Source organism: Rhodococcus sp. NPDC058639 (assembly GCF_042717545.1).
Taxonomy (GTDB): Bacteria; Actinomycetota; Actinomycetes; order Mycobacteriales; family Mycobacteriaceae; genus Rhodococcus.
Genome location: NZ_JBHXRF010000006.1, coordinates 111,982 through 338,008 on the forward strand (window position 1 = coordinate 111,982; position 226,027 = coordinate 338,008).

Annotated in this window: 224 protein-coding genes, 2 tRNA genes, 1 other RNA gene, 4 pseudogenes and 1 riboswitch (2 of these 232 running past the window's edge); of the genes and pseudogenes, 132 read left to right on the plus strand and 99 right to left on the minus strand. The window is 67.4% G+C overall.

Features of this window, described 5'->3' with window-relative positions:
- Nucleotides 1-815, minus strand: partial view of an MFS transporter gene (locus ACFWU2_RS13295; protein WP_378606538.1) — the 5' portion only. It extends 511 nt beyond the left edge of the window; only the first 815 of its 1,326 coding nucleotides appear in the window; it begins with the start codon at nt 813-815; its stop codon lies off the left edge, out of view.
- 163 nt (nt 816-978) lie between these two features.
- Between ACFWU2_RS13295 and ACFWU2_RS13300 the strand changes: the two genes are divergently transcribed.
- Nucleotides 979-2,148, plus strand: coding sequence for an LLM class flavin-dependent oxidoreductase (locus ACFWU2_RS13300; RefSeq protein WP_378606541.1), 1,170 nt, complete (start codon nt 979-981; stop codon nt 2,146-2,148).
- Between the two features lie 25 nt (nt 2,149-2,173).
- On the opposite strand, the gene ACFWU2_RS13305 is transcribed toward ACFWU2_RS13300, so the two are convergent.
- Nucleotides 2,174-3,307, minus strand: coding sequence for a homoserine O-acetyltransferase (locus tag ACFWU2_RS13305; protein WP_378606544.1), 1,134 nt, complete (start codon nt 3,305-3,307; stop codon nt 2,174-2,176).
- Nucleotides 3,304-3,465 carry a hypothetical protein gene (locus tag ACFWU2_RS13310; protein ID WP_378606547.1) on the minus strand — a complete coding sequence of 54 codons (162 nt, stop codon included), beginning with the start codon at nt 3,463-3,465 and terminating at the stop codon, nt 3,304-3,306. The genes ACFWU2_RS13305 and ACFWU2_RS13310 overlap by 4 nt, the downstream gene beginning before the upstream one ends.
- Before the next feature lie 11 nt (nt 3,466-3,476).
- Nucleotides 3,477-3,588, minus strand: a riboswitch (SAM riboswitch).
- Nucleotides 3,589-3,855: 267 nt separating this feature from the next.
- Here ACFWU2_RS13310 and ACFWU2_RS13315 point away from each other — a divergent pair.
- From ACFWU2_RS13315 to ACFWU2_RS13330, 4 genes are all read left to right on the plus strand, one after another.
- Nucleotides 3,856-5,073, plus strand: a complete 1,218-nt coding sequence (locus ACFWU2_RS13315) for an NADP-dependent isocitrate dehydrogenase (RefSeq protein WP_169619881.1) — start codon at nt 3,856-3,858, stop codon at nt 5,071-5,073.
- A gap of 162 nt (nt 5,074-5,235) precedes the next feature.
- The gene (locus tag ACFWU2_RS13320; protein ID WP_378606550.1) at nt 5,236-6,057 is read left to right on the plus strand and encodes an exodeoxyribonuclease III; all 822 of its coding nucleotides are present in this window, start codon (nt 5,236-5,238) and stop codon (nt 6,055-6,057) included.
- Between the two features lie 78 nt (nt 6,058-6,135).
- Nucleotides 6,136-7,176, plus strand: a complete 1,041-nt coding sequence (gene trpS / locus ACFWU2_RS13325; RefSeq protein WP_378606553.1) for a tryptophan--tRNA ligase — start codon at nt 6,136-6,138, stop codon at nt 7,174-7,176.
- A gap of 16 nt (nt 7,177-7,192) precedes the next feature.
- Entirely contained in the window at nt 7,193-8,227 is a 1,035-nt protein-coding gene (locus ACFWU2_RS13330; RefSeq protein ID WP_378606556.1) for a YhjD/YihY/BrkB family envelope integrity protein, read from the plus strand.
- A 143-nt stretch (nt 8,228-8,370) separates the two neighbouring features.
- On the opposite strand, the gene ACFWU2_RS13335 is transcribed toward ACFWU2_RS13330, so the two are convergent.
- From ACFWU2_RS13335 to sdhC, 4 genes are read right to left on the minus strand one after another with little or no spacing between them, the layout of a single operon-like run.
- Nucleotides 8,371-9,150 carry a succinate dehydrogenase iron-sulfur subunit gene (locus ACFWU2_RS13335; RefSeq protein ID WP_169619877.1) on the minus strand — a complete coding sequence of 260 codons (780 nt, stop codon included), beginning with the start codon at nt 9,148-9,150 and terminating at the stop codon, nt 8,371-8,373.
- Complete coding sequence (gene sdhA / locus ACFWU2_RS13340; RefSeq protein ID WP_378606559.1) at nt 9,150-10,901, minus strand: succinate dehydrogenase flavoprotein subunit; 1,752 nt, start codon at nt 10,899-10,901, stop codon at nt 9,150-9,152. Before sdhA ends, ACFWU2_RS13335 begins: the two co-directional genes overlap by 1 nt.
- Before the next feature lie 15 nt (nt 10,902-10,916).
- Complete coding sequence (locus tag ACFWU2_RS13345) at nt 10,917-11,357, minus strand: succinate dehydrogenase hydrophobic membrane anchor subunit (RefSeq protein WP_169619875.1); 441 nt, start codon at nt 11,355-11,357, stop codon at nt 10,917-10,919.
- A gap of 1 nt (nt 11,358) precedes the next feature.
- Nucleotides 11,359-11,766 (minus strand): succinate dehydrogenase, cytochrome b556 subunit, encoded by a 408-nt coding sequence (gene sdhC / locus ACFWU2_RS13350; RefSeq protein WP_169619874.1) that lies wholly within the window; start codon nt 11,764-11,766, stop codon nt 11,359-11,361.
- Between the two features lie 252 nt (nt 11,767-12,018).
- On the opposite strand from sdhC, the gene ACFWU2_RS13355 reads away from it, so the two are divergent.
- Genes ACFWU2_RS13355 through ACFWU2_RS13365 form a run of 3 tightly spaced genes read left to right on the plus strand, consistent with a single transcriptional unit; the run spans nt 12,019 to nt 14,843 of the window.
- Nucleotides 12,019-12,438, plus strand: coding sequence for a cytidine deaminase (locus tag ACFWU2_RS13355; protein WP_378606563.1), 420 nt, complete (start codon nt 12,019-12,021; stop codon nt 12,436-12,438).
- The gene (locus ACFWU2_RS13360; RefSeq protein WP_378606566.1) at nt 12,431-13,714 is read left to right on the plus strand and encodes a thymidine phosphorylase; all 1,284 of its coding nucleotides are present in this window, start codon (nt 12,431-12,433) and stop codon (nt 13,712-13,714) included. Before ACFWU2_RS13355 ends, ACFWU2_RS13360 begins: the two co-directional genes overlap by 8 nt.
- A 46-nt stretch (nt 13,715-13,760) precedes the next feature.
- Nucleotides 13,761-14,843 (plus strand): adenosine deaminase, encoded by a 1,083-nt coding sequence (locus ACFWU2_RS13365; RefSeq protein WP_378607253.1) that lies wholly within the window; start codon nt 13,761-13,763, stop codon nt 14,841-14,843.
- Nucleotides 14,844-14,864: 21 nt separating this feature from the next.
- On the opposite strand, the gene ACFWU2_RS13370 is transcribed toward ACFWU2_RS13365, so the two are convergent.
- The 5 genes from ACFWU2_RS13370 to ACFWU2_RS13390 form a co-directional block, all read right to left on the minus strand.
- Nucleotides 14,865-16,091 carry a primosomal protein gene (locus ACFWU2_RS13370; protein WP_378606569.1) on the minus strand — a complete coding sequence of 409 codons (1,227 nt, stop codon included), beginning with the start codon at nt 16,089-16,091 and terminating at the stop codon, nt 14,865-14,867.
- A 57-nt stretch (nt 16,092-16,148) separates the two neighbouring features.
- Nucleotides 16,149-16,448, minus strand: coding sequence for a YbaB/EbfC family nucleoid-associated protein (locus tag ACFWU2_RS13375; protein ID WP_378606572.1), 300 nt, complete (start codon nt 16,446-16,448; stop codon nt 16,149-16,151).
- A 52-nt stretch (nt 16,449-16,500) separates the two neighbouring features.
- Nucleotides 16,501-16,806, minus strand: a complete 306-nt coding sequence (locus ACFWU2_RS13380; RefSeq protein WP_378606575.1) for a hypothetical protein — start codon at nt 16,804-16,806, stop codon at nt 16,501-16,503.
- Between the two features lie 71 nt (nt 16,807-16,877).
- The gene (locus ACFWU2_RS13385; RefSeq protein ID WP_378606578.1) at nt 16,878-17,855 is read right to left on the minus strand and encodes a C40 family peptidase; all 978 of its coding nucleotides are present in this window, start codon (nt 17,853-17,855) and stop codon (nt 16,878-16,880) included.
- A complete protein-coding gene (locus tag ACFWU2_RS13390; RefSeq protein ID WP_378606581.1) occupies nt 17,852-18,226 on the minus strand; it encodes a type VII secretion target in 375 nt (124 codons plus the stop codon). Before ACFWU2_RS13390 ends, ACFWU2_RS13385 begins: the two co-directional genes overlap by 4 nt.
- Nucleotides 18,227-18,370: 144 nt before the next feature.
- Between ACFWU2_RS13390 and upp the strand changes: the two genes are divergently transcribed.
- Nucleotides 18,371-18,994, plus strand: a complete 624-nt coding sequence (upp, locus tag ACFWU2_RS13395) for a uracil phosphoribosyltransferase (RefSeq protein ID WP_378606584.1) — start codon at nt 18,371-18,373, stop codon at nt 18,992-18,994.
- A 30-nt stretch (nt 18,995-19,024) separates the two neighbouring features.
- Here upp and ACFWU2_RS13400 read toward each other — a convergent pair whose 3' ends face one another.
- Nucleotides 19,025-20,503 carry a phospho-sugar mutase gene (locus tag ACFWU2_RS13400; protein WP_378606587.1) on the minus strand — a complete coding sequence of 493 codons (1,479 nt, stop codon included), beginning with the start codon at nt 20,501-20,503 and terminating at the stop codon, nt 19,025-19,027.
- Nucleotides 20,500-21,312 (minus strand): purine-nucleoside phosphorylase, encoded by an 813-nt coding sequence (locus ACFWU2_RS13405; protein WP_378606590.1) that lies wholly within the window; start codon nt 21,310-21,312, stop codon nt 20,500-20,502. Before ACFWU2_RS13405 ends, ACFWU2_RS13400 begins: the two co-directional genes overlap by 4 nt.
- A gap of 65 nt (nt 21,313-21,377) precedes the next feature.
- On the opposite strand from ACFWU2_RS13405, the gene ACFWU2_RS13410 reads away from it, so the two are divergent.
- The 3 genes from ACFWU2_RS13410 to ACFWU2_RS13420 are packed head-to-tail and all read left to right on the plus strand — an operon-like array spanning nt 21,378 to nt 24,440.
- Nucleotides 21,378-22,076: an enoyl-CoA hydratase/isomerase family protein gene (locus tag ACFWU2_RS13410; RefSeq protein WP_378606593.1), complete on the plus strand. Its 699-nt coding sequence runs from the start codon at nt 21,378-21,380 to the stop codon at nt 22,074-22,076.
- 49 nt (nt 22,077-22,125) lie between these two features.
- Nucleotides 22,126-23,286, plus strand: coding sequence for a M20 family metallopeptidase (locus ACFWU2_RS13415; RefSeq protein WP_378606596.1), 1,161 nt, complete (start codon nt 22,126-22,128; stop codon nt 23,284-23,286).
- Nucleotides 23,283-24,440 carry a M20 family metallopeptidase gene (locus ACFWU2_RS13420; RefSeq protein WP_378606599.1) on the plus strand — a complete coding sequence of 386 codons (1,158 nt, stop codon included), beginning with the start codon at nt 23,283-23,285 and terminating at the stop codon, nt 24,438-24,440. Before ACFWU2_RS13415 ends, ACFWU2_RS13420 begins: the two co-directional genes overlap by 4 nt.
- Before the next feature lie 18 nt (nt 24,441-24,458).
- On the opposite strand, the gene ACFWU2_RS13425 is transcribed toward ACFWU2_RS13420, so the two are convergent.
- Nucleotides 24,459-24,929: a gamma-glutamylcyclotransferase gene (locus tag ACFWU2_RS13425; RefSeq protein WP_378606602.1), complete on the minus strand. Its 471-nt coding sequence runs from the start codon at nt 24,927-24,929 to the stop codon at nt 24,459-24,461.
- A gap of 177 nt (nt 24,930-25,106) precedes the next feature.
- Here ACFWU2_RS13425 and ACFWU2_RS13430 point away from each other — a divergent pair, with 177 nt between their 5' ends.
- From ACFWU2_RS13430 to ACFWU2_RS13440, 3 genes are all read left to right on the plus strand, one after another.
- Nucleotides 25,107-26,504, plus strand: coding sequence for an NAD(P)H-quinone dehydrogenase (locus ACFWU2_RS13430; protein WP_378606605.1), 1,398 nt, complete (start codon nt 25,107-25,109; stop codon nt 26,502-26,504).
- A gap of 76 nt (nt 26,505-26,580) precedes the next feature.
- Nucleotides 26,581-27,006 carry a VOC family protein gene (locus tag ACFWU2_RS13435; RefSeq protein ID WP_378606608.1) on the plus strand — a complete coding sequence of 142 codons (426 nt, stop codon included), beginning with the start codon at nt 26,581-26,583 and terminating at the stop codon, nt 27,004-27,006.
- Nucleotides 27,003-27,836: a MerR family transcriptional regulator gene (locus tag ACFWU2_RS13440; protein WP_378606612.1), complete on the plus strand. Its 834-nt coding sequence runs from the start codon at nt 27,003-27,005 to the stop codon at nt 27,834-27,836. Before ACFWU2_RS13435 ends, ACFWU2_RS13440 begins: the two co-directional genes overlap by 4 nt.
- Before the next feature lie 107 nt (nt 27,837-27,943).
- On the opposite strand, the gene glpK is transcribed toward ACFWU2_RS13440, so the two are convergent.
- On the minus strand, nt 27,944-29,458 hold the full coding sequence (gene glpK / locus ACFWU2_RS13445; protein ID WP_378606615.1) for a glycerol kinase GlpK: 1,515 nt from the start codon (nt 29,456-29,458) through the stop codon (nt 27,944-27,946).
- A gap of 129 nt (nt 29,459-29,587) precedes the next feature.
- Here glpK and glpD point away from each other — a divergent pair, with 129 nt between their 5' ends.
- Entirely contained in the window at nt 29,588-31,303 is a 1,716-nt protein-coding gene (glpD, locus tag ACFWU2_RS13450; protein WP_378607256.1) for a glycerol-3-phosphate dehydrogenase, read from the plus strand.
- On the opposite strand, the gene ACFWU2_RS13455 is transcribed toward glpD, so the two are convergent.
- The 5 genes and pseudogenes from ACFWU2_RS13455 to ACFWU2_RS13475 form a co-directional block, all read right to left on the minus strand.
- Nucleotides 31,293-31,514, minus strand: a complete 222-nt coding sequence (locus ACFWU2_RS13455; protein ID WP_378606618.1) for a hypothetical protein — start codon at nt 31,512-31,514, stop codon at nt 31,293-31,295. The genes glpD and ACFWU2_RS13455 overlap by 11 nt on opposite strands.
- A gap of 420 nt (nt 31,515-31,934) precedes the next feature.
- The gene (locus ACFWU2_RS13460; RefSeq protein WP_378607260.1) at nt 31,935-32,456 is read right to left on the minus strand and encodes a hypothetical protein; all 522 of its coding nucleotides are present in this window, start codon (nt 32,454-32,456) and stop codon (nt 31,935-31,937) included.
- A 224-nt stretch (nt 32,457-32,680) separates the two neighbouring features.
- Nucleotides 32,681-32,940: pseudogene (locus ACFWU2_RS13465) on the minus strand (DUF5914 domain-containing protein); the annotation flags it as partial.
- 104 nt (nt 32,941-33,044) lie between these two features.
- A pseudogene (locus ACFWU2_RS13470) lies at nt 33,045-33,375 on the minus strand (hypothetical protein); the annotation flags it as partial.
- 38 nt (nt 33,376-33,413) lie between these two features.
- Nucleotides 33,414-34,442 carry an oxygenase MpaB family protein gene (locus ACFWU2_RS13475; protein ID WP_378606621.1) on the minus strand — a complete coding sequence of 343 codons (1,029 nt, stop codon included), beginning with the start codon at nt 34,440-34,442 and terminating at the stop codon, nt 33,414-33,416.
- A gap of 50 nt (nt 34,443-34,492) precedes the next feature.
- Here ACFWU2_RS13475 and ACFWU2_RS13480 point away from each other — a divergent pair, with 50 nt between their 5' ends.
- Nucleotides 34,493-35,110: a TetR/AcrR family transcriptional regulator gene (locus ACFWU2_RS13480; protein WP_378606624.1), complete on the plus strand. Its 618-nt coding sequence runs from the start codon at nt 34,493-34,495 to the stop codon at nt 35,108-35,110.
- Here ACFWU2_RS13480 and ACFWU2_RS13485 read toward each other — a convergent pair.
- The 7 genes from ACFWU2_RS13485 to ACFWU2_RS13515 all read right to left on the minus strand — a co-directional run bounded on the left by ACFWU2_RS13485 (nt 35,086) and on the right by ACFWU2_RS13515 (nt 46,384).
- The gene (locus tag ACFWU2_RS13485) at nt 35,086-35,880 is read right to left on the minus strand and encodes a DNA-formamidopyrimidine glycosylase family protein (RefSeq protein WP_378606627.1); all 795 of its coding nucleotides are present in this window, start codon (nt 35,878-35,880) and stop codon (nt 35,086-35,088) included. The two genes, ACFWU2_RS13480 and ACFWU2_RS13485, sit on opposite strands and share 25 nt — an antisense overlap.
- Nucleotides 35,881-35,882: 2 nt before the next feature.
- Complete coding sequence (locus tag ACFWU2_RS13490; protein ID WP_378606630.1) at nt 35,883-40,442, minus strand: ATP-dependent helicase; 4,560 nt, start codon at nt 40,440-40,442, stop codon at nt 35,883-35,885.
- A 31-nt stretch (nt 40,443-40,473) separates the two neighbouring features.
- A complete protein-coding gene (locus tag ACFWU2_RS13495; protein WP_378607263.1) occupies nt 40,474-41,031 on the minus strand; it encodes a hypothetical protein in 558 nt (185 codons plus the stop codon).
- A gap of 89 nt (nt 41,032-41,120) precedes the next feature.
- Complete coding sequence (locus ACFWU2_RS13500) at nt 41,121-42,512, minus strand: FAD-binding oxidoreductase (RefSeq protein ID WP_378606633.1); 1,392 nt, start codon at nt 42,510-42,512, stop codon at nt 41,121-41,123.
- A gap of 4 nt (nt 42,513-42,516) precedes the next feature.
- Nucleotides 42,517-44,061, minus strand: a complete 1,545-nt coding sequence (locus tag ACFWU2_RS13505) for an AMP-binding protein (RefSeq protein WP_378606636.1) — start codon at nt 44,059-44,061, stop codon at nt 42,517-42,519.
- Between the two features lie 234 nt (nt 44,062-44,295).
- A complete protein-coding gene (locus ACFWU2_RS13510) occupies nt 44,296-44,964 on the minus strand; it encodes an aspartate/glutamate racemase family protein (protein WP_378606639.1) in 669 nt (222 codons plus the stop codon).
- Between the two features lies 1 nt (nt 44,965).
- Nucleotides 44,966-46,384, minus strand: coding sequence for an MFS transporter (locus ACFWU2_RS13515; RefSeq protein ID WP_378606642.1), 1,419 nt, complete (start codon nt 46,382-46,384; stop codon nt 44,966-44,968).
- 235 nt (nt 46,385-46,619) lie between these two features.
- Here ACFWU2_RS13515 and ACFWU2_RS13520 point away from each other — a divergent pair, with 235 nt between their 5' ends.
- From ACFWU2_RS13520 to ACFWU2_RS13530, 3 genes are all read left to right on the plus strand, one after another.
- Entirely contained in the window at nt 46,620-47,294 is a 675-nt protein-coding gene (locus ACFWU2_RS13520; protein WP_378606645.1) for a GntR family transcriptional regulator, read from the plus strand.
- A 134-nt stretch (nt 47,295-47,428) separates the two neighbouring features.
- Nucleotides 47,429-47,686: a Rho termination factor N-terminal domain-containing protein gene (locus ACFWU2_RS13525; RefSeq protein ID WP_378606649.1), complete on the plus strand. Its 258-nt coding sequence runs from the start codon at nt 47,429-47,431 to the stop codon at nt 47,684-47,686.
- A 53-nt stretch (nt 47,687-47,739) separates the two neighbouring features.
- Nucleotides 47,740-48,672 (plus strand): hypothetical protein, encoded by a 933-nt coding sequence (locus tag ACFWU2_RS13530; protein WP_378606652.1) that lies wholly within the window; start codon nt 47,740-47,742, stop codon nt 48,670-48,672.
- Between the two features lie 15 nt (nt 48,673-48,687).
- Here the strand turns inward: ACFWU2_RS13530 and ACFWU2_RS13535 are convergent, their stop codons facing one another.
- A complete protein-coding gene (locus tag ACFWU2_RS13535) occupies nt 48,688-50,190 on the minus strand; it encodes an aldehyde dehydrogenase family protein (RefSeq protein ID WP_378606655.1) in 1,503 nt (500 codons plus the stop codon).
- Between the two features lie 36 nt (nt 50,191-50,226).
- Between ACFWU2_RS13535 and ACFWU2_RS13540 the strand changes: the two genes are divergently transcribed.
- From ACFWU2_RS13540 to ACFWU2_RS13550, 3 genes are all read left to right on the plus strand, one after another.
- A complete protein-coding gene (locus ACFWU2_RS13540; RefSeq protein ID WP_378606658.1) occupies nt 50,227-50,676 on the plus strand; it encodes an Lrp/AsnC family transcriptional regulator in 450 nt (149 codons plus the stop codon).
- Nucleotides 50,677-50,742: 66 nt separating this feature from the next.
- Nucleotides 50,743-52,080: an L-lysine 6-transaminase gene (lat, locus tag ACFWU2_RS13545; RefSeq protein WP_378606661.1), complete on the plus strand. Its 1,338-nt coding sequence runs from the start codon at nt 50,743-50,745 to the stop codon at nt 52,078-52,080.
- A 50-nt stretch (nt 52,081-52,130) separates the two neighbouring features.
- Entirely contained in the window at nt 52,131-52,964 is an 834-nt protein-coding gene (locus tag ACFWU2_RS13550; RefSeq protein ID WP_378606664.1) for a tyrosine-protein phosphatase, read from the plus strand.
- A gap of 53 nt (nt 52,965-53,017) precedes the next feature.
- Here the strand turns inward: ACFWU2_RS13550 and ACFWU2_RS13555 are convergent, their stop codons facing one another.
- The 7 genes from ACFWU2_RS13555 to ACFWU2_RS13585 form a co-directional block, all read right to left on the minus strand.
- The gene (locus ACFWU2_RS13555; protein ID WP_378606667.1) at nt 53,018-53,377 is read right to left on the minus strand and encodes a VanZ family protein; all 360 of its coding nucleotides are present in this window, start codon (nt 53,375-53,377) and stop codon (nt 53,018-53,020) included.
- A 31-nt stretch (nt 53,378-53,408) separates the two neighbouring features.
- Nucleotides 53,409-53,789 (minus strand): DUF1707 domain-containing protein, encoded by a 381-nt coding sequence (locus ACFWU2_RS13560; RefSeq protein ID WP_378606670.1) that lies wholly within the window; start codon nt 53,787-53,789, stop codon nt 53,409-53,411.
- Between the two features lie 9 nt (nt 53,790-53,798).
- Nucleotides 53,799-54,608: an MHYT domain-containing protein gene (locus ACFWU2_RS13565; RefSeq protein WP_378606673.1), complete on the minus strand. Its 810-nt coding sequence runs from the start codon at nt 54,606-54,608 to the stop codon at nt 53,799-53,801.
- Between the two features lie 228 nt (nt 54,609-54,836).
- Nucleotides 54,837-56,627 carry an acetyl/propionyl/methylcrotonyl-CoA carboxylase subunit alpha gene (locus ACFWU2_RS13570; protein WP_169619836.1) on the minus strand — a complete coding sequence of 597 codons (1,791 nt, stop codon included), beginning with the start codon at nt 56,625-56,627 and terminating at the stop codon, nt 54,837-54,839.
- A gap of 120 nt (nt 56,628-56,747) precedes the next feature.
- The gene (locus ACFWU2_RS13575; RefSeq protein WP_378606676.1) at nt 56,748-58,199 is read right to left on the minus strand and encodes a condensation domain-containing protein; all 1,452 of its coding nucleotides are present in this window, start codon (nt 58,197-58,199) and stop codon (nt 56,748-56,750) included.
- Nucleotides 58,200-58,221: 22 nt separating this feature from the next.
- Nucleotides 58,222-58,635 carry a SufE family protein gene (locus tag ACFWU2_RS13580; RefSeq protein WP_378606679.1) on the minus strand — a complete coding sequence of 138 codons (414 nt, stop codon included), beginning with the start codon at nt 58,633-58,635 and terminating at the stop codon, nt 58,222-58,224.
- Nucleotides 58,632-59,525: a sulfurtransferase gene (locus ACFWU2_RS13585; protein ID WP_378606682.1), complete on the minus strand. Its 894-nt coding sequence runs from the start codon at nt 59,523-59,525 to the stop codon at nt 58,632-58,634. The genes ACFWU2_RS13580 and ACFWU2_RS13585 overlap by 4 nt, the downstream gene beginning before the upstream one ends.
- A gap of 63 nt (nt 59,526-59,588) precedes the next feature.
- Between ACFWU2_RS13585 and ACFWU2_RS13590 the strand changes: the two genes are divergently transcribed.
- Nucleotides 59,589-59,987, plus strand: coding sequence for a group III truncated hemoglobin (locus tag ACFWU2_RS13590; RefSeq protein WP_378606685.1), 399 nt, complete (start codon nt 59,589-59,591; stop codon nt 59,985-59,987).
- Between the two features lie 92 nt (nt 59,988-60,079).
- A complete protein-coding gene (locus ACFWU2_RS13595; protein ID WP_378606688.1) occupies nt 60,080-60,442 on the plus strand; it encodes a PLDc N-terminal domain-containing protein in 363 nt (120 codons plus the stop codon).
- A 7-nt stretch (nt 60,443-60,449) separates the two neighbouring features.
- Here ACFWU2_RS13595 and ACFWU2_RS13600 read toward each other — a convergent pair whose 3' ends face one another.
- The 5 genes from ACFWU2_RS13600 to ACFWU2_RS13620 all read right to left on the minus strand — a co-directional run bounded on the left by ACFWU2_RS13600 (nt 60,450) and on the right by ACFWU2_RS13620 (nt 64,545).
- Nucleotides 60,450-61,091 (minus strand): DUF6308 family protein, encoded by a 642-nt coding sequence (locus ACFWU2_RS13600; RefSeq protein ID WP_378606691.1) that lies wholly within the window; start codon nt 61,089-61,091, stop codon nt 60,450-60,452.
- A gap of 1 nt (nt 61,092) precedes the next feature.
- Nucleotides 61,093-61,677: a hypothetical protein gene (locus ACFWU2_RS13605; RefSeq protein ID WP_378606694.1), complete on the minus strand. Its 585-nt coding sequence runs from the start codon at nt 61,675-61,677 to the stop codon at nt 61,093-61,095.
- A 43-nt stretch (nt 61,678-61,720) separates the two neighbouring features.
- The gene (locus ACFWU2_RS13610; RefSeq protein WP_378606697.1) at nt 61,721-62,383 is read right to left on the minus strand and encodes a Maf family protein; all 663 of its coding nucleotides are present in this window, start codon (nt 62,381-62,383) and stop codon (nt 61,721-61,723) included.
- A gap of 1 nt (nt 62,384) precedes the next feature.
- A complete protein-coding gene (locus ACFWU2_RS13615; protein ID WP_378606700.1) occupies nt 62,385-62,729 on the minus strand; it encodes an acyl-CoA carboxylase epsilon subunit in 345 nt (114 codons plus the stop codon).
- A 175-nt stretch (nt 62,730-62,904) separates the two neighbouring features.
- Nucleotides 62,905-64,545, minus strand: a complete 1,641-nt coding sequence (locus ACFWU2_RS13620; protein ID WP_378606703.1) for an acyl-CoA carboxylase subunit beta — start codon at nt 64,543-64,545, stop codon at nt 62,905-62,907.
- Between the two features lie 116 nt (nt 64,546-64,661).
- On the opposite strand from ACFWU2_RS13620, the gene ACFWU2_RS13625 reads away from it, so the two are divergent.
- Genes ACFWU2_RS13625 through ACFWU2_RS13640 form a run of 4 tightly spaced genes read left to right on the plus strand, consistent with a single transcriptional unit; the run spans nt 64,662 to nt 68,160 of the window.
- Entirely contained in the window at nt 64,662-65,507 is an 846-nt protein-coding gene (locus tag ACFWU2_RS13625) for a biotin--[acetyl-CoA-carboxylase] ligase (RefSeq protein WP_378606706.1), read from the plus strand.
- 50 nt (nt 65,508-65,557) lie between these two features.
- On the plus strand, nt 65,558-66,121 hold the full coding sequence (locus ACFWU2_RS13630; RefSeq protein ID WP_378606709.1) for a PH domain-containing protein: 564 nt from the start codon (nt 65,558-65,560) through the stop codon (nt 66,119-66,121).
- A 38-nt stretch (nt 66,122-66,159) separates the two neighbouring features.
- Nucleotides 66,160-66,843 carry a response regulator transcription factor gene (locus ACFWU2_RS13635; RefSeq protein ID WP_378606712.1) on the plus strand — a complete coding sequence of 228 codons (684 nt, stop codon included), beginning with the start codon at nt 66,160-66,162 and terminating at the stop codon, nt 66,841-66,843.
- 12 nt (nt 66,844-66,855) lie between these two features.
- Nucleotides 66,856-68,160, plus strand: coding sequence for a sensor histidine kinase (locus ACFWU2_RS13640; protein ID WP_378606715.1), 1,305 nt, complete (start codon nt 66,856-66,858; stop codon nt 68,158-68,160).
- Nucleotides 68,161-68,191: 31 nt separating this feature from the next.
- Here the strand turns inward: ACFWU2_RS13640 and ACFWU2_RS13645 are convergent, their stop codons facing one another.
- Nucleotides 68,192-68,722 carry a GtrA family protein gene (locus ACFWU2_RS13645; RefSeq protein WP_378606718.1) on the minus strand — a complete coding sequence of 177 codons (531 nt, stop codon included), beginning with the start codon at nt 68,720-68,722 and terminating at the stop codon, nt 68,192-68,194.
- Between the two features lie 250 nt (nt 68,723-68,972).
- Here ACFWU2_RS13645 and ACFWU2_RS13650 point away from each other — a divergent pair, with 250 nt between their 5' ends.
- The 7 genes from ACFWU2_RS13650 to ACFWU2_RS13680 all read left to right on the plus strand — a co-directional run bounded on the left by ACFWU2_RS13650 (nt 68,973) and on the right by ACFWU2_RS13680 (nt 76,444).
- Nucleotides 68,973-70,187 carry a 5-(carboxyamino)imidazole ribonucleotide synthase gene (locus ACFWU2_RS13650; RefSeq protein WP_378607266.1) on the plus strand — a complete coding sequence of 405 codons (1,215 nt, stop codon included), beginning with the start codon at nt 68,973-68,975 and terminating at the stop codon, nt 70,185-70,187.
- Complete coding sequence (gene purE / locus ACFWU2_RS13655; protein WP_378606721.1) at nt 70,174-70,692, plus strand: 5-(carboxyamino)imidazole ribonucleotide mutase; 519 nt, start codon at nt 70,174-70,176, stop codon at nt 70,690-70,692. The genes ACFWU2_RS13650 and purE overlap by 14 nt, the downstream gene beginning before the upstream one ends.
- Nucleotides 70,693-70,704: 12 nt before the next feature.
- Nucleotides 70,705-71,886, plus strand: coding sequence for a sensor histidine kinase (locus tag ACFWU2_RS13660; protein WP_378606726.1), 1,182 nt, complete (start codon nt 70,705-70,707; stop codon nt 71,884-71,886).
- Nucleotide 71,887: 1 nt separating this feature from the next.
- Nucleotides 71,888-72,601, plus strand: coding sequence for a response regulator (locus tag ACFWU2_RS13665; protein ID WP_378607269.1), 714 nt, complete (start codon nt 71,888-71,890; stop codon nt 72,599-72,601).
- A gap of 114 nt (nt 72,602-72,715) precedes the next feature.
- Nucleotides 72,716-73,495 carry an ABC transporter ATP-binding protein gene (locus tag ACFWU2_RS13670; protein WP_378606729.1) on the plus strand — a complete coding sequence of 260 codons (780 nt, stop codon included), beginning with the start codon at nt 72,716-72,718 and terminating at the stop codon, nt 73,493-73,495.
- Nucleotides 73,492-75,924, plus strand: a complete 2,433-nt coding sequence (locus ACFWU2_RS13675; protein ID WP_378606732.1) for an FtsX-like permease family protein — start codon at nt 73,492-73,494, stop codon at nt 75,922-75,924. Before ACFWU2_RS13670 ends, ACFWU2_RS13675 begins: the two co-directional genes overlap by 4 nt.
- 76 nt (nt 75,925-76,000) lie before the next feature.
- Complete coding sequence (locus tag ACFWU2_RS13680) at nt 76,001-76,444, plus strand: hypothetical protein (protein ID WP_378607272.1); 444 nt, start codon at nt 76,001-76,003, stop codon at nt 76,442-76,444.
- Nucleotides 76,445-76,453: 9 nt separating this feature from the next.
- On the opposite strand, the gene ACFWU2_RS13685 is transcribed toward ACFWU2_RS13680, so the two are convergent.
- Together ACFWU2_RS13685 and ACFWU2_RS13690 are read right to left on the minus strand one after the other, a co-directional pair.
- Complete coding sequence (locus ACFWU2_RS13685; RefSeq protein WP_378606735.1) at nt 76,454-77,164, minus strand: TIGR03089 family protein; 711 nt, start codon at nt 77,162-77,164, stop codon at nt 76,454-76,456.
- 71 nt (nt 77,165-77,235) lie between these two features.
- On the minus strand, nt 77,236-78,714 hold the full coding sequence (locus ACFWU2_RS13690) for an LCP family protein (protein ID WP_378606738.1): 1,479 nt from the start codon (nt 78,712-78,714) through the stop codon (nt 77,236-77,238).
- A 404-nt stretch (nt 78,715-79,118) separates the two neighbouring features.
- On the opposite strand from ACFWU2_RS13690, the gene rfbD reads away from it, so the two are divergent.
- Genes rfbD through ACFWU2_RS13710 form a run of 4 tightly spaced genes read left to right on the plus strand, consistent with a single transcriptional unit; the run spans nt 79,119 to nt 82,813 of the window.
- Nucleotides 79,119-79,976 carry a dTDP-4-dehydrorhamnose reductase gene (rfbD, locus tag ACFWU2_RS13695; protein ID WP_378606741.1) on the plus strand — a complete coding sequence of 286 codons (858 nt, stop codon included), beginning with the start codon at nt 79,119-79,121 and terminating at the stop codon, nt 79,974-79,976.
- A 59-nt stretch (nt 79,977-80,035) separates the two neighbouring features.
- Entirely contained in the window at nt 80,036-80,956 is a 921-nt protein-coding gene (locus ACFWU2_RS13700) for a glycosyltransferase family 2 protein (RefSeq protein ID WP_378606744.1), read from the plus strand.
- Nucleotides 80,953-82,038: a sugar phosphate nucleotidyltransferase gene (locus ACFWU2_RS13705; RefSeq protein ID WP_378606747.1), complete on the plus strand. Its 1,086-nt coding sequence runs from the start codon at nt 80,953-80,955 to the stop codon at nt 82,036-82,038. Before ACFWU2_RS13700 ends, ACFWU2_RS13705 begins: the two co-directional genes overlap by 4 nt.
- Nucleotides 82,039-82,048: 10 nt before the next feature.
- Nucleotides 82,049-82,813, plus strand: a complete 765-nt coding sequence (locus ACFWU2_RS13710) for an SGNH/GDSL hydrolase family protein (RefSeq protein WP_378606750.1) — start codon at nt 82,049-82,051, stop codon at nt 82,811-82,813.
- A gap of 13 nt (nt 82,814-82,826) precedes the next feature.
- Here ACFWU2_RS13710 and ACFWU2_RS13715 read toward each other — a convergent pair whose 3' ends face one another.
- From ACFWU2_RS13715 to cofD, 3 genes are read right to left on the minus strand one after another with little or no spacing between them, the layout of a single operon-like run.
- Nucleotides 82,827-83,378: an NUDIX hydrolase gene (locus ACFWU2_RS13715; RefSeq protein ID WP_378606753.1), complete on the minus strand. Its 552-nt coding sequence runs from the start codon at nt 83,376-83,378 to the stop codon at nt 82,827-82,829.
- 2 nt (nt 83,379-83,380) lie between these two features.
- Nucleotides 83,381-84,751: a coenzyme F420-0:L-glutamate ligase gene (locus tag ACFWU2_RS13720; protein ID WP_378607275.1), complete on the minus strand. Its 1,371-nt coding sequence runs from the start codon at nt 84,749-84,751 to the stop codon at nt 83,381-83,383.
- Complete coding sequence (cofD, locus tag ACFWU2_RS13725) at nt 84,751-85,740, minus strand: 2-phospho-L-lactate transferase (protein ID WP_378606756.1); 990 nt, start codon at nt 85,738-85,740, stop codon at nt 84,751-84,753. Before cofD ends, ACFWU2_RS13720 begins: the two co-directional genes overlap by 1 nt.
- Before the next feature lie 377 nt (nt 85,741-86,117).
- Between cofD and ACFWU2_RS13730 the strand changes: the two genes are divergently transcribed.
- Nucleotides 86,118-86,345, plus strand: a complete 228-nt coding sequence (locus ACFWU2_RS13730; RefSeq protein WP_169619998.1) for a WhiB family transcriptional regulator — start codon at nt 86,118-86,120, stop codon at nt 86,343-86,345.
- A 142-nt stretch (nt 86,346-86,487) separates the two neighbouring features.
- On the opposite strand, the gene ACFWU2_RS13735 is transcribed toward ACFWU2_RS13730, so the two are convergent.
- On the minus strand, nt 86,488-86,985 hold the full coding sequence (locus ACFWU2_RS13735) for a metallopeptidase family protein (RefSeq protein WP_378606759.1): 498 nt from the start codon (nt 86,983-86,985) through the stop codon (nt 86,488-86,490).
- Between the two features lie 89 nt (nt 86,986-87,074).
- Between ACFWU2_RS13735 and ACFWU2_RS13740 the strand changes: the two genes are divergently transcribed.
- The 16 genes from ACFWU2_RS13740 (at nt 87,075) to secA (ending at nt 104,929) form a co-directional block, all read left to right on the plus strand.
- Complete coding sequence (locus ACFWU2_RS13740; RefSeq protein WP_169619806.1) at nt 87,075-87,470, plus strand: DUF3499 domain-containing protein; 396 nt, start codon at nt 87,075-87,077, stop codon at nt 87,468-87,470.
- A 77-nt stretch (nt 87,471-87,547) separates the two neighbouring features.
- The gene (locus tag ACFWU2_RS13745; RefSeq protein WP_378606762.1) at nt 87,548-88,918 is read left to right on the plus strand and encodes a phosphomannomutase/phosphoglucomutase; all 1,371 of its coding nucleotides are present in this window, start codon (nt 87,548-87,550) and stop codon (nt 88,916-88,918) included.
- Between the two features lie 81 nt (nt 88,919-88,999).
- Nucleotides 89,000-90,088 carry a tobH protein gene (locus tag ACFWU2_RS13750; RefSeq protein WP_378606765.1) on the plus strand — a complete coding sequence of 363 codons (1,089 nt, stop codon included), beginning with the start codon at nt 89,000-89,002 and terminating at the stop codon, nt 90,086-90,088.
- On the plus strand, nt 90,088-91,329 hold the full coding sequence (manA, locus tag ACFWU2_RS13755) for a mannose-6-phosphate isomerase, class I (RefSeq protein ID WP_378606768.1): 1,242 nt from the start codon (nt 90,088-90,090) through the stop codon (nt 91,327-91,329). Before ACFWU2_RS13750 ends, manA begins: the two co-directional genes overlap by 1 nt.
- Before the next feature lie 220 nt (nt 91,330-91,549).
- A complete protein-coding gene (locus ACFWU2_RS13760) occupies nt 91,550-92,788 on the plus strand; it encodes an alkane 1-monooxygenase (RefSeq protein ID WP_378606771.1) in 1,239 nt (412 codons plus the stop codon).
- A 7-nt stretch (nt 92,789-92,795) separates the two neighbouring features.
- On the plus strand, nt 92,796-92,963 hold the full coding sequence (locus tag ACFWU2_RS13765; protein WP_169619801.1) for a rubredoxin: 168 nt from the start codon (nt 92,796-92,798) through the stop codon (nt 92,961-92,963).
- Complete coding sequence (locus ACFWU2_RS13770) at nt 92,960-93,145, plus strand: rubredoxin (RefSeq protein ID WP_378606774.1); 186 nt, start codon at nt 92,960-92,962, stop codon at nt 93,143-93,145. Before ACFWU2_RS13765 ends, ACFWU2_RS13770 begins: the two co-directional genes overlap by 4 nt.
- Before the next feature lie 66 nt (nt 93,146-93,211).
- Nucleotides 93,212-93,934 (plus strand): TetR family transcriptional regulator, encoded by a 723-nt coding sequence (locus ACFWU2_RS13775; protein ID WP_378606777.1) that lies wholly within the window; start codon nt 93,212-93,214, stop codon nt 93,932-93,934.
- 110 nt (nt 93,935-94,044) lie between these two features.
- Entirely contained in the window at nt 94,045-95,514 is a 1,470-nt protein-coding gene (gene ahcY / locus ACFWU2_RS13780) for an adenosylhomocysteinase (RefSeq protein WP_378606780.1), read from the plus strand.
- Nucleotides 95,515-95,545: 31 nt separating this feature from the next.
- Nucleotides 95,546-96,211: a dTMP kinase gene (locus tag ACFWU2_RS13785; protein ID WP_378606783.1), complete on the plus strand. Its 666-nt coding sequence runs from the start codon at nt 95,546-95,548 to the stop codon at nt 96,209-96,211.
- Nucleotides 96,212-96,216: 5 nt separating this feature from the next.
- A complete protein-coding gene (gene mtrA, locus ACFWU2_RS13790) occupies nt 96,217-96,894 on the plus strand; it encodes an MtrAB system response regulator MtrA (protein WP_072699446.1) in 678 nt (225 codons plus the stop codon).
- A gap of 68 nt (nt 96,895-96,962) precedes the next feature.
- Nucleotides 96,963-98,627 (plus strand): MtrAB system histidine kinase MtrB, encoded by a 1,665-nt coding sequence (gene mtrB / locus ACFWU2_RS13795; RefSeq protein ID WP_378606786.1) that lies wholly within the window; start codon nt 96,963-96,965, stop codon nt 98,625-98,627.
- On the plus strand, nt 98,624-100,405 hold the full coding sequence (gene lpqB / locus ACFWU2_RS13800; RefSeq protein ID WP_378606789.1) for an MtrAB system accessory lipoprotein LpqB: 1,782 nt from the start codon (nt 98,624-98,626) through the stop codon (nt 100,403-100,405). Before mtrB ends, lpqB begins: the two co-directional genes overlap by 4 nt.
- A 44-nt stretch (nt 100,406-100,449) precedes the next feature.
- Nucleotides 100,450-101,094: a ComF family protein gene (locus ACFWU2_RS13805; protein ID WP_378606792.1), complete on the plus strand. Its 645-nt coding sequence runs from the start codon at nt 100,450-100,452 to the stop codon at nt 101,092-101,094.
- A 207-nt stretch (nt 101,095-101,301) separates the two neighbouring features.
- The gene (gene hpf, locus ACFWU2_RS13810; RefSeq protein WP_378606795.1) at nt 101,302-101,967 is read left to right on the plus strand and encodes a ribosome hibernation-promoting factor, HPF/YfiA family; all 666 of its coding nucleotides are present in this window, start codon (nt 101,302-101,304) and stop codon (nt 101,965-101,967) included.
- A gap of 142 nt (nt 101,968-102,109) precedes the next feature.
- Nucleotides 102,110-104,929: a preprotein translocase subunit SecA gene (gene secA / locus ACFWU2_RS13815; protein WP_378606798.1), complete on the plus strand. Its 2,820-nt coding sequence runs from the start codon at nt 102,110-102,112 to the stop codon at nt 104,927-104,929.
- A gap of 31 nt (nt 104,930-104,960) precedes the next feature.
- Here secA and ACFWU2_RS13820 read toward each other — a convergent pair whose 3' ends face one another.
- Both ACFWU2_RS13820 and ACFWU2_RS13825 read right to left on the minus strand, forming a co-directional pair.
- A complete protein-coding gene (locus ACFWU2_RS13820; protein WP_378606801.1) occupies nt 104,961-105,491 on the minus strand; it encodes an Rv3235 family protein in 531 nt (176 codons plus the stop codon).
- A gap of 200 nt (nt 105,492-105,691) precedes the next feature.
- Nucleotides 105,692-105,877 carry a hypothetical protein gene (locus tag ACFWU2_RS13825; RefSeq protein WP_378606804.1) on the minus strand — a complete coding sequence of 62 codons (186 nt, stop codon included), beginning with the start codon at nt 105,875-105,877 and terminating at the stop codon, nt 105,692-105,694.
- Between the two features lie 122 nt (nt 105,878-105,999).
- On the opposite strand from ACFWU2_RS13825, the gene ACFWU2_RS13830 reads away from it, so the two are divergent.
- The 7 genes from ACFWU2_RS13830 (at nt 106,000) to ACFWU2_RS13860 (ending at nt 113,100) form a co-directional block, all read left to right on the plus strand.
- Nucleotides 106,000-106,800: an SDR family NAD(P)-dependent oxidoreductase gene (locus tag ACFWU2_RS13830; protein ID WP_378606806.1), complete on the plus strand. Its 801-nt coding sequence runs from the start codon at nt 106,000-106,002 to the stop codon at nt 106,798-106,800.
- Between the two features lie 63 nt (nt 106,801-106,863).
- Nucleotides 106,864-107,307, plus strand: coding sequence for an HAD-IA family hydrolase (locus ACFWU2_RS13835; protein WP_378607278.1), 444 nt, complete (start codon nt 106,864-106,866; stop codon nt 107,305-107,307).
- The gene (locus ACFWU2_RS13840; RefSeq protein ID WP_378606809.1) at nt 107,304-108,713 is read left to right on the plus strand and encodes a wax ester/triacylglycerol synthase family O-acyltransferase; all 1,410 of its coding nucleotides are present in this window, start codon (nt 107,304-107,306) and stop codon (nt 108,711-108,713) included. The genes ACFWU2_RS13835 and ACFWU2_RS13840 overlap by 4 nt, the downstream gene beginning before the upstream one ends.
- Before the next feature lie 3 nt (nt 108,714-108,716).
- Nucleotides 108,717-109,226 (plus strand): DUF6912 family protein, encoded by a 510-nt coding sequence (locus ACFWU2_RS13845; RefSeq protein ID WP_378606811.1) that lies wholly within the window; start codon nt 108,717-108,719, stop codon nt 109,224-109,226.
- A gap of 106 nt (nt 109,227-109,332) precedes the next feature.
- Nucleotides 109,333-110,463, plus strand: a complete 1,131-nt coding sequence (locus ACFWU2_RS13850) for a ferredoxin reductase (RefSeq protein WP_378606814.1) — start codon at nt 109,333-109,335, stop codon at nt 110,461-110,463.
- Nucleotides 110,464-110,496: 33 nt separating this feature from the next.
- Nucleotides 110,497-111,777, plus strand: a complete 1,281-nt coding sequence (locus ACFWU2_RS13855; RefSeq protein WP_378606817.1) for a fatty acid desaturase family protein — start codon at nt 110,497-110,499, stop codon at nt 111,775-111,777.
- Between the two features lie 87 nt (nt 111,778-111,864).
- Nucleotides 111,865-113,100, plus strand: coding sequence for a fatty acid desaturase family protein (locus ACFWU2_RS13860; protein ID WP_378606820.1), 1,236 nt, complete (start codon nt 111,865-111,867; stop codon nt 113,098-113,100).
- A gap of 82 nt (nt 113,101-113,182) precedes the next feature.
- Here the strand turns inward: ACFWU2_RS13860 and rsgA are convergent, their stop codons facing one another.
- Nucleotides 113,183-114,202, minus strand: coding sequence for a ribosome small subunit-dependent GTPase A (gene rsgA / locus ACFWU2_RS13865; protein ID WP_296550020.1), 1,020 nt, complete (start codon nt 114,200-114,202; stop codon nt 113,183-113,185).
- Nucleotides 114,169-115,455 (minus strand): 3-phosphoshikimate 1-carboxyvinyltransferase, encoded by a 1,287-nt coding sequence (gene aroA, locus ACFWU2_RS13870; RefSeq protein WP_378607281.1) that lies wholly within the window; start codon nt 115,453-115,455, stop codon nt 114,169-114,171. The genes rsgA and aroA overlap by 34 nt, the downstream gene beginning before the upstream one ends.
- 79 nt (nt 115,456-115,534) lie before the next feature.
- On the opposite strand from aroA, the gene ACFWU2_RS13875 reads away from it, so the two are divergent.
- Entirely contained in the window at nt 115,535-116,281 is a 747-nt protein-coding gene (locus ACFWU2_RS13875; RefSeq protein WP_378606824.1) for an SOS response-associated peptidase, read from the plus strand.
- A 44-nt stretch (nt 116,282-116,325) separates the two neighbouring features.
- Here ACFWU2_RS13875 and ybaK read toward each other — a convergent pair whose 3' ends face one another.
- Together ybaK and ACFWU2_RS13885 are read right to left on the minus strand one after the other, a co-directional pair.
- On the minus strand, nt 116,326-116,823 hold the full coding sequence (gene ybaK, locus ACFWU2_RS13880; protein ID WP_378606827.1) for a Cys-tRNA(Pro) deacylase: 498 nt from the start codon (nt 116,821-116,823) through the stop codon (nt 116,326-116,328).
- A gap of 95 nt (nt 116,824-116,918) precedes the next feature.
- Entirely contained in the window at nt 116,919-117,461 is a 543-nt protein-coding gene (locus ACFWU2_RS13885; protein WP_378606830.1) for a GNAT family N-acetyltransferase, read from the minus strand.
- Between the two features lie 303 nt (nt 117,462-117,764).
- Between ACFWU2_RS13885 and ACFWU2_RS13890 the strand changes: the two genes are divergently transcribed.
- Entirely contained in the window at nt 117,765-118,442 is a 678-nt protein-coding gene (locus ACFWU2_RS13890; protein WP_378606833.1) for a sigma-70 family RNA polymerase sigma factor, read from the plus strand.
- Nucleotides 118,439-118,723 (plus strand): mycothiol system anti-sigma-R factor, encoded by a 285-nt coding sequence (rsrA, locus tag ACFWU2_RS13895; RefSeq protein WP_378606836.1) that lies wholly within the window; start codon nt 118,439-118,441, stop codon nt 118,721-118,723. Before ACFWU2_RS13890 ends, rsrA begins: the two co-directional genes overlap by 4 nt.
- Nucleotides 118,724-118,792: 69 nt before the next feature.
- On the opposite strand, the gene ACFWU2_RS13900 is transcribed toward rsrA, so the two are convergent.
- A complete protein-coding gene (locus ACFWU2_RS13900; RefSeq protein WP_022597109.1) occupies nt 118,793-118,867 on the minus strand; it encodes a 50S ribosomal protein bL37 in 75 nt (24 codons plus the stop codon).
- Nucleotides 118,868-118,963: 96 nt separating this feature from the next.
- Here ACFWU2_RS13900 and ACFWU2_RS13905 point away from each other — a divergent pair, with 96 nt between their 5' ends.
- A complete protein-coding gene (locus ACFWU2_RS13905; protein WP_378606839.1) occupies nt 118,964-119,179 on the plus strand; it encodes a biotin/lipoyl-binding carrier protein in 216 nt (71 codons plus the stop codon).
- A 17-nt stretch (nt 119,180-119,196) separates the two neighbouring features.
- Entirely contained in the window at nt 119,197-120,672 is a 1,476-nt protein-coding gene (locus tag ACFWU2_RS13910) for a sensor histidine kinase (protein ID WP_378606842.1), read from the plus strand.
- Between the two features lie 127 nt (nt 120,673-120,799).
- Here ACFWU2_RS13910 and ACFWU2_RS13915 read toward each other — a convergent pair whose 3' ends face one another.
- Nucleotides 120,800-121,054, minus strand: coding sequence for a WhiB family transcriptional regulator (locus ACFWU2_RS13915; protein ID WP_072699424.1), 255 nt, complete (start codon nt 121,052-121,054; stop codon nt 120,800-120,802).
- Nucleotides 121,055-121,297: 243 nt separating this feature from the next.
- Nucleotides 121,298-122,239 carry a diacylglycerol/lipid kinase family protein gene (locus ACFWU2_RS13920; protein ID WP_378606846.1) on the minus strand — a complete coding sequence of 314 codons (942 nt, stop codon included), beginning with the start codon at nt 122,237-122,239 and terminating at the stop codon, nt 121,298-121,300.
- 47 nt (nt 122,240-122,286) lie between these two features.
- On the opposite strand from ACFWU2_RS13920, the gene ACFWU2_RS13925 reads away from it, so the two are divergent.
- Nucleotides 122,287-122,709 (plus strand): hypothetical protein, encoded by a 423-nt coding sequence (locus tag ACFWU2_RS13925; protein ID WP_378606849.1) that lies wholly within the window; start codon nt 122,287-122,289, stop codon nt 122,707-122,709.
- Between the two features lie 22 nt (nt 122,710-122,731).
- Here ACFWU2_RS13925 and ACFWU2_RS13930 read toward each other — a convergent pair whose 3' ends face one another.
- Nucleotides 122,732-123,202 (minus strand): GNAT family N-acetyltransferase, encoded by a 471-nt coding sequence (locus tag ACFWU2_RS13930; protein ID WP_378606852.1) that lies wholly within the window; start codon nt 123,200-123,202, stop codon nt 122,732-122,734.
- Between the two features lie 105 nt (nt 123,203-123,307).
- Between ACFWU2_RS13930 and ACFWU2_RS13935 the strand changes: the two genes are divergently transcribed.
- On the plus strand, nt 123,308-124,093 hold the full coding sequence (locus ACFWU2_RS13935) for a ParA family protein (protein WP_378606855.1): 786 nt from the start codon (nt 123,308-123,310) through the stop codon (nt 124,091-124,093).
- 11 nt (nt 124,094-124,104) lie between these two features.
- On the opposite strand, the gene ACFWU2_RS13940 is transcribed toward ACFWU2_RS13935, so the two are convergent.
- Entirely contained in the window at nt 124,105-125,319 is a 1,215-nt protein-coding gene (locus ACFWU2_RS13940) for a hypothetical protein (RefSeq protein ID WP_378606857.1), read from the minus strand.
- 5 nt (nt 125,320-125,324) lie between these two features.
- On the minus strand, nt 125,325-127,001 hold the full coding sequence (locus tag ACFWU2_RS13945) for a DEAD/DEAH box helicase (protein WP_378606864.1): 1,677 nt from the start codon (nt 126,999-127,001) through the stop codon (nt 125,325-125,327).
- Between the two features lie 202 nt (nt 127,002-127,203).
- On the opposite strand from ACFWU2_RS13945, the gene ACFWU2_RS13950 reads away from it, so the two are divergent.
- Nucleotides 127,204-127,896 (plus strand): ferritin-like fold-containing protein, encoded by a 693-nt coding sequence (locus ACFWU2_RS13950; RefSeq protein ID WP_378606868.1) that lies wholly within the window; start codon nt 127,204-127,206, stop codon nt 127,894-127,896.
- 45 nt (nt 127,897-127,941) lie between these two features.
- Complete coding sequence (locus ACFWU2_RS13955) at nt 127,942-128,172, plus strand: DUF3107 domain-containing protein (protein ID WP_378606871.1); 231 nt, start codon at nt 127,942-127,944, stop codon at nt 128,170-128,172.
- A gap of 108 nt (nt 128,173-128,280) precedes the next feature.
- Here the strand turns inward: ACFWU2_RS13955 and ACFWU2_RS13960 are convergent, their stop codons facing one another.
- Nucleotides 128,281-128,940: a TetR/AcrR family transcriptional regulator gene (locus ACFWU2_RS13960; RefSeq protein ID WP_169619748.1), complete on the minus strand. Its 660-nt coding sequence runs from the start codon at nt 128,938-128,940 to the stop codon at nt 128,281-128,283.
- A 199-nt stretch (nt 128,941-129,139) separates the two neighbouring features.
- On the opposite strand from ACFWU2_RS13960, the gene ACFWU2_RS13965 reads away from it, so the two are divergent.
- The 8 genes from ACFWU2_RS13965 to ACFWU2_RS14000 all read left to right on the plus strand — a co-directional run bounded on the left by ACFWU2_RS13965 (nt 129,140) and on the right by ACFWU2_RS14000 (nt 139,081).
- Nucleotides 129,140-130,300 carry a DUF3152 domain-containing protein gene (locus ACFWU2_RS13965; RefSeq protein WP_378607284.1) on the plus strand — a complete coding sequence of 387 codons (1,161 nt, stop codon included), beginning with the start codon at nt 129,140-129,142 and terminating at the stop codon, nt 130,298-130,300.
- A gap of 64 nt (nt 130,301-130,364) precedes the next feature.
- Nucleotides 130,365-131,564, plus strand: coding sequence for an adenylyltransferase/sulfurtransferase MoeZ (moeZ, locus tag ACFWU2_RS13970; RefSeq protein ID WP_378606876.1), 1,200 nt, complete (start codon nt 130,365-130,367; stop codon nt 131,562-131,564).
- A gap of 114 nt (nt 131,565-131,678) precedes the next feature.
- Nucleotides 131,679-132,533: a TIGR02569 family protein gene (locus tag ACFWU2_RS13975; RefSeq protein ID WP_378606879.1), complete on the plus strand. Its 855-nt coding sequence runs from the start codon at nt 131,679-131,681 to the stop codon at nt 132,531-132,533.
- A 136-nt stretch (nt 132,534-132,669) separates the two neighbouring features.
- Nucleotides 132,670-134,142 carry an MFS transporter gene (locus tag ACFWU2_RS13980; protein WP_378606882.1) on the plus strand — a complete coding sequence of 491 codons (1,473 nt, stop codon included), beginning with the start codon at nt 132,670-132,672 and terminating at the stop codon, nt 134,140-134,142.
- A 36-nt stretch (nt 134,143-134,178) separates the two neighbouring features.
- Entirely contained in the window at nt 134,179-136,701 is a 2,523-nt protein-coding gene (gene nirB, locus ACFWU2_RS13985) for a nitrite reductase large subunit NirB (RefSeq protein ID WP_378606885.1), read from the plus strand.
- Between the two features lie 95 nt (nt 136,702-136,796).
- Entirely contained in the window at nt 136,797-137,237 is a 441-nt protein-coding gene (gene nirD, locus ACFWU2_RS13990) for a nitrite reductase small subunit NirD (protein ID WP_378606888.1), read from the plus strand.
- Entirely contained in the window at nt 137,234-138,367 is a 1,134-nt protein-coding gene (locus ACFWU2_RS13995; RefSeq protein WP_378606891.1) for a uroporphyrinogen-III synthase, read from the plus strand. The genes nirD and ACFWU2_RS13995 overlap by 4 nt, the downstream gene beginning before the upstream one ends.
- A gap of 3 nt (nt 138,368-138,370) precedes the next feature.
- The gene (locus ACFWU2_RS14000; RefSeq protein ID WP_378606894.1) at nt 138,371-139,081 is read left to right on the plus strand and encodes a sirohydrochlorin chelatase; all 711 of its coding nucleotides are present in this window, start codon (nt 138,371-138,373) and stop codon (nt 139,079-139,081) included.
- Nucleotides 139,082-139,102: 21 nt separating this feature from the next.
- Here ACFWU2_RS14000 and ACFWU2_RS14005 read toward each other — a convergent pair whose 3' ends face one another.
- Nucleotides 139,103-140,842, minus strand: coding sequence for an NTP transferase domain-containing protein (locus tag ACFWU2_RS14005; protein WP_378606897.1), 1,740 nt, complete (start codon nt 140,840-140,842; stop codon nt 139,103-139,105).
- 62 nt (nt 140,843-140,904) lie between these two features.
- Nucleotides 140,905-141,363, minus strand: a complete 459-nt coding sequence (locus ACFWU2_RS14010; protein WP_378606900.1) for a MarR family winged helix-turn-helix transcriptional regulator — start codon at nt 141,361-141,363, stop codon at nt 140,905-140,907.
- 64 nt (nt 141,364-141,427) lie between these two features.
- Here ACFWU2_RS14010 and ACFWU2_RS14015 point away from each other — a divergent pair, with 64 nt between their 5' ends.
- Complete coding sequence (locus tag ACFWU2_RS14015; RefSeq protein WP_378606903.1) at nt 141,428-142,681, plus strand: multidrug effflux MFS transporter; 1,254 nt, start codon at nt 141,428-141,430, stop codon at nt 142,679-142,681.
- 63 nt (nt 142,682-142,744) lie between these two features.
- Here ACFWU2_RS14015 and ACFWU2_RS14020 read toward each other — a convergent pair whose 3' ends face one another.
- From ACFWU2_RS14020 to ACFWU2_RS14045, 6 genes are all read right to left on the minus strand, one after another.
- Nucleotides 142,745-143,050, minus strand: a complete 306-nt coding sequence (locus ACFWU2_RS14020) for an MGMT family protein (protein ID WP_378606906.1) — start codon at nt 143,048-143,050, stop codon at nt 142,745-142,747.
- Nucleotides 143,051-143,836: an alpha/beta fold hydrolase gene (locus ACFWU2_RS14025; protein WP_378606909.1), complete on the minus strand. Its 786-nt coding sequence runs from the start codon at nt 143,834-143,836 to the stop codon at nt 143,051-143,053.
- A 21-nt stretch (nt 143,837-143,857) separates the two neighbouring features.
- Nucleotides 143,858-144,616, minus strand: coding sequence for an ABC transporter ATP-binding protein (locus ACFWU2_RS14030; RefSeq protein ID WP_378606912.1), 759 nt, complete (start codon nt 144,614-144,616; stop codon nt 143,858-143,860).
- Nucleotides 144,613-145,671, minus strand: a complete 1,059-nt coding sequence (locus ACFWU2_RS14035) for an iron chelate uptake ABC transporter family permease subunit (protein WP_378606915.1) — start codon at nt 145,669-145,671, stop codon at nt 144,613-144,615. Before ACFWU2_RS14035 ends, ACFWU2_RS14030 begins: the two co-directional genes overlap by 4 nt.
- A complete protein-coding gene (locus ACFWU2_RS14040; protein ID WP_378606918.1) occupies nt 145,664-146,644 on the minus strand; it encodes an ABC transporter permease in 981 nt (326 codons plus the stop codon). The genes ACFWU2_RS14035 and ACFWU2_RS14040 overlap by 8 nt, the downstream gene beginning before the upstream one ends.
- 76 nt (nt 146,645-146,720) lie before the next feature.
- Entirely contained in the window at nt 146,721-147,713 is a 993-nt protein-coding gene (locus ACFWU2_RS14045) for a siderophore ABC transporter substrate-binding protein (RefSeq protein WP_378606921.1), read from the minus strand.
- A 163-nt stretch (nt 147,714-147,876) separates the two neighbouring features.
- Here ACFWU2_RS14045 and ACFWU2_RS14050 point away from each other — a divergent pair, with 163 nt between their 5' ends.
- Together ACFWU2_RS14050 and ACFWU2_RS14055 are read left to right on the plus strand one after the other, a co-directional pair.
- Nucleotides 147,877-151,185, plus strand: a complete 3,309-nt coding sequence (locus ACFWU2_RS14050; RefSeq protein ID WP_378606924.1) for an ATP-dependent helicase — start codon at nt 147,877-147,879, stop codon at nt 151,183-151,185.
- Nucleotides 151,182-154,574, plus strand: a complete 3,393-nt coding sequence (locus tag ACFWU2_RS14055) for an ATP-dependent helicase (protein ID WP_378606927.1) — start codon at nt 151,182-151,184, stop codon at nt 154,572-154,574. The genes ACFWU2_RS14050 and ACFWU2_RS14055 overlap by 4 nt, the downstream gene beginning before the upstream one ends.
- On the opposite strand, the gene ACFWU2_RS14060 is transcribed toward ACFWU2_RS14055, so the two are convergent.
- A complete protein-coding gene (locus ACFWU2_RS14060; protein ID WP_378606930.1) occupies nt 154,571-155,302 on the minus strand; it encodes a MerR family transcriptional regulator in 732 nt (243 codons plus the stop codon). The genes ACFWU2_RS14055 and ACFWU2_RS14060 overlap by 4 nt on opposite strands.
- A gap of 113 nt (nt 155,303-155,415) precedes the next feature.
- Here ACFWU2_RS14060 and ACFWU2_RS14065 point away from each other — a divergent pair, with 113 nt between their 5' ends.
- Both ACFWU2_RS14065 and ACFWU2_RS14070 read left to right on the plus strand, forming a co-directional pair.
- Nucleotides 155,416-156,633, plus strand: a complete 1,218-nt coding sequence (locus ACFWU2_RS14065; RefSeq protein ID WP_378606933.1) for an erythromycin esterase family protein — start codon at nt 155,416-155,418, stop codon at nt 156,631-156,633.
- A 162-nt stretch (nt 156,634-156,795) separates the two neighbouring features.
- On the plus strand, nt 156,796-157,476 hold the full coding sequence (locus ACFWU2_RS14070) for an alpha/beta fold hydrolase (RefSeq protein ID WP_378606937.1): 681 nt from the start codon (nt 156,796-156,798) through the stop codon (nt 157,474-157,476).
- 9 nt (nt 157,477-157,485) lie between these two features.
- Here ACFWU2_RS14070 and ACFWU2_RS14075 read toward each other — a convergent pair whose 3' ends face one another.
- Nucleotides 157,486-157,887 carry a MauE/DoxX family redox-associated membrane protein gene (locus ACFWU2_RS14075; RefSeq protein WP_378606940.1) on the minus strand — a complete coding sequence of 134 codons (402 nt, stop codon included), beginning with the start codon at nt 157,885-157,887 and terminating at the stop codon, nt 157,486-157,488.
- A gap of 116 nt (nt 157,888-158,003) precedes the next feature.
- Between ACFWU2_RS14075 and ACFWU2_RS14080 the strand changes: the two genes are divergently transcribed.
- Together ACFWU2_RS14080 and nudC are read left to right on the plus strand one after the other, a co-directional pair.
- On the plus strand, nt 158,004-159,092 hold the full coding sequence (locus ACFWU2_RS14080) for a potassium channel family protein (protein ID WP_378606943.1): 1,089 nt from the start codon (nt 158,004-158,006) through the stop codon (nt 159,090-159,092).
- Between the two features lie 10 nt (nt 159,093-159,102).
- A complete protein-coding gene (nudC, locus tag ACFWU2_RS14085) occupies nt 159,103-160,002 on the plus strand; it encodes an NAD(+) diphosphatase (RefSeq protein WP_378606946.1) in 900 nt (299 codons plus the stop codon).
- 9 nt (nt 160,003-160,011) lie between these two features.
- On the opposite strand, the gene ACFWU2_RS14090 is transcribed toward nudC, so the two are convergent.
- Nucleotides 160,012-160,266: a mycoredoxin gene (locus ACFWU2_RS14090; RefSeq protein WP_169619724.1), complete on the minus strand. Its 255-nt coding sequence runs from the start codon at nt 160,264-160,266 to the stop codon at nt 160,012-160,014.
- 130 nt (nt 160,267-160,396) lie between these two features.
- Between ACFWU2_RS14090 and ACFWU2_RS14095 the strand changes: the two genes are divergently transcribed.
- Nucleotides 160,397-162,532, plus strand: coding sequence for an ATP-dependent DNA helicase UvrD2 (locus tag ACFWU2_RS14095; protein WP_378606949.1), 2,136 nt, complete (start codon nt 160,397-160,399; stop codon nt 162,530-162,532).
- Here the strand turns inward: ACFWU2_RS14095 and ACFWU2_RS14100 are convergent.
- Complete coding sequence (locus tag ACFWU2_RS14100) at nt 162,521-162,898, minus strand: VOC family protein (RefSeq protein WP_378606952.1); 378 nt, start codon at nt 162,896-162,898, stop codon at nt 162,521-162,523. The two genes, ACFWU2_RS14095 and ACFWU2_RS14100, sit on opposite strands and share 12 nt — an antisense overlap.
- A gap of 174 nt (nt 162,899-163,072) precedes the next feature.
- Here ACFWU2_RS14100 and ACFWU2_RS14105 point away from each other — a divergent pair, with 174 nt between their 5' ends.
- On the plus strand, nt 163,073-163,210 hold the full coding sequence (locus ACFWU2_RS14105; protein ID WP_378606955.1) for a hypothetical protein: 138 nt from the start codon (nt 163,073-163,075) through the stop codon (nt 163,208-163,210).
- Between the two features lie 154 nt (nt 163,211-163,364).
- Entirely contained in the window at nt 163,365-163,637 is a 273-nt protein-coding gene (locus ACFWU2_RS14110; RefSeq protein ID WP_378607287.1) for a WhiB family transcriptional regulator, read from the plus strand.
- A 21-nt stretch (nt 163,638-163,658) separates the two neighbouring features.
- On the opposite strand, the gene ACFWU2_RS14115 is transcribed toward ACFWU2_RS14110, so the two are convergent.
- The 3 genes from ACFWU2_RS14115 to ACFWU2_RS14125 all read right to left on the minus strand — a co-directional run bounded on the left by ACFWU2_RS14115 (nt 163,659) and on the right by ACFWU2_RS14125 (nt 167,407).
- Complete coding sequence (locus tag ACFWU2_RS14115) at nt 163,659-164,984, minus strand: ABC1 kinase family protein (RefSeq protein WP_378606958.1); 1,326 nt, start codon at nt 164,982-164,984, stop codon at nt 163,659-163,661.
- Complete coding sequence (locus ACFWU2_RS14120) at nt 164,981-165,880, minus strand: TOMM precursor leader peptide-binding protein (RefSeq protein ID WP_378606961.1); 900 nt, start codon at nt 165,878-165,880, stop codon at nt 164,981-164,983. Before ACFWU2_RS14120 ends, ACFWU2_RS14115 begins: the two co-directional genes overlap by 4 nt.
- A 93-nt stretch (nt 165,881-165,973) precedes the next feature.
- Nucleotides 165,974-167,407 carry a zinc-dependent metalloprotease gene (locus ACFWU2_RS14125; RefSeq protein WP_378606964.1) on the minus strand — a complete coding sequence of 478 codons (1,434 nt, stop codon included), beginning with the start codon at nt 167,405-167,407 and terminating at the stop codon, nt 165,974-165,976.
- 87 nt (nt 167,408-167,494) lie between these two features.
- Between ACFWU2_RS14125 and ACFWU2_RS14130 the strand changes: the two genes are divergently transcribed.
- Complete coding sequence (locus ACFWU2_RS14130; protein ID WP_378606967.1) at nt 167,495-168,517, plus strand: PDZ domain-containing protein; 1,023 nt, start codon at nt 167,495-167,497, stop codon at nt 168,515-168,517.
- A gap of 5 nt (nt 168,518-168,522) precedes the next feature.
- Here ACFWU2_RS14130 and ACFWU2_RS14135 read toward each other — a convergent pair whose 3' ends face one another.
- Nucleotides 168,523-169,125 carry a PPA1309 family protein gene (locus ACFWU2_RS14135; RefSeq protein WP_378606970.1) on the minus strand — a complete coding sequence of 201 codons (603 nt, stop codon included), beginning with the start codon at nt 169,123-169,125 and terminating at the stop codon, nt 168,523-168,525.
- A 190-nt stretch (nt 169,126-169,315) separates the two neighbouring features.
- Between ACFWU2_RS14135 and ACFWU2_RS14140 the strand changes: the two genes are divergently transcribed.
- Nucleotides 169,316-172,312, plus strand: coding sequence for a UPF0182 family protein (locus tag ACFWU2_RS14140; RefSeq protein WP_378607290.1), 2,997 nt, complete (start codon nt 169,316-169,318; stop codon nt 172,310-172,312).
- A gap of 120 nt (nt 172,313-172,432) precedes the next feature.
- Here ACFWU2_RS14140 and ACFWU2_RS14145 read toward each other — a convergent pair whose 3' ends face one another.
- Entirely contained in the window at nt 172,433-172,999 is a 567-nt protein-coding gene (locus tag ACFWU2_RS14145; protein ID WP_378606973.1) for a transglycosylase family protein, read from the minus strand.
- Nucleotides 173,000-173,448: 449 nt separating this feature from the next.
- On the opposite strand from ACFWU2_RS14145, the gene ACFWU2_RS14150 reads away from it, so the two are divergent.
- Nucleotides 173,449-173,525: transfer RNA gene (locus tag ACFWU2_RS14150), tRNA-Met, on the plus strand.
- A gap of 57 nt (nt 173,526-173,582) precedes the next feature.
- On the opposite strand, the gene ACFWU2_RS14155 is transcribed toward ACFWU2_RS14150, so the two are convergent.
- Nucleotides 173,583-175,271, minus strand: coding sequence for an acyl-CoA synthetase (locus ACFWU2_RS14155; RefSeq protein ID WP_378606976.1), 1,689 nt, complete (start codon nt 175,269-175,271; stop codon nt 173,583-173,585).
- Nucleotides 175,272-175,600: 329 nt separating this feature from the next.
- On the opposite strand from ACFWU2_RS14155, the gene ACFWU2_RS14160 reads away from it, so the two are divergent.
- The 4 genes from ACFWU2_RS14160 (at nt 175,601) to ACFWU2_RS14175 (ending at nt 178,795) form a co-directional block, all read left to right on the plus strand.
- Complete coding sequence (locus tag ACFWU2_RS14160) at nt 175,601-176,545, plus strand: alpha/beta hydrolase (RefSeq protein ID WP_378607293.1); 945 nt, start codon at nt 175,601-175,603, stop codon at nt 176,543-176,545.
- Between the two features lie 320 nt (nt 176,546-176,865).
- A complete protein-coding gene (locus tag ACFWU2_RS14165) occupies nt 176,866-177,396 on the plus strand; it encodes a hypothetical protein (RefSeq protein WP_378606979.1) in 531 nt (176 codons plus the stop codon).
- Nucleotides 177,397-177,904: 508 nt separating this feature from the next.
- Nucleotides 177,905-178,180 carry a hypothetical protein gene (locus ACFWU2_RS14170; protein ID WP_378606982.1) on the plus strand — a complete coding sequence of 92 codons (276 nt, stop codon included), beginning with the start codon at nt 177,905-177,907 and terminating at the stop codon, nt 178,178-178,180.
- Nucleotides 178,181-178,321: 141 nt separating this feature from the next.
- Nucleotides 178,322-178,795 carry a hypothetical protein gene (locus tag ACFWU2_RS14175; RefSeq protein ID WP_378606984.1) on the plus strand — a complete coding sequence of 158 codons (474 nt, stop codon included), beginning with the start codon at nt 178,322-178,324 and terminating at the stop codon, nt 178,793-178,795.
- Nucleotides 178,796-179,924: 1,129 nt separating this feature from the next.
- Here ACFWU2_RS14175 and ACFWU2_RS14180 read toward each other — a convergent pair.
- The 5 genes from ACFWU2_RS14180 to ACFWU2_RS14200 all read right to left on the minus strand — a co-directional run bounded on the left by ACFWU2_RS14180 (nt 179,925) and on the right by ACFWU2_RS14200 (nt 181,576).
- On the minus strand, nt 179,925-180,302 hold the full coding sequence (locus ACFWU2_RS14180) for a hypothetical protein (protein WP_378606987.1): 378 nt from the start codon (nt 180,300-180,302) through the stop codon (nt 179,925-179,927).
- Nucleotides 180,299-180,559, minus strand: a complete 261-nt coding sequence (locus tag ACFWU2_RS14185) for a hypothetical protein (protein WP_378606990.1) — start codon at nt 180,557-180,559, stop codon at nt 180,299-180,301. Before ACFWU2_RS14185 ends, ACFWU2_RS14180 begins: the two co-directional genes overlap by 4 nt.
- Nucleotides 180,516-180,983 carry a hypothetical protein gene (locus ACFWU2_RS14190; protein WP_378606993.1) on the minus strand — a complete coding sequence of 156 codons (468 nt, stop codon included), beginning with the start codon at nt 180,981-180,983 and terminating at the stop codon, nt 180,516-180,518. The genes ACFWU2_RS14185 and ACFWU2_RS14190 overlap by 44 nt, the downstream gene beginning before the upstream one ends.
- Before the next feature lie 102 nt (nt 180,984-181,085).
- Entirely contained in the window at nt 181,086-181,382 is a 297-nt protein-coding gene (locus tag ACFWU2_RS14195) for a hypothetical protein (RefSeq protein ID WP_378606996.1), read from the minus strand.
- Nucleotides 181,379-181,576, minus strand: a complete 198-nt coding sequence (locus tag ACFWU2_RS14200; protein ID WP_378606999.1) for a hypothetical protein — start codon at nt 181,574-181,576, stop codon at nt 181,379-181,381. Before ACFWU2_RS14200 ends, ACFWU2_RS14195 begins: the two co-directional genes overlap by 4 nt.
- 128 nt (nt 181,577-181,704) lie before the next feature.
- Here ACFWU2_RS14200 and ACFWU2_RS14205 point away from each other — a divergent pair.
- From ACFWU2_RS14205 to ACFWU2_RS14220, 4 genes and pseudogenes are all read left to right on the plus strand, one after another.
- Nucleotides 181,705-181,947, plus strand: a pseudogene (locus ACFWU2_RS14205) (ImmA/IrrE family metallo-endopeptidase); the annotation flags it as partial.
- A gap of 141 nt (nt 181,948-182,088) precedes the next feature.
- A complete protein-coding gene (locus tag ACFWU2_RS14210) occupies nt 182,089-182,610 on the plus strand; it encodes a hypothetical protein (protein ID WP_378607312.1) in 522 nt (173 codons plus the stop codon).
- 155 nt (nt 182,611-182,765) lie between these two features.
- Nucleotides 182,766-182,957, plus strand: a complete 192-nt coding sequence (locus ACFWU2_RS14215; RefSeq protein WP_378607002.1) for a hypothetical protein — start codon at nt 182,766-182,768, stop codon at nt 182,955-182,957.
- A complete protein-coding gene (locus ACFWU2_RS14220) occupies nt 182,954-183,322 on the plus strand; it encodes a tyrosine-type recombinase/integrase (RefSeq protein WP_378607005.1) in 369 nt (122 codons plus the stop codon). The genes ACFWU2_RS14215 and ACFWU2_RS14220 overlap by 4 nt, the downstream gene beginning before the upstream one ends.
- A gap of 4 nt (nt 183,323-183,326) precedes the next feature.
- On the opposite strand, the gene ACFWU2_RS14225 is transcribed toward ACFWU2_RS14220, so the two are convergent.
- The 3 genes from ACFWU2_RS14225 to hisN all read right to left on the minus strand — a co-directional run bounded on the left by ACFWU2_RS14225 (nt 183,327) and on the right by hisN (nt 186,861).
- Nucleotides 183,327-184,541, minus strand: a complete 1,215-nt coding sequence (locus ACFWU2_RS14225; RefSeq protein WP_378607008.1) for an acyl-CoA dehydrogenase family protein — start codon at nt 184,539-184,541, stop codon at nt 183,327-183,329.
- A gap of 28 nt (nt 184,542-184,569) precedes the next feature.
- Entirely contained in the window at nt 184,570-185,961 is a 1,392-nt protein-coding gene (locus ACFWU2_RS14230; RefSeq protein ID WP_169651718.1) for an acyl-CoA dehydrogenase family protein, read from the minus strand.
- A 111-nt stretch (nt 185,962-186,072) separates the two neighbouring features.
- Nucleotides 186,073-186,861 carry a histidinol-phosphatase gene (hisN, locus tag ACFWU2_RS14235; protein ID WP_378607013.1) on the minus strand — a complete coding sequence of 263 codons (789 nt, stop codon included), beginning with the start codon at nt 186,859-186,861 and terminating at the stop codon, nt 186,073-186,075.
- Nucleotides 186,862-186,893: 32 nt separating this feature from the next.
- On the opposite strand from hisN, the gene prfB reads away from it, so the two are divergent.
- The 9 genes from prfB (at nt 186,894) to ssrA (ending at nt 193,478) form a co-directional block, all read left to right on the plus strand.
- Complete coding sequence (gene prfB, locus ACFWU2_RS14240; protein ID WP_169619710.1) at nt 186,894-188,012, plus strand: peptide chain release factor 2; 1,119 nt, start codon at nt 186,894-186,896, stop codon at nt 188,010-188,012.
- Between the two features lie 21 nt (nt 188,013-188,033).
- The gene (locus ACFWU2_RS14245; RefSeq protein ID WP_378607017.1) at nt 188,034-188,918 is read left to right on the plus strand and encodes a mechanosensitive ion channel family protein; all 885 of its coding nucleotides are present in this window, start codon (nt 188,034-188,036) and stop codon (nt 188,916-188,918) included.
- Nucleotides 188,915-189,373: a hypothetical protein gene (locus tag ACFWU2_RS14250; RefSeq protein WP_378607020.1), complete on the plus strand. Its 459-nt coding sequence runs from the start codon at nt 188,915-188,917 to the stop codon at nt 189,371-189,373. The genes ACFWU2_RS14245 and ACFWU2_RS14250 overlap by 4 nt, the downstream gene beginning before the upstream one ends.
- A 31-nt stretch (nt 189,374-189,404) precedes the next feature.
- Nucleotides 189,405-190,094 carry a cell division ATP-binding protein FtsE gene (gene ftsE, locus ACFWU2_RS14255; protein WP_378607023.1) on the plus strand — a complete coding sequence of 230 codons (690 nt, stop codon included), beginning with the start codon at nt 189,405-189,407 and terminating at the stop codon, nt 190,092-190,094.
- A gap of 50 nt (nt 190,095-190,144) precedes the next feature.
- Entirely contained in the window at nt 190,145-191,050 is a 906-nt protein-coding gene (gene ftsX, locus ACFWU2_RS14260; RefSeq protein WP_378607027.1) for a permease-like cell division protein FtsX, read from the plus strand.
- Between the two features lie 69 nt (nt 191,051-191,119).
- On the plus strand, nt 191,120-191,596 hold the full coding sequence (smpB, locus tag ACFWU2_RS14265) for an SsrA-binding protein SmpB (RefSeq protein ID WP_378607296.1): 477 nt from the start codon (nt 191,120-191,122) through the stop codon (nt 191,594-191,596).
- Complete coding sequence (locus ACFWU2_RS14270; protein ID WP_378607299.1) at nt 191,593-192,450, plus strand: EamA family transporter; 858 nt, start codon at nt 191,593-191,595, stop codon at nt 192,448-192,450. Before smpB ends, ACFWU2_RS14270 begins: the two co-directional genes overlap by 4 nt.
- 122 nt (nt 192,451-192,572) lie before the next feature.
- Entirely contained in the window at nt 192,573-192,983 is a 411-nt protein-coding gene (locus ACFWU2_RS14275) for a TIGR03667 family PPOX class F420-dependent oxidoreductase (protein ID WP_378607030.1), read from the plus strand.
- Nucleotides 192,984-193,106: 123 nt separating this feature from the next.
- Nucleotides 193,107-193,478, plus strand: a transfer-messenger RNA (tmRNA) gene (ssrA, locus tag ACFWU2_RS14280).
- A gap of 62 nt (nt 193,479-193,540) precedes the next feature.
- On the opposite strand, the gene ACFWU2_RS14285 is transcribed toward ssrA, so the two are convergent.
- Entirely contained in the window at nt 193,541-194,014 is a 474-nt protein-coding gene (locus ACFWU2_RS14285; protein ID WP_378607033.1) for an SRPBCC domain-containing protein, read from the minus strand.
- Between the two features lie 1,054 nt (nt 194,015-195,068).
- Between ACFWU2_RS14285 and ACFWU2_RS14290 the strand changes: the two genes are divergently transcribed.
- The 6 genes from ACFWU2_RS14290 to ACFWU2_RS14315 all read left to right on the plus strand — a co-directional run bounded on the left by ACFWU2_RS14290 (nt 195,069) and on the right by ACFWU2_RS14315 (nt 200,182).
- Nucleotides 195,069-195,308, plus strand: coding sequence for a DUF2630 family protein (locus ACFWU2_RS14290; RefSeq protein ID WP_378607036.1), 240 nt, complete (start codon nt 195,069-195,071; stop codon nt 195,306-195,308).
- Nucleotides 195,309-195,696: 388 nt separating this feature from the next.
- The gene (gene pgm / locus ACFWU2_RS14295; RefSeq protein WP_378607039.1) at nt 195,697-197,325 is read left to right on the plus strand and encodes a phosphoglucomutase (alpha-D-glucose-1,6-bisphosphate-dependent); all 1,629 of its coding nucleotides are present in this window, start codon (nt 195,697-195,699) and stop codon (nt 197,323-197,325) included.
- Nucleotides 197,326-197,406: 81 nt separating this feature from the next.
- The gene (locus ACFWU2_RS14300; protein ID WP_378607042.1) at nt 197,407-198,693 is read left to right on the plus strand and encodes an MFS transporter; all 1,287 of its coding nucleotides are present in this window, start codon (nt 197,407-197,409) and stop codon (nt 198,691-198,693) included.
- Nucleotides 198,694-198,703: 10 nt separating this feature from the next.
- Entirely contained in the window at nt 198,704-199,192 is a 489-nt protein-coding gene (locus ACFWU2_RS14305) for a MauE/DoxX family redox-associated membrane protein (protein ID WP_378607045.1), read from the plus strand.
- A 36-nt stretch (nt 199,193-199,228) separates the two neighbouring features.
- Complete coding sequence (locus ACFWU2_RS14310) at nt 199,229-199,975, plus strand: DsbA family protein (RefSeq protein WP_378607048.1); 747 nt, start codon at nt 199,229-199,231, stop codon at nt 199,973-199,975.
- A gap of 134 nt (nt 199,976-200,109) precedes the next feature.
- Nucleotides 200,110-200,182 (plus strand) — tRNA-Ala (locus tag ACFWU2_RS14315).
- Between the two features lie 134 nt (nt 200,183-200,316).
- Here ACFWU2_RS14315 and ACFWU2_RS14320 read toward each other — a convergent pair.
- The 4 genes and pseudogenes from ACFWU2_RS14320 to ACFWU2_RS14335 form a co-directional block, all read right to left on the minus strand.
- Nucleotides 200,317-201,366 carry a hypothetical protein gene (locus ACFWU2_RS14320; RefSeq protein WP_378607051.1) on the minus strand — a complete coding sequence of 350 codons (1,050 nt, stop codon included), beginning with the start codon at nt 201,364-201,366 and terminating at the stop codon, nt 200,317-200,319.
- A 616-nt stretch (nt 201,367-201,982) separates the two neighbouring features.
- The gene (locus ACFWU2_RS14325; RefSeq protein ID WP_378607054.1) at nt 201,983-202,582 is read right to left on the minus strand and encodes a DJ-1/PfpI family protein; all 600 of its coding nucleotides are present in this window, start codon (nt 202,580-202,582) and stop codon (nt 201,983-201,985) included.
- Between the two features lie 167 nt (nt 202,583-202,749).
- Nucleotides 202,750-203,317 (minus strand): annotated as a pseudogene (locus tag ACFWU2_RS14330) (excinuclease ABC subunit UvrA); the annotation flags it as partial.
- A gap of 253 nt (nt 203,318-203,570) precedes the next feature.
- Nucleotides 203,571-205,352, minus strand: coding sequence for a cutinase family protein (locus ACFWU2_RS14335; protein ID WP_378607057.1), 1,782 nt, complete (start codon nt 205,350-205,352; stop codon nt 203,571-203,573).
- A gap of 190 nt (nt 205,353-205,542) precedes the next feature.
- Here ACFWU2_RS14335 and ACFWU2_RS14340 point away from each other — a divergent pair, with 190 nt between their 5' ends.
- The 4 genes from ACFWU2_RS14340 (at nt 205,543) to ACFWU2_RS14355 (ending at nt 208,729) form a co-directional block, all read left to right on the plus strand.
- Nucleotides 205,543-205,758 carry a hypothetical protein gene (locus ACFWU2_RS14340; protein ID WP_378607060.1) on the plus strand — a complete coding sequence of 72 codons (216 nt, stop codon included), beginning with the start codon at nt 205,543-205,545 and terminating at the stop codon, nt 205,756-205,758.
- Between the two features lie 143 nt (nt 205,759-205,901).
- Nucleotides 205,902-206,987, plus strand: a complete 1,086-nt coding sequence (locus tag ACFWU2_RS14345; protein ID WP_378607063.1) for an S-(hydroxymethyl)mycothiol dehydrogenase — start codon at nt 205,902-205,904, stop codon at nt 206,985-206,987.
- Nucleotides 206,984-207,622 (plus strand): MBL fold metallo-hydrolase, encoded by a 639-nt coding sequence (locus ACFWU2_RS14350; protein WP_378607066.1) that lies wholly within the window; start codon nt 206,984-206,986, stop codon nt 207,620-207,622. Before ACFWU2_RS14345 ends, ACFWU2_RS14350 begins: the two co-directional genes overlap by 4 nt.
- Before the next feature lie 84 nt (nt 207,623-207,706).
- Complete coding sequence (locus tag ACFWU2_RS14355) at nt 207,707-208,729, plus strand: CobW family GTP-binding protein (RefSeq protein ID WP_378607069.1); 1,023 nt, start codon at nt 207,707-207,709, stop codon at nt 208,727-208,729.
- 13 nt (nt 208,730-208,742) lie between these two features.
- Here ACFWU2_RS14355 and ACFWU2_RS14360 read toward each other — a convergent pair whose 3' ends face one another.
- From ACFWU2_RS14360 to glp, 4 genes are all read right to left on the minus strand, one after another.
- Nucleotides 208,743-210,185: a DEAD/DEAH box helicase gene (locus ACFWU2_RS14360; protein WP_378607072.1), complete on the minus strand. Its 1,443-nt coding sequence runs from the start codon at nt 210,183-210,185 to the stop codon at nt 208,743-208,745.
- A 226-nt stretch (nt 210,186-210,411) separates the two neighbouring features.
- Nucleotides 210,412-210,879, minus strand: a complete 468-nt coding sequence (locus ACFWU2_RS14365; RefSeq protein WP_378607075.1) for a molybdenum cofactor biosynthesis protein MoaE — start codon at nt 210,877-210,879, stop codon at nt 210,412-210,414.
- Nucleotides 210,872-211,876 (minus strand): bifunctional molybdenum cofactor biosynthesis protein MoaC/MoaB, encoded by a 1,005-nt coding sequence (gene moaCB / locus ACFWU2_RS14370; RefSeq protein ID WP_378607078.1) that lies wholly within the window; start codon nt 211,874-211,876, stop codon nt 210,872-210,874. Before moaCB ends, ACFWU2_RS14365 begins: the two co-directional genes overlap by 8 nt.
- A complete protein-coding gene (gene glp, locus ACFWU2_RS14375) occupies nt 211,873-213,066 on the minus strand; it encodes a gephyrin-like molybdotransferase Glp (RefSeq protein ID WP_378607081.1) in 1,194 nt (397 codons plus the stop codon). Before glp ends, moaCB begins: the two co-directional genes overlap by 4 nt.
- A 128-nt stretch (nt 213,067-213,194) precedes the next feature.
- Here glp and moaA point away from each other — a divergent pair, with 128 nt between their 5' ends.
- A complete protein-coding gene (gene moaA / locus ACFWU2_RS14380; RefSeq protein WP_378607084.1) occupies nt 213,195-214,253 on the plus strand; it encodes a GTP 3',8-cyclase MoaA in 1,059 nt (352 codons plus the stop codon).
- Entirely contained in the window at nt 214,246-214,524 is a 279-nt protein-coding gene (locus tag ACFWU2_RS14385; protein ID WP_169619685.1) for a MoaD/ThiS family protein, read from the plus strand. Before moaA ends, ACFWU2_RS14385 begins: the two co-directional genes overlap by 8 nt.
- Before the next feature lie 21 nt (nt 214,525-214,545).
- On the opposite strand, the gene nadE is transcribed toward ACFWU2_RS14385, so the two are convergent.
- Nucleotides 214,546-215,385, minus strand: coding sequence for an ammonia-dependent NAD(+) synthetase (gene nadE / locus ACFWU2_RS14390; protein ID WP_378607087.1), 840 nt, complete (start codon nt 215,383-215,385; stop codon nt 214,546-214,548).
- Nucleotides 215,386-215,503: 118 nt separating this feature from the next.
- On the opposite strand from nadE, the gene ACFWU2_RS14395 reads away from it, so the two are divergent.
- On the plus strand, nt 215,504-216,052 hold the full coding sequence (locus ACFWU2_RS14395; protein WP_378607091.1) for a nucleosidase: 549 nt from the start codon (nt 215,504-215,506) through the stop codon (nt 216,050-216,052).
- A 22-nt stretch (nt 216,053-216,074) separates the two neighbouring features.
- Here ACFWU2_RS14395 and ACFWU2_RS14400 read toward each other — a convergent pair whose 3' ends face one another.
- Together ACFWU2_RS14400 and ACFWU2_RS14405 are read right to left on the minus strand one after the other, a co-directional pair.
- Nucleotides 216,075-216,500: an META domain-containing protein gene (locus ACFWU2_RS14400; RefSeq protein ID WP_378607094.1), complete on the minus strand. Its 426-nt coding sequence runs from the start codon at nt 216,498-216,500 to the stop codon at nt 216,075-216,077.
- 24 nt (nt 216,501-216,524) lie between these two features.
- Nucleotides 216,525-217,136 carry a TetR/AcrR family transcriptional regulator gene (locus ACFWU2_RS14405; protein ID WP_378607098.1) on the minus strand — a complete coding sequence of 204 codons (612 nt, stop codon included), beginning with the start codon at nt 217,134-217,136 and terminating at the stop codon, nt 216,525-216,527.
- A 90-nt stretch (nt 217,137-217,226) separates the two neighbouring features.
- Here ACFWU2_RS14405 and ACFWU2_RS14410 point away from each other — a divergent pair, with 90 nt between their 5' ends.
- From ACFWU2_RS14410 to nrdF, 8 genes are all read left to right on the plus strand, one after another.
- Complete coding sequence (locus tag ACFWU2_RS14410; protein ID WP_378607101.1) at nt 217,227-217,790, plus strand: NADPH-dependent FMN reductase; 564 nt, start codon at nt 217,227-217,229, stop codon at nt 217,788-217,790.
- Between the two features lie 212 nt (nt 217,791-218,002).
- On the plus strand, nt 218,003-218,563 hold the full coding sequence (locus ACFWU2_RS14415; RefSeq protein ID WP_378607104.1) for a (2Fe-2S)-binding protein: 561 nt from the start codon (nt 218,003-218,005) through the stop codon (nt 218,561-218,563).
- Nucleotides 218,560-219,561: an FAD binding domain-containing protein gene (locus tag ACFWU2_RS14420; protein ID WP_378607107.1), complete on the plus strand. Its 1,002-nt coding sequence runs from the start codon at nt 218,560-218,562 to the stop codon at nt 219,559-219,561. The genes ACFWU2_RS14415 and ACFWU2_RS14420 overlap by 4 nt, the downstream gene beginning before the upstream one ends.
- Nucleotides 219,558-221,645 carry a xanthine dehydrogenase family protein molybdopterin-binding subunit gene (locus ACFWU2_RS14425; protein WP_378607110.1) on the plus strand — a complete coding sequence of 696 codons (2,088 nt, stop codon included), beginning with the start codon at nt 219,558-219,560 and terminating at the stop codon, nt 221,643-221,645. Before ACFWU2_RS14420 ends, ACFWU2_RS14425 begins: the two co-directional genes overlap by 4 nt.
- 331 nt (nt 221,646-221,976) lie before the next feature.
- Nucleotides 221,977-222,207 carry a redoxin NrdH gene (locus ACFWU2_RS14430; RefSeq protein WP_378607113.1) on the plus strand — a complete coding sequence of 77 codons (231 nt, stop codon included), beginning with the start codon at nt 221,977-221,979 and terminating at the stop codon, nt 222,205-222,207.
- 103 nt (nt 222,208-222,310) lie between these two features.
- Nucleotides 222,311-222,763 (plus strand): class Ib ribonucleoside-diphosphate reductase assembly flavoprotein NrdI, encoded by a 453-nt coding sequence (nrdI, locus tag ACFWU2_RS14435; RefSeq protein ID WP_378607116.1) that lies wholly within the window; start codon nt 222,311-222,313, stop codon nt 222,761-222,763.
- Between the two features lie 120 nt (nt 222,764-222,883).
- Nucleotides 222,884-225,049, plus strand: coding sequence for a class 1b ribonucleoside-diphosphate reductase subunit alpha (gene nrdE, locus ACFWU2_RS14440; RefSeq protein WP_378607119.1), 2,166 nt, complete (start codon nt 222,884-222,886; stop codon nt 225,047-225,049).
- A gap of 52 nt (nt 225,050-225,101) precedes the next feature.
- Nucleotides 225,102-226,027, plus strand: partial view of a class 1b ribonucleoside-diphosphate reductase subunit beta gene (gene nrdF / locus ACFWU2_RS14445; protein ID WP_169619674.1) — the 5' portion only. 82 nt of this gene lie beyond the right edge of the window; 926 of the gene's 1,008 nt are visible here — the first part of the coding sequence; it begins with the start codon at nt 225,102-225,104; its stop codon lies off the right edge, out of view.

Genomic DNA, 226,027 nt, shown 5'->3' on the forward strand with positions numbered 1-226,027 from the left:
CCCCACGTGTTGAACGCGGCGCCTTCACCCCACCGCGACAGCAATCCCAGGACCGTGCCGCGTCGCACACCGGGACGGAAGACGTCCACGAGCGGCGCCGCCGACCGCTTCGCGAGTTCCTGCACTTCACGGAACGCGGGTGTCTCGTCGACCTTGAGCCGGACGACGAAACCCACGGCGACGAGAACCAGGCTGAGCAGGAAGGCGATGCGCCATCCGTACGTCAGGAACTGCTCGTCGTCGAAGATGACCTGCAGCGCAGCGAAGACCCCGGTGCCCAATGCGAGACCGAGGGCCAGACCGACCTGCGGAATGCTCCCGAACAAGCCCCGCTTCTTTTCCGGACTGTGCTCGACGGCGAGCAGTACCGCGCCGGCCCATTCGCCGCCCAGGGCGAAACCCTGCAGGATGCGCAGCACCAGCAGCAGGACCGGTGCGAGGACTCCCACTTGCTCATGGGTCGGCAGAATTCCCATCAGGGCCGTGGCGATGCCCATGATGAACATCGTGAGCGCGAGTGTCTTCTTGCGGCCGATGCGGTCGCCGATATGGCCGAAGACGACGCCGCCGATGGGTCGCACCAGGAAGCCCACGGCGAACGTGGCGAACGCGAGCATCGTTCCGACGAAGGAACTCTGGTCGGGGAAGAAAAGCTGGTTGAACACCAGGCTCGCGGCGGTGGCGTAGAGGAAGAAGTCGTACCACTCCACCGTAGTGCCGAGCAGACTGGCCGCGACGACGGTGCGCAGGCGTTTACGGCGCTCCGGATCCGACTCGATCCCGGGCGCGGGCGTGGGCTGGGACAGCGTGGTCATGGGCTCGATCCGTCTGTAGGGGTGTGTAACCCGGCGACGCTAACCATCCTCGCGACCACACCGCACCGGTTCTGCTCACGCTGATTCCAACTGTCGCTCCACGCCGGAGTGCCCTGATGTACTGAGCTCCGTTTCATGCCTGCCGTCGACCCGAGGATGTCGTGTGTCTCTGCATCTGCACTGGTTTCTGCCCACCTACGGGGACTCCCGGAATCTCATGGCGGGAGGTCACGGAAGTTCCATGGCGGGAGATCGACCCGCAACCTTGCGCTATCTGAACCAGATCGGAGCCGCTGCCGAGTCCAGCGGTTTCGAATCGGTGCTCACGCCCACCGGAGCGTGGTGCGAAGACGCCTGGCTGACCACGGCGATGATGATCGACACCACGGAGACTCTCAAGTTCCTCGTCGCCTTGCGTCCCGGTCTCATCTCCCCGACCCTCGCCGCTCAGATGGCCGCGACCTTCCAATGGCAATCGCAGGGCCGGCTGCTCCTCAACGTGGTGACCGGCGGTGAAGATCACGAGCAGCGCACCTTCGGCGACTTTCTCGACAAGAACGAGCGCTATGCGCGGTGCGGCGAGTATCTCGACGTTCTCCGTCGGCTGTGGGCGGGCGACGGACCGGTCGACTTCGACGGTGATTACATCAAGGTCGAGAACGCACAGCTTCAGCGCATCCCCGACCCGACGCCGCCGTTGTTCTTCGGCGGGTCTTCTCCCGCAGCGGGAACCGTCGCGTCGAGGTACTGCGACACCTACCTCACCTGGGGTGAGCCGCCGAGTGCGGTCGCGGACAAGATCGCCTGGATCCGTGGGCTGGCCGACATTCAGGGACGCACCCTCGACTACGGCATCCGGCTGCACGTCATCAGCCGGGACACGTCGGAACAGGCGTGGGCGGAGGCCGACCGGCTGCTCGCGCAACTCGACCCCGCGACGATCGAGAAGGCTCAGCAGAGTCTGGCCCGCTCGGGATCGGAAGGACAACGGCGGATGGTGGAACTGCACGGGGGAGGGGCGGCCTACTCCGCCGGCCGCGATGCGCGCAGTCTCGAGGTGTCGCCGAACCTGTGGACCGGCGTCGGCTTGGTTCGGGGCGGCGCGGGCACGGCGCTGGTCGGCTCACACGAGGAGGTCGCCGATCGGATCGCCGAGTACGCGGCGGTCGGACTCGACCACTTCGTGCTGTCGGGCTATCCCCATCTCGAGGATGCATATCGCTTCGGGGAGGGTGTCCGGCCGATCCTCGAACGTCGCGGTCTCGTGACCCCGCTCGAGGATCGGCCGGCAGATCTGTCGGGCGCGACGGCGTTCCTGCCGTCCGCACGATAGGAGCCGGCCGCCCGCGGGCGGCCGGCTAGCCCTCTGCGTGCACCATCAATTCGTCGAGGAGTTTCGCCACGGCTTCCGCTTCGGTGAGGAAGCCGTCGTGGCCGTTGCGGGAGACGAGGACGCGCAGCCGGTCGGCTCCCGGGAGCCCGTCCGCAATCTCCTGCTGCAACCGCAGCGGATACAGGCGGTCCGAGTCGACGCCGGCGACGATGGTCTTGACGGGAGTGGAAGCGAGCGCGGCTTCGACGCCGCCGCGGCCACGGCCTACGTCGTGCCGGTTCATCACTTCGGACAGCACGACGTAGGTGCCCGGATCGAACCGTGCCACGAGCTTGTCGGCCTGGTGCTCGAGGTACCCCTCCACCGAGTACCGCCCCCCGCGCCACGGGTCCTCGCCGTCCTGCGGGTGGTTCGCGAACCGGGCATCGAGTTCGAGTTCGGTGCGGTAGGTGAGGTGCGCGATCCGGCGGGCGATGCCGAGACCTGTCGCGGGGATGCGGCCGGTGCCGTAGTAGTCGCCTCCCTGCCAGTCCGGATCCGCGGTGATCGCCGCGATCTGCGTGCTCTGCATACCGATCTGGTCGGCGGTCGCGCGTGCGCCGGTCGCGAGCACGAGCGCAGCGCGTACCCGGTCGGGGTGGGTGACGATCCACTCGAGTGTGCGCATACCGCCCATGGAGCCGCCGGTCACAGCGGCGAGCGTGTCGATGCCGAGCGCGTCGAGCAGTGCGGCCTCGGCGGCGACCTGATCGCGCACGGTGATCTGCGGGAACCGTGAACCCCAGGCCGTGCCGTCGGGTGCGATGCTTCCCGGGCCGGTGGTGCCGCGGCAGCCGCCCAGCACGTTGGTGGAGATCACGCACCAGCGATCGGTGTCGAGCGGGGCTCCGGGACCGACCATTCCCGACCACCAGCCCGGCGACGGATGGTCCGGACCGGCCTGGCCGGTCACGTGCGAATCACCTGTCAGGGCGTGCTCGATGAGGACGACGTTGTCGCGGGCGGGAGAGAGCGCACCCCATCGCTGAACCGCGATCGTGACGTCGGGAAGCGACTCGCCGCTCTCGAGCTTCAGGGATCCGATGCCGATCTTTCCCAGGCGTCCGTCGGCGGGCGGCAGTTCGACGTGCACCGGCTGCGTGTCCGTGTCTGTGGTCAAGGCGTGACCGCCTCGGCGTGGGAAGAGAACGAGGCGCCACGGGCAAGCGTGATCGACTCGACGGCCTGGCCGCTCGGGGGGAAGATGTACTGGGTGTCGCTCATCATGTCCTTCGGACCCTGGGGGAGGGCAAGGAGCAGGAGCTGTTCGCTCGTCATCTCACCCTCCCGAAACCGGCTTGCCGTCGGCGTTCCGACGGCCGTGTCCTCACCCGGAGCACCCCACCCTGGCTGGAGGGTTGCCGGCCAGCAAGCCGGGGCTTCGCGCTGGCACTCATGACCTCGCGGAAAGTCTAGCGACTGTCGCGCACGATGGGGCATGGGGTCCCGCAGCGGCTGTGACCAGCGGCAAGGTTACCGGTCGGTAGTAGTCGGGGGCGGTATTGCCGCTTTGCGGACGCGTCGGATAGCAGTACGCTTGTCTTGTTTGGTCGCTGTCAGTACGCGGGACAGGGCCATGCTCGCTCGTACCGAGCCGATGGCGGCTGCGCTCACAAAGCACAGTCGATTGGGGACCAAGTAAACGTCCTAGGAGGACAAGAAGCGCACATGTCCAAGATCAAAGTTGAGGGTAAAGTCGTCGAACTCGACGGCGACGAGATGACCCGCATTATCTGGCAGTTCATCAAAGACAAGCTGATCCATCCGTACCTGGACGTGGATCTCGAATATTACGACCTCGGTGTGGAGCACCGCGATGCCACCGACGATCAGGTGACCATCGACGCGGCCAACGCCATCAAGAAGCACAACGTCGGCGTCAAGTGCGCGACGATCACGCCGGACGAGGCGCGGGTCGAAGAATTCGGCCTGAAGAAGATGTGGCGTTCGCCCAACGGCACCATCCGTAACATCCTCGGCGGCACCATTTTCCGCGCGCCGATCATCATCTCGAACGTGCCGCGTCTGGTGCCGGGCTGGACCAAGCCCGTCATCGTCGGCCGCCACGCATTCGGTGATCAGTACCGCGCCACCGACTTCAAGGTCGACCGTCCGGGCACCGTGACGATCACCTTCACCCCGGAGGACGGCAGCGAGCCGATCCAGCACGAGGTGTGCCAGATCCCCGACGACGGCGGCGTCGTCATGGGTATGTACAACTACAAGAAGTCCATCCAGGACTTCGCGCGCGCATCACTGTCGTATGGCTTGCAGCGCAACTACCCCGTGTACCTGTCGACGAAGAACACGATCCTCAAGGCCTACGACGGCATGTTCAAGGACGAGTTCCAGCGGATCTACGAGGAAGAGTTCAAGGCAGAGTTCGACGCCGCGGGCCTGACCTACGAGCACCGCCTCATCGACGACATGGTCGCCTCCTCGCTCAAGTGGGAGGGTGGATACGTCTGGGCCTGCAAGAACTACGACGGCGACGTCCAGTCCGACACCGTCGCGCAGGGCTACGGCTCGCTCGGCCTGATGACGTCGGTCCTGATGACCCCGGACGGCAAGACCGTCGAGGCGGAAGCCGCACACGGCACCGTGACCCGCCACTTCCGCCAGCATCAGCAGGGCAAGCCGACGTCGACCAACCCGATCGCGTCGATCTTCGCCTGGACCCGCGGTCTCGAGCACCGTGGCAAGCTCGACAACACCCCCGAGGTGATCGAGTTCGCGCAGCAGCTCGAGGACGTCGTCATCAAGACCGTCGAAAACGGCCAGATGACCAAGGACCTCGCTCTGCTGGTCGGCCCCGAGCAGGCCTGGCTCACCACCGAGGAGTTCCTCGGCGCGCTCGACGAGAACCTGCAGAAGGCTCGCGCCTGATTTTGCTCTCCGGTTCGACAGCACAGACACGGGACGCCCTTCGGGGCGTCCCGTTTCGTGTCGGATCCTCGTGTTCCGGTCGCCGTGTGTTCGGGTCGTAAGGGTGCGTGGGGGCGTGGCGGGACCCACGAACGAGGACGCCGTGCGTCGGACTCGTCCGACATGTCGGATACGGTGACCGCCGTGTCGCTCATCATCACCACCGTGAATGTCAACGGCGTCCGCGCTGCCGCCGGCAAAGGTCTGCTGGACTGGCTGGCAGGGACGGCAGCCGACATCGTGTGCCTGCAGGAGGTCCGCGCCACCGAGCAGCAGTTCCACGCCGCGATCGCGCCCGCGCTGGAATCCGGCTGGCACTGCGTCGGAGCCGAATCGTCGGCCAAAGGACGTGCAGGTGTAGCGATTCTTTCCCGCATCCCCGCCGACGCGGTGCGTGTGGGATTCGACGTCGAGGAGTTCTCGGCGGCGGGCCGGTACATTGAAGCGGATTTCGGTGCCGTGACCGTGGGCAGCCTCTACCTGCCCACCGGGGAGGCGCAGACGCCCAAGCAGGACGACAAGGAACGCTTCATGAAGGGCTTCGGGGCCTACCTGGCGGAGCGGTCGGCGGCGGTGTCGGCCCAGGGCAGGGACATGGTCGTGTGCGGGGACTGGAACATCGCCCCCACGGAGCGCGACATCAAGAACTGGAAGGGCAACGTCAAGAAATCGGGCTTCCTTCCGGGCGAGCGAGCCTGGGTGGCGGAGCTGCTCGATGCCGGGTGGCGGGATGTGGTCCGCGACGTGCACGGCGACGTGCCCGGGCCGTACTCGTGGTGGTCGTACCGCGGTAAAGCCTTCGACACCGACGCGGGGTGGCGGATCGACTATCACCTCGTGACTGCGGCCCTGGCCGCACGCGTGACCGATGCCCGAGTGGAACGTGCGGCGACATACGCCGACCGCTGGTCGGATCACGCACCCGTGACGGTGACCTTCTCCTGACGCTCGGCCGACGCACCGCAGAAGCGCAGGCGGACCTCGGTGGCATCACCGAAACCGATTCGTGAAATTATCGAGCACATGTCCAGCACCGCAGATTCGAACACCACGAAGCCGAAGGCACGCCCCCGGGTGCTGTCCGGCATCCAGCCCACCTCGGATTCGTTCCACCTCGGGAACTTTCTCGGTGCGCTGGCGCAGTGGGTTCCCGCGCAGGACGAGAACGACGCGTTCTACTTCATCCCGGATCTGCACGCGATCACCGTCCCCTATGAACCCAAGCTTCTCCGCAAGCGCGTTCTGGTCTCTGCCGCACAGTTGCTCGCCATCGGGATCGACCCGGAGAAGTCCGTGCTGTTCGTGCAGAGCCAGGTGCCCGAGCACGCCGAACTGTCGTGGGTTCTGAGCTGTATCACCGGGTTCGGTGAAGCCTCGAGAATGACGCAGTTCAAGGACAAGGCCGCCAAGCAGGGCACCGACCACGCGGGCGTCGGGTTGTTCACGTACCCGATCCTGATGGCCGCCGACATCCTGCTCTACCGCGCCAGCCACGTCCCCGTGGGCGAGGATCAGCGCCAGCACCTCGAACTCACCCGCGATCTCGCTCAGCGGTTCAACTCTCGTTTCGGAAAGACCTTCGTCGTACCCGAGCCGATGATCGTCAAGGAAACCGCCAAGATCTACGACCTGCAGGACCCGACCTCGAAGATGAGCAAGTCCGCCGCGACCGACGCGGGCCTGATCAACCTCCTCGACGACCCGAAGGTGTCCGCGAAGAAGATCCGCTCGGCGGTGACCGACAACGAGCGCGAAATCCGGTTCGACCGTGAGACCAAGCCGGGCGTCTCGAATCTGCTCACCATCCAATCGGCCCTGTCCGGCCGGAGCATCGACGACCTCGTCGCGGGTTACGAGGGCAAGGGCTACGGCGATCTCAAGGCCGACACCGCCGAGGTGCTCACCGAGTTCGTCACCCCCATTCGCGCGCGCGTTGACGAGTACCTCGGCGACGAGGCGGAACTGCTTCGCATCCTCGATCGCGGCGCGGATCGAGCGCGCGAGGTTGCGTCCCGCACGCTGGCTCAGGTCTATGACAAGGTGGGCTTCCTGCCCCGAAAGTAGATGAAGGAGTGCCCTGATGGCCGGCGAGCCTGACGGCGACAAGAAGCCGAGTTTTCTCGAGCGTCAGCGCGCCGCACATCCTTCGTTCGACCGACTGATGCGGGCAGCCGACCGTTATCAGAGCCAGAAAGGCGACTACTACGCCGCCGGCCTGACGTACTTCACGGTGCTCGCGATCGTCCCGATCATCATGGTCGGGTTCTCTCTTGTCGGTTTCGTGCTCGCCGGGCGTCCCGAGTTGCTCGACGACGTTCGCGACGTCATCGCTCAGAACATCCCGGGGGAACTCGGCGGCACAGTCCAGGATCTGATCGACTCGGCGATCAACGCGCGCGGCACGGTGGGCGTGATCGGTTCGCTCACCGCGGTGTACGCCGGGCTCGCCTGGATGGCGAACCTCCGGGACGCGCTGACCGCGATGTGGGACTACGCGCGGGACAAACCGAACTTCGTGATCGTCAAGCTCAAGGACGGTGCGGCGCTTCTCGGTCTGGCCCTGGCGATGGTGGTGTCGCTGGGATTGTCCGCGGTCAGCAGCGGCCCGATCATGCGCCGGGTGGTCGAGTTTCTCAATCTGCAGAACATCGTCGGTATCGGAGTGGCGCTGCGCATCGCGGCCCTGCTCTTCTCGATCGCCGCGACCGCCGCGGTGTTCACCTGGGTGATCGCGCGGCTCCCGCGCGAACCCGTTGCGTTCCGCAGCGCGATCTTCGCCGGAACCCTCGCCGGAATCGGATTCGAGATTCTCAAGCAGGCCGGTTCGCTGTACCTCGAGAGGGTGCTGGTCGGGCCGGCGGGTCTCGCGTTCGGCCCCATCCTCGGTCTGCTCGTGTTCGCCAACCTCACCGCGCGGCTGGTGCTGTTCTGCACCGCGCTCGCAGCGTCGTCACGCGCGAATCTCGCGCTGGCACACCGTCCCCCGCCCGAGTCCGCATTCATCTCGCCGCGGCTCGAGGTCCACGAGGGGCTCGATGCGCGACGCGGTGTGGCGATCTTCGGGGCCGGCGTCCTCGGTGGGGTTCTCGCGGCGGCGCGACTGCGCCGCAAGTGATCCTGTGACGCGCCTGCATCGCAGGTCAGTGCGCGGGCGCGCCGGGCGTCGCAGGTGAGTGCGCGGGCGCGTCTGTGACGCACAGACGACAGCGCGGGCCCGTCCCCGAGGGGCCGGACCCGCGCTGCGCGGTGTGTGCTTTGTCAGCGAGCGAACATCAGCGCGCGCTTGACTTCCTGGATCGCCTTCGTCACCTGGATGCCACGAGGGCAGGCGTCGGTGCAGTTGAAGGTGGTGCGGCAACGCCACACGCCTTCCTTGTCGTTGAGGATGTCCAGACGCTCGGCGGCACCTTCGTCACGCGAGTCGAAGATGAAGCGGTGAGCGTTGACGATGGCAGCGGGACCGAAGTAGCTGCCGTCGCTCCAGTACACCGGGCACGACGTGGTGCAGCAGGCGCAGAGGATGCACTTGGTGGTGTCGTCGAACCGCGCACGGTCGGCCTGCGACTGGATGCGCTCGCGGGTCGGCTCGTTGCCCGTCGTGATGAGGAACGGCTTCACGGCGCGGAACGCGTCGAAGAAGGGTTCCATGTCGACGATGAGATCCTTCTCGACCGGCAGGCCGCGGATGGGCTCGACGGTGATCGTGACCGGCTTGCCGTCCTTGGGGAGCATGTCCTTCATCAGGATCTTGCACGCCAGGCGGTTGACGCCGTTGATCCGCATCGCGTCGGAGCCGCAGACGCCGTGCGCGCAGCTACGACGGAACGTCAGGGTGCCGTCGAGGTAGCCCTTCACGTACAGCAGCAGGTTGAGCATCCGGTCCGTGGGGAGCGCAGGCACCTGGAACGAATCCCAGTGCTGGCCCTTGTCGTCCTCCGGGTTGAACCGTGCGATCTTGAGCGTGACCATCACGGCGCCCTCGGGAACGGGAGGCAGATCCGCAGCGGCGGTGTCGTTGATTCTTTCGACTGTTGTCATCAGTACTTCCGCTCCATCGGCTCGTACCGTGTCTGGACCACTGGCTTGTAGTCCAGGCGGATATCGGAGATAAGGTCCTCACCTACTTTGTACGCCATGGTGTGCTTCATGTAATTGGCGTCGTCGCGGTTCGGGTAGTCCTCGCGAGCGTGGCCGCCGCGGGACTCCTTGCGGTTGAGGGCACCGACCACGGTGACCTCGGCCATTTCCAGAAGGAAGCCGAGTTCGACCGCTTCGAGCAGGTCGCTGTTGTAGCGCTTGCCCTTGTCGTGAACGGTGATTTCCTTGTAGCGCTTCTTGAGCTCGTGGATGTCGTCGAGCGCCCGCGTGAGGGTTTCCTCGGTGCGGAACACCGACGCGTTGTTGTCCATCGTCTGCTGCAGGTCGCTGCGGATGTCGACGACGCGTTCCTTGCCGCCGGCGTGCAGGATCCGGTCGAGCCACTCGTCGACGTACTTCGTCGGGGCCTCGGGGAGCTCGGCGAACTCGTGGTTGTTCGCGTACTCGGCAGCCGCGATACCGGCGCGACGGCCGAACACGTTGATGTCGAGGAGCGAGTTGGTGCCGAGACGGTTGGCGCCGTGGACGGACACGCAGGCACATTCACCGGCGGCGTACAGGCCCTTGACGACGTCGGTGCTGTTGCGCAGAACCTCACCGTTGACGTTGGTGGGGATGCCGCCCATCACGTAGTGGCACGTCGGGTACACGGGAACCAGTTCGGTGACCGGGTCGACGCCGAGGTAGGTGCGCGCGAACTCGGTGATGTCGGGGAGCTTCTCCTCGAGAACGTCCTCACCGAGGTGGGTCACGTCGATGTAGACGTAATCCTTGTTCGGTCCGGCGCCGCGACCCTCGAGCACCTCGAGGACCATCGACCGGGCGACGATGTCACGGGGCGCGAGGTCCTTGATGGTGGGCGCGTAGCGCTCCATGAACCGCTCGCCGTCGGCGTTGCGGAGGATGCCACCCTCGCCGCGGACCGCTTCCGAGATGAGGATGCCCAGGCCCGCGAGGCCTGTCGGGTGGAACTGGTGGAATTCCATGTCCTCGAGCGGCAGGCCCTTGCGGAAGATGATGCCCATGCCGTCACCGGTGAGGGTGTGCGCGTTGGAGGTCGTCTTGTACATCCGGCCCGAGCCGCCCGTGGCGAACACGATCGACTTGGCGTGGAAGACGTGGATTTCGCCGGTGGACATCTCGTACGCGATCACACCGGTCGCGACGGGGCCGTCCGGGGTCTCCGTGAGGGCGATGTCGAGCGCGTAGAACTCGTTGAAGAACTCGACGTCGTGCTTGACGCAGTTCTGGTAGAGCGTCTGGAGGATCATGTGGCCGGTGCGGTCGGCGGCGTAGCAGGCGCGACGCACCGGAGCCTTGCCGTGATCGCGCGTGTGGCCACCGAACCGGCGCTGGTCGATCTTGCCTTCGGGGGTGCGGTTGAAGGGCAGACCCATCTTTTCCAGGTCGAGCACCGCGTCGATGGCTTCCTTCGCCATGATCTCGACAGCGTCCTGGTCGGCGAGGTAGTCGCCGCCCTTGACGGTGTCGAAGGTGTGCCATTCCCAGTTGTCTTCCTCGACGTTCGCGAGGGCTGCGCACATGCCGCCCTGGGCTGCGCCGGTGTGGCTGCGCGTCGGGTAGAGCTTGGTGAGTACCGCGGTGCGGGCGCGGGGGCCGGCTTCGATGGCCGCGCGCATGCCGGCGCCGCCGGCGCCGACGATGACTACGTCGTAACGATGTTCCTGCATGGAGTTCTAGCTCCCCTAGCTCGCGGTGATGTTGGGGTCGAAGGTGAAGATCACGTAGGTACCCAGGCCCATGATCAGGATCATCGACACGAGCAGAATCGTGTTGAGCCAGAAACGGGTGGAGTCCTTGCGTGCGTAGTCCGCGATGACGGTGCGCAGGCCGTTACCGCCGTGCAACTGCGCAAGCCAGAGCATCGACAGATCCCAGATCTGCCAGAACGGGCTGGACCAGCGACCCGCGACGAAGGCGAAGTTGATGCGGTGCACGCCGTCGTCGAGCATCAGCATGATGAACAGGTGACCGAGCACCAGAATGATCAGGGCGAGGCCGGAGAGGCGCATGAACAGCCACGCGTAGAGCTCGAAGTTGTTGTTCGAGACGCGACGCGGCGAGCGCGGATTGTCCAGGCTCGCGGGGCGGTCGTGCGAGGTGCCCAGGGTCTTTGCTTCGGTCATGTCAGTGCCCCGCAAACATGTTGTAGAAGATGCGTCCGGCCGCGGGGATCATCACCACGAACCAGATCGCGAGAATGGTCCAGAGCATCACTCGCTGGTACTTCGGGCCCTTGGACCAGAAGTCGATGAGCATGACCCGCAGACCGTTCAGCGCGTGGTAGAGCACCATCGCGACGAGACCCAGTTCCATGAGACCGACGATGGGGTTCTTGTAGGTCTCGATGACGCTGTCATAGGTCTCGGGATTTACCCGGACGAGTGCCGTGTCCAGGACGTGGACGAATAGGAAGAAGAAGGTCGCCACGCCGGTGATCCGGTGTAGAACCCAGGACCACATGCCGGGGTCCCCCCGGTAAAGCGACCGTGTGCGCCCCGCCTGTGCGGGGGCGGCTTCAGTCGTGCTGCTCATCGAGTGCTGTGCCTCCAACGTCAATGGTGGACGCGTCGAGCCGTTCATTACTGTCGGGGAATACCGCAGCACGGGCTCGACGAACCGGAACCGACTTGGCTCGACTCTAAACCCAACGCAAACGTGGGAACTAATCTCATCGACGATTCGTACAGCCCCCAAATCACAAGTTAGGTTTGCCTTTCCAACTGTGATGTCGACCCGAGGGGGCACCGCTGCGTTGCCTGCGCCACCGTGACAGGATGATCAACCATGCCGGACGTTGACTGGAAAATGTTGCGCGCCAAAGCACATGACGTTATGACCCGTGCCTACGCGCCCTATTCGAACTTTCCCGTCGGGGCGGCGGCCGTCACGGTCGATGGCCGCATCGTGACCGGGTGCAATGTGGAAAATGTCTCACATGGACTGGGCCTTTGTGCTGAAACTGTACTCGTCGGTAACTTGTTTTCCGACGGGGGTGGACGTCTCCGGGCTGTGACCGTGTGCGACGCCCGGGGCGCGATCCTGATGCCCTGCGGCCGCTGCCGGCAGCTCCTGTTCGAGCACGGAGGCCCCGATCTCGTCGTCGACTGCGCTCCGGCTCCCCGGACCATGTCCGAACTGCTTCCCGACGCCTTCGGTCCCGATCAACTCGCCGCCGTGCGGGACAGGAGTGACCGAGATGCCTGACATCATCGGCATCATCCATCGCAAACGTGACGGCGACGAACTCTCCGGCGCCGAAATCGACTGGGTGATCGAAGCGTTCACCCACGGCATCGTCGAGGACGCGCAGATGTCCGCGCTGGCGATGGCGATCTGGTTCCGGGGGATGACCCGCGCGGAGATCGCCCGGTGGACCGCCGCGATGACCGACTCCGGACGTCGGCTCGACTTCACCGGACTCGGTCTGCGCACCGTCGACAAGCACTCGACCGGCGGGGTCGGGGACAAGATCACGTTGCCCCTCGCGCCGCTCGTCGCCGCGTGCGGCGCCGCGGTCCCGCAACTGTCGGGCCGGGGCCTCGGACACACGGGCGGCACCCTCGACAAACTCGAGTCGATTCCCGGGTGGCGAGCCGACCTGAACACCGTGGAGATGGCCGAGATACTGACCGATCCCGCCGTCGGGGCGGTCGTGTGTGCCGCCGGCGCCGATCTCGCCCCCGCCGATCGCAAGCTCTACGCGCTGCGCGACGTCACCGGGACGGTCGAATCGATCCCGCTCATCGCCAGTTCGATCATGAGCAAGAAGATTGCGGAAGGCGCCGGCGCCCTCGTGCTCGACGTCAAGGTCGGCACCGGTGCCTTCATGACCGAACTCGGCGAGGCACGCGAACTCGCACGCATCATGGTCGAGCTCGGTACCGACGCCGATCTCCCGACCACCGCGTTGATCACCCGTATGGACACTCCGCTCGGGCGTACCGCGGGCAACGCCCTCGAAGTGCGCGAGGCGGTCGAGGTGCTCGCCGGGGGAGGACCCGGCGACGTCGTGGAACTCACCCTCGCCCTGGCTCGGGAGATGCTCGCTGCCGCGGGAATCGACGATGTGGATCCGGCCGAGCGGCTGCGCGACGGCAGCGCCATGGACCGGTGGCGGTCGATGATCGCGGCGCAAGGCGGCGACCCGGACGCACCCTTGCCGACCGCGACGCACACCGAGACGGTGTATGCCGACGCCGACGGTGTGCTGGCCGAACTCGACGCTCTCGCCGTCGGGAAGGCGGCGTGGCGGCTCGGAGCCGGACGTGAACACCAGGGCCAGGCCGTTCAGCCGGGCGCGGGAGTCGAGTTGCACGCCGTCGTCGGCGACGCCGTCCGCAAGGGACAACCCGTCGCGACACTCCACACCGACACGCCCGGGCGGTTTCCCGCCGCGCTGGGTGCGTTGCGTGGCGGGCTCAGCATCTCCGACACGGCGCCGCCGCCGCGCCCGCTCATCGTCGAGCGGATCACGCCCTAGCGGACTACCGTCCCGAAACATGAGTGACGAGTCGGTGGTTCCCGGAATGTTCGACGGCAGGGCCGAGTCGGTGAAGCTCGCGCCGAAAGTGCTCCTGCACGATCACCTGGACGGCGGGCTGCGTCCGGGGACGGTTCTCGAACTCGCCGATGCGTGCGGCTGGGCGCTTCCCGCGGATACCGAGGAAGACCTGGCCCGCTGGTTCCGGGAGTCGGCCGACAGCGGCAGCCTCGTCCGGTACCTCGAGACGTTCGAACACACCGTCGCGGTGATGCAGACGCCGGAAGGTCTCGAGCGGGTGGCACGAGAATGCGTGATGGACCTGGCGGACGACGGGGTCGTGTACGCCGAGGTCAGGTTCGCACCCGAACAACACCTCGAGCGCGGACTGACGCTCGACGAGGTGGTCGAGCACGTCCTCGAAGGCTTCCGCGCCGGCGAGTCGGAGGCGCGTGCGGCCGGGCGCCCCATCCGCATCGGATGTCTGCTCACCGCGATGCGCCATGCCGCGAGATCCCGGGAGATCGCCGAACTCGCGGTCCGGTTCCGCGACCGGGGCGTCGTGGGTTTCGACATCGCCGGCGCGGAGGCCGGGAATCCACCCAGCCGCCACCTCGATGCTTTCGAGTACACGCGAGCAGCCAACGCGCACTTCACTATTCATGCGGGGGAGGCATTCGGTCTGCCGTCCATCCACGAGGCCGTCGCCTTCTGCGGTGCCGACCGCCTCGGTCACGGCGTCCGCATCCTCGACGACATCGTGGTGTGCGAGGACGGTGAGACACACCTCGGTCTTCTCGCGAGCTATGTCCGGGACAAGCGCATCCCGCTGGAGCTGTGCCCGAGTTCCAATGTGCAGACCGGAGCGGTGCGGACGCTGGCGGAACACCCGTTCGACCTGCTCGCCCGGTTGAGGTTCCGGGTCACCGTCAATACCGACAACCGGCTGATGAGCGACACCACCATGACCAAGGAAATGGTGCAGCTCGCCGACACGTTCGGGTACGGCTGGGTCGACCTCGAACGTTTCACGATCAACGCGATGAAGTCGGCGTTCCTGCCGTTCGATCAGCGCCTCGCCCTGATCGACGACGTCATCAAACCGGGTTACGCCGTCCTGATCGGCTGAGCGGGCGCCGGTGCGAACGCGTCAGTTCTTGGTCAGCCGTGCTTCGAACTCGCGCTCGAGTTCGCGCCACGCGAGAGCTTCGGCGTCGAACGGTGCGCTCGGAGCGAGGCGGCCCGGGTCGGGTTCGAGAACGTAGTTGACGAACCATCCCAGCTCCGTGGATGCCGCGAGGGCCTCTTCGGTGCTGTTGTCGTTCGCGTAACCGGCGGCGTCGGTGAACAACTCGACGGCAAGCTCCAGTTGTTCCGGGTCGACGGCGGCGATGCCCTCGGCGATGTCGTCGGCGATGCCCGTGAGCACGTAGACGTTGTCGTCGATGACGGCGACCTCGAGCGACCCGTCCACCGCAGCGATCCGGATCTCCTCGTACGTTTCGAGCTGGGACATGTCGTGGTCGTGGTTGTCGGCGAGATACCGCGCGAGAACACGCTCGGACGGGAAGACGAAGATCCGTCCCTCCTGCCCGAGGAACACCGCGTCGTCGTCCAGGTAGCAACGCAGGGTGAACCACGTACCGTCCGACGTGATGATCTTGATGGGGTCGATGCCGACCGAGGCCCAGAAGTCGTCTTCGTCGTCGTCGAGGAACTCGTACTCGTCGTTGTCGACCTCGTCCTGGACCGTGTCGTCGGCTTCCAGTTCGTTCTCGTCGGAGGCCACCAGTTCCGACTCGATCTCGGCCACGACCGCCTCGTCCACCGCGGGCGTGGTCACCACGGCGTCGAGCGCGTCGATCACCGCGTCCCAGTCTTCGGCGATCGCGGTGCCGATGCTGTTCCACAGCTCGTGTCCCTCGCGGCCCGCGACGGCGGACGCGCCGTGGCGGAGCAGCGTATCGACTTCGGTCCGCTCGAAGAACTTGGTGACGACATCGAGTTCGCACACGTCGCCGAGGATGCTGACGATGTCGAACGTGTCCTGCAGTTCGGAGATCGACTCGGCGTCGGGATCGGCGGCCGCGAGTTCCGGTACGCCGATCAGGTCGTACGAGTGGGCGTCGTCGGGTTCGAACTCGACAGCGGCGAGCTTGGCGACCACGGGCCACGCGGGATGCTCCACGAGGTCGTTGTCGCCACCGGAGCGGACGAACGCCACCAGCGCGGCGACGCTCGGGAATCCGTACAGGTCGTCGCCCTGACCGAGAAACGCCTCCCATTCGTCGTCGCCCTCACGCCAGCGCGGTGCCCACAGGGTCACGAGGTCGCCGTCGGTGAGACCGAGTTCTATCGGGACGATGTCTCCAGCCATGGCGGGAAGCCTAGCCATGTCGCCGCCGAGAATATAGCCGGGGTGGCAAGCAGCACGTCATCGAAGCGCACCCCGCAGGTCGTCGACGAGTGCGACCCGCTGCGCCGCGGCTGCCTCGGCCGCCGCATGGACCGTCGTGAGGATCGATGCCGCGAGCTCGCGCGCGTCCATGCGGCATGCCGCTTCCTCCAGCCGAAGATCCGCGAGGGCGCCCGTCCCGTCGACGCGTGCGGTGATCCGGCCGTCCGGACTCTGCGCGGTCGCCCGGATGCCGTGCAGCCCCTCGAGGGTGCTCTCGAGGGCATCGAGTTTCGTGCGGACGCGATCGACGATCACCGTCACCTGCTGTTCGCTCATCGGGTATCCCCCTCGGTGCTCGTCGGATTCGGGTGTGCGGCTTCCGGCTGAGTCATGACCGGTGCGCGGCCGGCACGTCGCCGTACGAAAAATGCCTCATCCGGTCGAGCACTTCTCGCGGGACGCCCTGTTCGTGCAGTTCTCGGTGACGGAGCGCCGCGGCTTCCCGCGCGGCGACGCGATTCAAGGCGAGGATCTCGCCGGCGAGCGCACCCGCGCCGTAGCGAAGCTCGCGCGGGTCGATGCGCAGCTCGACCGGGAGACCGTCGTCGGTGGTCCGCACCGAGATCGTGCCCGCGCGATTGTGGGCGATCGCGGTGATCGGGGCGGTCGGCGGAACGGGAGTCGTGAGATCCATATCCGGTTGGACGCAGCGACCGTCCGGGTGGTTCCCGACCCGGACGATTCCGGTCGGCCGGCGTACACCGCTCACGCAGTCGTCGGCCGGTAGAAGCCCTGGAACGCCATGCCGCCGTTGCCGGTGCGGATCGGGGTGACCGCGACGGGATCGCCTGCTTCCACCATCATTCCGTTGCCGACCACCATGGCGACGTGCCCGTCCCAGACCGCCAGGTCGCCCGGCAGGACCGACCCCGGATCGACTCGTTGCCCGACGTCCTGCTCCTGCGCCAAGCGTGGGATCTCCACGCCCGCTTCGGCGTAGGCGTACTGCGTCAAACCGCTGCAGTCGAGTCCGCTGCCGGGCGACGTGCCGCCCCACAGGTACGGCGTGCCCTGCTGCTCGAGCGCTCGGCGGACGGCCGTCGCCGCGGCGGCATTGGGGGCGGTGCTGACGCTGCCGTCGGGCAGGACCACCTCGGTTCCGGTGCCCTCGGAGCGGCTCCCCACCATCACGTGCGCGGCGGGGTCGGCGGCGGCAGCCGCGTCCATCGGGGCGTGATCGGGCAGCAATGCGGTCAGCCGGTCGGTGAGATCCGCGAGGGCCGACACGACCCGGGTGAGCACCCGCAGACCTTCGGCGATGTGCTCGGCCGCGACGGTGAGCAGCATCAGCTGACCGTGCGGCAGACCCGCCACGGGTCCTGCCTGATTCGCGAACGCGAGGAACGAGTCGACGAGGCGTTGGAGTTCGGCGGTGCCCGTTGCGACGGTGACGGTCGCCTCCAGTGCGACGGCCGCGATGCCGAGTCCGCGGTCGGCGGCCACCAGGACATCGGACACCACGCGTTCGGCGCCGGCGACGGCGTTCTCCGCAGCGGGCCCTGACCACGCCCACGCAAGCTCGGCGACGGCGTCCCGCCCGGCCGCATGAACCTCCTCTGCGAGTTGTGCCCCCACCCGTAGGAGTGCGCCCGGATCCGTTGCCGGGGGAGATGCGGAACCGAAGGCGTCGAGCAACTCCTTCAGTGGCGCGGTCAGCAGGTCGCCGCCGACGGCCGCGATCACGAGTCGCCCTGCACGGCCAGCAGACGACGCGCCACCGCGTCGACCGAACGCTCGTATGCCGCTGCCGACGCCGTTGCTGCCGCACTCATACCGGCGAGGGCGTCGCCGAGGCGATCGAGGTCGCGTCCGTGGGCGTCGTGCGTCGCAACGAGCGCCGCGAAGAACGTCGCACCCACGGGGCCGAGCATCGGACCGAACGGGGCGGGGTCACCGTCCCGGGTGTGTGCTGCCGCACTGTGCAGACGTTCGGCCAGTGCGGCAGCCTGGTGCCCGAACGCCGCGATCGTCGCGGTGTCGGCGCGGACCGACGCCCCGGTTCCATCGTGCGCTCCGCCGCCGAATTGCCGGTCCCTGTCGAGTTCTTCCGACACTCGTCCCCCCGTGGTCGATTGCGGTGTCCACCGTCACTTCGAGCGTGGCGCAAGGTGGACATTCCTCATCGGGGTTCGACGCATAGCGGACCGGTCCGGTTCCCTCGTACCTGCACGTGTCGTGAGCGCTCTATCCTTTTCTGCATGGACATGCTCGTTGTCGACCATCCGCTCGCTGCTTCTCTCCTCACCATTCTTCGCGACGAACGCAGCGACAACGCTGCATTCCGAGACGCGTTGAGCCGGCTCACCCAGATGCTCGTCTACGAGGCGGTGCGCGATGCGCCGGTCGAGAAGTTCGAGGTCAAGTCGCCGGTGGCGGTCACCGAGGGCGTGCGGTTGCAAAAGCCGCCGTTGCTCGTCCCCGTCCTGCGAGCCGGACTCGGCATGGTCGACCAGGCGCACGCCCTGATCCCTCAGGCTCGGGTGGGATTCGTGGGTCTTGCCCGCGACGAGAAAACCTTCGAGCCGGTGCCGTATCTCGAGTCGCTGCCCGAGAACCTGTCCGGGTTGCCCGTGTTCGTGCTCGATCCGATGCTTGCGACGGGGGGTTCGATGGTGCACACCCTCGACCTGCTCGTGGCGCGCGGCGCCACCGACATCACCGCGGTGTGTGTCGTCGCGGCACCGCAGGGTGTCGATGCGCTCGCAGCGTCCGGTCATCCGGTACGCCTGGTGACCGCCTCGGTGGACGAGGGCCTCAACGACGACAAGTACATCGTGCCGGGTCTCGGCGATGCCGGAGATCGCCAGTACGGTCCCCGGTAGTCCGGGGGAGTCGTAGCCCGGTCCGATCGATCAGAGCACCGGGTCGCCGAGTGCGGAGGCCCACCCGCGGAGTTCTCCGAGGGTCGTCTCCGCGGTGGAGCGGTCGCTGTCGGTGACGACCTCGAGGTAGAACTTCAGCTTCGGTTCGGTACCGGACGGCCGCACCACCACCCGGACGGTCGGGCCCTCGAACACGACGGCGTCGGTGTTGAGCGGTCCGTCGGCCGCCGCCAGGTCGGTGGCCGTCACCGCCTCGCCTGCGAGCGTGCGCGGTGGCGACGACCTCAGATGCCCCATGATCTCGTCGATGCGGCTCAGATCGTCGACGCGCAGCGAGACCTGATCGCCCACGTGGATCCCGAACTCGCGGTACAGGTCGTCGAGGGCATCGAGAAGCGTGCGGTCCGAGGCTTTCAGAGCCGCGACGTAGTCCGCGACCACGACGGCGGTGGCGATGCCGTCCTTGTCGCGCACCGCGTCGGGGTCGACGCAGTGACCGATGGCCTCCTCGTACGCGTAGACCAATCCGTCTCCGGCGCGGGCGAGCCACTTGAAGCCGGTCAGGGTCCGGGCGAACCGGGCGCCGCGCGCCGCGGCGAGCTTGCCCAGCAGAGTCGAGGACACGATGGTCGTGGCGACGAGCGAGTCGGGCGGCGCCGATTCCAGGATGCGCTCGCCGAGCAGCACCCCGGTCTCGTCGCCGCGCAGCATCCGCCACCCGTTCGCCGTGGGTACCCCGACCGCACAGCGGTCGGCATCGGGATCGAGGGCGAGTGCCACGTCGGCACCGACGGCGGAGGCGAGTGCCAGCAGCGCGTCGGACGCGCCGGGCTCCTCGGGGTTGGGGAAGGCGACCGTGGGAAAGGCGGGGTCGGGGGCGAACTGGGACGCGACGACGTGCACGTCGTCGAACCCCGCGGCGCGCAGCGCAGCGACGGCGGTCTCCCCGCCGACACCGTGCAGCGGGGTCAGGGCGATCCGCACATCGCGCCGGGGTGAGCGCGGCAACGTCGCCACTCGTGCGAGATACCGCTCGAGAAGTTCTTCACCCGAGGTGACGACCGTGGTGCGCGGAATCTGTGCCGCGTCCGGTGCCGCATCGATCGCGGCTTCGATCTCGCGGTCGGCGGGTGCGACCAACTGTGCGCCGCCCGCGAGATACACCTTGTACCCGTTGTCACCGGCGGGGTTGTGCGACGCCGTGATCTGAACTCCTGCAACGGCTCCGAGGTCACGTACCGCGAACGCGGTGACGGGGGTGGGAAGCGGGCGGGGCAGTGCCACCACGTCGAACCCGGCCGCCGCGAGAACTTCCGCCGCCGCGGCGAAGAAGTCCGCCGAACCGGTCCGGGCGTCGCGCCCGACGACGACGGTGCCGCCGCCGTGGCCACGGTCGGTGAGCCACCGTGCGAGCCCCGCTGTGGCACGGACGACCACGGGCACGTTCATCCGGTCGGGCCCGTCACCCACCGGTCCGCGGAGCCCGGCGGTGCCGAAACGCAACGTCACAGCCGCGCTGCCAGGTCGCGGAGCAGATCGCCCATCCGGGTGGCTGCGTCGCGGCCCGCCGCGAGTACCTCCGCGTGGTCGAGGTGCGCGCCGGTGATGCCGGCGGCAGCGTTGGTGACGAGGGAGATGCCGAGCACCCGCGCACCGGCGGCGCGCGCGGCGATCGTCTCGTGCACGGTGGACATGCCCACGAGATCTGCGCCGAGGGTGCGCAGCATCCGGATCTCCGCGGGCGTCTCGTAGTGGGGGCCGGGCAGTCCCGCGTAGACGCCCTCGGCGAGGCTGGGGTCGATTTCGCGGGCGAGTGCGCGTAGATCTGCGGAATACGCGTCGACGAGGTCCACGAACTGGGCACCTCGCAACGGCGACCGGCCGGTGAGGTTGAGGTGGTCGGAGATCAGAACCGGCTGACCTACCGCGAAATCGGGATCGATACCGCCGGCGGCGTTGGTGAGGATCACGGTGTGCGCGCCCGCGGCGACCGCCGTGCGGACGGGATGGACGACACGGGTGAGGTCGTGACCTTCGTAGGCGTGGGTGCGGCCCGCCAGAACGAGAACCGCGTTGTCGCCTGCCCGCATCGAGTGCACGGTGCCGGGGTGCCCGGCGGCGGTGGGGGGTGCAAAGCCGGGCAGTTCGCTCATCGGCACGGTGGCGACGGGCGTGCCGAACCGCTCGACGGCCGCGCGCCACCCCGAACCCAGGACGACGGCGACGCCGTGCGCGGGCACCGCCGAACGCTCGGCGATAACGGCGGCGGCAGCGATCGCTTCGGCTGCGGGATCGAGAATGACGTCCGGGTGTCCCATGACACGGACCCTAACGCCCCGCCCGTGGTTACTCGCGAGTAACCACGGGCGTTATCCTGGCTCGCATGCCCTATCTCGAACGCGACGGAGACGTCTTCGTACTGCACCTCGGCGACCGCGACGCGGAAGCGACGGACAACCGTTTCCACCCGGACCGGCTCGCGGCGATCGGCGCGCTGCTCGACGAGGTCGAAGCGCACGACGGCCCCGCAGCCCTCGTCACCGCAGCGACGGGCAAATTCTGGAGCAACGGACTCGACACCGACTGGGTGTTCGCGAACCTGGCGGAACTGCCCGGATACCTCGATACGGTGCACGACCTCTACGTGCGGATACTGACCTTCCCCGCTGCCACGGTCGCTGCCGTGCAGGGCCATGCGTTCGGCGCCGGAGCCATGCTTGCGCTGGCCCATGATTTCCGTGTCATGCGAGCGGACCGGGGATTCTGGTGCCTGCCCGAGGTGCAGCTGAACATGCCGTTCACGGTGGGGATGTCGGCGCTGGTCCGGTCCCGGCTGCCGATCCAGACCGCGGTGGAGGCCATCACGACCGGTCGCCGTTTCGGGGGCACCGACGCCGTGGCGTCCGGCATCGTCGAGCAGACCGTCGACGGTGACGCGGTACTCGCCGCGGCCGTCGAACGCGCCGCCGCGCTCACCGGCACCCGGGGCAAGAACCTCACGACCATCAAGCGTGGTCTGCATGCCCCTCTGATCGCTGCTCTCGAGATACGGACGGACGCGTCGAACTTCGTGTTCGGCTGACGCTGCTGCCCGATCCGTCGGGTCGGTCCGGCATGACAGACTGGACAGCGTGACGACAATTGCCGACAGCGCGATCGAGGCTGCTTCAGACACCTTGATCGCGCTGTCGCATTCGATTCACGCCGAGCCGGAACTCGCCTTCGAGGAACACCGCAGCGCCGCGAAGATCGTCGACGTGCTGCGCGGCTGCGGTTTCGAGGTGCGCACCGGTATCGCCGACCTGCCGACCGCCTTCGATGCCCGGTTCGGCAGCGGTGACCTGGTGCTTGCGTTCTGCGCCGAGTACGACGCGCTGCCCGGCATCGGACACGCGTGCGGGCACAACATCATTGCTGCGGCCGCGGTGGGCGCGGGCCTCGGTCTGGCCGCGCTCGCGGACGAACTCGGCGTCACCGTCCGCGTGATCGGTACGCCCGCCGAGGAAACCGGTGGCGGCAAGGTCCTCATGCTCGAACGCGGAGTATTCGACGACGTCGGCGCGGCGATGATGGTGCACCCCGGGCCGATCGACATCACCGGTGCGACCTCGCTCGCTCTCTCGGACATCGCCGTCGATTACCTGGGCCGCGAGGCCCACGCCTCCGCGGCCCCGGAACACGGGCGGAACGCGGCGGACGCCGCCACCGTCGCGCAGGTCGCGGTCGGCCTGCTGCGCCAGCACCTGCACCCGGGCCAGCAGATCCACGGCATCGTCGGCTACGGCGGCGCCGCCCCCAACATCGTGCCCGGCCACACCGAGCTCCTCTACTACCTGCGCGCGACCTCGGCCGAACTGCTCGACGACCTCGGCCGGCGTGCGGAGGGCTGTTTCGCAGCCGGCGCGCTCGCGACGGGCTGCACACACCGGATCCGGACGGTGTCGCCGCCCTACACGGAGCTCACACCCGACCCGTGGCTGGTGCAGGCATATCGTGAGGAGATCATCGGGCTCGGCCGCACGCCGTTGCCCGCCGAAGAGGAAGGATCGCGCCCGCTGGGCAGCACCGACATGGGAAACGTGACGAACGTGGTGCCAGGAATCCATCCGGTCATCGGATTGGACTCCGGTGGTGCCGTGACGCATCAGGAAGCGTTCGCCGCGGCATGCGTCACCGATTCGGCCGACCGCGCAGTTCTCGACGGCGCGCGCGCTCTCGCAGCGACCGCTGCGCGTGCTGCCGCCGATCCCGTTCAGCGCGCCCGGTTGCTCGAGGGAGTCGAGCGCCGATGAATCCGTATGTGGAGAAGTGGCTCGGCGCGCACACCGAAGATCTCAGTGCCTGGCGCCGGCATCTGCATGCCAATCCGGAACTCGCACGGCAGGAGTACGCCACCACGGAGTTCGTCGCGCGGCATCTAGCTGCTGCGGGACTCGTTCCGAAGGTGCTGCCGCGCGGAACAGGCCTTATCTGCGACCTGGGCCCCACCGGCGGTCCGCGTATCGCGCTGCGTGCCGACATGGACGCGCTGCCGCTCCAGGAGACGACCGGTCTGCCGTTTTCGTCGACTGTGCCGGGTGTCTCTCACGCCTGCGGCCACGACGCACACACCACGGTGCTGCTCGGTGCGGGTCTCGCGCTCGCGTCGATGCCCGAGTTGCCGGTCGGTGTGCGGCTGGTGTTCCAGCCCGCCGAGGAAGTGATGCCGGGCGGCGCGCTCGACGTGGTCGCCGCCGGTGGACTGGACGGGGTGTCGCGGATCTTCGCGCTGCACTGCGACCCGCGGCTCGAGGCCGGCAAGGTCGGGATGCGGACCGGCGCGATCACGTCCGCCGCCGACACTGTCGAACTCGTCCTGGACTCTCCGGGCGGTCACACCTCGCGCCCACACCTCACCAGCGACCTCGTGTACGGCCTGGGCGCGGTGATCACCGGCTTGCCGGGACTGCTGAGCCGGCGCATCGACCCCCGCACCGGAACCGTCATGGTGTGGGGCGCTGTCAGTGCAGGCAAGGCGCCCAACGCTATTCCGCGCACCGGCATGCTCGCCGGCACGGTACGCACCGGTGACCACGCGACCTGGCAACTCCTCGAGCCGATGGTGCGCGAAATCGTGCACGGACTCCTTGCACCGACGGGTGTGCGGTATCAACTGAACTATCTGCGTGGCGTGCCACCTGTCGTCAACGACGAGGAGTCGGCCCGCATGTTCGAGGATGCGATCCGTCCGGTCGGACCGGACGCGTTGTCCGACACTCCGCAATCCGGTGGCGGAGAAGACTTCTCGTGGTATCTCGAGCATGTGCCGGGCGCGATGGGCCGCCTCGGCGTGTGGTCGGGCAGCGGACCGCAGCTCGACATCCACCAACCGGGCTTCGATCTCGACGAGAGAGCCCTTGCCGTCGGTGTCCGCGTGATGACGAATCTGGCACTGGGCGTCGGGTAGTTCGCCCGGGAGCCGGGTCTAGAAGCTGTCGGGACGCCCCGGGCCCACGTTGCGGCTGTTACGAGTGCGCAGATCCCGCACGTACTCGGCGGGCGCTCCGGCGATCTCGGCGGCGTCGGCCATCACACCCAGGTAGCGCGCGGACGGGAGACCGCCCTCGTAGCCGTCGACCACATACAGCCACGCCAGAACGGGTCCGTCGGCGGTGTCGACGCGCACGCGAATCTTGCGATGGAACCCGAGTTCGGCGCCTTCCCAGCTGTCGAGGCTGCGCTCGTCGTCCTCGGTGACGTCGTAGAGGACGATGAAGACCTTCGCCGCAGGATCCTCGACCACCGTGGCGAGGGCGCCTTCCCAGCCGATATCGGCGCCCGCGAATGTCAGCCGCCACCCGTGCAGCCAGCCCGTCCCGGCCATCGGCGAATGCGGACAGCGCTTGCGCATCTGCTCGGGATGCATGTTGGACCCGTAGGCGGCGTAGATCGGCACGGCATAAGGCTAACGGGTCGCCGCCCGCCGCAAGATCAGGGGCGCTCGCCGCTGTGTTGCCAGGTCCGTATGCGAGTGGGCATGCCCGTGGCATAGCGTTGACAGGGACGCCCGCACACCCCCGCGTGCGTTGCGCTCGTCCCCCGGCACCCTTCGGAATCGATACAGAGGAGAACCATGACCCGGATTGTCATCATCGGCGGCGGCCCCGCGGGATACGAGGCTGCGCTGGTCGCATCACAATACGGCGCATCGGTGTCACTGATCGATTCGGACGGAATCGGCGGCGCGTGTGTCCTGTTCGACTGTGTCCCGTCCAAGACGTTCATCGCGTCCACCGGGGTACGTACGGACATGCGGCGTGCCGGGGACCTGGGCATCGAGCTCGAGGGCGCGACCGTCGCCCTGCCGCAGGTGCACTCCCGCGTCAAGAGTCTCGCCCGCGCGCAGTCGTCCGACATCCGCACCAAGCTCGAGGCGGCCGGGGTGAAGCTGTACTCCGGGCGCGGTGAACTCATCGACAGCCGGCCGGGTATGGCCGCGCACAAGGTCCGCGCCAACCTCCACACCGGCGAGGAGAAGGTGTTCGACGCCGACGTGGTCCTGATCGCCACCGGCGCGAGTCCCCGGATCCTGCCGGGAGCCGAGCCGGACGGCGAACGCATCCTCACGTGGCGCCAGCTGTACGACCTCGACACGCTGCCCGAAGAACTTGTTGTCGTGGGTTCCGGTGTCACCGGCGCCGAGTTCGTGTCCGCGTACACCGAGGTCGGGGTGCACGTCACCCTCGTCTCGAGCCGCGACCGCGTGTTGCCGCACGAGGACGAGGACGCAGCGCTCGTGCTCGAAGACGTCCTGGCCGAGCGGGGCGTGACCCTCGTCAAGCACGCCCGTGCCGACGCCGTCGAGCGCACCGAGAACGGTGTCCGGGTGCTGCTCGCCGACGGCAGGATCGTCGAGGGCAGCCACGCGCTCATGACCGTCGGTTCTGTCCCGAACACGCAAGGGCTCGGACTCGACAAGGTCGGGCTCGAACTCGACCGCGGCGGCTTCCTCCCCGTCGACCGGGTCTCGCGCACCGCGGTTCCCGGGATCTACGCCGCAGGTGACTGCTCGGGCCTGCTGCCGCTGGCATCGGTCGCCGCGATGCAGGGCCGCATCGCGATGTACCACGCGCTCGGCGAGGGCGTGAGCCCGATCAAGCTCAAGACTGTTGCGGCGGCAGTGTTCACACGTCCCGAGATCGCGGCGGTCGGCGTGAGCCAGGCCACCATCGATGCCGGTGAGGTTCCCGCGCGTACGGTCATGCTGCCGCTCAACACCAACCCACGCGCCAAGATGTCGGGGGTGCGACGCGGTTTCGTGAAGATCTTCTGCCGGCCCGCGACGGGCGTCGTGATCGGTGGCGTGGTCGTCGCACCCACCGCATCCGAGCTGATCCTGCCGATCGCGCTCGCGGTGCAGAACAACCTCAGCGTGTCGGATCTCGCGCAGACGTTCTCGGTGTACCCGTCGTTGAGCGGTTCGGTGACGGAAGCGGCCCGCCAGTTGATGCGTCACGACGACCTGGACTGACCCCGCAGGGCGCTGTGAGACCGCGTCGCGCGCCGGGGCTTGACTCTCCCCTCGGGGGAGGAACGAGGGTGGGTGCATGACAATCAACAGCATCTTTCCCGTGGTCCCGGCCGCCGACGTGGCCCGCAGCCGCGACTTCTACACCGGTCTGCTCGAACTCGCCGTCGTCTTCGACAGCGGGTGGTACGTGCAATTGCAGGCCCCCGGCGCCGAGTCCGTGCAACTGGGGCTCGTCGAACGAGGACACCACACCGTCCCCGAGGGATTCCGGGCGGCGCCGGCGGGTGTGCTCGTCTCGGTCGAAGTCGAGGACGTCGACCGGGTGCACGACGCGGCGGTCGCAGCGGAACTGCCGATCGTGTTGCCGCTCCGGGACGAGGATTTCGGGCAGCGACATTTCATGACGACCGACCCCGACGGGTTGCTCGTGGACGTGATCACCGTGATCCCGTACACCGGCCACCTCGCCGAGAGCGCCGCGGTCTCCGGTGGGCCGCGATGACAGAAATGCGCTGGATGAGCATCGGCGAGTTCGCGCGCGCCGCACGGCTGACGGTCAAGGCACTGCGGTATTACGACCGCGAGGGACTGCTCACCCCGGACCGCGTGGACCCCGGCACCGGCTACCGCTTCTACGCGCCCTCACAACTGGCGACGGCGCTGCGGATCGGATTGCTTCGCCGTGCGGACGTGTCGGTCGCGGCGATCCGGGCGTTCCTGCACGATCCGGCGCAGCGGAGCGAGGTGCTCGCTGCCGAGCGCGTCCGCATCGAGCGGGAGGCGGTCCGCGCGGCCCGCTCGTTCGCTCTCGTCGATTCCCTGGGTTACGCGGTGGACGCGGATCTTCCCGTCACCGTTCACCGCATCGACGCGGCAACGATGTTGTGGAGAGAATCGTGTGCCGCGGCGGACACGCTCGACGAGGCCGCCTCGGAGGCGATCGACACCCTGCTCGCGCAGGCCCGGCGGTGTGGTCTGGACGAGTCGGCGTCTGTCGTCGGCCGATACCCCGCCGCGCTCGACGGCGAGGTCTCGTTCGGGGTGGGTCTGGAAATCGGCTCCGGCGCCCGGCTGGATGAGGGCGTCGAGGCGCAGACCGTGACTTTGCCCGGCGGGCTCTTTGCGGGCGTGGACTTCACGGGCGCGCCGGCGCTGTTACCGGTCGCCTATCACGTGCTGTTCGCGCGTCTCGCCGACGACGGTGTGCCCGTGGAAGGTCCTGTGCGTGAGTACTACCTCGCCGACCCAGCGGTGGTCGGCGAAGACGAGATGCGCACGTGCGTCGTGCATCCCGTGCCCGACGACTATCGACCCGGGTGGGCTCGGTCGTAGGTGTGGCCTCCCGCATGCGGCGTTCGACATCGTGCCCGACACCACGCATTCGCTTCCGATGCAGGCGAAAGACTTTCCGGCCGTAAAGCTTCCCGAATACGGTGCGGTCAGGCCCAGTCGTAGGTGCGCTCGACCGCCTTGTTCCATCCGGCGAACAGACGTTCGCGCTCGTCGCCCCGCATGGTCGGCTCCCACGTCTTCTGGGCTTCCCAGTTGTGCCGGATGTCGTCCTCACCGTTCCAGTAGCCTACGGCTAGTCCCGCCGCGTATGCCGCACCGAGAGCGGTGGTTTCGGCGACCACCGGCCGCACGACCGGCACGCCGAGGATGTCGGCCTGGAACTGCATGAGCAGGTCGTTCACGACCATTCCCCCGTCCACCTTCAACGTGTGGAGTTCGACGCCCGAATCGGCGTACATCGCCTCGATGACCTCCCGGGTCTGATACGCGGTGGCCTCGAGCGCCGCCCGCGCGAGGTGCCGTTTGTCGACGAACCTGGTCAGGCCCGTGATCACGCCGCGCGCGTCGGGGCGCCAGCGCGGTGCGAACAAGCCCGAGAACGCCGGCACGATGTACGCCCCGCCGTTGTCCGGCACGGATGCGGCGAGTTGCTCGATTTCGGCGGCGGACCGCAGGATACCCAGGTTGTCGCGCAGCCATTGGACGAGCGACCCCGTGACGGCGACCGAGCCCTCCAATGCGTAGACGGCGGGCCGGTCCCCGATGCGGTAACACACGGTGGTGAGCAGTCCGTGTTCGCTGCGGACCGGTGTCGTGCCCGTATTGAGGAGCAGGAAGTTTCCTGTGCCATAGGTGTTTTTGGCTTCGCCGGGAGAAAGGCAGGCCTGACCGAACGTCGCGGCCTGCTGGTCACCGAGGATCCCTGCGATGGCGACGCCTGCGTAGGGTCCGCGTTCGCGGGCGTGCCCGTAGACCTCGGACGAACTCCGGATCTCGGGAAGCATCGAGACCGGTATTCCGAAATCCGCGCAGATCTCCGGATCCCACTGCAGCGTGTCGAGGTTCATCAGCATCGTGCGGGAGGCGTTGGTGACGTCGGTGATGTGGACTCCCGGCCCGTGCCCGTCTTCACCGGCACCGCCCGTCAGTTTCCATACGATCCAGCTGTCGATGGTGCCGAACACCAGTTCCCCGGCGTCTGCTCTCTCCTGGGCACCCTCGACGTTGTCGAGTATCCAGCGCACTTTCGGGCCCGCGAAGTACGTCGACAACGGAAGGCCCGTGACGTCGCGGTAGCGGTCCGCGCCGGCGTCGCCCGCGAGTTCTTCGACGAGCCGGTCGGTTCGCGTGTCCTGCCAGACGATCGCGTTGTATACCGCCTTGCCTGTCGTTCGGTCCCACACGACGGTCGTCTCGCGCTGATTCGTGATGCCGATCGCGGCGATGTCCTGCTTGCGCACGTCCGCCTTGGCAAGTGCCACAGCAGCCACTTCGCGCGTGTTGAGCCACAGCTCCTCGGGGTCGTGCTCCACCCAGCCGGCGCGCGGAAAGAACTGCCGGTGCTCCTTCTGTGCGACGGACACGATACGGCCGTCGTGGTCGAAGATGATGCACCGGCTCGAGGTGGTGCCCTGGTCGATCGCGGCGATGTACTGGTTCACGGATGATCCTCGATAGGGCGGACTGGGTTGCTCAGGGCAGCATCTACTGCGCGCTGCGCGGTCGAAACTACTAGCCTTGTCGGGGATACGTCGGCGACTCACGGGAGCGGTGCGGTGAATCAACCAGGTGTGCAACCCCTCGGACCGCAACAGCGCGCCGACTCTTGGCGGCAACTCGCCACCGAACAATTCGACGTCGTCGTCATCGGCGGGGGCGTCGTCGGAGCCGGTGCGGCGCTCGACGCGGCGACACGAGGACTGCGGGTCGCGCTCGTGGAAGCCCGCGATTACGCATCGGGGACGTCGAGCCGGTCGTCGAAGATGTTCCACGGCGGTTTGCGGTACCTGGAACAACTCGAGTTCGGTCTGGTGCGAGAAGCGCTGCGCGAACGCGAACTTGCGCTGACCACCCTCGCCCCGCACCTGGTCAAGCCGTTGAAATTCCTTTTTCCGCTTACCCATCGGGTATGGGAACGTCCGTACATCGGGGCGGGGATCTTCCTGTACGACCGGATGGGTGGCGCGAAGTCGGTGCCGGCGCAGAAGCACCTGACGCGGGCGGGGGCGTTGCGTATGGTTCCCGGTCTCAAGCGTTCGTCGCTCACCGGCGGAATCTCGTATTACGACACCGTTGTCGACGATGCGCGCCACACCATGACGGTCGCGAGGACGGCGGCGCACTACGGGGCGGTCGTCCGGACGTCCACGCAGGTCGTGGGATTCCTGCGGGAGGCCGACGGAGTCGCGGGGGTTCGTGTGCGCGACACCGAAGACGGCTCGGTCATCGAGGTGCGTGGGAGCGCCGTCATCAACGCGACGGGTGTGTGGACCGACGAGATCCAGGCGTTGTCCCGCCAGCGTGGCAGATTCCGGGTGCGGGCGTCGAAAGGCGTCCACATCGTCGTTCCGCGTGATCGCATCGTGAGCGACTCGGCGATCATCCTGCGCACCGAGAAGTCCGTGCTGTTCGTCATCCCGTGGGGCAATCACTGGATCATCGGGACCACCGACACCGACTGGAACCTCGATCTCGCCCACCCGGCGGCCACGAAGGCGGATATCGACTACATCCTCGACCACGTCAACCGCGTGCTCGTGGTACCGCTCACCCACGACGACATCGACGGCGTGTACGCAGGGTTGCGGCCACTGTTGGCGGGGGAGAGCGACGAGACCTCGAAACTGTCGCGCGAACACGCGGTCGCGCGGGTTGCGCCCGGCCTCATCGCCATCGCGGGCGGCAAATACACCACGTACCGCGTGATGGCGGAGGACGCGGTCGATCTCGCCGCCGAGGACATCCCGACACGCATCGCTCCCTCCATCACGCACAAGGTGCCCCTGGTGGGCGCCGACGGGTACTTCGCGCTGGTCAACCAGACGATGTCCCTCGCCGAGGAGTACGGGTTGCATCCCTATCGGGTCAAGCATCTCCTCGACCGGTACGGCTCGATGATCGACCAGGTCCTCGAGCACGCGAAAAACAGGCCCGAATTGCTCGAACCGCTGACCGATGCTCCGCGTTACCTTCAGGTCGAAGCGGTGTACGCGGTCGCTGCCGAGGGTGCCCTGCATCTCGAGGACATCCTGGCGCGCCGTACCCGGATCGCGATCGAGTACTCCCACCGCGGGGTGCACTGCGCAGAGCAGGTGGCCCGTCTCGTCGCACCCCTGCTGGGATGGGACGACGAGACGGTCGATCGCGAGGTCGACATCTACCGGGCCCGGGTGGAAGCCGAAATCTTGTCGCAGACCCAGCCTGACGACGAGTCGGCCGATGCCCTGCGGGTGGCGGCCCCAGAAGCACGCGCGGAGATCCTGGAGCCGGTACCGATCACCCGGTGACCTGCGTGTGGGTCCCTCCACGCACCGGATGCTCGTGACCCCCGGTGTGTCGGTGCGTCAGTGCGATTTTGACGACCACGACCACCGACGCGAGCAGGGCCAACCCCACCGCCGCGAAGACGGTCGTGGTTCCGGCGGGGCGACCCTGCAGGCGTTGGACGACGAACACCGTCGAACCGATGCGAATCAGAAGCGCCACCTCGGCGAGCACTTGCCCCCTCCCCGACCGATGTCTACCTTCCAGGTCGCCACTGAAGGATGAGCCCCTCGTTAAGGCCGACCGGGCGACTGTGAGTGCGCGTCCACACGCAAGACGTCACGTTCCGTAGACGGTCAGACACGAAACTCGCGCTTATAACGCTGGTCCACAACGGGGCGATTCAGGCGTTATGCCGGATTCTACAGCTCCGGACGCTGGATTCCGTCGAGCCGCCGGCAATCGACAACAAGGGGAGTACATGACCGAAGCTGCCGCACCCACCGGAAAGAAGAAGCACCGGTGGGTCCCGTGGGTGGTGGTTCCCGCACTGACCGCGCTCGCTCCGACGACGGGCCGGAGTGCAACTCAGTGGCTGCACTCCGGCCCGTCGTCGGCAACCCCTCGGTTGCAGGTAGTCGAGAGAACCTCAGGTCACGACCGTGAGATGACATCGATGGTGCCTTGGCAGACCGCATTCTGTGAGTTGACGAACCACCACCCCGCACCGGTTTGAAGCGTGACGGTGAAGTCGACCGTCCCCGCCCCTGTGATGGCGCGGTTGCTCGGCACGCGGGGATTCTGCTTCCACGCTTCCTGATCGCTGACACTGCGTCCGGACTGTCCCGTAGTGGTGTTGTGCCAATCGACCAGCACCTGCGTGCCGTACCAGTTCGGTCCGATGCTGCCCGTAGGATCGGGTAGGTCATTGTGGCCGCTGAGCAGGATCGAAGGTTGGAACTCACCCACGCCGCCGGGCCGGGACTCACCCGACGAGGCGGTGACGGTCCAAGTGAACGGTGGCGCCCAGAAGAGTGGATTGGCGCTCGCACACGTCATGGTGGTGGAGGTCGGCGCGGCATGTGCTGCGCCTCCGCCGCCCACCGTTAATGCAATTCCCATCCCGGCCGCCGTGAGTACCGATGCGCACGCGCGACGAAATGTTCGTTCGGCCATGTAAATACTCCGTTCGAGTCGAAGACGATAGAACTCACCTTTCATATCGGATTCGCGATCCCGCCGGGTCGCATTCGACAACAACGGTCTGTTTCGGCGGTGTGGGACAGGGGAATCTGTGCAGGAGAATCGATTTCAGCATTGCTGCGAATGGGGTGAATCTCCTTGACCGACGGGAGAACTCGTCGAATGCTGGATTCGGGTCCGTGACTCGGGTCGACCCGTCAGGTCGGCGACCGGGGTCCGGTTGTGTGATCGGTTCGGGTGCGTTGCCGGTAACGACTTTCGGCGTAAGCGAGGTCGTCGCGCCAAAGACGTCTGGCGCACCACGAAGCATCGGAGTCAGGGCGCGCTCAGCACGGCGTGCAGTGGTGAATCCGTCACGGGGGGAGTAGGCGATGACGGCCTCGATCACAGCGGTGCGGGGGCGACCGTTCGGGTCTGGACCCAGAGGTGTTGCGTGCGTTTCGATGACACTGCCGGACGGCCGATCCGGTGGTGATCCGACCGGCTACTGCGTACCGGGGGCGGGTCCTGGAAGTCCGCAGTTCGCCGACGACGCGCGGCTCACCCCGCAGGCACCGGAATACGCGGTTCGAGCCATCCGAGCCACGCCGTGAGAAGAATGAGGCACGGCAGCGACGCGGACGACAGGATCGGGACCGAGTTGCGGAGTTCCTCCCAGCGCTCCGCGGGTGAGCGGCCGCGCCGACCGCACGCTCTGCGAGACCGAGTCCGCGAAAGCGTGCGCGAGAAACGTCGAGAGCGCGGTGCTCAGCACGATCGCGATGCCGATGTACTGCTTGGTGGTCGTGATGGGAACCAGGGCTGCGAGGACGAGCACATTGCCGTAGACGTACGCACTTATCCGGCTTGCCGCCGCGTTGCGTGACACCGGAACCCGACGGGACGGAACCAACCGGCGCGGTACGTCGCGAGCCGGGGTGGGGGACACCGTCAGCGTGTCACACCGGGCCGATGCCGTGATGTCACTTTCGGGCTGTAATGCACGGGTGAGTCGCGGCGGTCGGCGGGCGGCAGATTACGACCCGGGGTGTGCAGCACCGGGGCGTCCCGGGCGATGCGGCCGGCGGCGCGATCCAAGCCCGCTCGGGCGCGAGGGTGGTAGCGGAAGCGCTTGGGCACGACCTTGCCGCCCAGACCGATCGCGCGGCCCACGAGGGCGTGGATCTTCTCGTCGCGAGCACTCCAGCGATACCCGAGCAGGTCGCGCACCGGGGGGTCGTAGAGGCCGACGGTGAGCCAGGAGAATCCTGCGACGGCCGGCGGACGCAGCGCTTTCCAGACCGGTTCGGGGAACCACCGCAGGAACGGCGGTCGATCGAGGTTCGACAGGTCGAGGACGTCGCGGGTGGCCTTGTTGTCTTCGAGTACGTTGCGGCACATGTGATCCCAGTACTCCAGGAACGCCTCCCACGACTCGGGTACCGAATGCATGGGCATGCCGTAGAGGCGATACCACTGCACGTGCTCATCGAAGAGCCGGTGCTTTTCTTCGAGGGTGAGCGGGCCGTCGAACCACTCGATCGACACCATGAGGCTGTAGAAGAACGTCGCGTGCGCCCAGTAGAACGTGCCCGGGTCGAGCGCGTTGTACTTGCGCCCCTTCTTGTCGACGCCCTTGATGGTGTTGTGGTACCCACGCACCTGCGCGGCGGTCTCCGGTGCCCGCGGGCCGTCGAAGACGACTCCGTAGATCGGGTACAGCGACCGGTAGAGGCGCTCCCAGCGCTCGTCGAAGAACTCCGAGTGTTCCTCGACGCCGGCACCGAGGCCGGGATGCATGTTCTGCATGGACCCGGCCCACGGCCCGAACAGCATGCCGCGCCATCCGCCGAAGTACTTCCAGGTCAGCGAGTCGGGGCCGAGAGGCTCGGGCGGTGCCGGTGCCGGTGCCGGCCGGGCCGTCGTCTCGGCCGGTGCCGGCTCGTCGACGCCCTGACCGCCGGGATACTGACTACGCATGTTGTCAGAGTAGGATCTGTCCGGCACGTAGTCAACGACGGGAAACAAGAGTGGGCACCACGCGCCGCAGTTGGGCGGGAGTCGGCATCGAAGAACGCCGACGGGTACGCCGGGAGCGGCTCCTCACCGCCGGCACCGACCTGATCGGAGCGCCCGGCGGTGCGATCGCGAACGTCCGTGCCGTGTGCCGCGCGGCCGAACTCACCGAGCGGTACTTCTACGAGAGCTTCACCGACCGGGACACCTTCGTCCGCGAGGTGTACGCCCACGTCGCGGAACAGGCGCGCGAGGCACTTGCGGCGGCGGTCGCCTCGGCACCGCCGACGGGCGTCGCGGAGGCTGCGGTGCGGGCCTTCGTCGGACTCGCCGTCGATGATCCGGCCAAGGGGCGCGTGCTGCTCCTGGCCCCGCTGCGGGAGCCCGCGCTCAGCAGCCGAGGTCTCGAACTCGCGCCGGCATTCGTCGCGCTCGTCGAGCGCCGGCTCACCGGCATCGAGGACCGGGCGTATCGGCATCTGGTGGCCGTGGGACTGGTCGGAGCGTTCACCAGCATGTTCATGGGGTACCTCGAAGGCGACGTCACGGTGTCCCGGGAAATGCTGGTGGCACATTGTGTTTCGCTGCTCGAACACGCTGGGGAGACTTACGGTCCGGTACCGCGCGGCTGACAGTGGGGGCACCGGTACACCACCCGCTCCGGTTCGGTGGCCGTGCCCAGGTCCCAGGATTCGATGGGTGTCCCGCAGCGTCGGCACGGATCGCCGCGCCGCCCGTACACCCAGAGATTCCGGCCGCGACGACGATCACCCGTCGTGATCCGCACCGCCCGCTCGCGGTTCGCGGTGAGGATGCGGTGTGCGAGGTCCACCCAGCCGCGAGGATCACCCGCCGTACCCACCGGCTCCCGCGGATCGACGCCGCGCAGGAAACACAATTCCGAGCGGTACACATTGCCCACACCTGCCATGACCCGCTGATCGAGCACGGCGACCCCGATCGGGCGGAGCGGGTCGCGCGACAGATTCTCCGCGGCGCGCACCGCGTCCCAGTCGGCTCCGAGCAGATCGGGCCCGAGGTGGCCCACCGCGTCCTCTTCCCGGTCACGGGGGAGAACGTCGAGGATTCCCAGTTCGAACCCGACGGCCTGCAACTGTTCCGTACCCAGCACCACGCGAGCCTTGAAACCGGGTTTGCGCCACCGCGCGCCGCGCTCGTAGATGTGCCACTCGCCCTCCATCTTCAGATGCGAATGGATCGTGTGGTCGGGTAACCGGATCAAGATGTGCTTGCCCCGCGACACCACCTCGTCGACGACACAACCCGTGAAATCGGCTGTGGCGAAACGAGGTACGCGGAAATCGGTTTCGGTGAGCGTTCTCCCCGCCAGAGCGGTGTTCAGCTGCCGAGCTGCGCGGTAGACCGTATCGCCCTCGGGCATCGTCAGAACCTCAACCGGTATCCGCGCGGCGTCGCCGAGAAACCGGACTCGCCCAGGATCTCGGCGAACGCGTGCCCGTGGATGGAGGCACCGTCGACCTTTTCGACGACGATCTTGTCGACGCCCCCGCGCTTGACGGTCGCGGCGAGGGAAGCGCACGCACTGCGCAACAGTCCGGGGTCGTCGTCGAAGGTGAGCATCGTGCGGCCACCCCGTTCGATGAACAGCACGAGGGCGCCGTCGACGAGAACCACCAACCCACCGGCCTTGCGTCCCGGACGGTGGCGGGGTGCATCGTCGGGGGCGGAGGACTTCGGCCACGGGAGCGCGGCGCCGTACGGGTTGGCCGGGTCGCACGCTGCGAGGGTGATTGCCGCGGTTTCGTCGTGGCGGCCCTCGATCGAGTCGGCGAACGAGCGCAAGCGGTCGACGACCGCGGGTGTCGAGAACTGGGCCCCGCCCAGCGAGTCGACGAAATACCCACGCCGGCAGCGACCGCGCTCCTCGAACCTGCTGAGCACCTTGTACATCGTGGCGAACCCGCCGGGTACGCCCTCGCTCACCACGACCCCCCGGGTGACGACTCCGTACCGCTCGAGCAACAGTTCCGCGGTGCTGTGCGCACGGACCGTCGCGTCGGTCTCGCGTTCGGGGAGCAACGACCAGCGACCGGCGACGGTGGGTGGGCCGGTGCGCGACGGCATCGCCGGGCGGGCCCGGTACATCCGCGCCCGTGGCGCGCGTCGCGGGGTCCGGTGTGCGGGTGTCGCGCGGGAGGTATCGCCGATCAACGCCCGCAGCGGCGCGAGTGTGTCTCCCGAGATGTATCCACCCCAGACCAAGTCCCACAGTGCTGCGGCGACATTCGTGTCGGTGGCGGTCGATTCCCGGGCGGACACCGCATCGGTGAGTTGACGGAAGAAGAACGCGCCCCCACCCGCGAGCGAGTCGAGGATCGCGTGGTGGATGGGGGACATATCGAGTTCTTCGGCGGGCGCGAGGGTCACCGGTGCGAGGTCGGCGGGGTGGAGCAGGACCCAGCCGTCCTTGCCGGAGATCGAGCCGGCGCCCGACCACACCACTTCACCTGTCGCGGTGAGTTCGTCGAGCATCGTCGGTGAGTAGTCGCGGACCCGGGGTGCGAGGACCAGCGGTTCGAGTGCGCTCGCCGGGAGCGGAACCCCGGCGAGTTGTTCCACGACCGTGAGAACGCCGTCGAGCCCGTAGAGCGCACTGCCACCCGCGCCCTTGCCGAGATGGTGCCAGTCGGGAAGGAACCGGCCGAGCGTGGTCGTGCTGACCGGTTCGACATCCTGGCGGGCCGCTGCGAGCGACCGCCGCCGCAGCCGCCGCAGCACCTCGGAATCGCACCATTCGGACCCGGTGGCACCCGGACGGAATTCTCCCGACGTGACGCGCCTGTCCGCGGCCATCCGACGCAACACGGAGTCGACGACGGCCGTGCCGAGCCCGAACCGGGCCGCGACCTCGGCGGCGGTGAACGGACCGTGTGTGCGGGCATACCGGCCCACGAGATCACCGAGCGGATCTGCGACCGGTTCGACGAATGCCGTGGGCACCCCGATGGGCAACGGCACGCCGAGCGCATCGCGCAACCGGGACGCGTCTTCGATGGCGGCCCACCATTGTTCACCCGCGTACGACACGCGGAGTGCACGTCGTCGGCGGGCGAGGTCGGCGACCCACTCGGTGGGATCGTCGGTGGTGCGTTCGCGCAACTCGGCGTCGGTGAGCGGGCCGACCAGTCGCAACAGGTCCGCGACACCCTCGGCATCGCGCGCGCGCCGATCCGGTGTCAGTCGCTGCAGTTCGTGTTCGGCGTCGGTGATGACGTCGGCGTCGAGCAGTTCGCGCAACTCCACGCGACCGAGCAATTCGGCGAGCAATGTCGAATCGAGCGACAACGCGGCCGCACGGCGCTCGGCAAGCGGGCTGTCTCCCTCGTAGAGGAACTCGCCGACGTAGTTGAACAGCAGTGACGAGGCGAACGGGGAGGCGGTGGGCGTTTCCACCTCGACGAGGCGGATCTGCCGGCGAGCGACGCGACCGAGGAGGTCGTGCAGGGCGGGCAGGTCGTAGACGTCCTGCAGGCACTCCCGGACGGTTTCGAGGAGAATCGGAAAGGTCGGGTAGCGCCGGGCGACGTCGAGCAACTGGGCCGAGCGTTGCCGCTGCTGCCACAACGGCGCCCGCTTGCCGGGATTGCGGCGGGGCAGCAGAAGGGCGCGGGCCGCACACTCCCGGAACCGCGACGCGAACAGCGCCGATCCACCGACCTGCTCGGTGACGATCTCGTCGATGTCCTCGGGGTCGAAGACGAAGATTTCCGACCCCGGTGGGGCGTCGTCGGCGTCGGGTAGTCGCACGATGATGCCGTCGTCGGAGGCCGTCGGGTGGGATTCGACGCCGTAACGCTCGAGCAATCGGGCGCCCACAGCCAGTGCCCACGGTGCGTGCACCCGCAATCCGAACGGGGAGTGCAGCACCAGTCGCCAGTCGCCGAGTTCGTCGCGGAATCGTTCGACCACCAGGGTGCGGTCGGTGGGAAGCTGTCCTGTCGCGGTGCGTTGCTCGGTGAGCAGAGCGATCAGGTTGGTTGTCGCATTCTCGTCGAGTCCGCCGTTCCGACAGCGCGTTTCGGCCTCCTCGGTGTCGGCGTGGCCCAGTTCGCGGATGAACGCGCCCAGAGCGGCTCCGAGTTCTGCGGGCCTGCCCTGGCTGTCTCCGTGCCAGAACGGCAAGCGGCCGGGACGACCGTAAGCGGGCGAGACCAATACCCGGTCGAACGTGATCTCCTCGATCCTCCAACTGGTGGCACCGAGTGCGAACACATCGCCGACCCTCGACTCGTAGACCATCTCTTCGTCGAGTTCGCCGACACGGGTGTTCTTCTCGCCCACCATGAACACGGTGAACAATCCGCGGTCGGGGATGGTGCCGCCCGAGGTGACCGCGAGTCGCTGCGCGCCCGGGCGCCCGGTGAGCGTGCCCTCGGTACGGTCCCACACCACACGCGGCCGTAGCTCGGCGAATTCGTCGGACGGATAGCGTCCCGCGATCAGGTCGAGCACCGACTCGAACACCGGCCGCGACAGGGACGCGAACGATCCGCTGCGCCGCACCGTGTCGAACCAGTCGTCGACGTCGAGCGGTTCGAGCGCCGTCGCCGCGACCGTCTGCTGGGCAAGCACGTCGAGGGGATTCGCGGGCACCTGCAACGCTTCGATCTGCCCGGCGACCATGCGCTCCACCGTCACGGCGCAGTGGATGAGATCGGTGCGGTGCTTGGGGAAGAGCACACCGCGGGACGTCTCACCCACCTGGTGCCCGGCGCGGCCCACCCGTTGCAGGCCGCTCGCGACCGACGGCGGTGCCTCCACCTGGATCACCAGGTCGACCGCTCCCATGTCGATGCCGAGTTCGAGGCTCGAGGTGGCCACCACGCACCGCAGGCGCCCGGTCTTGAGATCGTCCTCGATGAGGGCGCGCTGATCCTTGCTCACGGATCCGTGGTGTGCGCGGGCGAGTACCGGTTCGGCACCGTACGTGACTTCGGTGGGCGCCCCGATCTGTGCCGGGGGTTTGCCCACGCGGTCGACCTCGGTGCCGGTGCGTTCGGCGTAGATCTCGTTGAGCCGGGCGGTGAGCCGCTCGGAGAGCCGTCGCGAGTTCGCGAACACGATGGTCGATCTGTGTGCGGTGATGAGGTCGACGATCTGTTCCTCGACGTGCGGCCAGATCGACCCCGCCTGCGGAGTCGGGGACGCAGAGTCCTCGTCCGGTTCGGCGACACCGAGTTCCGTCATGTCCTCGACTGGGACCCGGACCGTCAGATCCCAGGTCTTGGCCGCCGGGGGTGCGACGATCCGGATCGGCGCGCCCCCGGCGAGGAACCGGCCGACCTCCTCGTGGGGCCGCACCGTCGCGGACAGTCCGATGCGCTGCGCGGGCGCGCGCAGCAGCAGGTCGAGCCGTTCGAGCGACAGCGCGAGGTGGGTGCCCCTTTTGGTGCCGGCGACGGCGTGCACCTCGTCGACGATCACCGTCTCCACACCGGCGAGGTTCTCCCGCGCCGATGAGGTGAGCATGAGGAACAGCGACTCGGGAGTGGTGATGAGGATGTCGGGCGGGGTGCGCGCGAGCTTGCGCCGGTCGGCCTGCGAGGTGTCGCCGGAGCGGACCCCGACGCTGATGTCCGGTGGGGTGAGCCCGAGCCGTTTGGCGGTTTGGGTGATACCGACCAGCGGCGATCGCAGGTTGCGCTCGACATCGACCGCGAGCGCCTTCAGTGGCGAGACGTACAGCACCCGCGTGCGCTGCTCGCGGGCGACCGTCTCGTCGGCCGGAGTGGAGGCGAGCCGGTCGAGCGACCACAGGAACGCCGAGAGCGTCTTGCCGGAACCGGTGGGTGCCACGACCAGGGTGTGCGCGCCGGACGAGATCGACTCCCACGCGCCGAGCTGAGCTGGAGTCGGGGCGTCGAAAGCTCCGCCGAACCATTCGCGGGTCGGTGCGGAGAATCGGTCGAGGACAGAGCTCACCTGTCCATCGTGCACCCGGCCTCCGACAGACTCAGTCCTCGAAGGCGAATTGAGCGATCTGAGGCGAGTGCAGATCGGCCCACCGGTTGCGACCGGTGCGGACCAGTTCGGTGACGAGGGCACGGGCCGGTGCCCGCCACGGCAGCGCGTCGAACTGCTCCCGGCTCTCGGGTGTTTCCGTCCATGCGATCGTGGCCATCGCACCGCTGTGCGTCACATGCAGCGCAGGGGAGGTCGCAGCGATCCGGTCGAGGGACGCGCCGCAGGCCTCTTCCAGACCCTCCCGCGTCACCGTGATCCAGCCTTGGACATTCCGCAGACCTGGTCCCGGGGTGTCGAGGTGGAGGCCGGCCACCTCGAGGTCACCGGCATACACGCTCACGAGTCGGCGGCCCGTCGGTGACACCGAGTTGTCGGGGAGGCACGCGACCGACCAGTACTCCCGCTCGCTCATCCGCGCGTTGGGCACGCTCGACCGGATGTAGTCGCGCAACCATGCTGTGACGATGCCGAATTCGGGGTATCGCGCGAGCTCCCTGTACTTGGTGTCGCGTAGGGGGAGTTCGGAGACGGAGTCGGGCGAAGGCATGTTCACGCGACGATTATGGCTGTTCACGGGCCGATGCGGGTGCAAGGTCGGAATCGACGCGTTCGTGCGCGGGGAGCGTTGCGGCCGGGTCACAGCACCACTCCCGGGTTGAGGATCGACCGAGGGTCCAACGCATTCTTGATTTGCCTGGTCAGAGCCATGACGTCGGGGCCGACCTGGTCGGGAAGCCACGCCTTCTTCAAGCGGCCCACGCCGTGCTCCCCGGTGATCGTGCCGCCCAGTTCGATCGCGAGATCCATGATCTTTCCGAATACCGCCTGCGCTCGCACGGCCATTTCCTCGTCGGTGGGGTCATAGACGATCAGGGGATGGGTGTTGCCGTCCCCGGCGTGGGCGATGACTGCGACCGTCACATCGTGCTCCGCTGCGAGCGCGGCGATCCCCTCCACAAGCGCGGGAAGCGCGGGCAGGGGAACCCCGACGTCCTCGAGCAGCAGGCTCCCGGTGCGCTCCACCGCGGGGATCGCCATCCTGCGGGCGGCCGTAAAGGCTTCCCCCTCGTCGGCGTCGTCGGTGGTGAACACCTCGTCGGCACCGGCGTCGCGACATGCCTGCGCCATCAGCGTGATCTCCTCGGCCGCGGCCGCGCCCGGTACGTCGGAACGCGCGATGAGCATCGCTTCCGTGGAGCGGTCGAGACCCATCCGGAGCATGTCCTCCACCGCTCCGATCGTGGTCCGGTCCATGAATTCGAGCATCGCGGGCCGCAGCATGCCGGTGATCGCGACGACCGCGTCGGCGGCGGCCTGGACCGACCCGAACGTGGCGACCATCGTCGACGCCGGTGGTTGCGGCGGAAGCAGTCGCAACGTCACCTCCGTGATGACGCCGAGCGTGCCTTCGCTGCCGACGAACAGTTTCGTCAAGGACAGGCCGGCGACGTCCTTGAGTCTCGGACCGCCCAATCGCACCGCAGTACCGTCCGCCAGCACCACCTCGAGACCGAGGACGTAATCGGAGGTGACCCCGTACTTCACACAGCACAGGCCGCCGGCGTTGGTCGCGGCGTTGCCGCCGATCGTGCAGATCTCGAACGACGACGGGTCCGGTGGGTACCACAGACCGTGCTCGGCCGCTGCCCGTTTGACCTCGGAATTGAGGAGCCCCGGCTGCGCAACTGCGGTACGTGTGGTCGTGTCCACCGTGAGCGCACGCATCTTCTCGGTGCTCAGCACGATGCCCCCGGCGATGCCCCCGGACCCGCCCGACAGACTCGTGCCGGCTCCACGCGGCACCACCGGGACGCGATGGGTATTCGCCCACCGCAGCGTGGCCTGCACGTCCGCGGTCGACGTGGCGCGCACCAGTGCGGCGGGCACGACTGCGTCCGGGTCGTGCGCGCGGTCGTGGCGGTATCCGGCGAGGATGTCCGGATCGGTGACGAGTGCGCCCTGCGGCAACACGGCGGACAGTTCGGTCAGCGGCATCGCGGACAACCCGGTTTCCTGTTCGGTGGACATCTCGTCACCCCGCCGCCGGAACGTAGCGGGCACGCAACTTGTGTTTGACCAGCTTCCCGGTGGGTGTGCGCGGCAGGTCGTCGGAGAAGTCCACACTGCGCGGTGCCTTGAAGTGCGACACGCGGTCGCGGACGTACTCGAGCAGTTCCTGCTCGAGTTCGGGACTCGGAGTGACCCCGTCTGCGAGTTGCACGACGGCCTTGACCTCTTCGCCCATTTCCGTGTTCGGCACGCCGATCACCGCCACGTCGTAGACCTTCGGGTGCAGGGTGAGGACGTTCTCCGACTCCTGCGGGTAGATGTTGACGCCGCCGGAGATGATCATGAAGGCGGCGCGATCGGTCAGGTACAGGAAGCGGTCGTCGTCGAGGTAGCCGATATCTCCGCTCGTCGTCCAGGTCGGGTGGTCGGGATGTGTTGCCGCTGCTGTCTTCTCAGGGTCGTTGTGATACCGGAAGGGGTGTTCGTCGCGCTCCCACCACACCGTCCCGATCGCGCCGGCCGGAAGCTCGTGTCCGTCGTCGTCACAGATGTGGACGATGCCCATGACGCCGTCGCGGCCCACGGACCCGGGGCGCGCGAGGGCCTGCTCGGAGTCGATGAATGTGGCGCCCGCACCCTCGGTGGACGCGTAGTACTCGTGGATCACCGGACCCCACCACTCGATCATCGCCCGCTTGATCTCCGGTGGGCACGGCGCGGCCGCGTGGATCGCGACCTTCACGCTGGACACGTCGTATGTCGCCCGCGTCTCCTCCGGCAGTTTCAGCATCCGTACGAACATCGTCGGCACCCACTGGGAGGCCGTGACCGAGTACTTCTCGATCAGGGCGAGCGCTTCCTCGGCGTCGAATCGGTCCATCAGGATCACGGTGCCGCCGACCGACTGAATGGTGCCGCAGAACCGAAGCGGCGCAGCGTGATACAGCGGTGCGGGGCACAGGTAGATCGTGGTGTCGTCGAATCCGTACATGGGTGCGAACACCGCGGTGTACGGGTCGGGGACGTCCTGTACCTGCCCCACCGACAGTGCCGGCTCGATTCCCTTCGGCCGCCCGGTCGTGCCGGAGGAATACAGCATGTCCCGGCCACGAGGCTGGTCGTCGAGCGGTGACGGATCGTGTCGCGCGAGCGCATCCTCGTAGTCGACGAAGCCGGGAAGCGACCCGCCGAAGACGAGGCGGTGGGTCACTCCCGGATACGCCCCGGGTGACGTGTCGACCGCCGACTCGGCCTGCGCCGAGACGACCAGCGCCTGCGCGTCGCAGTCGTCGACGATGTAGGCCGCTTCGTCGGAGGTGAGGTGCCGATTGACCACCGTGATGTACAGGCCGGAACGCAGTGCTGCCCAGTACACCTCCATGACACGCAGATCGTTGTCGGATATCAACGCAAGATGGTCGCCGGGCGCCAGGCCGGCGGCGCGCACATGCTTCGCCAACCGGATCGAGCGTTCGTCGAGTTCCCGGTAGGTGAGCGACTCGCCCGTCGCGGGCCGGATGATGGCCGGCTTGTCGGGGGTGGTCGCGACGAAGTTCCCTGGGTACATGGTCCCCGGTCTACCACAGGGTGTGTCGTAAGACACATTTCTGTCGAAACGTCAGGCTCTATGCATGTATGGGGAGCCGACCGGACAGTGGTGTTGCGCTCCCCGGAGCCGGGGCGGGGAACTCGCCGGACATGCATCGCCTCGAGTGGATGAGGTGTCGAGGCGATGCATGTCGACCTCGTCTGGACCGACTGCGCCGCGTCTATCTCCGATGTGCTGCGCCCACTGGAGCTGTCAGGCCTGAGGCTCGGCGATCCGTCCGAGTACCCACTCGACCGCGCTGGGTACCGGCTCGATGATCACGACATCGGAGCGAGCAGGCAGAGCACGCGCTGCGGCGCTCAGAGGCCCGCCGCCGATGATCACGGCTTCCGCTCCCGCCTGTGCGGCCTCGTCTACTGCTGCGGCAAGCTGAGTAACGCTTTCCTCGGGGGCACAGGCGAGCGCGAGCGGCCCGGTGCTGGTGAGCATCACGCCGGCGAAGTCGGCACTCGGATCGACTCGCGTCACCAGAGAGTACAGGTTGCCGACCAACTGACCCGTCGTGGTCGCAATGGCAAAGCGTCGGCCACCTTTGCCCGCCGCCAGCACCGCCGCCTCGCCGATCCCCACCACAGGGATGTCGGTCAGCGAGCGAAGTTCGGACACTCCGGGGTCGCCGAACGCGCCGACGATGATGGCGACGGGATCGTGGAGATCGATGCCCTCCATCGCGGCATCGACGGTGTGTGTCGCGGCGCTGGTCAGAGCCGACGCATCCGTGATCATGCGTGGGCCGGCCCGCGCGGTTATTCCGATGGCATTGGTCTCGACGTCGGCCAGCGAATCGGTGGCCACCTCGACCAGCATTTCGGTCGTCGCGTCGTTGGTGTTCGGGTTGACTACGAGGATGCAGTCGGTCACGTCAGATGTCCTCGGGCATGGGCTGTCCGACCGTTTCTCGGGGGAACTGCACCGCGACACCGCATACCAGGAAGAGTGCGGTCAGCAGGCCGAACATCGCGCCGACCCCCGAAGCGTCCAGGACGGCTCCGGCGATCAGCGGGAACAGGCCGCCGGACAGTGAACCGATGGCGAGGATGACGGACGTCGCCAGTCCGCGGATGCGGGTTGGGTACTGCTCCGGCGCGAAGAGCCAGATAGTGGTGTTGAGGATGATGACCGCGAAGTTGAACAGTGCACCGAATATGAGAACGAGTCCGATGTTCGTTGCGAAGAACCCGAACCCGAGGGCCGCGACAAAACCGAGCAAAGCGCCGCACGTCAGTGTCACCTTTCGGGGGAGTCTGCGTGCGATCAGCGCCGCGGTGAGCGCACCCGCGAGCGAGCCCGACTGCATGACGAGCGTGTACCAAAGGGCCGTATTGATGGACAGGCCACGCTCGGTCAGGATCACAGGAATGAGCGTGAGCATGGAAATCTGAGCCGCGTAAGACATGCAGACCGCCACTCCGAGCGCGAGTGTGGCACGGCGGTAACGCTTCCCGAACATCTCGGTCCACCGGGACTTCGGCGTAGCCTTCTCGGCCTCGGCCAGGGAAGGGTCGAGATAGGTGACCGACGTGTCGACAGGCCCGCGAAGTTTGCCCTGAGCGAGTCGTGCGATCACCAGGTTCGCCTCCGTGATCCTTCCGGTCGCGGCGAGATACCGAGGAGTTTCGGGCAGAGAGCGCCGAAAGACCACCACTGCGAGCGCAGGGACGACGAGGAGTCCGAAGAGCCAACGCCACTTATCCGGCCCTGAGAAGACGGCGAAGACGATAACGCCGAACAGAGGGGCCAGCATATTGCCCAGACCTGCTGCGGCGACGTTGATGAGACCGACCGCGGTTCCGCGGTGGCGCGCGGAGAAGAACTCGGAAAGCATGATCACGGCGACAGCGATTTCACCGCCGAGTCCGAGGCCGACCAGGAATCGGGCGCCCACGAGTACCTCATAGGTGGGGGCCAAGGCGCATATGAGCGAGCCGATCGAGAAAACGATCAGGTTGGCGCCCAGGAGGGTTCGCCGTCCCAGCCTGTCCATCACTGCGCCGGCCAGGATCCGACCGAGGGCGACAGCGGTGAAGGTTGCCGTATTCAACAGGCCGATCTGCGCTCCTCCGAGACCCCATTCGGATTTGAGAATCGGACCGGCTATGCCGACGGTGTTCTGTTCTATTGCGTCGAAGAAGACGCCGAACAACACCATCGCGACGATCCCGATGTGTGCGGACGTGACGCCGATCCGCGAGTAAGCGGCTTCGATCTGGCCGCTCAGCGTGGCTTTTTCAGCGGGATCGCCGAGGGGTGCACCGGTGGGATGGGTATTAGGAGCGCTCATCAAGCTTCCTCCGTTTGGTATACCAGTAGGTGACGAGAAAGCTATCGAGCGATACGACAGGTTGGGTTGCTGATGGGTTAAATAGCCGTTTCATCACCGGTGATCCCATGTAACAAGACCGCTCCCCGTTCCTTTAAGTCCGTCCCTCCAGACTCAACGAGGCTGGCTGGTATACCAGGGCTCGGTGGAACTACGCTCGGATGCGGGCATGATTGCGATCGAGCGGAAGGCGTCCATGACTGCAGGTAACGGGCACTCGAGCCTGTCTCGATGGGTTTTCGAAGAGATTCGTGACCGCATCAACGACGGACGGTTGGCCGCCGGTGATTCGCTCAGTGAGCGGGATCTGGGCGCAGAGTTGCAGGTGTCACGGGTTCCGATACGCGAAGCGCTACCGATGCTCGAGGCGGCCGGTCTCGTGTCTCTGTCACCGCGCCGGCCCGCAGTCGTAACGCGGGTGAGTCGTAGTGGTGTGAATCAGTTGTACGACATCAGATCAGCTCTCGAGCCCTTGGCTGCCCGGCGCGCGGCCGCCGCCGTAGCGAGCGGCAAATCCCCAGAGAGATTGTCAGCAGCGTTGCGCGCCGCCGCGGGTGCTCTGGCGAGTGGTGCTCTCGGTGATTTCCACAAACAGAGTGGTGCCGTTCACTCAGAGATCGAACAGCTCTGCGGGAACGACTTGTTGGGTGTGCTCATGGATCCCCTTCGTGAGCGCAGCAATCGCCTGAACGTCGCCAACATCCACCAGGATCCGCAGGCGCGCCACGCCGAACATGTCTCCCTCGTCGAAGCGATCGTGCAGGGCGATATCGATCTGGCGTCTTCGCTCGCCTACGCACACGTCGAGTGGGGCAGGCGCCGGACTTTCAAGACGCTGTCGTCCGTTCCCGGCTTCGAACCCGACAGTTAGCGCCTTCTGAGGCAGCACCCAGTGTGCGAACTGCAAGGGGTCGCCGGACGTCTGTAGGTCGGGTTTTCGCCCGCGGGGACGTGTGCAGGTGGGAACGGACGGGTACACCCGGCACAGCCCGAAAGGAGAGCACGATGCCGAACTCGTCGATCAAGAACGAAAAGATGTACGAGGAGTTGCGAGACGACGGCGCGTCGAAGGAGAAAGCTGCCCGGATCTCCAACGCTGCCGCTGCCGAGGGCAAATCCGAGGTCGGGAAGCGGGGCGGAAAGTCCGGCTCGTACGACGACTGGACCGTCGATGACTTGAAGAAGCGGGCGAAAGAACTCGGGTTGAGCGGCTACTCGAGCATGCGCAAGAACGAACTCGTGGACGCGTTGCGCAACCACTGACGGGAAGGCAACCTGGACTCGCGTGGCCCGGCGGGCCGCCGAGAGAGGTAGGCATGGCACTGAGCGTCGACGGCGACACCCTGTACTTCGAGTTCCCCGAGGTACACCAGGACGCCGAACTGGCCGTCTCGTTCCACCGCACCGTCCGGGTGCCCGACGACGGACACGAATACCCGCTGCCGCCGAGTCTCGGCCGGTTTCCCCTGCGTGTCGTCGACGATCGACCCGTGCTGCCCGTGTGGCAGTCCGAAGCCTGCTGGATCAAGTTCGACACCCGATATCCGTTCCTCGTCAAAGTCGGAGCGGGTGATATCGACGCGGTGACGGGCGGGCCCTGGACGCCGGAACCCGACTTCGACGCCGAGGACTATTTCGAAGTCCCGGAACAACCCTGGCTCGACGGGTTCTGTGTCGACGGCGGACTGGTCCGCCAGTTCGTGGCGATGCCGCTGGGCGCGGGGTACACGGTCGAGGAACAACTCGGTCAGGGGCCGGCCACCGGTGGAATCCGGATCGCGGCGTCGCCGATGAAGGCCGACGTGTACGAGCTTCGGCGCGCGCGAACCGACGACCGACAGCACATGATGACTTTCGCTCCGCCTCCACCGCCCGGCATGGGACTCGGTGCGGGCGGTTCGATCACCCAGCGCGTCGCGACGCCCGTGGAAGAACGCGGCGTGTGGGACACGGACCGTCGCTCGGCGGCGCACGTCGTGCTGGTCAACAGCGTGCAGTGGGAAACCTTGACGGGAGCAGCGCCACCGACCGAGCCGATCACCGCGCGCGACTACACCGAGCGTGGGTATCCGTGGTTCGAGGTGTACGACGAGTCGGTCGCGCGGAAAGCGTCCACGGCACTGTCGGGTGTCGAGACCGTCTCGCGCGTGCTGGCGCGCCGAGGGGAAGACCCTTTGGCCGGCAACGAGACCGTCGACGTGCCCGAACCTCTCAGGATCCGTCCGCGGAAGGGTCGGCGCCGCGCTTAGATCCGCCGTTACGGCTCAACCGAATTCGACACCCTGGGCAAGTGGGAGTTCGGTCGAGTAGTTCACCGTATTGGTTGCGCGTCGCATATACGCCTTCCACGAATCCGAACCCGATTCGCGACCTCCACCGGTCTCTTTCTCGCCGCCGAATGCGCCGCCGATCTCCGCGCCCGACGTGCCGATGTTGACGTTGGCGATACCGCAGTCCGAGCGGGAGAGGAACTGCTCGGCCTCCCGTTGGTCGAGCGTGAAGATCGACGACGACAATCCCTGGGGGACAGCGTTGTTCAGAGTGATCGCCTCGTCGAGGTCGTCGTAGGTGAGGACGTACAGGATCGGCGCAAACGTCTCCTCCCGTACGACCTCGGTCTGGCCCGGCATGCGGACGAGAGCAGGGGAGACGTAGACCCCGTTCCCGGACACGTCGACACGGTCACCGCCCGCGACGACGACCCCGCCGTCGGCTTCCGCGCGGTCGAGGGCAGCGCGCATCGCCTCGTACGACTTCTCCGAGACGAGCGGTCCCACGAGTACTCCCTCGTCGAACGGATTTCCGACGCGCAAGCCGGAATACGCGGTCGCGAGTCGCTCGACGAGTGTGTCGGCGATCGATCGGTGCACGATGAGCCGTCGGAGTGTCGTGCATCGTTGCCCGGCGGTGCCCGCGGCGGAGAACACCACCCCGCGCACCGTGAGGTCGAGGTCGGCAGACGGGGTGACGATCGCCGCGTTGTTGCCGCCGAGTTCGAGCAGGCACCGGCCGAATCGCGCGGCGACGCGGGGAGCGACGGACCGTCCCATCCGCACCGACCCGGTTGCGCTGACGAGCGCGATCCGCGGATCGTCGGAAAGGGTTTCTCCGACGCGGGCGTCGCCGAGAAGTAGGTGGTGCAGGCCGTCGGGCGCGCCCACATCGGCGGCGGCGCGGCGCAGGAGTGCGTCGCACGCGAGCGCGGTGAGCGGCGTGGTCTCGGACGGCTTCCACACCACCGGGTCGCCGCACACGAGCGCGATCGCGGTGTTCCACGACCACACCGCCACCGGGAAGTTGAACGCCGAGATGACACCGACGACACCGAGGGGGTGCCATGTCTCCATCAGGCGGTGGCCCGGACGTTCGGACGGCATGGTCCGCCCGTACAACTGGCGGGACAACCCGACGGCGAAGTCGCAGACGTCGATCATCTCCTGAACCTCACCCGCCGCCTCGGACGGGATCTTGCCGACCTCGAGTGTGACGAGTGCTGCCAGGTCGCTCTTGTGCTCGACGAGGAGTTCGCCGAGCCTCCGGACGAGTTGTCCGCGCGCGGGGGCAGGCACGTTTCGCCATTGTTCGAACGCGCTCGCGGCGCTCGCAATGGCGACATCGACGTCTTCGGCCGAGTGGAGGGGGAGTCGAGCGAGTTCGGTGCCGTCGACCGGGCTCGTGACGCCGAGGACACCGTCCTGCGGAAGTTCGACTCCGCAACGGCCCAGGGCCGCCTCTGCTCGTATGCGGAGGTCGGAGGTCGCATTCATCGGTGTGGTCCCTTCGTGCTCGGATAATCTGCGCGGGTGCCGGAATCCTCTAAAGACGCGCTGGACGACATCGATCGATTGCTGCTGCGCGAACTGGAAGCCGACGGCCGGGCCACCTTGGCTGCACTCGCCGACAAGGCGGGCCTGTCGGTGTCCGCCGTCCAATCCCGGGTACGCCGCCTCGAGTCACGCGATGTCATTCGCGGATACAGCGCCAGAATCGACCCTGAGGCGATCGGACTCGCGCTCTCGGCGTTCGTCGCCATCACCCCTCTTGATCCGTCTCAGCCGGACGATGCACCGGCGCGATTGCGCCATATCGACGCCATCGAATCCTGTCACTCGGTGGCCGGGGACGAAAGTTACATCCTGCTCGTGCGTGTCGCCTCGCCGCGCGCGCTCGAACATCTGCTTCAGCACATTCGCGCGACCGCGAACGTGGCGACCCGGAGCACCGTCATTCTCCAGACATTTTACGAGCGGTAACCGTAAACGCCGGTAAATTTCTTGTAATGAGGGCACCTTACTGAATATCGAACGTATCGTTCGGGTATGAGTACTGCACTCCGGCGCTCGGGCAGTGACGGATCCCTCCTTCCCGGCCGGGTTCACGACCTACTGCGGCAGCACCTGCTCACGGACGGAGCGGACCTCGTCCTCGACCTCGAACGCTCGCGCGGCGTACGACTGGTCGACCAGCGCGACGGCACCACCTACCTCGACATGTTCGGGTTCTTCGCGTCCTCGGCGCTCGGCATGAACCATCCTGCGCTCGCGGACGATCCCGGCGCCGCAGAGGAATTCCGCACTGTCGCACCGAACAAGCCGAGCAACTCCGACATCTACACAGTGCCGATGGCCAGGTTCGTCGACACTTTCGCCCGGGTCCTCGGGGATCCGGCCCTGCCGCACCTGTTCTTCGTCGACGGCGGTGCGCTCGCCGTCGAGAATGCTCTCAAGGCGGCGTTCGACTGGAAAAGCCGTCTCAACGAGTCCCGCGGACTCGACCCCCGCCTCGGAGGCTCGGTGCTGCATCTGACCGAGGCGTTCCACGGGCGGAGCGGATACACGATGTCGCTCACCAACACCGACCCGGTGAAAACCGCACGATTCCCGAAGTTCGACTGGCCGCGAATCGAGGCGCCCTATCTGTGCGACGGACGCGACGTCGCCGAGGCGGAGGAGCGCGCGCTCGACCAGGCGCGCGCCGCATTCGCCGAGCGGCCTCACGACATCGCGTGCTTCATCGCCGAACCCGTCCAGGGGGAGGGCGGCGACCACCATTTCCGTCCGGAGTTCTGCCGGGCGATGGCAGATCTGTGCCGCGCGAACGACGCGCTCCTCGTGTTCGACGAGGTGCAGACCGGCGTCGGACTCACCGGCACGACCTGGGCGTATCAGCAGTTCGGCGTGGCTCCCGACATCGTGGCATTCGGAAAGAAGACGCAGGTGTGCGGGATCATGGCCGGCGGGCAGATCGACGAAGTGCCCGACAACGTATTCACGGTGAGCTCGCGTCTCAACTCCACCTGGGGTGGCAATCTCACCGACATGGTGCGCGCCCGCCGCATCCTCGAGGTGATCGAACGGGACGGACTGATCGAGCGTGCCCGCACTCGTGGGGCGCATCTGCTGGCCGGGGTGCAGCAACTCGCCGCACGGCATCCCGCGGTGACGGAGCCGCGGGGCCGCGGACTGATGTGTGCGCTGACTCTGCCGTCACCGGACATGCGCGACGTGGTGCTGCGCGACCTGTATCGCGACGAGCGCGTTCTCATGATCGGGACCGGCACCCGCGGTATCCGATTCCGGCCGGCGCTGACGGTCACGACAGCCGAACTCGACGAGGCGCTCGCCGCTCTGAGCCGGGTGGTCGCGCGCCACACCTGAGAGCCGTGCGCGGCTTTCCGGTTCCGAGCGCAACGCCGTAGGTTGTCGACATGACCGATGCACTGGGCAACGAGGCAGCCGCAGACACCGCCTTCGCGATCCCGTCGCTGGCGAACTTCCGTGACATCGGCGGGTGCGCGAGTTCCTACGGTGGCGTGGTTCGTACCGGGGTGGTGTACCGCTCGACCGACCTGAGCCGGGTCACCGAGACCGATCTCGACACACTCACGGCGCTGCACATCGCGAACGTGTTCGACCTCCGCACCGCGGCCGAGCAGGAGCTGCGGCCGGACAAGCTGCCGGCGCATGCCCGGCACTTCGCACTCGACGTCCTCGCGGATCGGAACAACGGGTCCATCGCGGCAGCGCTCCCCGACATCGTTGCCGATCCTGCACTGGCCGCCCAGGCGTTCGGTGACGGCCGCGCCGTCGAGTATCTGCGGGGGAGCTACCGGGACTTCGTGACGTTGCCGAGTGCTGTCGCGTCGTATCGCGCTGTCGCGGAAGGTATTGCGCAGGGCGATGTTCCCGCGCTGGTCCACTGCAGCGCGGGGAAGGACCGGACGGGGTGGGCCGCAGCGTCCCTGCTCCTGTTCGCCGGTGCCGATCAGGATGCGGTGTTCGTCGACTACCTGCGTACCAACGACATGCTTCTTCCCACGTTCGACACGATGTTCGCCCGCTTCGCCGAACGTGGCGGTGACCCGGACATCCTCGTTCCGATTCTCGGTGTGCGGCGCGAGTACCTCGAGACCGCAATCGACGAGGCGCTCACCCGGTACGGCAGCATCGAAGGATATTTTGCGGCCGGCCTCGGCCTCGACGACACCGCGCTGCAGGCGCTGCGCGACCGCCTCGTGGCCCCGCAGGAGTCTGCGGGCTGAGCGTTCTCCGGGCGGGGCGGCCCCTCACGAACAGGCCGGTGCCGGAGACGGTTTCAGCGTGCGCGCGCTGCGCGGGCGCGGCGGCGGAGCGCCTCGGCGACGGCGAGACCGACAAGGATGCCGAGGACGTCGGCGCACCAGTCCCAGACCGATCCCGAGCGCCGTACCGCGACGGTCGCCTGCAGCACTTCGGTGAGAACCCCGTAGGCGGCCAGTCCCGCCAGCGTGATCGCGGGGGAGAACCGCGCGAAGCGGGAGCAGTACGCCAGCACCGCGAACATGAGCGCGTGGGTCACCTTGTCGGAGTGCGGCGGTCCCGAGGGAGTGGTGTCTCCGGGCAGGAGGAGCATCACCGTGACCGCGATGACGGCCACCACGAGTGGCAGCACTCGCCGCCAGGCGAAAGGGGGCATGGCGCCAACATTAGTCGGCGCTGCCGGGCGGTCAGTCCGAGGCTCGCCATTCCGTGACCAGGCGGTACGCCCTGCGCCCCAGCAACCACAGGGCGACAAGCGCGAGGAGAATCACGATCGGGTGCCGGATCGCGACGAGGATCAGCAGCGCGACGAGCACCAGCGGGACCAGTGTCACGAGGTTCAGATAGAGGTTCTCGCGGACTGGTGGGGGCACCAGGGCTGCCGGCGCCGACGGTAGATCGCGGAACAGCGGAACCAGGTCGCCGCGGGTCCGGGCTTCCGTCGCGCGGGTCACGCGCTCGTCGAACTCGTCGAGCGTGAGCCGGCCGGCCGCGAAGTGGTCACCGAGCAGCTGCACGGCTTCTTCGCGTTCGGCCGTTCCGATACGTACTTCGGGACGCTCGCCCATGCATCCAGACTAGTGGAGATCGGGCGTGCGGGGCGTGCCGGAATCCCAGGCTGCGATCTCGGCCTCGGCGAGCAGGTCGTCGTGGTTCGGTGCCGCCAGCAGCAGCAGCACGATCGCTCCGAGGACCACGAAACCAGCGATGAAGCCCGGGAACATCAGCGACATCACGGTCATCCCCGTGGGCTCGGGCGCGTCCGGCAGCACGTGCACCGCAACCCCGGCCATGCCGGTGTAGTGCAACGCGACCACCGCGGAGGCCATGACGGCCGCCGCCACGACGCGCATCGCCGCACTCTCCGCCACACCCGACAGCCACAGGGCCGTGAGCGAGGCGACCACCCCGATCAGCACCGATCCCACGATGTACGGACTCTGCTGTTCGAGTTCTCCCTGGACCCGCACCGCCGACATTCCGGTGTAGTGCATGGCGGCGACCGCGAGGCCCATCACCACGCCTCCCACAGCCAGTCGTTCACCCGGCGACCACGACCGCAGCCGCCGCACATCCGCCTGCAGAATCCACAGCCCGAACCATGTCGCGCCGATTGCCAACGCGACGGAGAGCAGGGTCGGCGGCAGGTCGTACCGGACCGGCGATCCCGGAACCGAGAAGCCCATCATTCCGATGAAGTGCATCAGCCAGATACCGACGCCGCCGATCGCCACACTCGCGAGGAAGGTCCAGCGTGCCCGGGACTCGGCGATCCGGGTGGCGTGGCGGGCGCAGGTCAAACCCGCGTAACACCCCACGGCAGACGCGAACCAGCCGAGAGCGAAGAGCCACATTCCCATGGAGAAGTGGTGGAGTTCGTGCGACATACGTCCCCTTGACGAACGGCGGCACGGCCCCTCCACGCATGCAGGGGTTACGTGCCGCGAATGGAATGGATAGTGCGACATCGACCCCGACAGTCTCGAAGAGAATAGGCCATAATGCCCTACGTCGATAGGGTCACATGACGAGGTGTGGAACCGGTCACTGTTCACACATGACGGAGGCCCCCGCACCGACGATGCGGTGCGGGGGCCTCCCGAGACGTGCTGGTGCTACTTGAGTTCGGCGAGAACCGTGCCCTGCGTGATGGCGGAACCCGGCTCGACCGTGAGCCCGGTGACGACGCCGGCCTTGTGCGCCGTGACGGGGTTCTCCATCTTCATGGCCTCGAGGACCGCGATGAGGTCGCCCTCGGCGACTTCCTGTCCCTCGGTCACGGCAACCTTGACCACGGTGCCCTGCATCGGCGCGGTGACCGCGTCGCCGGACGCCTTGCCACCCTGACCGCCGCCGCGCTTGCGCGCCTTCGGCTTCTTGCGGACGACGCCGGGGGCGCCGCCGCCACTGCCCAGAGAGAACTGGCCGGGAAGCGACACCTCGACGCGACGTCCGCCGACCTCGACGACGACGTTCTGACGCGGCAGGACCTCGTCCTCGTCCTCGACCGCACCACCCGGGGTGAACGGCTCGATGGTGTTGTCCCAGTCGTTCTCGATCCACTTGGTGTAGACGTCGAACTTCTCGCCGTCGCCGACGAACGCCGGGTTTTCGACGATGTGGCGGTGGAACGGGATGACGGTGGCCAGACCGTCGACCTCGAACTCGGCGAGCGCGCGTGCCGCGCGCTGCAGCGCCTGCTCGCGATTCTCGCCGGTGACGATCAGCTTCGCGAGCATCGAGTCGAACTGGCCGCCGATGACGTCGCCCTGGACGACACCGGAGTCGACGCGCACGCCGGGGCCCGTCGGCTCGCGGTAGACGGTGATGGGGCCCGGGGCGGGCATGAAGCCACGGCCGGCGTCCTCGCCGTTGATGCGGAACTCGAAGGAGTGGCCGCGCGGAGTCGGATCTTCCTTGATCTCGAGTTCCTCACCGTTGGCGATGCGGAACTGCTGGCGCACCAGGTCGATGCCCGCGGTTTCCTCGGTGACGGGGTGCTCGACCTGCAGTCGGGTGTTGACCTCGAGGAAGGAGACGGTGTCGCCCTGCACCAGGTATTCGACGGTGCCGGCGCCGTAGTAACCGGCCTCCTTGCAGATCGCCTTGGCCGAGGCGTGGATGCGGGCACGCTGGTCGTCGGTGAGGAACGGCGCGGGGGCCTCCTCGACAAGCTTCTGGAAGCGACGCTGCAGCGAGCAGTCGCGGGTGCCGGCGACGATGACGTTGCCGTGCTGGTCGGCGAGGACCTGGGCCTCGACGTGGCGGGCCTTGTCGAGGTACTGCTCGACGAAGCACTCACCGCGGCCGAAGGCTGCGATGGCCTCGCGGGTAGCCGACTCGAAGAGTTCGGGGATTTCCTCGATGGTCTGCGCGACCTTCATGCCGCGACCGCCACCGCCGAAGGCTGCCTTGATCGCAACGGGCACGCCGTACTGCTTCGCGAACTCGACGACCTCGTCGGCGTTCTTGACGGGGTCCTTGGTGCCGGCCGCCATCGGAGCCTTCGCGCGCTCGGCGATGTGCCGGGCGGTGACCTTGTCGCCGAGGTCGCGGATGGACTGCGGGGAGGGGCCGATCCAGATCAGGCCCGCGTCGATGACAGCCTGGGCGAAGTCGGCGTTCTCCGACAGGAAGCCGTAGCCGGGGTGGATCGCGTCGGCGCCGGACTTGGCCGCAGCGTCGAGGATCTTGTCGAACACCAGGTAGGACTCGGCCGAAGTGGTGCCACCGAGCGCGAACGCCTCGTCTGCGAGCTTCACGAACTGTGCATCGGCGTCCGGCTCAGCGTAGACAGCGACACTGCCGTACCCCGCATCCTTCGCCGCGCGGATGACCCGCACAGCGATTTCGCCGCGGTTCGCGACGAGCACCTTCGTGATCTGCGCGCTGGCATGACTGGGCACGGAGCCTCCTGCTATCGATCGTTAGGTTATTTCCGTCAAACGGCAGTCTAAGCACCAATCCGCTAGACGATGTAACCGGATGGCTTCTACACATTACGGTGCCCACCTGAGCGTGCAACGCTACTCGCCGGTAGGTGGGACGTCCCGATCAGGGGCTTCGGAGGCCTGCGCAGAAGAAGCCACCACGTCGTGCATCAGTTCGCGTGTCCGGTTCAGGAATCGGAGAACGTTCCTGGCCGCGACCGGATTGTCGGGGAACCGAACGGACATGTTCACGCCCTCGGGAGTCCGGTTGATCCAGATGTAGACGTCGTGGGCGAAGCTCCGGCTGCGCAGCGCGCGGGCGTTCCACTCCGGCCACTGCGCGGCCATCGGAACGAAGCGCACATCCATGTAGGACACGACGAACCGCGGACGGATGGGCACGCCGAGCAGTTCGCCGACGCGGTCGAACGGGACGCGAGCGCTGGCGCGGGTGCGGCGCAGTTCGCGTGCGGCGCGGGCGGTGAGAGTGTCGAAATCCGTTGCGCCCGTAAGGTCCAGGTCGATCGGACTCACTCCCACGAACCAGCCGAGTGCACCCGCCCACATCGGGCCGGTCCGGGTATGGGCGGGCGCGACGACCCGGAAATTGTCGACGCCCGCCAGTTCTCGGGTCGCCTCCCCGAGGCATGCGAGTACGCCCGCGAAGAATCCCGCGCCCGAGTCCTGACACCGCGCCGCGAACACCGACGCCTGCTTGTCGTCGAACCAGCGTTCCGCCGCACCCTGCTGCGCGACGGTATGCGACGGGCGAGGGCCGATCGGGAGCGGGAACGACGGCGCGTGCCCGCCGCACACTTTCAGGGTGTGCTGCCAGATGCGTACGGCTTCGTGCTTGTCGTCGAGTCGCTCGGAACCGTCGCGTTCGGCGGCGCCGAAATCGATATAGCTGCCGACGGGGAACAGTTCTGCGGGGCGGCCCGTCCGCTCCTCCTCGTACAGAGCGGTGATCTCGTGCGCGACCAGCACGATCGAATACCCGTCGATGATGGAGTGGTCGGCTCCGAAGAAAACCGTGAAACACGGTGCGGCGCCGGAGACCCCGGACGAGTCGTCCGGGAGCCGTTCGAGCGTTGCGAAGACGTACGCGGGCCACAGATGCGGGGTCGTGTAGTCGTCGAACAGCCCGTGGAGGTGGTCGCGGATGGTGCCGGGATCGCTCGGGTCGTGCCGGATGGAACGGAGGGAGATCCTGCCCGGGGGTGCGGTACGCCGGATGATCGGACTCTCCGCACGGTCGGATCCGGTCAGGCGTGTATGGCTGCGCAACGGCTCGTGCCGGTCGATCCACCGTTCCAGCGCGCGGCGGAACTTCTCGGGGTCGATCTCACCGTCGATCTCGAAAGCGGTACCCAGCCAGGATTCCCGGCCCCCGCCGTAACGGGCACCACTCGAACGCCTCAGGTGCGCCTCGTGGATGTAGGAAGCCGGCCGGGAGTCCTCCTGCCAGGCATCGTCTGCTGCGCACGGCAGCCATTCGGTCAGGACCCCCGCCGAGATCGGGTAGTCGGCCAACTCGGTGAATTGCATCGAACTCGCGGTTCCGCAGGACTCAGGAGCGGAGGTGACGTTTGATGCGCGCCAGCATTGCGCTCATCCCGCGCAACCTCAACGGGCTCACGACGGCGGCCAAGCCGAGCGCGGAGTAGAAGTCGTCCGGCACGTCGAGGATCTCCTTCGCGCTGAGGCCGTCCAGCCCCTGGTGGAGGATCGACGCGAATCCGCGCGTGGTCGGTGCCTCGGCGGGAGCACTGAAATGCAGTGTCACGCTGGAGGGGTCGGCGGCGTCGACCGAGAGGAACAGCGGCGACTGGCACTCGGGCACAGGCTCCATCGCCGCCTCTTCCAGCTCCGGTGGGAGCGGCGGCAGTTCCCGGCTGAACTCGAGCAGGAGTTGCAGCTTGTCCTGACCCTCGACGGCGGCGAAGTCGTCGACGATCTCGGCGAGGGGTGCGGGAATACTCATGCGACCGGCGCTGTTCCGGGCTCGTCGCCCCGGACGATCGGCACGCGCACCGCGTTGCCCCATTCCGTCCACGAACCGTCGTAGTTGCGCACATGCGGGTAGCCGAGCAGGTGCGTGAGCACGAACCAGGTGTGGCTGGACCGCTCGCCGATCCGGCAGTACGCGATGACATCGGCGTCCTTGTCGACACCCGAGTAGATCTCGTCGAGTTCGGCGCGGGAGCGGAAACGTCCGTCCGGAGCAGCGGCCTTCGCCCACGGAATGGAGATCGCGGTCGGGATGTGACCGCCGCGCAGGGCGCCTTCCTCCGGGTAGTCGGGCATGTGGGTGCGCTCGCCGGTGTACTCCTGCGGCGACCGGACATCCACGAGCGGAACGCGGCCGAGGTGGGAGAGGACGTCGTCCTTGAAGGCGCGGATCGGGGCGTCGTTGCGTTCGACGACGGGGTAGCCGCTCGTCGTGACCGACGGGATTTCGAGGGTGGTGTCGCGGTTCTCGGAGATCCATGCGTCGCGGCCACCGTCGAGCAGGCGGACGTCCTCGTGACCGAACAGTGTGAACACCCACAGTGCGTAGGCGGCCCACCAGTTCGACTTGTCGCCGTAGATCACGACGGTGTCGGTGCGGCGGATGCCCTTGCGATCCATCAGCGCCGCGAACTGCTCGCCGTCGATGTAGTCGCGCGTCACCGGATCGTTGAGGTCGAGATGCCAGTCGATCTTCACGGCGCCCGGAATGTGCCCGACGTCGTAGAGCAGCACGTCCTCGTCGGATTCGACGACCTTCATCTCGGGATGCCCGAGGTGGGCCGAGAGCCACTCGGTCGACACGAGACGAGCGGGATCCGCGTAGGCGGCGAACGACGAGTTGCTATCGGGTGCGACGGGCACTAAGAGCTCCTGGGGCAGTGGTGGCAGGTGCGAAGTCGATTCTAGGCGGTAGCGTTCGAGCACGTGACTCACAGTCGATCCCGCCACGCCGATCTCGGCTGCCGTGCCGACATCGACGTACTGGTGCGACGGTTCTACGAGCGTGCGCCGGCCGACCCGCTGCTGGCCCCGGTATTCGACGTTCTGACCGTGGTCGGACTCGACGAACACCTCGTCGTCGTCGGCGACTTCTGGGAGCAGATCCTGTTCCGCACCACGCGCTACGACGGAGCGTTCATCCCCGTCCACCGGGCGCTGCACGGCCACCACGGCCTGACATCCGTGCGGTTCGAGCGCTGGCTCGCGTTGTGGACCGAGAACGTCGACGCGCTGTTCGCGGGGACGAATGCCGACCGTGCCAAGGTCAAAGCCGAGGCGATGGCACGGTCGCTCGCCCGATCGCTGGGCGTCGACATGTCGTAACATCCGCGCGGATGCCGTGACGAGCACACACAGCGGTGATGAACAGACGAACCGATCCGGGGCGCCCGGCGGCGACATACAGGGGGGCGGGAATGCCGTATTTCGGGTTGATCGTGATGATCGTGTGGGTGGCGTGCCTGGTCGACGTGATCCGTGCCGACGAGCACGAGGTGCGGAACCTCCCCAAGCCGCTGTGGCTGATGGTCGTGATCCTTCTGCCGATGGTCGGCTCTGTGCTGTGGTTGCTCGTCGGACGGCCGGATGGGGTCGGCTGGTCGCAGACGCCGGCGTCGGCATTCCCGGAGTACAACCGGCCCGGGCGACAGGCCGGGCAGCAGCCCGAAACAGACGAGGAGTTCCTCCGGCGCTGCCGCGAACGCGCAGAACAGCAACGCCGCGTGGCCAGGGAGCAGGAGAAGCGCCGGCTGGAACGCGAGGGCGACACGGGGGCGTGAGTGTCGCTCAGTCGGAGACGGGTGCCTTCAGTTGCATCCACGCGAGCACATCGAGCACTCGCAGGGCCGGAACCGCGTCCGGCAACCCGGCCCGCTCCCGCAGTCCGACGAGACGTGCCTGTAGTTCACCGTCGTTGTGCCGCAACGCTTGCCGGATCGGCTCGAGATGCGCCTGCTTGGTGTCGAGCACCTCGCCGACGACGCGATCGTAGATCGGGTAGAGCCGGGACCGCTTCCGGGCGATCAGCTTCGATGCGACCGTGCGGCCGATGCTCGGCACCGTCCACAAAGCCGTTTCCAGTTGCCACGCGGGGGACCGGGGCGTCATCTCGTCTGCTTCATCGGCAAGATCGCGATCCGGACCGATCGCCGCCAGCAACTCGGCGAACTCGTCCCGGCGTTCCCGGAGCACGATGTCGGCGCCGTCGGGCGAGACCTCGACCGAGAGAAACGTGACGGCTACGAGGTCGTCGGCGGTGAAGACGTCGACGTCGCGTTGCCTGGTGCCGGTCGAATCCCACTCGTCCCAGAGCGCGCCGCTCCGGAGCCGACCGGTCTTCCGCAGCGGCACTCGGAAATAACGCTCCAGCACGTCGAGTGCCGGCGCGTCGTCCGGACCGGCGAGCACCTTGGGCAGCCGGATCGGCACGTCAGGCTTCTTCGGTCATGACGGCGAGGACGTGCTGCGCGAACCACCGATTGTGATACTCGCCATACGGACCCGCGCCTTGGTCGGCGAGACGCTCGGCCAGGGGGCCGATGGTGGTCTCGTCGAGGGGAAGGGCGAAGAACTGTTCGTCGGCGCCGTCGTCGCTGAGAAACCAGTCGATGACCACCGCGTCGCCGTGCGCGGCGGCGTTGTCCGAGTCGTGGAACTTCAGCAGCGGATACCGCATCGACAACTCGTCCAGGGAGGAACCGGTCTGCTGGATCAACGCGGAGGTGGACGTCGTCAGCACCGTGCGGTAATCGACGGTCTCCCCGTCTTCCGTGTACCGCTCGACGTGCAGGACTTCCATCGGGCCGATCGCGAGAGTGAACAGCCGCTGATGGTCTGCGGTTCTCCCAGCCGATGGAAGGCAGGTCAGCGTCCACCCGGACACTTCGTGGTCCGCCGGATCGTCGAACGCGGAGGCCAGGTATCCGGCCACCAGATCGACAACCACGTCGAAGAAGGGGTCCTGGCTCAGCAACACGAAGCTTTCTTGGGTCGCGGACCCCGCGATGTCGTTCATGACCGTCCTCGGATTCGGTGATGGGGATGGTCCGGAAACCCGTTCAGTTTTCGAGAGCGTCGATCGGGATGGCTGCGTTCTCGGTCCACAACTGTGCAATCGAGATGCCGACCTGGGCAAGAAGCGTGCGCACGAGAGGCAGTCCGATACCCACGACAGACGACGGATCGCCTTCGATGCTGTCGATGAACCAGCCGCCGAGACCGTCGAGGGTGAACGCTCCCGCCACCTCGAGCGGCTCTCCGCTCTCGAGGTAGGTCTCGAGTTCCTCTTCGGTCGGGGTGCCGAAATGGACAACGGTGCCGCTGTGGTCGGATGCCTCGGCAACGAGTGCGCCATCGTGGACCCGCAGCACGCTGTGCCCGGTGAGCAGTTCGGCGCTGCGCCCGGCCATCATGTGCCAGCGTTCACGCGCCACGTCGGCCGTACCGGGCTTGCCTTGCAGCACACCGTCGACGAGGAGCATCGAGTCGCAACCGATGACCACCGCGTCCTTGAGCCCGCTCTCGTCGAGGGCCGGCAGGATCGCAGCGGCTTTCTCGCGAGCGAGTGCTGTGACGACGGCCGCCGGGGCAGTACCGGGTTCGAGTGCCGCCACGACGGCGTCCTCGTCCACACCGGAGACCTGGACGAGCGGCTTGACTCCGGCCGCGTGCAGCACCGACAGACGGGCGGGAGAGGCCGACGCCAACACCAAACGGGGCATGTCAGACCCGGTTCGGGTACGAGTACGGGGAGAACGGAGCCCACTGGCGGTGCATCCGCGTCGGGTCGCCCCACGTCTCGCGCGGCGAGCCGTCTCCCTCGGGAGCCACGGACGCAGCCGCCGCCGCGAGCACGGAGACCAGGGCCGCGACCTCCTCGTCGGAGGGGTTGCCTTTGACGATGCGGAGGGCGACGGCCGGCTCCGCGGCAGGCTCCGGCGTCTCCACCGGCGACTGCTGCCCGGCCGGTCCGGGAGCCTGCCCGTCGGTGGGTTCGCCGAGCACGGCGCCGGTCGCTTCGTCGAACTCCGTGTCGGTGATGATCTTGTCCTCTGCCGTCGCGGTCACTGGGCGCCACCCGTGTGCGCTGCCGCGAACTGGGTCGCTGTCATGTGGGTCCTTCTCGTTGAGGTCATCGCACGCCACCTGCGGCGTGCTACGCCGTTCGGGTCGTGGCGAGGGGTGCGCGACCGCGTCCCGCCGGTATCACCGGCGGGACGCGAACGCACTCCGTCGCGAACCGTCACAGGGGAATGTTTCCATGCTTCTTCGGCGGGAGCGAAACCATCTTCCGCTCGAGCAGCCGCAGCGCGGAGACGATCTGGCCGCGGGTGTGCGACGGCGGGATGACCGCGTCGACATATCCGCGCTCGGCCGCGATGTACGGGTTGACGAGGGTGTCCTCGTATTCGTTCTGCAACTGCAGGCGCAACGCGTCGACGTCCTCGCCGGCCGCGGCGGCATCCTTGAGCTGCTTGCGGTAGACGAATCCCACGGCTCCGGATGCGCCCATGACGGCGATCTGCGCGGTCGGCCACGCGAGGTTCACGTCGGCGCCCATGTGCTTGGAGCCCATGACGTCGTAAGCGCCGCCGTATGCCTTGCGGGTGATGACGGTGATCTTGCCGACCGTCGCCTCGCCGTACGCGTACAGCAGTTTCGCGCCACGGCGAATGATGCCGTTGAACTCCTGCTCGGTGCCGGGCAGGAAGCCGGGGACGTCCACGAGCGTGATGATCGGGACGTTGAAGGCGTCGCAGGTGCGCACGAAGCGGGCGGCCTTCTCGGAGGCGTCGATGTCCAGGCAGCCTGCGAACTGGGTCGGCTGGTTGGCGACGATGCCGACGCTGCGGCCGTCGATGCGGCCGAAGCCGATGATGATGTTCCGGGCGCGCTCCGCCTGGACCTCGAGGAACTCGTCGTCGTCGAGGAGACGGCGGATGACCTCGTGCATGTCGTACGGCTGGTTCGCCGAGTCGGGGATGATCGTGTCGAGCTCGAGGTCCTCGTCGGTGAGCGAATCCTCGATCGCGCCGTCGATCGGATCGGTAGGAGCGGTGCGCGGGGCAGCAGCCTGGTTGTTGCTCGGCAGGTACGACAGCAGGTCGCGGACATAGTCGAGCGCGTCCTGCTCACCCTCTGCGACGTAGTGCGCGACACCCGACTTGACCATGTGGGTGTGTGCGCCGCCGAGGTCTTCCATCGTGACGTCTTCGCCCGTGACGGTCTTGATGACGTCGGGGCCGGTGACGAACATCTGGCTGGTCTTGTCGACCATGACGACGAAGTCCGTCAGCGCGGGGGAGTACACGTGACCGCCAGCGGCGGGGCCCATGATGAGCGAGATCTGCGGGATGACGCCGGAGGCCTGCACGTTGCGGTGGAAGATCTCGCCGTACAGTCCGAGCGAGACGACACCTTCCTGGATGCGCGCGCCGGCACCTTCGTTGATGCCGACCAGGGGGCGACCGGTGCGGACCGCGAGATCCATGACCTTGACGATTTTCTCGCCGTAGACCTCACCGAGGCTGCCACCGAAGACCGTGGCGTCCTGCGAGAAGACGCAGACGTCGCGGCCGTCGATCGTTCCGTAGCCGGTGACGACACCGTCGCCGACGGGACGGTTCTCGGCCAGGCCGAAGTTCGTGCTGCGGTGGCGGGCGAGAGCATCGAGTTCGACGAACGAACCTTCGTCGAGCAACGCGGTGATGCGCTCGCGGGCGGTCAGCTTGCCCTTGGCGTGCACCTTCTCGATGGCGGCTTCACCGACGGGAGCCTGAGCCTGGGCCTGACGATTGCGCAGGTCGGCGAGCTTGCCGGCGGTGGTGTGAATATCGGGCGTACTCGCCGCCTCGGACGCGGAGGGCTCCTGGACAGTGGTCATGGGCAGTCAGCTTAGCGAGCGTCACATGCCTGTGCCGCGCCGGTCCCGGTTGTGTTGAATTATTGAACTGGAGCTACCGGCGGGTAGGCGATTTCGACCCACCCTAGGCTGGGCGCATGGCCGGAAACCGCGAAACGCCAGATCTCGCTTCCTTGCGCACACCACTCGACGTGGCTCGTCTGCGCAGCGCTCTCACCTCGGGTGACGGCGGCGCGTTCTACACCCGGCTCGACGTCGTGGACGAGACCGGCTCGACCAACGCGGACCTGCTCGCCGTCGCACCTAAGGGCGCCGACCGCCGCGCGCTGCTGGCGGAGTTCCAGAGTGGTGGACGCGGACGGCACTCCCGCACCTGGAACGGTGTGCCGGCGGCCCAGGTCATCGTCTCGGTGCTCGTGCGCCTGCCCGGGTGCCCTCTGCGCGACCTCGGGTGGCTGCCGCTGATCGCCGGGATCGCCGCCGTCGACGCTGTGCGCACAGTCGGGGGAGTCCCGGCACAGCTCAAATGGCCGAACGATGTGCTGGTCGGCGGACGGAAACTCGCGGGGATCCTCGTGGAGGTCGCGTCCACCTCACCGGAGCCCGCAGCCGTCGTCGGGGTCGGCGTGAACGTGACCCTCACGGCGGAGGAACTGCCCGTTCCGACGGCCACGTCGTTGTTGCTCGAGGATGCCGACGATCTCGACCGGACGCTGCTCGCGGAGACGCTGCTGGCCGCGTTCGCCGACCGGATCCGTGCGTGGGCGCGCGCGGGCTGGAACACGGCGGGGCCCGCCGCTGCGTATCGCGAGCGCTGCGGCACGATCGGGCACCAGGTGCGCGCGGTGCTACCCGGCGACACCGAACTGCGCGGCCTCGCCGTGGACGTGGACGACCAGGGCCGTCTCGTGATCCGGCCCGACGGCGGCGGCGACACGGTGGCCGTGGCCGCGGGCGACATCACGCACCTGCGGCCCGCCTGACACCACGCCGACGGGGCGGCCCGTCACCGGTATGTGCCATCGTGGGCGCCATGGGATATCCCGACGACGCGCTGGCACCAGGGGAAGAGCTGCTGCTCCACCGTCATCCGCACTGGAAGGCGCTGATCGTTCCGGCCGCAATCCTCCTCGTGGCGACGCCGCTCGCAGGCTTCCTGCTGGGAGTCGTCGCGGCTCGGCTCGACGGTGTCGCAGCGACCGTCCTGAGTGTGGCGGTCGTGGTGCTGTGGCTCGCGGTCGTGGTGTGGCGCTCCCTCGTTCCGCTCGTGAGCTGGCTCAGCACGCACTTCATCGTCACCGACCGGCGAGTGCTGGTTCGCACCGGTGTCCTGACGCACACGGGAATCGACATTCCCATGGGCCGGATCAGCAATGTCCAGTTCCGGCACGGCCTCGTCGACCGGATGCTCCGCACCGGAACCCTCGTGGTGGTCTCGGCTGCCGACGATCCGCTCGAGTTCGACGACATTCCCGAAGTGCGGCAGGTCCACGCCCTGCTCTACCAGCAGGCATTCGACGCGCACGACCGCACCGCGGCGGAAAACCACCCCGCGCGGCATCCGCACGAAGAGGACACCCGCCGCAAAGCGTGGTAATCCCGACAACCGGGCCATCGATCCGTACGCTGAAATCCGTGACTGCCGTACTACTCGCCGAAGACGACGACGCCATCGCGGCACCGCTCTCGCGCGCGCTCGGCCGCGAGGGTTACGAGGTGACGGTCGAACACAGCGGCCCGGTGGCGCTCGAACGTGCGCTCTCCGGCGACTACGACCTCCTCATCCTCGATCTGGGCCTACCCGGTATGGACGGTCTTGAAGTATGCCGCCAGATCCGCGCGGATCGCTCCGAGCTGGCTGTCCTCATGCTCACCGCCCGGACCGACGAAGTCGACTTCGTCGTCGGGCTCGACGCGGGCGCCGACGACTACGTCGGCAAGCCGTTCCGGCTCGCCGAACTGATGGCGCGGGTCCGCGCGTTGCTTCGTCGCCGAGGCTCGGGCGAGCAGGACGATGTCGTCGACGTGTCGGGGATCCGGCTCGAACGAGCCGCCCGGCGGGTCCTCGTCGACGGGTCCGAGGTCGCACTCGCCAACAAGGAATACGAGTTGCTGCGGGTCCTGCTCGAACACGCGGGGCAGGTGGTCTCGCGCGACATCATCCTCGAAGAGGTCTGGGGTGACACCGATCTCCGGGGCTCCAAGACCCTCGACATGCATATGTCGTGGCTGCGTCGCAAGATCGGCGACGAGGGACCTGCAGGTGAACGACGCATCGCGACGGTGCGCGGTGTCGGTTTCCGTTTGAATACCGACTAGCGGCCCACGCACGTGCGTAGTCGCATCCTCAACGCGGTGATGGCCACCGTTCTGCTCGTCGCCCTCCTGCTCGGTGTTCCGCTCGCCTATACGGCCTACCTCTTCGTGGAGGACATCGCGCGGCGTGACCTGCAGGACCGTCTCGGTCGGATGGCCGACGAGATCATCGCGCAGGAGGGCACCGGCGGCCTCGTGGTCGGCGGCCTCGACACCAGTTCCTTGCGCCTTCTCGTTCCCGCCGGCGGCCGGGTCGTGGTGGTCTACCCCACCCCGGAAAACGTCGCGGCGCGCCTCGACATCGGGGCTCCCGTCGTGGAGTCCCCGATCGTGGAGTCGCTCTCGATGGGCACATCGGGTTCGCTGCGGATCGAGGTTCCGTCGGAGAGCCTGCGCACCCTCCAGCAGCAGGTGCTCGCGGCCGTGACATTGCTCGTGCTGCTGTCCGTCGCCGTCGGCGCACTGGTCGCGGTGGCGACCGCCCGACGGCTCGCCGACCCCCTCCGGGACGTGGCCCGGCGCGCGGCGCGGTTGGCCGAAGGTGATTTCCGACCGGCCCCGCGCCGGCACGGCATTCCGGAACTCGATCGGGTGTCCGACGTGCTCGACGCCGCGGCCGTCGAGATCTCCAACCGCCTCCAGCGTGAACACGGCCTGGTCGGCGACGTCTCCCACCAGTTGCGGTCGCGCATGACGGCGATCAGGCTGCGTCTCGACGAACTGTCCACCCACGACGACCCGGCGGTCGTCGAGGAGGCCGAGGCCGCGATGGCACAGGTGGACCGGCTGACCGCTGCGATCACCGACCTGGTCCGGCAGTCCCGCAACAGCGCCGCCGAACTCCGCACCGAGGTCTCGGTGGTGGGCGACCTCACCGGCGTGATCGCGGATTGGCGCGGCCCGTTCCAGGAGGCCGGCCGCGAACTGGTGCTCAGCGGCGACCCGTCGTTGCGCTCGTCGGTGACGGGATCGCGGTTGCGTGAGGCGGTCGCGGTGCTCGTCGACAACGCACTCGTCCACGGTGGCGGAACGTGCACGGTCTCGGTGCGCTACGTCGCCACGCGCGGTGATTCGACGGTGTGCGTCGAGGTCAGCGACGAAGGTGAGGGAGTGTCCGACGACCTGGTGCCGCACATATTCGACCGCGGTTTCTCCGGTGGCGGTTCGACCGGTCTGGGTCTTGCACTGGCACGGGCGCTCGTCGAAGCGGACGGCGGGCGTCTCGAACTACAACGTCGCAGACCCGCTCTGTTCGCGCTGTTTCTCGGTGCGAGCAAAGATCACGCAGCGCCGGAGGGCCGAACCCGGGAACCGAGATGATCCCGACGGCCTGCCCGCGCTCGGGAACAGATCAGGTTCGCGGGCCGTCGGTGAGTTCACCGGGCGCGTTCTCGGGGGTCATCTCATCGGGGAAGACGAACCGCCGGAAGCAGTAGAAACGGAACATCATCTGCAGCAGGTTGCCGATGATGTAGGCGCTGACGAAGTCCGCGATGTTCTCTACCGTGAGGCTGACCTCCGGCACCCTCAGGTTGAAGACGTAACTCGAGATGTACAGCGGGATGAAGGACAGGACCACCCCGATCCCGCTCACGAAGAAGAACAGGAACGCCTCGTGCGCACGCTCGCGGCCGCCGCGATTCTTGAAGGACCATTCGCGGTTGAGCACGTAGGAGCAGAGCACCGCGACGACACCGGCGATGATCTTGGCCGTGACAGGCTTTTCCGACAGAACCGTGAGCTTGAGGGTGTAGAAGATCGTCGAGTCGATGACGAACGTGGTACCGCCGACGATCGCGAACTTGATCAGCTCGCGGTGACGAACCAACAAGTCCCGAAGGGGCTGCGGAACTCTGTTCAGGGTTTCATCAACGAATGACACTCGGAGAAGTCTACGAAACGTTTGCGTGAATTCACGAACCTTGCGAGAAACTATCAGCGACGCCACAGCTTCGCCGGGTGCGCGCGGGAGCTGACGTCCCCGTGCGTCCGGCAGTCCTCGAGCAGCGCCCGCGACGTGCGGTGACACCGCTGCGAGGAGCCCCCGACGTGCTGTGACAACATGGATAGCCGTGACCGGCAGACCCGAACCGTCCCCTAGATCCGACGCTCCTCGCGCGCGCACCGGCGGCATGCCGGTCGTCACCATGATCGGTGGGGGCCAGCTCGCCCGGATGACCCATCAGGCCGCGATCGCCCTCGGCCAGACCCTGCGCGTTCTCTCCGGCACGGCGGACGAACCCGCGGCCCAGGTCAGCCCGGATGTCGTCCTGGGGAGCCACCACGATCTGGACGCTCTGCGCCGCGCCGCGATCGGCGCCCACGCCCTCACGTTCGACCACGAGGGTGTGCCCACCGAGCACCTCGAGGTGCTGCAGCGGGAAGGCGTGAACGTGCTGCCGCCGCCGCAGGCGCTGATTTTCGCTCAGGACAAGATCGCGATGCGTAAGCGGCTCGGCGCGCTCGGCGCTCCGATGCCGAAGTTCGCGGAGATCACCTCCGTCGACGATGCGATCGCCGCGACCGAGACCCTCGGCCACCCGTACGTACTCAAGGCTGCCCGTGGGGGATACGACGGGCGTGGCGTCTGGATTCTCGACGATCGCGCCGAACTCGAGCGTGTCGTCGCCGAACAACTCGCTGCCGGTGTGCCGCTTCTCGCCGAAGAGAAGATCGAGTGGAAGCGCGAGCTGTCCGCCATGGTCGCCCGCTCACCGTTCGGTCAGGGCGCGTCGTGGCCCGTGGTCGAGACCGTCCAGCGCGACGGGCAGTGTGCCGTCGTCATCGCGCCGGCACCGGACCTCCCCGCCGACGTCGCGGCCGCCGCCGAACAGCTCGCGCTGCGCATCGCCGGTGAACTGGGCGTGGTGGGAGTCATGGCGGTCGAGCTCTTCGAGACCCGGTCCGGCGAGTTGATCGTCAACGAACTCGCGATGCGCCCGCACAACTCCGGCCACTGGGGCATGGACGGCGCGCGCACCGGCCAGTTCGAACAGCATCTGCGCGCGGTGCTCGACTACCCGCTCGGCGACACGACTCCGCTCGCCCCGGTAACGGTGATGGCCAACGTCCTCGGCGCTGCCGAAGCACCCGAGATGAGCATGGACGAGCGCCTGCACCACCTGTTCGCCCGGATGCCCGACGCGCGGGTGCACCTGTACGGGAAGGGTGAGCGCAAGGACCGGAAGATCGGGCACGTCAATCTGCTCGGCGATCCGAACGGGTCGATCGACGACCCCGCGTACGTCGCCGCGGTGCGGGAGCGCGCCGAACGCGCCGCGCACTGGCTCTCGCATGCGGTCTGGACCGATGGTTGGAACGAACACACGGGAGATGACGGTGAGTGATGTGTCGCAGGGTGCGCAGGTCGGCCTGATCATGGGCAGCGACTCCGACTGGCCGACGATGGAGGCGGCCGCCGAGGCGCTCGCCGAGTTCGGAATCCGCTTCGAGGTGGGCGTGATCTCTGCGCATCGCACACCGCAGCGGATGCTCGACTATGCCGCGAACGCGGCGGGTCGGGGAATCAAGGTGATCATCGCCGGCGCCGGTGGCGCCGCGCACCTGCCGGGCATGGTCGCGTCGGCGACGCCGCTGCCGGTGATCGGTGTGCCGGTCCCGCTCAAGTACCTCGACGGCATGGACTCGTTGCTCTCCATCGTCCAGATGCCCGCGGGAGTGCCCGTCGCAACCGTCTCCATCGGGGGAGCGCGCAACGCGGGTCTGCTGGCGGCGCGCATCCTCGGTGCCTCCGATCCCGCGCTGCGCGCGCAGATGGAGCGGTTCCAGGCCGGGCTCGAGGAGATGGTGCTCGAGAAGGACAACGCGCTGCGGCGCACGCTCCTCGGCTGACAGACCGCCGCCGTGCAGACCACGTCGCTGGTGGAACGATGGAACCGGTGGTCCCGGGCGCACGTCGGAACGGTCGACGCCGTCCTCGCCGGACCGATCGTGTTGTTCGCAGTGGCGGCTGCGCTTGCCGTGGACGAGAGCTCACCGGCAGTCGTCGTCGTGGCTCTCGCTGTGTCCGTCCCGCTCGTCTGGCGGCGCGTGTATCCGGTCGCTGCGGGCGGAATCGTCGCTGTCGCCTCGTACGCACACCTCGCGTTCCTGCCCGAACTCGGTCCCGGGACCGTGATCGCGGTTCCCGTCGCGGTGTACTCGCTCGCCGCCTACGCCCCGCGCTGGGCCGCCAACGTAGCCCTCGTCGCCGCGGCGGCCGGGGGAGCGGGTGCCGGGGCGCGGTATCTGTCCCCGCCGGACAGCCGACCACTCGACGTCGCTGTCATGGCGGTGCTGGTCGCGGTGTTCCTCGGCGGGATCTGGGCGTTCGGGCGCGTTCGGGGCCTGCGGTTGCGGGAGATGACGTCGCTGACCGAACGGAACCGGTTGCTCGAACTCGAACGGCTCAAGGAAGCGGAACTCGCCGCCACGCAGGAACGCACCCGGATCGCGCGGGAGATGCACGATATCGTCGCGCATTCGCTCACCGCGATCATCGCGCAGGCGGACGGGGGACGGTATGCCGCCGCGCAGCACCCGGAGACAGCCGCGGAGGTGCTCGCCACCATTTCCGAGACGGGCCGCGGCGCACTCACGGACATGCGGTCGCTGCTGTCGGTACTGCGCGAGGACTCGCCGCGCGAGTTCACCACGACGCCGGGTCTCGGCGATCTCGGCGCCCTGATCGACCGGATGGGCGACAGCGGCCTCGATGTCACGTTCACCGAGACCGGAAAGCCCCGCGAAATTTCCGGCGGGCTCGGCCTGTCCGTGTACCGCATCGTGCAGGAGTCGCTGACGAACGTTCTCAAGCACGCCGGACCGAACGCACGCGCCGACGTGACCCTGGACTGGCACCCGGACCGCCTCGTCGTGGAGATCGTCGACGACGGGCGGGGTGCGGCCGCGCTGGTGGAGTCGCGGCCCGGAGGTCAGGGGCTCACCGGTATCGACGAGCGGGCACGGTTGCACGGCGGCACCGCCGTGTGCGGGCCGCGCGCGCGAGACGGTGGGTACCGTGTCCGCGTCACGCTCCCTGCCTAGGCTGACGGACGTGTCCCATCCCGAAGTCCCGATCCGCGTCGCGCTCGTCGACGACCAGCAACTCGTCCGGGCGGGTTTCCGCATGGTCCTCGAATCGCAGCCCGACATCGATGTGGTGGCGGAGGCGTCCGACGGAGCAGCGGCCGTGGCCGAACTCGTCCGTGTGCACGCCGATGTCGTCCTGATGGACGTGCAGATGCCTCGGGTCGACGGGATAGCCGCGACCCGGATGCTGCTGGCGGAACCGGACGCGCCCAAGGTCGTGGTGCTGACGACCTTCGACAACGACGAGTATGTCGTGCAGGCCATCGCCGCCGGAGCCAGCGGATTCCTTCTCAAGGATGCGCCTCCCGAGGATCTGCTCGATGCGGTACGGACGGTGTACCGGGGAGACGCGATCATGGCGCCGCGCGCGACGCGGCGACTGCTCCGGCACATTTCACCGATGCTCGGAGCGTCCGCGCATCCGCCCGCCGCGCAGGTGGACGTGCCCGCCGATCTGACGCCGCGTGAACTCGAAGTCCTCGTGGCGATGGCGCACGGACTGACCAACGGCGAGATCGCGCAGCGGTTCGTGTTGTCGGAGGCGACCGTGAAAACCCATGTGGGCCGGGTACTGGCGAAGACCGGTTCCCGCGACCGGGTGCAGGCGGTGTTGTTCGCGTTCCGGTCCGGTCTGGTGCGCCTCGACGAGCTGCTCGGCGCGGGCGAGTAGGCCCACGGTCGGCCCGGGACACGGTGGTGTGTCCTACCGTGGGATGACCCGGTCGCCTCGAGGATCGGTCCGCGCTCCGATGTGCCGCGGCCGCCGGATTTCTACGGTCGAACCATGACAAAACCTGGTTCTTTCCTGCCGGCGTGTTCGGCGCACGACGTCGTGCGCGTCTACGGTCGCGGCGACGCCGAAGTGCGTGCCCTCGACGGGGTGACCGTCGCCTTCGAGCGCGGCCGGTTCACCGCGATCATGGGGCCCTCCGGCTCCGGGAAATCCACGCTCATGCACGCGCTCGCCGGCTTGGACGGAATCGACGCGGGCCGCGTGGTTCTGCACGGAGACGCGCGGCGGAGCGACATCGAGATCAGCGCCGCGTCCGACGCGGTCCTGACCGGATTACGACGCGACCGCATCGGGTTCGTCTTCCAGGCGTTCAATCTGCTGCCGGTGCTCACCGCCCGCGACAATGTGCTGCTCCCCATGCGGTTGGCCGGAACCCGTCCGGCCCCCGAGTGGTTCGACGAGGTGATCGGCCGGCTCGGCCTCACCGAGCGCCTGGACCATTTCCCGCACGAGATGTCGGGTGGGCAACAGCAGCGGGTCGCGGTAGCGCGGGCACTGCTCGCGCGACCGGACGTCATCTTCGCCGACGAACCCACCGGCAACCTCGACTCGCAATCCGGCGCCGAGGTGCTCTCGCTGCTGCGGTCGAGCGTGCGCGAAACCGGCCAGACCGTCGTCATGGTCACGCACGATCCGGTCGCCGCCTCGTATTCCGACCGGGTCGTCCTGCTGTCGGACGGCCGGCTCGCGGGCGAAATTCACGATCCCACAGCGGATTCCGTACTCGAAACGATGCGCGACCTGAGCGCGGGCCCGGTGTCGGTCGGATGAGGCATCTCGTTCTCGCTCAGGCACGGGCGCACCGCGGCCGATACGTCGCATCGGCGCTCGCAGTGGTGGTCGCGGTCGCCTTCGTCGTCGCGACGCTGGTTCTCGGCAGCACTGTCGACTCCGCGATCACCACGTCGACAGCGGCGCAGTACGACGGTGTCGCCGCCGTCATCACGGAGTCCGACTCCGGCCTCGACCCCGACGGGGTCCTCACTGCCATCTCGGCTGTGCCGGGCGTGGAGGCGTCCGCGCTCGATGTGACGGGTCCGGTCAGAGTCGCCGGAACAGACGGTTACAGCACCGCATCGACGGTGTCGGGCGACGTGTCGTTGCGCTGGCAGCAACTCGCCGACGGGCGCTGGCCGTCCGGCCCCGACGAGGTGACGGTGGGGTCGTCGTCGCGCCACGCGATCGGTGATTCCCTCGCGATCACCGACATCGACGGGAAACCTGCACACACCGACGTCACCGTGGTGGGCACGATCGACCTTGCGGGATCACCCCTCGCACTGGATTCGCGCCTCGTGTTCGGCGACGTCGCGCAGGTCCGGGCCTGGGCGGGGGAATACACCGAGTGGGAGATCAGGGTCGCAGGCCGGGGTGGCTCGGCGCTCGCCGACGCGCTCGCCGCCGCGGTTCCCGGCGCGCACGTCACCACAGGTGCCGACCGGGCGACCGCGGTAGCGGGAAGCTATGTCGGCGACATCGGGACTCTCCGCAACGTCCTGCTGTGTTTCGCCGCCATCGCGGTCGTGGTCGCCGGATTGGTCATCGCCAACACCTTCGCGGTCCTGCTCGCGGCCCGGACGCGCGAGTTCGCGCTCATGCGCTGTGTGGGCGTGACGTCGGCGCAGGTGCGACGCAGTGTGCGAGCAGAATCCGTGATCGTCGGCTTCGTCTCGGCGGTCTTCGGCGTGCTCGCCGGATGTGGTCTCGCTGCGGTGGTCGTCGCGGTCGCCCGCGCCGCGGAGGTACCGATACCGCTCACCTCGATCGCGGTGACCCCCGGCGCGATCGGCGTCGGTCTGCTGCTGGGCACCGTGGTCACCGTGATTGCCGCGAACGGGCCCGCGCGGGCTGCGACGCGCGTGTCCGCCCTGGCTGCGATGCATCCGCTCGAGACCCAGCCGGAACCGGTGCGGGACACGTGGGTGCGCAGGGTGTGTGCACTGCTGGCGATTGTCGGCGGTGCGGTACTGCTCGGGATCGGAGCGGCGGTGGGCAACGTGCTGATCGCGTGCCCCGGTGGGCTGATGCTGTTCGTCGGCGTCATCCTGGCCTCCCGCCGGATCGTGCCGGCTCTGGTGGGGGTGGTAGGACAGGCGCTGGCCCGCTTCGGTGGTCCCGTCGCCGCGCTCGCGGCCGGCAATGCCCGCCGCAATCCCCGTCGTACCGCGTCGACCGCGACCGCGCTGTTCATCGGCGTGACCCTGACCTCCACGATCGTGGTGGGCATCGGCACGCTCAAGGCGGGCGCGCCCGAGTTGATCGACGAGAACTTTCCCGTCGACGTCGCGGTGATGTCGGTTCCGGGCGCATCCGACGGTGCTGTGGACCGGTTCACCGCACTGGACGGTCTGCGCGCGGGGACCGCGGTCGCGAATACGACCGTCGGGGTCGGGGAGACCGAATTCTTCGTCACCGGGGTGGATCCGGACTCTGCCGCACAGACTCTCAGGGACGACGTGCGGTTGCCGCAGCCGGGAACGATCGCGCTCGAACCGTCGCTGGCCGAGACGCTGGGAGTCCGTGAGGGCGAGGCGATCACCGTGCGTGGCGACACCGGGGCGCGCGAACTCACGGTCGTGATGGCCGGCCCCGGTGCACCCGACCTGATTGCGCTCGCCGACCTGCAGGTCATCGACGCCGAGACTGCCGACACCGTCTGGTTGCGTCTGGACGACGGTCTGACCGACGACCGGCTCGTCGCGGTCTCGGACGACATCGCGCGGCTGGCGGCCGACATCTCACCCGGCAGCGAGGTGGTGGGTGCGGTCGCGAACCGGCAGATGCTCGAGAAGCTGCTCGACACGATGTTGCTGGTCGTCGGCGGTCTGCTGTCGATCGCCATTCTGATCGCGCTGATCGGCGTCGGAAACACCATGGCACTGTCCGTGATCGAACGGCGTCGCGAGACCGGGATGCTGCGCGCGCTGGGCCTGTCCCGGTCGGGGGTGCGAAGTCTGCTGGTGCGGGAAGGCGTGATCATCGCCGGCGTCGCGTCGGTGCTCGGGGTCGCCCTGGGCCTGCTGCTCGGCACGGCCGGAACCGCGTCCGTGATCGGGGCCGGCTATGTCACGCCGGGCGGAGTTCCGTGGGTGCAACTCGTCGCAATCGTGGCGGCCGGGGGTACCGCGGGTGTGGTGGCCTCACTCATCCCGGCGCACCGAGCCGGGCGGACGAGCCCCGTGGCGGCGCTGACCGGCTGACCGTTTGTGCACGGCACCGCCGTCGCCGTGACGGCGGCACCGGATCGCTAGGCTCGGGACCGTGCCCCACGAACGCATGGTTCCGAGCCGAGCGGTCCGCGCATCGCGCGGTGTGCCGTCCGCGCGTATCGCCACCGTGGCAGCATTGCTCTGGGCGAGGTTGTGGGGCGGCTCGGTGACCTTCGACGACGAGTGCGGCATCTATGTGTGCGCAGGTATGCGGGGCGGCTTCGCGCGCGGAGGGACGACAGTCGGTGGCGCGTTTCTCACCCGCACCCAACCGACCCGGCGGTTGCTGCGTCACGAGGCCGTCCACGCCGATCAGTGGGCACGATACGGTCTCGGGTTCGCCGTGCGGTATTGGTGGGAAGAGATGCGAAATCCCGGTTCCCGCAACAGGTTCGAGATCGAAGCAGGGTTGGAGGACGGCGGCTACCGGAAGTCCGGGGGCCGTCCGTCCCGCAGCACCCGCAGTCGCGGGGCACCACGCCGCGATCGACTGCCACCACCAGGCGAGTAGAGCAGGCGCTCACCCGTCGAGACGCACGGTGACCTTCTCGCTCACGACGCGCCGTTCCTCGGCGGCCGGGTCGGGGCGCGAGACCTGTACGAGCGATGCGCCTGCCGCCAGCACGGCGAGCAAGCCACCGATCAGCGCGTCGGGCGTCTCCCAGGTCCGTGACGAGAGCACCCGGTCCGCGGCGGTGATCCCTGCGCTCTGTGCGGCGTCGCGCGCGGCGGCGAGTACGTCACCGGCGGAGCGCCCGTCGAGCACCGATCCACCGTCGCCCGCCGAGCGGAACTGGTCGCCGTGCACCCGGACATTCGTCGCGTAGTCGGTGACGCCGGGCGGCAGATCCGCGACGGGCGCACCGAACGCATCCAGTGAGAGTGCGGCCACCTCCGCGGCCTGTTCGACGTCGGCGAGGCGATCGGGCGTCACGAGAGCCACTTCCACGTCGTCGGAGGGCTCGAGGACGACCTCGGCACCCGCCCACCACGTGCCGAGAAGCACAGCGGCGGTCTGCCAGTGCGCCGGAAGGAGGACCGCCACCTGCGCACCGGGCAGCACACCGAACTCGTCACGCAGAAGGTTTGCCGTCTTCGCGGCCCAGTTGGCCAGCGTGACCGCCGACAGTTCGATCCGGGCTCCGGTCGCGTCGTCGTACCAGGTGATCCGCGGGCCCGCCGGATCGGCGGTGAGGATCGGTTCGAGCAGGGCGTCGGTCAGTGTGGTCACATCTACCTCGTTCGTCGGGCGGTGGTGGTTCGCGTGTCGATCGCGGGCGGTGAGGTCGGCCGGCGGTGCGGTCAGTTGACGCAGCGCGGGCCCTCCGACCCTGCGTCGATCGGAGGCGCCGCCGGGGCAGGCGTGGCGGTGCCGTCCGCGGGGGTCAGGCCGGACGAACTCGATGATGTGGTGGTCGACTCCGAACCGGCGAAGGTCGAGGTGCCGGGACCGCTGTAGTCACCGGCGAGTACCACGCGCACCGTGCCCTCGGGCAGCGTCGGATCCGTCGCGGTGTCGAGTCCTCCGAGCGCAGCAGCCACCGCGCGGGTCTCGTCGGACTCCTCGTCGGCGCCGTACACGGTCGACGACGAGACCGCCGTGCCGGTGTAGTTGCCCACCTCGCCCTCGACGTACCCCTCGGATGAGAGTTCGGCCGAGACCACGGACGCGAGGCCGGCCACGTCGCCGGCATTCGTGACATCGACGGTCACCGTCGACGGGTCGATGTCCGGTGCCGGCGTGGCGGACGTGGTCCGGTCGTCGTCGGGCGCGCGATCGTCGGAGGTGCGTCCGACGAGACCCGCCACGAAGTCCCGTACCTCGTCGGGATCGACCTGCACCACGGATTCGCCGTAGTCGGTCATCGCGTTGATGTCCTCCACGGGGATCGTCGAGAACGTCACGTCCCCTCCGGCGAGGCCTTGCAATTGGGTCGCCAGATCCATGATGTCCCAATCGGAATCGAGCACGACCGACCGCTGCACCGCGGCCGTCAGCTGATTCACCTTCGAGGGGTTGCTCAGGGTCTTGGCGCTGAGCACCTTCTGAGCGAGCGACGCCATGAACACCTGCTGGCGAACGATCCGATCGAGATCCCCGCGGGGCAGCCCGTGTCGTTGCCGTACGAAGCTGAGCGCATCCGGGCCCTCGATCGTCTGTTGACCGGCGTCGAACCGTGCCCCGGAGAGAGGTTCGTCGACGGGAGCGTTGAGGCACACCTCCACACCGCCCACCGCGTCGGTCAACAGCACGAAGCCCAGCAAGCCGACTTCGGCGTAATGGTCGACGGTGACGCCGGTCAGGTCGCCGACGGACTCGATGAGCGCTTCCCGGCCCGCCTTCGTCGACTCGGTCTCCGCCTCGGCGGCGTCGGACCCCGACTCCACCAGTTCCAGCCGCGTCGTTTCTTTCGTTGCGCCGTAGGCAGCGTTGATCTTCGACATGCCGATGCCGGGAACATCCACGTAGGTGTCGCGCGGGATCGACAGCGCGGTCGCGGAACGCCCGTCGTTCGGCACCCGGATCATGATGATGGTGTCGGTGTTGTTGGCGACCTCTTCGCCGGCGCGCAACGCGTCGAGTTCGCGCTGGGACAGCGGGTTGCCGTGAGCATCGGTGCGGCTGTCCGTGCCGACCAGCAGAATGTCGACCGCACCGTCCTCCCCGCCGCCGAGGCCGAGACCGCCGATCGATGCGAGCGACGACCGCAGCGAGTCGATCCGTTGCCAGGCGATGCCGGTGACCACGAGTGCGAGAGCCGCGGCGACCGCCGCGATCATCTGCAAGGGCCTGCCGGTGAAGACGCGTGGTGCCGCGGAGACCGCGGGGCGCCCGGGATCATCCTCGCCCCTGCGGGGCCGGCGTGCTCGTCTGGTCGTGGCGGCGGCCGACCCGGGACCGTCCGTGAGCGGTGTTCCTCCCGCGCGAGAGCGGCGGCCGGCCGTCGGGCGCCCGCCGGTACGGCGGCGGGGCGGCTCTGGCGGCACCTGGTCCTCCTGTCGGGTGGATCGCTTCTGTCGTGTCGAGCACTGCTGTCGTGTCGAGCACTGCTGTCGTGTCGAGCACTGCTGTCGTGTCGAGCACTGCTGGGCGGGCTGGTGTCGGGTGTCCGGACTTTCCCTGAAGGCTACTGGGGCGGGCGCGCCGGCGGCATGCACCACTCCGGCGTGCCAGACTTCACAGCGTGCCCACCCTCCTTGTCACCGGTTCCCACGGACAGCTGGGCCGCGCGCTGCTCGCCCGGGCTGCCGCGTCCGGGATACCCGTTCGAGGTGTCGGTTCCACAGAGTTGGACATCACCGATCCGGTAGCCGCCGCCGCGACGATCGAGGCCGGCGCGGTGGTGATCAACTGCGCCGCGTACACCGCGGTCGATGCCGCGGAAAGCGACGAGGACCGCGCGGCAGCCGTCAACGGAACGGGGCCCGGGGTGCTCGCCGCGACCTGTGCGGACAAAGGCGCCCACCTGATCCACGTCTCCACCGATTACGTGTTCGGGGGCGACGCGACCGAGCCGTACCGCACGGACGCCGCGACCGCTCCGCGTACCGCGTACGGACGGACGAAACTCGCGGGCGAACGCGCGGTGCTGGGTACGTTGCCGTCGGCGCACGTCGTGCGCACCGCATGGGTGTACACGGGAGAAGGCACGGATTTCGTGGCCACCATGCGACGGCTCGAGCGTGAGCGCGACACCGTGCGGGTCGTCGACGACCAGCGTGGATCGCCCACCTATTCGCACGACCTCGCCGACGGACTGCTCGAGCTCGCCGCTCGGACGGATCTGCCGGGCGGGGTGCTGCATGCCACCAACGGCGGCGACGCCACCTGGTTCGACCTCGCGCAGGCCGTGTTCGCGGAGGTCGGCGCAGATCCGGCACGGGTGCAGCCGTGCGGGAGCGACGAGTTCGTGCGGCCCGCCCCGCGCCCGGCGTATTCGGTGCTGGACGGCGGGGGATGGGCACGTGCCGGTCTCACGCCCTTGCGGCCGTGGCGGGACGCCCTGCACGCGGCCATCGGATCGGTGGACACGCGCGGATGACCTGCGAGTGCGCAGCCTGTGTTTCACCGCACACCGAGCGGGTCGCTATGGTTGCCCGCGTGGATTCGACGCTGGCCGTGGTGACGGTGACGTACTCGCCCGGCGAGCACCTCGAGAACTTTCTGACTTCGCTCGCCGGAGCGACCGAGCGCCCGACGCGGGTGATCATGGCCGACAACGGGTCGACCGACGGTACGCCGGAGGCAGCTGCGGTTGCGCATCCGAACGTGGAGCTCTTGCGCACCGGCGGCAACATCGGTTACGGCGGCGCGGTCAACCGTGCTGTCGCCGAGATCGAGTCGTCGGTCGAGTTCGTGGTGGTCGCCAACCCGGACGTGCGGTGGGAACCGGGGTCGCTCGACGCGCTGATCGAGGCGGCCGGCCGGTGGCCGCGCGCCGGCTCGCTCGGCCCGCTGATCCACGAGCCCGACGGAAGCATCTACCCGTCCGCTCGTTCGGTCCCGACTCTCGCATCCGGTGCCGGGCACGCGCTTCTCGGCACGGTGTGGCCCGCGAATCCGTGGACCCAGCGGTACCGCCAGGAGAACGAGGAGATCAGCGAACGGTCCGTCGGCTGGCTGTCGGGATCGTGCCTGCTGCTGCGGCGAGCCGCGTTCGATGCCGTCGGCGGATTCGACTCGCGCTATTTCATGTACATGGAAGATGTCGACCTGGGCGACCGGCTGGGCCGTGCCGGGTGGCTCAACGTCTTCGTTCCGTCGGCGCACGTCACCCACGCCAAGGGGCATGCCGCCGGGCGACATCCCGAACTCATGCTTCCCGCACATCACGAGAGCGCGTACCGGTTCCAGGCCGACCGTCATCCGCACCGGTGGCAGGCGCCGCTGAGATGGGCACTGCGCGGCGGACTGCTCGTGCGATCGAAGGTTGCGGTCGCGGCCGCGGTGCGTGAGCGCGCCAGGGCAAGCGCCGAGCCGGACGTTCGGTCCGGCAACGACACGAAACAGGGGAGACCATGACCAGTGCTGCAGCGTCGCATACCGATGCGGTGATCCTGGTGGGCGGCAAGGGCACGCGGCTGCGACCGCTGACGTTGTCCGCACCGAAGCCCATGCTGCCGACCGCCGGGGTGCCGTTCCTGGTCCATCTTCTTGCGCGGATCCGCGAGGCGGGGATCAAGCACGTGGTGCTCGGCACGTCGTTCAAGGCAGAGGTGTTCGAAGAGCACTTCGCCGACGGCTCGGACTTCGGCCTCGAGATCGAGTACGTGACCGAAACCGAGCCGCTGGGCACGGGCGGCGGTATCCGCAACGTGCTGCCCAAGCTGCGCGGGGACCACGTCATGGTGTTCAACGGTGATGTGCTCGGCGGCACCGATCTCGGCGCTGTGCTCGACACGCACGTGCGCAACGAAGCGGACGTGACGATGCATCTGGTGCGCGTCGGTGATCCGCGCGCCTTCGGGTGCGTGCCGACAGACGCCGACGGACGGGTGACGGCGTTCCTCGAGAAGACACAGGATCCGCCGACCGACCAGATCAACGCGGGCTGCTACGTCTTTCGCCGGGAGATCATCGAGCAGATCCCGGAAGGCCGGCCGGTGTCGGTCGAGCGGGAGGTCTTCCCGGCCCTGCTCACCGAGGGCAAACGCGTCTACGGACACGTCGACGCCGCGTACTGGCGCGACATGGGGACGCCGGAGGACTTCGTGCGCGGTTCCGCCGACCTGGTCCGCGGAATTGCGCCGTCGCCCGCGCTGGACGGCCCCCGCGGCGAGTCGCTGGTGCACCCGAGCGCCTCGGTCGGTCCGGGCGCGCTGCTGATCGGCGGCACGGTCGTGGGCCGCGGAGCGGAGATCGGTGCCGGCGCGCGCCTCGACGGTGCGGTGATCTTCGACGGCGCCCGGATCGAGGCAGGTGCCGTGATCGAGCGGACCATCATCGGATTCGGTGTGCGCGTGGGTCCACGGGCGTTGATCCGGGACGGCGTGATCGGCGACGGTGCCGACATCGGAGCCCGGTGTGAGTTGTTGCGCGGTGCGCGGGTGTGGCCGGGGGTGCAGCTCCCGGACGGGGGCATCCGGTTCAGCACGGATGTGTGAGAGGTTTCACGTGGGATTCGAACGTTATGTGGCATTGGGTGATTCGTTCACCGAGGGTGTAGGAGACCCGGATCCGTCCCGGCCCAACGGGTTACGCGGCTGGGCCGATCTCGTTGCGGAGCAGCTTGCCCTCGCGAGCGACGACTTCGCGTACTCCAATCTCGCGATCCGGGGGCGGTTGCTGCGTCCGATCATCGACGAGCAGGTCGACACCGCGGTGGCGATGAAGCCCGATCTGGTCACCATCTATGCCGGTGGCAACAATCTGATGCGGCCCAAGGTCCACTTCGACGACCTTGCTGCCGATTACGACGAAGCGATCGGCAGGCTGTCCGCCACCGGTGCCCGGGTGCTGATGTGGACCGCGTATGACGGCAGCTGGGCGCCTGTGTTCGGCGCGCTGCGCGGACGCTGGGCCGTGTACAACGAATTGATCCGGGAGATCGCGGACCGGCACGACGCGACCATCGTCGACTTCTGGCGCTTCTCCGAATACCGCGATCTCCGGATGTGGGACCCCGACCGGTTGCATCTGTCACCGGCGGGCCATCACAACATGGCGCTCCGGGTACTCGATATCCTCGGCGTCTCCCACAGCCTGCCGCTCGTCCGGCTCGACGCGCCAGTGCCCCTGACGCCGGCGGCGCAGCGCGCCGACGATCGCCGGTGGATGCGCGAATTCCTGTTCCCCTGGGTGGGTCGCCGGCTGCGCGGGCTCTCCTCCGGTGACGGAGTGACGCCGAAGTACCCGTCGCTCACACCGATCGGGGTGTAACCCGCGACCCTCGTCAGCGTCGTGCGGACGCGAGCCGCACGAGGTGGTCGATCGTGTCGCGCTCGGCACCGGGCGGAAGAGCGTCCACGGGCCACCACCGTAGATCGGTCGACTCGTGGCTGCGTACCGGTTCGGCGCCGGCGGGTGCCGTCACCAGGAACCGCAGGTCCAGGTGGCGGGTGGGAACCCCGAGCGAGCAGGTGATCGGATGCGTGTGCGCCGAGAGCAGTTCGGGGTCGATCGTCAGACCGGCGATCCCGGATTCCTCGGTGGCTTCCCGCAGCGCCGCGTCGACCACGGTCTCGTCGGACTCTTCGCAGTGCCCCCCGAGCTGGATCCACCGGCCCACCCGCGGATGCAGTGTGAGGAGCACGTTCCGGTGGTCGGTGTCGAGTACCAGCGACGACGCGGTGATATGCCCGGGCGCGTGCGCGCGCAGGCACCCGTTCGGTGCGGAGTCGAGGAACGCGAGCATCGTGTGCCGCAACGAGTCCGCGTCGGCGGAGTCGGGATGCCACGCGGTGAGACGATCGACCGCGGACCGGTGCAGGGAACGCGACGACATCGCTACAGCTCCACGAAGGCGGGTCCGGGATCGGCGGGCTCCCGGGGCGACGGGTCGTCGAGGGGATACCCCACGGCGACAGCCCCGAGCGGTGACCAGTCGGCCGGCAGTCCGAGTTCGTCGCGGACGACCTGGGGCGCGAAGATCGTCGAACCGACCCAGCAACTGCCGAGCCCGCGGGTGGCGAGCGCGACGAGAAGGCCCTGCACCGCGGCACCCGCAGCGACGGTGAACATCGTTGCCTCGGCGGCGGTGCGTTCCGCGTCGGGATAGTGGTGGGCGCCGTCCGGAACCCAGAAGGGGACGACGATTTCGGGGGCGTCGTAGAGGATCGAGCCGCGCGAGAGCCGGCGCTCGATCGCGACCGGATCGAATCCGTCGCGTTCGAGATCGGCGGCCCACTGCTCGCGCATGCTGTCGAGGAGGCGTCGCCGGACCTGCTCGGTGCGCACCCAGACGAATCGCACCGGGCGAGTGTGGTGAGGCGCGGGTGCAGTGAGCGCGTCCGCGACGGCCTCGCGAAGATCCTCGGGATCGACCGGTTCCGAGGCGAATTCGCGCACCGAGCGACGCAGCAGCAGTGCCTCACGGCGTCCGCGTTCGAGGGCCTCGGCGGTGCCGAGCCAGAACAGGTCCTCGTCACCGCTGCGGATGAGTGCGCGAGCATCGGATCCGTCGTCGGGCAGATCGAGTCCGCGGACCACCGCGACGGGCACGCCGCCGAGCTTGCCCTTGACGAGATCGCCTGCCGCGGCGATCTCGTCGGCGACGGCCACCGCCGTCACGAGCAGTTCGTTGCCCTGGGCGTCGCGCGAGCCGGCGTATTCGTGCAGTACCGGCAGGCCCGCCGAACCGATCGCGGCGTCGGTCTGGCCGTTGCGCCAGGCGCGGCCCATGGTGTCGGTGACCACGACCGCGACGGTGACGCCGAGCAACGCGGAGAGACGGTCGCGCAACGCGGCCGCGCTCGCGTCGGGATCTTCGGGCAGGAGCGCGAGTTCGGCGCTGTCGACGTTGGAGCCGTCGATCCCCGACGCAGCCTGCACGATGCCGAGCCGGTTCTCGGTGATGAGGGTCCGGCCCTTGCGGGCGAGCACACGTACTGCTTCCTGGTCGACCAGGCGGCGCCGCAGGGCATCGCGGGCGTCGGGATCGGTGGGCGCGGAGACGATCCGTCCTTCGACCTTGGAGATCACCTTGCTGGTGACGACGACGACGTCGCCGTTCGTCAGCCACGGCGCCGCGGCGGCGATCGCGGCGGCGAGGTCGTCACCGGGGCGGAATTCGGGGAGCCCGGGCACGGGCAGGATTTCGAGGGGCCCACCGGGGGCGTGGTCACGCACCGATGCGTGGGGCGCGGCGTCGGGGGACATCACAAGGTCACTCCAGCGAGTTCCAGAGCGGCGCGCGCCATATCGGCGGTCGCGTCGGGGTCGGTCATGAGCAGGGGGACGGAGCGGACCTCCACGCCCGGAACGTCGGCGCTGTCGGTGTCGTGCACGAGCCAGCCGTCGAGGATGCCCGTTCCGTTGCGGCCGCCGTAGTAGCGGCCGACTGCTTCCGCAGTGGTGTCGACGCCGATGACGTCGAGGCACGCGTCGGCCATGCCGCGCAGCGGTTTGCCGCCGACGACGGGGGAGAGGCCGACGACTTTCGCGTTCGTCGTGCGCAGCGCACCGCGCACACCCGGGATCGCGAGGATCGCGCCGATGCTCACCACGGGGTTGGAGGGTGCCAGCACGACCGCGTCGGCGTTCTCGATGGCTTCGAGGACTCCGGGGGCGGGCTTCGCCTCGTCGGCGCCGATATGCGCGAAACTGTGCGTCGGGACCTGAGCGCGGTGGCGGACCCACCACTCTTCGAAGTGGATCGCGCGCTGGAGGCCGTCGGCGGGATCGGTGATGACCACGTGGGTTTCGCTGCGGTCGTCGGACACGGGCAGGAGGGTGACGCCGGGCTTCCACCGGGCGCACAGCGCCTCGGTGACCGCCGAGAGCGGGTATCCGGTGCGCAGCATCTGGGTGCGGATCAGGTGGGTCGCGATGTCGCGGTCGCCGAGACCGAACCAGTCGGGAACGGCGCCGTACGCGGCGAGTTCTTCCTTCGCATTCCAGGTTTCGTCCACGCGGCCCCAGCCGCGTTCCTCGTCGATTCCGCCGCCGAGGGTGTACATGCAGGTGTCGAGATCGGGACAGATCCTCAGCCCGTGCATCCACACGTCGTCACCGACGTTGACGATGGCGGTGATCCGGTGGGGTGCGTCCGGATTCGTGTCGGCGCCGGGCGAAATGCCGAGAAGTTGGCGCAGACCTGTGAGAAAACGCGCCCCACCGACACCCCCGACCAATACAGTCACATTCACGGGGCAAGCCTAGGCGGTGCGCGCCGTACCCGGTTCAGCGACGTCCGAAACCGGAAGTGGCAAAGTCGTCGATAGTAAGCGACGGTTACCGCACAGCTTGACCGCGACACGCCCGACGTGTCTAATCACATACGTGTCATTCCGAGTTTTCGGATCGAGATCGATTGCGGGGACCCGCTTTCGAACGAAGGTTCGAGGGGTGGCCGCGGGGGAGATCCCCGGTCCAAAGATCGGCGCTGCAGTTGAGGAGGCGACCTATGGCCGACGAGCGCGAGGGATTCGAGATCGTTCGGATCGGAACTGCAGTCGAGAGTGTCTGTGACGAGCCGGATAATGGGGCACCGATCCTGAATCTCGTTTCGGGATTCGACGACCTCATGGAGGGCGACGAACAGTGGCAGGAGCGCGCACTCTGTGCGCAGACCGACCCGGAAGCATTCTTCCCCGAGAAGGGTGGTTCCACACGGGAGGCCAAGCGCATCTGCCTGGGGTGTGAAGTTCGGGGCGAATGCCTCGAATACGCCCTCGCTCACGACGAGCGGTTCGGTATCTGGGGTGGACTGTCGGAAAGGGAACGGCGGCGCCTCAAGCGCGGCATCATCTGAAGGGACGCAGGGTCCGGTACGGGGAGTTCGGGCCCGGGTCCGGTATTCCAGGGAGCCGCGTGGCGAAGGCCGGGTTGATCGACGGGGGTCGAGCAACCCGGCTTTCGTCTGTCTGCGTCGTTCTCTGCGGCGGCCGCCGAGGTTATTCCTCCTCGTCGAATCCGCCGAGTTCGGGGTCGACGACCTCCGGTTCGATGCCGAGATACGTGGCGACCTGGTGTACCAGGACGTCGTGCACCAGATCGGCAAGATCCTCCGGGTCTTTCGCGCGGAGTTCGAGCGGCCGGCGGAAGAGCACGATGCGAGCGCGAGTGGCGGCACCGCGGCGATCGATGCCGGCGGGCACGAGACGCGACAGCGGGACCGGTCCGTCCGCGACCACCTCGTCCGGCCAGTTGACCGTATCGGGATCGCGAGCACGGATCTTGGGCACTTCGTCCACTGCGATGTCGAGTTTGGTGAGCCGCGCGTGCCAGCGCGAGTCGATGGGGGCGAACGCCGTCAACACCAGAAGGTCGAACTTCTCGGCTCTCGACTTCCACACGGGAAGCTCGTGCGGAAACACCGGCCCCCGAATTCCCCGGCCGCGCCGCGTCACGGATCGGGACGAGAGCGGGCGGGAACGACGTGCACGGGCCATGTAGTGGACAGTACGACACGAAAAATCCGCGGGCTCGAAACGGTGTGTCCGAATAGTCCCGGGGGGCCCGGCGCGCTACGCTCCCTCCCGTGAGAACACTGCGTCGATGCTGCCGGCCTGGGTGCAAGAACCCAGCTGTTGCGACGCTGACCTACGTGTACTCGGATTCCACCGCTGTCGTCGGTCCACTGGCCACCGTTGCCGAACCCCACTCGTGGGATCTGTGCGAAACGCACGGTTCGCGAATCACCGCTCCCAAGGGGTGGGAACTCGTGCGGTACGAGGGTGCTTTCTCGTCGGGTACGCCGGACGAGGACGACCTGACAGCGCTGGCCGAGGCCGTGCGGGAAGCGGGACTCGGTGAGCGTGTCCGTGGTGAAACCGACGCTGCGCAACCGGAGAGTTCGCCGCGCGTCGCAGTCGCTCCCGCAGGGCGTACAGGACGCCGCGGTCACCTGCGGGTCCTTCCCGACCCCACGTCCTGACAGCTTCGCACTAGGCTGACCACGGGCCGTGTCACGAAGGATGGCGCGGCTCGAGTCGAGTAGCAGGAGCGGAACAAGTGGCGAGATCTGCCGAGTCGGTGTCATCCGTGATCAAGGCGTACGACGTCCGAGGTGTCGTGGGGGAGCAGATCGACGAGGACTTCGTCCGCGAGGTCGGAGCCTCGTTCGCGCGTCTGATCCGGAGTGAAGGTGCTTCCGACCGTGTGGTCGTCGGGCACGATATGCGTGAGTCGTCTCCGAAGCTGTCGCAGGCATTCGCCGACGGGGTTACCGCCCAGGGCCTCGACGTCGTTCTGATCGGGCTGGCGTCCACCGACCAGTTGTACTTCGCGTCCGGGTTGCTCGACGCGCCCGGTGCGATGTTCACCGCGAGTCACAATCCGGCGGCCTACAACGGCATCAAGCTGTGCCGCGCGGGCGCGAAACCGGTCGGGCAGGAGACGGGACTCGCGATCATCTCCGCCGAACTCGTCGACGGCGTCCCCGAGTACGAGGGAGCGCCCGGTGTCGTGAGCGAGCGGGACGTGCTCGGGGACTACGCGTCGTTCCTCCGCGGGCTGGTGGATCTGTCGCAGATGCGGCCGCTCGAGGTGGCGGTCGACGCGGGCAACGGAATGGGCGGGCACACGGTGCCCGCGGTCTTCGGTCCGCTGCCCATCGAACTGGTGCCGCTGTACTTCGAACTCGACGGCACGTTCCCCAACCACGAGGCCAATCCCCTCGATCCCGCCAATCTCGTGGACCTGCAGCGGCTCGTCGTGGAGTCCGGCGCCGACGTGGGCCTCGCCTTCGACGGCGACGCGGACCGGTGCTTCGTCGTCGACGAGCGCGGCGAACTCGTCACTCCGTCGGCGGTCACCGCCCTCGTCGCAGACCGAGAACTCGCGAAGGAGCCGGGAGCGACGATCATCCACAACCTGATCACCTCCCGCATCGTGCCCGAACTCGTCCTGGAGCAGGGCGGCGTTCCGCTGCGCACCCGGGTGGGGCACTCGTTCATCAAGCAGCAGATGGCCGAGACCGACGCCGTGTTCGGTGGCGAGCACTCCGCGCACTACTACTTCCGCGACTTCTGGGGCGCCGATTCCGGCATGCTCGCAGCGCTGCACGTCCTCGCGGCTCTGGCAGCGCACGACGGCACGCTGTCCGACCTCATGTCGTCCTACAACCGGTACGCGGCATCGGGCGAGATCAATTCCACGGTCGCCGATGCGGCCGACCGCACCGAGGCCGTCATTGCCGCGTTCTCCGACCGCGCCACATCCGTCGACCGCCTCGACGGCGTCACCGTGGACCTTCCGGATCATGCGTGGTTCAATCTGCGCGCCTCGAACACCGAACCGCTGCTCCGCCTCAACGTGGAGGCGCGGACCCGGGACGAGGTCGATGCCCTGGTCGAGGAGATTCTTGCTGTTGTGCGCGCGTGACGTAGGTGGTCGCGCGGGGAATAATCGAGGTGCTCGGCGTCGGGGTGGGGGCCGGGCCGGCGGAAGGAAGGTGACGCGGTCGTGACGGCACCCTTGCCGCTGTTCGACTTCGACGACGTGGACGGAGTGATCGCAGCAGACGTCGACGGCGTCCTGCGCAGCGCCGCTCTCGGCGGAGCGCAGATCCGCGCGGTGGCCACCGCCGTCGACGAACGGCTTCTGGACGGCCTCGCCGACGTGCGACCGCGCAGCGTGGTCTTCGTGGGCACCGACGCACGGTCGAGCCGCGCTGCCGAACTGGTCCTGTCGTTGTTCGCCGAGCACGCCGCTGCCCCGTTGGTGTATGCCCCGGAGACACCGCCGTGGGTGGGTGCGCTGGACGTCGTGGTGGTGGCCGGAAACGATCCCGGCGATCCGCAACTCGCACGATCGATCGATGCCGCCCTGAGGCGTAGCGCCGAAGTGATCGTCGACGCCCCCGACGAAGGTCCCGTACGGGCTGTCGCAGCCGGTCGGGCAGTGCTGCTCGCTCCGCGCGTGCGGGTGCCGGCTCGCTATGCGCTTGCGCGGCACGTCGCCGTGTTCTACGCCGTCCTCGCGGTCATGCGCGACGTGCTGCGGGGGGACACCCTCCGGGTGGACCTCGCCCGGCTCGCGGACGCGGTCGATCAGGAGGCGCTCCGCGATCACCCCTCGAACGAGGTGTTCCACAATCCGGCGAAATCCCTCGCGGTACGCATGCAGTCGCGGCGGGTCATCGTCGCGGGGGACCGCCCGGCGACTGTCGCGCTGGCACGACACGCGTCGGAGTCGTTGCTCCAGGGCGCGGGTATCGTCGCCTCCGCTGCTGCGCTGGCCGATGTCCTGACCGCTCGTGAACGGCTGATCGAGGTCCTGACAGCGGCGGGTGAGCGCTACGACCCCTTGTTCCACGACGAAGAATTGGACGGTCCGCCCCCGCTCGCGCCGGCACGCGTCTTCGTGTTCAGTACGGATTCCGACCGGCTTGCGGCGCAGCGCCGCGGCGCTGCGCTACCCGATGCCGAGTTGGTGTCGGTGGTAGGGGAGTTCGAATCCGACACGGTTCCTCCCGTGCTCGAGCAGATTGCGATATTGATGGTGCGAATCGACATGGCGGCGGCCTATCTGAGACTGGCCGGGGGACGATAGTGCACTCACTCGAGGGGGCGGTGCGGTCGTACGCATGGGGCTCGCGCACCGCGATCGCGACGCTGTGCGGCCGGAAGGTGCCGTCCGATCACCCGGAAGCCGAACTGTGGCTCGGTGCGCACCCCGCGGACCCGGCGCGGGTCATTCTTCCCACCGACGAAAAGCTTTCGCTACTCGAGGTCCTCGATGCCGACCCGCACGGGCATCTCGGTCCGCACAGTGTCGAGCGTTTCGGGACGCGGCTACCGTTCCTGCTCAAGCTTCTCGCAGCGGAGGAACCGTTGTCGTTGCAGGCGCATCCGAGTGCGCGGCAGGCGGCCGAGGGCTTCGCTCGCGAAGATGCACTGGGACTGCCGATCGACTCGCCCGTCCGCAACTACAAGGACGCCAGCCACAAACCCGAACTGGTGGTCGCGTTGACCCGGTTCGAGGCGCTCGCCGGATTCCGCGATGCGCATCGCACCGTTGCGCTGCTCGAGGCCCTGCACGTGCCCGAACTCGAACCGTATCTTGGCTTGCTTGCCGGGCAACCGGATTCCGACGGCTTACGGGCGCTGTTCACCACGTGGATCACGCTGCCTCCCACCGCGCTGCTGGCGTTGCTGCCTCGTGTGCTCGACGGGTGCGTCGGCTACCTGACGGGAACGGAGAACGGGCGGGAGTTCGTCGAAGAAGTGCGGACCACGCTGCAACTCGCCGAGTTCTACCCCGGTGACGCCGGGGTCCTGGCGTCGCTGCTGCTCAACCGCATCACCCTCGAGCCCGGTGAGGGGCTCTACCTGGCGGCCGGCAATCTGCACGCATACCTGCACGGCATGGGTGTCGAGATCATGGCGAACTCGGACAACGTCCTGCGCGGCGGTCTGACTCCCAAGCACGTGGACGTGCCGGAACTGCTGCGCGTGCTCGATTTCGGATCCGCGGAGGTGCCGATTCTCGATGCCGAGCAGATCGGACCGTTCGAGTGGCGGTACCGGACTCCGGCACCGGAGTTCGCGCTCTCGCGGGTCGAACCCGGACCGGGCGACGAAGTCGTGATCGCTCCCGGCGGCCCGCAGATCCTCCTGTGCACCCATGGTGCGGTGAGCGTCGAGTGTGGCGGAGCGACCGTGGACCTGGACTCGGGTGATTCGGTGTGGCTGTCGCATTCCGACCCGGAGACGGTCGTGCGGGGCCGCGCGGAAGGCGCACAGGTGTTCCGTGCGCGCCTCGGTGAACTCCCGGCACTGTCTCGCGACTGACGTCTCTTCCGGTACGACCGTCGATCCGTCGCCGTGCGGCGGCGGGCATTTCCCTGTATGGAGTTCCTCTGCCGCACCGCTGCGCGTGTGGCCGTTTACAAATCCGCCAGAATGTCTAGACCTCGGACGCGATACGTCCTATAGTCCAGGTCACAGTGATGTGCGTCACGACACCGGAGTGTCCGGTCGGGTGACCCACACGGGTGACGAGGAGACAGACATGAGTACGGACTCGGCGGCGGGCCCGCTGGACATGCCGGATGTGCAATGGCGTGACCGCAAGAAGAAACTGTGGCTGCTCGGCCTCGTCCCGCCCACTGCGCTCTTCGTTGCCACCGCGCTCATCTGGGCCGGAAACGCACTGGGCTGGCAGGCGGTGACTCCGGCGCTGTGGTGGATCGGTCCGCTGCTCGTCTACGTGATGGTCCCGACCCTCGACCTGTTCGTCGGGCCCGACGGTGAGAATCCGCCGGACGAACTCGTCGAAGCACTGGAGAACGACCGCTATTACCGGTACTGCACGTACATCTACCTGCCGTTCCAGTTCGCCACCCTCGTGTTCGCCTGCTACCTCTGGTCGGCCGACAACCTGTCGTGGCTCGGCATCGACGGGGGCCTCGGTATCGCGTCGAAGATCGGGCTGGCCCTCTCCGTCGGCGTCGTCGCCGGTATCGGTATCAACACCGCGCACGAACTGGGCCACAAGAAGGTCGGGTTGGAGCGGCGACTGTCCAGGATCGCCCTCGCGCAATCGTTCTACGGCCACTTCTACATCGAGCACAACAGGGGACACCACGTCCGCGTCGCGACACCGGAGGACCCGGCATCCGCGCGCTTCGGCGAGAGCTTCTGGGCCTTCCTGCCGCGCACGGTCATCGGCAGCGTGCGCTCGGCGTGGCGGCTCGAACGGGCCCGCCTCGAGCGACTCGGCAAACCCGTGTGGAGCCTGCGCAACGACGTGCTCAGCGCGTGGGCGCTCTCGGTGGTGCTCTTCGGCGGTCTCATCGCAGTGTTCGGAATCGGGATCGCGCCCTATCTGGTGATCCAGGCGGTCTTCGGCTTCGCGCTGCTCGAAGCCGTCAACTACCTCGAGCACTACGGTCTGCTCCGGCAGCGCACCGCCAACGGCCGGTACGAACGGTGCAGTCCCGCACACAGCTGGAACAGCGACCACCTCGTGACCAACATCTTCCTCTACCACCTGCAGCGGCACAGCGACCATCACGCCAACCCCACCCGCCGCTACCAGACGTTGCGGAGCATGGAGATGTCGCCGAATCTGCCCGCCGGGTACGCCACGATGATCGGGCTCGCCTACATCCCGCCGCTGTGGCGCAAGGTCATGGACCGCCGGGTGCTCGATCACTACGACGGTGACATCACGCGGGTCAACATCCAGCCGAGCAAGCGCGAGGCGATCCTCGCCCGCTACGGCGCCGCTGCCCAGGAAGGGAACTGATCCTCGGATGACTGCGTACCGCTGCCCGGTGTGCGACTTCGTCTACGACGAAGCGCTCGGCGCCCCGCGCGAAGGATTTCCCGCCGGCACTGCCTGGGATGCCCTTCCCGACGACTGGTGCTGCCCCGACTGCGGGGTCCGGGAGAAGATCGATTTCGAGGAGTATGCGCGATGAGCACCGAATTCCGGCTGTTCCGTTGCCTGGTCTGCGGCTTCGAGTACGACGAGAAGCTCGGCTGGCCCGACGAGGGCATCGAGCCGGGGACGCGCTGGGAGGACATCGACGACGACTGGTCGTGCCCCGACTGCGGTGCGGCCAAAGCCGACTTCGACATGATCGAAATCGCCCGGCGGTGAACAGCCGTCGACAGGACATCTCGTTCGCCTTTGACGCGCACGCGGAGCCGTGAGAGCGTCACGGCCATGGCGAGTGCGCAACCGGGCAGCGGCGGCAGCGACGGCAGGGGTGTGTCGCCGAACGGCCACGGTGTGTCTCCGAACGGCAACGGCGTGACCACGTCGCCGGGTGACCCTGCCGGCGCGTCGTCCGCGCGGGTGCTGTTCCACGAGGCGAGCCGAGTGCTTCTGCGCTCGACGATTCTCGACGCGATGCGGGACCTGCTCCTCGAGCGCGACTGGTCGGCCGTCACCATGAGCGACGTCGCGCGCGCCGCAGGAATCAGCCGGCAGACGCTGTACAAGGAGTTCTCGTCGCGGCAGGGGCTGGCCCAGGGCTACGCGCTGCGCCTGGTGGACGAATTCGTCGACGCCGTGGCCGACTCGGTCTACGCGCACGCCGGCGATGCGCGTGCGGCCCTCGTCGGAGGATTCACGTCGTTCTTCACGGCGTCGGCGGCCGACCCGCTGGTGCGGTCGCTGCTCCACGGCGAGGCCAAACCCGATCTGCTGCGCCTGATCACCACCGATGTCGCGCCGATCCTCGAGCGGGGCTCGGTCAGGCTCGCCGACACCTTCGAGCACAGCTGGGTGTCGGCGTCCGGCACCGACGCCGGCATCCTGGCCCGTGCGATCGTGCGGGTCGCGCTGAGCTTCATCTCCATGCCGCCGGTGTCGGGCAACGATGTCGCCGCCGACCTCGCCGACCTGCTCGTTCCCTTCGTGGAAAAGGCTGCGGTCCCCGGCTGACCGCGACCCGCCCGCTCGTACCGGCCGTACCGTGACGCCGCAGGTTGTATAGCCTGGTTGCAACTGCTTTGTTCGAAGAATTGTCTGCCGACAGGAAGAGGCATTTGCACGTGTCTGACACCACGCTCGTCGCCGACCGGATCAACGGTCTCGATTTCAAGGTCGCCGATCTGTCCCTCGCCGAATTCGGGCGCAAGGAGATCCGCCTGGCCGAACACGAGATGCCGGGACTGATGTCGTTGCGTCGCGAATACGCCGAGGTGCAGCCGCTGAAGGGCGCACGGATCTCGGGTTCGCTGCATATGACCGTGCAGACCGCGGTACTGATCGAGACCCTCGTGTCGCTGGGCGCACAGGTCAGATGGGCCTCGTGCAACATCTTCTCCACCCAGGACCACGCTGCGGCCGCGATCGTCGTGGGCCCGCACGGAACGCCCGAAGAACCCAAGGGTGTGCCGGTGTTCGCATGGAAGGGCGAGTCCCTCGAGGAGTACTGGTGGGCGGCCGAGCAGATGCTCACCTGGCCCGGTGAACCCGCCAACATGATTCTCGACGACGGTGGCGACGCCACGATGCTCGTGCTCAAGGGCGCGCAGTTCGAGAAGGCCGGCGTGGTCCCGCCCGTCGACGAAGAGCACGATTCCGCCGAGTACAAGGTGTTCCTGCAGTTGCTGCGCAACTCGCTCGAGGCCGACGCCGGCAAGTGGTCCGCGATCGCCGCCTCGGTGCAGGGTGTCACCGAGGAGACCACCACCGGAGTGCTGCGCCTCTACCAGCTCGCGGCTGCCGGCGAACTGACGTTCCCGGCGATCAACGTCAACGACTCGGTCACCAAGAGCAAGTTCGACAACAAGTACGGCACCCGGCACTCGCTGCTCGACGGCATCAACCGCGGCACCGACGTGCTCATCGGCGGTAAGGCCGCGCTGGTGTGCGGTTACGGCGACGTGGGCAAGGGCTGCGCCGAGGCGCTGCGCGGCCAGGGCGCCCGTGTGTCGATCACCGAGATCGATCCGATCAACGCACTGCAGGCCCTCATGGACGGCTACGACGTCGTGACGGTCGAAGACTTCATCGGCCAGGCCGACATCGTCATCACCTCGACGGGCAACAAGGACATCATCACCTTCGAACACATGAAGGCGATGAAGCACCAGGCGATCCTCGGCAACATCGGTCACTTCGACAACGAGATCGACATGGCCGGCCTCGAGCGGTCAGCCGACGTCACGCGAATCAACATCAAGCCGCAGGTCGACGAGTTCACCTTCGCCGACGGACATTCGATCATCGTGCTGTCCGAGGGACGTCTGCTCAACCTCGGCAACGCGACCGGCCACCCGTCGTTCGTGATGAGCAACTCCTTCGCGAACCAGGTCATCGCGCAGATCGAACTGTGGACCAAGCCGGACGAGTACGACAACGAGGTCTACCGCCTGCCCAAGCACCTCGACGAGAAGGTCGCCAAGATCCACGTCGAGGCGCTCGGCGGCAAGCTGACGAAGCTGACCAAGGAGCAGGCCGAGTACATCGGTGTGGACGTCGAGGGCCCGTACAAGCCCGAGCACTACCGCTACTGATCCCGAGATCGGCGGCGAGAAGCGCAGCGTTATGGGTGGTCTGATTGTCGTCGAGGGTCTCGACGGGGCCGGGAAACGGACGTTGTCCGCCGGCCTCGTCGAGGCGTGGCGCGCCGCGGGGGCGCGCGTGGCCACTCTGGCGTTTCCCCGCTACGGCGAATCGATCCACGCCGATCTGGGCGCCGAGGCGCTGCGGGGACAGCACGGCGACACCGCGTCGAGTGTCGAAGCGATGGCGTTGCTGTGGGCACTCGATCGGCGTGACGCCGCCGACGGGCTTCGGAAACTCCTCACTGCCAACGACATCGTCCTTCTCGACCGCTATGTCGCGTCCAACGCGGCGTACACGGCGGCCCGGCACCGTGAGGATGCCGCAGGGCCGTCGGTCGAGTGGATCCGGCACCTCGAATTCGAACGCTTCTCGCTTCCCGTGCCCGATCTGCAAGTGCTGCTGCGAGTCCCTGTCGCGCTCGCCGCAGAACGGGCGAGAAGTCGCGCGGAGTCGGACGCCGGCCGGGAACGTGACGCGTACGAACGCGACGGCGACCTCCAGTACCGGACCGGCGAGGTGTACGACGGCCTGGCACAGCGGCACTGGATGTCACGGTGGATCGTGGCGGGCGCCGAGACCGATACGCAACAACTCGCCGTTCGCATCTCAAATCTGCTTCACGAAGGTGAAGGGGTGACACGATAGAGCTTATGAAGCCGAGGATTCTGGTAGTCGACGACGATGCAGCACTCGCCGAAATGCTCACAATCGTGCTGCGCGGCGAAGGATTCGAGCCGTTCGTGGTGGGCGACGGCACGCAGGCGCTCGGTGCCGTGCGCGAAATCCGCCCGGACCTCGTCCTGCTCGATCTCATGCTTCCGGGCATGAACGGCATCGACGTCTGTCGCGTGCTCCGCGCCGACTCCGGCGTGCCCATCGTGATGCTCACTGCCAAGTCCGACACCGTCGATGTGGTTCTCGGACTCGAGTCGGGCGCCGACGACTACATGGTCAAGCCCTTCAAGCCGAAGGAACTGGTGGCGCGCGTGCGCGCCCGGTTGCGCCGCACCGAGCAGGAACCCGCCGAAGTGCTCTCGATCGGCGACATCACCATCGACGTTCCGGCCCACAAGGTCACCCGCGGCGACGAGCTGATCTCGCTCACCCCGCTGGAGTTCGACTTGCTGGTGGCGCTCGCGCGCAAGCCCCGCCAGGTGTTCACCCGTGAGGTGCTCCTGGAACAGGTCTGGGGCTACCGGCACGCAGCCGACACCCGTTTGGTGAACGTTCACGTCCAGCGCCTGCGGGCGAAGGTCGAGAAGGATCCCGAGAACCCGGAAGCGGTGCTCACGGTGCGGGGGGTCGGCTACAAGGCCGGACCGCCGTGATCCGTGGTCAACCTCTGCGGCGGCGGATCGCACGGAGAACGCTGCCGCTCGTAAGGTGGTCGCGGGCAATGAGCAGCAGGCTCGCGCACACCTGGCGACGATCGCTCCAGCTACGCGTGGTCGTCTCGACCCTCACGCTATCGCTGATCGTGATGCTCGTGCTCGGCGTGGTGCTCATCAGCCAGATCACCGACAGGCTTCTGGAAGTCAAGATCGATGCCGCGACCGAGGAGATGGACCGCTCCCGCGCGCTGGTCGAAGGACAGCTCGCCGGAGCCGACGACTCCGGCTCGCTGGCGGTCCGGCTCGACGGCGCCGCCGCGACCCTGACCAGCCGCGGGAGCGACGGCGGTCAGGACACCGGCGTCGCCGGCACGTTCGACCCGGTTCTCATCGTTCCGGGCGACGGTCCACGCGCACCCACCGCGAGCGGACCGGCCGAGCAGATCCCGCAGAATCTGCGGGCCTTCGTCCAGAACGGGCAGGTCGCATACCAATTCGCCACAGTCTCGAACCCCAACGGCTACACCGGCCCCGTACTGATCATCGGCAGTCCCACCGACTCGGCCATCTCGACGCTCGAGCTGTATCTGGTGTTCCCCCTCGGCGGTGAGGAACGCACCCTCGCGCTCGTTCGGGGCACGCTGGTCGTCGGCGCAGGTGTGCTGCTCGCCGCGATCTCGATGATCGTCGCCCGCCAGGTGGTGCTGCCGATCCGCTCCGCCTCCCGCATCGCGGTGCGGTTCGCCGACGGCCGCCTCAAGGAACGCATGCCGGTGCGGGGCGAGGACGACATGGCACGACTCGCCATGTCGTTCAACGAAATGGCCGAGAGCCTGTCGCGGCAGATCACCCAGCTCGAGGAGTACGGCAACCTGCAGAAGCGGTTCACGTCCGACGTGAGCCACGAACTTCGTACCCCGCTCACCACGGTGCGGATGGCCGCCGATCTGATCCACGACGGCAGCGACGAGCTGGATCCCTCGCTCAAACGCGCGTCCGAACTCCTCGTCGCCGAACTCGACCGGTTCGAGGGCTTGCTGGGTGACCTTCTCGAGATCAGTCGCCACGACGCGGGTGTCGCCGAACTCGCCTCGGAACGGCTCGACGTCCGGATGTGCGCCCGGGCCGCTGTGTCCACGGTGCGTCACCTCGCCCGCGAAACCTCGACCGAATTGATCGTCGACATGCCTTCCGAACCCGTCGAGGCCGACGTCGATCCACGTCGAGTGGAGCGGATCCTGCGGAATCTGCTCGCCAACGCGATCGACCACGGTGAGGGAAAGCCGATTCTGCTCCGCCTGCGGGCCGACGACAACGCGGTGGCGTTCGTCGTCCGCGACCAGGGCATCGGCCTGCGTCCGGGCGAGGAGAAGCTGGTGTTCAACCGCTTCTGGCGCTCCGACCCGTCGCGGGTGCGCCGTTCCGGTGGCACCGGACTCGGTCTCGCGATCAGCGTCGAGGACGCCAACCTGCACAACGGAAAACTGGAGGCGTGGGGCGAACCTGGCCGGGGCGCGAGCTTCCGTCTGACGTTGCCGCGCGAACGCGGCCGGAAGGTCGGACGCAGCCCCGTTCCGCTGGTGCCGGGCGCCGTCCACGCGGCGCAGGGCCAACCGCCGCAGTCTCCCGGACACGACCCGGCCGGTGGTTCCTCCGCGGGGGACTCGGCCGACGGTGCCGCTCGGGTGGACAACTCGACGCCGTCACCCTCGGAAGGAGCGTCGACATGACACGCGCCGCACGGATCCGTACCGCGCTCACCGTGGTGATGTGCGTGGCGGCGCTGGTCGTCTCCGGGTGCGCGACCCTGCCCGACTCGTCGTCTCCGCAGGCCATCGGCACGATCGATCCCGCACCTGCGACCACCGAGGTCAGCGCACCCGTCCCCGGCCGCGAACCGGATCTGTTGCTCCGCGATTTCCTGCAGGCCAGCACCGAACCCACGAACCGGCACGTCGCGGCCCGGCAATTCCTCACCCCGGAGATGTCCGGGCGCTGGGACGACGCGGCGAGTGCGACGATCGTGGACAAGGTCGACGTTCTCGTCGAGAACCGCAACAGTGACCGGGCGACCTACGTCGTCCGCGCGAACATCGTCGGCTACCTGGAAGAAGGCGGCGTCTACAGGGCGGCCGAGGGCGAATTCGAAGCGAAGTTCACGCTCGTGCGGACAGACGGTGAGTGGCGGATCGACGCGATGCCCGACGGTGTCATCATGGATCGGCCACGCTTCCTCAACACCTATCAGCGGCGTTCGCTGTACTTCGTCGAACCGACGGGCGAGACGGTCGTTCCCGACCCGCGGTGGATCACCGGCAGTCCGGAACAGACCGCCGCCCAGCTGATCGGCCTGCTCGTCGAGGGGCCGAAAGCGTCGTTGGAACCTGCCGTGCGGAACCTGCTCGAAGATGTCACGGTGGTCGGCGCCGTCACCAAGGCCGACGGGCGCACCGGGCAGGTCGGTGTCGGGCTCGGTGGCATCCGGGTCGACTTCCAGGGCATCGGGGCGATGAGCAAGGTGGACCGGGAACTGCTCGCCGCGCAGGTGGTCTGGACGCTCGCCAACGCTGACATCTCGGGTCCGTACGTGTTGCTGGCGGATCACCAGCCACTCGACGAACGGTTCCCCAACGGGTGGACGACCGCCGACGTGGCGTCGATGAACCCCCTGGCCACGTCGAGTGCCACCGTCGGTCTGCACGCGCTCCTGCGCGGTGGCCTGGTGGGGGTGGCCGAAACAGGTGTCACCCCGGTTCCCGGGTTCTTCGGATCCGCCGACAACCTCGAGTCGATTGCGCTCTCGCGCGACGGCGAACTCGTCGCAGCGGTCGCGGAGACCGGGGGCGTCGCACCCGAACCCGCCACACAGCTGGTCGTCGGCGCGTACGGCGACGACGTGGCCGAACCGGCGGTCGACGGCAATTCGATCACGCGCCCGACCTGGTCGCCGGACGACACCTCCGTCTGGGCGGTGGTCAACGGAATGGCGGTGGTGAGAGCCGTGCGGGAGCCGGGCACCGGCCGCGTCACCGTCGTGGGCGTCGAGGCGTCCGCCCTCCGCGCGGTGGGCGGACGGATCACCGAACTCCGGCTGTCGCGGGACGGGGTACGCGCCGCCCTCATCATCGACGGACGCGTGTACGTCGCGACCGTCGTGCAGACGCCGAACGGCGAGTTCTCCCTCACCAACCCCCGCGAGATCGGGTTCGGGCTCGGAGGGCCGGCGCTCTCGCTCGATTGGAGTACCCCCGACACCGTCGTGGTCTCGCGGGCGGCCTCCGACATGCCGGTCGTGCAGATCGCGGTCGACGGGTCCCGGATGGACGCGCTGCCCAGCCGCAACCTGACGCCACCCGTCATTGCCGTCGAGGCGTCCACCACCGCCGAGTTCGTCGCGGACGCGCGTGCGGTGTTCCAGCTCAACAACCGCGATCCTGCCGACGACCGCTATTGGCGCGAGGTCCCGGGGCTGGCCGGCCTGACTGCGATCCCGGTGTTGCCGGGCTGACGCAGACCCTCGAACCTGTCGGTGGTGGACGTCACACTGCCGGCATGCTGTCGTCCCTCTTCGACCTCGTGCTGCCCCTTGCGTGCGGTGGTTGCGGCGCGAGCGGGACCGCATGGTGTCGCGCGTGCGCTCGGACGCTGAACGACCCACCGGCGCTGGTACGGCTGCGGCGCGACCCGGGAGTACCGGTGTGGAGTCTGGGCCCGTACACGGGCCCTCGGAGGCGCGCGGTGGTCGCGGCGAAAGAGCGCGGCCGCCGGGATCTCGCCGACCCCCTCGGCCTCGCCTGGGCGGTGGCGGTGTCACGCCTGCGCCGGTGGGGTGAGCTGCCCCCGGGGCCGACGACCGTCGTACCGGCGCCCACTCGTGTGCGGGCCGCCCGAGCGCGCGGCGGTGACCCTGTCTCGCGCGCGGCCCAGGTTGCGGCGAGCCACGACCCGAACCTGTTCGTGCATCCGCTCCTCGTCTCGGCCCGAGGCGTACGGGACTCGGTGGGCTTGTCCGCGGTCGACCGGCACCGCAACCTCGCCGGCCGGATCCGGCTTCGGGAGGGAGGTGTTCCGCGGACGCGGCAGGTGCTCGTGGTGGACGACATCGTCACCACGGGAGCCACCGCTGCGGAGTCCGTGCGGGTGTTGCGCCGGGGCGGTTTCGACCCCGTCGGAATGCTCGTTACAGCACACGCATGAGGCTGCAGTGGTAACGGCGGATGTCCAAAAAGTGAATTGGACCGCAACGATGGCATGCGTCGGGCAGACCGACTACCGTTGCCTTCAGACCCGGAAACGAACAGGTAGAAGGGTGTAACGCCCATTCTTCCGGTTCCGGGCGGGCGCTATCGCGCTCATCGAACATGCCGGTGCGCAGTTGGCACCGGCCGTACTCGGGAGGTACTTGTGACGACCCCTTCGAAGACCCAGGCTTCCGTTGCCGAGGCAGACGCCACCACGGAAGGCCCCCAGGCCGAGATCGTCGTGAAAGGCCGCAACGTAGAGGTGCCGGATCACTTCCGGATCTACGTGTCCGAGAAAATTGCTCGAATCGAACGATTCGATCCGACGATTTTCCACTTCGATGTCGAGTTGCAGCACGAGCGCAACCGCCGACAGAGGAAGAGTGCCCAGAGAGTCGAAATCACGGCGCGAGGCAAGGGACCGGTCGTTCGCGCGGAAGCCTCCGGCGACAGTTTCTATGCGGCATTCGAGTCGGTGATCGCCAAGCTCGAATCCCGGCTGAGGCGGACGAAGGAACGTCGGAAGGTGTCGTACGGCGAGAAGACCCCCGTCTCCGTCGCAGAAGCCACTGCGGCGCTGGCGCAGGACGACGAACTCGCGATCTCGCCGGATCTGTCGTTCGACAGCCAGGAGCAGGAACCGGAAGGTCCCGGCAGGATCGTCCGCGTCAAGGAGCACAAGGCCGAGCCGATGACGGTCGACGACGCCCTCTACGAGATGGAACTCGTCGGTCACGACTTCTATCTGTTCCATGACAAGGAGACCGACAAGCCGTCCGTGGTGTATCGGCGCCACGCCTTCGACTACGGTCTCATCAAGCTCCTCTGAGCAGTGCCCGGAGCCGCCGCGGCGCGACGCCGTCGCAGTAACTCCGGGAGAACGCCTACCATGGAATCCGGCCGGGGTCCGCAAGGCCTCGGCCGGATTTTCTTGTCCGTGCAGGTACCCGAGATTGAGGACGAACACACCAGTGCTGTCGCTGACGAAGCTGCTCCGGATCGGTGAAGGTCGCATGGTCAAGCGGCTCAAGCAGATCGCCGAGCATGTCGAATCCCTCTCCCCGGAGTTCGAGGCCCTGACCGACGCCGAACTGCGGGCCAAGACGGACGAGTTCCGTCACCGCTACCAGGATGGGGAATCGCTCGACGAGCTGCTTCCCGAGGCGTTCGCGACCGCCAGGGAAGCGTCGTTCCGCGTCCTCGGTCAGAAGCACTACGGCGTTCAGATCATGGGTGGCGCCGCCCTGCACTTCGGCAACATCGCCGAGATGAAGACCGGTGAGGGCAAGACCCTGACCTGCGTGTTGCCGGCTTACCTCAACGCCATCTCGGGAGACGGCGTCCATGTCGTCACCGTCAACGACTACCTCGCCAAGCGCGACTCCGAGTGGATGGGCCGTGTGCACCGGTTCCTCGGACTCGACACCGACGTGATCCTGTCCGGCATGACCCCGGCGCAGCGCCGCGCGGCCTACAACGCCGACATCACCTACGGAACGAACAACGAGTTCGGCTTCGACTACCTGCGCGACAACATGACGCACTCGCTCGACGACCTCGTCCAGCGCGGCCACAACTACGCGATCGTCGACGAAGTCGACTCGATCCTCATCGACGAAGCGCGCACCCCGCTCATCATCTCGGGCCCCGCCGACGCGTCGAGCAAGTGGTACGCCGAGTTCGCGCGCATCGCGCCGCTGCTCAAGAAAGACGTCCACTACGAGGTCGACATCCGTAAGCGCACGGTCGGCGTGCACGAGGCCGGTGTCGAATTCGTCGAGGATCAGCTCGGTATCGACAACCTGTACGAAGCGGCGAATTCACCGCTCGTGAGCTACCTGAACAACGCCATCAAGGCCAAGGAGCTCTACGCCAAGGACAAGGACTACATCGTCCGCAACGGCGAGGTCGTCATCGTCGACGAGTTCACGGGCCGCGTGCTGTCGGGACGCCGCTACAACGAGGGCATGCACCAGTCCATCGAGGCCAAGGAACACGTCGAGATCAAGGCCGAGAACCAGACGCTCGCCACGATCACACTGCAGAACTACTTCCGGCTCTACGACAAGCTTTCGGGCATGACCGGTACCGCCGAGACCGAGGCTGCCGAGCTGCACCAGATCTACGACCTGGGCGTCATCCCGATCCCGACGAACCGTCCGATGATCCGGGTGGACCAGGGCGACCTGATCTACAAGACGGAAGAAGCGAAGTTCGCCGCCGTGGTCGACGATGTGGTCGAGCGCCACGAGAAGGGCCAGCCTGTCCTGATCGGTACCACGAGCGTCGAACGTTCGGAGTACCTGTCGAAGCAGTTCACCAAGCGCGGCGTCCCCCACAACGTGCTCAATGCGAAGTTCCACGAGCAGGAAGCGCAGATCATCGCGGAAGCCGGGCGGACCGGCGCGGTCACCGTCGCGACCAACATGGCCGGTCGTGGTACCGACGTCGTGCTCGGCGGCAACCCCGACATCATCACCGACACCCTGCTGCGGAAGCGGGGACTCGATCCGGTCGAGACCTCGGAGGAATACGAGGCCGCGTGGGACGAGACCCTTCCCGCGGTGCAGCGACAGGTCAAGGACGACGCGGATCGGGTGCGGGAGGCCGGCGGCCTGTATGTGCTCGGCACCGAGCGTCACGAGTCGCGCCGAATCGACAATCAGCTGCGTGGCCGCTCCGGCCGTCAGGGTGACCCGGGGGAGTCGCGCTTCTACCTCTCGCTCGGCGACGAGTTGATGCGACGCTTCAACGGCGCTGCGCTGGAGTCGATCATGACCCGGCTCAACCTGCCCGACGACGTTCCGATCGAGGCGAAGATGGTCTCCAAGGCCATCAAGAGCGCGCAGACCCAGGTCGAGCAGCAGAACTACGAGATCCGCAAGAACGTCCTCAAGTACGACGAGGTGATGAACCAGCAGCGCACCGTCATCTACGAGGAGCGTCGCCGCATCCTTCGCGGCGAGGATCTCGAGGGCCAGGTGCAGCACATGCTCACCGACGTGGTCTCCGCCTACGTCGACGGCGCCACCGCCGAGGGATACGTCGAGGACTGGGATCTCGAGCAGTTGTGGACCGCGCTCAAGACTCTCTACCCCGTCGGCATCGACTACAAGACGCTGCTCGCCGAGAACGAGGATCTCGACCGCAGCGACCTGCGCGAGGCGCTTCTCGAAGACGCCCGTGCCGCGTACGCGCACCGGGAGGCCGAACTCCGGTCGCTGGCCGGGGAGAACGCGATGCGCGAACTCGAGCGGCGGGTGCTGCTGTCGGTTCTGGACCGCAAGTGGCGTGAGCACCTCTACGAGATGGACTACCTCAAGGAGGGCATCGGCCTGCGCGCGATGGCGCAGCGCGACCCGCTCGTCGAGTACCAGCGCGAGGGCTTCGACATGTTCACCGCCATGCTCGAAGGCCTGAAGGAAGAGTCGGTCGGCTTCCTGTTCAACCTCAAGGTCGAAGCGGCGCAGCCGCAGGCTGCCGCGGGCAACGGGGTGTCGGTGACACCGGCGTCCGCTGCCGCTGCTTCCCGGACGGCACCCCCGGTCGGGCAGCCCGTTCCGGCACGGGCACCCGCCCAGCCGGCACCCGCTCCCGCTCCCGCCGTGCTTCGCGCACAGGGTCTGGACGAGGGCGAACGTCGTCTCACCTACAGCGGCCCAGCCGAGGACGGTCGTGCGCACGTCGCACGTCGCAGTGGTGGTGACGGCGCCGCACCGGCCGCGCAGGGCACCCGCAAGGAACGTCGTGCGGCCGCGCGACGCGACGCGAAGTCCGGCCGCCGGCACTGACCGACGGTGAACTCGTTCACGACCCTGTGGCTCATCCGAGCCACAGGGTCGTGATCGTCCAGGGGTGGGGCGACTTCGGCTTCGGCGTCCGGCGCACGATCCGGCCCGCCACGGCATACACGCGGTCGCCCCGGGCATAGGTGCCGAACACCTCCGCCGTGTTCGCGTCGACCGCGTGCACCCGCGTCCGGAGCAGCACCGCCGTTCCCGCCGCCCCGGTCGGGGAGGTGCGCGACGCCGAGACCGCATCGACGAGCGTCGGTTCGAGCACCGCCGTGAGCTGGGTGACGGGGCGCCGCCCGTCGACAACCTCGAGGATCAGCCGCAGGGCCACCTCGGCGAATCTGTGCGCGGTGGCATCGGCCCGCGGTACTCCTTCGGCCTGCGCGACCGGGGTGCGAGCCGAACCGGCGGGTCGGCCGGATCGCCCGTCGTGCGGGGTGGCGCGCGGCGCGGCGTGGGGCCGGCACCGGACGCACTGCCCGGGAGCCTGCGATTCCTGCGGTGGCGGCTCGAAACGAGGGATGCGGCGTACGTAGCGGCCGGTGTGACGATCCGTCATGTCATGTCTCCCAGAGCGTGGACGGCGCCGGCTCGGCGGCCGGTGCAGGGATCGCGCCTGTGCGGCGCGATGAGGTCCGGGAGAGGACGAACCGCCGATATCGTGACATATCCGGCGGCCCCGCGCTTGCCGTACATCTCGCGGCGAGTCCGGGTGATATCGCCACCGCGACGCGGCCGGATGGCGACATGCACTCTGCGTCAGCCGTCCACGAACACACTCTCCTGGTTGTCGTGGACACCGGTGAACATTTCGGTCGGGGTGAGGGGTCGTGACGCCACCGTAGGCATGATCCCTTCGCGATGAGCGAGGTGAACCATGCTCTCGAGCCGCCCGGAGTACTCGGCGGGTTGGTCGACCATCCAGGTGATTCCCTCGGCGGCCACGGAACTCGGCTGGCACCGGTGACGAGCGCGACTTTGGCAAGAATGCTATTCTCTATTTCCGGAACTGTATTTCCCAGTGGGGTGCAGTACAAGAGGTTGTCCCTTCGAAGACCGGAGAACGCATGACCGAAGACAGTGCCGGCACCGGGGACTTCGTGTTCGGATACGGCCCCTCGGCTCTGGTGACCGGTGCGTCGTCCGGCATCGGCCGGTCGTTCGCCCGCCTTCTGGCAGAAGCCGGTCTGAACCTGATACTCGTCGCGCGCCGACTCGACCGGCTCGAGGAGCTTGCGGCCGAACTGCGCTCCCGACACGGCGTCGAGGTGACCGTGCACGAGGTCGATCTCTCGGATCCCGCCGCCGTCGACCGACTGCTCGAGCAAGAGGCGACCACCGATATCGGTTTGCTCGTCAGCAATGCCGGGTTCGGTGTGAAGGGCCCGTTCGAGAACGGTGACGCGGCCACGCTCGCTGCCATGCTCGCGGTCAACTGTCAGGCACCGACGCGGTTGGCGCATGCTCTCGTTCCGCGGTTGAGGCGACGCGGCCGTGGCGGCGTCGTATTCACCAGTTCGGTGGAAGGACTCCTCGGCTGCCCGTACTCCGCTGCGTACTCGGCGACGAATGCCTACGTCAACGCGCTCGGCGAAGGCCTCTGGGGAGAGCTGACTCCCGCGGGGATCGATGTGCTGACACTCTGTCCGGGAGCAACCGACACCGAGGCACCCCGGCTTCAGGGCATCGATCCCGCTACCTTGCGACACCTGATGGATCCGGACGACGTCGCCCGGGGCGCACTCGAGAATCTGAAGAACGGACCGATCTATGTACCGAGCGAGCACTATCGCGCACAATTCGACACCCTCGTGACGATGCCCCGCCGGCAGGCGCTCGCGGCAATGGCGGCGAGCCTGCGGGTCTGACGTCGCGGCTCACCCGCAAGCCCGTCGATGCGCAGACGCCGGAACATCTAGGGTGAGGCCGTGCTGCGTGGACTGGTGCTCGACTTCGGTGGCGTGCTCGCCGGCCCGGATACGGACCCCGAAGCCATCGCGGCGGTGGTCGCCGAGTTGCGCCGCCGCGGGGTGCGCACCGCGATCCTGAGCAACGATCCCGGAGGGCCGCACGCGCAGTGGTTGCGGGATCTCGCCGGGACGTTCGTCGACGAGGTCGTGCTCTCAGGGGATGTGGGGGTCGCCAAGCCCGATGCCGAGAGCTTCCGGCTCGTCGCCGAACGCCTCGGGCTCGCACCCTCCGAATGCGTGTTCGTCGACGACCTGGTGGGCAACGTGCGGGGTGCCGTGGCTGCGGGGATGGTCGGAGTCCACCATGATGGTCCCCACACCGTGATGGCCGAATTGGCTGTTCTCTTCGGCATCGCTGCAGGACGATCCGGGCCACCCGGAAGTGAGGGGGACGTTCGGCAATGACGAGTCGGATGACGGCGCAGGACGCGTCGTACTACTACCTGGAGACGAGCAACACGCCGATGCACATCGGCTCGCTGGCGATTCTCGAGCCGCCCGACGGGGGAGTTCACTACGACCGGGTGCTCCAGTTGGTCGAGCAGCGGCTCGCGGAGGTTCCGCGTTACCGCCAGAAGGTGCGTGAGGTGGCCTTCGGGCTCTCCCGGCCGGTGTGGATCGACGACCGGGATTTCGACATCACGTACCACGTTCGCAGGTCGGCGGTCCCGCGTCCGGGAACCGACGATCAGTTGCACGACCTCGTCGCCCGGCTGATCTCGAGACCCCTCGACCGGACCCGCCCGCTGTGGGAGATGTACGTCGTGGAGGGGCTTGCCGGCGACCGGTGCGCGGTGTTCACCAAGTCGCATTCGGCGCTGGTCGACGCGGAGGAGTCGCTGGAGATCGGCCAGGTGCTGTTCGACAAGGACCCGATTCCGCGCGCGGTGCCGGAAGAGTTGTGGATGCCGGAGCAGGAGCCGTCGGAATCGGCGCTGCTCGTCGGAGCACTCGCCGAACTGGTCGCCCGGCCCGGCGAAGGTGTGGCCGCGATGCGGTCGGCGGCAGGGAACCTTGCGTCCACCCTCACCGAAACAGTGGAGGCGGTGGGTCGTTTCGCCCGTACCGCAGCGCAGTCCGCACCCGAATCGCCGCTGAACGCGTCGATTTCCCGAAGCAGGCGTTTCGCTGTCGTGGAGTCCGACCTCGAGCCGTACCGGAAGATCCGGTCCCGATACGGCTGCACGGTCAACGACGTGGTGCTCACCGTCATCGCCGGGGCACTGCGGTACTGGCTGCTTTCCCGCGGCGAGCCGCTGACCGAAGCCACCGTCGTCCGCTCGATGGTCCCCATGTCGGTCTACGTGCGTGACGCCGGCGGCGAGGGTACGGACGGGACGACCCCGGTGCACCCTCAGGGCGAGGTGTCGTCGTTCCTCGTCGACCTGCCGGTCGGGGAGCCGAATGCCGTCGTGCGGCTGTCGCACATCGCCCACGCCGGGGAGGCGTACGCGCGGGAGCGCCGCCGGGTCGCGGCGCAGTCCATGATCCGCCTGTCCGGGTTCGCGCCGGCAACCATGCACGCGGTCGGTGTGCGCGTCGCGTCGGGTTTCTCGCAGCGCGTGTTCAATCTCATGATCACCAACGCTCCGGGGCCGCAGTACCCGCTGTATCTGGGAGGGGCACGACTGCTCGGGATGTATCCGGTCTCGCCGTTGCTCAAGAATCAGGCCCTGAGTGTCGCGCTGACGTCGTACGACGGAAAGATCTACTACGGTTTGAATGCGGACCGCGATGCCATGCCCGACGTGCATGTGCTGACGTCGCTGCTGCACGAATCGCTCGAGGAGTTGTCGGATGCCAGTAGGTGAGAAGTGACGCGTGTCTATGTACCGGCGACTCTCGGGATGCTGCAGCGTCTCGTGGCCGAGAACGAGCTCGACGCGGTGGGGCGTACAGCGTTCGCGGTGACGCCCACCTTGCGTGAGTCCTACACCTCCGGCGACGACGACGAGCTCGCAGAGGTGGCCATGTCAGAGGCGGCGCGCGCCTCCGTGCGGCTGCTGGCCGCCGAGGACACCGGGGCGACCCCGGAGTTCGGGACGCGGCGTGTCGTGATCGCCGCGGATGTCGAGGGCGCCACCCCGCGCCCCGATCTCGACGACGCCGTGGTGCGCCTCGCCGGGCCGATCCCGATGAGCGCCGTCGCGTCCGTGCATGTGGATCTGAAGGCCGCGGAAGCGGACGTCGCGCGTGCGATGGAGGTTGTCGACGCGGCCGATCTGGGCGACGAGGAGGCCGAATTCGTGCTCGGTGACGCCGAAGATCACGAACTGGCGTGGTACGCGGCGCAGGAGTTGCAGTTCCTGCTGGAATTGCTCTGACCGCTCGGAACGAGGATCCTTGTGAGTGGAGTCTCCACGTAACCTACGGGACCGTAACCTCTGATAACCTTCGCGGTCGTAGTTCCAGCGTGAGGAGAATCGGTCGATGGGTTTCAAGGAATGGATCGAAAGGCCCGCGGCCCATGTGGCACCGGGTGAGCGATCTCTGTCCAACGTGGTGCGAGGCGCGGTCGCGCGACTCACGACCCCATTGTTGCCCGACGATTATCTGCATCTGATCAACCCGTTGTGGTCGGCGCGTGAGCTTCGTGGGCGCATCGTCGAGGTCCGTTCCGAGACCCCCGACTCTGCAACCATCGTCATCAGGCCGGGCTGGGGATTCGATTTCGGGTACTTGCCCGGTCAGTACATCGGCATCGGCCTGCATATCGACGGCAAGTGGCATTGGCGGTCGTACTCGCTGACTTCCACCCCGATCCGCACCGACAAAGTCATCTCGATCGCGGTGAAGGCGATGCCGGAGGGGTTCCTGTCGAGCCATCTCGTCGGGGGTGTGCCGGAAGGCACAATCGTGCGTCTCGCGGCTCCGCAGGGCGACTTCGTTCTTCCTGATCCACCGCCCGAGAAGATCCTGTTCCTGACGGCCGGCAGCGGCGTCACGCCGGTCATGTCGATGCTCCGCACCCTCGACAGGCGTGCAGTCGAGCGCGGTGTCGACATTGCCGACGTCGTGCATGTGCACTCGGCGCCCACCGCCGAGGACGTGATGTTCCGGTCCGAACTCGAGCAGTTCGATGCCACACACGACCGCTACCGCTGCCACCTGCAATACACGCGTGAACAGGGCAAATTCGCCCTTTCGCAGCTCGATGAGGTGTGCCCGGACTGGCGGGAGCGTCAGACCTGGGCGTGCGGACCGCAGCAGATGCTGGCCGATATCAGCGCGCACTGGGCGACGGCCGGCATCGAAGATCGTGTGCACCTCGAGCGTTTCGCGGTCACACGTGCCGATACCTCCGGGTCCGGGGGAACGATCACTTTCGCGAAATCCGGCAAGACCGTCACCACCGACGGTGCCACTACCGTTCTCGAGGCGGGGGAGAGCGCAGGAGCGCTCATGCCTTTCGGTTGCCGGATGGGAATCTGTCAAACTTGTGTGGTGCCGCTCCAAAAGGGGTATGTGGTAGATCTCCGGTCGGGCGAGGAGCACGGTGAGGGCGAGCGAGTCCAGACGTGCATCTCTGCTGCTGCCGGGGACTGCACCATCGATGCCTGACGGCACCGCCGAGAACGACGAGAGGGACCACGCTTGGCAATCACCGACATCCGCGAGTTCGCGCATCTGACGGACGCCGACATCGACGCGTTGGCAACCGAGTTCGATGCCATCCGGCGGGACGTGGAAAACACGCGCGGACCACGTGACGCACGCTACATCCACAACACGATTCGACTGCAGCGTTCGCTCGAGATCGTGGGCCGGATCGTGCTGCTCGGTTCGCGACGTCGCTCGTGCTGGTTGCTCGGCACGGCGGCGTTGTCAGTGGCGAAGATCATCGAGAACATGGAGCTCGGTCACAATGTGATGCACGGGCAATGGGATTGGATGAACGATCCGGAGATCCACTCCACGTCGTGGGAATGGGATCAGACCGGCCCGTCCGCCCATTGGAAGCGCGCGCACAACTACGAGCACCACACCTACACGAACATCGTGGGCATGGACGAGGACGTGGGATTCGGCATCCTGCGTATGACTCGTGACGAGAAGTGGCGTCCGATCAATCTGCTGCAGCCGGTCGCGAACATCGTGCTCGCCCTGACTTTCGAGTGGGGTATCGCGTTGCACGACCTGACGGCGCAGCGGATCGAGTGGGAGAAGCAACTCGGCGACGGTCCGCGGCCGAGGCTGTCCGGGCCCGCCAGCGAATTCGTGGCGAAGGCTGGACGCCAGGTGTTCAAGGATGTCGTGCTGTTCCCGGCCGCAACCGGGCCGGCGTGGCGCAGCACGCTCACGGCCAACCTCACCGCAAACGTCGTGCGCAACATCTGGGCGTACCTGGTGATCTTCTGCGGGCATTTCCCGGACGGTGCCGAGAAGTTCACGGTCGAGCAGTTCGAGAACGAATCGCGCGGTCAGTGGTATCTTCGCCAATTGCTGGGCAGCGCAAACATTTCGGGTGGCCGGGTCATGGATTTCATGACCGGGAATCTCAGCTACCAGATCGAGCACCACCTCTTCCCTGATCTGCCGAGCAATCGGTATCGGGAGATCGCGGCCCGGGTGCGGGCGCTGTGCGGCAAGTACGACCTGCCGTACACCACCGGCCCGATCGGGCGGCAGTACATGCTGGCACTGCGCACCATCCACAAACTGGCGTTGCCGGACAGCCTTCTGCGGGCGACGTCCGACGATGCGCCGGAGACGTCGTCGGAGCGTAAGTTCGAGCGACTCCGTGCTGCCGCAGCACTTCCGGCTCTCACCGAGGACCCCGTCACGGGACGTCGCCGTGGGTTGCTGACCGCGCTGCGCTCGCATGCCGAGCACACGGTGGCGGTGCGACGTGCGCGTCGCCGGAACCGGCAGTAATCGACGCCGCCCGTTCGTGGGTGATTCCGATCACACGTCCGAAATCAGCTAACCTACGGAGCCGTAACCTACGGTAGGGTAGCCGCCATGGCGATATCGGACATCAAGGAATACGCGCACCTTACGGAGGCGGACGTCGAGGCCATCGGCCGCGAGCTCGATGCCATCCGGCGCGATATCGAGGAGTCACGCGGTGAGCGCGACGCCCGATACGTCCGCAATACGATCCGGTTGCAGCGCAGCCTCGAGGTCGGTGGACGTCTGGTCCTGTTCGGTTCCAAGAAGCGCTCCCTGTGGTGGCTGGGCACCGGAATGCTCTCGTTGTCGAAGATCATCGAGAACATGGAGCTCGGGCACAACGTGATGCACGGGCAGTGGGACTGGATGAACGACCCCGAGGTCCACTCCGCCAACTGGGAGTGGGACAACGTCGACCCGTCGGCGCACTGGAAGATCACCCACAACCACCTGCACCACAAGTTCACCAACATCCTGGGCATGGACGACGACGTGGGCTACGGGTTGCTCCGCGTCACCCGCGACCAGCGTTGGAAGCCGTTCTACCTCGGCAACATCGCCTACAACGCGATCCTGGCGTCGCTGTTCCAGTACGGCATCGCGATCCAGTTGCTCGAACTCGGCAAGGTCATCCAGGGTCGCGACGACCGTGAGATCACCAAGAAGCACGGCGCCGAGGTGCTCGCGAAGATCGCCAAGCAGGATCTGCGCGACTACGTCGTCTATCCGGCGCTGACGGGCAAGTCGTGGAAGACCACGATCACCGCGAACGCCACGGCGAACTTCATCCGCAACATCTGGACCAACGCCGTGATCTTCTGCGGGCACTTCCCGGACGGTGCGGAGAAGTTCACGAAGCAGGACGTCGAGAACGAGACGCACGCCGAGTGGTACCTCCGGCAGATGCTCGGTTCCGCCAACATCTCCGGCGGCAAGATCATGGACTTCATGACCGGCAACCTGAGCTACCAGATCGAGCACCACATCTACCCGGACCTGCCGTCGAATCGGTACGCGGAGATCGCCGTGCGCGTCCGGCAGTTGTGCGACAAGTACGACCTGCCGTACACCACCGGTCCGCTGGCCGTGCAGTACTGGAAGTCCTGGCGCACGATCGCGAAGCTCTCGCTGCCCGACAAGTTCCTCAAGGACGACCGCGACGCCGCCCCCGAAACCGCATCGGAGCGGGGCTTCGGTGGCCCGGCGGAAATCGATCCGGTCACCGGCCGCCGGCGCGGTCTGGCCACCACCATCGAGAACACCCGCAAGCGCGGTGTCGTCCGCAGGATCCTCGGCATGCGCTGAGTTCGCGAGCGTGTGCTGCACGCCCCGAACGACGATCGAACCCCCGGCACCTGAACTGGTGCCGGGGGTTCGATGCATTCGATCACCAGGAGTCGTTGGACGCCAGCGAGGTCAGCAGTTCGCGCACGGCCTGCGCCCGGCGCAGCGACTTGCCCTCGAGCCGGTCGAGCGCGCACTCGGGGTCGGCGGGCGGTCCGAGATGCGTACAGCCGCGGGGACAGTCCGCGACCGCCGCGGCGAGATCGGTGAAGGCCGCGACGACGTCGTCGGGCTGGATGTGCGCGAGCCCGAACGACCGGATGCCCGGAGTGTCGACCACCCAGCCACCGGACGGAAGCGGAAGTGCGACGGACTGGGTCGACGTGTGCCGGCCCTTCCCGACACCGGAGACCACACCCGTGGCGCGGTCGGCGTCGGGGACGAGGCGATTGACGAGGGTCGATTTGCCGACGCCGGAGTGGCCGATCAATGCGGTGACCCGGCCGGTGAGACGCTCGGTGAGATCGGAAAGATCGTTGTCCTGGCCGACGGCCAGCACGGGGATGTCGAGATCGGCGAACTGCGACGCGAATTCTTCCGGGTCGGCGAGATCGCTCTTGGTCAGCCCCAGCATCGGGGCGAGCCCGCCCGCGTAGGCGGCGACCAGCGCGCGCTCCACGAGCCCGGTGCGCGGCGGCGGATCGGCGAGCGCGACGACGATGAGCAGTTGCGACGCGTTCGCCACCACGATCCGTTCGAACGGGTCCGTGTCGTCGGCTGTCCTGCGGAGCACGGTGGTGCGTTCCTCGACGCGCACGATGCGCGACAGGCTGTCGGGACGGCCGGAAAGGTCGCCGACCACCCCCACCCTGTCTCCGACGACGATCGGGGTACGGCCCAGTTCGCGTGCGCGCATTGCCACCACGGGCCGCTGCGGATCGCCGCCCAGGACGACGCCCCAGCGCCCACGGTCCACCGAGAACACCATGCCCTCCACCGCATCGAGGTGGGCAGGCCGATCCTTGGTACGCGGTCGCGAACTCTTGCCCGGACGGACCCGGACGTCGGACTCGTCGTACTGCCGCCGGCTCAGGAGCGTGCTCCCGTCAACATCGCCGCCCACAGACCTTCGAATCCGGGGAGGGTCTTGGCGGTCGTGCCGATGTCCTCGACCTCGACGCCGTCGACGACGAGGCCGAGGATCGCGCCGGCAGTCGCCATCCGGTGGTCGGCGTAGGAGTGCCAGACACCGCCCGTCAAGGTGGCCGGTTCGATCTGGAGGCCGTCTTCGGTTTCGGTGGCGATACCGCCGAGCCGGCCGATCTCGGCGGACAGCGCGGCGAGCCGGTCGGTCTCGTGGCCGCGCAGGTGTGCGATACCGCGAAGACGTGAGGGAGTGGACGCCAGCGCGGCCACCGCGGCCACCGTGGGAGTCAGTTCACCGACGTCGTGCAGGTCGATGTCGATGCCGGTGAGCGTGGCCGGTCCCCGCACGGTGAGCGTTCCGTCCGACAGCGACACAGCCGCGCCCATGCGCTCGAGGATGTCCCGGATGGCGTCGCCCGCCTGCGTGGTCTTCTCCGGCCAGCACGGGACCGACACCGTGCCTCCGGTGACCGCGGCGGCGGCGAGAAACGGGGTTGCATTCGAGAGGTCGGGTTCGACGACCACGTCGCGGGCGGCGATCGGGCCGGGCAGAACCCGCCAGGTGTTCGCTTCCGAGGTGTCGACCTCCACGCCCGCATCACGGAGCATGTCGACCGTCATGTCGATGTGAGGGGTGGACGGGACGGGCTTGCCGTCGTGGTGCACGGTCACACCGTCGTCGAACCTCGCGGCAGAGAGCAACAGACCGGAGACGAACTGCGACGACCCGGACGCATCGATCGTGACGGACCCGCCGCGCACGCCGGCGCGACCGTGGACCGTGAAGGGCAGCGTGTCGCCGTCGATGTCCGCGCCGAGTGCCCGGAGTGCGCCGAGCACCGTGCCCATCGGCCGTGATCGCGCCTGCTCGTCCCCGTCGAAGCGGACGTCTCCGTCGGCCAGGGCAGCGACCGGCGGAACGAAGCGCATCACGGTGCCCGCGAGGCCGCAGTCCACCGTGCCGGCTCGCAGGGGTCCCGGAGTCACGTCCAGTGTGGTGCCGCCGTCGCGCTCGGTGATCACGGCACCGAGGGACCGCAGCGCAGCGATCATGAGGTCGGTGTCGCGGCTGCGCAGCGCCCCGGTCACCGTCGACGGGCCGCCCGCCAGAGCTGCCAGGACGAGGGCACGGTTGGTGATGGACTTGGATCCAGGCAGCGTCACGGACGCGTCGACGGGGGACACGGCTCGGGGTGCTTTCCACAGGCTCACCCGTCCATCTTCGCCCATCGGCCGCCCGGGCATCGACTCCCACCCGTCCGCGCGACCGGTGTGTGCCGTGTCGGCGGTCGCTGCCACACTCGGAGGCATGTGCGGCAGGTATGCATCGACGGCCGATCCGGCCACTCTCGCGATGGAACTCGACGCGATCGACGAGACGGGCGACGAGGAATTCCGGCCCGACTACAACGTCGCGCCCACCACACACGTGCTCACCGTGGTGGCGCGGCACGACCGCGACGATGCGGACGGCCCGGCGCGCCGCCGTATCCGGCGCATGCGCTGGGGACTGGTTCCTCCCTTCGCGAAGGAGGCGGGCTCGGGCGCTCCGTTGATCAATGCGCGGTCCGAGTCGGTGGCAACCAAACCGGCGTTCGCACAATCGCTGCGTTACAGACGGTGTCTCGTTCCGATGGACGGCTGGTACGAGTGGCAGGTGGAACCGGCGCCGGACGGCAAGACCCGCAAGGTGCCGTATTTCATGGCGCCGGACGACGGTTCACGCGTCTGCATGGCCGGTCTGTGGGCCGTGTGGCGCGACCCGCGTACTCCCGACGCGCCACCGCTGGTGAGCACCACGATCCTCACCGCGGATTCCGTTGCGCAACTGGGCAATATGCACCACCGGATGCCCCTGATGCTGCCGCCCGAGCGGTGGGAGGCCTGGCTCGATCCCGACAGCCTCGGACACCCCGACCTCATCGTGCCGAGCGAAGACGCCGTGGCGCGGATTCAGATCCGCAGGGTGTCGGACAAGGTCAACAGCGTGCGCAACAACGGGCCGGAACTGCTCGTGCCCGACGACGGCGCCGGCGACCAGATGGCGCTGCTGTAGCGGCTGCACCGGGTCCGGGCGCCGCGATCCGCGACTGGCGCAGCTCAGTGACCCGCTGCGACCGGGGCGACCACGGCTCCCGTCAGGCGGATCAGGTCCGCGGGGGCGAGTTCGATTTCGAGGCCGCGCCGCCCCGCGCTGCACAACACCTTGTCCCATCGGCCCGCCGACGCGTCGATCACCGTCGGGAGGCGTTTGCGCTGACCGAGCGGGGAGATGCCACCGAGCACGTAGCCGGTCGCACGCTCCGCGGCGGCGCGCTCGGCCATCGTGGCCTTGCCACCACCGAGCGCCGCGGACGCGGCCTTGAGCGACAGCGTCTCCGGGACGGGGACGACGGCGACGCCCAGCTTGCCGGACGGGAGGGCGATCACGAGTGTCTTGAAGATCTGGGCGGGCACCACTCCGAGGCGTTCGGCGAGCGCCTCGACCGCTTCGGATCCGAAAGAGCCGGCCCGAGGGTCGTGGGGGTATTCGTGGACCACGTGGGGCACCTTCTCGCGGGTGAGAAGCGTGGTGGCGGGGGTCGACGTGGATGCCATGTGCTCACCTTAGGCAACAGCGTTCTCTCATTCCGTGGCAAGGGACGGAACTCCTTCAGCTGACCCCGGGTCCTCGGGAGCGGGGACCAGGACGTTCAGGACGGACGAGAGTGGGCGCCACACCCTTCTGGGTTCGGCGCCCGCTTCGCGAGCAAAGAAGGCGCACTCGGCCGCCGCGGCAGAGTCAACGTCATGTACACGCTGTGGGGATCGTCCCGGTACTCACCGAAGGGCCCGCAGACGACGAAGCCCGCCCCGGCATACAGGGCCCGCGCCGGAGCGAAGAACTCCGTGCTTCCCGTCTCCAGCGAGATTTGCCGGACACCCCGCGAGACGGCGTCGCCGAGCAGGTGGTGCAGCATCAGCCGGCCCACCCCGTTTCCTCTCCGGCGAGGGTCCGTCCGCATCGACTTGAGCTCTTCGTGCCCCGGCCCGAGTGCGGCGAGGGCGCCTGTGGCTGCGATTCCCTCACCCCACTCGCCGACCCAGAGCCGTACCCCCGGCTGCCGGAGACCGGACAGGTCCAGGGCGTGCCGGCTCTCCGGGGGCGCCGTCGGGGCGAGCTCGTCCAGGTGGGCCTGCAGGAATGCGGCCAGCCGGGGGTCGGAGAAATCGGCGCGATCGATGCGGAGGGTCACGGCGAAAGGATAGTCAGGGGACGCCGACGGCCGAGTGTCGAGAGCCTGCCCTCGCCGGCGTCAGCGGTCCACTTCGGCCGCGGAGACACCGCTGCCGACCAGCCGACTCGCGAGTCGACTCACCGATTCACCGCACCTCGGGGAACAAGTCCGGTATGTGGTGTGTTGACCCCTTCGGACGTGCCCGCCGGCGCGACCGCTGTCGCTCGAGGATCGGAGACCCCGTTGGCAATCCTTTGCCCGCCCCGTCCGGCTACGGCAGGACCGGTAGCCTTCACGGAGAACGTCGGTGAAGGGATCGGTGTGGTCGAGGAGTCTGTCGAACAATTGGCCGAACGGTTCGAGCGTGAGGCACTGCCGCTGCTCGACCAGCTCTACGGTGCGGCGTTGCGGATGACCCGCAACCCTGCCGACGCCGAAGATCTCGTCCAGGAGACATATATCAAGGCGTTTTCCGCGTTCGGGTCCTTCCGTGAAGGCACGAACATCAAGGCGTGGTTGTACCGCATCCTCACGAACACCTACATCAACTCCTACCGGAAGCGGCAGCGGCAACCCGCGCAGTATCCGACGGACGAGATCACCGACTGGCAGCTCGCGGCGACCGCGGAGCACTCGTCGACGGGGCTGCGTTCGGCGGAGGTCGAGGCGCTCGACGCGCTGCCCGACAACGACATCAAGGCGGCGTTGCAGGAACTCCCCGAAGACTTCCGTATGGCGGTGTACTACGCCGATGTCGAGGGATTCCCGTACAAGGACATCGCCGAGATCATGGGTACCCCGATCGGGACGGTGATGTCGCGCCTGCACCGTGGCCGCAAGCAACTGCGTGGTCTGCTCGGCGACGTGGCTCGCGAACGCGGCTTCAATCGCGGCGGCGCAGTCGATGCGGCCACCGGCATGGAACCCGGCGCGGGTGAAACGTCCGAGACCAGCGAGAACAGCGAGAACAGCAAGAACAGGAAGGGAGTCTCGCAGTGAGCGAGCCGACAGACTTCGAGCGGGTGGACTGCTCTGCGGTCATTGCGGACGTGTATCTGTTGCTGGATTCCGAGTGTGACGAAGATGCGCGAGCGAGACTCCAGGGGCACCTCGACGACTGTGGTGCCTGCCTCGAGGCCTACGGCATCGAGGAGAAGATCAAGTCTCTGCTGAGTCGCAAGTGCGGCGGAGAGCATGCGCCCGCGGGACTGCGGGAACGCCTGGTGCTGGAAATCCGCCGGAATGTGGTGGTGCACTACCGCCGCGACGCCCGCGACTGACCGACTCGGCCCCCGAGCAAGAAGGACCGGAAAGCAACGCTTTCCGGTCCTTCCGTGTTTCCGAACGCCTCAGGCGTTGGGACGCTTGCCGTGGTTGGCGGCGTTCCCCTTGCGGCTACGCTTCTTGCGGCCTCGCTTACCCATGGTTGGATCTCCTTTCTCTTTCATTACAGTGTTTCACGTGCGGTCGAGTGGTCCTGTCGGCAGGTCCACCGTCCGGTTCGCGGAATGAGGTGTTCGATGGCAGAGGACGTACGGGCCGAGATGGTATCCACGGTCTTCGAGGTGGTGGTGACAGAGGGACAGGTCGTCGCGGAAGGCGACACCCTGGTCATCCTCGAGTCGATGAAGATGGAGATCCCGGTGCTCGCGGAGACCTCCGGCACGGTGACGTCGGTCGGCGTCGCCGTGGGAGATGTGATTCAGCAGGGCGATCTCATCGCGGTCATCTCCTGAGCAAGAAGGCGGCCTCCGTGTCCACCCTCAGTGCCCTCCTCGCCACCCACACCGATCTTCCCGGTGCCGCTGTCGACCACCTTCAGCGCGTCGTCGGGGAGTGGCAACTGCTCGCCGACCTGTCCTTCGCGGACGTGTTGCTGTGGGTGGACGCCGCGCCCGACGGGATCGTGTGTGTGGCGCAGTGCCGTCCCACCACCGCCTCGACCGTCATCCCCGAGGACGCGGTCGGGACCGTAGTATCCGACGATGAACATCCTTACGTCCGTAAGGCTTTCAAATCGGGAGAGATTGTCACGGTCCGTCGCGGATCCAGCGACTCGATCCATTTGCGTCAGGCCGTGCCGGTGCGGTGGGCCGGGCAGGTGGTCGCTGTACTGAGCCGGGACGCCGCGCGGGTGTCCCGGCGCTCGGCGAGTGCGCTCGAGACGGCGTACCTCGAATGTGCCGATGCGCTCTACCGCATGATCAGCGAGGGAACGTTCCCCACCCCGGAAGCACGGTCCGACACGAAGTCCAGCCCCCGTGCCGGTGACGGCTTCATCCGTCTCGACCGTGAGGGCCGCGTCGTCTATGCCAGCCCGAACGCGTTGTCCGCGTACCACCGCATGGGATTCAATTCCGATCTGCTGGGTCAGGACCTCGTCGAGACGACCCGCTCCCTCGTGACGGATCCATTCGAAAGCGCGGACGTCTCCGAATATCTCAGGGGGGCCGTCCACGGACGGCTGGGACAGCGCATGGAGGTAGAGGCGCGGGGAGCGACGGTGCTCATCCGTGCCCTCGTCCTGACGCCCGGCGGCCGCATCGAGGGGGCCGCTGTGGTCATCCGCGACGTCACCGAGGTCAAGCGCCGTGACCGTGCCCTGCTCAGCAAGGACGCCACGATCCGGGAAATCCACCATCGGGTGAAGAACAACCTGCAGACGGTCGCGGCGCTGCTGCGGCTGCAGGCGAGGCGCACCGGCAATGTCGAAGCCAAAGAGGCTCTCGGCGAAGCGGTGCGCCGGGTCACGTCGATTGCACTGGTGCACGAAGCCCTGTCGATGTCGGTCGACGAAGAGGTCGACCTCGACGGTGTTTTCGACCAGTTGATCCCGATCGTCGTGGACGTCTCGGCGGTGGGCAGCCAGATCCGGGTGCGCCGCGAGGGAAACCTCGGTGTGTTCCCCGCGGATCGCGCCACCCCGCTCGTGATGGTGTTGACCGAACTCGTGCAGAACGCCGTCGAGCACGCATTCGACCCGGGGGTTCACGGCACGGTGACGGTCCGGGCGAACCGGTCGGCTCGGTGGCTCGACGTCGTCGTGCGAGACGAGGGCAAAGGCCTGCCGGAGGGGTTCCGTCTCGAAGATTCCGATCGTCTCGGGCTGCAGATCGTGCGGACACTGGTCGCCGCCGAACTCGGCGGCACGCTCGACCTGGCCGCGAACGAGAGCGGCGGAACCGACGCGCGCCTGCGACTGGCACTCGGCAAGGTTGCCGGAACCTGATCTACGTTCCGGCGCGGGCCTGTGTTTCCGACGGCCGTAGTTCTCCGAGGGCAGTAGCGCAGGGACACCTACGACGTACGAAGGCCCGGTCCCCTCGGGGGCCGGGCCTTCGTACAAGTCGCGATCGTTAGACCGTGGTGCGAGCCCGGGTGCGGGCGTTGCGGCGCTTGAGTGCGCGGCGCTCGTCTTCGCTCATGCCGCCCCATACGCCGGCGTCCTGACCCGATTCGAGGGCCCACGAGAGGCACTCGGCGGTGACGGGGCAGCGGTTGCACACGAGCTTGGCATCGGCAATCTGCGCGAGAGCCGGTCCGCTGTTGCCCACAGGGAAGAACAGTTCCGGATCCTCGTCGCGGCAGATGGCTTCGTGGCGCCAGTCCATGCTTCTACTCTCCTTCAATGGTGCTGTGCACCGGATGATTGTCTGTGCGTGTTCACGCTTGCGGCGCGAAGTATTTCCGCGCGGTTACTTGTGAATGCTTTCACGAACTTGCGTGAAGTCAAGAGAATCGACCGCGACCGTGTGGAAGCTCACGCCGACGAAGGGGCGAAGCATTCGTCAATCCTTCTTTCTACACCTGTTCGGCCGAAAAGTAAGCAGAATCACAACATTCGAGCATGCTGCTCACTGTGCAGGAGCGACGACTTCGAGTATCGAAGGCACGGCCACGAACTCCACATCGGTGCGAAGCCCCAGGTAGTCGCCGTCCACCTGCAGGCCGATCGGTCGCGTCGACCGTGCGCGCACGTGAGTGACGTCGTCCGCGCGCAGCAGATACGGAGACGACGGGTCGCCCTGCTTCGCGAGCAACTGCCGGACGACGCGCAGGGTCGGCACGACCCGCATCGTCGCCATCGCGAAGACCCCGAGGCCCGTGCCGAACGACGTACCCGGGTTCGTGTGGACCGGGCGTCTGTCGAGAAAGGTCCACGGGCTCGAGTTGGACACGAAGGCGTAGTACACGCCGGCGACCGGATCCTGCCCCGGCAGTTCGAGCGTGAGTGCCGGTTCGATCCGCTTCGACGCGAAGAACTGCGTGATCGCGTGTCGCACATACCGCGAACTCGTCGCCTTCTTGCCGCTGAGACGACTCAGATCGACCGCTTCGCACACCTGCGCGTCGAGACCGAGCCCCGCGTTGAACACGAACCACCGCCCGTCGCAGTGGCCGAGCCCGATGCGGCGGGCCGCGCGATCGGCGAGCAAGGCGAGCAGTTGTTCCGTCGCCTCCATCGGGTCCGCGGCGATCCCGAGGGAGCGAGCGAACACGTTCGCCGATCCGCCCGGCACCACGGCGAGGCGGGGCAGCGTCGGATCGGGACCGCGGTCGGGGGAAGGCCCCAGCAGTCCGTTGACGATCTCGTTCACGGTGCCGTCGCCACCGTGAGCGATGACGACATCCATTCCGTCCGCGTGCGCGGATCGGGCCAGTTCCGCGGCGTGCCCCCGGTGCGTCGTATGCGCCACTGTCAGCTGGGTTCTGCCCGACAGCGCGTGAGCCAGCCGGTCACGACCGGCCGGAGTGGTGGTCGTCGCGTTCGGGTTCACGATCAGCAGGGCACGCACGGAGCATCAGCCTAAGTGCTATCGCGCCGGTCCACTACGCTGGTCGGGTGCCCACTGAAACACCTCGTACCCGTACCCCGTCGACCGTCAGGGTTGCCGGGTCGCTCGTCGTGCTCGAAGGCGTCATCGCCATAGGGTTCGCGGTGTACTCGGTCATCCGGGCATGGTCGGGCAACTACGACCAGTCGGTGAGCAACGGCTACGGCCTCGCACTGTGGCTGTCGATCCTCTTCGGGGGCGTCCTGGCCGCGGGCATCGCGCTCCTGCGCGGCGCGCACTGGGGACGTTCGATCGCTGTCGTCGCGCAGCTTCTGCTGTTGCCCGTGGTGTGGTCGCTCCTCACCGACTCCCATCAGGTGCTTCTCGGTGCGCTCATGGGGCTGATCGTGGTGCCGGCGCTCGTGCTCCTCTTCAGCCCCGCCACCACCCGGTGGCTCGCCAGCGATTACGTTCCCGAGGACGAGCGCTGAACCAGGCCGCGGCGAAGGACCGTCAGGCGCCGAGCTCGCGCAACGCGTCACCGCTGAGACGGAACGTCGTCCACTCGTCCTGAGGAACCGCGCCCAGCGACCGGTAGAAGCCGATGGACGGCTCGTTCCAGTTCAGCACGGACCAGCTCAGGCGGGTATAACCGCGCTCCACACATTCGTGGGCCAGTGCGGCCAGCAGCGCGCGCCCGTGTCCCGCGCCCCGATGCTCCGGCCGGACGTACAGGTCCTCGAGATACACGCCGTGGACCCCGTCCCACGTGGAGAAGTTCCGGAACCACAGCGCGACCCCGACGACGGTGCCGTCCTTCTCTTCCGCCACATGGCCGAATACCGACGGTTCCGGATCGAACAACGCGGACCGGATCTGCTCCGTCGTCACGGTGCACTCGTGCCGGGCCTTCTCGTATTCCGCGAGGTCGTAGATCAGGTCGGTGACGGCTTCGACATCGTCGGGACGGACTCTGCGGATCACGGTCGGTACGCCTTTCGGGAAGCGTCGGAGGGGGATGCACGATGTGCCGGGAAGATGCCGCGTCGTTACCGCACACCGGAGCGCCGAATACGCGAGGATCGACCCGTGACAACCGTACTTGCAGTGGCAAACCAGAAGGGTGGCGTCGCCAAGACGACCACCGTCGCGTCGCTGGGCGCCGCCCTGTCCGCGCTGGGACAGCGGGTGCTCCTCGTCGACCTCGATCCCCAGGGGTGTCTCACCTTCTCCCTGGGTCACAACCCGGACCGGCTCGACAAGTCCGTGCACGACGTCCTCGTGGGAGAGACCAAGGTGCAGGAGGTCCTGGTCGAGGCGGGAGAAGGCATCACGCTCATGCCCGCGACCATCGATCTGGCCGGTGCCGAGGCGATGCTGCTCATGAAGCCGGGCCGGGAATACACCCTCAAACGCGCGCTGGCGACGGTCGCGGACGACTTCGACGTGGTGATCGTCGACTGCCCTCCGTCCCTCGGGGTCCTCACCCTCAACGGGCTCACCGCGGCAGATTCCGTCCTCGTCCCGCTGCAGTGCGAAACGCTCGCACACCGTGGCGTCGGTCAGCTTCTTCGGACGGTTCAGGAGATCAAGCAGATCACCAACCCCGAACTCGAACTCCTCGGCGCTCTTCCGACGCTGTACGACTCGCGGACCACGCACAGCCGTGACGTGCTCGCCGACGTGTCGGACCGGTACGACCTGCCGGTGCTCTCGCCGCCCATCCCGCGAACCGTGCGGTTCGCCGAGGCGTCTGCATCGGGTTCGACCGTGCTCGCCGCCCGGAAGAACAAGGGCGCGGACGCCTACCGGGAACTGGCCGAGAACCTGCTCGCGTCGTGGACGAAGGGCACCGCACTGCCCACGCTGGACTGACCCCGGCGCCGTCAGCGCAGCGCGACGACCTGATCTCCGCGTTGCTCGAGCACGAGTTCACCGGTGACCGCGACGTCCACGTCCTGCGGTGCGTCGTCTCGGTCCACGGGGATCCGCTGCCGGACGTTGCCGGACGCGGGATCGACTGCCGCGACCGCGTCGTCGACCGGCAGGAGCAGTGATCCCGCCATCGGCGCTCCGGTCCCGAGCGTGTCCTCGACGGTCCATACCGGTGCGAAATCCTCGGGGGAGAGGCCGACCGTGTCGAGACCCGTCCACCAGACCAGTACCCCCTCCTGTTCGGTGGCGGGTGCGGCGCCGTTGCCGGCGACACGTTCGAGGTTGTGGGTGTCGACGAGTGCGCCCGAGCCGTCGTACACCGCGATGCGCGGGCCGCCGCCGGGCCCCGGCGGCATGTACACAGCGGTGCGTTCACCGAGAACGGCGACTATGCGTGCACCTGCTCCGGTCTGTGCTTCGGGCAGCACCGACGACGCGTATTGCTCGGGTTTCTGGGCGTCGTCTGGAGTGGGGTCCAGCAAGGTGAGCCGATTGGCCGGTTCGTTCGGGCACTGCTCGAGTACCGCGAGACGGCTGGTCCCGGCATCGGCGGAGAGTAGTTCGCAGCCGGACCGGGGCTGGGCGCGCGGGTTGACGGGAGCGTCGACGTACCCGTATTCGACGGTGCGCACGAGGTCGGACCGCCACATCTCGAGCCGGGTATCGCCGAGTGCGATGACGTGGGAACCGGCTTCGAAGAGCCGAATCTCCTCGTCTGCGTCACTCGTCCGCTGCGGCCCTCGCGCGCCGCTGTCCGATTCGAGCGCGGTGACCTGCCCGCAGCCGCGTGCGTCGCGGTAGACCGAGATCGCCGAACCCCACGCACCCGTTGCGGCGCACAGCGGACGGTTGCGTTCGTACCGCCATCGTTCGTTGCCGGTGAGCGGATCCCGGCCCACCACCGTGTTCGCGTCGGCAGTCGCGACGGTGCCTCCGAGCGCGACGGGCACCGACGTTGCCCCGCTGGGCGCCTGCCACACCTCGGTGAGGGCGTCGGGGAGCGCGCCGGCGACTCGGGGAGCGGACACCGGCTCGTCCCACGTGATCGAGGTGGTGCCGCGCGCATCGGACCGTAGCCAGACGACACTCGCCGCCACCAGGACGGTGACGACGAGTGTGGCGGCGACGAGCAGATCCGTGCGGGTGCGGCGCTCCGGCGCGAGCACGGGTCCTACTGAGCGGACGATGCCGCGACGGTGTCCGCGTTCGAGGCGTCCTGTGAGGCCGTGTCATGGCCCGCGGCGCCGTTGCTGCGCCGACGGCGACGACGGCGTGCCGGGGATGCGGGTGCGTCGGAACCGGCTCGCTCCGATTCGCCCTCGGCCTGCGGGGCCTTCTGCTGGGCGTTCGACGTCTTCGGCTCCGTCGCGTCGGCGCCCGAGGCGTCACCGTCGGTCGCCTGGCCGCGGACCGTGCGCCGGCGCACGCGGTTGCGCTTGGGCCGGGACGCCGTCTCCTCGCGATCCTCACGCGGGCGACGTTCGGTGGGCTCGCTCTCGGCGGACCGCGCCGGAGCCTGCTTGTGAACGCGCCCCGTGGTGCCGGCGGGAATGCCGAGTTCCTCGAAGAGGTGCGGCGAACTGGAGTAGGTCTCGACCGGATCGGGCATGTTGAGGCCGAGCGCCTTGTCGATCAGTTGCCAGCGGGGAATGTCGTCCCAGTCGACGAGGGTGATCGCGATGCCGGTGCGGCCCGCGCGGCCGGTACGGCCGATGCGGTGCACGTACGTCTTCTCGTCTTCGGGGCACTGGTAGTTGATGACGTGGGTGACGTCGTCGATGTCGATGCCGCGTGCCGCGACATCGGTGGCGACCAGCACGTCGATCTTGCCGGCGCGGAACTTGTCCAGTGCCTTCTCGCGTGCGATCTGGCCCAGGTCGCCGTGCACGGCTCCGCAGGCGAAGCCGCGTTCGACGAGATCGTCGGCGACCTTCTGTGCGGTGCGCTTGGTACGGGTGAAGACCATGGTCGCGCCGCGGCCTTCGGCCTGCAGCACGCGCGCGACGAGTTCGGCCTTGTCGAGCGCATGCGCACGGTAGACGTGCTGCTGGGTGCGCTCGTGCACGGCCGACGACTCGGCTTCCTCCGCACGGATGTGCGTCGGACGGTTCAGGAAGGTGCGGGCGAGTGTGATGATCGGGCCCGGCATGGTGGCCGAGAACAGCATCGTCTGACGCTTGTCGGGCACCATCGTCAAAATGCGCTCGATGTCGGGCAGGAAGCCGAGGTCGAGCATCTCGTCGGCCTCGTCCATGACGAGCACGCCGATCTTGCCGAGGATCAGGTGCCCCTGGTTGGCGAGGTCGAGGAGCCGGCCCGGGGTGCCGACGACGACGTCGACGCCCTTCTGCAACTGGGAAATCTGCTGCTCGTACGGGCGTCCGCCGTAGATCGACAGGACTTCGAGGCCCTTCTTGCCGCTGCCGGGCAGGTACTTCGCGGCGCTCACCAGGTCGCCGGTCACCTGGACGCACAGTTCGCGCGTCGGGACGATGACGAGCGCACGCGGGGTGCCGTCGAGGGTCGTGGTGCCCGAACCGTCGGTGGTGATGCGGTTGAGCAGCGGGACCCCGAACCCGAAGGTCTTGCCCATGCCCGTGCGGGCCTGGCCGATGAGGTCGTCGCCTGCGAGGGCGAGGGGGAGCGTGAGCTCCTGGATTGCGAACGTACGTTCGATGCCGGCCTCGGAGAGTGCCCGGACGATTTCGTCGCGGACGCCGAGTTCTCCGAAGGTGGGGGGAACGTGGGTGGAGTCGAGTTGTGCGGAGACGGTCGTTTCGGTCGCGTCGTCTTCGTGGTCGATTGTGATCTTGCTCAGGGGTCCGGCCTTCCTGGTCTCGGCACGCACGCACGAGGTCGGGCAGGGGACCGGCCTGCGCCTCAGCACGAGCGTTGTTCAGAAGCTCGGCGAAGCGCGGCGATCCGCGGTCGGGTGCGCGCACATTATCGGTGAAGCTCGCGGGCTGCGTTCAGCGGCTCGAAGCGCGAACTTCAAAGACCATTGTACCGGTTCCGGCGGATTCGCCGAGGTAGTACTACGCTTTGTCGTCATGGGAGCCGAATCGTCGCCGTCCACAGCATCATCCAGCCCGACCCTCGTCCCCGCCGACCATCCCGGCGTCGCCGAGTTGTTCGCGGTGATCGCCTACGGCGAGATCGCCGCGTTCTACCGTCTCGCGGACGATGCCAAGTTCTCCCCGTCGGTGCGGGGACGTGTCGCCCTCGCGAGCATGGCAGCGGCGGAGATGAGCCACTTCGAGACGCTGCACGCGGCGCTCGACGACCGCGGTGTGGAGATCTACGCCGCGATGGAGCCGTACCGGCAGGCTCTCGACGCCTACCATGCGTCCACCACCCCGTCGACGTGGCTCGAATCTCTCGTCAAGGCGTACGTGGGCGACGGGATCGCCGCCGACTTCTACTGTGAGATCGCCGACCGGCTGGCCCCGGAGGTAGCCGCGGTGGTGCGCGACGTGCTCGCCGCGACCGGGCACTCCGAGTTCGTGGTCCGCGAGGTCCGTGAAGTGGTGGAACGAAGCCCACTCCAGAAGGACCGCCTGATGCTGTGGGGTCGCCGGTTGCTGGGCGAAGCCATCACGCAGGCCCAGTACGTGCTCGCCCAGAACGAGGAGCTTGCCGAACTGGTGATTCTTACCTCGGGTGACCTCGCCGGCATTGCCGCCCTGTTCGACCGGATGCAGGTCGAGCACACCAAGCGGATGGCAGTGCTCGGACTGCATTAGCCTGGCGGTGACAAGCAGTACAGCCTGAGATTTCGGAGGTCCCCAGTGGAGGTCAAGATCGGCGTTGCGGACAGCCCGCGTGAACTCGTCCTCGTCAGCGACCAGACGCACGACGAGGTGGAAAAGCTTGTGACCGACGCACTGAGCGGCAACGGCAGCGGCGTGCTCGCTCTCATCGACGAGAAGGGCCGCAAGGTTCTGGTGCAGGCGGCGAAGATCGCGTACGTGGAGATCGGCCCCTCCACCATCGGGAGGGTCGGCTTCGCAGCCATCTGACCACAGGACCGATACGGCGAGAGGCCGGGGCGACATCGCCCCGGCCTCTCGCCGTATCGCTGTTCTCCCGGCTGCGTCCGCGACGTGCGGCCGGCCGGGACGGCCTCGTCAGCGCAGCCGTAGTTCGGGCTGGAGCGGGACGTGCTTGAGTCCGCCCCACGCGAGCGCGACCGTCGTATCGACGGCATCGTCCTTCGGGATCGGACGCGCGGCATCGAGCCAGTAACGGGCCGTGAACTGGCTGGTCCCCACCAACCCGACGGCGAGGATCCGCGCACGGTAGGGGTCGAGACCGGAGTCGTGACTGACCAGATCGAACACGGCGTCCACACACGCTTCCGTGGCCTGTTCCACGCGACGGGACACTTCCGGCTCACCCATCAGGTCCGATTCGAAGACCAGCCGGAAACCCTGGCTGTCGTTGTCGACGAAGTCGAAGAAGGCCTGGACGGCGGCACGGACGCGCTGGCGGTTGTCGGTGGTGGACCGAAGCGCCTGCCGGACCCCGTTGATGAGAACGTCCACGTAGTTCTGGAGGACGGCGCAATACAACTCGAGCTTCCCGGGGAAATGCTGGTACAGCACCGGCTTGCTCACACCCGCGCACTCGGCGATCTCGTCCATGCCGGCGGAGTGGTAACCGCGTGTGACGAACACTTCACTCGCAGCCTCGAGCAGCTGGGCACGCCGTTCGTCCCTCGGCATCCGGGCACCACGCTTGTTGCCGTTGTTGCCGCGGCCGGATGCCCGGTCGGCCAGTTCGGTCATGCTTGCTCCAGTCTGCGCACTTCGCCGAGAGTGAGCAGCGCCACTTCGGCATCGATCATCCTTGCAGGTTACAGGTCGCCGCGCTTTTCTCCTGGTCGGCCCCATGCATCTCCTGGCGGGCCCCACGCCCAGTATCCGCTTTTCCTGTCTCCCTCCGCAGGACTGCCGGGACCGCCCGTCGGATTCTCGTGGATGTGACATTCTGTCAACCGTGATCGACCGAGGAGGAGCGCGACCGAGCAGGTCCGCGGAGGACTCCACCCGGACCCCGCCATCCGGTTCCCCGGCACAGCGACCGCCGTCCGGATCCCGGCAACCTCCCGAACCGCGCCGGCCTTCCGAACCGCGCCGGCCTTCCGAACCGCGACAGCCTTCCGAGCAGCGCCGGCATTCCGGTGCGTCGCGGGTACCCAAGCGCGATGCGTACCAGCCGCTGCGAGCCCAGTGGGACCCGGTGGGTGGAGACGACCCGTCGCGGGAACCGCGCAGGCCCCGGCCCGTCCGAGAGGTCCGGAAGCAGAGCCGGCTCGGCAAGTTCGTCGCAACATACGGATGGCGCGCCTACGTGGTGCCTGTGCTCGCCGTGGTCACCGTCGTGGTGCTGTGGGATGCGGCGCGAGGAACCGGCGAGGACGGCGCAGCCGAAGAACAGAGCATGGTGGACGCGGGCGAGACTATCGCGGAAGCACCGCGGGCGGACGGGGTGTTCCCTGCGGATCTCGCGTCCGGCACCCTGCCCGACGGCGGCCCGTTCACCGAGCGGGGCGCGCAGAGGTGGCGAGTGCTGCCCGGCACGACCGCGCGGGTGGGCTCGGAGGCGGCACGCACCTTCACCTACACCGTCGAAGTCGAGGACGGGATCGACACCGCGGGCTACGGCGGTGACGACGCGTTCGGGCTCCTGGTCGACCGGACCCTCGCCGATCCTCGGAGCTGGGTCGGTGATCCCCAGTTCGCCTTCCGCCGGATCGACGTAGGCACCCCCGACTTCCGGATCTCGCTGACCTCGCAGATGACCATCCGGGAGGGATGCGGGTACGACATCCGCCTCGAAGGTTCGTGCTTCAATCCGTCGCTCGGGCGGGTCCTGCTCAACGAGTCGCGCTGGGTTCGCGGCGCGGTCGCCTTCCAGGGCGACATCGGCTCGTACCGCCAATACCTGGTCAATCACGAGGTCGGGCACGCCATCGGCTTCGCTCAGCACGAGCGGTGCGGGGCGCAGGACGGTCTCGCGCCGATCATGATGCAGCAGACCTTCGGCACCGACAACAACGACATCGCCCGGCTCGATCCCGGCGGGGTCGTCCCGGCCGACGGGCTGCGGTGCCGTTTCAACCCGTGGCCGTACCCGAGGGCGTGACGCCGCCGCCACTGTGAGCGGTGGAACAATGGACCACGACCGTCCCGCCGGCCGAGGAGTACCCGTGACCGTATCGACGCCCTCGGTGGATCCGAGCGCCTTGCAACCTCTGGTGGAACCGGCTGCCGACCTCGATCGTGACGAGGTCGCCCGGTACAGCCGGCACCTGATCGTTCCCGACGTCGGTGTGACCGGACAGAAGCGGCTCAAGAACGCGAAAGTGCTGTGCATCGGCGCCGGCGGCCTCGGCTCACCGGTGTTGCTGTACCTGGCCGCGGCGGGTGTCGGCACCCTGGGCATCGTCGAGTTCGACGAAGTGGACATGTCGAATCTGCAGCGTCAGGTCATCCACGGCCGTTCCGACGTGGGCAGGGCGAAGGGCGAGAGTGCCCGCGACAGCATCAACGCCATCAACGAACACGTCGACGTGCGGTTGCATCCGATCCGCCTCGACTCCGGCAACGCGGTGGCCCTGTTCGAGCAGTACGACCTGATCGTGGACGGCACCGACAATTTCGCGACCCGTTACCTCGTGAACGACGCCGCGGTGCTCGCCGGCAAGCCGTACGTGTGGGGGTCGATCTTCCGCTTCGAAGGCCAGGTGTCGGTGTTCTGGGAGAACGCTCCCGGCGGGCGCGGCCTGAACTACCGCGATCTCTATCCCGAGGCGCCGCCGCCGGGCATGGTGCCGTCCTGCGCCGAAGGCGGGGTCCTCGGCGTCCTGCCCGGAACCGTCGGCACGATCATGGCGACCGAGGCCATCAAGCTGATCACCGGGATCGGTGAGCCGCTGCTGGGACGGCTGATGATCTACGACGCGCTCGCGATGTCGTTCCGCACCGTGACGTTGCGCCGGGACCCCGGCCGCGTACCGGTGACCGAACTGATCGATTACGACGTGTTCTGCGGGGTCGTCCCGGACAACGCGGCGGCAGCGGCCGATGCGACGATCACGCCGGGCGAGTTGCGCAGGATGCTCGACGAGGGCCGCGACGTCGAAGTGATCGACGTCCGCGAACCGGTGGAGTGGGACATCGTCCGCATCGACGGTGCCCGGCTGGTTCCCAAGGGTCGCATCCTGTCGGGCGAGGCCCTGGCCGAACTGCCGCAGAACCGGCCGATCGTCCTCTACTGCAAGACGGGCGTGCGGTCGGCGGAGGCCCTCGCCGTGCTCACGCGCGCCGGGTTCTCCGATGCCACCCACCTTCGCGGCGGAGTACTCGCGTGGGCGCAGCAGATCGATCCCTCGCTGCCCGTCTACTGACCGCCGGCGCCGGGCAGCTGCCGCAGCGCCTCCGGCCCGTTGTCGCGGAGCTGTGACCGGAAAACAGCGGAGTGCCTCCCGGGACCCGGGCGGGCGCGCCGGTACCGTGTGGGCGTGAGCTCACTCGAACCACCGCAGCACGTGTGCTCTACGTTCGGCCTTCGCGACGTCGAGCCGGTCGCCCTCGGCGCCGACTGGGACGGCGGTTTCCGGTGTGGAGACGTGGTCCTGTCCCGGGTCGCCGACCACGCCCGCGCGGCGTGGTCCGCGAAGATCAGGGAGACCCTGACCGTCGACGGAGTACGGCTCGCCCGGCCCGTCCGATCGACCGACGGGCGTTACGTGGTGTCCGGATGGCGCGCCGACACGTACATCGTGGGGACTTCCGAACCCCGGCACGACGAGGTGGTCTCGCTGTCGCTGCGGTTGCACGTCGCGACCTCACAACTCGAGCGCCCGCGCTTCCTCATGCAACCTCCGGTGGCACCGTGGCAGGACGTCGACGTCTTCGTCGCGGCCGACCGCGCGGCGTGGGAAACGGTGCCGCTGCGGACCGCGCGCGCTGCGGGTGCCCCCGAGACGGTCACCCCAGACGGACGTAAGAGCCTCGACCTCATCGGGCAGCTCGCCACGTTCCGGAAGCCGGTGCACCTGCCCGACCAACTCGTGCACGGCGATCTCTTCGGCACCGTCTTGTTCGCAGGACGGGCCGCGCCGGGCCTGACCGACATCACGCCCTACTGGCGTCCCGCGTCGTGGGCGGCCGCGGTGACTGTCGTCGACGCGTTGTCGTGGGGCGGCGCCGACGACGGTCTCATCGCGCGGTGGGAAGACCTTCCGGAGTGGCCGCAGATGCTGTTGCGCGCCGTGATGTTCCGGCTCGCGGTACATGCGCTGCACCCACGATCCACCGAAGAAGCGTTTCCCGGCCTGGCGCACACCGCCGACCTGGTCCGATTCCTTCTCTGATATCGGTTACGGCCACCTCACACCGTCGCCCGTCACCGGGTGAGCATCTCTTGACGCGACGGTCATCGCGGGCAGCACCGCGGCAACACCCGTTGCCTACCTTGGGTTCATCACACACCTGAGAAGGGCGGCCGGCATGGCAGATTCGGTCCGGAACGAGACTCTCCGAGAGAGATTCACGCGCAAGCACTACATCGAGAGCTGGGACGCCGAAGATGTCGAGGCGTGGGAGTCCGGCGGAAAGCAGATCGCCAAGAGAAACCTGATCTGGTCGGTCATCGCCGAACACGTCGGATTCTCGGTGTGGTCCGTGTGGTCGGTCATGGTGCTGTTCATGCCCACCGACATCTACGGCATCGACGCCGCGGGCAAGTTTTTCCTCGTCGCGGTGCCCACGCTCGTCGGTGCCGTGCTCCGCATTCCCTACACCGTGGCGACCGCCCGATTCGGTGGCCGTAACTGGACCATCTTCAGTGCGCTCGTGTTGCTCGTCCCGCTCATCGGAGCGCTGTACCTGATGCTGAACCCGGGGCACTCGTACAGCACGTTCATGCTGGTCGCGGCGCTTGCCGGCGTCGGCGGCGGGAACTTCGCCTCGTCGATGACGAACATCAACGCGTTCTATCCACAGCGGCTCAAGGGCTGGGCACTCGGGCTCAACGCGGGCGGCGGAAACATCGGGGTACCGGCCATTCAGCTGATCGGCCTGCTGGTAATCGCGACCGTCGGCAACACCGAACCGTGGATCGTCTGCGCCGTCTACCTGGTGCTCTGTGGTGCAGCGGCGATCGGTGCGGCACTGTTCATGGACAACCTCGGCGACCAGAAAGCGGACCTGCGCGCCATGGGCCGCGTGCTGAAGTTCAGCGACGCGTGGGTCATCTCCTTCCTGTACATCGGCACGTTCGGTTCCTTCATCGGCTTCAGTTTCGCGTTCGGCCAGGTGCTTCAGATCAACTTCCTCGCCGGCGGTGACACACCCGCCCAGGCTGCGCTGCACGCCGCCCAGATCGCGTTCATCGGCCCGTTGCTCGGCTCGCTCTCACGTCCGATCGGCGGCAAACTGGCCGACCGTATCGGCGGCGGCCGCATCACGATGTACACATTCGTCGGTATGGCGCTCGCCGCCGCAGTACTGATCGTGGCGGGAACCCTCGACGACGCGAGCGCCGGTGCAGCATCCGGCGGTGTCCTGACGGCCATGGTGCTCGGCTTCATCGCACTGTTCCTGTTGTCCGGCCTGGGCAACGGCTCGGTGTACAAGATGATTCCCTCGATCTTCGAAGCGAAGGCCCAGGGACTTGCCGGTGCCGATCGTGCCGAGAAGGCCGCGTGGTCGCGCAGCATGTCCGGCGCCCTCATCGGATTCGCCGGTGCCATCGGCGGACTCGGCGGCGTCGGTATCAACCTCGTCTTCCGCGGCTCGTACGGCGGCGAAGCGCAGTCCGCCACCATGGCCTTCTGGGTCTTCGCGATCTTCTACCTCGTCTGCATCGCGGTGACGTGGGTCGTCTTCCTCCGCCGGCCGCAACAACCCATCGGGTCGTCCACGCCTACATCGGCAGCGCCGCTCTCCCCGGCGACGCCACTGTCCGACGCCACCGTCTGACACCGATCCGCCTGCACGAACAGAGAGAGACTTCCCATGAGCCGCAAGAACGTCGTCGTCGTCGGGCACGGAATGGTCGGGCACCGTTTCGTGGAGGCATTGCGTTCCCGCGACGAGCACGACGCGTGGAAGATCACGGTGCTCTGCGAGGAACCGGACCCCGCCTACGATCGCGTGGGGTTGTCGTCGTACGTCGGAACCTGGGATCGCAAAGAACTCGCGCTCGCCGGAAACGACTACGCGGCAGACCCTCTCGTCGATCTTCGGGTCTCCTCCCGCGTCGTTGCGGTCGATCGGGCGGCGCGCACCGTGACCACCGACGCCGGCGACGTGCTGGCCTACGACGCGCTCGTTCTCGCGACCGGTTCCTACCCGTTCGTGCCGCCGATCCCCGGCAACGAACTTCCGGGCTGTTTCGTCTACCGCACACTCGACGATCTCGACGGCATCCGGGCGGCGGCCGACGCCGCGTCCGTGCACGGTGACGCTCCGGTCGGTGTGGTGGTCGGCGGTGGACTGCTCGGGCTCGAGGCCGCGAACGCTCTCCGCCGGCTGGGAATGTCTCCGCATGTCGTGGAGTTCGCGCCGCGTCTGATGCCGCTGCAGGTCGACGAGGGCGGCGGACGGGTCCTCGAACGGCTCGTGACCGACCTCGGGCTCACCGTGCACACCGGAGTGGGCACGGCCGGAATCAGCGAGGGTCCTTCCGGTCTCGTCGTCGAACTGTCCGACGGATCGACGATCGACGCCGCGGTGCTGGTGTTCTCCGCGGGAGTGCGCCCGCAGGATGCGCTCGCTCGCGACGCCGGTCTCGAGGTGGGTGCGCGCGGCGGTGTCCTCACCGACCTCGGGTGCCGCAGCACCACGGACGACGCGATCTATGCCATCGGGGAGTGCGCGGCCGTCGAGGGCACCTGCTACGGGCTCGTGGCCCCCGGGTACAGCACCGCAGAGGTGGTCGCCGACCGACTGCTCGGCGGCGCTGCCGAATTCCCCGGCGCGGACCTGTCGACCAAACTCAAGTTGCTCGGTGTGGACGTCGCCAGCTTCGGTGACGCGCACGGTGTCACGCCGGGTGCGCTCGAGGTGGTGCTGTCCGACTCGGCGAAGGGTACCTACGCGAAGCTGGTCGTGTCGGACGACGCGAAGACGCTGCTCGGCGGCATTCTCGTCGGCGACGCGTCGTCCTACGGCACGTTGCGTCCGCTCGTCGGCCGCGAACTTCCGGGCGATCCGGCGACGCTCATCTCCCCGGCAGGTGAAAAGCCCGGCGCGGGAGCGCTTCCCGACGATGCCGAGGTGTGTTCGTGCAACGGCGTCACCAAGGGCGCGATCTGCGGGGCGATCGCGGACGGCGCGTGCGACATCGCGCAGGTCAAAGCGTGTACCAACGCCGGCACCACGTGCGGCGGATGCCTCCCGACCGTCAAACAACTGCTCAGCAGTTCCGGTGTGCCGATGTCGAAGGCACTGTGCGAGCACTTCGAGCAGTCGCGCGCCGAGCTGTTCGAGATCGTGCGAGCCACACAGATTCGCACCTTCTCGGCACTGATCTCGCGCTACGGCACCGGACGGGGTTGCGACATCTGCAAGCCCGTCGTCGCGTCGATCCTCGCGTCCACCGACTCCGACCACATCCTGCATCGTCAGCAGGCGGGCCTGCAGGACACCAACGACCACTTCCTCGCCAACATCCAGAAGAACGGCACCTACTCGGTGGTGCCGCGGATGCCCGGCGGCGAGTGCACCCCCGAACAGCTCATCGTCATCGGGGAGGTCGCGCGAGATTTCGGGCTGTACGTCAAGATGACCGGCGGCCAGCGCATCGACATGTTCGGTGCCCGGGTGGAGCAACTGCCCGCGATCTGGAAACGGCTCGTCGACGCCGGGATGGAATCCGGGCAGGCCTACGGTAAATCGCTGCGCACGGTGAAGAGCTGTGTCGGCTCGACCTGGTGCCGGTACGGCGTGCAGGATTCGGTCGGAATGGCGGTGGATCTCGAAATGCGGTACCGCGGTTTGCGAGCGCCGCACAAGTTCAAGTTCGGCGTCTCCGGGTGCGCGCGCGAATGCGCCGAAGCGCGAGGCAAGGACGTCGGTGTGATCGCGACCGAGAACGGCTGGAACCTCTACGTGTGCGGTAACGGCGGGCAGTCCCCGAAGCACGCGCAACTGCTCGCCGGTGGGCTCGACGACGAGACCCTGGTCCGGTACATCGACCGGTTCCTGATGTTCTACATCCGCACCGCCGACCGGTTGCAGCGCACGGCGCCCTGGCTCGACGCGCTCGACGGCGGCCTCGAGCACTTGAAGGACGTCGTGTGCAACGACAGCCTCGGCATCGCCGCCGAACTCGAAGCCGCGATGGTCAAGCATGTCGCCGGGTACAAGGACGAATGGTCGGGAGTGCTCGAGGACCCCGAACTGCTCGCGCGTTTCGTCTCCTTCGTCAATGCCCCGGACCAGCCCGACCCCACCATCCGGTTCGACGACTCCGGCAAGCGGAAGGTGCCTGTCCTGGTCGGCATGCCGAAGATCGGCCGGGACGGATCCGCGTGACGTGCCTGCTTACGTGGAGGGAATCGGTGGGTAACGCGCGTGAAACACCGTGGCCACAGAATGCCAGGACGGAAGTTTCGAGGAGGGACCATCCCATGACCGTCATCGAGTCGCATACCGCTGGGGGTTCGACGCGTGAGAGCGTGTTCGACGGGCGCCTGGAATGGACGTCGGCCTGTCCGCTCAGCCACCTCATTCCCGGCCGCGGAGTGGCCGTCCTGTTGCGCGGGGGCGAACAGGTCGCGGTGTTCCTGCTCGACGACGGCACGCTGCGCGCGGTCGGGAACTTCGATCCGTTCGGCCGCGCCGCCGTGATGTCGCGCGGCATCGTCGGGGACCGCGCCGGCGAACCCACCCTTGCCTCACCCCTGCTCAAGCAGGTGTTCTCGCTCGACGACGGCCGCTGCCTCGACGACCCGTCGGTGCGGTTGCCGGTCTACGACGTGCGAGTGTGGGCGGGTGTCGTGCAGGTCCACAGCCACCTCACGAGCGCGCGCTCCGACGACGGTCCGGCGACCGGCGCCGAGTTTTCGTGAACCAGGACAACACGCCGCTGCGCGGTTTCACCGTCGGAGTCACTGCGGCGCGACGCGCGGAGGAGTTCGCGACGTTGCTCACGCGGCGCGGCGCCGACGTGGTGCACGCACCGGCAATCCGCATCATCCCGCTCTCGGACGACACCGAACTCGAGCGGGTGACCCGCAGCATCGTCGCCGGCCCACCGGACATCACGGTCGCGACGACCGCGATCGGATTCCGCGGCTGGATGGGAGCAGCGGACGGGTGGGGCCTTTCCGACGACCTCGCGCGCTCTCTTGCGGGCAGCCGCATCCTGGCCCGGGGACCGAAAGTGACCGGGGCGATCCGCGCCGCCGAATTGCGCGAGGAATGGTCACCGGCGTCGGAGTCGTCGGCCGAGGTCCTCGAACACCTGCTTGCCGAAGGGGTCCGGGGTCGCCGGATCGCGGTCCAGCTGCACGGTGAGCGCACCGAGTGGGAGCCGGGAACCGATGTGTGCGAAGCACTTCGGGCCGCGGGTGCGGATGTCGTCGCGATTCCCGTCTACCGGTGGACTCCGCCCGACGATCCCGCGGCGCTGGACCGCATGATCGAGCAGGTCGCCGATTACGGACTCGACGCGGTGAGCTTCACGAGTGCGCCGGCTGTGGCCTCGATGCTCATGCGCGCCAAGGAGACCGGAATGCTCGAGCTCATGTTGCGGGGGTTTCGCACCGGTGTCGCGGCGGTGTGCGTCGGGCCGGTCACCGCGGCGCCGTTCGTCGCTCTCGAGGTGCCGGTGACGATGCCGTCGCGTGCAAGGCTCGGCTCGCTGGCGAGGCACCTCGCCGAGGAACTTCCGCGCCGCGCCGTGCGGATCGAAGCCGGAGGGCATGTCCTCGGAATGCGCGGACGCTGCGTGATGGTCGACGACACCACCCGGGGTCTCGCCCCTGCGGGGATGGCACTGATCCGGACGCTCGCGTCGCGGCCCGGACGCGTCGTTTCCCGCGAAGAACTGCTCGCCGCGCTTCCCGGCGGCGGCGGAGACACCCATGCGGTGGAGACGGCGGTCGCGAGGTTGCGGTCGGCACTCGGAGCGCCGTCGATCGTCCAAACCGTGGTCAAGCGCGGCTACCGCCTGGCGGTCGATCCGGAAGGACCTTGAGCCATGACCGATCCCGCTCTGCTGCTCGTCGCCCACGGCACCCGCAATCCGCGCGGAGTCGAGATGATCGCCCGCCTCGCCGACGCGGTGTCCGGCCGGGTCGGCGCCACGCGGGTGGCGTTCGTGGACGTACTCGGTCCGTCGCCGGCCGAGGTGCTGCGCGAGGTCGCGGGGCCGGTGGTGCTGGTGCCGGCATTCCTCGCCTCCGGATATCACGTGCATGCCGATGTGCCACGGGAGGTCGCCGACAGCGGTCACGGCAGAGTGCTGGTCACTCCGGCGCTCGGCCCCGACCCGGTCCTGGCGCGTGTGCTCGTCCAGCGGTTGCGCGAGGCCGGGTGGCGTCCCGGCGACGCCGTGGTGCTCGCGGCGGCCGGGTCGTCCGACCCGAGGGCACTGCGCGACGTGCACCTGGCAGCCGACATGCTGTCGGGTCCGACGCACCAGACCGTGTCTGTCGGCTACGTCGCGACCGGGGAACCGCGCGTGCCGCAGGTGGTCGAGGCGCTGCGCGAGCGAGGAGCCCGGCGGGTGTTCGTCGCGTCGTATCTGTTGGCCGAAGGACTGTTCCACTCTCGTCTGTCCGACGCCGGCGCCGACGGCGTCACCGCCCCGCTCGGCGTGACGGCGCCTGTCGTCGACTTGGTCGCCCGTCGGTACTTCGCTGCCGTTCCTGCGCTGAAGGCAAGCGCGGGGGTGTGCCCGGCCGACTGACACCGCCGTGCGTCGGGCGCGTCAGCGGGGGAGCGGCAGCAACTCCACGACGTCTCCGTCGGAGCACCGGGGCGGCACCAGCGCGATTGCGGTGCGCCCGATCAGGCCGGCGAGGTGGGCGGTGCGGACCGCGTTGTCGCACAACCACTGTCCATCTTCACGTTGCCGAGCGGGCAGCAAGCGGGTGCGGTCGCCCTCGACCTCCGACGCGTTCGCGAGAGGACCGACCAGGCGCGGCGGCGGCGTGCGGCCGGTACGGCCGTCGACGACGGCCGGGAGCATCACCAGCAGCGTCGACAACGCCGCGACCGGGTTTCCCGGCAGACCCAGCACCGCGCGGCCGTCGGGCAGCACGGCGGCGACCTGGGAACCGCCGGGTTTGCACCGCACACGTTCGACGACGATGTGCGCACCTGCCCGGTCGAGGGCGCCGCGCAACCGATCCGTGGCACCGCCGCCCGTAGCCCCCACGATCACGAGGACGTCGACGTCCTGTGTGCCGGCGAAGAGGGCCTCGAACCCGCCGGGGCTGTCGTGCAGCAGCGTCTCACCGACCGGTTCGGCGCCGCACCACCGGACGAACCGGGGGAGGACCGGGCCCAGGGAATCCCGGGTCCGGCCCTCGCGCAGCGGACCGTGGCGCACGATCTCGTCGCCGCTGATAACGAGGTGCACCCGGAGCGGGCCCCGGACATCGATCTCGGTGACCTCGCCGCTCAGCGCTGCGGACAGGACAGCGGGTGTGACGGTCTCGCCGCTTTCGGCGAGCACGAACCCGGCATCCCAGTCTTCGCCCCGGCGGCGGGTGTCGTCACGCACCGGGCATTCGGGAAGCCGGCGCACCACACCGTTGTCGACGCGGACGAACTCGTCGCGGACCGCTGCGGTGGCACCCGCCGGGAGGTGGGCGCCGGTCGCGATCCGGGCGGCCTCTCCGTTCTCGAGCGTGAATACTGCGGGGTCGCCCGCGCGACGGACCTCGGGCCGCAGTGTCCACGGTCCGTCACCTGCAACGGCGTAGCCGTCCATCGCGGATGTCGGCAGGGGCGGCAGGGCCGCTGCCGCAACGACGGGTGCGGCGAGTGTCGCGCCCTCCGCCGCGCCGACGGGGATCCGTCGAGCGGGCAGCGGAAGCAGGGCTTGGCGCACCAGCGACCGTGCGTCGTCCGGGTCGGATGCGACGCGTCCCGGGGCGTGAGCGACGCGCGCACGGTGCAGGTCTGCCGGAGTGTCGCAGTCGGCGGTGCCCGTCACGGTGACCGAGGCGTACCGGTCGGGGAGCAGAGCCTTCATCGGCAGGTCGGCCACCTCCTCGCCGAGATGTGCGAGTCGTGCGGAGAGCGCGGGGCCTCGCCACACCGCGAGCAGGTATTGCATCCTGTCCTCGTCGTCCACCGCAAAGGCGGCGTCCGCAGACAGATCGGCGTCGAGGGCCGTGATCAGCGTTGCCACGGTGGCGGCGGTGACGAAGGGCAGGTCCGCCGCCAGTGTCACCACGACGTCGGCCACAGGGCTTGCCGCGGCGAGCGCCGCGACGGGCCCGGCGCCGGCCGGATGTTCCTGGACCTGGATGATCGCGGGGTCGAGGTCGTCGCGCCGAGGGCCCACCACCGTGATCCGCGCACACCCGGTGACGGAGGCGAGGACGGTGTCGAGGAGGCGCCGCCCCCCGACCGCCAGTGCGGGTTTGTCGACGCCTCCCATGCGGGTCGCGCGGCCGCCCGCGACGATCACTGCCTCCACGTCGGTCAGTGCACTCATATCCTCATGCTGCCCCATGACGCCGTAGCTTTCGCAGGGCCGGTGCCCTGCCGCAGTGTCGATCAGTAGTTCTTGGGCATCGAGCCGAGCCGGGCGAGCAGGGGCGCGGCCTCGATCAGGGTGCGCGCTTCTTCGGGACTCAGTGTGGTGAGCAGATCGCGTATGCCCCGTGCCCACATGGCGTCGATCAGTGCGTTGTTGCGCCGGGCCAGGTCGGTCTGGTGAATCCGGTGTGAACGTCCGTCGTTCGGATCGGCGCGTCGCTCGAGCAGTCCGCGATCGACGAGGCGGCTGACGGTGGTGCTGACGTTGCTGTTCTGCAGGTCGAGGGCGCGCGCGATCTCCGAAATCGAACTACCGGGGCGCTCGGCAACCGCGCGCAGGACCTCGATCTCGGAGTTCGGCATGGCCGACAGGCCCGCCTCCCGTTCGCCGAATCTCCGGAGTGCCCACACCAGCGAACGAGAGGTCCGGGCGAGGCTGTCGACGTCGCTGTCGCTTACGTCCCGTGGATTCACCATGCTACGATACTAGCTCTTAAATGTATATATACATTTACATATACCTTGGCAATGAAAGGCACGTATGCCCCAGCATGACTCCGCGACCACCGAGGCGCTGGATCCCCCCGAGAACATCGAGACCGGTGACGGCACCGACGGCACGCCGTTCTCGGCGAAGTTGATTGCGGTCCTGGCGCTCCTCGCAGCAGTGGCGCCGCTGGCGATCGACATGTACCTCCCGGCCTTTCCGGAAATGGCCGAAGAATTCGACACGAGCGCGTCTGCGATTCAGCTGACCCTCACGACATTCCTGCTCGGAATGGCCATAGGCCAGCTCGTCTTCGGTCCCTTGTCCGACCGGTTCGGCCGCCGCCCGCTCCTGCTCGTCGGCACCCTCGCGTGCGCGGCGTTCAGTGCCGCGAGTGCGCTCGCGCCCACCATCGAATTGCTCGCGGGCGCGCGGTTCGTGCAGGGCTTCGCGGGTGCGGCCGGCATCGTGCTCGGCCGTGCCGTCATCGCGGACCGGGCCGAGGGCGTCGCGGCAGCCAAGCTGTTCAGCCTGCTCGTCGTCATCAACGCGGTAGCTCCGATCATCGCGCCTCTCGTCGGCGGCGTGATCGTGACGAACGCCGGCTGGCGCGCCGTCTACTGGGTGCTCGCCGGGTTGTCCGTCCTCATGTTCCTGGCCGTGCTGCTTCTGGTGCCCGAGACCCATCCCGTCGAGCGCCGCACCCAAGGCGGCGCCTCCGCGATGCTGCGGGATGCCAGGGAAGTGCTCCGGAACCGCCGGTACGTCGGTTACACCCTGGCGTATGCCTTCGCCTTCGGCGTGATGTTCGCCTACATCTCCGCCTCGCCCTTCGTGCTGCAGAACGTCCACGGTATGTCCACCGGCTGGTACACGGTGGCGTTCACCGCCAACGCGATCGGTCTCGTGATCGGCAGTATCGCGAACGACAACATCGTCCGCCGGATCGGCTCCGGGCGAACGTTGCTGATCGGCCTCACGATCCTGGCGTCGATGTCGGTCCTGATGCTGATCAACAGCCTTGCCGGACCGGCGATGTGGGTGACACTGATCCTGCTGTGGTGCACGATGAGCAGCCTCGGCCTCATCATCGCGAACGCCACCACCTTGGCCCTGGGCCAGGCGCAACGTGCGGCGGGCACCGGCTCGGCGTTGCTCGGTGCGCTCCAGTTCCTGCTCGCGGCAGCGATCGCCCCGCTCGTCGGAATCGGTGGAGAAGACACCGCGGTGCCCATGGCGGTGGCGATGGTCGTCAGCGGCGTCATCGCACTGGGCGCGATGGCGTTGGCCAGGCCCGAACGCGCCTGAGCACCAGCGAGTCACCACCTCGCCGGTGGGTCCGGACGGCCGGACCCACCGGCGAGGTCGTTGTCACGGGGTGGGGAAGGGGTGGCGTGCCTGTGCCAGATCCACTCGGTCTCCGCGGATCGGTGTGCCTTCGAGCGCCAGCCGGGCCAGTTGCCGATGGGCGAGGTGCGCGGCCGGTCTGCCGGACGCCGGCACCACGCGATGCCACGGCAGGTCGGCGCTGTCGGTGCGCATGATCCAGCCGACCGTACGCGGACTGGAAAGCTCTGCGGCATCGGCGATGTCGCCGTAGGTGACCACGCGGCCCTCCGGGATGGACGCGACGAGCGCGCGCACCTTTTCGATCTGGTCGTCGGTGGTCGCGGCCATCTACAGCACCCGGGAGATGAGATCGGCGGTCTCGGCGGGGCGGGCCTGCTCGATCATGTGATCGCAGTCGACCTCGACCATCATCAGGTTCGATCCGAGCCGGTCGGCGAGCGCGGCACGGAATTCGGGAGAGGTGTATCCGGGCTGCACCTTCCCGGCCCGCGCGAACACGGTCCGGACGTGAGCGGGTGGCAACACGTAGTCCCGGGCGAGTTCGCTCCACGACGTCACCGTCGCGGGCACGCACACCCGCCAGGCGACGCGCCCCGAGTCCAGCGTCACCAGGTGCTCCTCAACCTCCGCGTCGAGCAGTTCCGGATCGACTTCGGCCCAGTCGGCGTTGACTTTCTCGGCGCGCGCCTCGGCTTCGTCGGTGTAGTCCGGGTAGCGGGCCGTCGAGTCGGCGACGTCGAGCATCCGCTCCGGCGGCAGCGCGATCGCCGGATCGAGCAGGACGAGTGCTCGCACTCGTTCGGGGGCCACCGCGGCGAGATGCAGCGCCAGTGCCCCTCCGAACGAATGGCCCACCACGGTCACCGGACCCGAGGCGTGCGTGTCGAGCACATGGAGCAGGTCGTCGACGTGGCGTTCGAACGTCCAGGGAGGCGTCCACGGCGATCGGCCGTGACCACGGAGGTCGGGTGCGAGGAACCGGGCGTGGGGGAGATGATTCTCCGCGAGGTGCCGCCAGCGCCGGCCGTGACCCGTGAGCCCGTGCAGCGCAAGGATCTGCGGCCCGTCGGCGGGGCCGAACAGGTGGGTACGGAGGCTCTCGGCAGCGTTCACGCCGACCACTATCGCAGCTGACTACCGGTAGTAGACGGCCAGCGGGCCGTTGGGGCCGTCCACGCAGGTCACCGGGGTGTCGAACACGCGCGTGAGCGTGTCGTCGACGACGATCTCCTCCGGAGTCCCGAACTCGACGACGCGCCCGTTCTTCACCGCGCAGATCCGGTCCGCGTAGTGCGCGGCAAAGTTGATGTCGTGCAGGACGATGACCACCGTCCTCCCGAGTTCGTCGGCGGCCCGGCGCAGGTGCTGCATCATCAGGACCGAATGCCGCATGTCGAGATTGTTGAGCGGCTCGTCGAGAAGGACGTAGTCGGTGTCCTGGCACAGCACCATCGCGACATAGGCGCGCTGGCGCTGCCCGCCGGAAAGCTGATCGAGATAGCGGTTCTCGAGCGGGCCGAGATCGAAGAACTCGATCGCGCGGCTGATGATCTCCTGATCCTGCCGGGTGATGCGGCCCTTCGAATGCGGGAACCGGCCGAAGCCCACGAGCTGACGCACCGTCAGCCGGGTGACGAAATGGTTCTCCTGGCGCAGGATCGAGACGATCTTCGCGAGGTCTTTCGACGCGGTGCGGGCGATGTCGTAGCCGGCGATCTCGATCGAGCCGGAATCGGCGCCGAGCAGTCGGCCGATGATCGTCAGCAGTGTCGACTTGCCGGCTCCGTTGGGCCCCACCAGTGCGGTGATACCGCCCGCCGGAATCTGTAGATCGACCGGGCCGATCGACACCTCGTCGCCGTAATCCTTGCGGACGCCCTTGAGTTCGATCACAGTCTGCCCTTTCGGAGGAGGACGTAGAGAAACACCGATCCGCCGACGGCTTCGATGATGATGGACACGGCGCCCTCGGCGTAGAAGACGTTCTTGAGAACGAAGTAGGCCCCCGTGAGGACGACGAACCCGGTCAGTACCGCGACGGGAAACACGTACCGGTGGTCGTAGGTGTTCGCGAACTGGTACGCGAGGGTGGCCACCAGGAAGCCCAGGAACGTCATCGGTCCGATGAGGGCTGTGGAGACGGCCATCAGGACCGACACGAGGAACAACACGATCATGATCTCGCGGCGATGATTCAGACCGAGGTTGGTGGTGATGTCGCGTCCCAGCGCCACGAGATTGAGTTTGCATGCACGCCACCACAATGCGGCGGCAGCGGCGATACACAGGGGAATGGCGACGGGAAGGTAGGAGGCGTCCGCGTTGGACACGGACCCGAACAACCGTGCGGTGAGAATGTCGAATTCGCTCGGCGTGAGCAGTCGTTGCATGAAGGTCGAGACGGAGCCGAGCCCACCGCCGAGGATGATGCCGACGAGCAGCATCACCTGCAGGTTGCCGTACTTGCCCGACAGTAACCACCCGTAGAGCGCGAGCGAGAAGAAGACCATCAGGGCGATCTGCAGGAGGAACTGCGGAGTTCCTTGCAGTGCAACGACTCCGACGGCACCCAGGAAGTACACCGCAGCCGTGGAGATCGCGACGTACAGCGCCTCGAATCCCATGATCGACGGTGTGATGATCCGGTTGTTGGTGGCCGTCTGGAACGCGACGGTGGCGGTCGCCTGGCACACCACGACGATCACGATGACGACCAGGCTGGTCGCCCGCATCTCCGTGATCCGCCAGAACCCGGAACTCCCGAACGGCATCGGGTTGTTCCACACCAGCGTTCCCGCCGCGAACAAGCACGCGAGGAGCGACAGTGCGGCGAGCAGAATCCAGTAGCGGCGGCGCGCCTTCGGGGTCGGAAAGACATCCGATGCACGCAGTTCCGCCGGCGGTGCCGTGACCGCCGGTTCTGCGCTGACGGGCATGGTTTCAGGCATGACGACGGCTCCGCAGCAGTAGAGCGATGAACACGACGGCGCCGACCACGCCGAGGATGAGCGAGACCGGGACCTCGAACGGGGCGATGATCGTCCGGCCGATGAGGTCACACACCGTCACGATCGCAATGCCCAGCAAGCAGACCCAGGGCAGATTGCTGCGCAGGTCGTCGCCGCGGAACATGGAGACGATGTTCGGGACGATGAGGCCGATGAACGGCAGATTCCCCACGACGACGGTCACGACGCCGGTGGCCACGGCAATGAGGCCGGTGCCCAGGAAGATGATCCGAGTGTAGTTGAGTCCGACGTTCGTCGCCACGTCTTCGCCCAGACCGGCCACCGTGAGGCGGTCCGCCACCAGGAACACCGCGACCGCAACGGCGGCGACGATCCACAGCACCTCGTACTGTCCCCGCAGGACGGAGGTGAAGCTGCCGGCGAACCACACGCCCAGGCTCTGGAGCATGTCGGTGGCCAGGGCGAGGTACGTCGTGATCGAGCCGACGACGGCGCCGAGCATGATGCCGACGATCGGCACGATGAGGGACGAGGACAGCGAGACGCGGCGGAGGAACAGGAAGAAGATCATCGTGCCGACGAACGCGGCGACGATCGCCCCGATCATCCGCGGCATGAGCCCCGATCCGGGCAGGAGGATCATCATCAGGATGAGGCCGAGGCCCGCCCATTCCGTCGTGCCGGCGGTGGTCGGCTCGACGAACCGGTTCTGGGTGAGCAACTGCATCACCAGCCCCGACATCGCCATTGCCGCGCCCGCCAGAACCAGCGCGATCGTCCGGGGGATGCGGGTGATCTCGAACATCTCCCAGCCGTGTTCTCCGCCGAAGATGTCGTACACCCCCGTGAAGAGCGAAAGCGTCAGCAGGACACAGACTCCGAGGATTCCCAGGAGTAGTTTCCAGTCGAACAGCCGGCCCTTGCCGGTCGGGGAAACCGTCGTTGTGCTCATCGATGCTGCTGTCTTCCGTGAGGCATTCATGCCTGGGCCCGCGGGACGGACCCGCGGGCGCCAGGAGTGACGAATATCAGGACTTCTGCTGCTCGAGCAGGTCCGCGAGGGAGTTGAAGAACTCCGTGTACGTCTGGATGCTCTCGTTGGTGTAGGTATCGGTCGGCAGGAAGATCACCTTGCCGTCCTTGACCGCGGTGACGGACTTCAGTGCTTCGGTGTTCTCGATGATGTTCGCCGCGGGGACGAATCCTTCGCCGCCACCGTTGGCGGTTCCCGCGTCACGGTCCATCACGATGATCAGATCGGGGTTGGAGGCTGCGACGGCCTCGACCGAGATGTCGTCGCCCTGGTGGTTGTCGGAGCTCTCGGGCACCTCGAGCGACGGGGTGAAACCGAAGATGTCGAACATGGGGCCGATCGTGCGGCCGGTGCTCGGCGCGACGTAGCCGATTTCACCGCCGGAGGTGATCAAGCCCATCACGGACGTGTCGGGGGAGTAGGCGGCTTTCACACGCGCGATCGAGGCGTCGAACGCGTCGTTGAGGGCCTGAGCTTCCGACTGCTTGCCGAAGATCTCGCCGAGAACCGTGGTGCCGCGCTTGAGCTCGGCGTCGAACGGCTGGTCGTCGCGCGGCGCGACCTCGACGATTGCGGCGTCGGGCGCGAGGCGCTCGAAGTCCTCGCGGAACTGCGCGAACCGGCCGCCGTTGATGATGAGGTCGGGCTCGGCCGCGACAACCGCCTCGAGGTTGGGTTCGCGGTGGGTGCCGAGGTTGATGATGCTGTCGTCCTGCTTGTACCCGATCGTGCTCGGCATCAGGCTCACGGAACCGGCCGACAGGTCCACGCCCCACGAGTCGAGCGTCTCGAACGTGCTGTTGTCGGTCGCGACAACGGACTTCGGCGGAATCGCTACCGTCTGCTCGCCGAAGTTGTCCTCGACCGTGACCGTCTCGGCTGCCGCGGTGGCATCGGAATCGTCGGTCGTGGCGGTGGAGCACCCGGCCAGGGCGATGACGGCCAAGGCGCCGATTGCTGCGCGCCGGTAGTTACGAATCGCGTTCATAGCTGTGATCCTCGTTCTGCGTCGACGGTCGGCGGCGTGGTGCCGCGGCCGAGCAGAGCTTAACCTAGCCTTACCTACCCGTTGCTTCCGGTCGGTAATGATTCTCCGGGCGGGGAGACGGCAGGTGCCACCTGTTGTCGGGGGGATCTGATGGGATATCGATATGCCCGACCTCGACCTCCGTGTTCCCGACCGCTCGCGACGTCCTGCCGCGCGACTGGTCCGGCGACCGGATGTCGCGCCGGCCGCCAGGATGTGGCCCGACGACGTGCAGGCAGTGTTCGCCGACGCGCCGCCCGCCCCGCGATGGCGTCCCTGGCAGGTGCTCGGCGGGCCCGGTACCGGCAAGACCTCGCTGCTGGTCGACCTGGTGGTGCATCGCATCTCGTCCGGGGCAGACCCCGAGTCGGTCCTCGTGCTCACCCACTCCCGCCGTGCCGCGACGGCTCTGCGCGAAGCGATCACCACCGGGCTGCTGGGTGCCGGCGCACGCGCCACCCGGGAACCGCTGGTGCGCACCGTCCACTCGTACGCCTTCGCGGTGTTGCGCCTACAGGCAACAGCACACGGCAACCCGCCGCCGCGACTGATCACCGGCGCCGAACAGGACGCGGTCCTGCGCGAACTGCTCCGTGGCGACATCGACGACGGTGCCACCGTGTGGCCCGAGCGTCTCCGCCCCGCCCTCGGCATGACCGGATTCGCCGTGGAACTCCGCGATCTGATGCTGCGTGCCAGCGAGCGCGGGCTCGGTCCCGAAGACCTCGTCGCACTGGGCGAGCGGCGTGATCGCCCCGAGTGGGTCGCGGCCGGGCGATTCGCGCAGCGGTACGAGCAGGTCATGCTGCTGCGCGGCGCCGTCGGTCTCGAAGCGCCGGAAGCGACTGCGCCCGCGCTCGACGCGGCAGAACTCGTCGGGGCGGCGCTTGCCGCCTTCGCGACCGACCCGGATCTGCTCGCGTCCGAGCGCAACCGGGTCCGTCACCTGCTCGTCGACGATGCGCAGCACCTCGACCCGCAGGCGGCTCACCTCGTGCGGGTGATCGGCACCGGTACCCGGACGAGCACCGTCGCGGGCGATCCCGACCAGAGCGTGTTCGGTTTCCGCGGTGCCGATCCCACCTTTCTCGAACGGTTGGCCGACGACGACCTGTCCCGCCGCATCGTGCTCGGCACCAATTACCGGGCTGCGCCCGCGGTAGCGGCGGTGACCCACCGCGTCGCGCGCAGAGTGCCCGGTCTGCCTCCCCACCGCGGCGCCGCCCCCGCACCCGGCGACGAGCTGGGCAGTGTGCGCGTCGCCGTGCAGCCGTCACAGGCGAAGGAAGCCGCGCTCGTCGCCGACACCCTGCGCCGCGCCCACCTCGTCGACGGAGTGCCCTGGTCCCGCATGGCGATCGTCGTCCGGTCGGTGCCGCGGGTCCTCGCACCGCTGCGACGCGCGCTGCTCGCCGCAGGCGTCCCCATGACCACCGCGGCCTCCGAACTGCCTCTCGCCCGGCAGCACAGCGTGGCAGGTCTGCTGCTCGTGCTGCGGGCAGTGTCCGGTCGCCGGTTCGGCGGCGAGGAGGCGCTCGCGCTGCTGTCGGGTCCGGTCGGTGGTGCCGAACCCGTCGCCCTGCGTCGTCTGCGGCGAGGTCTGCGCCGCGTCGAATTGGCGTCCGGGCGCGACCGCGACTCTGCGGAACTGCTGCGCCTGCTGCTCACCGACGGCGACGGCGGTGACAACGGCGGCGAGACCGCCCACCTCGTCCGCGGCCTGACCGAGGTGGAGTCCGCGCCGCTGCGAAAGGTTCTCGGCGTGCTGCGCAAAGCCCGCTCCGCGGCCTTGCGGGGTGGCGGCCTCGAAGATGTGCTGTGGGAGGCCTGGCAAGCTACCGGTCTCGAACGACGCTGGGCCGCCGCTTCGGCCCGCGGCGGACCCGTCGGCGCGCAGGCCGACCGCGACCTCGACGCCGTCGTGGCCCTGTTCGACGCCGCCGCCGATTACGTCGACCGCCTACCCCGCGCGCAGGTCGCAGGATTCGTGGATTACCTGACCGAACAGGAGATTCCCGGCACCGTGCGCACCCGGTTGGTCGCCGAGACCGAAGCGGTGACGGTGGTGAGTGCGCATTCCGCCGCAGGGCGCGAATGGGACGTCGTCGTGGTCGCCGGTGTGCAGGAAGGCTTGTGGCCGAGCCTGCGGGCGCGCGGCACACTGCTCGGCATCGAATCGCTCATCGACGCGGTGTCGGGCGCCGACGGTGGTGAGCATGCATCGGTGCGGTTGTCGCGCATGGCACCACTGCTCGCCGACGAGCGCAGGCTGTTCCTCGTCGCCTGCAGCCGAGCCCGCACACACCTCCTGGTCACCGCGGTCGATTCGGTGAGCGGTGATACCGAACTCGTACGTTCGCGGTTCGTCGACGAACTGCTCGGCGGCGACGATTCCGATGCGGCGCCCGACCCCGAGATGCCCGAAGAGGTGCGCATCCGGGTTCTCGCGTTGCCCGCGCTCGTCGCCGAATTGCGCAGCGTGGTGTGCGATCCGCTGGTCGCCGAACACGAACCGGAGCGGCAGCGCACGGCAGCCGCGCAACTGGCCCGGCTCGCCCGGGCGGGCGTGCGCGGTGCCCACCCCGACGATTGGTACGGCACTTCCGATCCCAGTACCGCCGCGCCGCTGTGGGATCCCGACGACGACGCGGTCCGGTTGTCTCCGTCCACCGTCGAACAACTCGTCACCTGCCCGCTGCGATGGATGTTCGAGCGGCACGGAGGTGCCGACGGCGAGAACAGCCACGCTGTCACCGGCACGCTCGTCCACACGCTCGTGCAGGCCCTCGCCGGCCGTATCCCACCCGAGCGCATCGATCAGGCTCTCGAAAAAGCCTGGGATTCAGTTGATTTGGGATCCGATTGGTATGCGAAACGTGAACTCGAACGCACCCGCCGCATGCTCGACACATTCTCGACCTGGCTGCAGGGCACGCGCAGCGACCTCACCGAGATCGGCGTCGAGGTCAGTGTCGACGGAATACTGGAACCGCCCTCCGACGACCTGCCGCGCGTGCGGTTGAAGGGTCGCATCGACCGGCTCGAACGCGACCCCGACGGGCGGCCCGTCGTCGTCGACGTCAAGACCGCGAAGAACCCTGTGTCCAAGGACGCCGCGCGCGACCACGCACAGCTCGCCGCATACCAGGTGGCGGCCGCTGCCGGAGCGATCGAAGGGGAACCGGCGTCGTCGCCCGGCGGTGCCCGGCTGGTGTTCGTGGCCAAGCCCCACAACAAGGAGGGCGCGACCCAGCGTCTGCAGCCGCCCCTCGACGAGGAGGGCCTCGCCCACTGGCGAGGGGTGATCCACGAGGCGGCCGCGGCGACGCAGGGACCGCAGTTCCTCGCGCAGGTCAACGACGGCTGCCGGCATTGCCCGGTGCTGTCCAGCTGCCCTGCCCACGACGAAGGAAGGCAGGTGACGGACGGATGACGACCCCCGGAGTGAGTGCCGCGCGGCTGGCCGAGGCGCTCGGTCAACATCCACCGACCGACGAGCAGGCCGCCGTCATCGAAGCGCCCATGGGGCCCGTACTCGTCGTGGCCGGTGCCGGAGCAGGCAAGACGGAGACGATGGCCGCACGGGTGGTGTGGCTCGTCGCCAACGGTCTTGTCGAACCGGAACAGGTTCTGGGCCTCACCTTCACGCGCAAGGCGGCCCAACAGCTCACCGCTCGCATCCGAACCCGTCTCGCGAAACTCGCAGGCTCGGCCCTGATCCGGGATCTGGACCCGGAGGGAGGCCTGCGCGCCCGCATCCTCGCCGGTGAGCCCGAGGTGGGGACTTACCACGCGTACGCCGGCCGGTTGCTCGGTGAGCACGGCTTGCTGCTGCCGATCGAACCGACGGCAGCGCTCCTGTCGGAAACGGAATTGTGGCAGGTCGCCCACCGGGTCGTCAGCGCGTGGGACGGCGAACTCGACACCGACCGTAGCCCGGCGTCGGTGACCGAGGCGGTGCTCGCGCTGTCCGGCCAGCTCGCCGAACACCTCGTCGAGCCGGAAGACCTTCGCGAGGCGCACACCGAACTCGACAAGCTGATCCATTCGCTGCCGGCAGGGCCGGGCCAGCGCGGCGGACCGTCGAAAACGCTTCTCGGATACCTGGAGACACAACACGACCGGTTGCAGTTGCTCCCGCTCGTCCAGCGACTGTCCGACACCCTCCGCAGGGAAGGTGCCCTGGATTTCGGCAGTCAGATGTCGCTCGCCGCGCGGGTCGCCCGCGATCACTACGAAGTGGGCGCCGGGGAACGCGAACGGTTCCGGGCCGTGCTGCTCGACGAATACCAGGACACCGGCCACTCGCAGCGCGTGTTGCTCGGATCGCTGTTCGGAGGTGCTCAGGATCCGGATCTCGCGGTCACCGCCGTGGGTGACCCGATGCAGTCGATCTACGGCTGGCGCGGCGCCTCGGCGGCGAACCTCCCGCGATTCGCCACCGACTTCGCGCTGCCCGGCGGGCGTCCCGCGCCCACCCTCGAACTGCTGACCAGCTGGCGCAATCCCCCCGAAGCTCTGGACCTCGCGAACGTCTCGTCCGAACCCCTGCGTGATCGTGGCGTGGCGGTCAGCCGCCTGCGGCCCCGGCCCGACGCCGTCCCCGGCGACGTCCGATTGGCGCTGCACACCGACATCGAGGCCGAGCGCGACTGGGTCGCCGACCGCATCGCCGCGGAGTACGCAGCCGCGCGGGAGGCCGGAAAACCACCGCCGAGTGCGGCGGTGCTGGTGCGGCGCAACGCCGACGCCGCGCCGGTCGCCGAAGCCCTGCGTGCCCGCGACCTGCCGGTGGAGGTCGTCGGTATCGGGGGCCTGTTGCACACGCCCGAGGTCGCCGACCTGCTCGCCATGTTGCGGCTCGCGGCAGACCCACTGGCCGGCAGTGCCGCCGTGCGTGTGTTGACCGGTGCCCGGTGGCAGATCGGCGCCGCGGACCTGAAGGCACTGTGGCGGCGCGCCCAGAAACTCGCCATCGCCGGTCGCTACGGAGTGGCCGGTGCCGTCACCGACCCCGACGCGCTCGACGAGGCCCTCGATTCCTCGCTGCCCGGCGAATACGCCGACCAGGCCGGCCTGGCAGACGCCATCTCCGACCCGGGTGATCCCGACCAGTACTCGGAATTCGGGTTCGCGCGCATCACCGCGCTGGCCCGCGAACTCGCCTCGCTGCGTGAGCGTCTCGGCCAGCCGCTCACCGAACTCGTTGCCGAGGTCGAACGCGTTCTCGGTATCGGTATCGAGGCGGAAGCGCGAGTCGGCGGTCGCGGCGGGGTCGCCGGCCGCGAGCACCTCGACGCGTTCGCCGACGTGGTCGCGTCGTACGCGGCGCGCACCCACGCGACCCTTGGCGGACTGCTCGGTTATCTCGCGGCTGCGGAGGAGATCGAAAAGGGGCTCGCGCCAGGGGAGGTCGAAGTCGACCCCGAACGGGTGCAGATTCTCACCGTCCATTCGGCGAAGGGGCTCGAATGGGAGGTCGTGGCGGTTCCGCATGTCACCGCGGGCGTCTTTCCGTCCTCGTCTGCCGCCGCGACGTGGCTGGGGTCCGTCACCGAACTACCCCCGCAACTGCGTGGCGACCGCGCGCTGCCGGGTGACGATCCGGGGTCGAGCACCGACGGAGTGCCGGTGCTCGAACTCGACGACATCTTCGACCGCAAGATGCTCGAGAACGCCATCGACCGCCACAAGGGCGCCCTCAAAAGTCGCAAGCTCGACGAGGATCGCCGGTTGTTCTACGTCGCGCTCACCCGCACCGAGCGTGCGTTGTTCGTGTCGGGTCACCACTGGGGTGATACGGGGGCCGAACCGAAGGGCCCGTCCGAGTTCCTCGAAGAGATGCACGAATTGGTCACTGCACGAAGCGAACTGGGGAAGATCGAGGTGTGGGAGCCGGCACCGGAACCCGGCGCTCGCAACCCCATGACCGAGTCACCCCGCAGTGCCACCTGGCCTCGCGACCCACTCGGTTCGCGTCGTGCCGACGTCCAGCGGGGAGCTGCGCTCGTGCTCTCGGCACTCGACGCCGGCGAACCCGATCCGCCCGGCAGTAGCCAGGACGATCCGGACGACTGGGCAGCCGACGTCGATGCGTTGCTCGCCGAACGGGAACAGCGGTTCGAACGGGCAGCCGAGGTGATGCTCCCAGCACAGTTGTCGGTCAGCCAACTGGTCGACCTCGCGACCGACCCGGAGGCGCTGGCAGCACGTCTGCGTCGTCCGCTGCCGTTCCGGCCGAACCCGCTGGCGCGCCGGGGTACCGCCTTCCACGCGTGGCTCGAACGCCGTTTCGGCGCGACCCGTCTGCTCGACCTCGACGAACTTCCCGGCGCCGACGACGAAGGCGGCGACGAATCCCACTTCGAGCGGCTGCAGGAGGCGTTCCTGCGGTCGCCGTGGGCTGCCCGAAACCCGGTCGAGGTGGAGGTCCCGTTCGAGACGTCGCTGGGCGGCACCGTCATCCGTGGTCGCATCGATGCGGTGTTCGAGGATCCCGACGGAGGCTGGACGGTCATCGACTGGAAGACCGGTGCCGAGCCCGACGCGGACACACTGGCGTCGGTCGGGCTCCAGCTGGCGGCGTACCGGCTGGCGTGGGCGCAGCTCATGGCGGCCCGCATCACACGCATCACCGGGCGACCGGCCGAGCCTCCACTGGACAAGGTGCGTGCGGCATTCCATTACGTCCGTACGGGCCGCACCGTCGCACCCGAGGATCTCCCCGGCGCGGCCGCGATGGAACAGCTCGTGCGGGGTGCCGGGGACGACTCTGCCGGGGATGCCGGACAGCCGGGGGAGCCTGTGCCGCCGCTCTCCTAGCGGGAGCGGGGTGGTGCCGCGGTGTCGGAGGATGCAGCGCTGTCGAGTAGGGACAGGTAGGCGTCGAGTTTTCCCGCGCCGGCAAGGAGGTCCCGGCTGCGCTCAGCCAACCGCACCTGCCAGGAGTCGAGGAACCGGCTCAGTGCGTCCGCACCGCCCGCGTCGCGCAGTGATGCGAGGAACCGGGCGACCTGGCGCAGCGGGTAGCCGCCCCGGCGCAACTGCCGCGCGATCTCGGCGTCGTGCACGGACTCGGCACCGTACATGCGATAACCGGTCGCGCGGTCACGTTCGGGGCGGAGGATTCCCTGGGACTCCCAGGCCCGCAGCGTTGCCGCGTGAACTCCGAGTTTTCGCGCCAGTTCGCCCACGGTGAGGGGCCGGCCCGGGACAGGAGCAGGTCCCGTCGCGGTGAGACCACCGAGAACCGTCGCGACCTCTGTTCGGGTGTCGCGTTCGGTGAGCACCGCGACGTGTGTTGCGTCGATCAGCCGGTAAGCGGACTCGGTGTCGTTCCGATTGACCGCACGCATGATCTCCGTCGCTCGTCGGTGCCCGTGTCCGCGCCGCAACGTGAGGAAAGCGCGCAGAGCGTGGCCGTGAAGAGGGGTGTAGTACCGGTAGCCGGCCTCGGTGCGCTCGGTCGGCGGGAAGATGCCCGCATCGTCGTAATTGCGGATCGCCTGTGCGGACAATCCGTGTTCGCGAGCGAGGTCGACCGGACGCATCGTATTTCCTTCGTTTGAGGCTTGGATCTCCCGATGGTGCGTCGACGGGAGACAACCTTCACTCGATTCTTCAACGATAGCGTCGAAGGCAGGTTTTCCGGGAAGGAGATTTCATGTCAACGACCGCATCGCTGACCGATATCTGCCGGCAATTGGACACGCCGCGAGATCTGGGCAGCGCCTTCGACGAGTTGCTCGCCACGCGGCAGGAACCTCCGAGCCTGCTCGCCCTCGGCGAGCCGACCCACGGGATCGCCGCATTTCCCCTGCTGCGCAACGAACTTCTCTGTCACCTCGTCGAACGTGGATACCGCTCCATCGCGCTGGAGACCGATATCCTCGCCGCCTCTGTCGTCGACGACTATGTCGGGGGCGGGGCAACGGAGATCGACGACGTCCTCGAGCGTGGCTTCAGTCATGGTTTCGGCCGCGTCCCGGGCAACCGCGAACTCGTCGAATGGCTCCGTGGCTACAACACCGATCGTCCCGCCCGGAATCGGGTGCGCTTCTACGGATTCGACGCCCCGGTGGAGTTCTCCGGCGCGCCCAGCCCGCGACACGCACTGTCCTTCGTCCTGGAGTACCTGCCCGCTGCGCTGCATCCGGACTCGGCCCGAGACGTCGACGGACTCTTCGGCGACGACACGGACTGGACGAACCCAGCCGCGATGGTCGACCCGGCTGCGTCCATCGGGGACTCCGAGCGCGCTCGCGCCCTGCGCCTCGTCGCGGATGACCTCGTCAGCGTGCTGTGCCGCGCAGCGCCCGTCTTCGCTCTCACCGATCCGGTGGCTTACGCCGATGCCCTCACGTACGCGCGCACCGCTCGGGGCCTGCTGCGTTACCACGCCGCCATGGCTCGCACCGCGCCCGACCGCATCGCCACTCTGCTCAGCCTGCGCGCCGACATGATGGCCGAAAACCTACTTGCGATCGTGTCCAGGGAGAAAAGCCGCGGGCCGAGCCTGGTGTTCGCACACAATGCCCACCTCCAGCGGATGCAGTCGTCCATGCCAGTCGGTGCCGAGGAAGCGATATGGGGAAGTGCCGGTGCGCTCGTCGGCCTCGCCCTCGGAGAGCGCTACGTGTTCGTCGCGGCGGACGCCGGGCCGCACAGCCGTCCAGGAACCCTTCAGGGCGCACTCGCCGAGGCGACCGCACGGCGCGCCCTGTTCCCTGCCAAGCCCTTGCACGCTGCCCTTCCACGGTCGATCGGCACGGGCGAACCCCTTGTCCGAGGACACATTCCGCTGAGTCCGGCCGACGTGGAGCGTGCCGACGCGATCGTCTTCGTTGCCGACACCGACGGACATCAGCATCGGTACTGGTAGAGCGCCACGTCGATGATCGTCCGGCTCGGGGAGGGCCGCAGGACAGAGGTACATCCGCGGTCTGCAGCGGAGGGAAACGAGGTTCGGGCCTGGGGAACCCGCTGTGCAGGCCCACCACGCGCCCTTACGCTCGTAGGCACCGTTCGACGGAAAGGGGCGGCCGTGTCGACCTTCGTGCTGTTGCCGGGAGCAGGGTCGGACTCGTGGTACTGGCACCGGGTGGTGCCGATCCTGGAGGGACGCGGGCACGACGCGCTCGCCGTCGACTTCCCGTACGCCGACGACAACGAGAACCAGGACTCGTACGCAGACCTCGTGGTTGCGGCGCTCCGCGACGCTCGCAGGCCCCGCGTGGTGGTGGCGCAATCGATGTCGGCATTCACCGCGGTTCGTGTCGCAGAGCGGTGTGCTGTGGACGAACTCGTGCTGGTGGCACCGATGATCCCTGCGCCCGGCGAATCACCGGCGCAGTGGTGGGGCAACGTCGGGCACGAGGATGCTCAGCGGGAGCAAGCCGTCGCAGACGGACGGAACCCCGATGCACCGCTCGATATGCGGGAGTTGTTCTTCCACGACATCCCGGACGCTCTCACCGAGGAAGCGTTCGCCCAGGAGGAACCGCGCCTGTCGGACGCGGCGTTCGAACCCTCCTGGGATGCCGAGTTCTGGCCCGACGTTCCGGTGCGGGTTGTCGCAGGCCGACGCGACCGGCTGTTCCCGCTCCCGTTCCTGACAGAACTGTCCCGTGCGCGAGTCGGTGTCGACCCGGTGGTCGTCGACTCGGGACACCTTGTGGCGCTTGCACGCCCGTCCGAACTCGTCGACATCCTCCTCGGCCCGTAGGCGCACGGGTCAGCGGCGGTGAGCCCCCGGGGCGAGGCGACGCACCTTGAGGGCCTCGGTGACGAGAGGGATCTGCAGCGGCAGTCGTGCCACCGCGACGGCCTTCGCCGCAGGTGAGATCCGGTTGTTGCGCAGCCATGCGACGGCCATCTGCGCGTTCGCCGGGAACACCGCGAGAAACAGCGCAGCAGCCAGCGCGCCACCCGTTCGCCGGGTACGCGGAACCACGAGTGCGAGCCCGACCGCGATCTCGGCGACTCCCGAGACGTAGGTGTAGGTGCGGGCGTTACCGGGCAGGGCGCGGGGGACGATGCCGTCGAACGGCTGCGGTCGGACGAAGTGCATAGTGCCTGCGCCGAGGAGCAATGCGGCGAGCCGCAACGCCGGTCGTCGGGACGGTTGGGTGGACATAGGCGCCACAGTAGCGGGCTGCGCGTAGGCTGCGATCCGAATCGATGGCCGTCCGGCATCGCTACGGTGTAAGTGAGGTCCCCCCCTGGGGACCGAGACGAGGTGGAGTAGGCACGATGCCCGGTAGATTGCGTGCGAGGTTCAGTCGCTCCGATCAGCTCACCGAGCGTCCGGACTTCGCTTTGGTGGGCGTCCTCCGGGTGCCGGAAGAGCAGACGAGTCCCGGTATCGCGATCGCGCGCCGCATCGGATACGCGTTCGCGGCGCTGCTGTTCGCGGTGGTGGTCGTCTACCTCGACCGCGACGGGTACCGCGACGCGCAGGGCGACGCGTTGTCGTTCCTGGACTGCCTCTATTACGCGACCGTGTCGCTGTCGACCACCGGGTACGGCGACATCACTCCGTTCACACCCGAAGCCCGCCTGATCAACGTTCTCGTGATCACCCCGCTGCGGGTGTTCTTCCTGATCGTGCTGGTCGGAACGACGTTGTCGGCTCTGACCGCAAGTTCACGACAAGCATTCAAGATCCAACGATGGAGGCGCCGCGTGCGTAATCACACCGTCGTCATCGGCTACGGCACCAAGGGCCGTACCGCCGTCGACGCCATGCTGGGCGACGGGGTCGCCCCATCCGACATCGTGGTGGTGGACACCGATCCCGTCGTCCTGGAATCCGCGGCAGGACAGGGGCTCGTGACCGTCCAGGGTTCGGCAACCAAGTCGGACGTGCTGCGCCTCGCGGGTGTGCAGCACGCTGCCGCTGTCATCGTCGCCGCGAACCGCGACGACACCGCGGTGCTGGTGACCCTGAGCGCCCGCGAGATCGCCCCCAAGGCCAAGATCGTCGCCGCCATCCGCGAGTCCGAGAACACGCACCTGCTGCGGCAGTCCGGTGCCGACTCGGTGGTCATCTCGTCCGAGACCGCGGGCCGCCTCCTCGGTATCGCCACGACGACACCCAACGTGGTCGAGATGATCGAGGATCTGCTCACCCCCGAAGCCGGATTCGCCATTGCCGAACGCGACGTGGAACCGTCGGAGATCGGCGGTTCGCCGCGACACCTCAAGGACATCGTCCTCGCCGTGGTGCGCGACGGCCGGATGTGGCGGATCGGCTCGCCCGAGGTGGATGCGGTGGAGGTCGGCGACAAGCTGCTCTACATCCGGCTCGTGGGCACGCAGCCGGGCGCGATGCGCGGCTAGTGTGCTCGAAGTGACCAGTTTCTCTCTGTCCGGTACCCCACTCCTGTCGCGCACCGTCGTCGAGCGCGCCGAAGAGCTTCGTTCCGACGAGGACGCGCTGCGCGCGGGGTGGGCCGACGCGAAACTCCTGAAGGTGGACCGACGGGGACAGGTGCCCGTGGCGGACGGTGCCCTGGTGTTTCGTGCCGCCGCGGAACTCGGCCCCGAGCCGGTCCCCGGGGCGGTGTTTCTCGGTGCGCGCGACGAGCGGCACGTGTGGGCCGTCCGCGTTCTCGCACAGACGGGAGAGGTCGCGGACCTGCGCAAGGTCGGCGACACGCTCGACGACGCGGACGCGGATCTCATGGTGAGTGCGGTGGCCCTGCTCAACTGGCACGACCGGGCCGGGTTCAGTGCGGTCGACGGTTCGGTCAGCGAACCCACCATGTCCGGATGGTCGCGGATCAGTTCGGAGACCGGGCACGAGGAATTCCCGCGCACGGACCCGGCGGTCATCTGCCTGGTGCACGACGGGGGCGACCGGGTGCTGCTCGCGCGTCAGCCGGTGTGGCCGGAGCGGCGCTTCTCGGTCCTCGCAGGATTCGTCGAGGCGGGCGAATCGCTGGAATCGTGTGTGGTGCGGGAGATCCGCGAAGAAGTGGGCGTCGACGTGCGTGACATCCGCTACCTCGGAAGCCAGCCGTGGCCGTTTCCGCGGTCTTTGATGCTCGGGTTCGCGGCCGTCGCCGACCCCGCTCAGCCCCTGGAATTCAGGGACGGCGAGATCGGCGAGGCGCGCTGGTTCACACGCGACGAGGTGCGCGATGCGCTCGAGGTCGGCGACTGGGCGTCGGCCGACGAGGTACCCCTTCTGCTCCCGGGCTCGATCTCCATTGCACGGGGCATGCTCGAAGGATGGGTCCGGGGCTGATCCGGGCCGTTACAGACCGAGCGCGCGCTTGACCGCCGACAGCGGCGGGTTGGTGGCGGTGGTGCCGTCTGCGTACTTGACGGTCGGCACGATGTGGTTGCCGTCGTTGACGCTGCCGACGAATTCCGCTGCCGAGGGATCGGCCTCGATGTCGATCTCGGTGTAGGCGATGCCGTTCTCGTCGAGCTGCTTCTTCAGACGCTTGCAGTAGCCGCACCACGTGGTGGAGTAGACGGTCAAGGCGGGTGCATCGGTGGTGGTCATGACTTCGAGAACATCACAACCGCCGCGATCTGTTCCGACCGGTCCCCGAATGTGGTCGTGGACACAGCCGATATGCCTGCACAGGATGTGCGGCGCCGCGTTGTCGGCTCGCACTGTCATGATGGAGGCCATGCGTGTGGATGCGGTTGCGGACGGCCTGGACCCTCAACAGGCGGCGGCTGTGCGGGCGCCGCGTGGCCCCGTGTGCGTGCTGGCCGGCGCCGGGACGGGCAAGACCCGCACCATCACCCGCCGCATCGCGCACCTCGTCTCCGACGGGCACGTCGCAGCCGGCCAGGTTCTGGCAGTCACCTTCACCGCGCGGGCCGCGGGGGAGATGCGCTCGCGGCTGCGTGAACTGGGGGTCGGCGCGCCGGGACCGTCGGTGCAGGCCCGTACCTTCCACGCCGCGGCGCTGCGGCAGCTGCGGTATTTCTGGCCGCAGGTCGTCGGCGACACTCCGTGGCAGTTGCTCGATCGCAAGTTCGCCGTCGTGTCGCAGGCGGCACATCGGTGCGGCTTCCCGACCGACACCGACACCGTGCGCGACCTGCTCTCCGAGATCGAGTGGTCCAAGGGGTCGCTGATCGCGCCGGAAGACTATCCGGCCACGGTTGCGCGGGTCCGCCGCGAGCCGCCGGCCGTCGCCGAGCGCGTCGCAGCGGTGTACGAGATGTACGAGTCGCTGAAGTTCCGTGGCGACGAAGGTTTCTACCTGGACTTCGACGATCTGTTGTTGCACACGGCCGCCGCGCTCGAGGACAACACCGCGGTCGCCGACGAGTTCCGGGACCGCTACCGCTGTTTCGTCGTCGACGAATACCAGGACGTGACGCCGCTGCAACAGCGCGTGCTCGACGCATGGCTCGGTGACCGCGACGACCTCACCGTCGTCGGCGACGCCAACCAGACCATCTACTCGTTCACCGGCGCTTCGCCCAAGTACCTGCTCGACTTCTCGCGCCGGTTCCCCGACGCCACCGTCGTCCGGCTCGAACGCGACTACCGCTCGACCCCGCAGGTGGTGGAACTGGCCAACCGCGTCATCGGCGAAGCCCGCGGGCGGATCGCCGGCACCCGGCTGAAGCTGATCGGACAGCGACCGCCCGGTCCGGAACCCACGTTCGCCGAGTACGACGACGAACCCGCGGAGGCGAAGGCCACGGCCAAGGCGATCGCCAAACTGTTGCGCGACGGCGTGCCGGCCTCGGAAATCGCGGTGCTCTACCGGATCAACGCGCAATCGGAGGTGTACGAGCAGGCCTTCACCGAGACCGGCATCCCGTACCAGGTGCGCGGCGGCGAGGGCTTCTTCAACCGCGCCGAGGTGCGGCAGGCGGTCAACGCGCTTCGACAGGTCGACGCACGCAACGACCTGCCCGAGGGCGCCGATCGTGGTTCCCATCTCGTCACGCTGGTGCGTGCCACGCTGGTGCCACTGGGGCTGACCGACACCGAACCCACCGGCGCGCAGGCCCGCGAACGGTGGTCCTCGCTCACGGCGCTGGTCCAGCTCACCGAGGAACTGCTCGAGCACGAACCCGACCTGACGCTCACCGGTCTGCTGCGCGACCTCGCGGCCCGCGCCGAGTCGCGCCAGCCTCCCACGGTCCAGGGCGTGACGCTCGCGTCGCTGCACGCGGCGAAGGGGCTCGAGTGGGACGCGGTGTTCCTCGTCGGGCTCACCGACGGCACCCTGCCGATCACCCACGTCACCGGAGACAAGGACACTCCACCGGACGAAGCGGGTATCGAGGAGGAACGTCGTCTGCTCTACGTCGGTGTCACCCGCGCCCGGGTGCACCTGTCGCTGTCGTGGGCGTTGGCGCGCACCGAAGGCGGGCGCCGCTCACGGCGGCGGTCTCGCTTCCTGAACGGGCTGATTCCGGACAGTTCTCCGGCGTCGAAGATCGTCGAGCCGGCCTCACCGAAGAAGAAGCGTCCGCAGTGCCGGATCTGCGGTAAGCCGCTCCTGGGCACGACCTCGACGATGCTCGGACGTTGTGAGGGCTGTCCGTCCGACCTCGACGAGGAATTGCTCGTCGCACTGAAGGAATGGCGCCGCGAGCGATCGAAGGAGCTGAAGGTCCCCGCCTACGTCGTGTTCAGCGACAACACCCTGGTGGCGATTGCGGAACAACAGCCGCGCGACGACCGCGCGCTTGTGTCGATTCCCGGCATCGGCGCGAAGAAACTCGAGCAGTACGGCGCCGACGTGCTCGCGCTCGTCCGAGGCGAACGTACGGCGGCGGCGCTAGATATCTAGGCCCACCGGTTCCACACAGAGGCAGAAGTGGTGGCCCGCAGGGTCGCGGTACACCCGGAAATCCTTGGTGCTCGACGGATCGTCGACGCGGGTCGCACCGAGCTCGAGCGCGAGACGTTCGGCGTCCTCGAATTCGGGGACGTAGAAGTCGAGGTGTACGTGCACACTTTCGGAAGGCCAACGCGCGGGCGTGAAATCGGGTGCGCGTTGGAATGCGAGCGAATTCGCGTCGTCGCGCGCGAGTTCGACCCAGTGGTCGTCGTCCTGCGCGGTGGTCCAGCCGAGCAGGCCCCGGTAGAAGCCCGCGAGTGCGCGGGGATCGGGACAATCGAGAACCGATACAAATTTCGTCGTCGACAGTGGCATGGCCGGGACTCTAGTCCCGCGTGAGGGTGCGAGCGGCGAATCGAACCACGCTTGACAAAAATCGGACAAAACCGCAGGTAGAAAATAACTTGTGCCGATCGCACCAGCATTACTATTGTGTATTGCATTGCCACGGGAGAAGCCCGTGCGTGACGACGAAAGCAGGTGCCCGTGATGATCAGCATCAATGTCTATGCGGCCGCCGCTCCCGTCGTGGCGCGCGCCGCATCCGCCGCCCCGCGCACATGGCGCCGGCGCGCAGCAGCCTTCTCGTCCGTGGCCGGACGACTCGTCGGGACACCTACGCGGTAGTCCCTTCCGACTCCAGGCCACGGACAACCGCCCAGCGGACCGTGGCCTTTGTCTTTTCGGCCGGAGTTCGCATCGCATCTCTTCGATCGAACCTCTAGGAGTCCTCGTGCCGAGCGAAAACCCTTCGACCGCATCAGGTGTCGGCGAAAAAACCATCCGTGCGGGCGATTCCCTGCCCTGTCACGGCGACGATCCCGATCTGTGGTTTGCCGAGGCCCCGGCAGATCTGGAACTGGCGAAATCACTGTGCGCCGGATGTCCCGTACGCGCGCGCTGCCTCGCGGCAGCACTGGACCGCGAAGAACCGTGGGGTGTGTGGGGCGGCGAAATCATCAACCAGGGCGCGGTCGTCGCCCGGAAGCGCCCCCGTGGGCGACCGCGGAAGACGACCGTCGCCGAGCCGCGAAAAGAGTTGGTGTACGCCTGAATCGGCTGCCCGGTTACCCGACTAGTCGTCGGTGAAGCCGGGCAGCCATTCGGTGAGGATCGCCATGTACGGAGCCTGCGCGTCGAGTTGCGCGCAGATACCTACCGATCCGAGCAGGACCCGGAAGATGCTCGCGTACTCCGGGGGCAGGTTCAGCGTCCGTGCAGTCCGGAACTGCGCACTCGAGAAATCCGTCGCGGTGCCCGCCACCTTCTGCAGCCACGCCCGCGTGAAATGGAACGACTCGGTCTGAATCGGGTCGGTGAAGGGCCGTAGGTAGTCGGCGATCTCCTGATCGGTGACAGTGCGGCCGGGGAGTACGAACTTCTCGTCGTAGAGCAGGGCGGTCAACTCGTCGAAACGTTCCTCGAGGGCGAGTCGCACCATGCGCCCGAGCACCGGGGGGAATCCGTCCGGCATCGCGGCGGTGGCACCGAAGTCGATCACGCCGAGTCGCCCGTCCTCGAGCAACATGAAGTTGCCGGGATGCGGATCGCAGTGCAGCAGACCAGCTCTGGCCGGACTGCAGAAGTGGAATTCGGCGAGGAGTGCGCCCGCGCGGTCACGTTGCTCGCGGGTGCCCTCGCTGATGATCACCGACAGCGGCGTGGCGGAAAGCCATTCCGTCACCATCACTTTCGGCGCGCTCGCCACCACGCGCGGGATGAGAAACTTCTCGTCGCCGTCGAAGGCCCGCGCGAATGCCCGCTGGCTGTCGGCTTCGGTGCGATAGTCGAGTTCTTCCTCGGTGCGGGCGGTCAGTTCGTCGAGGAGCGCCCTCACGTCCGCGCCCGGCATCATGGTCGCGAACACTCCCGCGAATCGCGACAGCGTCCGCAAGTCCGCGCGCAGTGCTTCGTCGGCCCCGGGGTACTGCACCTTCACGGCGACGTCGCGTCCGTCGGACCACACCGCGCGGTGCACCTGCCCGATACTCGCCGAGGCGGTGGGCACGTCGTCGAAGGATTGGAATCGCTCGCGCCACTTCGTGCCGAGTTGCTGATCGAGCACACGGTGCACGGACTTGGCAGGAAGTGGAGGTGCTGCCGCCTGCAGCTTGGTCAGTGCCTCGCGATACGGCTCCGCGAACTCTTCCGGGACAGCGGCCTCCATGACACTGAGAGCCTGCCCGAACTTCATGGCGCCGCCCTTGAGCTCGCCGAGCACCGTGAACAACTGCTCGGCGGCCTTCGCAGTCATCTCGGCGTCGATCTCGCCGCGATCACCACCCGCGAGGCGCCGGCCGAAACCTACAGCGGCGCGTCCGGCGATGCCCAGCGGGATGCTCGCGAGTTTGGCGGTACGCGAAGAGCTTCTGCGAGGGATGTCTGACACGCTCCCCATCATGCCTGAACGGGGACGGGGATAGTCGAGCAGTCGCAGTCGGGATGGCGGTGCCACCTGCGGGTGATGAGCTGTGTCCTGCGGATATCCCATTCGATCGTGCGGTCGAGGGCGAGCGCTCCGGCGCCCGAGATCCGCGTGGCCGACGCAGTGTCGGCGAAGAACAGGTCGAGTTGCGCCACCGCTGCGGCTACGGTGGCTCCGATCACGGCGCGCTCGGCTCGTCCCTCCCGTCCGGACAACTGTGCCGCGAGCCGGGGCCACGACGGGTCGGCATCGGTGCGAGCCAGGTCGGCGCAGCGCAGGCAGCTGGTACGGCCGGGAACAACGAACGGGCCGATAACGCCGCGTCCATCACGTACGCGGACCGCCAGATGAGGGACCCGGCGGTGCATCAGGATCTGCACGAGCCGCGGATCGGGCACCTGGGTGTCGGCGAGCACGACGCAGTCCGGTAGCCGGGTTGTCAGACCGGCGTCGTCGGTACGCGGAACCGACCGGAACCACCTCGTGTCCCACAGCGAAAGATGCGGGGCGAGTGCGTGTGCGAGAGGCCCCGCTCCGTACAACCGGACGCACGGCGGAGACGACGCGGTACCGGAGGCAGGTCGCGCCGGCCGCACGGATCCTGCGCCGACCAGTTCGTCGAGCAGCGCCCGGACAGCGGGTGCCGGCAGGCCGCGCGCCGCAGCCGCCTCGACGACAGCCTCGTACGACAGGCTCCCGTCCAGCAGTACGAGCAGGGCACGGACATCGAACGCGTCCATGCCGTCGGGAGGCACGATGAGTGCGGCAGTATCGGGACCCCACCCGAGCTGCACCGAACCCTCGGCTCGGTGCAGCACCAGCACATCGGGATCGAGGACGAGACCTGCGGCCGCCCGCACGGGGGATGTCATACGGGCAGCATCACAGGCACCCAGCCCGCCGCGGTCGCCCCCGACGGTGTTGTCCACAGGGCGATCGCGCCTTCTATCAGCGACGACGTGGTGTCAGGAATTCTTTCCGGAATCGTCGTCCGGCTCGCGGTCGGCGGTGTCGTCCCCGTCGTCCGGCCGATCCTTCTCGGCACGCTCGCGTTCCATCGTCTCGCGAAGCTGTGCGATCGGATCCTCGAAGGCACTGGTGCCTCCACCGATGACGCGGTCGACGAATGCGGCGGGATTGTCGAGATCCGACGAATCCGGCAACAGGTCCGGGTGCTCCCACACCTTGTCGCGGGCGTCCGCTCCGGCGTCGGTGGTGAGCCGACGCCACAGCGCCGCGGCTTCCCGCAGCTTGCGGGGACGCAGTTCGAGACCGACGAGGGTCGCGAACGTCTGCTCGGCGGGTCCGCCGGTCGCCCTGCGACGACGCAGCGTCTCGCTCAGCGCCGGCACACCGGGAAGCCGGTCGCCGAGGGCATCGATCACGACTGTCTCGACCCAGCCCTCCACCAGCGCGAGCATCGTCTCGAGTCGTTCGAGCGCTGCCAGTTGCTCGGGTGTGGTCTGCGGCTCGAAGGCACCCTGCTTGAGGATTTCCTCGATCTTGGACGGATCGCTCAGCGCGGACGGGTCGAGACCTTGCGCCAGATCTTCGATCGACGACATGTCCATGCGGATTCCGCGGGCGTATTCCTCGACGATCGCGAGGAGCCGCTGCCGCAGCCACGGCACGTGGCTGTAGAGCCGCTGATGCGCAGCTTCCCGCGCGGCGACGAACACGAGGATTTCCTGGGCCGGTTGTTCGAGGCCCTCACCGAACTCCTCGATCGCGGCGGGCAGCAGGGCTGCGGTGCCGGCCGGGCCCAGCGGCAGGCCGATATCGGTGGAGGTCATGACCTCCTTGGAGAGCTGGCCGAGCGCCTGACCGAGCTGGGAGCCGAACGCGACCCCGCCCATCTGGGAGAACATGCCCATCATCGGTCCGGCCATCGCGCGGGCCTCTTCAGGCAGACCCTGCAGCATCATGCCGTTGACCTGCTCGGCGATCGGGTCGCACAGTCGCTTCCAGGTGTCGAGGGTGTTCTCGAGCCACTCGACGGGCGTCCAGGCGACGGTCTTGGTGGCGCCTGCGGGCAGCGTCGTCGCAGCGTCGAGCCACAATTCCGCGAGCCGCGACGCGTCGCGCACCGCGTCGGCGGTACCCGCAGAGACGGGAGTGACCGAGCCGATCTGCTGGCGTGCCAGCTTGGAGGCGATCTCGTAGTTGACCGGGCCGGCGCCGCCGGTGCCCATCGCGCTGCCCATTCCGGCGAGCATCTGTCCGAACTGGCTCAGCATCTGCCCGAACTGCGCGGGATCGAAGCCCTGCGCGCCGAACGGATTGTCGCCGCCGGGGATGCCGAAGCCGAACGGGTTCCCACCCCCGCTTCCTGAACCCTCGTCCTTTTTGCGGTCGGGGTCGTCGTCGGGATTCGAGAATCCGAAGGGCGTGTCACTCATGTTCTCAACGGTACAAGGCGCGCTGCCTGAGCACGGGCATCGTGGTCACGCTGACCGCGAACATGATCGGCCCGATACTCTGGCCGGGTGAATCGACGCTTCGTGATGCCTCTCGCCGTGCTGCTCCCGGTTCTCACCCTCGTCCTGATCGCGTTCAATCTGACCGTTCCCTATGTCGCTCTCGGTCCTGGGCCCACGTTCGACACGCTCGGCGACGTGGACGACAAGCCTGTCATCGAGATCGAGGGCGTCGAAACGGACGAGACGACGGGCAGCCTCGTGATGACGACCGTCGGTGTCACCGACAATCTCAACCTCGCGCAGACGGTGACGGCGTGGCTCAGCGGCCGGTACGGACTGGCCCCACGGGAACAGGTGTATCCGCCCAACCGCAGCAAGGACGAGGTGCGAGCAGTCGATCAAGCCCAGTTCGCACAGTCGGAGCGCAGTGCCGAACTCGCTGCCCTGCACTACCTGGATCTGCCCGTCACGCTCCGGGTGGCAGAGATCGCGGAGGACGCCCCCGCGTCTGGTCACCTGCAGGTGGACGACCGGATCGTGGCGATCGCGGGTGAACCGGTGGAGACGGCCGGACAGGTGCAGCGTGCGGTCGGAGCGGTCGCTCCCGGCGAGAGCGTCGCGATCACCGTCCTGCGCGGCGACGCCGAGGAAACCATCGACGTCGTGGTGGGGGAGCGACCCGGCGGGGAGGGCGCGGGATTCCTCGGTATCGCGACCGAGGAGATCCCCGACGTGCCGTTCGAGGTGGTCTTCAACCTCGCCGACATCGGCGGGCCGTCGGCCGGGTTGATGTTCAGTCTCGCGCTCGTCGACAAGCTCAGTCCCGGCGAGATCAACGGTGGGCTGAACGTCGCGGGTACCGGAACCATCGACTCCGACGGCATCGTCGGCCCCATCGGCGGCATCACCCACAAGCTCACGGCCGCGGACGAGGACGGCGCCGAGGTGTTCCTCGTGCCCGCCGACAACTGCGCCGAGGCGCTCACCAACGAGCCGGACGGTGTCCGGCTCGTCAAGGTCGAGACGCTCGAGGGCGCGGCCGCCGCGCTCGAATCGATCGCCGCGGGCGGCGACGCCCCCACCTGCTGAGCCCGTCAGTCGTCTTCTTCTGCTTCCAGGGTCGCGTACAGCGCCCCGACCACCTCGGGAGCGAGGTTCTCGTAGGTCCGCAATTCCGCCCCGGCGAAGGGATCGTCGTCGTCGAGGGGACGGAGCTGCAGCAACGTCATCGCCGGCCCGTCACGCAGCACCGCCGCGATCAGCCGCGCTCGTCTGCTGTCGGGGTGTGCGTGCGCTGCGAAGCGGGCGGCCTCGTCCACCGAGTGAGAATCGGTGACGAGCGGAAGCACCGCGTCGTCGAGGTCGGCTTCGGCGTTGGGCGGTAGGACCACGATCTCCTGGACGAGTGCGCAGCCCGCCACCGAGGAAGGCCAGCTCGTGGTCGCGAGGAACTCTCCGAGGGCGGGGCTTCCGCCTTGCACGTCCTCCGGAAACGCTTCCTGTGCGATCGGCGTGTATTCGTGTCCCTCGTCGAGCTGGTCGCCGAGGCTCGGCTCCGACGCCGCGAGCAGCACAGTCGGTACCAGCGCAAACATGACGGGCGGCTGGTCCCATCCCTCGGCATCGACGTAGTCGATGATCTCGTGGACGGTACGCGACAGGGCGGCTTCGGAAGGGACGGGAAGGTGCTGATTCACACGCCTATCCTGTCATTGGTGGGTTGGATCGGTGTCGGCTGTGGGTCCGATGCCGCCGGCCCCGGATCGAGGACCGCGTACCTGTCCTGCGACTAGTCCGTAGAGTGGGGCGAAACGGTCACGCGGTGTGACGCACGAGGTATACATTCGCGGCGTTCTTCTCGCCGCCGGACGATTGGGAGCGTGGCACGTGGGCATGAGGCCCCCGACCGGAGTACCGACGTTGTCGAGACGGAGCAAAGTGCTGCTGGTTCTCGCATTGGTGGCCGCTGTGCTGCTGTTGCTGGGGCCGCGCCTGGTGGATACGTACACCAACTGGCTCTGGTTCGGAGAAGTCGATTTCCGCGACGTCTACATCAAGGTTCTTCTGACCCGACTCCTGCTGTTCTTCGCGGTGGGTCTCTTCGTCGGCGTCGCCGTGTGGCTGGCGATGCTGCTCGCGTACCGGTCACGGCCGGTATTCGTCCCCACCACCGGTCCCAACGATCCGGTGGCCCGCTACCGCACGAGCGTGCTGACCCGGATGCGCGCATTCGGGCTCGGCATCCCGATCGTCCTGGGTGTGCTGTCCGGACTCGTCGCTCAGGCGAGCTGGGTGACCGTGCAGATGTTCTTCAACGGCGGTGATTTCGGTACCACCGACCCGCAGTTCGGACTCGATGTCGGCTTCTACGCCTTCGACCTGCCGTTCTACCGGTTCGTCCTCAACTGGCTGTTCGTGGCCGTCGTGCTGGCGTTCTTCGCGAACCTCGTCACGCAGTACATCTTCGGCGGCATCCGCCTCGCGGGCCGCGGTGGCAGTGTGTCCACTGCCGCACGTGTTCAGCTCGCCGTGCTGGCCGGTGTCTTCGTCGCACTCAAGGCCGTCGCGTACTGGCTCGACCGGTACGAGCTGCTCTGGAGCGGACGCAAGGAGCCCACGTTCACCGGACCGGGCTTCACCGACATCAACGCGGTGCTCCCCGCGAAGCTGATCCTGCTTGCGATCGCCGTCATCTGCGCGATCGCGTTCTTCGCCGCGATCTTCCTGCGCGACCTGCGCATTCCTGCGCTCGCGACGGCGTTGCTGGTGCTCTCGTCGATCCTGGTCGGCGCTGTCTACCCGCTGATGGTCGAGCAGTTCTCCGTCCGTCCGAACGCGGCAGACAAGGAGAGCGAGTACATCGAGCGGAATATCGCTGCCACGAGGGTCGCGTACGGGATCACCGACGACAAGGTCGAGTACAAGGACTACCCGGGGGTGGGCACCACATCCCCCGAGGACGTTCCGGCCGACATCACGACGATCGCGAATGCCCGCCTGCTCGATCCCAACGTCCTGCCCCGAACGTTCACGCAGCAGACGCAGCTGAAGAACTTCTACGGTTACCCGGAGTCGCTCGACATCGACCGGTACGAGGTCGACGGCAAGGTCGAGGACTACATCGTTGCGGCTCGTGAGCTCTCGCCGACCAGTTTGACGGGCAACCAGACCGACTGGATCAACCGCCACACCGTGTACACCCACGGCAACGGCTTGGTCACCGCTCCGGCGAACCGGGTCAACGCTGCGGCGAGCGCATCGGCGGAAGAGGCCGCGAACAGCAACAGCGGCTACCCGGTCTACATGATCAGCGACCTCGCGTCGCTCGCCGCCGAGAACCAGGTCATCCCGGTCGAGCAGCCGCGTATCTACTTCGGTGAGGTCATCGCCGAGGCGGACCCGGATTACTCGATCGTCGGTAACAGCGCGGACGCGTCCGGCCCGCGTGAGTACGACACCGACACCGAGAAGTACACGTACACCGGCAGCGGTGGCGTCGGGATCGGCAACTGGTTCAACCGTCTCGCCTTCGCGGCGAAGTACGCCGAACGGAACATCCTCTTCTCGAGCGCCATCGGCGAAAACTCGAAGATCCTGTTCAACCGCGATCCGCGCGAGCGCGTCACCAAGGTCGCTCCGTGGCTCACCGCGGACGGCGACGCCTACCCGGCCGCTGTCGACGGGCGAATCGTGTGGATCGTCGACGCGTACACCACGCTCGACGACTACCCGTACGCGCAGCGCGCGTCCCTCGAAGGCTTGGTCGAGGACAGCATCGATCAGAACACCGGTCGACTGATCCCGCGCAAGGAGGTCTCCTACATCCGCAACTCGGTGAAGGCGACCGTCGATGCCTACGACGGCACCGTCACCCTGTACCAGGTCGACGAGGAAGACCCGGTTCTGGATGCGTGGATGGGCGTGTTCCCGGATGCGGTGACCCCGCAGGATCAGATCTCCGACGAACTGCGCTCGCACTTCCGGTACCCGGAGGATCTGTTCAAGGTCCAGCGGGAGATGCTCGCGAAGTACCACGTCGACGACCCGCGTGAGTTCTTCACCAACAACGCGTTCTGGTCGGTGCCCGCGGATCCCACCGTGGACACCAGCGCCAACCAGCCGCCGTACTACCTGCTCACGGGTAACCAGGAGAATGCCGAGCCGGCATTCAGGTTGACCTCGGCGATGGTCGGCTACAACCGGCAGTTCCTCTCTGCGTACATCTCGGTGGAGGCCGACCCGGAGAACTACGGCAAGTTCACGATTCTGCAATTGCCTACCGATACGCAGACTTTCGGTCCGGAACAAACGCAGAACGCGATGATTTCCGACACGCGTGTCGCCTCCGAACGCACCCTGCTCGAGAGATCGAACCGGATCCAGTACGGCAACTTGCTCACGTTGCCGATCGCTGAAGGCGGGATCCTCTACGTGCAGCCGATGTACACCGAACGCAACCCGACGGCGGGTAGCACCTCGACGTTCCCGCAGCTTTCGCGGGTGCTCGTGAGCTACCGGGAGCCGGGTACCGGTGGCGGCGTGCGGATCGGCTACGCGCCGACCCTCGCGGCAGCGCTCGACCAGGTGTTCGGCGCAGGCGTGGGCGATGCCGCCACCGCTCCGGGCGGAGTGGCAGTCCCGACGGCCGAAGTCGAGGACGAGGCGCGTGAGGAAGCGGTGCAAGGCTCTGCCGAGTCGGCGCCCGGCGACCAGCCGTCCCCGGCTGCGCCGATCCCGGCGGGCCGCGATGCTGCGGTTGCCGAACTGGATGCCGCACTCAGCGAGCTCGCCGAGGCGCAGAGCAGCGGTGACTTCGCCGCGTACGGCCGGGCGCTGGAACGGTTGCAGCGCGCGACGGACGCCTACGAGTCCAGCGGAGGCTGATCTCCGCGTCCGGTGAACCGCCCGCAGAGCGGTGCGGACGACGAAAGAAGCGGGGCCCCGCGGTTTCTACCGCGGGGCCCCGCTTCGTTTCGTGACGGCGGACGCCGGGGGTCGGCCGGATCAGACGCCGGGCAGGGCGTTGAGGACCTGGTCGAACTGCTCGCCGTAGCCGTACTCCACGGCTACACCGCGCGCGACGTCGATGTACTGATGGACCTCGGCGGGAACGGCGGGGATCGCGATATCGACGTACTGCTGCACCTCGGCGGGGAGAGCGGGTGCTTCCTGGGCGGGAGCCGGTGCCGGTGCCGGTGCCGGTGCCGGTGCGGGCGCCTGTGCGGGTGCCGGCTCTTCGACCGTCAGATACTGACCGCACACGGGCCACGCGCCCGGGCCCTGCGTCTGCAGCGTGTTCTCGGCGACGCGGATCTGCTCCTCCTTCGAGGCCTGGTGCGGCATGCCGGTGCCGCCGTTGGCCTCCCAGGTGCTCTGCGAGAACTGCAGGCCGCCGTAGTAACCGTTGCCCGTGTTGATGGACCAGTTACCACCGGACTCGCACTGCGCCACCGCATCCCAGTTGTGGGTAGCGGCGGACGCGGTACCGGTTGCCAGTGCGAGCGGAACGGTCGCCAGGACTCCGGTGACGAGGACGGTGCCGACGGTACGTTTGCTGAAGAACTTGGTCATGCGTGGTGATCCTCTCGCGCTCGCGGACTGCGGTGGCCCCGGAGACCGGCGCACTCGAGGTGCCGACGTCCGGGCGCGTGTCCGCGCTCTCCGCCCCTCGGACTGTGTCGTCGCCACCGGATCCCGCGGGGGCAGAGTGGACGGCGGCGGGCCGGCGGTGGTTCGGTTGTGTCGAACCGGCACCGAAGGTACAAGTCCCTTTCGGCCGGTTCATCCCGCGAATTGTTACGACGCGGGTGCACGATGTGGGAAAGAAAAAACACGTCGTCGCAGGTCACTACGGCGTGTTGCGCTAGCGAGACAAGATCGTTACCGGAGCGTTATGTGTTGGGGATCATGCGAACTTCGTGGCACCCCTCACTCGTTCGAGCGGGTGAATCTGCGGATTCGGGCAGTCGACCGCGCGATTTGCTTTCCGATTCCGCGCTCCTGTAGGTTCGATCATGCAACGCGGGGTGGAGCAGCTCGGTAGCTCGCTGGGCTCATAACCCAGAGGTCGCAGGTTCAAATCCTGTCCCCGCTACCACGACAAGGCCCGGGAATCACATGTGATTCCCGGGCCTTGCACGTTGTGTACTGCGGATCAGCCTGTGGGCGCGGCAGATTCGCCCTCGTCGGCCCCAGTGTGTGGCAGCTCCATCTCGACGAGTACCCGGCGCAACAGCTTTCCGGTCGCGTTGCGAGGCAGTTCGTCCAGGAAGATCACCTCGCGCGGCACCTTGTACCGCGCGAGGTTGGACCGTACGAAGACCTTGATGTCCTCGCCGTCGCGCGTAGAGGTCGGCGACGGCACGACGAACGCGCGGAGCCGATGCCCGAACTCCGCATCCGAGATCCCCACCACCGCCACGTCGAGCACGTCCTCCCGCTCGGCGAGCAGGTTCTCGACCTCCAGCGGATAGACGTTCTCTCCGCCGGAGACGATCATGTCGTCGTCGCGACCGTCGACGAAGAGTCGTCCCTGCTCGTCCCAGTGCCCGAGGTCGCCGATCGAGAGCATTCCGTCGATGCGCTCCTTGTCGCGGCCGTCGGTGTACCCGGCGAAACTCAGTCCGCTGGAGACGAAGATGCGGCCCACGACGCCGGGTTCGGTGATGCGGTGACCGTCCGGATCGAACAACGCGACCCGGCAGGTCACGGGAGGGCGCCCCGCAGTACCCGGGGCGAGGCGGATGTCTTCCGGTGTCGCGACGGTTGCCACGGCGCACTCGGTGGACCCGTACAGGTTGTGCAGCACATCTCCGAAGGACTCGCGCGTGCGGCGGCACAGATCGGGGGAGAGCGCCGAGCCCGCCGAGAAGATGATCTTCAAGCGCGACGTGTCGTACTCCGCGATCTTCTCCGGACCGAGGTCGAGAATTCGCTGGAGCATCGTCGGCACCACGACCAGCACGTTCGCGTGGTGCCGGTCGATCAGGCTCAGCGTGTCCGTCGGCGTAAAGCGGCGCATCATCACGATCGTCTGCCCCAAGGCGAGTGCGATCGCGAATTGCGACACCCCGGTGCCGTGGAACGCGGGAGCGGCCATCAGCATGGTCTGACCCGGACGCAGCGGCACCCGGTCGAGGAACTGGGCAGAGGCGAGCGGCGAGGTGCGACCGCGCGGCGCGCCCTTCGGTGTTCCGGTCGTGCCGCTGGTCAGAAGCACGAATCCCCCGAAGACCGGCGGTGCCGGAGGCGCGGAGGCGTCGACTCCTTCGATCGCTTCCTCGAGCGTGGGAACACCAGGGACCTCGTCGTCCTTCCACGACACGTAACGACGCACGCTCTCGGGGAGGGCGGCGGCGACGTCGGCGAACTCGGAGTCGAACACGAACGTCGTGACCGCCTCCCGCTCCGCTACTTCCGCGAGCTGGCGCGGGGCGAACCCGGTGTTCATCATCACCAGACGCGCACCGAGCTTGGCGGCTGCGAGCATCGTGACGACGAGCCCGCGATGATTTCGGGCCATGATCCCCATCGACGAGCCCGGAGTGACGCCGGCGTTCTTCCACGCGTGCACGAGCCCGTTCGACCAGACTTCGAGTTCCCGGTAGGTGACCTCGCCCCGTTCGTCGATGATGGCGGCCACGTCCGACCCGCGAGCGGCGTGAGCGTGCACCGGCCCCGCGAAGGGCCCGTACTTACGCGCCGCGGCAATGGTGGCGAGGCTCTGGTCGACCCGGGGGAAGTGGAGGAGGCCCGCCCGCCGCATCACGGCGAGAGCACCGACCGCGTCGGTGACGCTGTCGAGGGCACCGCGGACATTTTTGGCGAGGTCGAGCACCGGCATCGGGAGGCCCTTTCGGCTGCGTGCATGGATAGAGGGAACGGCGTGTGTCCCACCCTAGTAGTGATACGCGTCACAAGGGGCGGAATGTCCGGATCATCGGACGCGCCCACCGTCTCGCACGTCTGCGCATGGTGGGACATGTCACTGAAGAACCCCCGCGACCAGGCGATTCGCACCGAGGGGAGACGGATCGGGGTAATACGGGCGCAGCGGGCACCGATGTACTCGAAGAACACTCGACCGATCGTCCGTGGGCGAACATGCCCACAGAAAGGGTGCAGGTGCTCCGCGTGACCCGCTCCGACAATTCCTCGCTCAGTAGGCGAACGATGCTCAAGACTGCGCTCGCGGGCGCAGCCGGACTCGCCGGCGCCGCGGCCATGACCACCTCGGTTCCGGCAGTCGCGAAGGCAGTACCCGCGGGAGGGTACGAAGAGCTCTGGGTGAACTCGGAGATGGGCCCGATCAAGTGCCAGGTGCAGTGGGCCAAGCGCGGCGGCAGCGCGGCGCTGTACCTGCTCGACGGCATGCGTGCCCGCCCGGACGCCAACGCCTGGTCGTTCGAGACGAACGCCTTCGAGCAGTTCGCGCTCGACAACGTCACGCTCGTGATGCCGGTGGGCGGCGAGTCCAGTTGGTATAGCGACTGGTACAACGCCAGCAACTTCAACCAGCAGAGCGTGACGTACAAGTGGGAGACGTTCCTGACTCGTCACCTGCCCGCAGCGCTCGCCGCGCGCGGGGTCGACCGCACCCGCACCGGCATCGCCGGACTGTCGATGGGCGGCACGGCGGCGCTGAACCTCGCGGCGCACCACCGTGACCAGTTCAAGTTCGCCGCATCCTTCTCCGGCTACCTGTGGCTCAACGCTCCGGGCATGCGCTCCGCGATCCGGATCGCGATGCTCGACGCCGGCCTCTACAACGTCGACGCGATGTATGGTCCGCCGTGGGACGAGTCGTGGGCGCGCAACGACCCGTTCACTCAGGCCGAGAGCCTGCGCGGGTTGCCGATGTACATCTCCGCAGGCAGTGGGATCCCCGGATACGCCAACCACGTCGAGAACATGGTGGACGTCGTGAACACCGCCAACGGCATGGGACTCGAAGCGTTGTCGCTCGCGACCACCCGGGCGTTCCAGGCCCGCCTCGACAGTCTGGGTATCGGTGCGGCGTACAACTTCCCGAACGTCGGCACCCACAGCTGGCCGTACTGGTCCGAGGAACTGTGGCGGGCCCGTCCGCACATCCTGGACGCACTCCGCGCCCGCTGATCCCCCCCGAGACGACCGACGGGCGGCACCTCGTGGTGCCGCCCGTCGGTCTGTTCGGTTGAGGAGCAGGCTACTTCAGCTCCGCCGACGTCCTGCCCAGCACGCGTCGCGCGACGATGAGCTGCTGGATCTGCTGGGTGCCCTCGAAGATGTCGAGGATCTTCACAGGAATGGGAGGCTACCAGGGCGAATCGGGTTCGTGCAGGTCATGACCTGTTTGATGTGTGGGATCTGTGGGGTGATTTCGAGCGCTAAGGGAGCGGAGTCGGGACCGCCCCGCGTCAGTAACGCGGAGACAGACCGGACGCGATGATCCGATCGTGAAACTTCGTGCCGCACTCATCGCCCTGCCCGCCGCTCTACTGCTCGCTGCCTGTGGCGGATCCACCGACACCGACGACGCGGTTGTGGAGACCACTACGACTGTCGCCGCGACGACAAGCACCGCCGCAACCACCTCCGCTCCTGCGTCGACCTCGGCATCCGCCCTGACGACGACTGCGCTCGATCCGCGCTGCACCGCGGCCCCGTCCGGCACGGTCACGCTCGTTGATACCGCGCTCGTCGACGACGTACATCTCCAGGATCCGTGGACCGTCGAGGGGGAGGGCGTGACTTATGTCGCCGGAAATATTCACGACGCGGCTGGCGAGCGCGTTTCGTCGGCAGACGTCTGGGCATTGAGCGACGGGGTGCTCTACTCATTGTCGAGCGATGCGCGCGAGCGCAGCGTGGCAGTAGATGGTCGCAGCATCCTCGGGATTTCCGCCGGCGACGAGTACGGCTCACTCGTGCAGAATTGCGTAGCGACGTCGGTGCGGAATCGCAACATCGAAAGCCGCGGCAACTGACTGTTCGATAAGATGTTCGAGCACGGGCGGTGGGACTTCGGTCCGGGAAGCACCCGCCCGCGCTCCTCATCTCAGAGTGCTCGAGCATTCCCATGACGCGCAATCGCTCACGAACTTCGTCTGGGGTGACGTCCAGTTAGACGCAGGGCCTACGTCATCCGTTCACTCTCGGTTCCACATAAAAAAGCACCCCACCTGGAGAGGTGAGGTGCCCAAGGAGCCAGATCGTAGGTCTTCTTTCTCAATTTCTCGAGGTCACAAGACCTATTGTGACCGAACTCACACTCAAACGGATAATCTTGGGTGTGGATAACAGTTTGATCACGATATGGTTACCACCGCAGGGATGATCACAACCGTGATCATCCGCCCAGGGTGGTTCAGCGTCGCAACTGTAACTTAACTCCGGGTGCCTTCAAATTGCAACTCCAGTAAGTCAGCCTCGGCGGCCTGCAAGCGCGAGGCGCTGGAGAACGGAAGCACTGTGTCCGAAGATCAGCTTGAGATTGTGTCCGCAGAGGACGCCGCCACTCGGGTCCGCCAGACCGTCGTAAAGGGACGGGACCTCAACCGTTCCTACGTGGGCAAGTTCCTCGCGGGAGAGGCTGACGGCTACTGGCGTCAGGGCAGGATCGAGGAATTGATTCCTGTGATCACGGACCCGCGGGGCTCGTGGCACGCGACGGTGACGTGGGGAATGACTCCCACGACTCCGTCATCGACGCAGAGGTTGCGCATTCCCTTCTCTGCGGATGTTGTGTTCGTGGAGATCGCGCCGGCGTAACTCCCTGCACTGACAACGGGACCCGACATCATGTTGGGTCCCGTTGTCGTCGACGCGTAGTTCTGTGGCGCCGTGGAGCACGAACCTTAATTGGGCTGTTGCCCAGTAGGGCACGGTAGCCCTGCTATGGTCCGTCTCTGCATGATCAACCGGTTGACAATACCGAAGGTGGTGTCCCCCTTGGGCTCTGTAACGCAATGGACCTGCGATACCTGCAACGATCCGATCACGAATCCCGAAATGGCCGTGGTCATTGGGAAGCGAGATTCGAACGACCAAGTCTTGGGCTGGAAGATTGTGCACAAGCAGTGCGACCCTAGTAGCGGACAGGTTGACTCGTTCAGCGTCGAGTTGACTCGCTACCTCGGCGACGACGGTCTCTCCACTCTCCTTTCGTTGCTGTCGCCAGGCCCCCTCAAGGGCGGCAACGCCGTGGTCCCGGCGGACCTCAACGAGTTCGTTGACCTCGCGCGACGCCTCCATATTCCGCATTACGAGGAAGCGCGAACACGATTCGACGAGGACTCGGTCCGCGATGAGCTGTTTGAAGCGGCGGAAGGGTTTCCCTACATGACCGACACACTGTCTCGAATCGCGCAGGGAAAGATCGGGTAGGAAGACCGGATGCGACGAATGGCCCCGCCCTCTTCGGAGGGCGGGGCCATTTCGCGCAGGGTATGGGGACGCGTTACGGCCGGGCGTCAGGTGGAATCAATCCGAACTCTCGCTGGATCTCGCGATGCCGCTCCCGTATTTCTGGGCGAGGCATAGGCGAGCGCGGTGGTTCGACACTGCCTTTCAAGCTGTAGAGTTCCCGGATCGCTTCTTCCAGACGGTGACGCTCACGCGCGTCTGGCGGCACAGTAAGGGCGTTCGCGATACCGCCGGCACCCGCCATTCCTGGGTCATCGACATCGAGTCGAGCCTCCAGTGCGTCGATGCTCGTCTGTACTTCTTGGAGAAATCGAGTCATCTGTCCATCGTGACCTACCGGGATGTCTCACGCCGCTCATAAGGATGCGTTACGAGCGGGTTGCCCCAAAAAATCACCGACTGGCGCACATCTATCCGGTCAGGCACCGGCGTTTGCGACAGCACGAGACCAGAGTGTGACCCTCGTCGCAACCCTGCGGTGCGAAAATCGGAGCATGGTGAACTTCGGTGACGCCGCGAATCAATCCGACGAGGAACTACTGGAGAGCAAAGCGTTCTGGGAACGAAGACTTCACCATTTCATATCCACGCGGGAGGTTGCCGGGGTAGCTATCGCACGTGAAGCTATCGAGAGCCTGACGGCCGAAGCCCGTCGGCGCGGGCTTTGCTGAACAGGAGGCAGGGCAGGATGAGTTCGTGACATCGCTGACTTTTTCTGTCCGGCAATATGGTCAAGGTGGACGACGACGATCTGATACCTGACGAGATCCTGCAATCTCGCGCCCAGCAGCGCGCGCTACGGGTTTTTTTGGATGGACATTCCCAGCAGATGAAGGTTGGCGCTCAGCCGTCCGCTTCGGCCGATGAAGTGATCCCTCTGTCGCTCATCCTTCGAAACATGTTTCTTGAGTCGCAGACATTGATCGACATCGCCAACCGGAAACACCAACTACGCATTCGATATGCGTCCCGGAAGATGCGGACCACGTGGTCCCGCCACCCCACATCCTCGCTCAACTTGAGCCCTGGATGCGTGAGCAATATTCGCGACCACCGAAGAACTTCTGGCAAGCAAATTTTGAGCCCGAGGCTACCGATGACCCGGAGTACCCCTTCCCCCATCCAATATCTGAAGAAGAAGGCCTGGTTGAGGAACCGTGTAGCGATCGCGAACTCGACGCCGATCACAGTTCGCGACTTGATTGTCTTTTTCGCCAACCGATACGGGGGCGCGGCCCTGCAGCGACTGGATCGCTGTCAGACCCACCTCGGCGCCGTAGAGGATCGCGGCAGTCGCATTGTCGGGCTTGCCCTGGTAGTCCTTCGGCACCATGTTCGTGCCGGCAAGCGCGGAGCCAAGCTTGTGGGCGGCGTTCATGGCTTCGGCCTGCCGCATGAGCGCATCGAGGGCGTCACCGCCCGGCATCGGCGCGGGCGCGCCGGGCTGGTACTGCTGGATCTCGGTCATGCACTTACTCCTTCGAGGAACTCGGACTTGCTGTTCGGGTAGAGAGAGACGTTGTCGCCCCTCGCGTTGCGGCGATCGGCGATCTTGTGGCCTTGGCGCATCGCGTACTGGGCGCGGCCCATGCGGTCGAGGATCTGGATCTTCAGGCCGCGCTCCTCGGACTCGAGGAGCTTCCGGTCCGCGACGGTGCGCAGGTAATCGGCGACGAGCTGTTCATCGAGTTTGACCTCTACGTCCCGATCGATGTCCGGGTGCAACCTGCGCAGGCACTCGTACGTCGTGACGGAGTTGTCGAGTTCGGGCGGGGTGCCGGAGTCGATGGAAGCGACCCAGGCGGCAACGCGCTCGACGATGGTCTGCGCGAGATCGGCAGTAGTCGATCGGGATCTCGCCCGATCCGTCGTCGCCGAACTCCTCGAGGTCGCGTGCGGTCTTGACCTCGACGATCTTGCGGCTCGAACCACGTGATGCCCGTCGGTCGATGGTGGCGGCGGCAAGCCAGATTCCGGGCAGGTTGGTGCGGTGGTACTGCACCTCCTTCTGTGATGCCCGCCAACCCGGATTACGTCGCAGCCAGAACTCGCGGGCAGCGAGCTCAGCTGCGTGGCCGTAGTCGAACAGCTCCTGCGTCGCCTGGCTGATCGGCGCCGGATCGACAAGGCCGGCCATCTCGTGCCACAACGCGTACTGCGACTGCCAGCGCGAGACGCCGAGGATGGCAGGGACCTTCGAGGCGGGTGACCGTGCGGCGCCACTCGGGCGAGCCGGGGGTGAGGTCGAGGGTCACGGCGTTACCCCCAGAGAGCAGTCGAGAGCGATCTCGCGGGCCCGGTCGGCCGCGGCGCCGTCGTCGAACACGGGCTTGTTCGCCTCGGGATCCGGATCGGCGACGAGGTGCGCGATCTCAATCTCATCGCCGGGTGTGCTGATCTCGATGTATGCGACGGCTTGCGTGTGCTTCTCGCAGATGCGCTGCCATTCGAGCGGGCCGACCTCGCGCCACGCTCCGTGACCGTCGAGGTCGGGCATCTCGTTGATGACGTCCAGGACGCTGTCGAGGATCTCGTCGGGTGTGCTCATGCCCACGCCTCCCCACTGGCGGCGAGGGCCTTCTTCCGGGCAAGCTCACGTACGACGAGGTATTCGGCTTCCTTGAGGGCGAAGGAAAGCTTGTCGAAACCGCCAGCGAAGGCGAGCTTGCTCTCGAACTCGCGACTCGACTCAATCCAACGCTGCAGCGGCACAATCCCGGCCGCTCGAGTGGCATTGTTCATCCGCTCAAACCCCAGTCCGCTCCCACTCTCGAGGAATTGGAGGGAGAGGAGTACGTGGCAATGACCCGGGGTGACGACGAGTACGACGATGACTCGACGGACCACGATTACACGCCGTAGGACCGGTGGTGAAGCGGCTCTACGAGGCCGTCGCCGCTGCTGGGATCTTCGTCGTCGAGGGGGACATCCCCAGCAGTGAGCCGGCCAGGTACTACCCATCTCACCGGTGCATCGTTCTCGAATCCGGACTGCGTCAACGCGATGCCGTAAGCGCGCTCGGTCACGAGCTCGGGCACCACCACTACGGGCATCGGTGCGCGCTCGACGATCTGCTGCACGCCAAGCAGGAGCACCAGGCCGACGAGTTCGCCGCCCAGATCCTGATCACCCCTGCCGAGTACCGAGAGGCCGAACGCCTTCACGGCACCCACGAAAGGTGCGATCGCCCATCACCTCGGTGTCACCGTCCGCATCGTGCAGGTGTGGAAAGACCTGTGGATGAGGAGAAACTGATGAAGCCCCAGAAGTGCATCCGCGGCGGGAAGGTGCGGTGGGTCGCGCGCTACATCGGCGCCGACGGCAAAGAGCGCACCAAGACGTTCGACTTCGAGCGGGATGCGAAGGACTGGGTCCGCGACCGCGAGAAGGAAGTCCGCGACGGCGACTGGATCGACCCGAAGTCGCAGGAGATCACCGTCGCCCACCTGTGGCGCTCATGGGAGCAAGCCGCACATACGGACGGAACCCGTAAGGTACACGAGCAGGTCGGCCGTAATCTCGGTCGGCTTGCCGGCACCCCGATCGGGAAACTCCGCGGCTCGCACGTGCGCGACTGGCAACACGAGCTGCGCACCGGCCACTCATGGGTGAAGGGCTGCGAAGGCCTCAGTGATGCGACGGTGCGGAACTTCTCGGGCCAGCTCGCCGGGTGCATGAACATGGCAGTGTCCGATGGTTTGCTGCGCAATCACCGTGCGCCGGGATCTCCACTCGGCGACGCGGCTACAAGGCGGTCACCCGCGCCGAGATCCTGACCGGCGAGCAGGTGTGGCTTCTCGTAGACGCGGCCCGACGAGGCGTGCCGAAGGGTAGGGGAGCGGTGCCGGTGCATCCGACCCTGGCGCATGATCGTCGTCGGCGCGGCGACGGGACTGCGTGCGGGCGAGCTCGCGGGTCTGCGGATCCGTCGGTGGACTTCCTGCGCAAGGAGACCACGATCTCGGAGCAATCGAAGGCGGGCACGTCGGAGTTCTCGTGGGTTCCACTGAAGACGAAGATGAGCCGTCGCCTGCCGCTGCCGGACGTGGCGCTCGAAGCGCTCGCGAAGGAGCTCGAGGAGAACCCGTGTGCGGACCGGTCGATGCCAACCTTCGAACTGTGAAGGGTCAGATGTGGTCGTCGTCGACGCTGGGCAAGTCGTTCAAGCTGGTGCGCGATCGTCTCGAGATGGACGAGGAGATCACCTGGCACAGCCTGCGACACTTCTACGCGTCGACGCTGACCTTCTCGGGCGCAAGCGTGAAGACGGTGCAGGAGCGGCTCGGGCATTCGACACCCACGACGACGCTCGAGGTGTACGCCCACCTGTGGCCAGGGGAGGACGAGCGGACCCGTTCGGCAGTCGACTCGGCGCTCGGCCGGGACCAGGTCGGGACCGACGATGAGACGGAAGCGTCGAAAACGGAAGCTGCCCCCGCCGCCAGCGAGGGCGACGGGGGCAGCGACGTGGAAGAGCGAGCGCTCTGACCTGCTATTTCAGTTCGGCTGAGGTCTTGCCCAGCACGCGTCGCGCGACGATGAGCTGCTGGATCTGCTGGGTGCCTTCGAAGATGTCGAGAATCTTCGAGTCGCGCGACCACTTCTCGAGCAGCGGGCGCTCCGAATAGCCGTACGTGCCGGCCAGTTCGACTGCCTTGAGCGAGACGGCCGTACCGGTACGACCTGCCTTCGCCTTGGAAATCGACGCCTCGAGAGAGTTGGGCTTCTTGTTGTCCGCCATCCACGTCGCGCGGAGCGCGAGCAGATACGCGGCCTCCCAATCTGCCTCGAGTGCAAGGAATTCGGCGGCCGCGGCGTGCTGGTTGTTGGCGGGCACGTCGTAGGACACCTCGACTCCGGCGTCCTTGAGGATGGCGCGCAACTCCTCGAGCACCGCACGGCCGAGACCGATTGCCATACCCGCGACGATCGGACGGGTGTTGTCGAAGGTCTGCATGACCCCGGCGAAACCCTTTTCGGCGTTCACCTCGGGTGAGCCGAGGATGTTGTCCTTGGGAATGCGGCAGTTGTCGAGCAGCAGGACGGCAGTGTCGGACGCCTTGATACCGAGTTTGTGCTCGAGCCGGGCCACGCTGAGGCCCGGTGCTTCCCGCGGCACGACGAACGACTTGATCGCGGCCCGACCCTGGGACTTGTCCACGGTCGCCCACACGACGACGTGCGTCGAGCGCTCGCCCGCGGTCACGAAGATCTTCTCGCCGTTGAGAACCCACTCGTCGCCGTCGAGCACGGCGGTGGTGGTCACCGCTGCGGAGTCGGACCCGAATCCGGGCTCGGTGATCGCCATCGAGGCCCACACCTTGCCGAAACGTTCGAGTTGCTCATCGGTGGCGACGGCTGCGATGGCGGAGTTGCCCAGGCCCTGATAGGGGATCGACAAGGTGAGGCCGACGTCGCCCCAGCAGGTTTCGATCACATTGAGGAGACCGGCCATGTTGCCGCCGTTGAGATTTCCGGACGCGCCTTCCGACTTGGCCTTCGCGTCGCGTCCGAGGGTCGCGCCCGCGGTGCCTTGACCCGAATCGTTGAGGCCCTCGACCATGGCCGCCATCGTGTCGAGCTCGACGGGGTACTCGTGCTCGGCGAGATCGTATTTACGGGAGATCGGACGGAAGATCTGCGCGGCGACCTGGTGGGCCTGGTTCGCGGAAGCCTTGAGCTTCTTGGGAAGTTCGAGATTGATCATCACAGGTTCCTTGTTCGGATCGGGCCGCTCAGATGAGGACGACGCCTTCGGCGACACCGATGGCACGCAGGTCGCGGTACCAGCGCTCGACGGGATGTTCCTTCGTGAAACCGTGGCCACCGAGCAGCTGCACACCGTCGAGGCCGATCTTCATGCCCTTGTCCGTCGCGAGCTTGCGGGCGAGCGCGGCCTCGCGGGCGAACGACAGGCCCTGCTCCGCACGCGACGCGCCGCGCAGGGTCACCAGACGCATGCCGTCCAGTTCGATCTTGATATCGGCGACCATGAATGCCACGGCCTGACGATTGCTGACCGGTTCGCCGAACGCGTGCCGCTCGTTGACGTAGGGGATCACGTAGTCGAGCACCGCCTGGGAGGTGCCCAGCGCGAGCGACGCCCAGCCGAGGCGCGAGAGTCGCACGGCGTCGGCGTACTGCTCGGCGCGCACGTCCGGGTTCTCGTCGCCGAGCAGGGCGGACTGCGGAACCGCGACGTCCTCGAGCAGCAGACGTCCGAGTCCGGCGGCGCGCAGGCCCATGCTCGGGTCCGCCTCGATGACGACACCCTTGCTCTTCGCCTCCACGATGAAGAACGACGGCTTTCCGTCGAGTTCCGCTGCGACGATGAACAGTTCGGCGCTACCCGCGGCCGGCACGAGTGCCTTGACGCCGTTGAGGCGGTAACCGCTGGGGGAGCGGACCGCCTTGGTCTGCAGCGCGAACGGGTCGAACAGTGCACGCGGTTCCGCGACCACCACCGACGCCTGAGGCACGTCCTCGCTCGCGAATGCGGGCAGGTAGGTCTGCTGCTGCTCGTCGGTGCCCCACTGGGTCAGCGCGACGGCGACACCGCTCGGGGCGAGGATCGGAAGTGCGAGACCCATGTCGCCGTGCGCAAGCGCTTCGGCGACCAGGGAGTTGGTGACGACGCCGCGTTCGGTGGCGACACCGTCGAACGCCTCGGGGACGTTGACCATGGTGATGCCGAGTTCGGCGGCGCGTGCGAGCAGGTCCGCGGGGGCGGCAGCGGCAGCATCGGCGTCGTAGGCGGCCGGGCGGATGATCTCGGCGGCGAACTCACGCACCGTTTCCGTGATCATCTGCTGATCGTCGGTGGGCGTGAGGTCGAAGAAGTCGGCGTTCTTCGCCGTCGTCAGACGCTGCGGCGAACTGCCGCCCGAGACCTTCTTGAAGGTGCGGGTCGCGGCGCCGAGCGTCTTGAATCCGGTCTTCGTGGATTGGTACGTGACCCGGTCGATGGTCTGCCGGATGTTGTACCGATCGGCGAGTTCGGACCCGGTGATCCGCGTGAGAACGCGCATCGCGGCACCCATGGCGTCGCGTTTGAACGGGTTCAGACCCACGGCGGACGTGTCGCGAGGTGTGTTCCGGGGCACGCTGTCTTGCTTGCTCATGATCACCAGAGGTTTCTCGATGCGGGAGCGGACGGTGACCTATCTTACTTCTGAGTAAGGTCCGGTGTCTACTTTTCGGTAAGTTCTTTCCCCGTCCGGCATCGCCACTCGGTCACCTCATGGCCGCAGGCGCCCGAGCACCTCGTCCTGCAGGTGCCCGTTTGTCGCGACCGCGCTGCCGCCGTGTGGTCCGTCGGCGCCCTCGAGATCGGTGAACCGGCCGCCGGCTTCGCGAACCAGTACGTCCAGTGCCGCAAGATCCCACAGCGACACCTCCGGCTCGAGCGCGATCTCGAGCGCACCTTCCGCCAGCAGGCAATACGAGAAGAAGTCACCGTAGGCGCGCACCCGCCACACATCGTCGGTGAGGGCGACGAACTGCTCGCGCATGCCACGGTCCCGCCAGCCCGTCAGGCTCGAGAAACTCAGTGACGACGCCTCGAGCGCACGCACCTGCGACACCGTGATGCGCCGTGCCTCTCCCGAGTCGTACGCGACGAAAGCGCCCGCACCCGCTGCCGCCCACCACCGCCGGTTCAGCGCCGGCGCGCTCACCACTCCGACCACGGGCACTCCGTCGTCGAGCAGAGAGATCAATGTGGCCCACACCGGCACGCGCCGAACGAAGTTCTTGGTGCCGTCGATGGGGTCGACGACCCACTGGCGGCCGGAGAACACCGCGTCGCCGCCGAACTCCTCGCCGAGCACCGCATCGCCGGGCCGCTCGGCCCCGAGAACCTCGCGCATCAGGCGTTCGACAGCGAGGTCGGCGTCCGACACCGGGGTGAGATCAGGCTTGTCGTCGACCTCGAGGTCGAGTGCGCCGAAGCGGTTGCGGGTGATCGCATCCGCTTCGTCGGCGAGGCGGAGGGCAAGGTCCAGATCTGCGGTGTAGTCGGTGGGCATGCAGGAAACGCTAGCGGCTACCCTTGAAAATCGTGCACCCCGATGTTTCTGCAGACCTGGCCGAGCTCGATACGACCCTCCGCACCGTGGAGTCCGTCCTCGATGTCGAGGAGTTGCGCCGCCGGATCGACGAACTCGAGCACCAGGCCGCGGATCCCGAGTTGTGGAACAACCAGGAGCACGCGCAGAAGGTGACCAGCGAGCTGTCCCACGCGCAGGGCGAGTTGCGGCGTGTCGAGAATCTGCGCGAGCGCCTCGACGATCTGCCCGTGCTCTACGAACTCGCCGAAGGCGAAGAGGGCGACGCCGCCGTCGCGGCACACGCCGACGCCGACGCCGAACGTGCGAGCCTGCGTGTCGACATCCAGGCGATGGAGGTGCGCACGCTGCTGTCGGGTGAGTACGACCAGCGCGACGCCCTCGTCAACATCCGCGCGGGTGCCGGCGGCATCGACGCAGCGGACTGGGCCGAGATGCTCATGCGCATGTACGTCCGCTGGGCGGACAAGCACGGCTACGGCGTCGAGGTCTACGACACCTCGTACGCGGAAGAAGCGGGCATCAAGTCGGCGACCTTCGCCGTCAAGGCCCCGTACACCTACGGGACGCTCTCGGTCGAGATGGGAACGCACCGGCTCGTGCGCATCAGCCCGTTCGACAACCAGGGTCGTCGTCAGACGTCCTTCGCGGAGGTCGAGGTCCTTCCCGTGGTGGAGACCACCGACCACATCGAGGTGGACGAGAACGACGTCCGCGTCGACGTCTACCGCTCGTCCGGCCCGGGTGGCCAGTCGGTCAACACCACCGACTCCGCCGTGCGACTGACCCACATCCCGACCGGCATCGTCGTCACCTGCCAGAACGAGAAGTCACAGTTGCAGAACAAGGTCGCCGCGATGCGCGTGCTGCAGGCCAAGCTGCTCGAGCGCAAGCGCAAGGAAGAGCGCGCCGAGATGGACGCGCTCAAGGGCGACGGCGGTAGCTCGTGGGGCAATCAGATGCGGTCGTACGTGCTGCACCCGTACCAGATGGTCAAGGACCTGCGCACCGAATACGAGGTCAACAACCCCTCCGCTGTGCTCGACGGCGACATCGACGGCTTCCTCGAAGCCGGAATCCGCTGGCGCATGCGGGAGGAGCAGAAGTCGTGACGCGCGGCGAGAGGCGGTTGCATGGTGTTTCCCGGGAGTAGTCTCCTCGACTGGCTCTCGAGCAATGGGCTGCTGATCGTACTGACCGTGCTGGGTGCGACCCTGGTCGCCCGGTTCGTGTCGTGGGGCGGCGGGCGGATCACGCGGCGTATCGACGAGAGCTATGAGCAGTCCGACGACCTCGTCCGGTCGGAGGCCACCAAGCATCGCCATTCCATGGCGCAGGTCGTCACCTGGATGCTGATCTCGTTCATCTACATCATCGCGACGCTGAAGGTATTCGACCATCTCGAGTTGCCGCTCGGCACCCTGGTGGCGCCGGCGACCGTGATCGGTGCCGCGCTCGGTTTCGGTGCGCAGCGCATCGTCCAGGACATCCTCGCGGGGTTCTTCATCATCACCGAACGGCAGTACGGGTTCGGTGACACCGTCCAGATCTCCGTTACGGGCGCCTCCGAGGACGCCGTCGGCACCGTCGAAGACGTGACTCTGCGAGTCACGCGCGTCCGGAGCACCGCCGGCGAAGTGATCATCGTGCCGAACGGGCAGATCAACAAGGCGATCAACCTGTCGAAGGACTGGGCGCGGGCCGTGGTCGACGTACCGATTCCCGTCAGCGCCGACATCTCCGACGTCACCGACATCCTGCGAGAGGTGGGAGTCGCGGCCTACAACGACACCCGCATACGCGAACTGCTTCTCGACGAACCGAGCGTGATGGGCGTCGAAAGCCTCGAGGTCGACCAGCTGAGCGTGCGGATGGTGGCGCGCACCCTCCCCGGTAAGCAATTCCAGGTGGGGCGCCTGCTGCGTGCACGGATCGCGCGTGCTCTGCGAGTCCAGGGGATTACTGTCACACCGCAACTCGGTACCGCAAGCGTCGTCGACCGGTCGGAGGCCCCATGAGCGACGACAAGCCTTTCTGGTCGCGCATCCCGTCCCATCTGTTCGGTGGGAAGGTACGCACCGCAACCCTCGGGCTGTGTGTGCTGTGGGTAGCGCTGTGGATGCTCTACCTGTTCCTCAACCAGCCCGACAAGCCTGCCGAGGTTCCCCCGTCGGCCGTGATCATCTCCGAGACGCCCTACGTTCCGTATGTGCCTCCGGCGTCGACCGCACCGACGGCGACGACGCTGCCTCCCACGGAGACCACCTATCCGTCCGTGACCGGCACCCCGCCGTCCGTGACGACAACTGTGCCGTCGAACCCGGGTGCGCCGACCACCACGAGGACGGAGCCCGCTCCGTCGGCACCCACGACCACCACGACCAGGCAGATGCCCTTCGATCTGCAGATTCCGGGACTCCCGAGCGTGGACGAGCAGAGCGACACCCCGGGGACCGGTGGGCCGGAGCAGTAGATCACTGTCCGGTAACGGCTAGCATGGCGTCGTGATCCGGCTGGAGAATGTGTCCAAGTCCTACAAGACGTCCACGCGTCCTGCCCTCGACAACGTGTCCGTCGAAGTGGAGAAGGGCGAGTTCGTGTTCCTCATCGGGCCGTCCGGCTCCGGTAAGTCGACGTTCCTGCGTCTGCTGCTGCGGGAGGACCGGCCGACGAGCGGAGAAATCCACGTCGCGGACTTCCACGTCAATCGGCTGTCCGGTCGCCGGGTGCCGAAATTGCGGCAGAACCTCGGCTGCGTCTTCCAGGACTTCAGGCTGCTGCAACGCAAGACCGTCGCCGAGAACATCTCCTTCGCCCTCGAGGTGATCGGCAAACCCCGCGCGGTGATCGAGCGCACCGTCCCCGAGGTTCTCGACCTCGTCGGACTCTCGGGCAAGGCCGACAGGCTTCCCGCGGAACTGTCCGGTGGCGAGCAACAGCGCGTCGCGATCGCGCGGGCGTTCGTCAACCACCCGCTCGTGCTGATGGCCGACGAACCCACCGGCAACCTCGACCCGGAAACCAGCCAGGACATCATGCTCCTGCTCGAGCGCATCAACCGAACCGGCACCACGGTCCTGATGGCGACGCACGATCACCACATCGTCGACTCGATGCGGCGACGGGTCGTCGAACTCGATCTCGGGCGGCTCGTCCGCGATGAGGCACGCGGCGTGTACGGCGTCGGCCGCTAGCACCAGTCCCGCTCCGCCTTCCACCCGGCAACCGAAGGATCCCCCACCCGATGCGTGCCAGTTTCCTGTTCAGCGAGGTCGCCACCGGCCTGCGCCGAAACCTCACCATGACGATCGCGATGGTCCTCACCACCGCGATCTCTCTCGCGTTGTTCGGCGCCGGCCTGCTGGTGGTCCAGATGGCGGGCAAGACGCAGCAGATCTTCCTCGACCGCGTGGAAGTGCAGGTGTTCCTCACCGAAGACATCTCTTCGCTCGACCCCGAGTGTGAGCAAGAGATCTGCAGCACGCTGCGCAGCGACATCGAGAACACCGAGGACGTCGTCTCCGTGCAGTACCTCAGCCGCGACGATGCGGTGGCCGACGCGACGGATCGCGTGTTCGCGGACCAGCCCGAACTCGCCGAACTCGTGAGCGCCGACAGCTTCCCCGCGTCGTTCAAAATCAAGATGTCGGACCCGGACCGGTTCGCCATGATCCAGGACGAATTCGGGACGCGACCCGGAGTCGACAGCGTCCTCAACCAGCAGGACCTCGTCGAGCGGTTGTTCGGCGTGCTCGGCGGCATCCGGAACGCCGCATTCGCGATCGCGACCATCCAAGCGATCGCGGCGGTGCTGCTCATCGCCAACATGGTGCAGATCGCGGCGTTCACACGCCGGACCGAGGTGGGCATCATGCGGCTGGTCGGCGCGACCCGCTGGTACACCCAGCTGCCGTTCCTGCTCGAGGCTGTGGTCGCCGCGGTGGTCGGTGCCGCGCTGGCGGTCGGCGGGCTTTTCGCGGCCAAGAGCATGTTCGTCGACGACATGCTCTCCGAGGTGTACGACGCGAACATCGTCGCGCGCATCACCGACAGCGACGTCCTCTTCGTCGCGCCGTTCCTCGTTCTCGTCGGCGTCGGAATGGCGGCATTGACCTCGTACGTGACCCTTCGCCTGTACGTGCGTGAATAACGAGTTGCCGCGGTTCCTATGCTGGACTGTGTTCTGTATCGACCGCTCGAGGACCGGAAGGGCCTGAACGTGAAGGAAAAGGGCCGGAAGGTCATCGCGACCAACCGCAAGGCACGTCACAACTACGCCATCATCGACACCTTCGAGGCGGGTATCGCCCTCGTCGGGACCGAGGTGAAGAGCCTGCGGGAGGGCAAGGCGTCGCTCGTCGACGCATTCGCCACCGTCGACGACGGTGAGGTGTGGCTGCGCGGACTGCACATCCCGGAATACGGGCACGGCACATGGACCAACCATGCTCCGCGCCGCACCCGCAAGCTGCTGCTGCACCGCCGCGAGATCGACACCCTCGTCGGCAAGACCCGCGAGGGCAACCAGACTCTCGTGCCGCTGTCGATGTACTTTTCCGACGGCAAGGTCAAGGTCGAGCTCGCGCTCGCGCGCGGTAAGCAGGACTACGACAAGCGCCACGATCTCGCGCGCCGGACCGCCGAACGCGAGGTGACCCGCGAACTGGGACGACGCGTGAAGGGTATGCGCCGCTGATCGCGGTCGCCCTCGCGTTGGTCGCGGCGCTCGCGTACGGGCTCAGCGACTTCGCTGGGGGAGCCTCGTCGCGTCGTGCCAGCGCCCTCGGCGTCGTCGCGGTCACCTATCCGATTTCTCTCCTGCTCGCGTTGGCGGTCGCGCCGTTAGTGGGCGGCGAGCCGACCGTGTCGTCCCTCGGATGGGGAGCCGTTGCGGGCGTCGCCGGGGGTATCGCGATCTGGTGGTTCTATCTGGCGCTCGCGTCGGGCCCGATGTCGGTGGTGTCTCCGCTCACCGCGGTTCTCGTGGCGGGCATCCCGGTGGTCGTCGGCATCTCGCTCGGTGAGCGGCCGGGAGCGCTTTCCTACGTCGGCATCTTCGTTGCCGTCGTGGCAGTCGCACTTGTCAGCTGGGAATCCGACGAGACCGTCGTCGGCACGGAACACCCGCGCTTCACCGCGAAGGTCGCGTGGCTGACCGTGGGATCGGGCGTCACGTTCGCCCTGTCGTTCATCGCCCTCGGCCGGATCGAGGAGGGAACCGGGCTGTGGGGGCTCGCCGTGTCGCGCGTGACCGCGACGCTCGTCGTGTGGTGTGTCATCGGTGCGGTATGGCGCGGCGTGGTGTGGCCGACCAAATCGATGATGCCGGTCCTGATCGGGATCGGTGCGCTCGACGTCCTCGCCAACGGTGCCCTCATCTTCGCGTACCAGCAGGGCATGTTGTCCCTCGTGAGCGTTCTCGCAGCCTTGTATCCCGCTGCGACGGTCCTTCTCGCAATGATCGTGCTGGGCGAACGCGTGGGTCGCCTCCGGTTGTTCGGCATGATCGCTGCGGGGGTCGCGGTAGCCCTCATCAGTGTTGCGGCGTGAGTCTGCTCGAAGCCCGGCCGGAACCTGTGCGCCGACCGTAGCCTGAAGGTTATTCGGGACAGCGACCTGCGGGCACGTCTCTGCTCGCCGGCGAGTCCGTGTGAGCTGCCGGGAGGCGACCGATGACCGATACCCTCGACCTGTCCGCCACCGTCGCGCGGAGGCTCGCCGACGAATCGGTGATCTGGCTGACCACCGTGGACGCGAAGTCCACGCCGGTGCCGACCCCCGTGTGGTTCCTGTGGAGGGACGGCAGCTTCCTGCTGTTCTCGCAGCCGGGCACACGCAAACTCGCCAACATCGACGCCGATCCCCGCGTGGCGCTCAACCTGAACTCGGATGCCCACGGCGGTGACGTAGCGGTGTTCACGGGCCATGCCGTCGTCGACGCCGACGTTCCGGACGACGACTGGAACCGATACGTGGAGAAGTACGAGCAGCAGATGGCCTCCCTCGACTACACGCCCGCCCGCTTTCGTGACGATTACTCGGTCCCGATCCGGGTGACTCCGGTCCGCGTCCGCCAGTGGTAGCGATGCGGTGTGAGCAGGCTCATTCCCTTCCGCCGGCGCTCTGCGACAATGAGAATGACAACGGACGGATTCGTCGCTACAGTGGGTAGTCCTGCGGGGTTACACGACCTCGCAGGGACGTGCGGGGCTGAACGGTTTCGACTGCGTACGTTGAGCTAGGGGAAGCGTGTCGGTGCAGGCAAGAGACCACCGTAAGCGTCGCTGCAACCAATTAAGCGCCGAGACCACTCAGCGCGAGTACGCCCTCGCTGCCTAAGTAGCGATTGCGTCTCTGTCAGACCGGGTTTGCTCTCGACCCGGATCCTGGCATCGACTAGAGAGCTTTACCGTTCGGCTCGGTCGCGGAGTCGTATGGGACATCAAACAGCGACTGGGATCGTCATCTCGTCTTGTTCGCGGGAACGGGAGATCCAAGTAGAGACATAGCGAACTGCACACGGAGAAGCCCTGGCGAGGCGGCGGAGGACCCGGGTTCGATTCCCGGCAGCTCCACCAAACCCCGGGTGAGAGACCTTTCGAGGTCACTCACCCGGGGTCCTTTTTTGCGTGGGCTCCGGCTAGCTCGCCAGCAGATCCGTCATCTTGTCGAGGCACTGCTCGAGCCCGGCCTTCGACAGGTCGCGTGCCTGTTCATCCGCGTACCCGAACTCCGTGACGGTCAGCAGTGTCCGGCCGTCGGTGCCCGGCACGAACGTGATGACGTGCCGCACGTCGTCCGGGACCCCGGGTGGGGATGCGACCCGCGTGCCCGACGCATCGGTGAAGGCGAGGTCGAACTCGAGCAGACTGGTCGGCTCGATCCTGCGGTAGGTCCAGGTGTTGAACATGTCCTGTCCGCCGTACTCGGCCGGAGCGCGCATGCCGACCAGCGACGTGCCACCGACCCGGAAGTCGAGGTCCGCGACCGGCACGGTGAAACCGTGAGGTCCCCACCACCGCTTGACGTGTTCCGGGTCCTGCCACGCGCGCCACACCTCCTCGGCGGGCGCGGTGAACGTGCGGGTGCTGACGACGTTGTAGGAATCGGGCACGGTGCCCTCCTGTCGGGGTGGATCGGAAGCGGTCCTCCGGTATGACCTGCGGGTCGGGGGGAAATCATCGGAACCCAGCGGACGTGAAAACCGAATACGCGTGATCGGCGACGTCGACGGATGTTCCGCCGACGGGCCGCCCGATGGATACAGTCGGCAGGCATGAGGACCGGTCCCGCTGATCGCCCGAGCTTTCGCCGATAGGCACTCCACGCATAGGGCGCAGCTGATCTTGTGGGCGGCAACCGATTTCGGCGCGACTGGTCGGTTGTCCGAGTGGCATCGGACTTGGAACAGGGGTAGAAAGAAGGGGTCTCTGCCGGCGTGATCGCGCCGGGGGACCCGGGTACAGCCAGTTGCCCGTCTGTCTGGGGTTCTCGCCCGCAGCGGGTTCAGCCGTCATCGAGACGGTTCTCCGGCCAGGCACGTAGGCCATATCGAGTATTGCCCTGAAAGGACCACCCGGTCGAGATGAGTGATTCCACGTTTTCCGCCAACGGCACGTCGTCTGCTTCTTCCTCGGACCCCATCCGCCGTGCCGGCCGAGGTGGATCGATGAGTACAGCAGAGATCAAAGCGCGCCTCGCAGTCATGTTCGGCGATGCCGACGGGTCCTCGTCCTCCGCGGACGATGGTGATTCCCGGTAAATGCGCGGCCGGGCTCCGGTGCTGCCCTCCCGAGAACGAAGGCTCGTGGAGCGCGCCTGTAGGCCGCAGGGAGAAGGTCGCCCGCAAGGCGGGCAGAAAGTTCGAAGTGGATCGGGACGTCCGGTCGCCTCACGGCGAAAGGCATATCGCAGCTCCAGCCGAACGGAACTCTGCGACGGCAACGGGATTGAGCCCGGGGGACACGGTGCCGTCCCGATCCGCCCCGTTCAACACACTCGCATCCCGGGGTATTCCGAGTATTCGGGTGTGATCCCGACCAACTGGGGAAGCGACGAGCGGACCCAGCGGGCGATGCCCTCCGTCGACAGTGTTTGGCATACACGCCACCGGCTATGCCGTCGGCACGCACTGTTTCGATACGCGCTGTGTAGTAAGGAGGCCGACGATGACAGAAGATCTGTTCGGGCGAATCGAACAGTTGGTTCAGCGGGAGCAGGAGTTGCGCAGGCAATCAGGAAGCGACGGGGTCTCCGACGAGGACCGCGAGGAACTGCGCATAGTGGAGCAGCGCCTCGATCAGTGCTGGGATCTGCTTCGGCAGCGGCGGGCAAAAGCGGAATTCGGCGGCGACCCCGACGATGCGGAGCCGCGCCCGGTGGGAGAGGTCGAGTCGTACCGGCAATAGGGCGCGGGTGATCGCCTCGAAGATGTTGGAACACTGCTGTTTTACAGCGTCGCGGTCGCGTGATGTCGCGCGGGTGACCGCGACCGCTGATGAGTTCACGGAAACGCCGGTTTCGGAGCCACCGCGACGGGCTTGTTCTTCGGTGTCCTGACGGTTGCCGAATTGGCCGGGGTTGTTCGAATCAGCCAACGGTACTTCTCCTTTCGGATGATCTTCGTGCAGTGCGAGATTCCTCTCACGGCATCTCGCCCGCCGCAGCACCCGGCACGTGAGCGGCTACACCCTTCGTTCGAATCGTTTTCTGTTCGCTCTCGAACAGGGGTGTACCTCGCGCATGCCCACGCGCACACGGGCAAGATGAGACCTATACCGTCGACGAGGAGGTCACATGGCGCACGAACGAGCGGGGCAGCGGGCGACTGCGGAGGATCTGGAAGATCTCGCACACTTGGTCACCGCGTACTACACCGTGAAACCGGACCCGGAAGACCCACTGCAGCAGGTGGCGTTCGGAACGTCCGGGCATCGCGGTTCGAGCCTCGCCGGTGCGTTCAATGAAGACCACATCCTCGCCACGACGCAGGCGATCGTCGAATACCGGGCGGGGCAGGGCACCGGGGGACCGTTGTTCCTCGGCCGCGACACGCATGCACTGTCCGAACCGGCATGGGCGACTGCGCTCGAGGTGCTCGTCGCCAACGACGTCGAAGTTGTCGTCGATTCCCGCGATCGCTACACCCCGACGCCAGCGGTCAGCCATGCGATCCTGCGGCACAATGCCGGGGCCGGCCACCGTGCCGACGGGATCGTGGTAACCCCCTCTCACAACCCGCCGCGCGACGGCGGCTTCAAGTACAACCCACCGTCGGGTGGTCCTGCCGACAGTGACGCGACGTCGGCGATCGCGGCACGTGCCAACGAACTGCTCGCTACCGGACTTGCCGGTGTGAAACGGGTTTCGGTTGCCTCCGCGCTGGGCGGGGCAGGGCGATACGACTTCCTCGCGACCTATATCGACGATCTGCCGAACGTCGTCGACCTGGGCGCGATCCGCGCCGCAGGACTGCGCATCGGTGCCGACCCCATGGGTGGCGCGAGCGTCGACTACTGGGGTGAGATCGCAGAACGGCACGATCTGGACCTCACCGTCGTGAACCCCCTGGTCGACGGTACCTGGCGATTCATGACGCTCGACACCGACGGCAAGATCCGCATGGACTGCTCGTCGCCCAATGCGATGGCGTCCATGATCGAGGCCCGTCACGATTTCGACTTGGCGACCGGCAACGACGCCGACGCCGACCGGCACGGCATCGTCACTCCGGACGCCGGTCTGCTCAATCCGAACCACTACCTCGCGGTGGCCATCGACTACCTGTTCCGGAACCGGCCCGGGTGGTCTGCCGAAAGCAAGGTCGGCAAGACCCTGGTCAGCTCGTCGATGATCGACCGGGTTGCCTCGGGCCTCGGCCGGTCCCTGCTCGAGGTGCCGGTCGGTTTCAAGTGGTTCGTGCCGGGCCTGCTCGACGGCTCCCTGGGTTTCGGAGGCGAGGAGAGCGCAGGTGCGTCATTCCTCCGGCACGACGGCTCGGTCTGGACCACCGACAAGGACGGCATCGTCCTGGCTCTGCTCGCCGCCGAGATCACGGCCGTCGCGGGCAAGAGCCCCTCGCAGTACTACGGAGACCTCGCAGCCCGGTACGGCAGTCCGTCGTACGCCCGGGTCGACGCACCGGCGACGCGCGACCAGAAGGCGGTGCTCGCGAAGCTGTCTCCCGACCAGGTCGACGCCACCGAACTCGCCGGCGAGCCGATCACCGCGACGCTCACCACTGCGCCGGGCAACGGCGCCGCTATCGGTGGCCTGAAGGTGACCACGGAGAACGCATGGTTCGCCGCCCGGCCCTCCGGGACCGAGGACGTATACAAGATCTATGCGGAGTCGTTCCGGGGACCGGAGCATCTCGCGGAGGTCCAGCAGGCAGCCCGGGACCTCGTGTCGTCGGTCCTGTCCTGATCGGTCCCGTCCCGGTCGGCGCGCGGCGCGGAGATCCGCAGCGCCGGCCGGGTCGTGCGCGTAGCTAACATCGTGGGCATCATGCGTACACGTGAGGCGGCGTTGCCGCGGGAGATCTGGGTTCTGGTCGCGGCGAGTTTCGTCATCGCGCTCGGCTTCGGGCTCGTCGCCCCGGCACTCCCGCAATTCGCACGCAGCTTCGACGTGGGAGTGACCGCCGCATCGGTCGTGATCTCGGCCTTCGCCGCGATGCGCCTGATATTTGCCCCGTTCAGCGGGCGGCTCGTCCAGAAGCTGGGGGAGCGGCCCATCTACATCACGGGGCTGCTCATCGTGGCCGTCTCGACCGGCGCGTGTGCCTTTGCGGAAACCTACTGGCAGCTGCTCGTCTTCCGGGGGCTCGGCGGTATCGGCTCCACGATGTTCACGGTGTCGGCACTGGGCCTGCTGGTGCGTATCGCGCCGCCCGATGCCCGTGGTCGCGTCTCGGGCCTGTACGCCACCAGCTTCCTGCTCGGAAACATCTTCGGACCGCTCGTGGGCGGCGCTCTGACAGGCCTCGGTCTGCGGGCTCCCTTCCTGATCTACGCCGTGGCCCTGCTGATCGCCGCTGCGGTGGTGGGCGTGCGGTTGCGCTCGTCGCACCTCGCGCAACCGGGCAAGGGTGAGGAACTCCGGGTCATGGGGCTGCGCGAAGCGCTCGGCTCCCCGGTGTACCGCGCCGCGCTCGGGTCGAACTTCGCGAACGGCTGGGTGGTCTTCGGTGTCCGCGTCGCTATGGTGCCGCTATTCGTCGTCGAAGCTCTCGAGCAGGGTGAGGCGTTCGCCGGCGTGGCGCTGACCGCCTTCGCCGTGGGCAACGCCCTCGTTCTGATCCGATCCGGCCGCTGGTCCGACCGTTACGGACGACGGCCCTTCGTGCTCGCCGGACTGCTGGTATGCGGCGTGTCGACGATCGTGATGGGCCTGACCGAGAGTGTGGCGCTGTTCCTCGTCACCTCGTTCGTAGCCGGTATGGGGTCGGGATTGTCGAACCCGTCCCAGCAAGCCGCGGTGGCCGATGTGGTGGGCAGCAAGGCCCGCGGCGGCCCAGTACTCGCGACCTTCCAGATGACGGCGGACATCGGCACCGTGATCGGGCCGATCGTGGCAGGTCTGCTCGCCCAGCACCTGTCATTCTCGGCCGCATTCGCTGCCACCGGCATGATCATGCTGATTGCCGCGATTCCGTGGTTCTTCGCCGGACCCTCGCGCGACGCGGCACCCGCCGCCGACGAGGTGAGCAAGAACCGCGCGGTGAGCGGCGACGGCGGCGTGAGCAACGACGGCGTGAGCAACGACACTGGCAGCCGAGCACAGGATCGGTAGTGTCGAAACAGTGTGGATTCGTATCGTCTCGACGGTCGCGCGTGTAGGTCTCGCAGCCGTCTGGCTGGTCTCAGGGTGGATCAAATTCTCCGACCCCACCCAGACCGTGGTGGCGGTACGGGCGTACCAACTCCTTCCGTCCGATCTGGTACGGCCCTTCGCTGCGGTCTTCCCGGCGCTCGAACTCGCGCTGGGGCTACTGCTGCTGGTGGGTCTTGCCGTGCGACCGGCGGCAGTGGCGAGTGCGATCGGCTTGGTCGTGCTCATCGCGGCGATCGCGTCCGCGTGGGCACGCGGTCTGTCCATCGACTGCGGGTGCTTCGGCGGCGGAGGAGTGGTGAACGACGTCGGGGCCTGGGACTACCTCTCCGAGATCCTGCGCGACCTCGGATTCCTCGCGGCGTCTGCGTGGCTCATGGTGTTTCCGCGCACACCGCTCGCGCTCGGGCCCGGATCGCGGACGCTCTCAGTACGCCCTCAGTCCACAGTGGCAGAGTGAACCCGGACATTCTCAGACGAACAAAGGGCAGATGTCGTGAATGCGAAGAAGGTCAAACCGGCGAAGTACACCCCGGAGCCGACGTCGAACAAGTTCACCTACATCCTCGGCGGCGTCGCTGTCGTGGTGATCGCGGCGCTCGTCATCGGCGGCGTGCTGTGGACATCGGGCGGCAGCGACGCCCGGAACGACGGATACGGAACGGTGCAGAACACCGCGGTGGAGGTGAGCCTCGACGACGGGACGATTCTCCTCGGCCGGCCCGACGCCGCGGCCACCATCGATCTGTACGAAGACCCGATGTGCCCGTACTGCGCCGAACTCGAGCACAAGCACTCGCAGGAACTCGCCCAGGCGATCGACAACGGCGAGGTCGCTGTCCGGTACCACATCCTCGCGTTCCTCGACCGGCTGTCCAGCAGCGGCGATTACTCGACACGTTCTGTGGCCGCAGCGCAATGCGTCGCGGAAAGCGGTGACGCGGTGGTCTTCTCCAAGTTCCACGACACGCTCCTCTCGCCCGATACGCAGCCGGCGGAGGGCGGCGATAGCGACCTCGACAACGCTGCACTCGCGCAACTGGCACGCGATGCGGGCGCATCCGACGAAACCGTGCAGTGCATCGCCGACGGAGCCCGCGTGGAGCAGGCGGCCGTCGACGCCGAGGCTGGTCGGCAGAAGCTCGCCACGACCGGCGCGACCGGCACGCCTGCCGTGATCTACAACGGCACCGTCATCGATGCCCTCGGCAACGAGAACTGGATCGCCGAACTTTCCGGTTAGCGGCGCGGTGGGAGGCCCCGGCAGGGTGTCTCCCACCGTTCCCCCGCCGACCAGGCGATTTGTTGGCGGCGAGCGCAATGGTGTAACTTTCTTTCAGCGCACGGGGTTGCCCCCGACGCGCAGAAAATGGATACGGGGCTATGGCGCAGCTGGTAGCGCACCACACTGGCAGTGTGGGGGTCAGGGGTTCGAGTCCCCTTAGCTCCACGTAACCCGAATATAAAACTTGCCCCGCCTGATGGCGGGGCAAGTTTCGTTTGTAGGTGGGTCGACGTGACCGGCACGGTCATCGCTCACAGCGAACCCACAGTCAGCAGTCCGCTTCGCGGAGTCGCCGCACATCAGAGATATCGGCCCGTAGTACTGTCGGCGTCCGCGGCGATGTCGTCCGGCGTTCCCGTGGCGGTGATGCGCCCCCCGGAGGTGCCCCCTCCCGGGCCGAGGTCGATTACGTAGTCGGCGTTGCGGATCATGTCGAGATCGTGCTCGATGATGACGACGGTGGCACCGCGGACGATGAGACGCTCGAGCACCCGGAGGAGAGTCTGCACGTCGAGGGGATGCAGTCCGATCGAGGGCTCGTCCAGCACGAACAGGGTGTCGTGCTGATCTCGGTCGATGTCGGCGGACAGCTCGAGCCGTTGTGCCTCGCCACCGGAAAGGGTGGTGGTCGCTTCACCGAGGGGGAGATACCCGAGGCCGAGGTCCGCGAGCACCCGGAGCCGGTTGTGGACCTTCTCGAGGTCGGCGAGTTCGGTAAGAGCCTGTTCGACGGTGAGCCGGAGCACCACGGGTAGCGAGAGTGCTTCGCGTTGCTCTCCGGCGGCGGGGCGCACGGTGCGGAGGATGTCGTGGGCGGCGGCGTTGTAGCGGGCCCCCTCGCATCCGGGACAGACGATGTCGACGTCGGGGAGGAACTGGACGTCGTGAGAGATCTGCCCGGTGCCGTCGCAGTCCGGGCACCGCAGCGACCCGGTGTTGTAGGAGAAATCGCCGGCTTTCAGGCCGCGTTCCTTCGCGTCGGGGGTGGCGGCGTACGCGCGCCCCAACTCGTCGAGCACACCGCTGTAGGTGGCCACGGTCGAACGGACGTTCAGGCCGATGGGAGCGGCGTCGACAACCGCGACGTTACCGATGCCGGCGGGATCGATGCTCGTCACGTGAGAGGGAAGCTTCTTCCCCGCAGCGACTGCGGTGAGGGCCGGGACGAGGCTCTCGAGGATCACAGTCGTCTTACCGGAACCGGACACGCCCGTGACGGCGGTGAGCCGTCCTTTGGGCAGGTCGACGTCGAGGGCATGGACCGTGTGGATCGGGGTGGTGGACATCCGGATGTGCCCGTGATCGAACACCGCACCGGCCTCGGCCCGTGGACGGACACGCTCGTGCACCGTGTCCGTGAGGAACGGCGCGATAAGGGACCGATCGTTGCTCTCGAGTTCCGGCAGCGTGCTGGACGCGATGACGGTGCCGCCCTCCGCCGGAGCCGGGACCGATCTCGATGAGCCAGTCCGCTCCCCGGAGGACCTGGGTGTCGTGGTCTACGACGGCGACGGAGTTCCCATCCGCGAGCAGCTTCCTGATGACCGCGATGAGCCCGTCGATGTTGGACGGGTGCATCCCGATGGAGGGCTCGTCGAGTGCGTACAGAACGCCGGTGGGTGCGATTGCGGACGGCGCGGGAGAGCTGCACGCGCTGGCGTTCCCCCGTGGAGAGAGTCGACGAGGCGCGGTCGAGATGTGGTCTCGTCATTGAGGTCGCGCATCTTTACGGTTCACGTTAGCCAGTTGATTCGACGGGGCGCCAACTCAACGAGCGATTCTCGCCCTGGGGCCAGTCTCCGAGGTTGCTGGCAGTGCTTTGATGCCGAGTGCGCCTGCGACCCACGGGAGGCCACCTTGCTACGCCCAGCCGCTTGTCGCATTGCAGCACCCAGATGCGACGAGGTCATCGTCGATGTCGAACGAACACGATCTCGATCAACATGGGCGCCCGCTAGCGCGAGATCACACTGGAGGCTGCGGATCGTATTGGATGCCACGCCGTACCTGGCGAGCGCGTTCAACGCCTGCAAGCCGGGAAACGAGGTGCAGCGCCATGTCGATACCGGCAGAGACGCCAGCTGCGGTGATTGTGTCGCCGCAGTCGACGAATCGTGCGTCGCCCTGAACCTCGACTGTTGGGTCGAGCTCGGCGAGTCGGTCGAGCGACGCCCAGTGGGTGGTCGCGGGTCGGTTTCGTAGGATGCCGGCCGCGGCGTATACCAGCGCACCTGTGCACACACTCGTCATAAGAGTGCCATCGTCGCGGCGACGCTGCACCCAATCGAGTCGAGCGCTGTCGTCGAGCTGTCGTCGAGTGCCTTGACCGCCGGGGTAAACCAACACGTCTATTTCGGGTCGATCAGACTCGCTGTAATCGGCGTGAACAGTTAAGCCTTTGGCGCACAGTACTGCCCCACCGGACTGGGAGAAGGTGAACACCTTCCAACCATCGTCCGGCCACTTCTTGGTCCAAAAGGACAACACTTCCCACGGGCCGATCGCATCAAGCTCTTCGACTTCGGCGAAGAGCAGGATGCCGATGTGCTTTGCTTCGTCGGTCATAGGCTAGAGAGTTACATGAGAACAGAGGTGGCTTGCCGCCACCCCCAAGAAGAACCGATCCGTCCCAGGCCCTTTTCCGTCTCCGCCTTCTTCAACGCTTCGACGACGGACTGGTGGGCATTGCGGTAGGTGACATTGAGTTCGAACAGCTTCCCGTTCTTCGACGGGTCGTCGACGTCGCGGACGATGCCGGTACCCCCACAGCGCTCGCACGCGCCTTCGCTGTTGAACGCGAAGGACTCGGCGCTCGGCGGGGCGAACACGACCCCGCACACGGGGCAGGTCAGTGGCACATCGCGGGCGACATCGATCGTGGGTTCCATCAGGTGCCCGTTGGGACACCGGTGGCGACCGAGACGGGAGAAGATCAGCCGGAGACTGTTCAGCAGTTCGGTGGAGGTTCCGAACGTGGAGCGCACCCCGGGGAATTGCGGGCCGCTGGCGGAGTGCGAGCGCGGCAGGGACGTGCTCGACACTGTCGACCGCTGCACGGGCGGCCTGCGTCAGCCGCCGGCGCGTGTAGGTGGACAGCGCCTCGACATAGCGTCGCGATCCCTCCGCGTAGAGCACCCCGAGAGCGAGCGACGACTTTCCGGACCCGGAGACGCCGGCGATGGAGACGAGCGTGTTCAGCGGAAGATCCACGTCGATGTGCCGCAGGTTGTTCACGTGCGCACCACGCACCCGGATCGCGGTGGGGAGGGAAGAACTCTGCGGTTCGTCGTGCTCGGCCATGCTGTGAGTCCCTCCACGCAGGCGGTGAAGAAGCAGCGTGTCGTCGACCGTTCGGGTCAGGGAGCGCGCTGTCGAGACTGCCGGCAAGGAATTCCGTCCGGAACACCTCCCGGTGTCAGGATTCGGACCGGTCGGTCCTCACGCTACTGGAGCCGAAGAAAAAACTCGGCGCCAGGACTCGCGGTACGACCGCGGCGCTCGGGGGAGGCCGGGGGTCGAAGCTGCGAGTACTGGCGCCGAGTTGCTGGGTGTGTCAGGAAACGGGCTGCGGCGACGGGGTCGTCGTAGGCACCGTCGTGGTGGCCGGGGCGGTGGTGCCTGTCGGCTGCTCCGTTGTCGGCTCACCGGTGGTCGGCTGACCGGGGGTGGGCTCGCCCGTGGTCGGCGCCGGCACGCCGGCACCTTCGGGGGCGGGAACGGTGCCCGGAACCGGAGCCGGAGCCACGGAGGGCGCGCCGGACGGGGCGGTCGGAGCGGGGGCGACGCCCGGTGCAGGAGCACCCGGTGCCGGAGCGGACGGTGCCGGCACGGTGCCGTCCTGAGCCGGCGACGTCTGCGGGTTCGCCTGATCGCTGGGCGAGGCGGGCGCGGGTGTCGTCTCGGAGGTCTCCGTGGTCTCGGAGGCTTCCGCAGCTTCGGCGGCGGCCATCATCCGGATCGCCTTTGCTTCGGCGTCGCTGGACACGGGCTTACCCTGCTTGGCCTGCTCGGCCAGGTGGTTGAGCCACGCGGCTGCGTACTCGACGGTGCTGGTGCCCTGACCGTCGATGTCGTCGTCCCAGTAGTCGAAGTGGTGCCCGTAGTGGTCTCGGGTCTCCTCGTTGTAGCCGAAGGTCTGGTCGTACGGATCGCTCATGATCACCGCGAGGGTGTTCTGGTTGCTCCGCACGAATCCGATGACCTCCTTGAGGAGCTTCTCCGGGAGGTACGCGAGGTTGGCCAGGCGGTCCGCCGGGATGGGCGCGGAACCGTCGGCTGCGACGGGCGTCGTCGCGGGGGCATTCGGGACGTACTTGGGGTCGGACACCTTGATCAGAACGTCGAGGAACGTCTCGTCGGACTGCATCCAGCCCTCGTTGGCGGACACATCGGCGAGCGCGAGCAACGCGACCCGGCCGATGACCTGGGCGAGATCGGCACCTGTGGCAGGGGACAGCCCTTCCCGCTCGAACGCATCACCGTTGACCTGACGGCCGAGGTTGACGAGCAGTTCGATCAGGGCGATGTTGTCCGGCGTCGAGCACGCGAAGTCGCCTTCGGAGCAGAAAGAGGCAACCTTGCCGTCCAGATAGCCGAACTCGCCGGTCGTTCCGGGCAGCGCACCGCTGCCGGGAGCCGGCCCGCTGCCGGGCTCGTAGGGGCGGTCGAAGCCGTCTGGATTGCTGGGATCCTCGGCGCCTGGGAAGAAACCTCCGTCGACACCGCGGCCGGCGTCGGACAGAATGACGACTCCCGTGACCGCAGAGGGATCACCACTGGGCCAGGTGCCGTCCGCGTTCTGCTCCTGGTTGCCGATCTGCATCGCTGCACGCCGGACCACATCCGCGCCTTCGCTGAAGCCCACGATGGCGAACTGCGTGTCGGGGCAGGAGGCCTGGATCGCCTTCATGACCTGGATGGTGTTTTCGGCGCCCTTGGTCACGGCGTCTTCGTAGCTCGACAGGTCGGCGGGATACTCGACGTAGATCGCCGCGTATCCGTTGTCCGCCTCGTGATCCTTCAGCGGTGCGTTGATCACGGGGTCCACCCACATGCTCCCGTACGCGCCCTGCTGCGCGGCGGGCAACTTGTTGCCCTTTTCGTCGACGAGCATCTTCGACTGGTCGCGCGGGGTGTCTCCACGTCCGCCGACGCCGATGCTGACCATGTCATGGCAGTCGGCCGTCGATGCCAGGCCCGCCAGAGCGGGGTCGGCGACAGTGGGCGGGGTCGGTTGCGGCCACGCGATGGCGACTGCCGCCGCGACCCCGAGCGCGAGAGGCGCGAGCACGCCCGCGAAAATCTTGCCGCGTGACGGCGACGTTCCATTAGCCATGGGTTTTCCAATCCGTTTCACCTGTCGGACATCCGGTGCGAGGATGCGGGCGGGTCACATCACACGTCGCGCAAACGCGCCCCCGTGTTACATCGGAGCCCGCGGCCGAAAGACGTCGCTTCGGTCGCCCGCTTCTTTCGAAGGCGCAGGATTTGCTCGCGCGCCCCGCCGACTGGCGAAGGAGAGACGCATGGACACCTCCGACGGCTCGTTCGGGACCGAGTTTCCGACCGTCATGGGAAAGGTGTCTCGGCGTGCTCTCTCCGAGCACGGCTACACCCGGTTCGACCACCTGACCTCGGTGACGCCGAAAGAACTGCTGACCATCCACGGTGTCGGCCCGAAGGCGATCCGCATTCTGGGCGAAGAACTCGCCGCACGGGGTCTGCGCTTCCGGGAGGCGTGACCCGGGTGCCGAGACGCCCGCCGGGCCGCCCGTTCGGATTTCACCCGGTCGGGCTCGTCCTCGAGGACGAGTTGAGGGCACTCGGAGGCGATAGGGTCGATATCACCGACCGGCGCGAGCCACAGTACGAAGGAGACATCACCATGTCGCAGACAGTCCGCGGAGTAATCGCACGCGCGAAGGGAGCACCCGTCGAGGTAGTGCCCATCGTGATCCCCGATCCCGGGCCGGGCGAAGTCGTCGTCGCGATCGCTGCGTGCGGTGTGTGCCACACGGATCTGCACTACCGCGAGGGTGGAATCAACGACGAGTTCCCGTTCCTGCTCGGACACGAAGCCGCTGGTGTCGTCGAATCGGTCGGTGAAGGTGTCGAGTCGGTCGCCGTGGGCGACTTCGTCGTCCTCAACTGGCGTGCCGTGTGCGGGCAGTGCCGCGCGTGCAAGCGTGGTCAGCCCCAGTACTGCTTCTCGACGTTCAACGCCACCCAGAAGATGACCCTCGAGGACGGCACGGAACTGAGCCCCGCGCTGGGTATCGGCGCGTTCGCCGACAAGACCCTCGTGCACGCCGGCCAGTGCACCAAGGTCGATCCGACCGCGGATCCCGCCGTGGTGGGTCTGCTCGGCTGCGGCGTGATGGCGGGCCTCGGTGCCGCCGTGAATACGGGCGGCGTGACGCGCGGCCAGTCGGTTGCGGTCATCGGATGCGGCGGCGTCGGCGACGCCGCGATCATGGGTGCCCGGCTCGCCGGCGCAGGCAAGATCATCGCCGTGGACCGCGACGACAAGAAGCTCGAGTGGGCCACCGACCTGGGAGCGACCCACACGATCAACTCCACCTCGACCGACGCGGTCGAGGCGATCAAGGAGATCACCGGCGGCTTCGGTGCCGACGTGGTGATCGATGCCGTCGGTCGCCCGGAGACCTACAAGCAGGCCTTCTACGCCCGCGACCTGGCGGGCACCGTCGTTCTGGTGGGTGTTCCGACTCCGGACATGACCCTCGAGATGCCGCTGATCGACTTCTTCTCCCACGGCGGCTCCCTCAAGAGCTCGTGGTACGGGGATTGCCTGCCCGAACGTGACTTCCCGACGTACGTCGATCTGTACCAGCAGGGACGTCTGCCGCTCGAGAAGTTCGTCACCGAACGTATCGGCATCGACGATGTCGAGAAGGCGTTCGAGACGATGCACCGAGGCGAGGTTCTCCGATCGGTGGTGGTCTTGTGAGCACCGTGTCGCCGATCCGGGTGGATCGGGTCGTCACCCGCGGGATCTTCGCCCTCGACGGCGGGGAGTGGGAAGTCGACAACAACATCTGGCTGGTCGGCAACGACGACGAGGTGGTGGTGATCGACGCCGCGCACACAGCGCAGCCGATCATCGATGCCGTCGGCAGCCGCAAGGTGGTGGCGATCGTCTGCACCCACGCGCACAACGATCACATCACCGTCGCACCCGAACTGTCGGAGAAGCTCGACGCGCCGATCCTCCTCAACCCCGCCGACGACATGCTCTGGGAGATGACCCACCCGGGCGTCGCCCACGGCACGATCGAGGACGGGCAACGGATCTCGGTGGCGGGCACCGATATTCAGACGATTGCGACACCGGGTCACTCACCGGGTTCGGTCTGCCTGTACCTGCCCGAAGCCGGCGAATTGTTCACCGGCGACACGTTGTTCTCGGGCGGCCCGGGTGCGACCGGGCGCTCCTTCTCGGACTTCCCGACGATCATCGGGTCGATCCGCGACAAGCTGTTCGCACTGCCCGCCGAGACCACGGTGCACACCGGGCACGGTGACGGAACCACGATCGGCACGGAGTCTCCGCACCTCGAAGAGTGGATCAAGCGGGGTAGCTGACACCCTGTCGCGGGTGGTTCCGGGGCCGGACGTCGCCGGAACCACCCGCGTCAGCACCGTTGCGCTCGCCGCTACCCTCACCGTATGGCGAAGAAGCAGATACCGGTGGTGGTGGTCGCCGGGTTCCTCGGCTCGGGAAAGACGACCCTCCTCAACCATCTCCTGCGCAACACTCGCGGCGCGCGGATCGGTGTGATCGTCAACGATTTCGGCTCGGTCAACATCGACTCGATGATGGTGGCCGGCCAGGTCGACTCGATGGTCTCGCTCAGCAACGGATGCCTGTGCTGCGCTGTCGATGTCAGCGACATGGATGCGATGCTCGACCGGCTCGCGCATCGGTCGTCGGACCTCGATGTCATCGTCGTCGAAGCCAGCGGTCTTGCCGAACCCCGGAACATGATCCGTCTCGTCGTCGGGTCGGAGAATCCGTTCGTCACCTACGGTGGCCTCGTGCTCGTCGTCGACGCCGTGGAATTCGAGGGGGTCAGGGCAGCACATCCCGAAATCGAGCAGCACGTCGCGCTCGCAGACCTGGTGCTGCTCAACAAAACCGACCGTATCGACAGCGACGCGCACGACGACCTGCTCGGCGTGTTGTGCGGCCTCAACTCCCGCGCCGCCGTCGTCTCGACCGAGCACGCGCGGATCGATCCGGCTCTGCTGTTCGACATACCCGACCGTCCCGAACCGCAGCCGGGCGAACAACTCACCCTCGACCGGTTGCTCTACCCGGACGAAGAACACGACCATGTGCATCTGCACGACGGGTACGACGCCGTCACGTTCGAGACCCAGGACGCACTACACCCCCGCGCGCTGGTCGATTTTCTCGAGAACCAGCCCGCAGGGGTGTTTCGTATCAAAGGCTATGTGCGCGTTGCCGCGGGACTACGGGTGAGCACCTACCTGGTGCACACGGTGGGCGATCACATCCGGTTCGAACCGGTGAGCCGCGGCGAGAGCGTCCCCGACTGCACCACGTTGGTGGTGATCGGTGCCGATCTCGACGCGGATGCTGTCCGCGACCGGTTGACGGAATGCATTGCGACCGAACCGGTGTCGGGCGACGCGATGTACGCCGTCCACCGGTTCACGCCGCGCTGAACCCGGCTGGGGATCAGCGCGGGGTAGCCGTCGGGCGCGTCGAACGACGACGACCGGTGGCAGCGACTCCTCCGTGTCCCGTGGACGAGCGCTGTCCTGCCGGCGCAGCCTGGCGCGTGGCGGAACCGGCGCCCTGACGGGACGAGGAACCCTGGCGGGACGAGGAACCCGAACCCTGACGTGCTGCGCCGCCCTGGGTCGGGGTGCGGCGGCGTCCGCCACCGGCCCCACCGGACCGCTGCGGGCGCGACGTACCGGCGGCCTGAGCCTGGACCGGCTTCGGCGCGACATAAGCGGCGATTTCGCCGACGAGCGCGAGAACGTGCTCGGACTTCGCCGTCGACTTGATCGGCGTGACGTTGATCGCGGCCTTCCGCATGATGACGGCGAGATCCCTGCGCTGGTCCGGAAGGACGAGCGTGACGACATCGCCGGCGCTTCCGGCGCGCGCGGTGCGACCCGAACGGTGCAGGTATGCCTTGTGCTCGGCCGGCGGATCGACGTGGACGACGAGTTCGACGTCGTCGACGTGCACGCCGCGGGCTGCGACGTCGGTGGCCACGAGAACCCGTGCCTCACCCGAGGAGAACGCTGCGAGGTTCCGGTCGCGAGCGTTCTGCGACAGGTTGCCGTGCAGATCGACCGCCGGGATTCCCGAGTCGGTGAGCTGCTTGGCCAGCTTGCGGGCCTGATGCTTGGTGCGCATGAACAGGATTCGTCGTCCGTTGCCCGAGGCAAGGGTGCGAATGAGATCCTTCTTGGCGTCGAGGCCGGGCACATCGAAGATGTGGTGCGTCATCGCGGCGACGGGGGAGTTCGCCTCGTCGACCGAGTGCATCACCTGGTTGTGGAGGAAGCGCTTGACGAGCTTGTCGACTCCGTTGTCCAGGGTGGCCGAAAACAGAAGGCGCTGGCCGTTGCTCGGCGTTGCGTTCATGATGCGCGTCACGCCCGGGAGGAAGCCGAGATCGGCCATGTGGTCGGCCTCGTCGAGCACGGTGATCTCGATCGCGTCGAGCGAGACGAACTTCTGGCGCATGAGGTCTTCGAGGCGTCCCGGGCAGGCGATGACGATGTCGACGCCGCGGCGCAGTGCCTCGACCTGGCGGCTCTGCGACACGCCACCGAAGATCGTGGTCACGCGAAGGCCGGACGCATGCGCGAGAGGCTCGACGACTGCTGCGATCTGCGTTGCGAGTTCGCGGGTCGGCGCAAGTACGAGGCCGCGGGGACGGCCCGCAGCGCGGGTGGAGCCACCGGCGAGACGCGCGGTGAGGGGGATCGAGAATGCAAGAGTCTTACCGCTACCCGTACGGCCGCGGCCGAGCACGTCGCGTCCCGCGAGCGTGTCCGGGAGGGTGTCGACCTGGATCGGGAAGGGGCTGGTGATTCCGGAGTCACTCAACGTAGCGACGAGAGGACGGGGGACACCAAGATCGGAAAAAGATGTGGTCATAGAACAGCGCTGCCTTTCACTGCGGCGTGTGTGCACTCGACGGGAAGTGTTCCCGTGGTGCTGACGTGATCGCCGCAAGGAAAGCCGGTGCGTGTGCAGAGAGCTGCAGTATGCATGCGGGTCGGGCACGATCCCGATCCCGCCGGTATCCCACGACGGTGGGTGTCTTCGTGACACCCGAACCACATCACCCTACCGCACACCCGGACGGGTACGTCCCGCTCGGTTACAGCCCGACCCACTCGGTGACACCGTGGCCGAAGTGCTGGCGCTTCCAGATCGGTACTTCCTGTTTGATGCGTTCCACCAGGTCGGCGCAGGTGGAGAAGGCTTCGGCGCGGTGCGGCGCGGCGACGGCGGCGACGAGGGCGAGATCGCCGATGGTGAGATGTCCCACTCGGTGCACGGCGGCCACGGGAAGACCCGACGCTGCGGCGGCCTCCTCGCAGCAGCGGCGCAGGAAGGCCTCCGCGTCGGGGTGCGCCTGATACTCGAGCGCGGTCACGGCCTGGCCGCCGTCGTGGTTGCGCACGACACCGGTGAACACCACCACTGCTCCGTGTTCCGGACCGGCGACCGCGGCGTCCACGATCGCGGCGTCCAATGGCTCCGCCGAAATCCTGGCCAGCACTTGGCTCTTGCCGCCGGTCTCGTCGGTCCGGCCCGTCGTGCCGACGCCGTCTGCTTCACTCATGTGATCCGCCTCCCGCCACTTGCGCCAACAGATGATCGAGGATCGGCTCGAGCGCGGCGAGCCCGTCCTTCACTCCACCGGGCGAGCCCGGCAGGTTCACGACGACGGTGCGGCCCGCGAGACCGGCGACCCCACGTGAGAGGACGGCGTGAGGGGTGACGTCGAGTCCGCGTCTGCGGATCGACTCCGCGACCCCCGGTAGTTCGCGATCGAGCACCGCGCGGGTCGCTTCGGGGGTGGAGTCGGTCGGCGACGCACCGGTGCCACCGGTGGTCACGATCAACGCCGGTGCACCTCGGAGCGCATCTGCAAGACCCGCAGCGATCTGCGCATCGGCATACACGAGCGGGCCGCGGACGCTGAATCCGCGCTCGGCCAACCACTTCTCGATCACCGGGCCGGTGCGATCCTCGCGAGTTCCCGCGGCGACTCCGGTGGACGCCACCACGACGACCGCCGAACGCTCGGCCGAATCGCCACCCTCCGGTGCGGTATCGGTCTGCGGTTCGGCGTCCTGGGTGTCGGAGTCGTCGCGGCGCCAGCGACCGTGCTTGCCGCCTTCCTTCGAGATGAGGCGTACCCCGTCCAGGGTTGCGGCGGGGTCGACGGCTTTGACCATGTCGTGCAACGTGAGTCCGGCGACGGCAACCGCGGTGAGCGCTTCCATCTCGACGCCGGTAGGCCCCTTCGTCTTGGCGGTCGCCTCGATGGTGATCGCGGTGTCGGTGAACCCGAAAGTCACCTTCACCGACGACAATGCGAGCTGGTGGCACAAGGGAATCAGTTCCCAGGTCCGCTTCGCCGCGGCGATACCGGCGATGCGGGCGGTGGCGAGGACGTCGGCCTTGGGCATGTCGTCGGCGCGCACGAGGGCGACGACTTCCGGCGTGGTGACGAGGTGGCCGGCGGCGAGTGCGGTCCGCGTGGTGTCCGCCTTTGCGGACACATCGACCATGCGGGCGCGGCCCTGGTCGTCGAGATGGCTCAATTCGCTCACAGTGTCAGCACTTTCACGAGGTCTCCAGCTTCGAGTGAGACGGTGTCGGCGGGGATGTCGAGAAGGACGTCGGCAGCGGCCAGACCGGCCACTTGGTGTGATCCGCGCCCGGCAGCGGGTCTCACGGTGCGGCCGTCGAGGACACCGCGCAGGAACTGCCGTTTGCCCGCGACCGAGGTCAGATCTGTGGCCAGGGGAAGCATTTCGGTCACGGGGGGCGGGTATCCCGCTGCGGCTCGAAGCGCCGGGCGCGCGAACACCTCGAAGGAAACCAGTGCGCTGACGGGGTTGCCGGGAAAGGTCAGCACCGGAACGCCGTCGATCACCGCGGAGCCCTGCGGACCACCGGGCTGCATCGCGACCGAGACGAAGTTGCCGCCCCTCGGTTCGAGAGTGTCCTTGACGACTTCGAAGTCGCCCTTCGACACCCCTCCCGAGGTGAACACGACATCGGCGACGCGCACGGCGTAGGAGAGCATCTTGGCGAACTCGTCGGGGTCGTCGTGGCAGTGGTCGACCGAGACGACGTCGGCGCCGTTGGCGGCGGCACTCGCGGCCAGGGCCGGGCCGTTGGAGTTGTAGATGCGGCCGGGGCCGAGCACGTCGCCCGCGGTGACGAGTTCACTTCCGGTGGAGATCACCGCGACGCGCGGTCGTGCCCGGACCGGGATATCCGTCAAGCCGACTGCGGCGAGCGCAGCGATATGGCGGGCTGCGAGCACCGTGCCCGCCGTCAGCAGGCGGTCGCCCGTCCGGACATCGCTGCCGGCTTCCCGGACGTAGGTCCCCGGTGTCGTCCCGCGGCCGATCGTCACGGTGCCGGCGGCTTCGTCAGCGGTGGTGTCCTCGACGGGAACGACGGCGTCGGCCCCCTCGGGCATCGGCGCACCGGTCATGATTTTCAGTGCGTGCCCCGGCTCGAGGACTCCGGCGGCGTCCCCCGCGGCGACGACGCCCTGCACCGGCATCGTCACCGGCGTGTCGGCCACGGTGCCGGATGCGACCGCGTAGCCGTCCATCTGCGAGTTCCGGAACGACGGAAGGTCGAGCGGAGAACTGATCGTCTCGGCGAGCGTGCGGTGCAGAGCCCGTGAAAGCGGGACGGTCGCGGTGGACCCGGTACGCAGCACCGCGAGTAATTCACCCACGTACTGCTCGTGTTCCTCCACGGACCGCCTGCCGCTCGTCATGCGGCCAATCCTAGGCATATCGCCGTCCGCATCCGGCCGCGTACTCGGTTGGAGCGGGTTCGTCGGGTACTTCGGTATTCACGGTTCGCCGGTAGTGGGCATACTGGGCGTATGGCGATGGTGATCGGATGACGGCGGTGAACGTGGGGATTCCGTCCGTGCGTGGACGTGCCGACGACACCTCCGACCGGCCCGACGTACCCGATCTTCTCGACCGCTTCGGTCGGGTCGCCCGCGACCTGCGTGTCTCCATCACCGAGAAGTGCTCGCTGCGCTGCACCTATTGCATGCCGGAAGAGGGGCTTCCCCCCATTCCTCGTGAACAACTCCTCACGGTCGACGAGATCGTGCGCCTGGTGGGTATCGCGACCGGCAGGCTCGGAGTCCGCGAGGTGCGCTTCACCGGCGGGGAACCGCTGGTACGCCGCGACCTCGAGGCCATCATCGAAGGCTGCTCACGTGTCGCGCCCGGAATCCCGCTCGCGGTCACCACCAACGCGGTCGGTCTGGAGCATCGGGCACGTGCGCTCGCGCAGGCCGGTCTCACCCGCGTCAACATCTCCCTGGACACGATCGATCGCGATCATTTCGCCCAGCTCACCCGCCGCGACCGCCTCGGGTCGGTGCTCGCCGGTATCCGCGCCGCGAAGAGCGCCGGCTTTGCCCGGGTCAAGGTCAACGCGGTCCTCATGCCCGAAACCCTGCACGGCGCCGCGGACCTCCTCGGGTGGTGTCTCGAGGAGCAGGTGGAGTTGCGGTTCATCGAACAGATGCCGCTCGACGCCGATCACGAATGGGCGCGGTCGCGGATGGTGACCGCACAGGGGCTGCTCGATGCCCTCGGTGAGCGCTTCACCCTTACCGAGACCGAGCGCGAGGATCCTTCGGCACCGGCCGAGCGCTGGCTCGTCGACGGTGGTCCCGCGACCGTCGGCATCATCGCCTCGGTGACCCGCTCGTTCTGCTCGGATTGCGACCGCACCAGGCTCACGGCGGAAGGTACGGTCCGGTCCTGCCTGTTCAGCGACCAGGAGACGGACCTGAGGGCTGCGCTGCGTGGCGGCGCGACCGACGACGAGCTGGTGGATCTCTGGCGCGGCGCGATGTGGAACAAGTGGGCCGGGCACGGTATCGACGCGGCGGACTTCGCGCCGCCGCAACGCAGTATGGGAGCGATCGGTGGCTGACGTGGTGAACGGAATCGAGGTCCGGTACTTTGCGGCCGCGACCGACGCGTCCGGGTGCGAGAAGGAGACCGTGGCATTGCCCGCCGGCTCCGATCTCGGTGCCCTGCGGACAGTGCTCGTAGAGCGGTACGGCCCCGCCATGGAGCGGGTTCTGTCGGTCGCGGCGTATCTCGTCGAGCCGGGAGACGGAGGCGCCGGGGAACTCACCCGCGATCTTTCCCGTCCGGCGGGTGCCCGGGTCGACGTGCTGCCCCCGTTCGCCGGCGGCTGAGAACCCGCCCGGGCCTCTGTCCTACTTCCACCAGGTGTCGGACGGTGCCACCGGCATCACGCGCTTGTGGTGTGTTTCGAGGAACTTGCCTTCGAGTCGCTTCGCGAGATCATCGGTGACGTCCTTACCCTCGAGGTAGTCGTCGATCTCGCTGTACGTCATGCCCAGTGCCTCTTCATCGGGCAGAGCCGGACGGTCGTCCTCGAGATCGGCCGTGGGGACCTTGCTCCAGGTGCTCTCCGGTGCCCCGAGTTCCCGGAGCAACGCCGCCCCCTGCCGCTTGGTGAGGCCGGCCAGCGGCGTGATGTCGACACCGCCGTCTCCGTACTTGGTGTAGAAGCCCGTGACGGCCTCGGCGGCGTGATCGGTGCCGACCACGAGGTGACCCAGTTCGCCGGCGATCGTGTACTGGAGCATCATGCGCTCGCGTGCCTTGATGTTTCCCCGGACGAAATCGCGAATGGTGCTCCCGTGGCCGGGGATTTCGCCCAGCGCTCGTCCCGCTTCCGTCGCGGTGGCGTCGGTTCCCGGTTTGATGTCCGCCCGCACCGTGTGATCGGGCCGAATGAAGCCGAGGGCGATCTGTGCGTCGTGCTCGTCGGCCTGCTGCCCGTAGGGGAGGCGCACGGCGACGAATTCTGCGTCGTGCCCGTCTTTTCGAAGCTTCTCGACGGCGAGCTGAGCGAGGCGTCCGGCGAGCGTGCTGTCCTGACCGCCGCTGATGCCGAGCACCAGACCCTTCGCCGGCGTAGCGGCAAGATAGTCGGCGAGAAACTGCACTCGCGAATCGATCTCGCTCCGCGGATCGATGGAGGGCTTGACGCCGAGTTCTTCGATGATCCGATCGCGCAGGTTCGTCATTGCCGCCACATTAGCGTCACCGGAGCCGTGCTGCGAGACGACCGCGCGATACGGTGCGGGACGAGGCCACGCGCATGCACACGGCAGTGTCGTCGGCCGTCGAACTCGGAGGCAGCAGGTGAACGGGATCCTCGTCGTATCCGCAACGAAGTCGGAGGCAATGTACGTTCCGGAACGGTACGACACGCTGATCACGGGCATAGGGAAGGTCACCGCGGCCGTCGCGGTGACGGCGGCGCTCGCGCGCTATCCGGAGGGCCGCAGACCGCTGGTCGTCAACATCGGAACTGCCGGCGCCCTGCGGAGTACGCACGGCGGACTCTATCTTCCCTCCACCGTCATCAACCACGACATCAGCAGCGAAGTGTTACGGAGTCTCGGGCACCCGGTGCTCGACACGCTCACGTTCGAGGACGGCGACGGAACGATCCTGGCAACGGGGGATTCGTTCGTTTCCGACGCCGAGGTCCGCGATGCGCTGGCCGCCCGTGCCGACCTCGTCGACATGGAGGGCTTCGCGATCGCCTCCGCGTCGGCGCACATGGGAGCGTCCTGCCGGCTCGTCAAGCACGTGAGCGATCACGCCGACGAAACGGCGATGGACTGGCCGAAGCAGATCGACAACAGCGCACGGGTGCTCGCGGAATGGCTCGTGGACATGTACTGACGGCACTGCTGCCATCGGGGGATCAGCGGTCGGCGGACTGCTCGACGAGGGTGATCCGGAGGTTGTCCGTCGCGAGCGTGAGCACATCTCCGTCCAGATGCCACCGCGGCTGAGCGGCGAAGAGTCTCTGCACCCACTGGTCGGCCTCGTCGAGCGGTGGTGGGCACGCCATCATCGTGGTGGCGAGGCCGTCCGCATGCACCACCCCGCCGGAGAAGTCCGCAGTGCCCATCATCCGGTTGCAGCCTGCATACGCGGCCACCCGTTCGGGAGCCGGGAAGGCGACGGTGAACGGACCCCCGCCCGGGATAGGAGTGCCGACGATCTCGGTGGATACGAAGTCGCGGCCCACGAGATCGGAAGCCGAGGATGCCGTTGCGCCGGCGTCGCACGCACACAGCAGTCCGCCGAGGGTGAGGACGACGAACGCGCGGAGGGCACCGGTCATGGGGCTCACCGTACCCGGCGGGAGTTACCGGTCGGCGGGACGCGTAATGCGTCGCGCGAGGTCGGCCCAGGCCTGGGCGAGACGCTCGAGGGGGTAACCGAGGTCGCGGCACTGGTGGAGTACGAGTGACGCATCGAGCGGTGCCAGCAGAGCCTGGGCGAGGACCGGGAGGTCGCCACCTGTTCCCGCCGCCCGGAGCAGGATCTGCACGTGGGTGAGCGACACCGTGCGAGCCGGAGTGGAGAACCGCACGCCGCCGCCCGCGGACTCGGCGGCCCGGAGCAGTTCACCCTGCACGTCGACGAGTGCGATGCGCGCTCGGCCGAAGGCGACGAGCCGTTCGACCGGATCCGCGCCCGGTCCGAGCGGTGGGGGCCCGAACAGAAATGCCTCCTGCAGTTCGCGCTCGCTGTGGTCGAGCAGCGCCTGCATGAGACCGGCGCGGGACCCGAAGCGCCGGAAGACCGTTCCCTTACCGACACCCGCTTTCGCTGCGACGGCGTCCATCGTGATCGCGTCGGCGCCGTGCTCGGCGACGAGCAGGGACGCGGCGTCGAGCAGACGCTTCCGATTGCGAGCCGCGTCGCCGCGTTCTGCGGGGTCGTCATCGACCAGCCACAGCGGGTGAGTGTTCACAAGATCACATTCTAACCTCGCGGGAATGAAAGTGGACCGCGGTCCGTTTATGATTGCGGAATCAACCAACTCGATCGAAGGATGTACCTCATGGCTCAGACTCGAGTGCTCGCCCTCGTCGGAAGCCTCCGCTCCGCCGCTGTCACCCGCCAGCTCGCCGAGACGGCTGCCACCGTGGCCCCCGAGGGCGTCGAGGTGAGCATCTACGACGGCCTCGCTGACGTGCCGTTCTACAACGAAGACCTCGACGGCGAGACGGTGCCCGCCGCTGCTGTCGCCCTCCGCGACGCTGTCGCCGGCGTCGACGCCGTTCTGTTCCTGACTCCGGAATACAACGGATCGACCTCGGGCGTCCTCAAGAATGCGATCGACTGGCTCTCGCGCCCCTACGGCGCCGGTGCGCTGTCGGGCAAGCCGGTGGCCGTCGTCAGCGCGTCGCCGAGCGGCAACGCCGCGAAGTGGGCACTCGAGGACACCGTCAAGGCTGTCGGGATCGCCGGCGGCAAGGTCGCCGAAGGAGGCTCCCTCTCGGTCGGCGGCACCTTCGGAAAGTTCGGCGACGCACACGCCAAGGAGCATGCCGAGACAGCCACCGAGATCGCCGGCCTCGTCGACGCGCTCGTGAATGCCACCAAGGAACTCGTCGAGGCCTGATCAACCTCGAGGTCAGACAGACGTTCGCGTCGCCGCCCGCCGTCCACCCGGGTGCGCCGCGACGACCGGCCCCGGTCCCGCATCAGCGGGACCGGGGCTGTTGCGTCTCCGGAGCCGCCCGCGACCGGGCCCGAAAGACCTCCGACGACGTGATTGGAGTCGCGGTGCACGGGGAATGCCCGGACGACAGCCCACCGTTGGGAGGACGACCCATGGCATCCGAGACCGCCGACGTCGGCACGGCTCCGCCCGGCCTGCACGAACACTCCGTCACCTTCACGGTCGACGGCACCGAACGGCACTGCACCGTCGATGCCGGCACCACCGTGCTCGACGCCCTCCGCGACCGCCTCGGCGTCACCTCGCCCAAGAAGGGATGCGACCTCGGCCAGTGCGGCTCGTGCACCGTCCTTCTCGACGGCCGGCGCAGGGTCACGTGCCTTGCGCTCGCCGTCGCACACGACGGTGCCGAGATCGTCACCGCGGCGGGCTTGGCGGCCGACGGACCGCACCCCCTTCAAGAACGCTTCCTCGAGCAGGACGCCTTCCAGTGTGGGTACTGCACGCCCGGCCAGATCTGCTCCGCGATCGGCATGCTCGACGAATACGCCCAGGGCGACCCGAGCCACGTCACCGAACAACTCGATGTCACGCCCGACCTCGACGACGACGAGATCCGGGAGCGCATGAGCGGCAACCTGTGCCGTTGTGCCGCGTATCCCAACATCGTCGACGCGATCAGGGATGTCGCAGGGCAGGGGGCGATCGAATGAGACCGCTTCGCTACGAACGACCGGCCGATGCCGCGACGGCGGTCGCGACCGTGCACGACAACCCGGACGCGGTGTTCCTCGCATCCGGCACCAATCTCGTCGACCACCTCAAGATCGGCGTTGCGACTCCGGGAATGCTGGTCGACATCTCGCACCTGCCGCTCGACTCGGTGGAGGGCACCGCGGACGGAGGTCTCCGGATCGGCGCGAACGTGCGCAACAGCACGCTCGCCGTGCACCCCGACGTGCGCCGCAACTATCCGATGCTCACGCGTGCACTCCTGTCGGGCGCATCTCCGCAACTGCGGAATGCGGCCACCACCGGCGGGAATCTCCTGCAGCGCACCCGGTGCGTGTACTTCCGCGACGTGTCCACACCGTGCAACAAGCGTGAACCGGGCAGCGGGTGCTCGGCGCTGGACGGATACACCCGCTACCACGCGGTGCTCGGCGCATCGGAGGACTGCGTTGCGACACACCCGTCGGATATGGCGGTGGCCATGCTCGCCCTCGATGCAGAGGTTCTCGTTCTGGGCCCGGACGGGGAGCGCACCGTACCGCTCGAGGAGTTCTATCGTCTGCCGGGCGACCGGCCCGACCTCGACACCACCCTCGACCGCGACGAACTCGTTGTCGGCGTGCATCTTCCGCCGCCGCAGACCACCGTGTCGACGTATCGCAAGGTCCGGGACCGCGCGTCCTACGCGTTCGCCCTGGTCTCGGTCGCTGCCGAACTGACCGTCTCGGACGGCACGATCACCGGGTGCCGTATCGCCTTCGGAGGGGTCGCGCACCGGCCGTGGCGCGCACACCGCACCGAAGCCGCTCTTCTCGGAGAGCGCCCGGGGGAGGACCTGTTCGCGCGGGCGGCCGATGCGGAACTGGTCGACGCCCGGGCCCTCGACGGCAACGCGTTCAAGATCCCCCTGCTGCGTCGCACGGTTGCCGCCGTGCTCCGCGACCTCGCCGGACTCCACGAGGAAGGGGTATCCGCATGACAAGCGCCACCCGTGCCGTGGGCACATCCACCACGCGGGTCGACGGGCCGCAGAAGGTCGCCGGGACCGCGCCCTACTCCTACGAGCACCCCGTACCCGATCCCGCCTACCTGGTGCCGCTGGTGTCGACGATCGCGCGGGGGACGGTCGACCGCATCGACACCGCCGCCGCCGAAGCGGTCCCCGGTGTCATCACGGTGCTCACCCCGTGGAACGCACCCCGTCTCACCGACGAGGCCGAGGGTGAATACGTCGTGCTGCAGAACCCCGACGTGCTTTTCCGGGGTCAGCTCATCGGTGCGGTCGTGGCCGAGTCTCCGGAAGCCGCGCGGTACGCGTGCGAGCTGTTGTCGGTGGAGTACACGAGCACCGACCACGACACCCGCTTCCGGTCCGACCACCGGGACGCCTACACGCCGGAGAAGGCCAACGGGGGATACCCCACCGACTCCGAGCGAGGTGACACGGACGGGGCGTTCTCCGCTGCCGACGTGGTGATCGACGAGTGGTACTCCACCCCCGAAGAGCACAACAACCCGCTCGAACCGCACACCGTCGTCGCACTGTGGGACGGGGAAACCCTCACCCTCTATACCTCCACGCAGCATCCGCACGGGGTCGTCTCGGCACTCGCACCGGCCCTCGGGCTCGACTCCTCGACGATGCGGGTGATCTGCCCGTACATCGGGGGTGGCTTCGGATCGAAGGGCGGACCCCACGCGCACGACGTGCTCGGTGCGCTCGCCGCCAAGGCGGTGCCCGGACGCGCGGTGAAGTTCGCCGTCTCCCGGCACGACATGTTCGGCTATGTCGGGTACCGCTCGCCGACGGCATCGCGTGTCCGTCTCGCAGCCCGCAGCGACGGCCGGCTCACCGGCATCGTGCACGAGGCCTACGTCCAGAGTTCCCACGTCACCGAGTTCGTCGAGCAGGCCGCCGTGCCGCTGCGGAACCTGTACGACGTGCCCAATGTGCGCACGTCCCATCGGGCGGTCCCCCTCGACGTGCCGGCACCGTTCTGGATGCGGGCGCCCGGTGAAGCCCCCGGCATGTTCGCCGGCGAGGTGGCGATGGACGAACTCGCGGTGGTGTGCGGGATCGACCCCGTCGAACTGCGCATCCGCAACGAACCGGAGTCCGACCCCGAGACCGGGAAACCCTGGTCGTCGCGCCGGCTCGTCGAATGCCTCCGCGAAGGCGCGGAGCGATTCGGCTGGGATCCGTCCGATCGGTCACCGGGGACACGCAGCGACGGGCGGTGGCTCACCGGCACCGGTGTCGCGGTGGCGACCTACCCCCACATGGTCAAGCCCGGCTCGACAGCATCGATCAGGTACCGCGGAAACGGACGGTTCCAGGTCCGGATCGGGGCGGCGGACCTCGGGACAGGTGCGTGGACCGCGCTGACCCTCATCGCGGCAGACGCGCTGGGTGTGGCTCCGGAACAGATCGACCTCGACCTCGGCGACAGCGCGCTGCCCTACGGAACCGTCGCGGGCGGCTCCTCGGGCACATCGTCGTGGGGCAACGCCATCGTGGCGGCGGCCGGAACGTTCCGGACCCGATTCGGGGACTCTCCGAATCCCGGAGACGAGGCGTCCGCGACAGCGGGAGAGAACTCCGACCTCGAGAGCTACACCGCCGCTTCGTTCGGCGCGCACTTCGTCGAAGTCCACGTCGATCGCGACACCGGTGAGATCCGGGTGCCGCGCATGTTCGGCATGTTCTCGGTCGGACGCGTCATCAATCCGCGCACCGCCCGTTCGCAGTTCATCGGCGGCATGTCGTTCGGAATCTCCATGGCCCTGCTCGAGGAGAGCATCCGCGACCCGCGGTTCGGGCACGTGCTCAACCACGATCTCGCGGAGTACCACGTACCGACGCACGCGGACATCCGCGACGTGGACGCCGCATGGCTCGACGAAGACGACTTCCACGCCACGGCCGTGGGATCACGAGGCATCGGAGAGATCGGCATCGTCGGCAGCGCGGCAGCGGTCGTGAACGCGCTCTGGCACGCGACCGGGGTGCGGGTGCGGAGTCTGCCGGCCAGGCTCGACGACCTGCTGCCCGCACTGCCGTAGCGGGCGCGCCACCGGCACCCCGCGGAGGGTGTCGGTGGGTGGCGTCACACTGTGCTCGAGGCCATGGTCGGCGCGCCCCGTCACGACACGCCGTACAGGCCCCTGAACGTGCATGTCGGGGAGGTGCGACCTGGGAATATCAACCCTGTAACTCACAAGATCCTGGGTTCTGTGTATCTGTCGGACACAAGGTGTAGTGTCTAGACCGCTGGATGGCTCAAGGGTCGCCGGTCTCTCGGGGAAGTGAGATCGGACGGATTCGGTGGGCATTCGAGCACGCGCAACAGTCAGTCGTCAGGCCGTCACGGCCATCGTGAACTAAGGGGCACCCATGAACATCACCGTCTACACAAAGCCTGCCTGCGTCCAGTGCAATGCCACCTACCGTGCCCTCGACAAGGCCGGCATCGAGTACGACATCGTCGACATCACCGAGAACCCGGAAGCCCGTGACTACGTGATGGCGCTGGGCTACCTCCAGGCTCCCGTCGTCGTCGCCGGTGACGATCACTGGGCCGGCTTCCGTCCCGATCGCATCAAGGCGCTCACGGTCGCAGCCTGAGTGTTCGCACCGTCCGAATCCGCGGACCGTCGCAGTTCCCTGCGGCAGCTTCTTCGCCCGACCGAGCCGGTCTTCGCAATCGATTGAAGAGTGGTGAGCATCGATGACCTCGCAGGGTCAGCCCCCGGGCACGTCGCTGGTGTATTTCTCGAGTGCATCGGAGAACACCCACCGTTTCGTTCGGAAACTCGGCGTTCCGGCGACACGGATTCCGCTGCACGACCGCGACGGCACCTTCGAAGTGCATGAGCCGTACGTGCTGGTGGTGCCGACCTACGGTGGCGGGACCACCGCCACCGGGCGCGACACCCACTACGTCCCCAAACAGGTCGTCCGATTCCTCAACAACGAGCACAATCGGGGGCTGATCCGGGGAGTGATCGCGGCAGGGAACACCAACTTCGGGGAGTCGTACTGTTTCGCAGGCGACATCGTCTCCCGAAAGTGCCGCGTGCCGTACCTGTACCGATTCGAGTTGATGGGCACGGCCGACGACGTCGAACGTGTCCGTGCCGGACTCGACCGCTTCTGGGAGTCGGAGCTGCAAACCGTATAGGCCGCACTCCGCACCGCCCCGAACCGTATGGGGCACACCGTCATCCGTATCCGTACCCGACGCGCGTCGCACACGTGGCAGCGCGGCACCTTCCTTTATCCGATAAGTGGGGACAGCACTGTGACCATTACCGATCCCGCTCCAGCCAAGAGCCACAAGCTCGACGACTCGCTCAAGGGTCTCGACTATCACGCGCTCAACGCCATGTTGAACCTGTACGGCCCCAACGGTGAGATCCAGTTCGACAAGGATGTTGCCGCTGCGCGCCAGTACTTCCTGCAGCACGTCAACCAGAACACCGTGTTCTTCCACAACCTCGACGAGAAGCTGGACTACCTCATCGAGGAGAACTACTACGAGCCCGAGGTACTCGACAAGTACTCCCGCTCGTTCGTCAAGACGCTGTTCCAGCACGCCTACGCGCAGAAGTTCCGTTTCCCCACGTTCCTCGGAGCGTTCAAGTACTACACGTCGTACACCCTCAAGACGTTCGACGGGAAGCGCTACCTCGAGCGTTTCGAAGATCGCGTGTGCATGGTCGCACTGACTCTCGCCGACGGCGACGAGATCCTTGCGACGCACCTGGTGGACGAGATCATCTCCGGCCGCTTCCAGCCCGCTACCCCGACCTTCCTGAACTCCGGTAAGAAGCAGCGCGGCGAGCCGGTCTCGTGCTTCCTGCTCCGCATCGAGGACAACATGGAGTCGATCGGACGCGCGATCAACTCCGCCCTGCAGCTGTCCAAGCGCGGCGGTGGAGTTGCCCTGCTGCTGACCAACATTCGCGAGCACGGCGCGCCGATCAAGAAGATCGAGAACCAGTCCTCCGGCGTCATCCCCATCATGAAGCTGCTCGAGGATTCCTTCTCGTACGCCAACCAGCTCGGTGCGCGGCAGGGTGCGGGCGCGGTCTATCTGCACGCCCACCACCCCGACATCTACCGGTTCCTCGACACCAAGCGTGAGAACGCCGACGAGAAGATCCGGATCAAGACGCTCTCGCTGGGGGTCGTGATCCCGGACATCACGTTCGAGCTGGCCAAGAAGAACGACGACATGTACCTGTTCTCGCCGTACGACGTCGAGCGCATCTACGGCAAGCCGTTCGCCGACATCGACGTCACCGAGAAGTACTACGAGATGGTCGACGACAAGCGGATCCGCAAGTCGAAGATCAAGGCGCGTGAGTTCTTCCAGACCGTCGCCGAGTTGCAGTTCGAGTCCGGCTACCCGTACATCATGTTCGAGGACACGGTGAACCGCGCGAACCCGATCGCCGGCAAGATCACCCACTCGAACCTGTGCTCCGAGATCCTGCAGGTGTCCACGGCCTCGACGTACAACGACGACCTGTCCTACAGCCACGTGGGCAAGGACATCTCGTGCAATCTCGGTTCGCTCAACATCGCCAAGACGATGGACTCGCCCGACTTCGCGCAGACCATCGAGGTCGCCATCCGGGGCCTGACCGCCGTGTCCGACCAGACGCACATCAATTCGGTTCCGTCGATCGAGCAGGGCAACAACGATTCCCATGCCATCGGCCTGGGTCAGATGAACCTGCACGGTTACCTCGCCCGCGAGCGGATCTACTACGGCTCCGACGAGGGCATCGACTTCACGAACATCTACTTCTACACGGTGCTGTTCCACGCGCTGCGCGCGTCGAACAAGCTCGCCATCGAGCGAGGCTCGCACTTCAAGGGATTCCCGGAGTCGAAGTACGCGTCGGGCGAGTTCTTCGACAAGTACACCGACCAGACCTGGGAGCCGGCGACCGAGCGGGTGCGGCAGTTGTTCGCCGAGTCGGGCGTGGAGATCCCCACGCAGGACGACTGGCGTGAGCTGAAGGCGTCGGTGCAGCAGCACGGCATCTACAACCAGAACCTCCAGGCCGTCCCGCCGACGGGTTCGATCTCGTACATCAACAACTCCACCAGTTCGATCCACCCGGTGGCGTCGAAGATCGAGATCCGCAAGGAAGGCAAGATCGGCCGCGTCTACTACCCGGCTCCCTACCTGACCAACGACAACCTGGAGTACTTCCAGGATGCCTACGAAATCGGGTACGAGAAGATCGTCGACACCTACGCCGCGGCGACCCAGCACGTCGATCAGGGCCTGTCGCTCACCTTGTTCTTCAAGGACACGGCATCCACCCGCGACGTGAACCGGGCGCAGATCTACGCCTGGCGCAAGGGCATCAAGACGCTGTACTACATCCGCCTGCGGCAGATGGCGCTCGAGGGCACCGAGGTCGAGGGTTGCGTCTCCTGCATGCTGTGATCCGACTTCCACGACACCCGTTGCACACGAACACCGATCAGGTAGGTAACCGATGACCTCAGCACCGCACGCGCACTCGCCGGCGGACGGCCTGCGCGTCAAGCTCATCGATCGCGTCTCCGCGATCAACTGGAACCGCGTCCCCGACGAGAAGGACGCCGAGGTGTGGGATCGCCTCACCGGCAACTTCTGGCTTCCGGAGAAGGTGCCGGTGTCCAACGACATCCCGTCGTGGGGAACGCTCAACGCATACGAGCAGCAACTCACGATGCGGGTGTTCACGGGACTGACCCTGCTCGACACCATCCAGGGCACGGTGGGCGCCGTCTCGCTGATTCCCGACGCGGTCACTCCGCACGAGGAAGCTGTCCTCACGAACATCGCGTTCATGGAGTCGGTGCACGCGAAGTCGTACTCGAACATCTTCTCGACCCTGTGCTCGACGCGTGAGATCGACGACGCGTTCCGGTGGTCGGAGGACAACGTGAACCTTCAGCGCAAGGCGCAGATCGTCCTGGACTACTACAAGGGCGACAACCCGCTCAAGCGCAAGGCCGCCTCGACGCTGCTCGAGTCGTTCCTCTTCTACTCCGGTTTCTACCTGCCGATGTACTGGTCGTCGCGGGCCAAGCTGACCAACACGGCCGACATGATCCGCCTGATCATCCGTGACGAGGCCGTGCACGGCTACTACATCGGCTACAAGTACCAGAAGGGCCTCGAGAAGATCACTCAGGCCGAGCGCGACGACCTCAAGGATTGGGTCTTCGAGTTGCTCTTCGAGCTCTACGACAACGAAACCCAGTACACCGCAGACCTGTACGACGAGGCGGGCCTGACCGAGGACGTCAAGAAGTTCCTCCGGTACAACGCCAACAAGGCGCTGATGAACCTCGGGTACGAGGCGCTGTTCCCCAAGGACGAGACCGACGTGAACCCGGCTATCCTGTCGGCGCTCTCGCCGAACGCCGACGAGAA

Excerpts from the sequence above, each read along its gene's own strand:
- ACFWU2_RS13765 (WP_169619801.1), top strand. The coding sequence starts at position 92,796 with ATGACTGCGTACCGCTGCCCGGTGTGCGACTTCGTCTACGACGAAGCG.
- ACFWU2_RS13950 (WP_378606868.1), top strand. The coding sequence starts at position 127,204 with ATGGGAGCCGAATCGTCGCCGTCCACAGCATCATCCAGCCCGACCCTC.
- ACFWU2_RS14360 (WP_378607072.1), bottom strand. The coding sequence starts at position 210,185 with ATGACCACATCTTTTTCCGATCTTGGTGTCCCCCGTCCTCTCGTCGCT.
- ACFWU2_RS14055 (WP_378606927.1), top strand. The coding sequence starts at position 151,182 with ATGACGACCCCCGGAGTGAGTGCCGCGCGGCTGGCCGAGGCGCTCGGT.
- ACFWU2_RS14115 (WP_378606958.1), bottom strand. The coding sequence starts at position 164,984 with ATGATGGGGAGCGTGTCAGACATCCCTCGCAGAAGCTCTTCGCGTACC.
- ACFWU2_RS14275 (WP_378607030.1), top strand. The coding sequence starts at position 192,573 with ATGACCGATACCCTCGACCTGTCCGCCACCGTCGCGCGGAGGCTCGCC.
- ACFWU2_RS14075 (WP_378606940.1), bottom strand. The coding sequence starts at position 157,887 with ATGTCCACCCAACCGTCCCGACGACCGGCGTTGCGGCTCGCCGCATTG.
- ACFWU2_RS13760 (WP_378606771.1), top strand. The coding sequence starts at position 91,550 with ATGAGTACGGACTCGGCGGCGGGCCCGCTGGACATGCCGGATGTGCAA.
- ACFWU2_RS14345 (WP_378607063.1), top strand. The coding sequence starts at position 205,902 with ATGTCGCAGACAGTCCGCGGAGTAATCGCACGCGCGAAGGGAGCACCC.
- aroA (WP_378607281.1), bottom strand. The coding sequence starts at position 115,455 with ATGGGCGAAGATGGACGGGTGAGCCTGTGGAAAGCACCCCGAGCCGTG.
- ACFWU2_RS13650 (WP_378607266.1), top strand. The coding sequence starts at position 68,973 with ATGCCGGTCGTCACCATGATCGGTGGGGGCCAGCTCGCCCGGATGACC.
- ACFWU2_RS14005 (WP_378606897.1), bottom strand. The coding sequence starts at position 140,842 with ATGAGTGCACTGACCGACGTGGAGGCAGTGATCGTCGCGGGCGGCCGC.
- ybaK (WP_378606827.1), bottom strand. The coding sequence starts at position 116,823 with ATGGCATCCACGTCGACCCCCGCCACCACGCTTCTCACCCGCGAGAAG.
- ACFWU2_RS14155 (WP_378606976.1), bottom strand. The coding sequence starts at position 175,271 with ATGCCGGTGCTCGACCTCGCCAAAAATGTCCGCGGTGCCCTCGACAGC.
- ACFWU2_RS14095 (WP_378606949.1), top strand. The coding sequence starts at position 160,397 with ATGCGTGTGGATGCGGTTGCGGACGGCCTGGACCCTCAACAGGCGGCG.
- sdhC (WP_169619874.1), bottom strand. The coding sequence starts at position 11,766 with ATGAGCAGCACGACTGAAGCCGCCCCCGCACAGGCGGGGCGCACACGG.
- ACFWU2_RS13525 (WP_378606649.1), top strand. The coding sequence starts at position 47,429 with ATGCCGAACTCGTCGATCAAGAACGAAAAGATGTACGAGGAGTTGCGA.
- ACFWU2_RS13435 (WP_378606608.1), top strand. The coding sequence starts at position 26,581 with ATGACAATCAACAGCATCTTTCCCGTGGTCCCGGCCGCCGACGTGGCC.
- ACFWU2_RS13430 (WP_378606605.1), top strand. The coding sequence starts at position 25,107 with ATGACCCGGATTGTCATCATCGGCGGCGGCCCCGCGGGATACGAGGCT.
- upp (WP_378606584.1), top strand. The coding sequence starts at position 18,371 with ATGGACATGCTCGTTGTCGACCATCCGCTCGCTGCTTCTCTCCTCACC.
- ACFWU2_RS14335 (WP_378607057.1), bottom strand. The coding sequence starts at position 205,352 with ATGGCTAATGGAACGTCGCCGTCACGCGGCAAGATTTTCGCGGGCGTG.
- ACFWU2_RS13625 (WP_378606706.1), top strand. The coding sequence starts at position 64,662 with ATGGCCGGAAACCGCGAAACGCCAGATCTCGCTTCCTTGCGCACACCA.
- ACFWU2_RS14210 (WP_378607312.1), top strand. The coding sequence starts at position 182,089 with ATGAAGCCCCAGAAGTGCATCCGCGGCGGGAAGGTGCGGTGGGTCGCG.
- ACFWU2_RS14425 (WP_378607110.1), top strand. The coding sequence starts at position 219,558 with ATGACAAGCGCCACCCGTGCCGTGGGCACATCCACCACGCGGGTCGAC.
- ACFWU2_RS14340 (WP_378607060.1), top strand. The coding sequence starts at position 205,543 with ATGGACACCTCCGACGGCTCGTTCGGGACCGAGTTTCCGACCGTCATG.
- moaA (WP_378607084.1), top strand. The coding sequence starts at position 213,195 with ATGACGGCGGTGAACGTGGGGATTCCGTCCGTGCGTGGACGTGCCGAC.
- ACFWU2_RS13875 (WP_378606824.1), top strand. The coding sequence starts at position 115,535 with ATGTGCGGCAGGTATGCATCGACGGCCGATCCGGCCACTCTCGCGATG.
- ACFWU2_RS14195 (WP_378606996.1), bottom strand. The coding sequence starts at position 181,382 with ATGAGCACACCCGACGAGATCCTCGACAGCGTCCTGGACGTCATCAAC.
- mtrA (WP_072699446.1), top strand. The coding sequence starts at position 96,217 with ATGAAGCCGAGGATTCTGGTAGTCGACGACGATGCAGCACTCGCCGAA.
- ACFWU2_RS14060 (WP_378606930.1), bottom strand. The coding sequence starts at position 155,302 with ATGCGTCCGGTCGACCTCGCTCGCGAACACGGATTGTCCGCACAGGCG.
- ACFWU2_RS13500 (WP_378606633.1), bottom strand. The coding sequence starts at position 42,512 with ATGTCCACCGAACAGGAAACCGGGTTGTCCGCGATGCCGCTGACCGAA.
- ACFWU2_RS14045 (WP_378606921.1), bottom strand. The coding sequence starts at position 147,713 with ATGAACGCGATTCGTAACTACCGGCGCGCAGCAATCGGCGCCTTGGCC.
- glp (WP_378607081.1), bottom strand. The coding sequence starts at position 213,066 with ATGACGAGCGGCAGGCGGTCCGTGGAGGAACACGAGCAGTACGTGGGT.
- ACFWU2_RS14145 (WP_378606973.1), bottom strand. The coding sequence starts at position 172,999 with ATGACCAAGTTCTTCAGCAAACGTACCGTCGGCACCGTCCTCGTCACC.
- ACFWU2_RS13715 (WP_378606753.1), bottom strand. The coding sequence starts at position 83,378 with ATGTCGTCGCGTTCCCTGCACCGGTCCGCGGTCGATCGTCTCACCGCG.
- ACFWU2_RS13720 (WP_378607275.1), bottom strand. The coding sequence starts at position 84,751 with ATGTCCCCCGACGCCGCGCCCCACGCATCGGTGCGTGACCACGCCCCC.
- ACFWU2_RS14175 (WP_378606984.1), top strand. The coding sequence starts at position 178,322 with ATGATCAACCGGTTGACAATACCGAAGGTGGTGTCCCCCTTGGGCTCT.
- ACFWU2_RS13620 (WP_378606703.1), bottom strand. The coding sequence starts at position 64,545 with ATGACCACTGTCCAGGAGCCCTCCGCGTCCGAGGCGGCGAGTACGCCC.
- ACFWU2_RS13315 (WP_169619881.1), top strand. The coding sequence starts at position 3,856 with ATGTCCAAGATCAAAGTTGAGGGTAAAGTCGTCGAACTCGACGGCGAC.
- ACFWU2_RS13905 (WP_378606839.1), top strand. The coding sequence starts at position 118,964 with ATGGCAGAGGACGTACGGGCCGAGATGGTATCCACGGTCTTCGAGGTG.
- ACFWU2_RS14105 (WP_378606955.1), top strand. The coding sequence starts at position 163,073 with ATGATCAGCATCAATGTCTATGCGGCCGCCGCTCCCGTCGTGGCGCGC.
- ACFWU2_RS14120 (WP_378606961.1), bottom strand. The coding sequence starts at position 165,880 with ATGACATCCCCCGTGCGGGCGGCCGCAGGTCTCGTCCTCGATCCCGAT.
- ACFWU2_RS14125 (WP_378606964.1), bottom strand. The coding sequence starts at position 167,407 with ATGAGTGACACGCCCTTCGGATTCTCGAATCCCGACGACGACCCCGAC.
- ACFWU2_RS14080 (WP_378606943.1), top strand. The coding sequence starts at position 158,004 with ATGCCCGGTAGATTGCGTGCGAGGTTCAGTCGCTCCGATCAGCTCACC.
- ACFWU2_RS13555 (WP_378606667.1), bottom strand. The coding sequence starts at position 53,377 with ATGCCCCCTTTCGCCTGGCGGCGAGTGCTGCCACTCGTGGTGGCCGTC.
- ACFWU2_RS14000 (WP_378606894.1), top strand. The coding sequence starts at position 138,371 with ATGACCGATCCCGCTCTGCTGCTCGTCGCCCACGGCACCCGCAATCCG.
- ACFWU2_RS13535 (WP_378606655.1), bottom strand. The coding sequence starts at position 50,190 with ATGAATGCGACCTCCGACCTCCGCATACGAGCAGAGGCGGCCCTGGGC.
- ACFWU2_RS13530 (WP_378606652.1), top strand. The coding sequence starts at position 47,740 with ATGGCACTGAGCGTCGACGGCGACACCCTGTACTTCGAGTTCCCCGAG.
- ACFWU2_RS14200 (WP_378606999.1), bottom strand. The coding sequence starts at position 181,576 with ATGAACAATGCCACTCGAGCGGCCGGGATTGTGCCGCTGCAGCGTTGG.
- ACFWU2_RS13420 (WP_378606599.1), top strand. The coding sequence starts at position 23,283 with ATGAATCCGTATGTGGAGAAGTGGCTCGGCGCGCACACCGAAGATCTC.
- ACFWU2_RS13770 (WP_378606774.1), top strand. The coding sequence starts at position 92,960 with ATGAGCACCGAATTCCGGCTGTTCCGTTGCCTGGTCTGCGGCTTCGAG.
- ACFWU2_RS14010 (WP_378606900.1), bottom strand. The coding sequence starts at position 141,363 with ATGGTGAATCCACGGGACGTAAGCGACAGCGACGTCGACAGCCTCGCC.
- ACFWU2_RS13730 (WP_169619998.1), top strand. The coding sequence starts at position 86,118 with ATGGAGGGCGACGAACAGTGGCAGGAGCGCGCACTCTGTGCGCAGACC.
- ACFWU2_RS14015 (WP_378606903.1), top strand. The coding sequence starts at position 141,428 with ATGCCCCAGCATGACTCCGCGACCACCGAGGCGCTGGATCCCCCCGAG.
- ACFWU2_RS14020 (WP_378606906.1), bottom strand. The coding sequence starts at position 143,050 with ATGGCCGCGACCACCGACGACCAGATCGAAAAGGTGCGCGCGCTCGTC.
- ACFWU2_RS13410 (WP_378606593.1), top strand. The coding sequence starts at position 21,378 with ATGCCCTATCTCGAACGCGACGGAGACGTCTTCGTACTGCACCTCGGC.
- ACFWU2_RS13370 (WP_378606569.1), bottom strand. The coding sequence starts at position 16,091 with ATGGCTGGAGACATCGTCCCGATAGAACTCGGTCTCACCGACGGCGAC.
- purE (WP_378606721.1), top strand. The coding sequence starts at position 70,174 with ATGACGGTGAGTGATGTGTCGCAGGGTGCGCAGGTCGGCCTGATCATG.
- ACFWU2_RS13840 (WP_378606809.1), top strand. The coding sequence starts at position 107,304 with ATGACGAGTCGGATGACGGCGCAGGACGCGTCGTACTACTACCTGGAG.
- nirB (WP_378606885.1), top strand. The coding sequence starts at position 134,179 with ATGAGCCGCAAGAACGTCGTCGTCGTCGGGCACGGAATGGTCGGGCAC.
- ACFWU2_RS14420 (WP_378607107.1), top strand. The coding sequence starts at position 218,560 with ATGAGACCGCTTCGCTACGAACGACCGGCCGATGCCGCGACGGCGGTC.
- ACFWU2_RS13630 (WP_378606709.1), top strand. The coding sequence starts at position 65,558 with ATGGGATATCCCGACGACGCGCTGGCACCAGGGGAAGAGCTGCTGCTC.
- ACFWU2_RS13495 (WP_378607263.1), bottom strand. The coding sequence starts at position 41,031 with ATGCCTTCGCCCGACTCCGTCTCCGAACTCCCCCTACGCGACACCAAG.
- ACFWU2_RS13550 (WP_378606664.1), top strand. The coding sequence starts at position 52,131 with ATGACCGATGCACTGGGCAACGAGGCAGCCGCAGACACCGCCTTCGCG.
- ACFWU2_RS14100 (WP_378606952.1), bottom strand. The coding sequence starts at position 162,898 with ATGCCACTGTCGACGACGAAATTTGTATCGGTTCTCGATTGTCCCGAT.
- lpqB (WP_378606789.1), top strand. The coding sequence starts at position 98,624 with ATGACACGCGCCGCACGGATCCGTACCGCGCTCACCGTGGTGATGTGC.
- ACFWU2_RS14300 (WP_378607042.1), top strand. The coding sequence starts at position 197,407 with ATGCGTACACGTGAGGCGGCGTTGCCGCGGGAGATCTGGGTTCTGGTC.
- mtrB (WP_378606786.1), top strand. The coding sequence starts at position 96,963 with ATGAGCAGCAGGCTCGCGCACACCTGGCGACGATCGCTCCAGCTACGC.
- ACFWU2_RS13345 (WP_169619875.1), bottom strand. The coding sequence starts at position 11,357 with ATGACCGAAGCAAAGACCCTGGGCACCTCGCACGACCGCCCCGCGAGC.
- ACFWU2_RS13505 (WP_378606636.1), bottom strand. The coding sequence starts at position 44,061 with ATGTACCCAGGGAACTTCGTCGCGACCACCCCCGACAAGCCGGCCATC.
- ACFWU2_RS14355 (WP_378607069.1), top strand. The coding sequence starts at position 207,707 with ATGGCGAAGAAGCAGATACCGGTGGTGGTGGTCGCCGGGTTCCTCGGC.
- ACFWU2_RS13380 (WP_378606575.1), bottom strand. The coding sequence starts at position 16,806 with ATGGATCTCACGACTCCCGTTCCGCCGACCGCCCCGATCACCGCGATC.
- ACFWU2_RS14400 (WP_378607094.1), bottom strand. The coding sequence starts at position 216,500 with ATGACCGGTGCCCTCCGCGCGTTCGTCGTCCTCACCCTCGGCGGACTG.
- ACFWU2_RS13405 (WP_378606590.1), bottom strand. The coding sequence starts at position 21,312 with ATGGGACACCCGGACGTCATTCTCGATCCCGCAGCCGAAGCGATCGCT.
- ACFWU2_RS13515 (WP_378606642.1), bottom strand. The coding sequence starts at position 46,384 with ATGAGCGCTCCTAATACCCATCCCACCGGTGCACCCCTCGGCGATCCC.
- ACFWU2_RS13580 (WP_378606679.1), bottom strand. The coding sequence starts at position 58,635 with ATGAGTATTCCCGCACCCCTCGCCGAGATCGTCGACGACTTCGCCGCC.
- ACFWU2_RS13705 (WP_378606747.1), top strand. The coding sequence starts at position 80,953 with ATGACCAGTGCTGCAGCGTCGCATACCGATGCGGTGATCCTGGTGGGC.
- hisN (WP_378607013.1), bottom strand. The coding sequence starts at position 186,861 with ATGCCCACCGACTACACCGCAGATCTGGACCTTGCCCTCCGCCTCGCC.
- ACFWU2_RS13460 (WP_378607260.1), bottom strand. The coding sequence starts at position 32,456 with ATGGCCGAACGAACATTTCGTCGCGCGTGCGCATCGGTACTCACGGCG.
- trpS (WP_378606553.1), top strand. The coding sequence starts at position 6,136 with ATGTCCAGCACCGCAGATTCGAACACCACGAAGCCGAAGGCACGCCCC.
- ACFWU2_RS13575 (WP_378606676.1), bottom strand. The coding sequence starts at position 58,199 with ATGCAATTCACCGAGTTGGCCGACTACCCGATCTCGGCGGGGGTCCTG.
- ACFWU2_RS13440 (WP_378606612.1), top strand. The coding sequence starts at position 27,003 with ATGACAGAAATGCGCTGGATGAGCATCGGCGAGTTCGCGCGCGCCGCA.
- ACFWU2_RS13360 (WP_378606566.1), top strand. The coding sequence starts at position 12,431 with ATGCCTGACATCATCGGCATCATCCATCGCAAACGTGACGGCGACGAA.
- ACFWU2_RS13915 (WP_072699424.1), bottom strand. The coding sequence starts at position 121,054 with ATGGACTGGCGCCACGAAGCCATCTGCCGCGACGAGGATCCGGAACTG.
- ACFWU2_RS13980 (WP_378606882.1), top strand. The coding sequence starts at position 132,670 with ATGGCAGATTCGGTCCGGAACGAGACTCTCCGAGAGAGATTCACGCGC.
- ACFWU2_RS14065 (WP_378606933.1), top strand. The coding sequence starts at position 155,416 with ATGTCAACGACCGCATCGCTGACCGATATCTGCCGGCAATTGGACACG.
- ACFWU2_RS13365 (WP_378607253.1), top strand. The coding sequence starts at position 13,761 with ATGTTCGACGGCAGGGCCGAGTCGGTGAAGCTCGCGCCGAAAGTGCTC.
- ACFWU2_RS14035 (WP_378606915.1), bottom strand. The coding sequence starts at position 145,671 with ATGCCTGAAACCATGCCCGTCAGCGCAGAACCGGCGGTCACGGCACCG.
- ACFWU2_RS13785 (WP_378606783.1), top strand. The coding sequence starts at position 95,546 with ATGGGTGGTCTGATTGTCGTCGAGGGTCTCGACGGGGCCGGGAAACGG.
- ACFWU2_RS13690 (WP_378606738.1), bottom strand. The coding sequence starts at position 78,714 with ATGATCGCGGCGGTCGCCGCGGCTCTCGCACTCGTGGTCACCGGCATC.
- ACFWU2_RS14410 (WP_378607101.1), top strand. The coding sequence starts at position 217,227 with ATGGCTCAGACTCGAGTGCTCGCCCTCGTCGGAAGCCTCCGCTCCGCC.
- ACFWU2_RS13805 (WP_378606792.1), top strand. The coding sequence starts at position 100,450 with ATGCTGTCGTCCCTCTTCGACCTCGTGCTGCCCCTTGCGTGCGGTGGT.
- sdhA (WP_378606559.1), bottom strand. The coding sequence starts at position 10,901 with ATGCAGGAACATCGTTACGACGTAGTCATCGTCGGCGCCGGCGGCGCC.
- ACFWU2_RS13680 (WP_378607272.1), top strand. The coding sequence starts at position 76,001 with ATGGTTCCGAGCCGAGCGGTCCGCGCATCGCGCGGTGTGCCGTCCGCG.
- lat (WP_378606661.1), top strand. The coding sequence starts at position 50,743 with ATGAGTACTGCACTCCGGCGCTCGGGCAGTGACGGATCCCTCCTTCCC.
- ACFWU2_RS13775 (WP_378606777.1), top strand. The coding sequence starts at position 93,212 with ATGGCGAGTGCGCAACCGGGCAGCGGCGGCAGCGACGGCAGGGGTGTG.
- ACFWU2_RS13310 (WP_378606547.1), bottom strand. The coding sequence starts at position 3,465 with ATGACGAGCGAACAGCTCCTGCTCCTTGCCCTCCCCCAGGGTCCGAAG.
- ACFWU2_RS13595 (WP_378606688.1), top strand. The coding sequence starts at position 60,080 with ATGCCGTATTTCGGGTTGATCGTGATGATCGTGTGGGTGGCGTGCCTG.
- nrdI (WP_378607116.1), top strand. The coding sequence starts at position 222,311 with ATGACCTCGCAGGGTCAGCCCCCGGGCACGTCGCTGGTGTATTTCTCG.
- ACFWU2_RS14225 (WP_378607008.1), bottom strand. The coding sequence starts at position 184,541 with ATGATCAATCTCGAACTTCCCAAGAAGCTCAAGGCTTCCGCGAACCAG.
- ACFWU2_RS13330 (WP_378606556.1), top strand. The coding sequence starts at position 7,193 with ATGGCCGGCGAGCCTGACGGCGACAAGAAGCCGAGTTTTCTCGAGCGT.
- ftsX (WP_378607027.1), top strand. The coding sequence starts at position 190,145 with ATGCGTGCCAGTTTCCTGTTCAGCGAGGTCGCCACCGGCCTGCGCCGA.
- ACFWU2_RS13475 (WP_378606621.1), bottom strand. The coding sequence starts at position 34,442 with ATGCGTAGTCAGTATCCCGGCGGTCAGGGCGTCGACGAGCCGGCACCG.
- ACFWU2_RS14090 (WP_169619724.1), bottom strand. The coding sequence starts at position 160,266 with ATGACCACCACCGATGCACCCGCCTTGACCGTCTACTCCACCACGTGG.
- ACFWU2_RS13320 (WP_378606550.1), top strand. The coding sequence starts at position 5,236 with ATGTCGGATACGGTGACCGCCGTGTCGCTCATCATCACCACCGTGAAT.
- nirD (WP_378606888.1), top strand. The coding sequence starts at position 136,797 with ATGACCGTCATCGAGTCGCATACCGCTGGGGGTTCGACGCGTGAGAGC.
- ACFWU2_RS13670 (WP_378606729.1), top strand. The coding sequence starts at position 72,716 with ATGACAAAACCTGGTTCTTTCCTGCCGGCGTGTTCGGCGCACGACGTC.
- ACFWU2_RS14050 (WP_378606924.1), top strand. The coding sequence starts at position 147,877 with ATGCCCGACCTCGACCTCCGTGTTCCCGACCGCTCGCGACGTCCTGCC.
- ACFWU2_RS14365 (WP_378607075.1), bottom strand. The coding sequence starts at position 210,879 with ATGAGTGAAGCAGACGGCGTCGGCACGACGGGCCGGACCGACGAGACC.
- ACFWU2_RS14290 (WP_378607036.1), top strand. The coding sequence starts at position 195,069 with ATGACAGAAGATCTGTTCGGGCGAATCGAACAGTTGGTTCAGCGGGAG.
- ACFWU2_RS13335 (WP_169619877.1), bottom strand. The coding sequence starts at position 9,150 with ATGACAACAGTCGAAAGAATCAACGACACCGCCGCTGCGGATCTGCCT.
- ACFWU2_RS13565 (WP_378606673.1), bottom strand. The coding sequence starts at position 54,608 with ATGTCGCACGAACTCCACCACTTCTCCATGGGAATGTGGCTCTTCGCT.
- ACFWU2_RS14415 (WP_378607104.1), top strand. The coding sequence starts at position 218,003 with ATGGCATCCGAGACCGCCGACGTCGGCACGGCTCCGCCCGGCCTGCAC.
- ACFWU2_RS14325 (WP_378607054.1), bottom strand. The coding sequence starts at position 202,582 with ATGACCGACGAAGCAAAGCACATCGGCATCCTGCTCTTCGCCGAAGTC.
- ACFWU2_RS14430 (WP_378607113.1), top strand. The coding sequence starts at position 221,977 with ATGAACATCACCGTCTACACAAAGCCTGCCTGCGTCCAGTGCAATGCC.
- ACFWU2_RS13860 (WP_378606820.1), top strand. The coding sequence starts at position 111,865 with ATGGCGATATCGGACATCAAGGAATACGCGCACCTTACGGAGGCGGAC.
- ACFWU2_RS13610 (WP_378606697.1), bottom strand. The coding sequence starts at position 62,383 with ATGCCCCGTTTGGTGTTGGCGTCGGCCTCTCCCGCCCGTCTGTCGGTG.
- ACFWU2_RS13520 (WP_378606645.1), top strand. The coding sequence starts at position 46,620 with ATGACTGCAGGTAACGGGCACTCGAGCCTGTCTCGATGGGTTTTCGAA.
- ACFWU2_RS13675 (WP_378606732.1), top strand. The coding sequence starts at position 73,492 with ATGAGGCATCTCGTTCTCGCTCAGGCACGGGCGCACCGCGGCCGATAC.
- ACFWU2_RS13735 (WP_378606759.1), bottom strand. The coding sequence starts at position 86,985 with ATGGCCCGTGCACGTCGTTCCCGCCCGCTCTCGTCCCGATCCGTGACG.
- ACFWU2_RS13960 (WP_169619748.1), bottom strand. The coding sequence starts at position 128,940 with ATGACCGAACTGGCCGACCGGGCATCCGGCCGCGGCAACAACGGCAAC.
- ACFWU2_RS13830 (WP_378606806.1), top strand. The coding sequence starts at position 106,000 with ATGACCGAAGACAGTGCCGGCACCGGGGACTTCGTGTTCGGATACGGC.
- ACFWU2_RS13485 (WP_378606627.1), bottom strand. The coding sequence starts at position 35,880 with ATGCCCGAGGGCGATACGGTCTACCGCGCAGCTCGGCAGCTGAACACC.
- ACFWU2_RS13355 (WP_378606563.1), top strand. The coding sequence starts at position 12,019 with ATGCCGGACGTTGACTGGAAAATGTTGCGCGCCAAAGCACATGACGTT.
- nadE (WP_378607087.1), bottom strand. The coding sequence starts at position 215,385 with ATGACGAACCTGCGCGATCGGATCATCGAAGAACTCGGCGTCAAGCCC.
- ACFWU2_RS13850 (WP_378606814.1), top strand. The coding sequence starts at position 109,333 with ATGGGTTTCAAGGAATGGATCGAAAGGCCCGCGGCCCATGTGGCACCG.
- ACFWU2_RS14245 (WP_378607017.1), top strand. The coding sequence starts at position 188,034 with ATGGTGTTTCCCGGGAGTAGTCTCCTCGACTGGCTCTCGAGCAATGGG.
- ACFWU2_RS13375 (WP_378606572.1), bottom strand. The coding sequence starts at position 16,448 with ATGAGCGAACAGCAGGTGACGGTGATCGTCGATCGCGTCCGCACGAAA.
- pgm (WP_378607039.1), top strand. The coding sequence starts at position 195,697 with ATGGCGCACGAACGAGCGGGGCAGCGGGCGACTGCGGAGGATCTGGAA.
- ACFWU2_RS14160 (WP_378607293.1), top strand. The coding sequence starts at position 175,601 with ATGCTCAAGACTGCGCTCGCGGGCGCAGCCGGACTCGCCGGCGCCGCG.
- ACFWU2_RS14250 (WP_378607020.1), top strand. The coding sequence starts at position 188,915 with ATGAGCGACGACAAGCCTTTCTGGTCGCGCATCCCGTCCCATCTGTTC.
- ACFWU2_RS14180 (WP_378606987.1), bottom strand. The coding sequence starts at position 180,302 with ATGACCGAGATCCAGCAGTACCAGCCCGGCGCGCCCGCGCCGATGCCG.
- ACFWU2_RS14040 (WP_378606918.1), bottom strand. The coding sequence starts at position 146,644 with ATGAGCACAACGACGGTTTCCCCGACCGGCAAGGGCCGGCTGTTCGAC.
- ACFWU2_RS13560 (WP_378606670.1), bottom strand. The coding sequence starts at position 53,789 with ATGGGCGAGCGTCCCGAAGTACGTATCGGAACGGCCGAACGCGAAGAA.
- ACFWU2_RS13820 (WP_378606801.1), bottom strand. The coding sequence starts at position 105,491 with ATGACGGATCGTCACACCGGCCGCTACGTACGCCGCATCCCTCGTTTC.
- ACFWU2_RS13605 (WP_378606694.1), bottom strand. The coding sequence starts at position 61,677 with ATGAACGACATCGCGGGGTCCGCGACCCAAGAAAGCTTCGTGTTGCTG.